At 60.7% G+C, this 230686-nt stretch carries 174 protein-coding genes and 1 tRNA gene (2 of these 175 only partly in view); 136 read left to right on the forward strand and 39 right to left on the reverse strand.

Going from position 1 to position 230686, the window contains the following annotated elements; translation table 11 throughout:
* Window positions 1–171, forward strand: partial view of a hypothetical protein gene (locus VQ071_RS01260; RefSeq protein WP_340512018.1) — the 3' end only. 930 nt of this gene lie to the left of the window's left edge; only the last 171 of its 1101 coding nucleotides appear in the window; its start codon lies off the left edge, out of view; it ends in the stop codon at window positions 169–171.
* 210 nt (window positions 172–381) lie between these two features.
* Here VQ071_RS01260 and VQ071_RS01265 read toward each other — a convergent pair whose 3' ends face one another.
* The gene (locus tag VQ071_RS01265) at window positions 382–1410 is read right to left on the reverse strand and encodes a LacI family DNA-binding transcriptional regulator (RefSeq protein WP_340512019.1); all 1029 of its coding nucleotides are present in this window, start codon (window positions 1408–1410) and stop codon (window positions 382–384) included.
* Between the two features lie 12 nt (window positions 1411–1422).
* Window positions 1423–1695 carry a hypothetical protein gene (locus tag VQ071_RS01270; protein WP_340512020.1) on the reverse strand — a complete coding sequence of 91 codons (273 nt, stop codon included), beginning with the start codon at window positions 1693–1695 and terminating at the stop codon, window positions 1423–1425.
* A gap of 76 nt (window positions 1696–1771) precedes the next feature.
* Between VQ071_RS01270 and VQ071_RS01275 the strand changes: the two genes are divergently transcribed.
* From VQ071_RS01275 to VQ071_RS01290, 4 genes are all read left to right on the forward strand, one after another.
* A complete protein-coding gene (locus VQ071_RS01275; protein ID WP_340512021.1) occupies window positions 1772–2920 on the forward strand; it encodes a sugar ABC transporter substrate-binding protein in 1149 nt (382 codons plus the stop codon).
* Window positions 2921–2989: 69 nt separating this feature from the next.
* Window positions 2990–4300 carry a carbohydrate ABC transporter permease gene (locus VQ071_RS01280; RefSeq protein WP_340512022.1) on the forward strand — a complete coding sequence of 437 codons (1311 nt, stop codon included), beginning with the start codon at window positions 2990–2992 and terminating at the stop codon, window positions 4298–4300.
* Window positions 4297–5121: a sugar ABC transporter permease gene (locus tag VQ071_RS01285; RefSeq protein ID WP_340512023.1), complete on the forward strand. Its 825-nt coding sequence runs from the start codon at window positions 4297–4299 to the stop codon at window positions 5119–5121. Before VQ071_RS01280 ends, VQ071_RS01285 begins: the two co-directional genes overlap by 4 nt.
* A 27-nt stretch (window positions 5122–5148) precedes the next feature.
* A complete protein-coding gene (locus VQ071_RS01290) occupies window positions 5149–6936 on the forward strand; it encodes a glycoside hydrolase family 13 protein (protein WP_340512024.1) in 1788 nt (595 codons plus the stop codon).
* A 218-nt stretch (window positions 6937–7154) separates the two neighbouring features.
* On the opposite strand, the gene VQ071_RS01295 is transcribed toward VQ071_RS01290, so the two are convergent.
* The 4 genes from VQ071_RS01295 to VQ071_RS01310 form a co-directional block, all read right to left on the reverse strand.
* Window positions 7155–8570 carry an MFS transporter gene (locus VQ071_RS01295; RefSeq protein WP_340512026.1) on the reverse strand — a complete coding sequence of 472 codons (1416 nt, stop codon included), beginning with the start codon at window positions 8568–8570 and terminating at the stop codon, window positions 7155–7157.
* Between the two features lie 69 nt (window positions 8571–8639).
* Entirely contained in the window at window positions 8640–9224 is a 585-nt protein-coding gene (locus VQ071_RS01300) for a TetR/AcrR family transcriptional regulator (RefSeq protein ID WP_340512027.1), read from the reverse strand.
* A gap of 92 nt (window positions 9225–9316) precedes the next feature.
* Window positions 9317–12607, reverse strand: coding sequence for a DEAD/DEAH box helicase (locus VQ071_RS01305; RefSeq protein WP_340512028.1), 3291 nt, complete (start codon window positions 12605–12607; stop codon window positions 9317–9319).
* Window positions 12608–12757: 150 nt separating this feature from the next.
* Window positions 12758–13060, reverse strand: a complete 303-nt coding sequence (locus VQ071_RS01310; RefSeq protein ID WP_340512029.1) for a hypothetical protein — start codon at window positions 13058–13060, stop codon at window positions 12758–12760.
* Window positions 13061–13288: 228 nt separating this feature from the next.
* On the opposite strand from VQ071_RS01310, the gene VQ071_RS01315 reads away from it, so the two are divergent.
* Window positions 13289–15151 carry an LTA synthase family protein gene (locus VQ071_RS01315; protein WP_340512030.1) on the forward strand — a complete coding sequence of 621 codons (1863 nt, stop codon included), beginning with the start codon at window positions 13289–13291 and terminating at the stop codon, window positions 15149–15151.
* 24 nt (window positions 15152–15175) lie between these two features.
* Complete coding sequence (locus VQ071_RS01320) at window positions 15176–15874, forward strand: phosphatase PAP2 family protein (protein WP_340512031.1); 699 nt, start codon at window positions 15176–15178, stop codon at window positions 15872–15874.
* A gap of 72 nt (window positions 15875–15946) precedes the next feature.
* On the opposite strand, the gene VQ071_RS01325 is transcribed toward VQ071_RS01320, so the two are convergent.
* On the reverse strand, window positions 15947–16564 hold the full coding sequence (locus VQ071_RS01325; protein WP_340512032.1) for a TetR/AcrR family transcriptional regulator: 618 nt from the start codon (window positions 16562–16564) through the stop codon (window positions 15947–15949).
* 234 nt (window positions 16565–16798) lie between these two features.
* Here VQ071_RS01325 and VQ071_RS01330 point away from each other — a divergent pair, with 234 nt between their 5' ends.
* The 6 genes from VQ071_RS01330 to VQ071_RS01355 all read left to right on the forward strand — a co-directional run bounded on the left by VQ071_RS01330 (window position 16799) and on the right by VQ071_RS01355 (window position 25637).
* The gene (locus VQ071_RS01330) at window positions 16799–18289 is read left to right on the forward strand and encodes a DHA2 family efflux MFS transporter permease subunit (RefSeq protein ID WP_340512033.1); all 1491 of its coding nucleotides are present in this window, start codon (window positions 16799–16801) and stop codon (window positions 18287–18289) included.
* Window positions 18290–18771: 482 nt separating this feature from the next.
* Window positions 18772–19812, forward strand: coding sequence for a LacI family DNA-binding transcriptional regulator (locus VQ071_RS01335; RefSeq protein ID WP_340512034.1), 1041 nt, complete (start codon window positions 18772–18774; stop codon window positions 19810–19812).
* Between the two features lie 51 nt (window positions 19813–19863).
* Window positions 19864–20319 (forward strand): VOC family protein, encoded by a 456-nt coding sequence (locus VQ071_RS01340; RefSeq protein ID WP_340512035.1) that lies wholly within the window; start codon window positions 19864–19866, stop codon window positions 20317–20319.
* On the forward strand, window positions 20316–21020 hold the full coding sequence (locus VQ071_RS01345) for an SDR family NAD(P)-dependent oxidoreductase (RefSeq protein ID WP_340512036.1): 705 nt from the start codon (window positions 20316–20318) through the stop codon (window positions 21018–21020). Before VQ071_RS01340 ends, VQ071_RS01345 begins: the two co-directional genes overlap by 4 nt.
* A gap of 548 nt (window positions 21021–21568) precedes the next feature.
* On the forward strand, window positions 21569–24727 hold the full coding sequence (locus VQ071_RS01350) for an efflux RND transporter permease subunit (RefSeq protein WP_340512037.1): 3159 nt from the start codon (window positions 21569–21571) through the stop codon (window positions 24725–24727).
* Window positions 24728–24761: 34 nt separating this feature from the next.
* Window positions 24762–25637 (forward strand): TetR/AcrR family transcriptional regulator, encoded by an 876-nt coding sequence (locus VQ071_RS01355; RefSeq protein WP_340512038.1) that lies wholly within the window; start codon window positions 24762–24764, stop codon window positions 25635–25637.
* 103 nt (window positions 25638–25740) lie between these two features.
* Here the strand turns inward: VQ071_RS01355 and VQ071_RS01360 are convergent, their stop codons facing one another.
* Complete coding sequence (locus tag VQ071_RS01360) at window positions 25741–26628, reverse strand: aldose epimerase family protein (RefSeq protein WP_340512039.1); 888 nt, start codon at window positions 26626–26628, stop codon at window positions 25741–25743.
* A 316-nt stretch (window positions 26629–26944) separates the two neighbouring features.
* Here VQ071_RS01360 and VQ071_RS01365 point away from each other — a divergent pair, with 316 nt between their 5' ends.
* Complete coding sequence (locus VQ071_RS01365) at window positions 26945–28066, forward strand: phosphodiester glycosidase family protein (RefSeq protein ID WP_340512371.1); 1122 nt, start codon at window positions 26945–26947, stop codon at window positions 28064–28066.
* A gap of 109 nt (window positions 28067–28175) precedes the next feature.
* On the opposite strand, the gene VQ071_RS01370 is transcribed toward VQ071_RS01365, so the two are convergent.
* The 3 genes from VQ071_RS01370 to VQ071_RS01380 form a co-directional block, all read right to left on the reverse strand.
* Window positions 28176–28784, reverse strand: coding sequence for a DUF3298 and DUF4163 domain-containing protein (locus VQ071_RS01370; RefSeq protein ID WP_340512040.1), 609 nt, complete (start codon window positions 28782–28784; stop codon window positions 28176–28178).
* 142 nt (window positions 28785–28926) lie between these two features.
* Window positions 28927–29943: an SPL family radical SAM protein gene (locus VQ071_RS01375; RefSeq protein WP_340512041.1), complete on the reverse strand. Its 1017-nt coding sequence runs from the start codon at window positions 29941–29943 to the stop codon at window positions 28927–28929.
* Window positions 29944–30033: 90 nt separating this feature from the next.
* Window positions 30034–30693: a response regulator transcription factor gene (locus VQ071_RS01380; RefSeq protein WP_340512042.1), complete on the reverse strand. Its 660-nt coding sequence runs from the start codon at window positions 30691–30693 to the stop codon at window positions 30034–30036.
* 150 nt (window positions 30694–30843) lie between these two features.
* On the opposite strand from VQ071_RS01380, the gene VQ071_RS01385 reads away from it, so the two are divergent.
* The 3 genes from VQ071_RS01385 to VQ071_RS01395 all read left to right on the forward strand — a co-directional run bounded on the left by VQ071_RS01385 (window position 30844) and on the right by VQ071_RS01395 (window position 32767).
* A tRNA-Thr gene (locus tag VQ071_RS01385) sits at window positions 30844–30919 on the forward strand.
* A 45-nt stretch (window positions 30920–30964) separates the two neighbouring features.
* Entirely contained in the window at window positions 30965–31519 is a 555-nt protein-coding gene (locus tag VQ071_RS01390; protein ID WP_340512043.1) for a hypothetical protein, read from the forward strand.
* Window positions 31520–32224: 705 nt separating this feature from the next.
* Window positions 32225–32767, forward strand: coding sequence for a type 1 glutamine amidotransferase domain-containing protein (locus VQ071_RS01395; protein ID WP_340512044.1), 543 nt, complete (start codon window positions 32225–32227; stop codon window positions 32765–32767).
* A 37-nt stretch (window positions 32768–32804) separates the two neighbouring features.
* On the opposite strand, the gene VQ071_RS01400 is transcribed toward VQ071_RS01395, so the two are convergent.
* Both VQ071_RS01400 and VQ071_RS01405 read right to left on the reverse strand, forming a co-directional pair.
* Window positions 32805–33410 carry an ImmA/IrrE family metallo-endopeptidase gene (locus VQ071_RS01400; RefSeq protein ID WP_340512045.1) on the reverse strand — a complete coding sequence of 202 codons (606 nt, stop codon included), beginning with the start codon at window positions 33408–33410 and terminating at the stop codon, window positions 32805–32807.
* A 93-nt stretch (window positions 33411–33503) separates the two neighbouring features.
* On the reverse strand, window positions 33504–33908 hold the full coding sequence (locus VQ071_RS01405; RefSeq protein WP_340512046.1) for a helix-turn-helix domain-containing protein: 405 nt from the start codon (window positions 33906–33908) through the stop codon (window positions 33504–33506).
* A 278-nt stretch (window positions 33909–34186) separates the two neighbouring features.
* Between VQ071_RS01405 and VQ071_RS01410 the strand changes: the two genes are divergently transcribed.
* From VQ071_RS01410 to VQ071_RS01510, 21 genes are all read left to right on the forward strand, one after another.
* The gene (locus VQ071_RS01410) at window positions 34187–34759 is read left to right on the forward strand and encodes a sigma-70 family RNA polymerase sigma factor (RefSeq protein ID WP_340512047.1); all 573 of its coding nucleotides are present in this window, start codon (window positions 34187–34189) and stop codon (window positions 34757–34759) included.
* Window positions 34760–34863: 104 nt separating this feature from the next.
* Window positions 34864–35313, forward strand: coding sequence for a hypothetical protein (locus VQ071_RS01415; protein WP_340512048.1), 450 nt, complete (start codon window positions 34864–34866; stop codon window positions 35311–35313).
* A gap of 10 nt (window positions 35314–35323) precedes the next feature.
* The gene (locus VQ071_RS01420) at window positions 35324–35524 is read left to right on the forward strand and encodes a hypothetical protein (RefSeq protein ID WP_340512049.1); all 201 of its coding nucleotides are present in this window, start codon (window positions 35324–35326) and stop codon (window positions 35522–35524) included.
* Window positions 35525–35526: 2 nt separating this feature from the next.
* Window positions 35527–36975, forward strand: coding sequence for a phage tail sheath family protein (locus VQ071_RS01425; protein WP_340512050.1), 1449 nt, complete (start codon window positions 35527–35529; stop codon window positions 36973–36975).
* Window positions 36976–36994: 19 nt separating this feature from the next.
* Entirely contained in the window at window positions 36995–37402 is a 408-nt protein-coding gene (locus VQ071_RS01430) for a phage tail tube protein (RefSeq protein WP_340512051.1), read from the forward strand.
* 465 nt (window positions 37403–37867) lie between these two features.
* A complete protein-coding gene (locus VQ071_RS01435; RefSeq protein ID WP_340512052.1) occupies window positions 37868–38278 on the forward strand; it encodes a phage tail assembly chaperone in 411 nt (136 codons plus the stop codon).
* 174 nt (window positions 38279–38452) lie between these two features.
* Window positions 38453–40900, forward strand: a complete 2448-nt coding sequence (locus tag VQ071_RS01440; protein WP_340512053.1) for a hypothetical protein — start codon at window positions 38453–38455, stop codon at window positions 40898–40900.
* A 32-nt stretch (window positions 40901–40932) separates the two neighbouring features.
* Window positions 40933–41520 carry a LysM peptidoglycan-binding domain-containing protein gene (locus VQ071_RS01445; RefSeq protein ID WP_340512054.1) on the forward strand — a complete coding sequence of 196 codons (588 nt, stop codon included), beginning with the start codon at window positions 40933–40935 and terminating at the stop codon, window positions 41518–41520.
* Entirely contained in the window at window positions 41517–42488 is a 972-nt protein-coding gene (locus tag VQ071_RS01450; RefSeq protein WP_340512055.1) for an XkdQ/YqbQ family protein, read from the forward strand. The genes VQ071_RS01445 and VQ071_RS01450 overlap by 4 nt, the downstream gene beginning before the upstream one ends.
* Window positions 42481–42744 (forward strand): hypothetical protein, encoded by a 264-nt coding sequence (locus tag VQ071_RS01455; RefSeq protein ID WP_445293245.1) that lies wholly within the window; start codon window positions 42481–42483, stop codon window positions 42742–42744. Before VQ071_RS01450 ends, VQ071_RS01455 begins: the two co-directional genes overlap by 8 nt.
* Window positions 42737–43192 (forward strand): DUF2634 domain-containing protein, encoded by a 456-nt coding sequence (locus VQ071_RS01460; RefSeq protein ID WP_340512056.1) that lies wholly within the window; start codon window positions 42737–42739, stop codon window positions 43190–43192. The genes VQ071_RS01455 and VQ071_RS01460 overlap by 8 nt, the downstream gene beginning before the upstream one ends.
* The gene (locus tag VQ071_RS01465; protein ID WP_340512373.1) at window positions 43192–44307 is read left to right on the forward strand and encodes a baseplate J/gp47 family protein; all 1116 of its coding nucleotides are present in this window, start codon (window positions 43192–43194) and stop codon (window positions 44305–44307) included. Before VQ071_RS01460 ends, VQ071_RS01465 begins: the two co-directional genes overlap by 1 nt.
* Window positions 44308–44317: 10 nt before the next feature.
* Window positions 44318–44872, forward strand: coding sequence for a YmfQ family protein (locus tag VQ071_RS01470; RefSeq protein WP_340512057.1), 555 nt, complete (start codon window positions 44318–44320; stop codon window positions 44870–44872).
* Between the two features lie 22 nt (window positions 44873–44894).
* On the forward strand, window positions 44895–47879 hold the full coding sequence (locus tag VQ071_RS01475; protein ID WP_340512058.1) for a hypothetical protein: 2985 nt from the start codon (window positions 44895–44897) through the stop codon (window positions 47877–47879).
* 18 nt (window positions 47880–47897) lie between these two features.
* Window positions 47898–48284, forward strand: coding sequence for a hypothetical protein (locus VQ071_RS01480; protein WP_340512059.1), 387 nt, complete (start codon window positions 47898–47900; stop codon window positions 48282–48284).
* 1 nt (window position 48285) lies between these two features.
* The gene (locus tag VQ071_RS01485) at window positions 48286–48492 is read left to right on the forward strand and encodes a hypothetical protein (protein WP_340512060.1); all 207 of its coding nucleotides are present in this window, start codon (window positions 48286–48288) and stop codon (window positions 48490–48492) included.
* 414 nt (window positions 48493–48906) lie between these two features.
* Entirely contained in the window at window positions 48907–49302 is a 396-nt protein-coding gene (locus VQ071_RS01490; protein WP_340512061.1) for a hypothetical protein, read from the forward strand.
* Between the two features lie 14 nt (window positions 49303–49316).
* Window positions 49317–49721, forward strand: a complete 405-nt coding sequence (locus tag VQ071_RS01495) for a phage holin, LLH family (RefSeq protein WP_340512062.1) — start codon at window positions 49317–49319, stop codon at window positions 49719–49721.
* Between the two features lie 210 nt (window positions 49722–49931).
* Window positions 49932–50684 carry a DUF1906 domain-containing protein gene (locus tag VQ071_RS01500; protein WP_340512063.1) on the forward strand — a complete coding sequence of 251 codons (753 nt, stop codon included), beginning with the start codon at window positions 49932–49934 and terminating at the stop codon, window positions 50682–50684.
* A 67-nt stretch (window positions 50685–50751) separates the two neighbouring features.
* Entirely contained in the window at window positions 50752–51834 is a 1083-nt protein-coding gene (locus tag VQ071_RS01505; protein WP_340512064.1) for an AI-2E family transporter, read from the forward strand.
* 131 nt (window positions 51835–51965) lie between these two features.
* Window positions 51966–52787, forward strand: coding sequence for a hypothetical protein (locus VQ071_RS01510; protein ID WP_340512065.1), 822 nt, complete (start codon window positions 51966–51968; stop codon window positions 52785–52787).
* A 291-nt stretch (window positions 52788–53078) separates the two neighbouring features.
* On the opposite strand, the gene VQ071_RS01515 is transcribed toward VQ071_RS01510, so the two are convergent.
* Window positions 53079–54086 (reverse strand): NUDIX hydrolase, encoded by a 1008-nt coding sequence (locus VQ071_RS01515; RefSeq protein ID WP_340512066.1) that lies wholly within the window; start codon window positions 54084–54086, stop codon window positions 53079–53081.
* The gene (gene mscL, locus VQ071_RS01520) at window positions 54083–54577 is read right to left on the reverse strand and encodes a large conductance mechanosensitive channel protein MscL (protein ID WP_445293246.1); all 495 of its coding nucleotides are present in this window, start codon (window positions 54575–54577) and stop codon (window positions 54083–54085) included. Before mscL ends, VQ071_RS01515 begins: the two co-directional genes overlap by 4 nt.
* Window positions 54578–54700: 123 nt before the next feature.
* On the opposite strand from mscL, the gene VQ071_RS01525 reads away from it, so the two are divergent.
* The 5 genes from VQ071_RS01525 (at window position 54701) to VQ071_RS01545 (ending at window position 60668) form a co-directional block, all read left to right on the forward strand.
* Window positions 54701–56467: an ATP-binding protein gene (locus VQ071_RS01525; RefSeq protein WP_340512067.1), complete on the forward strand. Its 1767-nt coding sequence runs from the start codon at window positions 54701–54703 to the stop codon at window positions 56465–56467.
* 117 nt (window positions 56468–56584) lie between these two features.
* A complete protein-coding gene (locus VQ071_RS01530) occupies window positions 56585–57547 on the forward strand; it encodes a 2-hydroxyacid dehydrogenase (RefSeq protein ID WP_340512068.1) in 963 nt (320 codons plus the stop codon).
* 23 nt (window positions 57548–57570) lie between these two features.
* Window positions 57571–58401 carry a hypothetical protein gene (locus VQ071_RS01535; protein ID WP_340512069.1) on the forward strand — a complete coding sequence of 277 codons (831 nt, stop codon included), beginning with the start codon at window positions 57571–57573 and terminating at the stop codon, window positions 58399–58401.
* 36 nt (window positions 58402–58437) lie between these two features.
* Window positions 58438–59616, forward strand: a complete 1179-nt coding sequence (locus tag VQ071_RS01540; RefSeq protein ID WP_340512070.1) for a DNA alkylation repair protein — start codon at window positions 58438–58440, stop codon at window positions 59614–59616.
* Window positions 59613–60668 (forward strand): FUSC family protein, encoded by a 1056-nt coding sequence (locus VQ071_RS01545; RefSeq protein WP_340512071.1) that lies wholly within the window; start codon window positions 59613–59615, stop codon window positions 60666–60668. Before VQ071_RS01540 ends, VQ071_RS01545 begins: the two co-directional genes overlap by 4 nt.
* A 270-nt stretch (window positions 60669–60938) precedes the next feature.
* On the opposite strand, the gene VQ071_RS01550 is transcribed toward VQ071_RS01545, so the two are convergent.
* The 6 genes from VQ071_RS01550 to ilvA form a co-directional block, all read right to left on the reverse strand.
* Window positions 60939–61637 carry a hypothetical protein gene (locus tag VQ071_RS01550; protein ID WP_340512072.1) on the reverse strand — a complete coding sequence of 233 codons (699 nt, stop codon included), beginning with the start codon at window positions 61635–61637 and terminating at the stop codon, window positions 60939–60941.
* Window positions 61638–61732: 95 nt separating this feature from the next.
* Entirely contained in the window at window positions 61733–62014 is a 282-nt protein-coding gene (locus VQ071_RS01555; protein ID WP_340512073.1) for a transposase, read from the reverse strand.
* A gap of 24 nt (window positions 62015–62038) precedes the next feature.
* Window positions 62039–62182: a hypothetical protein gene (locus VQ071_RS01560; protein ID WP_340512074.1), complete on the reverse strand. Its 144-nt coding sequence runs from the start codon at window positions 62180–62182 to the stop codon at window positions 62039–62041.
* Between the two features lie 198 nt (window positions 62183–62380).
* On the reverse strand, window positions 62381–63022 hold the full coding sequence (locus VQ071_RS01565) for a TVP38/TMEM64 family protein (RefSeq protein WP_340512075.1): 642 nt from the start codon (window positions 63020–63022) through the stop codon (window positions 62381–62383).
* 8 nt (window positions 63023–63030) lie between these two features.
* On the reverse strand, window positions 63031–64224 hold the full coding sequence (locus VQ071_RS01570; protein WP_340512076.1) for an MFS transporter: 1194 nt from the start codon (window positions 64222–64224) through the stop codon (window positions 63031–63033).
* 100 nt (window positions 64225–64324) lie between these two features.
* Window positions 64325–65599 carry a threonine ammonia-lyase IlvA gene (gene ilvA / locus VQ071_RS01575; protein WP_340512077.1) on the reverse strand — a complete coding sequence of 425 codons (1275 nt, stop codon included), beginning with the start codon at window positions 65597–65599 and terminating at the stop codon, window positions 64325–64327.
* 218 nt (window positions 65600–65817) lie between these two features.
* Between ilvA and VQ071_RS01580 the strand changes: the two genes are divergently transcribed.
* The 3 genes from VQ071_RS01580 (at window position 65818) to VQ071_RS01590 (ending at window position 67665) form a co-directional block, all read left to right on the forward strand.
* Entirely contained in the window at window positions 65818–66390 is a 573-nt protein-coding gene (locus tag VQ071_RS01580) for an LmeA family phospholipid-binding protein (RefSeq protein ID WP_340512078.1), read from the forward strand.
* A gap of 153 nt (window positions 66391–66543) precedes the next feature.
* Window positions 66544–67341, forward strand: a complete 798-nt coding sequence (locus tag VQ071_RS01585; RefSeq protein WP_340512079.1) for an FHA domain-containing protein — start codon at window positions 66544–66546, stop codon at window positions 67339–67341.
* A 135-nt stretch (window positions 67342–67476) separates the two neighbouring features.
* On the forward strand, window positions 67477–67665 hold the full coding sequence (locus tag VQ071_RS01590; RefSeq protein WP_340512080.1) for a hypothetical protein: 189 nt from the start codon (window positions 67477–67479) through the stop codon (window positions 67663–67665).
* A 138-nt stretch (window positions 67666–67803) separates the two neighbouring features.
* Here the strand turns inward: VQ071_RS01590 and VQ071_RS01595 are convergent, their stop codons facing one another.
* Complete coding sequence (locus VQ071_RS01595; protein WP_340512081.1) at window positions 67804–68526, reverse strand: hypothetical protein; 723 nt, start codon at window positions 68524–68526, stop codon at window positions 67804–67806.
* Window positions 68527–68952: 426 nt separating this feature from the next.
* On the opposite strand from VQ071_RS01595, the gene coxB reads away from it, so the two are divergent.
* The 6 genes from coxB (at window position 68953) to VQ071_RS01625 (ending at window position 74453) form a co-directional block, all read left to right on the forward strand.
* On the forward strand, window positions 68953–70026 hold the full coding sequence (gene coxB / locus VQ071_RS01600; RefSeq protein WP_340512082.1) for a cytochrome c oxidase subunit II: 1074 nt from the start codon (window positions 68953–68955) through the stop codon (window positions 70024–70026).
* A 20-nt stretch (window positions 70027–70046) separates the two neighbouring features.
* The gene (gene ctaD / locus VQ071_RS01605; protein WP_340512083.1) at window positions 70047–71912 is read left to right on the forward strand and encodes a cytochrome c oxidase subunit I; all 1866 of its coding nucleotides are present in this window, start codon (window positions 70047–70049) and stop codon (window positions 71910–71912) included.
* Window positions 71909–72529, forward strand: coding sequence for a cytochrome (ubi)quinol oxidase subunit III (locus VQ071_RS01610; RefSeq protein ID WP_340512084.1), 621 nt, complete (start codon window positions 71909–71911; stop codon window positions 72527–72529). The genes ctaD and VQ071_RS01610 overlap by 4 nt, the downstream gene beginning before the upstream one ends.
* A gap of 4 nt (window positions 72530–72533) precedes the next feature.
* Window positions 72534–72854 (forward strand): cytochrome C oxidase subunit IV family protein, encoded by a 321-nt coding sequence (locus tag VQ071_RS01615; protein ID WP_340512085.1) that lies wholly within the window; start codon window positions 72534–72536, stop codon window positions 72852–72854.
* A gap of 127 nt (window positions 72855–72981) precedes the next feature.
* Window positions 72982–73899, forward strand: coding sequence for a cytochrome c oxidase assembly factor CtaG (gene ctaG / locus VQ071_RS01620; RefSeq protein ID WP_340512086.1), 918 nt, complete (start codon window positions 72982–72984; stop codon window positions 73897–73899).
* Between the two features lie 107 nt (window positions 73900–74006).
* Window positions 74007–74453, forward strand: coding sequence for a DUF420 domain-containing protein (locus VQ071_RS01625; RefSeq protein ID WP_445293249.1), 447 nt, complete (start codon window positions 74007–74009; stop codon window positions 74451–74453).
* 102 nt (window positions 74454–74555) lie between these two features.
* Here VQ071_RS01625 and VQ071_RS01630 read toward each other — a convergent pair whose 3' ends face one another.
* Window positions 74556–76967, reverse strand: coding sequence for a putative bifunctional diguanylate cyclase/phosphodiesterase (locus VQ071_RS01630; protein ID WP_340512088.1), 2412 nt, complete (start codon window positions 76965–76967; stop codon window positions 74556–74558).
* A gap of 158 nt (window positions 76968–77125) precedes the next feature.
* The gene (locus tag VQ071_RS01635) at window positions 77126–77977 is read right to left on the reverse strand and encodes an RluA family pseudouridine synthase (protein WP_340512375.1); all 852 of its coding nucleotides are present in this window, start codon (window positions 77975–77977) and stop codon (window positions 77126–77128) included.
* Window positions 77978–78643: 666 nt separating this feature from the next.
* Between VQ071_RS01635 and VQ071_RS01640 the strand changes: the two genes are divergently transcribed.
* The 5 genes from VQ071_RS01640 to VQ071_RS01660 are packed head-to-tail and all read left to right on the forward strand — an operon-like array spanning window position 78644 to window position 83042.
* Window positions 78644–79369 carry a hypothetical protein gene (locus VQ071_RS01640; protein WP_340512089.1) on the forward strand — a complete coding sequence of 242 codons (726 nt, stop codon included), beginning with the start codon at window positions 78644–78646 and terminating at the stop codon, window positions 79367–79369.
* Between the two features lie 30 nt (window positions 79370–79399).
* Complete coding sequence (locus VQ071_RS01645) at window positions 79400–79822, forward strand: GntR family transcriptional regulator (RefSeq protein WP_340512090.1); 423 nt, start codon at window positions 79400–79402, stop codon at window positions 79820–79822.
* Window positions 79812–80867, forward strand: a complete 1056-nt coding sequence (locus tag VQ071_RS01650; protein ID WP_340512091.1) for an ABC transporter ATP-binding protein — start codon at window positions 79812–79814, stop codon at window positions 80865–80867. The genes VQ071_RS01645 and VQ071_RS01650 overlap by 11 nt, the downstream gene beginning before the upstream one ends.
* A complete protein-coding gene (locus VQ071_RS01655; protein WP_340512092.1) occupies window positions 80864–81766 on the forward strand; it encodes an ABC transporter ATP-binding protein in 903 nt (300 codons plus the stop codon). The genes VQ071_RS01650 and VQ071_RS01655 overlap by 4 nt, the downstream gene beginning before the upstream one ends.
* Window positions 81759–83042, forward strand: a complete 1284-nt coding sequence (locus VQ071_RS01660; RefSeq protein WP_340512093.1) for an ABC transporter permease — start codon at window positions 81759–81761, stop codon at window positions 83040–83042. The genes VQ071_RS01655 and VQ071_RS01660 overlap by 8 nt, the downstream gene beginning before the upstream one ends.
* Before the next feature lie 138 nt (window positions 83043–83180).
* Here VQ071_RS01660 and VQ071_RS01665 read toward each other — a convergent pair whose 3' ends face one another.
* Window positions 83181–85091 carry a carbohydrate-binding protein gene (locus VQ071_RS01665; RefSeq protein ID WP_340512094.1) on the reverse strand — a complete coding sequence of 637 codons (1911 nt, stop codon included), beginning with the start codon at window positions 85089–85091 and terminating at the stop codon, window positions 83181–83183.
* Between the two features lie 346 nt (window positions 85092–85437).
* Between VQ071_RS01665 and VQ071_RS01670 the strand changes: the two genes are divergently transcribed.
* The 18 genes from VQ071_RS01670 (at window position 85438) to VQ071_RS01755 (ending at window position 119897) form a co-directional block, all read left to right on the forward strand.
* Window positions 85438–86346: an ABC transporter permease gene (locus VQ071_RS01670; protein WP_340512376.1), complete on the forward strand. Its 909-nt coding sequence runs from the start codon at window positions 85438–85440 to the stop codon at window positions 86344–86346.
* A gap of 13 nt (window positions 86347–86359) precedes the next feature.
* Window positions 86360–87250 (forward strand): carbohydrate ABC transporter permease, encoded by an 891-nt coding sequence (locus VQ071_RS01675; protein WP_340512095.1) that lies wholly within the window; start codon window positions 86360–86362, stop codon window positions 87248–87250.
* A 77-nt stretch (window positions 87251–87327) separates the two neighbouring features.
* Window positions 87328–88929 carry an extracellular solute-binding protein gene (locus tag VQ071_RS01680; protein WP_340512096.1) on the forward strand — a complete coding sequence of 534 codons (1602 nt, stop codon included), beginning with the start codon at window positions 87328–87330 and terminating at the stop codon, window positions 88927–88929.
* 107 nt (window positions 88930–89036) lie between these two features.
* Complete coding sequence (locus VQ071_RS01685) at window positions 89037–91310, forward strand: AraC family transcriptional regulator (RefSeq protein ID WP_340512097.1); 2274 nt, start codon at window positions 89037–89039, stop codon at window positions 91308–91310.
* Between the two features lie 194 nt (window positions 91311–91504).
* On the forward strand, window positions 91505–92428 hold the full coding sequence (locus VQ071_RS01690; protein ID WP_340512098.1) for an ABC transporter permease subunit: 924 nt from the start codon (window positions 91505–91507) through the stop codon (window positions 92426–92428).
* 15 nt (window positions 92429–92443) lie between these two features.
* Entirely contained in the window at window positions 92444–93376 is a 933-nt protein-coding gene (locus VQ071_RS01695; protein WP_340512099.1) for a carbohydrate ABC transporter permease, read from the forward strand.
* A gap of 139 nt (window positions 93377–93515) precedes the next feature.
* Window positions 93516–95096 (forward strand): ABC transporter substrate-binding protein, encoded by a 1581-nt coding sequence (locus VQ071_RS01700; RefSeq protein WP_340512100.1) that lies wholly within the window; start codon window positions 93516–93518, stop codon window positions 95094–95096.
* A gap of 101 nt (window positions 95097–95197) precedes the next feature.
* Window positions 95198–96706, forward strand: coding sequence for an ABC transporter substrate-binding protein (locus tag VQ071_RS01705; protein ID WP_340512101.1), 1509 nt, complete (start codon window positions 95198–95200; stop codon window positions 96704–96706).
* Between the two features lie 32 nt (window positions 96707–96738).
* The gene (locus VQ071_RS01710) at window positions 96739–98481 is read left to right on the forward strand and encodes a sensor histidine kinase (protein ID WP_340512102.1); all 1743 of its coding nucleotides are present in this window, start codon (window positions 96739–96741) and stop codon (window positions 98479–98481) included.
* 7 nt (window positions 98482–98488) lie between these two features.
* Window positions 98489–100072, forward strand: coding sequence for a response regulator transcription factor (locus VQ071_RS01715; RefSeq protein WP_340512103.1), 1584 nt, complete (start codon window positions 98489–98491; stop codon window positions 100070–100072).
* A 48-nt stretch (window positions 100073–100120) separates the two neighbouring features.
* Window positions 100121–102358, forward strand: a complete 2238-nt coding sequence (locus VQ071_RS01720) for a beta-glucosidase (protein ID WP_340512104.1) — start codon at window positions 100121–100123, stop codon at window positions 102356–102358.
* A gap of 191 nt (window positions 102359–102549) precedes the next feature.
* Window positions 102550–106461: a glycoside hydrolase family 5 protein gene (locus VQ071_RS01725; protein WP_340512105.1), complete on the forward strand. Its 3912-nt coding sequence runs from the start codon at window positions 102550–102552 to the stop codon at window positions 106459–106461.
* Window positions 106462–106622: 161 nt separating this feature from the next.
* A complete protein-coding gene (locus VQ071_RS01730; protein WP_340512106.1) occupies window positions 106623–111956 on the forward strand; it encodes a cellulase family glycosylhydrolase in 5334 nt (1777 codons plus the stop codon).
* Window positions 111957–112654: 698 nt separating this feature from the next.
* Window positions 112655–113626 carry an ABC transporter permease gene (locus VQ071_RS01735; protein WP_340512107.1) on the forward strand — a complete coding sequence of 324 codons (972 nt, stop codon included), beginning with the start codon at window positions 112655–112657 and terminating at the stop codon, window positions 113624–113626.
* Between the two features lie 22 nt (window positions 113627–113648).
* Window positions 113649–114539, forward strand: a complete 891-nt coding sequence (locus tag VQ071_RS01740) for a carbohydrate ABC transporter permease (protein WP_340512108.1) — start codon at window positions 113649–113651, stop codon at window positions 114537–114539.
* Between the two features lie 76 nt (window positions 114540–114615).
* Window positions 114616–116337, forward strand: coding sequence for an extracellular solute-binding protein (locus VQ071_RS01745; RefSeq protein ID WP_340512109.1), 1722 nt, complete (start codon window positions 114616–114618; stop codon window positions 116335–116337).
* 72 nt (window positions 116338–116409) lie between these two features.
* A complete protein-coding gene (locus tag VQ071_RS01750) occupies window positions 116410–118344 on the forward strand; it encodes a sensor histidine kinase (protein WP_340512111.1) in 1935 nt (644 codons plus the stop codon).
* Entirely contained in the window at window positions 118344–119897 is a 1554-nt protein-coding gene (locus VQ071_RS01755; protein ID WP_340512112.1) for a response regulator, read from the forward strand. The genes VQ071_RS01750 and VQ071_RS01755 overlap by 1 nt, the downstream gene beginning before the upstream one ends.
* Window positions 119898–120267: 370 nt before the next feature.
* Here the strand turns inward: VQ071_RS01755 and VQ071_RS01760 are convergent, their stop codons facing one another.
* Both VQ071_RS01760 and VQ071_RS01765 read right to left on the reverse strand, forming a co-directional pair.
* Window positions 120268–121659: an alpha-glucosidase/alpha-galactosidase gene (locus VQ071_RS01760; protein ID WP_340512113.1), complete on the reverse strand. Its 1392-nt coding sequence runs from the start codon at window positions 121657–121659 to the stop codon at window positions 120268–120270.
* A 125-nt stretch (window positions 121660–121784) separates the two neighbouring features.
* On the reverse strand, window positions 121785–122654 hold the full coding sequence (locus tag VQ071_RS01765) for an AraC family transcriptional regulator (RefSeq protein WP_340512114.1): 870 nt from the start codon (window positions 122652–122654) through the stop codon (window positions 121785–121787).
* A 118-nt stretch (window positions 122655–122772) separates the two neighbouring features.
* On the opposite strand from VQ071_RS01765, the gene VQ071_RS01770 reads away from it, so the two are divergent.
* The 8 genes from VQ071_RS01770 to VQ071_RS01805 all read left to right on the forward strand — a co-directional run bounded on the left by VQ071_RS01770 (window position 122773) and on the right by VQ071_RS01805 (window position 135775).
* Window positions 122773–123732: an alpha/beta fold hydrolase gene (locus VQ071_RS01770; RefSeq protein ID WP_340512115.1), complete on the forward strand. Its 960-nt coding sequence runs from the start codon at window positions 122773–122775 to the stop codon at window positions 123730–123732.
* A gap of 141 nt (window positions 123733–123873) precedes the next feature.
* A complete protein-coding gene (locus VQ071_RS01775) occupies window positions 123874–125622 on the forward strand; it encodes a sensor histidine kinase (protein WP_340512116.1) in 1749 nt (582 codons plus the stop codon).
* Window positions 125619–127322, forward strand: coding sequence for a response regulator (locus VQ071_RS01780; RefSeq protein WP_340512117.1), 1704 nt, complete (start codon window positions 125619–125621; stop codon window positions 127320–127322). Before VQ071_RS01775 ends, VQ071_RS01780 begins: the two co-directional genes overlap by 4 nt.
* 95 nt (window positions 127323–127417) lie before the next feature.
* On the forward strand, window positions 127418–129121 hold the full coding sequence (locus VQ071_RS01785; RefSeq protein ID WP_340512118.1) for an extracellular solute-binding protein: 1704 nt from the start codon (window positions 127418–127420) through the stop codon (window positions 129119–129121).
* Between the two features lie 133 nt (window positions 129122–129254).
* Entirely contained in the window at window positions 129255–130154 is a 900-nt protein-coding gene (locus VQ071_RS01790; RefSeq protein ID WP_340512119.1) for an ABC transporter permease, read from the forward strand.
* Between the two features lie 18 nt (window positions 130155–130172).
* Window positions 130173–131054 (forward strand): carbohydrate ABC transporter permease, encoded by an 882-nt coding sequence (locus VQ071_RS01795; protein WP_340512120.1) that lies wholly within the window; start codon window positions 130173–130175, stop codon window positions 131052–131054.
* Window positions 131055–132470, forward strand: a complete 1416-nt coding sequence (locus tag VQ071_RS01800) for a glycoside hydrolase family 32 protein (protein WP_340512121.1) — start codon at window positions 131055–131057, stop codon at window positions 132468–132470.
* Between the two features lie 35 nt (window positions 132471–132505).
* Window positions 132506–135775, forward strand: coding sequence for a DUF6259 domain-containing protein (locus tag VQ071_RS01805; protein ID WP_340512122.1), 3270 nt, complete (start codon window positions 132506–132508; stop codon window positions 135773–135775).
* A 1122-nt stretch (window positions 135776–136897) separates the two neighbouring features.
* On the opposite strand, the gene VQ071_RS01810 is transcribed toward VQ071_RS01805, so the two are convergent.
* The 3 genes from VQ071_RS01810 to VQ071_RS01820 all read right to left on the reverse strand — a co-directional run bounded on the left by VQ071_RS01810 (window position 136898) and on the right by VQ071_RS01820 (window position 138152).
* Window positions 136898–137125, reverse strand: a complete 228-nt coding sequence (locus VQ071_RS01810; protein ID WP_340512123.1) for an SMP-30/gluconolactonase/LRE family protein — start codon at window positions 137123–137125, stop codon at window positions 136898–136900.
* Window positions 137089–137445, reverse strand: a complete 357-nt coding sequence (locus VQ071_RS01815) for an SMP-30/gluconolactonase/LRE family protein (protein ID WP_340512124.1) — start codon at window positions 137443–137445, stop codon at window positions 137089–137091. The genes VQ071_RS01810 and VQ071_RS01815 overlap by 37 nt, the downstream gene beginning before the upstream one ends.
* Window positions 137446–137522: 77 nt before the next feature.
* The gene (locus VQ071_RS01820) at window positions 137523–138152 is read right to left on the reverse strand and encodes a GntR family transcriptional regulator (RefSeq protein WP_340512125.1); all 630 of its coding nucleotides are present in this window, start codon (window positions 138150–138152) and stop codon (window positions 137523–137525) included.
* A gap of 87 nt (window positions 138153–138239) precedes the next feature.
* Between VQ071_RS01820 and VQ071_RS01825 the strand changes: the two genes are divergently transcribed.
* The 11 genes from VQ071_RS01825 to VQ071_RS01875 all read left to right on the forward strand — a co-directional run bounded on the left by VQ071_RS01825 (window position 138240) and on the right by VQ071_RS01875 (window position 152396).
* Window positions 138240–138875, forward strand: a complete 636-nt coding sequence (locus VQ071_RS01825) for a GntR family transcriptional regulator (protein ID WP_340512126.1) — start codon at window positions 138240–138242, stop codon at window positions 138873–138875.
* 105 nt (window positions 138876–138980) lie between these two features.
* Window positions 138981–140132, forward strand: a complete 1152-nt coding sequence (locus tag VQ071_RS01830) for a mandelate racemase/muconate lactonizing enzyme family protein (protein ID WP_340512127.1) — start codon at window positions 138981–138983, stop codon at window positions 140130–140132.
* A 13-nt stretch (window positions 140133–140145) separates the two neighbouring features.
* Window positions 140146–141144, forward strand: coding sequence for a galactitol-1-phosphate 5-dehydrogenase (locus VQ071_RS01835; RefSeq protein WP_340512128.1), 999 nt, complete (start codon window positions 140146–140148; stop codon window positions 141142–141144).
* A 14-nt stretch (window positions 141145–141158) separates the two neighbouring features.
* Window positions 141159–142001 carry a fumarylacetoacetate hydrolase family protein gene (locus VQ071_RS01840; RefSeq protein WP_340512129.1) on the forward strand — a complete coding sequence of 281 codons (843 nt, stop codon included), beginning with the start codon at window positions 141159–141161 and terminating at the stop codon, window positions 141999–142001.
* 16 nt (window positions 142002–142017) lie between these two features.
* A complete protein-coding gene (locus VQ071_RS01845; protein WP_340512130.1) occupies window positions 142018–142785 on the forward strand; it encodes an SDR family NAD(P)-dependent oxidoreductase in 768 nt (255 codons plus the stop codon).
* Window positions 142786–142964: 179 nt separating this feature from the next.
* Window positions 142965–144119 carry a CapA family protein gene (locus tag VQ071_RS01850; RefSeq protein ID WP_340512131.1) on the forward strand — a complete coding sequence of 385 codons (1155 nt, stop codon included), beginning with the start codon at window positions 142965–142967 and terminating at the stop codon, window positions 144117–144119.
* Window positions 144120–144265: 146 nt separating this feature from the next.
* A complete protein-coding gene (locus tag VQ071_RS01855; protein ID WP_340512132.1) occupies window positions 144266–145159 on the forward strand; it encodes a hypothetical protein in 894 nt (297 codons plus the stop codon).
* 420 nt (window positions 145160–145579) lie between these two features.
* A complete protein-coding gene (locus VQ071_RS01860; RefSeq protein ID WP_340512133.1) occupies window positions 145580–145852 on the forward strand; it encodes a hypothetical protein in 273 nt (90 codons plus the stop codon).
* 229 nt (window positions 145853–146081) lie between these two features.
* Window positions 146082–146972 carry a DMT family transporter gene (locus tag VQ071_RS01865; RefSeq protein ID WP_340512134.1) on the forward strand — a complete coding sequence of 297 codons (891 nt, stop codon included), beginning with the start codon at window positions 146082–146084 and terminating at the stop codon, window positions 146970–146972.
* A gap of 251 nt (window positions 146973–147223) precedes the next feature.
* The gene (locus tag VQ071_RS01870; RefSeq protein WP_340512136.1) at window positions 147224–148198 is read left to right on the forward strand and encodes a ring-cleaving dioxygenase; all 975 of its coding nucleotides are present in this window, start codon (window positions 147224–147226) and stop codon (window positions 148196–148198) included.
* A 304-nt stretch (window positions 148199–148502) separates the two neighbouring features.
* Window positions 148503–152396, forward strand: a complete 3894-nt coding sequence (locus VQ071_RS01875) for a discoidin domain-containing protein (RefSeq protein ID WP_340512137.1) — start codon at window positions 148503–148505, stop codon at window positions 152394–152396.
* Between the two features lie 164 nt (window positions 152397–152560).
* On the opposite strand, the gene VQ071_RS01880 is transcribed toward VQ071_RS01875, so the two are convergent.
* Window positions 152561–154543 (reverse strand): alpha-amylase family protein, encoded by a 1983-nt coding sequence (locus VQ071_RS01880; protein WP_340512138.1) that lies wholly within the window; start codon window positions 154541–154543, stop codon window positions 152561–152563.
* Between the two features lie 147 nt (window positions 154544–154690).
* Between VQ071_RS01880 and VQ071_RS01885 the strand changes: the two genes are divergently transcribed.
* Both VQ071_RS01885 and VQ071_RS01890 read left to right on the forward strand, forming a co-directional pair.
* Window positions 154691–155566 carry an AraC family transcriptional regulator gene (locus VQ071_RS01885; RefSeq protein WP_340512139.1) on the forward strand — a complete coding sequence of 292 codons (876 nt, stop codon included), beginning with the start codon at window positions 154691–154693 and terminating at the stop codon, window positions 155564–155566.
* A gap of 145 nt (window positions 155567–155711) precedes the next feature.
* Window positions 155712–156992, forward strand: coding sequence for an ArsB/NhaD family transporter (locus VQ071_RS01890; RefSeq protein WP_340512140.1), 1281 nt, complete (start codon window positions 155712–155714; stop codon window positions 156990–156992).
* Between the two features lie 65 nt (window positions 156993–157057).
* Here VQ071_RS01890 and VQ071_RS01895 read toward each other — a convergent pair whose 3' ends face one another.
* Together VQ071_RS01895 and VQ071_RS01900 are read right to left on the reverse strand one after the other, a co-directional pair.
* Window positions 157058–158488, reverse strand: coding sequence for a sialate O-acetylesterase (locus VQ071_RS01895; RefSeq protein WP_340512141.1), 1431 nt, complete (start codon window positions 158486–158488; stop codon window positions 157058–157060).
* Between the two features lie 152 nt (window positions 158489–158640).
* Window positions 158641–159801 (reverse strand): glycoside hydrolase family 88 protein, encoded by a 1161-nt coding sequence (locus VQ071_RS01900; RefSeq protein ID WP_340512142.1) that lies wholly within the window; start codon window positions 159799–159801, stop codon window positions 158641–158643.
* 119 nt (window positions 159802–159920) lie between these two features.
* Between VQ071_RS01900 and VQ071_RS01905 the strand changes: the two genes are divergently transcribed.
* The 13 genes from VQ071_RS01905 to VQ071_RS01965 all read left to right on the forward strand — a co-directional run bounded on the left by VQ071_RS01905 (window position 159921) and on the right by VQ071_RS01965 (window position 178732).
* Window positions 159921–160784, forward strand: a complete 864-nt coding sequence (locus VQ071_RS01905) for an AraC family transcriptional regulator (protein WP_340512143.1) — start codon at window positions 159921–159923, stop codon at window positions 160782–160784.
* Window positions 160785–160802: 18 nt separating this feature from the next.
* The gene (locus VQ071_RS01910; RefSeq protein ID WP_340512144.1) at window positions 160803–162599 is read left to right on the forward strand and encodes a cache domain-containing sensor histidine kinase; all 1797 of its coding nucleotides are present in this window, start codon (window positions 160803–160805) and stop codon (window positions 162597–162599) included.
* 9 nt (window positions 162600–162608) lie between these two features.
* The gene (locus VQ071_RS01915) at window positions 162609–164234 is read left to right on the forward strand and encodes a response regulator transcription factor (protein WP_340512145.1); all 1626 of its coding nucleotides are present in this window, start codon (window positions 162609–162611) and stop codon (window positions 164232–164234) included.
* 108 nt (window positions 164235–164342) lie between these two features.
* Entirely contained in the window at window positions 164343–165647 is a 1305-nt protein-coding gene (locus VQ071_RS01920; RefSeq protein ID WP_340512146.1) for an ABC transporter substrate-binding protein, read from the forward strand.
* Window positions 165648–165856: 209 nt separating this feature from the next.
* Window positions 165857–166546, forward strand: a complete 690-nt coding sequence (locus VQ071_RS01925; protein WP_340512147.1) for a carbohydrate ABC transporter permease — start codon at window positions 165857–165859, stop codon at window positions 166544–166546.
* A complete protein-coding gene (locus VQ071_RS01930) occupies window positions 166546–167391 on the forward strand; it encodes a carbohydrate ABC transporter permease (RefSeq protein ID WP_340512148.1) in 846 nt (281 codons plus the stop codon). The genes VQ071_RS01925 and VQ071_RS01930 overlap by 1 nt, the downstream gene beginning before the upstream one ends.
* A gap of 20 nt (window positions 167392–167411) precedes the next feature.
* Window positions 167412–168740 carry a hypothetical protein gene (locus tag VQ071_RS01935; RefSeq protein WP_340512149.1) on the forward strand — a complete coding sequence of 443 codons (1329 nt, stop codon included), beginning with the start codon at window positions 167412–167414 and terminating at the stop codon, window positions 168738–168740.
* A 21-nt stretch (window positions 168741–168761) separates the two neighbouring features.
* The gene (locus tag VQ071_RS01940; protein WP_340512150.1) at window positions 168762–170741 is read left to right on the forward strand and encodes an alpha-amylase family protein; all 1980 of its coding nucleotides are present in this window, start codon (window positions 168762–168764) and stop codon (window positions 170739–170741) included.
* Window positions 170742–171026: 285 nt separating this feature from the next.
* Window positions 171027–171923 (forward strand): ABC transporter permease, encoded by an 897-nt coding sequence (locus VQ071_RS01945; RefSeq protein WP_340512151.1) that lies wholly within the window; start codon window positions 171027–171029, stop codon window positions 171921–171923.
* A gap of 15 nt (window positions 171924–171938) precedes the next feature.
* Window positions 171939–172817 carry a carbohydrate ABC transporter permease gene (locus VQ071_RS01950; protein WP_340512152.1) on the forward strand — a complete coding sequence of 293 codons (879 nt, stop codon included), beginning with the start codon at window positions 171939–171941 and terminating at the stop codon, window positions 172815–172817.
* 48 nt (window positions 172818–172865) lie between these two features.
* Window positions 172866–174491, forward strand: a complete 1626-nt coding sequence (locus tag VQ071_RS01955; protein WP_340512153.1) for an ABC transporter substrate-binding protein — start codon at window positions 172866–172868, stop codon at window positions 174489–174491.
* A gap of 81 nt (window positions 174492–174572) precedes the next feature.
* Complete coding sequence (locus VQ071_RS01960) at window positions 174573–176801, forward strand: AraC family transcriptional regulator (RefSeq protein WP_340512154.1); 2229 nt, start codon at window positions 174573–174575, stop codon at window positions 176799–176801.
* A 20-nt stretch (window positions 176802–176821) separates the two neighbouring features.
* Window positions 176822–178732 carry a heparinase II/III family protein gene (locus VQ071_RS01965; RefSeq protein WP_340512155.1) on the forward strand — a complete coding sequence of 637 codons (1911 nt, stop codon included), beginning with the start codon at window positions 176822–176824 and terminating at the stop codon, window positions 178730–178732.
* Window positions 178733–178792: 60 nt separating this feature from the next.
* On the opposite strand, the gene VQ071_RS01970 is transcribed toward VQ071_RS01965, so the two are convergent.
* Both VQ071_RS01970 and VQ071_RS01975 read right to left on the reverse strand, forming a co-directional pair.
* Window positions 178793–180430 carry a response regulator gene (locus VQ071_RS01970; RefSeq protein ID WP_340512156.1) on the reverse strand — a complete coding sequence of 546 codons (1638 nt, stop codon included), beginning with the start codon at window positions 180428–180430 and terminating at the stop codon, window positions 178793–178795.
* 56 nt (window positions 180431–180486) lie between these two features.
* Window positions 180487–182022, reverse strand: coding sequence for a glycoside hydrolase family 31 protein (locus VQ071_RS01975; RefSeq protein WP_340512157.1), 1536 nt, complete (start codon window positions 182020–182022; stop codon window positions 180487–180489).
* Window positions 182023–182267: 245 nt separating this feature from the next.
* On the opposite strand from VQ071_RS01975, the gene VQ071_RS01980 reads away from it, so the two are divergent.
* The 9 genes from VQ071_RS01980 to VQ071_RS02020 all read left to right on the forward strand — a co-directional run bounded on the left by VQ071_RS01980 (window position 182268) and on the right by VQ071_RS02020 (window position 201477).
* The gene (locus VQ071_RS01980; protein ID WP_340512158.1) at window positions 182268–183617 is read left to right on the forward strand and encodes an ABC transporter substrate-binding protein; all 1350 of its coding nucleotides are present in this window, start codon (window positions 182268–182270) and stop codon (window positions 183615–183617) included.
* An 85-nt stretch (window positions 183618–183702) separates the two neighbouring features.
* Entirely contained in the window at window positions 183703–184572 is an 870-nt protein-coding gene (locus VQ071_RS01985; RefSeq protein ID WP_340512159.1) for a carbohydrate ABC transporter permease, read from the forward strand.
* A 12-nt stretch (window positions 184573–184584) separates the two neighbouring features.
* Entirely contained in the window at window positions 184585–185421 is an 837-nt protein-coding gene (locus VQ071_RS01990) for a carbohydrate ABC transporter permease (protein WP_340512161.1), read from the forward strand.
* Between the two features lie 244 nt (window positions 185422–185665).
* Window positions 185666–192187 (forward strand): S-layer homology domain-containing protein, encoded by a 6522-nt coding sequence (locus tag VQ071_RS01995; protein ID WP_340512162.1) that lies wholly within the window; start codon window positions 185666–185668, stop codon window positions 192185–192187.
* Between the two features lie 99 nt (window positions 192188–192286).
* Complete coding sequence (locus VQ071_RS02000; protein ID WP_340512163.1) at window positions 192287–193825, forward strand: extracellular solute-binding protein; 1539 nt, start codon at window positions 192287–192289, stop codon at window positions 193823–193825.
* Window positions 193822–195546 (forward strand): sensor histidine kinase, encoded by a 1725-nt coding sequence (locus VQ071_RS02005; protein ID WP_340512164.1) that lies wholly within the window; start codon window positions 193822–193824, stop codon window positions 195544–195546. The genes VQ071_RS02000 and VQ071_RS02005 overlap by 4 nt, the downstream gene beginning before the upstream one ends.
* A gap of 1052 nt (window positions 195547–196598) precedes the next feature.
* Window positions 196599–199061 carry a DUF4832 domain-containing protein gene (locus VQ071_RS02010; RefSeq protein ID WP_340512165.1) on the forward strand — a complete coding sequence of 821 codons (2463 nt, stop codon included), beginning with the start codon at window positions 196599–196601 and terminating at the stop codon, window positions 199059–199061.
* Window positions 199062–199265: 204 nt separating this feature from the next.
* A complete protein-coding gene (locus VQ071_RS02015; RefSeq protein WP_340512166.1) occupies window positions 199266–200261 on the forward strand; it encodes a Gfo/Idh/MocA family protein in 996 nt (331 codons plus the stop codon).
* A gap of 145 nt (window positions 200262–200406) precedes the next feature.
* A complete protein-coding gene (locus VQ071_RS02020; protein ID WP_340512167.1) occupies window positions 200407–201477 on the forward strand; it encodes a LacI family DNA-binding transcriptional regulator in 1071 nt (356 codons plus the stop codon).
* A gap of 87 nt (window positions 201478–201564) precedes the next feature.
* On the opposite strand, the gene VQ071_RS02025 is transcribed toward VQ071_RS02020, so the two are convergent.
* Entirely contained in the window at window positions 201565–202461 is an 897-nt protein-coding gene (locus VQ071_RS02025) for a LysR family transcriptional regulator (protein ID WP_340512168.1), read from the reverse strand.
* 140 nt (window positions 202462–202601) lie between these two features.
* On the opposite strand from VQ071_RS02025, the gene VQ071_RS02030 reads away from it, so the two are divergent.
* The 8 genes from VQ071_RS02030 (at window position 202602) to VQ071_RS02065 (ending at window position 211484) form a co-directional block, all read left to right on the forward strand.
* On the forward strand, window positions 202602–204080 hold the full coding sequence (locus VQ071_RS02030) for a carboxylesterase/lipase family protein (protein ID WP_340512169.1): 1479 nt from the start codon (window positions 202602–202604) through the stop codon (window positions 204078–204080).
* A 12-nt stretch (window positions 204081–204092) separates the two neighbouring features.
* A complete protein-coding gene (locus VQ071_RS02035; RefSeq protein WP_340512170.1) occupies window positions 204093–205499 on the forward strand; it encodes an AbrB family transcriptional regulator in 1407 nt (468 codons plus the stop codon).
* A gap of 16 nt (window positions 205500–205515) precedes the next feature.
* A complete protein-coding gene (locus tag VQ071_RS02040; protein ID WP_340512171.1) occupies window positions 205516–206319 on the forward strand; it encodes an alpha/beta hydrolase in 804 nt (267 codons plus the stop codon).
* An 80-nt stretch (window positions 206320–206399) separates the two neighbouring features.
* Window positions 206400–207290 (forward strand): ABC transporter permease, encoded by an 891-nt coding sequence (locus VQ071_RS02045; protein ID WP_340512377.1) that lies wholly within the window; start codon window positions 206400–206402, stop codon window positions 207288–207290.
* A gap of 19 nt (window positions 207291–207309) precedes the next feature.
* The gene (locus VQ071_RS02050) at window positions 207310–208206 is read left to right on the forward strand and encodes a carbohydrate ABC transporter permease (protein ID WP_340512172.1); all 897 of its coding nucleotides are present in this window, start codon (window positions 207310–207312) and stop codon (window positions 208204–208206) included.
* 117 nt (window positions 208207–208323) lie between these two features.
* On the forward strand, window positions 208324–209973 hold the full coding sequence (locus VQ071_RS02055) for an ABC transporter substrate-binding protein (protein ID WP_445293250.1): 1650 nt from the start codon (window positions 208324–208326) through the stop codon (window positions 209971–209973).
* 6 nt (window positions 209974–209979) lie between these two features.
* Complete coding sequence (locus VQ071_RS02060) at window positions 209980–210756, forward strand: ThuA domain-containing protein (RefSeq protein ID WP_340512174.1); 777 nt, start codon at window positions 209980–209982, stop codon at window positions 210754–210756.
* Window positions 210753–211484, forward strand: a complete 732-nt coding sequence (locus tag VQ071_RS02065) for an SDR family NAD(P)-dependent oxidoreductase (RefSeq protein WP_340512175.1) — start codon at window positions 210753–210755, stop codon at window positions 211482–211484. The genes VQ071_RS02060 and VQ071_RS02065 overlap by 4 nt, the downstream gene beginning before the upstream one ends.
* Here the strand turns inward: VQ071_RS02065 and VQ071_RS02070 are convergent.
* The 3 genes from VQ071_RS02070 to VQ071_RS02080 form a co-directional block, all read right to left on the reverse strand.
* Entirely contained in the window at window positions 211454–211612 is a 159-nt protein-coding gene (locus VQ071_RS02070; RefSeq protein ID WP_340512177.1) for a hypothetical protein, read from the reverse strand. The genes VQ071_RS02065 and VQ071_RS02070 overlap by 31 nt on opposite strands.
* Before the next feature lie 55 nt (window positions 211613–211667).
* A complete protein-coding gene (locus VQ071_RS02075) occupies window positions 211668–212153 on the reverse strand; it encodes a hypothetical protein (RefSeq protein ID WP_340512178.1) in 486 nt (161 codons plus the stop codon).
* 753 nt (window positions 212154–212906) lie between these two features.
* Window positions 212907–214736: a discoidin domain-containing protein gene (locus VQ071_RS02080; protein WP_340512179.1), complete on the reverse strand. Its 1830-nt coding sequence runs from the start codon at window positions 214734–214736 to the stop codon at window positions 212907–212909.
* A gap of 458 nt (window positions 214737–215194) precedes the next feature.
* Between VQ071_RS02080 and VQ071_RS02085 the strand changes: the two genes are divergently transcribed.
* From VQ071_RS02085 to VQ071_RS02130, 10 genes are all read left to right on the forward strand, one after another.
* Window positions 215195–216829 (forward strand): ABC transporter substrate-binding protein, encoded by a 1635-nt coding sequence (locus tag VQ071_RS02085; protein ID WP_340512180.1) that lies wholly within the window; start codon window positions 215195–215197, stop codon window positions 216827–216829.
* A gap of 29 nt (window positions 216830–216858) precedes the next feature.
* Window positions 216859–217818, forward strand: a complete 960-nt coding sequence (locus VQ071_RS02090) for an ABC transporter permease (protein ID WP_340512181.1) — start codon at window positions 216859–216861, stop codon at window positions 217816–217818.
* 12 nt (window positions 217819–217830) lie between these two features.
* Window positions 217831–218706, forward strand: coding sequence for a carbohydrate ABC transporter permease (locus VQ071_RS02095; protein ID WP_340512182.1), 876 nt, complete (start codon window positions 217831–217833; stop codon window positions 218704–218706).
* A 1176-nt stretch (window positions 218707–219882) separates the two neighbouring features.
* Complete coding sequence (locus tag VQ071_RS02100; RefSeq protein WP_340512183.1) at window positions 219883–221214, forward strand: ABC transporter substrate-binding protein; 1332 nt, start codon at window positions 219883–219885, stop codon at window positions 221212–221214.
* Between the two features lie 119 nt (window positions 221215–221333).
* Window positions 221334–222227, forward strand: a complete 894-nt coding sequence (locus VQ071_RS02105; RefSeq protein WP_340512184.1) for a carbohydrate ABC transporter permease — start codon at window positions 221334–221336, stop codon at window positions 222225–222227.
* Window positions 222224–223057 carry a carbohydrate ABC transporter permease gene (locus VQ071_RS02110; protein WP_340512185.1) on the forward strand — a complete coding sequence of 278 codons (834 nt, stop codon included), beginning with the start codon at window positions 222224–222226 and terminating at the stop codon, window positions 223055–223057. The genes VQ071_RS02105 and VQ071_RS02110 overlap by 4 nt, the downstream gene beginning before the upstream one ends.
* A 45-nt stretch (window positions 223058–223102) precedes the next feature.
* On the forward strand, window positions 223103–224386 hold the full coding sequence (locus VQ071_RS02115; RefSeq protein WP_340512186.1) for a glycoside hydrolase 5 family protein: 1284 nt from the start codon (window positions 223103–223105) through the stop codon (window positions 224384–224386).
* Window positions 224387–224428: 42 nt separating this feature from the next.
* Window positions 224429–225124, forward strand: a complete 696-nt coding sequence (locus tag VQ071_RS02120) for a hypothetical protein (protein ID WP_340512187.1) — start codon at window positions 224429–224431, stop codon at window positions 225122–225124.
* Window positions 225105–225626, forward strand: coding sequence for a hypothetical protein (locus tag VQ071_RS02125; protein WP_340512188.1), 522 nt, complete (start codon window positions 225105–225107; stop codon window positions 225624–225626). The genes VQ071_RS02120 and VQ071_RS02125 overlap by 20 nt, the downstream gene beginning before the upstream one ends.
* A gap of 263 nt (window positions 225627–225889) precedes the next feature.
* On the forward strand, window positions 225890–230686 hold the 5' portion of the coding sequence (locus tag VQ071_RS02130; protein WP_340512189.1) for a glycosyl hydrolase. It continues 2850 nt past the right edge of the window; 4797 of the gene's 7647 nt are visible here — the first part of the coding sequence; the start codon lies at window positions 225890–225892; the stop codon falls past the right edge of the window.

Genomic DNA, 230686 nt, shown 5'->3' on the forward strand with positions numbered 1-230686 from the left:
GAGCATAACCTGGAACAGGAAGTTAATAATTCAGATAATCATGCAACAGAAAACTTGGAAGAGAAGGCGGCAGACATTTCAGAAGTGGCAGTCACTGAAGAAGTGGCTGCTTCATCTGACACTAATTCTGACTCTCTCGTTAGAATATTGCTTCCGCCTGATTATAAATAAAGCAATAGAGCGTGCGCGCGGCGGAGATGTCCTTTCGGTATTCGCATCTTCTTTTACATATTCGTGCCGTTCTCAGCAGTGAACAAGGTTATCATAACGCAGCATGCTTACAACGGCTCTTCAGGAAAAGAACGGGTGAAGCATACAGAGCCCCAACACCACAGCCTCCGACCCATCCGGGTACGGAGGCTTCTATATGCCGCCTTGCAATCAGCCGTTCCGCAGGCTGGATTGACGTACGATCAGCTCGGGCTTGATTGAACGGAGCTCGGCGTCCGCCGCTTGAATCAAGCCAAGCTTGCCGAACAGGACATTGGTCGCCAGCACGCCAAGGCTGAACGTATCGATCTCAAGGGCGGTGAGGGCCGGCGTCGTGTAGGGGGCGAGCGGGAAGTTGTCGAACGTGACGATGCCGAGCTGCTCGGGGATGCGGACTCCGCGCTCCTGCGCAGCCTTCAAGACGCCGAACGCAATGAAGTTGTTGACGCATATGACCGCGTCGGGCGGGGCGTCGAGGTCCAGCAGCTCATTCATCAGGCGGTAGCCCGTCGCCTCGTTCGTCTCTCCCTGCCGGATATACGGATTGTCCGAGACGAGATCGCGCCGGGCGCCGGACATGACATTCTGGTAGCCGGCCAGACGGTTGCGCGAGATGGCCTCGCCGGGCACGCCGCCGAGAAAGGCGATGCGGGCGTAGCCCTGCTCGAGCAAATGATTCGCAGCGATCCGCCCGCCCTCGTTGTTATCGATATCGACCCAATCGGAGTCCGCACCGTAGTCCTCCTTCGGCTGCCCGACGATCACATAGGGGAATTCCAGCCGCTCCAGCTCGCTTACGACATCCCGGTTCAGGAAGGACGGATTGATGAGCATGCCGTCCAGCTTTTTGCTGTAGACGTACCGGTTCATGAAGTCTTCGTTGCTGTTCGTGATGTTGGCGATCGTCAGCTCGTAGCGATGCTCGAAGGTCACGCTCTCGGCACCGCCCAGCAAGCTGTAGAAGAAAGGGTTCAGGAAGTCGTCCTTGCGGTCGAAGTTCATGATGAACCCGATATTCATGCTGCTCTGCTTCGCCAGTTGGGTGGCGATGCTGCTGGGCGTATACTGCAATTCCTTCATGATGGCGCGTACTTTCGCTTTTGTCGCTTCCGAGATGGTAGGCGCGTCGTTCAGCACTTTGGACACCGTAGATTTGGCTACGTTCGCTGCCCTCGCGATATCGTTAATCGTTGTTTTCATAGGCGGCCCCCGTTAATTCCCCTGCATATTCATACTGATATTTATTATAACGCGCTCCAGTCCGGCTGCCCAATCTCTGGCAAAAATCTTATTGCTTTCCCGAAATAGGTATGTTACTTTGAGATCAAGGAAACCGGTTTCCTCCTCCATCATAAACGATTTGAAGGGCGGGTTCAACAAAATGATGACAAAAAAGCTCGGATGGTTGGCGGTAGCAACGATGATGGTATCCGTACTCGCAGCATGCGGCAATTCAAACAATACCGGAGGAGCGTCTTCGGACACAGCAGCGACTGCAGGCGCGTCCGCAAGCGCAAGTCCGTCGGCATCGAATGAAAGCGCTGCACAGGATACGGAAGACGTGAAGCCGGAAGAGGGCGCGAAGCTGAAGATCTGGACGGATAAGACCGAGCGGACGTTCATCGAGAGCGCGCTTGCCGACTTCAAGCAGCAATACGGCGTTGACGTCGCCATTGAGGAAGTGAACATTCCGAACCAGGCGGAGAAGCTGGAGACGGACGGTCCCGCGAAGCTCGCGGCCGACGTGCTGATGCTCCCGCATGACAAGCTGTCCAAGCTGGCGGTCGCGAACCTGCTGCTGCCGAACGATCTGTTCGAGGAGGAGACGAAGGCCAAGACGCTGGAGACGGCGATCGAGGCCAGCACCTACAACGGCATTCTGTACGGCTATCCGCAGACGATCGAGACTTACGGACTGTTCTATAACAAGGCGCTCGTCAAGGAAGCGCCGAAGACTTGGGACGAGGTGATTGCATTTGCGAAGACCTACAACGACCCGGCCAGCAAGAAGTATGCGATTACGTGGCTCCACAATCTTTACTTCAACAGCATGTTCATCACCTGGAAGGGCGGCTACATCTTCGGCAAGGACGGCACGGATGCAGCCGATATCGGCTTGAACGGCGACATGGCGGTTGAAGGCCTGAAGTATTACCAGGGTCTGAAGCAGATCATGCCGATCAAGACGAGCGATCTGACCTTCGACATCCAGGCCGAGCTGTTCTCATCCGGCAAGGTGGCAATGTCGATCGACGGCCCATGGTCGATCGCGTCCTACAAGGGCAAGGTCGACTTCGGCATCGCGCCGCTCCCGGCCTTCCCGGACGGCAAGCCGTCGATGTCGCTGTCGGGCGTGCGATCGTTCTACGTCAACTCGTACACGGCCTATCCGAACGCGGCGAAGCTGCTGGCGAACTTCCTGACCTCCAAAGAGAACGCGCTCAAGGACTTCGAGCTCGCGGGCATTATTCCGGCCAACAAGGAAGCCAGCGCCGATCCGCTCATCCAGAACGATCCGATCCTCAGCGGCATCGTCGAGCAGTTCAAGAACTCCAAGCCGATGCCGTCCATTCCGGAGATGAACAGCCTGTATGCGCCGACGGATGCGGCGTTCGCGACCATCTGGAATACGAATGCCGACGTGAAGGCGACGATGGACAAAGCCGTGCAGTCCGCCAAGGATCTGATGAGCTCGACGGCTTCGCAATAAAGCAAGTCAACGGTCGGGGGAATCCGGCGGGGGCCGGGTTCTCCGGGAGGAGAGGAGCACCGATCAAGCATGACTAGATATGCCCCTCAAGCTACGCTGCTTTCCCTGTTGTTCATGGGTCTCGGGCAAGGCTACAACCGTCAGTGGGGCAAGGCGCTGCTGTTCGCCCTGATCGAAGCTGCCGGCATCTACTGGATCGCGACTCGCCTGGCCAAGTCAGTGAAGGGCTTGTATACGCTCGGGGTCACGCCCAGAGGGATGGTCAAGGTCGGCAAGGTATACAAGCCGGTCGAAGGCGATCACTCGATTTTCCTGATGGTCGAAGGGTTAATCGCGCTAATTATCGTAGCCTTATTCGTGTATGTCTACTATTTGAACATTCGTGATGCCAGGTTAACGGCGTTAAACCGTGAGAAAGGGATCGCGCCGCACGGCTTTGCCGGCACGCTCGCCAATCTGGCGAACCGCAATTTTCCATATATGATCCTGGCGATACCGGTTGCGACCGCATTGATGCTGACGGTCATGCCGATCATTTTCTCCGTGCTGGTCGCCTTTACGGACTTCGCGGCGCCGAACCTGCCGCCCGCGAAGCTGGTGCATTGGGTCGGGTTCGATATATTCGGCAAGCTGGTCAGGCTCGGTTCATGGAGCAAGACGCTGTACGGCGTCGCGCTCTGGACCGTCGTCTGGGCGGCGCTGGCGACGATGACGACCTACTTGATCGGCACGGTCGTCGCGGTATTGATCCAGCAGCGGGGCATCCGGCTCAAGCGGTTCTGGCGCACGGCCATGATTATCCCGTTCGCCGTGCCGAATCTGGTGTCGCTGCTCGTATTCCGCAATTTGCTCAACGAGGAATTCGGTCCGGTCAATCAATTTCTGACCAGGATCGGGCTGCACGGCATTCCTTGGCTGAATGACCCGACCTGGGCGAGGGCGACGGTCATCGTCGTGAATACGTGGCTGGGCTTCCCGCTCATCATGATTCTCGTATCCGGCATCCTGACGACGATACCGAGAGATTTGTACGAAGCGGCCGAAGTCGACGGCGCCTCGCGGTTTTATGCGTTCCGGGTCATCACGCTGCCGCTCATCCTGTACGCCACGGCACCGATTTTCATCATGCAGTTTGCGAGCAACTTCAATAACTTCAACGTGATCTATCTGCTGACGGGCGGCAACCCGATCATGCCGGACTACGTATACGCAGGCGGCACCGATCTGCTCGTGACATGGCTGTACAAGCTGACCTTGACGAACAATCAGTACAACTTCGCATCGGTGCTGAGCATCTTGATTTTTGTCGTCGTCGCCACTGTATCGATCTTGAATTACAGGCAGACCCGGTCCTTCAGAGAGGAGGACCTGATCCAATGAAGCCGCGTCATATCGCGACGTATATCGTACTCACCGTGCTGACCTTGTCCATCGTGTACCCGGCGCTCTGGATCGTGATGTCCTCCTTCAAGGCAGGCAACAGTCTGTACAGCGAGACGCTGATCCCGAGAGCGTTCACGTTCGACCATTACAAGGAGCTGTTCACGAGCACCCGCTATCAGTATGTGACTTGGTACGCCAATACGGCCAAGGTCGCCGTCCTGTCGGCGCTGCTGGGCACGCTGATGACGCTGCTCGGCTCGTATGCGATGGCGCGGTTCCGGTTCGCCGGCCGGAAGTTCGGCCTGATGGGGCTGCTTGTGCTGAACATGTTCCCGAGCTTCATGTCGCTGGTCGCCATCTACATTTTGCTGCTGCAATTCAATCTGCTCAACTCGCACTGGGCGCTTATTCTCGTCTACAGCTCCGGCGCCTTCATCAGCAATGTGTTCGTCGCCAAGGGTTTCTACGACACGATTCCGAGAAGCCTGGACGAAGCCGCGAGAGTGGACGGCGCCTCCCATTGGATCGTGTTCACGCGCATCATGATCCCGCTCTCCAAGCAGATGCTGACCTACGTCAGCCTCATAATTTTCAACGGCGCCTGGGTGGACTTCATATTCGCCCGGCTCATTCTCAAGACCGCTGACAAAGAGACGCTCGCTGTCGGTCTGTACGACATCGTGAACCAGCAGACATCGACGGACTTCACCTTTTTTGCCGCAGGGGCGGTATTGCTGTCGATTCCCGTACTTGTGCTGTTTATCTGGCTGCAGCGATTCCTGGTGGACGGCTTGACGGCCGGCGCATCGAAGGGATAACGAATATGCGTTAAGGAGCAGTATGGCATGCTGAAGGAAGCGATCTATCATTGCAACGACATCCCCTACCTGTTCAAGGTGGGGGAGCATGAAGTGAAGCTGCGCATTCGCGCCAAACGCGGCGACGTCTCCGAATGCTCGGTCGTTCATTCCGACCGGTACCGTCCTCCGGGAGCGGGAGACATGTTGAAGCTCACGCTGGCGGCATCGACGGAGCTGCACGATTATTTTGAAGGCGTCGTGTATGCAAAAGTTAAAAGACTGCGCTATCAGTTCCTGCTGACCGGCTATGACGGGGCGGAGGTGTGGTGCGGAGAGTACGGCGCATCAGAGAGCCGGCGAGCGGCCGGCGCATTCCACTGTGCGTCGTTGGCCGCACAGGACGACGGGGCTCCGCCTTCGTGGGTGAAGGATGCGGTCGTGTATCAGATCTTCCCCGACCGGTTCGCGCGGAGCGGCGCGTCAGGCGAAGGCGCCGCGACCGAGGCATGGACTGCGACTGCGGCGCCGACGCGGCATTCCGTATACGGCGGCAACCTGAAGGGCGTCATCGACAAGCTGCCTTACCTGCAGCATCTCGGCATTAACGTCCTCTACTTCACGCCCGTGTTCGAGTCGCCGTCCAACCACAAATACGATACGACCGATTATTACAAGATCGATCCGGCGTTCGGCACGCTGGAGGAGCTGAAGGCGCTGGTAGCGGACGCGCATGCGCGCGGAATCCGGGTCGTGCTCGACGCGGTATTCAACCATTCGGGAGATGGCTTCTTCGCCTTCCGCGACGTGCTGACGCAGGGAGCCGCATCGCCCTACGCAGACTGGTTCCACGTGCGGAGCTATCCGGTCGTCCAGTCGCCTGAGCCGAGCTACGAATCGTTCGGCATTCATTCACCGTCGATGCCGAAGCTCAATACGCGCCATCCGGATGCGGCACAGTATCTGCTCGACGTGGCGGCTTACTGGATCGAGGAAGCAGGCATCGACGGCTGGCGGCTGGATGTCGCCAATGAGGTGGATCACGAATTTTGGAGGCGGCTGCGGCGCCGGGTCAAGGGGCTGGGCGCCGAGCTGCTGCTTGTCGGCGAGATCATGCACCAGTCCGGCGCCTGGCTGCGGGGCGACCAGTTCGACGGGGTGATGAATTACTTGTGGCGCGACGCGATGGTCGATTTTTTCGCCAGGCAGACCACGACGGCCCGCGCCTTCGCAGGCCAGATCGAGTCCGTCCGGATGCTGTACACCGACTCCGCCAACTCCGCCATGTTCAACCTGCTGGGCAGCCACGATACCGAGCGGTTCCTGACCGCATGCTCGCACAGCGGATGGGGCTGGCAGGAGAAGCAGGAGACGGCGCGCCTCAAGCTGGCCGTTCTGTTCCAGATGACGTATATCGGCATGCCGATGATCTATTACGGAGACGAGGTCGGCATGACGGGCGGCGAGGATCCGGACTGCCGCCGTCCGATGATCTGGGACGAGAGGCGGCAGGATCAATCGCTGCTGAGCCATTATCGGACCCTGATCGCACTTCGCCGGGACAATCCCGCGCTGACGGACGGGAGCTTCGACATCTGGTTCGTCGACGAAGCGGCCAACACGCTCGGCTATGTGCGCAGATGCGGGCGCCAGTGCCTCGCCGTGCTGATCAACAACAGTCCGAATATCGTGAAGACGGAGCCGAATCTCAGGAAGCTGCCCGGCGTGCGGACCGGGGAGCCCTTGTTCGGCGCCGGCAGCTGCGAGTGGCGCGAGGATGCCGCCGCATTCACGCTGCCCGCATACGGAGGGCTGATCATCCGCTTCGACCCGTAGGCTGCATCGCTTCATCGGTCCATGAACCGCGTCCCCTTCGGCATGTTGCCGAAGAGGGCGCGGTTTTTCTTCATCGGGCCGTCGCATGCTTCGATAGGATGAGTCGGTAGGATGCTTCGATGGGACGCTTCGATAGGATGCTTCGGTGCGATGCTTCGGCACCATGCTTCGGCGCAATACTTCGGCGCCATGCGCTGGTTCCGTGCATGCGGACATGCCTAGCTGCGGCCGGTCGTCCCGAAGCTTCGCGGCGCATCCGATCTGCGCCCGGGAGTCCCGAACGTTACAGCGTAGACAACGAGCACCGCCAGCATCGACAGGGCCAGCAGCAAGTAAAGATTGCCGTACACGTAACTGCCGGGTATGCTGTTCAGCGGATTCCAGGAGACGGGCGCGCTCCCGCCGATCGCGATCGCATAGATGCCGACCAGCAGCCCCTGCGCGATGAAGCCCGTCATGGAGAAGAGGCTCATCCCGATCGCGACCTGGTCCTTGGCCAGCGTGCGCGATATCGTGTTCGACATGGCGATGCCGATGAGCGACTGACCGGCATTGCCGAGGACGAGGGATACCACGATCCAGGCCTGCGGGGCGCCGGCGAAGGTGGAGAGCAGCAGGAAGCAGGCGGCCAGCATGCAGGCTGCGGCGGCGAACAAGCACATGTTGCCCTTGCGGTCGGCCAGGCGGCCGCCGAATCGCCCGAGGATGGCGGCCGCTGCGGCGGCAGGCACCATCGCGAAGCCGATCGAGGCGGAGCTCATGCGGTGGACCTCGCCGAGCAGCAGCGGCGTCACGAAGTACAGGGAGGAGCCGATGCCGCCCAGCGCGAACATCACGGCCAGACCCGCCGCGTAGCGGGGATTGCGGAGCAGCGCAGGCCGGATGAACGGTTCTCGGGCGCGGCGGACGCGGAGGGCGAACAGGGCGAGCGCGGCCAGGCCGCAGACGGCCAGCGTCGCGCTGCGGTTCGTGACGCCGAGCAGCAGCAGCGCGATGGAGGCCGCGAGCAGGCCGCCGCCGACCCAGTCGAAGCTGCCGGGACGGTCTGCCGGCGCGAGGTCCAGATGTCGGCGGTAAAAGGGAAGCAGCAGCAGGAGCAGCAGCGGCGGCAGGAACAGCCAGCGCCAGTGGGCGAAGCTGACGATGAGCGCGGAGACGGCGGGCCCGAGCGCGCTGCCGATCGCGAGGCCCACAGAGGTCATGGACAGGGCCGAGCCTCTGCGCTCGGGCGCGAAGTAGCGGACGGGCACGATCATGGCCGTGGCCGGGACGACCGAGGCGCCTGCGGATTGCAGGCATCTGGCGAGCAGCGTCATCCAGAACGACTGCGAGGCGAGACCGATGAGCGACCCGGCAGCGAATACGACCAGGCCGAAGGTGAGCAGATTTTTGAGCCGATAGCGGTCCGCGAGCTTGCCGTAGGCGACTGTGCCCAATGCATAGATGAGCGTATAGGAGGTGGACAGCCAGCTCGCCTGGCCGAGCGACAGATGCAGCTCTCTGCTGATCTGCGGGAGCACGATGTTGAGCATGAGCGCGCTCATCGACGTCAGGGCGGTCGTGAGCAGCATGAGCCGCATCAGGATCGGCCCTTTGTCCGGCGATGGAGCTGAAGCGGATGGAGAGATATCCATGGCAGCGGTCGCACATCCTTCGTTTTAAAATGTATGCAAGTACATGCTTGCATGAAGCGATATAAAAAGCTAGGGCGTTAATGCCCTAGCGAATATGCCGACGCTATCTTCAATATACGCCTCAAGCGGACCGGAGATCAGATCGTCTCCGCTCATGCGCGAGATCGCTGCGCCGTAGTTCATCCAAATGAAGGCCAGCGCCTGATGCTCGGGGTTCGACGAGACGAGCTTGCCGCGCTCGGTCATTGCCTTGAAATAATCGGTCAGCAGCTGCTTCAAAATTCTGGGATGGCGATGCGACCGCTCACGCACTTCCTCGGGCAGGCTCTCCGCGCTGTGGCGCATCATGCGGATCAGCTTGCTGTTGCGGTTCATGAGCCGATGATAGGTGGTGCCGATCAGCAGCAGGTCGCGGTGCAGGTCCCATTCGAGGCGCTCGGCGAACAGCTTTGTCATCTCGTCGGCATAGTGGTACCGGTCCACCGTCGCCTCAAGCAGATTCTGCTTGCTGCCGAAATGCCGGAACAGCGTCACCTCGTTCACGCCGGCTGCTGCTGCGATCTCCTTGGTCGTCGTGCTGTCGTAGCCCTTTTCCGCCATCAGGTCCAGCGCGGCAAGCATAATTTTTTCACTGGTAGGAAGGGAACGGCTCATAGGTCCTCCATCGTTGAAGCGATTGTGCGAATGCAAGCGTACGCTTGCATTCATCATATCCCCTCGGCATGCTGCGGTCAATGACCGGCCGACTATATATTCAACAGCTCCCGGATCTCCTCTTCCGTCATCGCGCTCAGACTCTCCTCGCCCGGCTGGATCACCTCGGCGATCAGATCGCGTTTGCGCTGCTGCAGCTCGACCATCTTCTCCTCGATCGTGCCTTCGGCGACGAGTTTGATGACCTGCACGACGTTCTTCTGCCCGATTCGGTGCGCCCGGTCCGCCGCCTGCTGCTCGACCGCGGGGTTCCACCACAGATCGTACAGGATGACCGTGTCCGCGCCCGTCAGGTTAAGCCCCGTGCCGCCAGCGCGCAGAGAGATGAGGAAGATGTCGTTCTCTCCTTCGTTGAATCTGCGGCATAGCTCGACGCGCTCGGCGGCCGGCGTCTGGCCGTCGAGGTAGAAGCAGGGCAAGCCGCGCAGGGACAGCTCCTCGCGGATGATCGCGAGCATGGAGGTGAACTGGGAGAACAGCAGCAGGCGTTTGCCGCTGTCCAGCGCGTCGCTCACGATCTCGAGCAGCTGCTCCAGCTTGCCCGAGCTGCCCTCGTAGCCCTCCACGAACAGCGCGGGATGGCAGCACAGCTGCCTCAGCCGCGTCAGGCCGGCCAGAATGCGCATGCGGCTCCGCTGGAAGCCTTCCTCCTGCAGCTGATGCAGCGTCTCGGCCTGCAGCTTGGCGAGATAGGCGACATACAGCTTCTTCTGGTCCTCGGACAGCTCCGAATGCTGGAGCGTCTCGATCTTGTCCGGCAGCTCCTTGAGCACATCCCGCTTCATGCGGCGCAGCAGGAAGGGGCGCACACGCTTCGCGACGGCTTCGCGGGAGAGCGAGGCGAACTCGCGCCGGCTCCCGAACAGCTCGGGGAAGACGGCGTCGTACAGCGACCACAGCTCGTCGAGCGAGTTCTCGATCGGCGTCCCCGTGAGCGCGAAGCGGATGCCCGCCCGCACCCGTCCGACGGCTTGGGCCGTCTGGGTGACGTGGTTCTTGATCGCCTGGGCTTCGTCGAGGAACAGGCAGTAGAACTGGAGCTGCGCATACAGCTCCATATCCCGCCGCAGCAGCGGATAGGAGGTGATGACGACGTCCGCGCCTTCGATCTCCCCGAGCGTGTCGGCCCGCTCCTGCTTGTCTCCCGCCGCCATGCGCACCTTGAGGCCCGGCGCGAACCGCGCCAGCTCGTGCTTCCAGTTGAAGATGAGCGAGGCGGGGGACACGATCAGCGCGGGGCGCCCGGATGCGCGGATCTCGCCGCAGACGGATTCGACGAAGGCGATCGCCTGCAGCGTCTTGCCCAGGCCCATGTCGTCGGCGAGCACGCCGCCGAACCGGTAGTGGGCGAGCGTGCGCATCCATTGATAGCCGAGCTTCTGATAGTCGCGCAGCGTGGCTGTCAGACCCTCCGGTATCGGAAAATCGAGATTGTCGGGATTGCGCATATCGTCGAGCAGCCGGCGCAGCGAGCGGGTGAGCTGGACGCTGCCGCTGCGGATGTCCGCATCCATGAGCGTCAGGCCGCGCACGGCGGCGAGATCGAGCCGCGCGCCCTTGATCTCGGACTTGCGGACGCCCATCTCGTCCATCAGGCGGGAGATCTCGGCATAGCTGCCGTCCTCGAGCGACAGCAGCCCGCCGCCGGACAGGCGGTAGTAGGGCTTCTTTTCGACTAGATTGCGCAGGATGTCCCGAATCTCGTCGTCGCCGATGCCCTCGACGTCGAAGCGCACCTCGAGCCACGACGTATGGGCGTCGTAGTCGATCGTCATGCGCGGGGCGGGCGGCAGATCCCGCAGCATCGCGTTCATCGCCGACGTGGCGTTCACCTGCACGAGCCGCGTGAGCTCGGGCAGCAGCCGGTACTGGAACCGGTAGATGCTGTCTTCGTCCTCGAGATACAGCTCGCTCCCGTTGTACTTGAACGAGGCGCGCTCGATCAGCGCCATGATCCGGTGCTCGGTATCGATGTCCCGCACCAGGATGACATCCCGTTCGCCGGCGTCGCGTCTCAGCGGGCTGTCTGCCTGCAGCGCGTTGATCTCCGTATCGCCGTACCGGTAGGTGAGCCGCGCGAGCAGCCGGCCGGCGAGCCAGTCGAGGTCGAGCCGGGCTGCCAGCGGGGGACTGACGATGCGGTCCGCGATCTGCGGCGCGATATCGACGTGCCCGATCCGCTTCAGGCTGGGGACGACCCGGTCCATGAACGACTCCATCTGGGCGGGGGCGATGAGCGCCTGCTTGGCCGGCTTGTAGGCGAACATCCGCTTGAGCTCCTCCAGGCGCCGGATCGCGGCTTCACCGGTGCGGTGCAGCACGCCGTCGGCGAGTGCGTAGCCGTAGTTTTCCAGAATGACGAGCTTCTCAAGGCCGTGGATATCGAGACGGTATCCCTCCACATCCTCGGCGCTGTCCAGCCCGAACACGAGCGGCAGCGGCTCGTCGGTCACGGTGACGGTGTCCGCCATGCGCATCCCGTATTCGAACCGCGCGCTCGCGCCTGCGAACAGAGGCAGCAGGTCCTCCCAGGCGAGGGGAGGCAGGACAAGCAGCCGGTCCACGGAGAAGGCCGAGGCGCCCTGCGGCGAACGAAGGGCGTCCCTGTAGGCCAATTCGCTGCGGGCGATGACGATGAGCTTGTCGATAATTGCCTGATCCTCGGGCCTGAAGACGTGGACGGCCGGATCGTACGCGAAGTGCTTGGCGAAGACGCAGGACTGCCCGAGTTCGATCCGGCTCAGAAATTCCTTGAGCTTCGGCACGACGTACAGCCGCTTCGGACCGACCTTCATCTCTACTGCGAGCAGCGGAGAGCGGGTGTTCTCCGTCACGGCTTTGCATATGAACTCGACGTCGAGCGTCAAGGTCTCTCCCGGCTCGGCGCCCGTGTCTTCGGCAGAGGCATCCGCAGCGGGCAGACCGTCGAACAGCGAGATCAGGCTTTTGGTGAACAGCACGTCCCGCGTCGGGATCATCGTCTCCCGCCTCGCGGGAGGCGCGGCGGACGGCGGGGGCGCCGGCAGCTCGGGGCTGCGTTCATCATGAAGATGGATCAGCGCCGCAGCGATATGCTCGCAGTAATATTGCGAATGCGCGGTCGGGCAGTCGCAGCGGGCGTCGACGACACCCGTATCGTCGAGGTCGACCCGCACGCTCCTGCGGCCGTCCGTACTCCATACGTAGGCCTCGTAGCGGCGGTCGTCGTCCCGCTCTTGGCCGGCGCCGATCGCTTTGCCCGCCTGATTCAGCTTCATGCCGCGCTCGAATGCGGCTTGACCGCACAGCAGTTTGATCTGCTGAAGGGTCGGATAGTGACTCATGACCAGCTTCCTTCCCCGCATGCTTCGCGCGAATGGTAATATTTCATTATATCACAGGCTGAATCAATATCAGTCGGTCCCGCATGCGCGTCAAAAAAAGCCCTCCGTCCCGTCAGGACAGAGGACCTCGAGCGACCGCTCCTCGCTTGTTCAAGCCTTTTCCTTGAGACCTACGATATGAACGAGCTGGGGCGTCGAAGCCACCTTGATCACATGATGCGCCTTGTCATACTCGACGGTGCCCGATCCGGCGCTTGCCGACTTCTCCGCGCCGAGCACGTAGAACAGATCGTCGGCCAGCGTGCGGATGCATACGTCCTTTTCGGCTTGGGCAAGGCCGTCCCACTCCTGCGCCTCCATCTCGAACGTCTCGTAGCAGTCGGGGATCGTCGCCAGCGCCTCGGACAGCTCATCCAGAATCTCGTCATAGGGTCTTGTATAGCGAATAGCCACGCTCGCTCACTTCCTTTCTTTCTATCCATAGTATAACTTATTTCTTCCAGGCGCGGAGGGTGCGCGCGTCCCGATTCCGGCGGCGGCTGGCAATTGCATGCATTGCTTTATTTGGCGGCTTCAAAGGACTATAATGATGAAGTTGATTTGATGGCCGGCTGACTTGCGGGTTTTGTTTTTTGTTGCGTTGATATTCAGATTCCGAGAAAAAGGGACGGTCTATTATATATGATGGCATGGCAGCACGTCCGTTCGTGGGTTACGAAGCCGTTTGTGTTTTTCTCCATTCTGATGATATTGAAAATTTACTTGGCAGGGTATGTCATCTTCGAGGGCTGGCGGCTGTGGCTGCCGCTGGCGACGGGATTGCCGTCCGTCTGGGTCGTCTTCTGCCTGATCGAGCTGCTTGGGCCAGGACGCAAGCTCGGCCTGTATTTGACGGCGAACGGCATTCTGACCTCCGTTTATTTTGCAGTCATTATGTATTACAAATACTTCGGCGTCATCGTCACCTATCACGCGCTCCAGCAGGTCAACCAGGTGACGGAGGTCAAGGGCAGCGTATTTTCCCTGCTCCACCCGTACTTCCTGCTGATCTATACGGACTTCGTCGTCCTGCTGCTGCTGCTCTGCCTGAGCCGCCCCTTCCGGGCATGGGGACGCAGCCTGAAGGTGCGCGAGCGGCGCAGCGTGCTGTCGGTCATCGGTGTGCTGTCGCTGGCGGCGTGCATCTTCACCGTCTGGCCCTACCGGCACAGCATGAACGAGGTCGTGCAGGCGGAGAAGATGGGCATCGTCAACTACGAGGTGTACGCCGCCTTCGCGCCGTCCAAGGATAAGCCGGTCGACGTATCCGGCATGACCCAGGCGCAGATCGATCAGCTCAAGGGCTATGCAGCGCCGTCGGGGACGCCGCTCTACTGGGGCAAGGCGGCCGGCAAAAACGTGCTCGTCGTGCAGATGGAGGCACTGCAAAACTTCCTGATCGGCAAGTCCGTGGACGGCCAGGTCGTCACGCCGAACCTGAACGCGCTCGTACAGGACAGCCTCTACTTCGACCGCTTCTACCAGCAGGTCGGCCAGGGCAATACGGCGGACGCCGAATTCGTCGTGAACACGTCGTTGTTCGTGCCGAGTCACGGCGCCGCGTCTCAGGAATATGCGGACCGGGAGCTGCCGAGCATGCCGCGCCTGTTCGGCGCCAATGGCTACGACACGGCGACGTTCCATACGAACGATGCGGTGTTCTGGAACCGAACCGAGCTGTATCCGGCGCTGGGCTGGCAGACCTACTACGACAAGACGCTGTTCGGCGACGAGGATACGGTCATGTTCGGCGCCTCGGACGAGGTGCTGTACGGCAAATCGGTCGAGAAGCTCGCCGAGATGGCGGCGGGCGGCAAGCCCTTCTACGCGCAGCTCATCTCGATGTCGGGCCACCATCCGTACAAGATTCCGTCGCGCAAGTACAAGATGGAGCTGCCCGGCCGATTCGAGGATACGCTCGTCGGCGACTATATCCGGGCGCAGAACTATGCGGACTTCGCTCTCGGCCAATTGATCGCCGATCTGAAGGCGCGCGGACTGTGGGACGATACGACCGTGGTGCTGTACGGCGACCATCAGGGACTGCCGATCTACTCGCTGACCTCGGGCGAGAAGAAGCTCATGAGAGAGCTGCTCGGCCGCGACTACAAGCTGACCGACATGCTCAACATTCCGCTGCTCATCAAGCTGCCGGCGAGCGCCGAGGAGCATCGCAGCATCGATACGCTTGGCGGACAGTCCGACATCTTCCCGACGATCGCCAATCTGGCGGGGCTGCCGATGACCGGTCATCTTCATTTTGGCCAGGATTTGCTCAATTCAACCGGCAATATGCTGCCCGAACGCTACTATTTGCCGACGGGCTCCTATATCGACGACAGCGGCGTGTTCATCTCCGGCACCGGCTTCGAGGACGGGCACACGCTCGGCTTCGGCGGGGGAGGCGTAAAGCAAGGCGGAGACAGCCGCGCGAATTATGACAATGCCATCAAGCTCCTCAGCATGTCCGACGGCTATGTGCGGTCCTTGCCGGAGCGGAAGTAAGTATACAGAAAGAGGTGAACAGCCTTGAACGTTTATATAAAAAAACTGTTCAGCAAGCGATTCGCGCCGCTGCTCGCAATGTTGATCTTCCCCGTGCTCGGCATGATCTACGCGGCCGTCAACCGCGTGGACGACAAGGTGTGGAGTCTCGTCACGCCGTTCGATCAGGCCGTTCCGTTCATCAAGTGGTTTGCCGTCCCGTATTCCGTATGGATCATATATATCTATATCTGCGTGCTGTTCTTCTTCGTCAAGGATGTGCGGACGTTCTACCGCGCCATTGCGACGTACACGGTATGCGCGCTGTTGTGCTACCTGGTCTACAGCGTGTTCCAGACGACCGTGCCGCGTCCCGCGCTTGACGGGAGCGATCCGCTGACGCGGCTCGTCGCCTACATTTACAATCGCGACCGTCCGTTCAACTGCTTCCCGAGCATTCACTGCTTCTCCAGCTACATGGTGTTCCGCATCCTGGCGAGCAGCAGCTTCAAGACACGCCGCAGCCTGTCGCTAATCGGCATCGGCTCCGGCCTGATCATTCTGTCCACCCAGTTCATCAAGCAGCACGTCGTGCTGGATCTGATCGCGGGCATCGCGCTCGTCGAGCTGGTACTGCCGGTCGTCGTGCTGGCCGAGCGCTGGATCGCGCGGGAGCTGGCGGCCGGGAACCGCACGAAGAGCCGCGCCAAGAGCCGCGCCAAGAGCACGTATTACAGTTCCTAATAGCCGACAGTGCTTCGCAAAAAAAAAGCTGCATGCCCGGGAGTTTGATCCGGACTGCAGCTTTTTTTGACGTTATCTCGCGAACAGCTCGCAGTAGCGGCTCACGATCTGCTCCTTGGTCAATCCCATGCCTTCGCGCATGAACACGACACCGGCGGGGTGGAGGGAGCTGAGCAGGATATGGGCCTTGGCGGAGGCGCGGCTCCAGGCTTCGCGCTGCTCCGCGGTGTCGGGCGCGTTCTGTACATAGCCGGGCTCCAGCTCGGCGTACTGGGCGGTCAGCTTATCCCATACGAAGCGATACATCGGGGAGCGGAAATAAGCCGATTCGTCCTCGCAATCGTGAACCGTATGAATCGGCAGAAGAAGCTGAAATTTATCGTCGATGAATTGAATAATGTATTGAAGTATGCCGCCGATGCGCTCTGTGGCCGGCAGACCGCCGCTCGTATCGAGATAATTTTCCAGCTGCTTGATCGTATCCACGGCGACCTGTTCGGCGATCGCCGCGCACAGCTCGCCTTTGTGGGCATAGCAGCGGTACAGCGTACCCTGGCCGACGCCGGCCGTCTGGGCAATCTGATGCATGCTGACGGCTTGAACGCTCTTCTCGGCGAACAGCCGCTTCGCGGCTTGCAGGATCAACCGGCAGTTCTCGGCGGCGTCGCTGCGTTTGCGAGGCTTGATCATCCCCGACACCCCCTCCAAGGAAATAGAAAGTCACAATTGACAAACGGACAATTGTCCGGTAACATAGCGATGAAAAGCGGACAATTGTCCGTTTGTAGAAGCCGTCGATCTCTAAATCCCGACGACCCTGACGACCCTATTGTACCGTTGAAGCCTCGCGGCGGTCAACGACGCCATGTGTCGCAGAGAGGTGCGAGAGCGAGCGGCCTATTCAAGGGAGAGTGGAGAGCAACCATGCCAGTCAATTCTGCATCACCCGGTCAGTCGGCATCCATCCGGGACGTATTCGCGCCCCTGATCGCCATTATCGTCGGCATCTTCATGGTTATCCTCGACGGTACTGCCGTCAATGTCGCCTTGCCGCAGCTGATGACCGAGTTCAAACAGGGCAGCCTGTCGCTCGTCCAATGGACGGTCACCGGCTACGCGCTGGCCCAAGCCGCCGTCATCCCGCTTGCGGGCTGGCTGTCGGACCGCTTCGGCGCGAAGCGGGTATTCCTGATCGCGATCGGCCTGTTCACGATCGGCTCGGTGCTGTGCGCGCTGTCGTCGTCGGTCGAGATGCTGATCGCATTCCGCATCCTGCAGGGGCTGGGCGGCGGCGTCGTCAGTCCGATCGCCATGGCCTTTATCTACAGACTGTCGCCTCCGGGCAAGGTCGGCCAGGTGATGGGCATGCTCGGCATCCCGATCCTGCTCGCGCCCGCGCTCGGCCCGGTCATCGCCGGCTGGCTCGTCGAATACGCGAGCTGGGAATGGATCTTCCTGCTGAACCTGCCGATCGGCATCATCGGCATATTGCTCGGCATCCGCACGCTGCCGCGGATGGAGCGCCAGTCGGTCGCTTCGCTCGATATGATGGGCATTATCCTGGCTCCGATCGCATTCGCCGCGCTCGTCTACGGCGTGTCCGAAGGCGGCAAGACGGTGACGACGGGCAACAACTGGACGGCGTCCACGACGCTGACCGGCATCGCGATCGGTGTCGTCGCGCTCATCCTGTTCATCGTCGCCGAGCTGAGACGCCGCGATCCGCTGCTTGAGCTGCGCGTGTTCCGCTCGAGCACGTTCACCCGCGGCATCATCGTGCAGTGGGTGTCGCAGATCGCCTTGTTCGGCACGATGTTCCTCGTCCCGTTGTTCCTGCAGCAGGCCAAGGGCTATTCGCCGTTCGAGACGGGGCTCATCATGATCCCTCAGGCGCTCGCCTCGGCGATCATGATGCCGATCGGCGGCAAGCTGAGCGACAAGTTCGGCGCGCGTCCGCTGGTGCTGGCGGGCATGGTCATCACGACGGCATCCGCGTTCCTGCTGTCCGGCATCTCGGCCGATGACGGCAGAGCCGCCATCATCGTACCGCTCGCGCTGCTCGGCGCCGGTATGGGATTGTTCATGATGCCGCTCAATACGTACCTGATTCAGTCCGCTCCGCAAAATCTCGTCGGCCGCGTGACCTCGCTCACGAACGCCGCCCAGCAGGTCATGATGTCGTTCGCGGTGGCCGGACTCACGACGCTGTCCGCGACGCGGATGAAGGACATCATGGTCGATCAGCAGAAGCAAACGCCGGATCTGCATACGTACGCGGATGCGTTCGGCTACACATTCCTCGTGCTGACAGGCGTCGCCGTCGTCGGCCTCGTGCTCGGCGTCCTGCTCTCCAAGCCGAAGAATCCGCTCCCCGAAGGCGAGACCGGAGCCGAAGCGCATATGATGATGGGCTAAGCTGCAGGGCGCAGCCCGCGGCAACCATACACACAATTGGACGACCCCCGCAGGGCAACCCTGCGGGGGTCTTGTTGATTGAAGCTATGCAACTGGTTCTATCCGCTAATACCGTCAGCACAAACTACAAACTTGATACTACAAGCATAACCGCGCAATTCTTCCTGAAAAACACTTTGCACGAAAGCAACGAAAGCCCTGCCTCTCAGTCGTTCTTGCGGTTCCTATGACCGCGCCAGTCTTGAATTCGTGTCCTTCCAGCAGCCTTGGTAACAGGAATGGTGTGGGAAACGGGTGGAATTCAGCCCATTAAGAGAGGAAAAATCAGAGGGTTAACACTTGTCTAATGACCTATAATACAGTAATTTAATTATAATGTCAATCGCTTTATAAATGCCGCGGGATTGACCGCTTGTGCAGAATTCGTTAGAATAAGGTTGTGAACGCGCGTTTATGGCGACAACCGAAAGGTGTCGATGCTAATGAAAAAAACGGAAATCAACTCGGTCGAGATCGCTCGCCTGGCCGGCGTATCCCGAAGCACGGTAAGCCGCGTCATCAACAACTATGCGAATGTGCCGCCGGAGACGCGGAGGAAGGTCATGGAGGTCATTGAGGCGCATCGCTATGTGCCCAATCTGTCCGCCCAGGTGCTGGCGGGCAAGCGGACGCGCACGATCGGCCTGTTCGTCATCGAGGCGGGGCGCATCTCCGGCGATATGCTGACGAACCTGCTGCTGGCCAGCGTCGTGGAGCACGCCTCCTCCAGAGGCTATTACGTGCTGACGTATATTATCCGCAATACGTCGGACAAGGAGAATGTCCGCGGCGTCAAGGATATTTTCTATCAGCGGCGGATCGACGGAGGCATCTTCATCGGAGCGGCCAACGAAGAGCCCTTCATCGAGGAGTTGATCGCCGAGGGCTTCACCGTGGGCATCGTCGACCAGCATCTGCCGGGCAGGCAGGAGCCGAACCGGATCATCGCCAACTTCGACAACGACCGCGGCATGCAGCTGGCAGTGGGCTATCTTCACGAGCTGGGACATCGCGACATCGGGATCATCAACGGCGACCTGAACCGTTATTCCGGCGTGGACAAGTACGAGCGCTTTTTATCCGCGATGCAAGAATACGGACTGCAGGTCCGGGAACAGTGGGTGAGACCGGGCGCGTTCCACGAGGAGGCGGGCTACCAGGCGGCGCTTAAGCTGCTGAAGGAAGCGGACCCGCTTCCGACGGCCATGATCATGGCCAACGACAGCGTGGCGTTCGGCGCCATCCGCGCGTTCCAGGAGGCCGGCCTATCGGTGCCGGACGACATGTCCGTCATCGGCTTCGACGATCACGCGCTTAGCGCCAGATACAAGCCGGCGCTGACGACGGTGGCGATCGATTTCGGAGAGATGATGAGCAGTCTGACAGACTACGTGATCGGCCACATCGAAGGCAACGAGGCTTCAAGCGCGCGTTACATGTCCCATTCGAAGCTCATCCGCCGGGAATCATGCCGTCCGTTGTGACGAATTCAAGCGTTAGCGACATTAAGACTTTACGACAAGGAGTGTTCATTCATGGATAAAAACCTGCTCGGCAACCACGTGATTACGCAGATCGGACTGGTGGTGCGCGACATCGAGCAAACCTCCCGCGCTTACGCCGATTTTTTTGGTATCGACAAGCCGGATTGGTTCTGGACGGACGCTCCCGAGGTCGCCAAGACGGAATATGAAGGAGCCCCGTCCGCGGCGCGGGCGAAGCTGGCGTTCTTCGATATGGGCTCCCTGCAATTGGAGCTGATCGAGCCAGACGAGCACCAGAGCACCTGGCGGGAAGCGCTCGAGCAGAACGGCGAGGGCTTCCATCACATCGCCTTCGTCATCGAGGGCATGCAGCAGAAGATCGACCTGCTCGCGGGCAACGGGCACAAGCTGCTGCAAAAAGGCGAATATACCGGCGGCAGATACGCCTACATCGATACGTCCGCGCAGCTGAAGCTGCTGGTCGAGCTGCTGGAGAACGACCGATGAACCTGCTGATCACGGGAGCAGGTCGGGGACTCGGCTACGAGCTGGCCCGGATCGCGGCGGCCAGAGGCCATGCGGTAGCGGCCTGCATACGCTCGGCCGAGGCCGAGGGCGAGCTGGCGGCGCTGGCCGAGCGCTATCCCGGGCTGGTGCGTATCGAGAGGCTGGACGTGACGGACGAGACGCAGGCCGGCGAGCTGGCTGCCAGGCTGCAGGCCGCAGGCTTCGCGCTGGATGCGATCGTGAACAACGCGGGCATCCTGCTCGGCCGCGGCGGGGGCATCGCTTCGCTCGAGCTGGACGAGGTGAGGCGCACGTTCGAGGTGAACCTGTACGGCCCGATGAGCGTGGCCAAGCATCTGACGCCGCTCATGCGGGACGGCCGCGACGGCGCGAAGATCGTCGTACACGTCGCATCCGAAGCAGGCAGCTTCGCCGGCGCCTACGGCGGCGATTATCCGTATGCGCTGTCCAAGATCGCGCTGTCGATGTTCACCAAGCAGCTGAACGATGAGCTGAGGCCCCGCGGCATCCGCGCGCTCGCCGTACACCCGGGCTGGATCCGCACCGATATGGGCGGATCGTCGGCGCCTCTCTCTGCGGCGGAGAGCGCGCTCGGCATCATCGACCTGATCGAAGGCACGACAGAGGTGCCGGCGGAAACCTGGTTCGTCGACTATACAGGACGCGCCATGCCAATATGACCCTTCGCCCCCAGCGTTGTCGCGAGACAACGCTGGGGGCGAAGTTTGTTGTGACGGACAGCAGCGTCCCCCCCGCCGCCTGCGCAGGCTTCGTAAAGTCCCGCGAATCCCGCGAATCCCGCGAATCCCGCGGACCCCGCAAGCCCCGTGACCCCGCCTGCCTGCCAAGTACTTCCGCATGACAGCACCTTGCTCCTTGCCGGCTTGCCGCCCTGCCGCCTTGCCGTCGAAGTCCTTGCGACGTTGTCGGGAGCGACTCCGTATACAAGTGGAGACGTGTCTTTTTTTATGTGGCAACTTGTCGCTGCAAATTGTACATCCTAGTCGGATAGCCATGATTGAACATGACTCGAACAATCGTTCAAATCGTTTGAGATAAGCGCTTGCCAGCATAGGTTCGGGATTGAGGAATACGCTGGCAGGCTGCCGAATTTGACATTTGAACGGTCGTTCGATAGGATGGGCATCAGAAGACTGCGGAAGCCCCTGTTCAGGCCAAGCAGACAAGGGCGGGCGCATCGTCAGAGAGATAAAAAGGAGCGGAGTGCATGAGAAGCATTATCGGTTTTTCGTTGAAAAACAAATTCGCCGTCTGGATGATTACGATTATCGTCTTGGTGGCCGGTTTGTATTCCGGCGTGAACATGAAGCAGGAGAGCTTGCCCAATTTGTCGTTTCCCTTTCTGAGCGTCACGACCGTCGTGCCCGGAGCCGCCCCGCAGGGTGTCATCGAGCAGGTGACGGCGCCGCTGGAGCAGCGTCTCCAGAGCGTGGAGAATGTTAAGAACGTCACGTCGACGTCGATGTCGAACGTGTCGAGCATCAACCTGGAGTTCGACTTCGGTCAAAATATGGACAAGGCCATGAGCGACGTGCGCGAGGCGATCGCAGCCACCAAGCTGCCGGAGGGCGCGCAGACACCGACCATCTCCAAGTTCTCGATGAATACCTTCCCGGTCATGTCGCTGAGCGCATCGGGCGGCAGCCTCGAGGAACTGACGAAGACGGTGACCGACGTCGTACAGCCCGCGCTCGAGGATATTCCGGGCGTCGCGTCCGTCCAGATCTCCGGCCAGGTCGTCAAGCAGGCGAAGCTGACCTTCGATCAGGCCAAGCTCGCGCAATATGGCTTGACCGAGGCTTCGGTCGAGCAGATGATCCAGGCTTCCGCCGTCGAAGTGCCGCTTGGCATCTTCACGCTGGGCAAGACGGAGAAGTCCATCCTCGTCGACGGCCGCGTCGCGACGCTGGACGACCTGCGGAACCTCGCGATCCCGGCGGTGCCGGCATCGGCAGGCGCGGGCCAAGGCGCGCCCGGCCAAGGCGCAGCCGGTGGTGGCGCGGGTATGGCCGCAGGCTCCGGCACAGGCGGGGCAGCCGGGGCGGCAGCGGCCGGCATCCCGACCGTCAAGCTCGGCGAGCTGGCGACCGTAGAGCTGGTCGGCGAGTCCGAATCGATATCGCGTACGAACGGTCAGGACTCGATCGGCATCCAGATCGTCAAGTCCAACGATGCGAATACGGTCGATGTCGTCAATGCGGTCAAGGACAAGGCCGACGAGCTGAAGGCCGACCATCCGGAGCTGACGCTGACGACGCTGCTCGACCAGGGCAAGCCGATCGAGAAGTCCGTCGAGACGATGCTGAGCAAGGCGCTGTTCGGCGCGCTGTTCGCCATCATCATCATCCTGCTGTTCCTGCGGAATATCCGCACGACGCTGATCTCCATTTTATCGATCCCGCTGTCGCTCATCATCGGCGTGCTGCTGCTCAAGCAGTTCGACATCTCGCTCAACATCATGACGCTCGGCGCGATGACGGTCGCCATCGGACGGGTCGTGGACGACTCGATTGTCGTCATCGAGAATATATACCGGCGGATGTCGCTGTCCGGTGAGAAGCTGCGAGGCAAGGAGCTCGTCCGCGAGGCGACCCGCGAGATGTTCCTGCCGATCATGTCCTCGACGATCGTCACGATCGCCGTATTCCTCCCGCTCGGCACCGTCAGCGGCATGGTCGGGCAGCTGTTCCTGCCGTTCGCGCTGACGATCGTATTCGCGCTGCTCGCCTCGCTGCTCGTGGCGATCACCGTCGTGCCGATGCTGGCGCACACGTTGTTCAAGAACGGCGTCAAGCCGGGCAAAGGCCATGACCACGAGGACAAGCCGGGCAAGATGGCGATGGGCTATCGCCGCATCCTGTCCGCCGCGCTGCGCCACAAGGTGATCACCGTCCTGATCTCGGTCGTCATTCTCGTCGCCAGCTTGTTCCTGATCCCGGTCATCGGCGCGAGCTTCCTCCCCGAGGAGGAGGAGAAGTACACGATGATTACGTATTCGCCCGAGCCGGGCGCCCTCCTCACCGATGTAGAGCAGCGTGCGCTCAAGGCCGAGGAGCAGCTGCGCCAGGATAGCGACATCACGAACATGCAATATTCGATCGGCGGCAGCAACCCGCTGTCACCCGGCCCGTCCAAGGGCGGTCTGTTCTACTTGCAATTCAAGAACGAGACCAAGCACTTTGCCGACAAAAAGGAAAAAATCATCGCCGACCTGCAGCAGCTCGTGCCGGAGGGCACCTGGTCCGAGATGGACTTCTCCGGCGGCGTCGGCGGCAGCAAGTTCAGCATGAGCATCTACGGCGACGATCTGAATTCGATCAGCACCGCCGCCAATCAGGTGGCCGATCTTATGAAGCAGGACAGCAGCTTCAAGAAGGTCGATACGAGCCTTTCCAAGACATACGAGCAGTACACGCTCGCCGCGAATCAGGAGAAGCTGAGCAAGTACGGATTGACTGCCGGTCAGGTTGCCATGGCGCTCATGCCGCAGCAGCAGTCCCAGGCGCTCGCGCAGATCGAGGACGGCGGCAAGAAGTACGATGTTTTCGTAGAAAAGGAATCCGCCACGTACGGCAGCATCGACGATATTGGCAATGTGAAGCTGCAATCCCCGCTCGGCGTACAGGTGCCGATCAAGGATGTCGTGGACGTAAAGGAAGGCACGGCTCCCAGCTCGATCGCCCGCGAGAACGGCCGCCTGGTCGCGACGGTCAGCGCGGAGATCACGGCATCCGACGTCGCCAAGGCGTCGTCCGGTCTGCAGGACAAAGTAGACAAGCTGAAGCTGCCTGAAGGGGTAGAGGTCAGCTACGGCGGCGTCACGGAGCAGATCAACGAGACGTTCACGCAGCTCGGACTGGCGATGGCCGCGGCGATCGCGATTGTGTATCTGGTTCTCGTCCTGACGTTCGGCGGCGGCCTCGCGCCGTTCGCGATCATGTTCTCGCTGCCGTTCGCCATCATCGGCGGTCTGGTCGCCCTGTGGCTGACCGGCGAGACGCTCAGCGTATCCGCGCTCATGGGCGCGCTCATGCTGATCGGCATCGTCGTCACCAACGCGATCGTGCTCATCGACCGGGTCATCCACAAGGAGCAGGAAGGCCTCTCCACCCGGGATGCCATCCTGGAAGCGGCCGGCACGCGTCTGCGTCCGATTCTGATGACCGCGCTCGCCACGATCGGCGCGCTGCTGCCGCTCGCATTCGGCTTCGAGAGCGCAGGCATCATCTCCAAGGGGCTCGGCGTCACCGTCATCGGCGGTCTGGTCAGCTCCACGCTGCTGACGCTGCTGATCGTGCCGATCGCTTATGAAACGCTGATGAAGCTACGCGCGAAGCTGAGCCGCAAGCCGAAGCCAAGCGCATAAAAAGAGCTTCTTCCGCAAGGAGGAGGTCCGAATCGTGAGCACGAGGAAAAGCCAGATCATAGAGGCGGCCATGCGCTGCTTCTCCCGCAAGGGATTCCATGCAACTTCGATTCAGGAGATCGTAGACGAGCTCGGCATGGCCAAAGGTTCGATTTACTTTTACTTCAAGGGCAAGGAAGAGCTGCTGCTGGCCGTCATCTGGCATTTCGTGGAGCAGATGATGGCGACGCTCGCGGTGCTGCCGCAGGAGCGGCAACTTTCTCCCAGGGACCAGTTCAGGCTGCAGCTTGTGCGGCATTTCGAATATTTCCAGAACAACTGGGACTTCCTCAAGATGCTCATGCAGGAGACGCAGGTCGACATCGGGCACGAGCAAAAGGCAAAGCTGCTGCTGGAGATGCGCAACCGTCTGCTGCTGTGGAAGCGGCAGTACATTCTGGCGATATACGGCGAGAAAGCTGCCGTCTACGCACAGGATGGCGCGCATCTGCTCGGCGGCATCTTGAACGAGACGATGCATGCCTGCCTCATGGACAAAAGGAAGATGGAGGGGGAGCGGGTCGGCGAATACTTGCTGGAGCGGCTGGACGATCTGATGACCGCCTTCATCGGGCGTCCCGCCTCCACGCTGCTGTACACGCCGGAGGAGAGCTTCCCGCACGCAGATGGGGACTACAGGGCGGTCCTGCTCGAATTCGTCAGCGTCGTGGAGGAGAGCGGGCCTGACGAGGTCGTCCCGGCACATCGCGCCGACTTGCTGGAGACATCCGGCCGGCTGCTCGAGGAGCTCGCGCAGCCGATCCCGGACCGCATCGCCGTGCGGAGCCTGTTCGCCTATCTGAGAGAGCTGTGCATCCCGGCCTGGCGGCCCAAGCTCGAGGCAGCCGGCGCTATGCTCAACATCGAATAAAAGAAGCGGCCTGCCGCCCTGTGCCATCCGTCCGGATGCAAGGTGCGGCAGGCCGCTTTTTATTACATGAAATGTGCCAAGCCCAGGCCGGATGCCGGTCGGATCAACCTTCGACGGCGATGGTGAAGTCTGCGTCCAGGCTGTCCCCTGGCGGTACGAGGATCAGCCCTTCCTTGCGATTCAGCGCCTCGTTCAGCGCGGTCCAAGGCTCGACGCAGACGAACGGCTTGCCCTGCACCGACCAGAGGACGACTACGCCGAATACGTCGCTGTAGCCCAGCTTGACCGTGCGTCCGGCAGGCGAAGGGAAAGAGATCTCCGGCGTCTTCGGGTCGAGGAGCGCGACGGATTCTACCAGGTCGCCGAGGTCGACGGTTCCTTGGAACGGCTTGATCTCGCCGTCGTTGTAATCCAGCAGCTTGGTCGCATCCGACGTGTAGTGCAGCTTCTTGTCAGACAGCGCAAAGTACGGATGGAAGCCGGCCTGGACGGGCATATCCCGTTCGGACAGGTTGTTGTAGGACTGCTCGATGCAGAGCTTGCCGTCCTTCAACCGATAAGTGAAGTGCAGCTCGAATTCGAATGGGTACGAAGCGAGCGTCTCCGAGCTGCTGTGCAGCGCCAGCGTCAAGGCTGCCTCGCCTTGGTCGGCATAGGCGTTGACGACCTCCCATGCGGCGGTGCGGGCGACGCCATGATTGCGCATCCGGTAAGTCTGGCCGTCCCATTCGTAAGCACCGTCCGCAAGCTGTCCGCAGATCGGAAACAGAATCGGAATGCCGCCCCGAATATTCGCGGACGGGTCGAGATAGGTGGCGCGGTCGAGATACAGCAGCTCTTCGCCGTGCAGCCGGCAGCCGATGACGATACCGCCGCGCTCCGGGCTGATGGTTACCTTGGAGTCGGTAGCGCGATCGATCAGTTCATAGACGAGATATGTATCGACATGACTCGATACTTCGTAGACTTTGGTGTTCGTATCCGTACGCATGGTCAGTCCTCCGATCTTAATCGCGAGCTTGTCCCGCTCGGCGGGTGTTTGGTCCATTATAACAAGTTCGTCCGCCATATCGTAACCAATTCCAATGGAAAATGCGAAGCTTCATCGACAATTTGTGATGTAATTTCCTGGGCAATGGTGTCGAAATTCAAGAAGCGTCCGGCGCCTGCCGGATTCAACGATAGACGCGCAACTCTTGAAAGGTTCTGATCGTCTATTAACTGAGTTGCAAATAGACAGGAGTGTGCTCAACATTTCCAACCAACAAGTTACGACAAACGCAGGCGTGCCGACGCGCCGTTCGAGGGTGGAGGCCAACGCCGGAAAAGCACGCCCCGGACCTGCCGGCCGTCGCCGCAAGAAGGGCGGCTTCCTGCGCAAGCTGGCCGCGTTGTTCTGGATATTGTTTATACCGGCTGTGCTGTTTTTTATATGGTTCTACTTCACGCCGTCAGGCACATCCGTCCGCTACCGGTTGGCGGATGCCGTCATCACCACGCAGCATAGAGAGTACGCCAAGTACTTGATCGGCAAGGACGGCCTCGACCAGCGGGTAGCCGCCTATGCCGCACAATTCAAATCGATGGGCGAAGAGAAGGATACGCATGAGATCGCCCTCCCGGCGCACCCCGACGGGGAGGGTGCAGGGAAGACGGCGGAGCAGCTCACGACGATCGAAGAGGTGGACGGCAAAGGCTATCACGGCTACCTGCTGACGGTGTCCGATCCGACCAAGATCCGGCTGGTCGTCCCCGCCAAGGCAGGCAAGGGCGAGAAAGTGCCGAGCATGGTCAAGCGGACGGGCGCCGTCGCGGGTGTCAATGCCGGCGGCTTCGCCGATCCGAACTGGCAGGGCAACGGCTTCCAGCCGATCGGGCTCGTCATCACGCAGGGCAAGATTTATTACAACGGGTTGGGCAAGAACAGCAGCACGCAGATCGTAGGCATCGACAAGAGCGGCAAGATGGTCGCGGGCCACTACTCTATCAAAGAGTTGATGGATATGAATATCTCCGAGGCTGTCAGCTTCGAGCCGCGCATCATCGTGAACGGCAAAGGACTCATTAAAAATCATGCCAACGGCTGGGGCATCGCGCCGCGTACGGTCATGGGGCAGCGGGCGGACGGCAAGATTCTGTTCCTCATCATCGACGGCCGGCAGATCGGCTACAGCATCGGCGCCGATCTGTACGACTGCCAGCAGATCCTGCTGGAGCACGGCGCGGTCATCGCGGCCAACCTGGACGGCGGCTCGTCCACCGTACTGGTGAAGGAAGGCGGCGAGCTTGTGAACAAGCCGTCCTCCAAAGGCGAGGGCGGACGCTATCTGCCGACCGCATTCCTCGTATTCAACGATCCGGCTTCGGTCAACGTACCGAACGTATGGGCAGGCTTGACTGCCAAGGATATCGATCCTTCGAAGTGGTAAATGGCAAGCAAGGCTCCCGAATCCCGTCTCCAGGCGGGAGCGGGAGCCTTTGTTTGCAATCGAGGCGGAGCGGGGCTCGCCGGATATGCGCGGACGGCGATTCGTACGTTCAATACATCATCGCGCCGAGCGGTCCGTCCTCATCGATAATATCCTGTATCGCGTATACGGAGATCGGGAAGTAAGGGAATCCCCACGCGTAAGGAACCAGCTCGTAGAGCTGGAAGTAGATGACGAGCGCCTTGTCGGCGATGTAATAATCCTGTTCCTCGGCGATGCCGGGATAGGACGTCAGCAGCGGCAGCTTGCGCGCCTTGATCTGTGCTTCAATCAGCGCGTTCAGCTTCTTTTTGTAATCGGCGCCCGGCTTGAACAGCTCGCTCAGCTTGTAGGAGCGGCCCGTATCGGCGTCGAAGGTGAGCGACTTCTGGATCGTATTGCCGTGCGCGCCGCCGGTGAAGACATAGTTCAGCAGCGACAGGCTCAAGACGCCGCGCTGGTTCGTCTTCAGCTCGAACGTGCCGTCCATCTCCTGCACGTCGGGGGACGGATAGCCCTGGCTCGACATGAGCGTGTCGACTTCATGCTTGATCGCTTCGTTCATCTTGGTCCGGGCGGCCTCACCGGTGCCGCCCGTGACGACGGGCGTGCTCAGCTTGAGCGGAGGCTTCTCGGTCCGCTCGATCGCGATCGGCAGCATCAGCGTTTGTACGTTCATCTTCATTCCCCTTTGCCTGCGAGATAGGCGATTGTCATCTCAGCTTATGCGCGAGAGAGCGAGGGGGTGCTGCGGACATGCGCCATCCGGCAGCCACTGCCGAGCGAAGAAGCGGCGAACGGCGGTGCGTTCGAACGAGTATTCAGAACAGCGCCAGCTGTACCGGCTGGCAGGGGGAGCCTGCAGATAATTGATCGCCGCAGCCGGAGCGGTCGGCGGGCGCCGAAGTGTCAGCCCTGGCGTAAGGGGAGGCTGCCGGCAGCTTCGTGGCGTAGGCCGCATCGCCCTTGGGCACCTCCATGGCACCGATCTCCGTCAAGCCGTAGCGCTTCATCTGCGCGGCGATCCGGGCATAGACCGGCCTGCGGTAGCTGTCCGGCAGCCGGGCCGAATGCCAGTACAGCCGGCCGTACGTCTCGGCAAGCTCGGGGTGGGAAGCCCGCAGCACCGAGAAAAACCAGCTCTTGACCTCCGGCGTGGACAGCCTCATAAACGACGACATCATCGACCGCACGCCGGCGTCCGCGATCGCCCCGATCAGCGCGTCGGTATCGGCTTCGCCGTCGGTCAGATGAGGCAGGATCGGTGCGACGAAGGCATGGACGCGAATGCCGGCGTCCGTCAGCGTGCGCGCGCATTCGAGCCGCCGCTGCGGCGATGGCGTCGAAGGCTCGAATGTGCGCCAGATCGCGGTATCCAGCGTATGCATGCTCATATTCACCGATGCGCCGGGCAGGCCGCGCAGCAGATCCAGGTCCCGCAGCACGAGCGGCGAGCGCGTGGTGATGCTGACGCCGACGCCATACTCGGCCAGCGCCTCCAGACACCCGCGGGTCAGCTTCGCCTTGGCTTCGAGCTGCTGATAAGGGTCTGTCGCCGTGCCGATCGCCACATGCGACGGGAGCTTGCCGCGCGCGTGCAGACGCGCCAGCTGCCGGCGCAAAATGGCCGGCGCATCGTCCTTGTAGAAGATGCGATGCTGGAACGTATCGTCGGCCGCTTCGCCGAGGAAGGCATGCGTGCTGCGCGCATAGCAGAAGCTGCAGCCGTGCTGGCAGCCGCGGTACGGATTGATCGACCAGTCGAATGGCATGGACGGCGCGGTGACGGCGTTCAGTATGGACTTGGAGTGCATGGGCAAGTATTGGGTCGGGTTCATCGGACGGCGCCTCCCGGTGAAGTTCATAAAAAAATAGAGAACATATGTTCTCTATTCAGAATAACAAACTTCAATCCGCGAGTAAAGCGGTCAGGCCTGGATCATCTCTTTGAGCCAGATGACCGCCTGGGTGCGATCGTTCGTCCCGATCTTGTCGTAGATCGTGCTCACGTAATTCTTGACCGTGCCTTCGCTCATGAACAGCTGCGCGGCGATCTCCCGATTTGTGCGTCCTTCGACCATGAGGGCGATGATGCTCTGCTCCCGATCCGTGAACTTCGGACCGTCGGTCCGGCCCCGCGCGCGCATGGAGGCGGACTTGCCGGGCATCGGCGAAGCCAGACGAGCCGCCAGCTTGGCCGCGATGCCGGCAGGCAGCATCATCTCCCCGCGGGCTGCGTCGCGAATCGCCTGCAGCAGCTTGTCGCTCTGAATGTCCTTGAGCAGGAAGCCGATCGCCCCGTTCGCCAGCGCTTCGATAATATAGTCGTCCTCGTCGAAGGTCGTCAGCATGAGCACCTTGATCTCTGGCGCTTCCTGGCGAAGCTTCTTCACGGCCTCGATGCCGTTCATGACAGGCATGCGGATGTCCATCAGGACGAGGTCCGGCCTGTGCCTCAGCGCGAGCGCGCATGCTTCCTCGCCGTTCTCGGCCGTCGCGACGACGTCCATGTCGTCCTCAAGCTGCAATATCGTCTCGAGACCGTCCCGCATGAGCGTCTGGTCGTCGGCAATCAGAATGGTGTACAACCGCGTTCACTCCTTTGAGCTTCATTATAAGACAATCCAGGTCCGTTGACAGCCATCATTTACCGACGAGAGGCGCGCGACTTTTTTTGAGAAAAGGACGGGAAAGGGCTTGACTGCAGATGTCGGATTCGGTATATTATAAGAGTTCTTGCTGATGTAGCTCAGCTGGTAGAGCAACGCATTCGTAATGCGTAGGTCGGGGGTTCGAATCCCTTCATCAGCACCACTTAGAACTTAAACACGCGCGGCTCCGGTTTTCGGAGCCGCGCTTTTGATTTATCGGCGTATGGCCCAAGAAGAAGTCTCGCCTGGAAACAAATCGTGCCTGCTCGTTGCCATGCCTCCGAAAGAAGTCTCGCCTGGAAACAAATCGTGCCTGCTCGCGGCCATGCCTGCGAAAGAAGTCTCGCCTGGAAACAAATCGTGCCTGCTCGCGGCCATGCCTGCGAAAGAAGTCTCGCCTGGAAACAAATCGTGCCTGCTCGCGGCCATGCCAACGAAAGAAGTCTCGCCTGGAAACAAATTGCACCTGCTCGCGGCCATGCCAACGAAAGAAGTCTCGCCTGGAAACAAATTGCGCCTGCTCGCGGCCATGCCAACGAAAGAAGTCTCGCCTGGAAACAAATTGCGCCTGCTCGCGGCCATGCCAACGAAAGAAGTCTCGCCTGGAAACAAATCGTGCCTGCTCGCGGCCATACTCGCCAACTTAGTCTTTGCCGGGAACGAACTACATAGATGCCGGCTCATACGCGCGCGAAGAGGGTCACGACGATCCTCCCTGACGCTTTCCTCCGCATTGCCGCACATTGCGCAGCCCTTTTCATGAGAATCATTTAATATTTGCAACCGCTTAAATCCGGTTCGGACGAGCTGAGAGGGGTAATAATAAAAGGCAAGGCCATTCCACCCTTGAAGGAGTGATTCATATGGCACGAGCAGATCCAGCTGTCAGCACGAGGCGCGAAGCCACCATGCACGGCGGAGAAGCGAGGGCAAGATCTCCGGATCGTGAACACGACTACGAAGCGTTGGGGCGCGAAGGCGCCGAATCAAGGGCATCATGGGATCAAAGGGCAGGCAATCAGCCCGATATTGCGAATCAGGTCCGTGACGATCACGGCAGATTCGCGAGCGAGCGCTGAAGACGTCAGCGCGCAATCCCGTAAATGAATGGCATGGCATAGCATAGCTTGCTATAGCCTATGGACAGGATGTGATTCCGTTGGAGCAGGACCTGCCGCGCGGAATCGCGGAGCGGACTTAGCGCTCCGCCGCATCACGGCCAAGGGTTCGAGTCGACGCTTGCTCAGGTCACCGCCAATCGCCCGCAACAATCCTCAGTTCGAATGAGGCAGGGCAGTTCAAGGGCAACCGTCTTAGTGTTCCCAGGCACCCGCGCGAAGCGAACGAAGTTGTTGTCGAACGTGAATATTCTGGTACGAGTTTTCCTATAGAAGTCGGGGAGCAGATCGCGGCTATGCAGGCTGCGGTCTGCTTCCGTACATACCAAGGGAAGAAGAGGTGAGCGTATATGGCAACCGTCAAGCAAGGACTTCGCAAGGTCGCGTTCCTGCTGGAGGAAGGCTACGAAGACTCGGAAATGAAAAATCCGTACGATGCGCTGGTCGAGAACGGCAACGACATCGACATCATCAGCACCGAGAAGGGCAAGGAGCTGAAAGGAAAGAAGGGGACGGTGACGTATACGTCCCACTTGGCGGCATCGGAAGCATCGGCCGGCGAATACGAAGCGGTCGTCATCCCGGGAGGCAGCTCCCCGGCCAAGCTGCGGGAGGACCCGGCTATCATCGCCTTCATCGGCGAAGCCGACAAGGCAGGCATTCCGATCGCGGCGATCTGCCACGGTCCTCAAGTGCTCGCCAAAGCCGGGCTGCTCGACGGCAAGACGCTGACCGGGACCGCCTCCATTCAAGGCGAGATCGAGGCGGCGGGCGGCAAGTTCGTCGATCAGGAGGTTGTCGTGGACGGCCATCTGATCACTTCCCGCAAGCCGGAGGACGAGCCGGCGTTCATCCGCGAGACGATCGCCAAGCTGGGCGTCAACGCTTATTGAAGTGCCCCATCTCTATCGTATACGGGACGCATTGCGGCTAATGGCCGGATGCGTCTTTTTCGTTTTCGTCAAAACCCTCCTCGCGCTCCTGGTGTCGCCGTTCCTCAAGCCCCGCTCCTTTGCTCGCTTTTTCCTTATTCCATCTGCCGATCTCTTCCCACAGCACCGCCTCGAACGCCCGCCGCTGGAACTGGTCGAGCCGCAGCGCGGCCAGCTCGCAGGTCACGCCGAACCGCCTGGAGAGCAGCTGGATCGCCTCTCCTCGGGCGGACGGCAAGCCCACCTCCCTGACCATCGAATACGGCATCGCCGCATACAGCACGAATCGCTTCGCGTCCGCCTCCTGATGCTCGAGAAATGAGCGAGGCATCACCGTCTGGTTACCGGCATGTCTGAGAATATGGCACAGCTCATGCAGGTAGTCCTCCCACTGGCGTTCGGCGGTGAGGCGCAGGTCGATCAGCACCGATCGGATGCCCATCCACTCCAGCGCCTTGCTGGTCGCATCCATATAATGAACCCAGACGTCCAGACGCTCGGACACTTCCGGGATGGTCAGCTGGTCCGGCGTCACGATGCCGGCTCTGCTCCACAGCGCTTCGATCCACTGCTCCAGCGGCGTCGGTTGATAATATTGAAGCATCGGGCACCTCAATCTAGGAATGTATGTTCGTATAAATGGTGAAAATAAACGCCCGTTGGTTACGGGCGGCGGTCATCAGTCACAGGTCATCGGTCATTCCGGGTCGCGATCCGGCTTGCGCAGACGCTCTTGTTCCCGCAGAAACGTCCAGAACCGCAGCATCTCCTCCTGCCGCGCCTCGGGCGCGTCCAGGTAATCTTTAAAAAACAAGCCATGCTCCGGATTGCGTATGAATTCCTCGAAGGCGGCGGCTTCCGAGGCCGAGGTTGAGGCCGCTGCGGGGCCATCCATCGTCGCGTCGTTCGTCAACCCCAGCAAGTAATCGGCGGTCGTCCTGTAATACTCGGCGAACCGGCCGAGCATGTCGGGCTCTGGCTTGCGGTCGTCCGATTCATAGCGAGACAGCTGAACGTTGCTGATGCCCAACTCCCTGGCTGCCGTCAGCTGTGTCTTGCCCAGACGCTCGCGCCGTTCTCTGAGGCGGGTTCCAAGCGACATGAGGATCCATCCTTCCGGTAGCGAGTTAACTGCATTATATCGGATCTTTTCCGATACGGCAATCTGTGGTGGAAGAGGAGGCTTAAAAAGGATTGACAATTACCGTATTGGCAATATATGATGGATTCACATTCAATATGAGAATGTATGTTCCTATTATGGGGTGGCGTTCCAATTTGGCGTCAAGTAGAAACTTGCGGTGCAGGTTGAGTTGTCTAAGCGCATTGACTTTATATGAATGGGGTTTGCCAAAATGGCAAAATGGAGGGCGGATAAGGATGACAAAGCAAGCGGATAAAGCGACGCCAACGAGCTACAAGGAAGCGCGGCGCAAGCTCATGATCGCGGCGGACAGGCTGACCCGTCAGATGACGGCGGCGGCCGATGCGACTAACGATACGATGATGGCGAGGTCCACGGCTTTGGAAGCGGAAAGTCAAAGAAAGCTCGTCATCGAGATGATTGCGGATTGTTCGTATGTCATCGAGTGGCTGGAATCCGGCTGCATGCCGGGCCATCGCCGGGGGATCGAGCGGCGGGCAGGGTATCAGCGCGAGGTGCCGACCGACCCGGCGCTGCTCGGCGCGGTCATCGCGGCGGAAGGCTGCGACCGCTATCCGGCTGCGGATGAGCCGCAGCCCGCTCCGCGCCTGGCGCTCGAACGGGCGCTCCGGGGCTTGACCGATCGCGAACGGGAATGCTTCAGGCTGTCGCAGGCGGAGAGCTTCGCGCTGACGGAGGTCGCGGAGATGCTGGGCATCAGCAAATCAAGCGTCGGCACGTACCTGCTGCGGGCCCGCCGCAAGATCGACACGAACCTGCGTGCAGGCGAAGACAGCAGCGTCGGATAGGCTGTCGTACGATTGCCACCTATAGATGAGAATAAGAACAAACGTTCTCATAGTTGAAGGCTGCCTGGCAAGATGCGCCAGGCAATCGAGAGAGGAGAGCTTCGATGAGCGGAGAGGACGGCTGGCTCGAGGCGCTCGCGGGCTGGACGGTGCAGGCGCTTGATGATGCCCAGTGGCATGTGCATGCCGGCGGCTGGCCGGCGGAGGTAGAGCGGCCCGCGGTGATGTGGCGCTTGACCGGCGCCGAGACGAAGCCGGCCAGCGCAGCCTTCGCGGAGGAGACGCGGCGATATGCCGGCCATGTGCTCGGGCGCGATCCGGCGGAGCAGGCGCTGGCGGTGGGGCTGCTCGCAAGCGCGCTCGGCGTGGCGTACAAGCTGCCGCTCGATGCGGCGGAGCGGCGCTACCTGCGCATCCGGCAGGCGGCCGCGGAGCTGACGGCGGATGCGATTGCGGACGGCCAGCTGCAACTGACGCTCTGCAGAAGAGCGGTTCGCCCGTCCGCGGAGGCGCCGCTGATGCGGGAAGTGGCCTTTCATCAAAAAGAAGAATAGAGGTGCCCACATGGCAGGAAAAAAGCAAGCAGATGAAACTTCGGCCCAGACGTACGGCAGGGACGAACTGATCGCCTATGCGGACGAGCTGTTCGGCGTGATGCCGGAGGCATTGCAGGGCGCGCTGTACGGCACGGATGCGGCGGCGGTCTTCACGATTGAGGACGCACGGACACTTGTAGACCAATTTATGAACAGGAAGGTGAACTGAGCATGGCTGGAGGCACTTGGAATCAGACGGATCTGCCGGTATTGCCCGGCTTCTATATGGCATTCCGCTCGGCGGCCGCAGCGGCCGTCCAGACGGGAGAACGCGGCATCGTGATCTTGCCGGTCAAGGCCCACTGGGGACCGGTCAAGGCGTTCGCGGAAATCACGAGCGAAGCGGACATCGCGAAGGTGTATTCGACGGACGAATCGGGCGGCGCTACGGCGGCCGCAGCGCTGCGGCTCGCTCTGATGGGCGGCGCGAGCAAGGTGCTCGCCTATCGCCTGTCCGACGGCACAGACGCGAAGGCGTCCAAAGTGCTGAAGGATACGGCAGGCACGCCCGTCGACGTGCTCAAGCTGGAGGCGAAGCTGTCCGGCGCCCGCGGCAACAACTTCAAGGTGACGGTTCAAGCCAACCCTGCGGACGCGGGCAAACGGGATATCAAGCTCTATGAAGGCACGACGCTGCTGCGCACCTTCACCTTCGCGGACGGCTCCGTCCAGGCGGCTGTCGATGCCGTCAATCAGGACGCGGCCAACATCTGGGTGACCGCTTCGAAGGTCGCCGCAGGGAGCGGTTCGCTCGCGCCGGTATCCGGCGTCGCGCTGACCGGCGGCGCCTCGGGTATCGCCGGCATCGTGAACGCGGACTACGTCGATGCGCTGTCCGCCTTCGAGACGCAGTCGTTCAACACGATCGCGCTGGACGGCGTATCCGATGCGCAGCTGCACGCCAGCCTCGTCGCCTGGGTAGCGCGCATTCGCGGCGAAGGGCATGGCGTCATCGCCGTCCTCGGCGGTTCGCTCTCCGACGACAAGGCGGCCGACGCCGTCGGCAAGGCGGCGCAGCGCAGCGCGTCGTTCAATCACGAGGGCGTCGTGAATGTCGGCACCGGCGCGGTGCTGGGCGGCACCGAATACAGCTCCGCGCAGCTCGCGGCCTATGTCGCGGGTCTCATCGCCGGTCAGCCGCTGAACGCTTCGACGACGTATGCGTCCACGCCGTTCCAGGACGTCGTGCGGCGCTGGACCCGCTCCGAGCAGGAGCAGGCTGTGCGCGGCGGGGTGTTCCTGCTCGTCCACGACGGGCGGATGGTCAAGGCGCTGCGCGGCGTGAACAGCCTGGTCTCGTTGAGCGCAGGCCAGAACGCAGCGTGGAAAAAGATCCGCACGATCCGCGTGCTCGACAGCGTGAACGGCGATCTGCAGCGCACCGCCGAGGATCAATATATCGGCAAGGTAAACAACACCGAGGAAGGCCGTCTGGCGCTGATCGGCGCCTGCAAGCAATACATGGCCGGGCTGGCGCAAGCCGGCGTCATCGAGGCGACCGGCTACGACGTGGCTGTCGATGCTTCGGTTCCGGCCGCGGCGGACCAGGTGTTCTTGAAGTGGGAAGCGCGCCTGACCGATGTGGTCGAGCAAATTTTCGGCACGTTCATCGTGCAATAAAAAGGGGGAGAACAAGCGCATGATGGATCCGACCAGAGCGATTCTCGGCACTTACGGACAAGTATTCATCAACGGCAATTGGCAGACGAACATCAATCACCTGGAGGCTTCGGTCGAGGTGGAAAAGCGCGAGCTGAAGCTCGCCGGCTCCGAATGGACGACGCACAAGCTGGGCGCCAAGAAAGGCACCGGCACGATGAGCGGCTACAAGGTGACGAGCGACATGCTCGCCCGCGGCTTCGCCAAGTTCGAGATCATCAACAAGCTGTCCGACCCGGAAGCTTACGGCTTCGAGCGTATCCGACTGATCAACTGTGTGGCGGACAAGCTGCAGCTGGCCAACTGGACGGCCGGCGAGGAAGTGGCCGAGGAGACGGCGTTCACGTTCGAGGGCTACGAGCTGCTCGACCCGATCGTGGCGGGCTGATGCGGCTGCTGCGCCCGCGCTGAGGCTGGGGGCCCGGAGGAGAGCCGGGGGCTTGGCGTCCGGAGAGACGCGGGGGCGTAGTGCCCGTGGCGACAGCGGCGACGCCGGCGGTCATGTTGGCGGTGATATGCCGTCGGTGACGCTGGAGGTGGATGCGCGGCTTTGCGCAACGGCGCGGAGCGATACGAAGTGGTGCGCCGCTAAGGCGGTGGCTTAAAAAGCCTGCATCCGTGCAGGCTTTCGGTCCACTTCTGCCGTCGCTTGCCGTAAAGCCTGCAAATCGACATCTATTTACGCCTCGGCACCCCGAATAGGGGCGGAGAAGCGGGAAAAGCCTGCAGATTTGCATCCTTTATTGTGCGGAGAAGTCTGCTGCTCGAGATAAAGATGCATATTCGCAGGCTTTTGCTTTCCACTAACTGGTTTGTCTGCCTGTCAACTCGCTGAAGGAGGAAAAAAACGAATATGAGTATCGAATACGGTCAAATGACGGAGGAGCAGGTGCTGCAGCGACTGCTCGACGCCGATACGCTGCCGGAGCGCACGGTGCTGCTCGAACGGCTCGGCATTCCGGTGAAAATCCGCGGCCTCACGGGCAAGCAGGTATTCGGCATCCGTGAACGCTGCACGGAGCGCAAGGAGAAGCGCGGCCAGACGATCGAACGTCTTGACGAGGAGCTGTTCAACGTATCGCTCATCGCCGCGGCGACCGTGACCCCCGCCTGGGGCGACGGCAAGCTGCTGTCCAAGTACAGCGCGAGCAGTGCCGAGGAAGTCGTCAAGCGCATCCTGCTCGCGGGCGAGCTGTCCGCGCTCGGCGATGTCGTGCTCGACCTGTCCGGCTTCAACACGGAGCTTGAAGACGTAAAAAACTGATCGCTTCCGGGGCGCTGGCCGGCATGCTCCATGCCATCTGGGTCCGGCATCATTTGCGCCCCGGACAGTTCTGGCTGCTTCCCCGGGGGGAGCAGCTTTTTTTGATGGCAAGCATGGAGCTGGAGCTCGCAGCCGAGCGGGCGCAGAACGGCGGGAAAGGAGGTTGAACATCGTATGGCGGACAAAAACGCATTGCCTTACGACTATATTATCAATGCCGACGGGCTGAAAGAAAGCGTGTCCCTGCTGCGTACGATCGACCGGTATGTGGAAGGCATCCAGCGCCGTGTCGAACGGCTGTCACGGATGCGGGTCGTGATTCCGGTGAGGCTGAGCGACTGCTTGTGCGAGCCGATCAAGCGGATTCGGACGCATCTGGAGATGCTGACGAAGAAGGATTGGCGTATCCGCATGCAGGCCAGTCTGACGGAAAAGATGAAGGCAGCTATGAAAGTGTCGGTCAAAACCGTGGTCAACACGGTGGTGAATACGAGCGTCAACGTGAATGTGCGCGTATCGGCGGTCGCTGTGGCGGCGGCCGGATCCGGAGCGGGTGGCGGCGGAGGGACGCCGGACAAGGATAAGGACAAGTCCTTCTGGGGGCGCGTGCTCGATTATATCAAGGACCTGGGCAAGGATATTCTTAACGAATACAAGGACCGTCTCAAAACGTGGTCGGTCAGCATGATTGATAAAGGCATAAAGGCGCTATCCGGCATTCCCGGCATGGGTTGGCTTAAAATACTGCTTCCCGAGGAAAAAGAAGAGGAAGGCAAAGATAAAATCACCGTGAAGGTCAATTGTATTTGCCGATGCAAATGCAATGGAACCGGCTATGGCGGCGGCGATCGGGGTCGCGGTCGCGGCAGGCGAGGGAGCCGGGGCGGCCGTGGAGGTCGTGGAGCTGGCGGACGAGGCGGACGTGCCGGCGGAGCGAGAGGGCTGCTCGGACGTGCGATCGGCGGTGTGGGCAAAGCGCTCGGAGGCCTGGTGCGCGTCATCGGCAAAGGTCTGATCGTCAAGACGCTGCTGGGTGGCGGCAAAGCGCTGGCGGGAAAAGCGTTGAGCGCCGGTAGAGGTATCGCGTCCAAGGCACTTGCTGCCGGTAAAAACACGGCCGGAAAAGTGCTGGACAAAGGGAAGGCCGCAGTCGGCCAAGTCGTTGGCAAAGGCAGGCAGCTGGCGGGCCAGGCGCTGGACAAAGGCCGCGCGGTCGCGGGCCGTGCGGCAGGCGCGGTGAAGAGTGCCGCGGGAGCTGCAAGGCGAGCGGCGGGCAGCGCTGTGAGCGCAGGGCGGCAGACGGCCAGTCAACTGTGGAACGGCGGCAAGGAGCTGGCGGGCCAGGCGCTGGACAAAGGCCGCGCGGTCGCGGGCCGTGCGGCAGGCGCGGTGAAGAGTGCCGCGGGAGCTGCAAGGCGAGCGGCGGGCAGCGCTGTGAATGCTGGCCGTCAGGCGGCCGGCCGGCTGTGGAACGGCGGCAAGGAGCTGGCGGGCCAGGCGCTGGACAAGGGCAGGGCGGTCGCGGGCCGTGCGGCAGGCGCGGTAAAGAGTGCCGCGGGAGCTGCAAGGCGAGCGGCGGGCAGCGCCGTGAACGCGGGCCGTCAGACGGCCGGCCGACTGTGGAACGGCGGCAAGGAGCTGGCGGGCCAGGCGCTGGGCAAAGGCCGCGCGGTTGCGAGCCGTGCGGCAGGCGCGGCGAAGAGTGCCGCGGGCAATGCCGCGTATGCCGGGAAGTCGTTGTTCGGCAAACTCGGCAATGTGGGCCGAGCGGTGGCGGGAGAAGCGGCCGAGTTGGGCAATCTCCCGAAGTCCGGAAAAGCTCTCAAAGGCTTAATGAAAGTAGGCAAGCTTGGCGGCAAGCTGCTGCGCCCGCTAGGGATAGTCGCGGATGTGGCGAGCATCGCAACGGCCAAAAACGGAGATGAGCGCTCTCGCGCAATCGGCAGTGCGGCAGGCGGCTGGGCCGGAGCTACGAGCGGGGCTGCTATGGGTGCGGCTATCGGATCAGTAATTCCGGGCCTCGGCACGGCTGTCGGCGGTTTGCTCGGCGGCGCAATCGGCGGCTTGGGCGGCAGCGCCGTCGGAGAACGACTCGGCTCTTTTGCCAATAAGGCGCTAGGTATGTTCACAGGAAAAAGAAAGAAAAAGAAAAACGACGCTTCGCAGACGGACGGTTCCGACAATGCCGGAGCTTCGTCAACGGGCCTATCCGGTATGAGCGCCGGCATTCAAGCCTCGATGAGCGCCAGTACCGCCGTGTCATCGTCCATTAAGGCGAATGCTATGACGAACGCCCAAACTAATCTGCTATCCTCGATGGCTCTAAGCGCCTCCCTGGGCCTGGGCGTTTCCGACATTCGTCAGTTAAGCAAGTCGCTTTCTCCTGCGGGGACGCCGCTGCTTTCCTTACCCAAACCGCAAATTCCTGTATATTCGGCGGATGCTCTACCTGCCGCGGGAAAAGGTATGCCTCCGCAGGCGCCGGCCATTAACATCAACATCCCCGCAGGCGCCGTCCAGCTCACGGTCAAAGAAACCGACATCGACTACAATGCGATCTCGGCGCAGGTTAGCGCCAAGCTCACGGCCTCGATCCGGCAGACGCTGGAGAATCGGCCTTAACATAGATACCGCACGGCGGAAGGAGGAGCAGCGTGGAATTTTACCTGATCGACGCGTCGGGCAAGGACAAGTTCCAATTCCCCGTTAACCCGGAGGAGGTCTCGATTCGGCGCGAAAAGCAGCTTGAGACCGTCAATATCTTATCTCTCGGCGAAGTGGATCTCCCGCAGGCGGAGAAGATCAAGGAGATTTCTTTCTCTTCCTTCTTCCCTGCGGACGAGGACCCGATCGGTTCAATGAATTTGCTCACGACCTATATGGTCAGCAAGAAGCCGGTCCGCCTCCTGATCACGGGGGCGGGCATCAACATTCTGGGGCTTATCTCCTCGCATGCGACGAGCTTGCGGGGCGGCGAGCCGGGCGACATTTACTATGACATCACGATTCGAACCTGGCGGGAGCCGAAGGTCAGGAAGCAGGCCGCAAGCGCCGCTCCCCGCACGGATACGAAGCCGGTGCCGAAAACCTATACGGTCCGTCAGGGCGACACGCTTTATGCCATAGCCAAGCTTGAGCTTGGCAATAGCGCCAGATGGCGCGACATTTACACGAAAAACAAAGCCTTGATCGGCAGCGACCCGAATCTGATCCGGCCCGGGCAGAAGCTGGTGATGCCATGAGCTACGAGGTCGTATTGGACGGCAAATATTATCTGGGCGATCTGGTGGAAGAGATCACGCTGGAGGACTCGCTGGAGGAGATCGCCTACCGGGCGAATATTCGTCTCTCGGTGCAGTCCGGGATGCCGCTCATCGCACCGGGTCAGGACATTCGCATATCGGGCATTCCGTATGGCGGCCAGTCGATGGCTTACTTGCTGCATCCCGCGATGGTGTGGGAATGCGAGAGCGAGCATACGGGGGGCAGCGGCAAACATCTGAACGTCACGGCCTATGACCGGACGCTGTATCTGTCGAAGTCGGAGGACGAGCGGCTGATGCCGGGAGGACAGACGGCGGCGGAGCGGCTGGCGTCGTACGCGGCGGGCTGGAACATCCCGCTGGGTGCGCTGCCGGATACGAAAATCAAGCTGAAGCGCAGCGTCAAGCGCAGCCAGTCGATTTTCAGCATGATTCTGGAGGACATCAAGGAGACGGCCAGCAAGGGCGGCGACCTGTACAGGCCGAGGATGACACCCGCCGGTCTGACGCTCGTCAAGCTGGGCGGCAATGCGCAGGTGTGGCAGCTCGAGTCGCTGGAGTCGATCACGCAGAAGCGGACTCTGGAGGGCGCGGTCACGCAGGTGAAGGTGCTCGGCAACGAGGGCAGCGAGACGAAGCTGTCGCCGGTGCTGGCGATCGTCAAGGGCGAGGTCGACAAGTACGGCACGCTGCAAAAGGTGCTGCAGGACTGCGCGATCGAGACGCCGGCACAGGCGCGCAAGGCTGCGGAGCCGCTGCTGCTCGGCTTGCAGGAGACGCTGTCGGTGACAGCGCTCGATGTCAATCTGATTCGTGCCGGGGATCTGGTCGATCTGGAAGGACAGCGGCTGTATGTAACATCGGTGCGGCATCAACTGGGCGCTCCGGGCCATATGCAATTGGAGCTGGCGCATGAAGCGAAGGTGAGGAGGGATTGGTGTGGCTGATCCTTACAAGCAGTTGGCGGCGGCTCTGGAGAGCCGGATGAACAAGGTGGCGGCCCAGAAGGTGGCGGGTGTGCCTGCCGAATTGGGAACGATGACCGGCGCCGGCCTCAAGCTGGATTCCTTTAAATATGAGATGCCGGACTATCTGATGGCGGAAGGATTGCTGTTATTGCCGGGGGATCGGGTATTGGCAGTGCCTGTCGCGGGTGGCAGTCAGGCGGTCGTCGTATGCAGGGTGGTGATTGGAAATGGCTGATTTATTTCCGGCGGCAATGATTGCGGCAGATGAACTGCTGGCGGATGTAGCAACTTCGAGCGTAGCGTTCGGCCGCAGTTGGCGGTTCGACTTCGATGCGGGAGAGTTCGTGCTGACGCCGACCGGCCGGATCGCCGGTGCCGAGGACACGGATGCCTGGCTGGAGTGGTGTCGCAAGGCGCTCGCTACGGAACGCTATCGTCATCTCGTGTACTCGAGGCTGTACGGTCAGGAGTTTGAGTCGCTGATCGGGCTCGGTCTGTCCAGGGCGGCGGTCGAGAGCGAGCTGGCGCGTATCGCGTCGGAGACGCTGCTGGCCGATCCGCGCACGGCGCGTGTCGGCGCGTTTTCGTTTGTCTGGCAGCGGGACGCTTGCAGCTTCGAATGCCAGGTCACGAGCGTGCGGGACGAGACGGGAACTATACAGGGAAGTGTGGTGAGCTTGTGATGACGGCGTTGCCGGATTATTTGACGGAGCAACAGGAAGACAGCATACGAGCGCGGATGCTGGCGCGAATCCCGGCCGACGTGGACAAGACGGAGGGCTCCTATATATGGGATGCGCTGGCTCCGGCAGCCTATGAGCTGTATCAGTCGGCGGAGTGGGCGCAGGAGGTGCTGCGGCGCGGCTTCGCGGCGACGACATTTGGCGCTTATCTGGATTTGCGCTGCGGCGAGCACGGGCTCGAACGGCGGCCCGCAGAGCGGGCGACGGGCAGCGTGACATTCTCCGGCGCCGCAGGTATCGTCGTGCCCGCCGGAACCCGCGTAGCGACGGCGGCGGATGCCGTGACCTCGACGCCGTCGGTAGAGTTCGAGACGCTGGCGGCGGTGACGCTAGGGGGAACGGGGCAAGCCGAAGTGCTCGTCGCGGCCGTCGAGCCGGGCGTCTCGGGCAATATCGCTGCCGGTGCGATCGCAGTGCTGGTCGAGGCGGTGCCCGGTGTGACAGGCATTGCGAATACCGCGGCTATTGCGGGCGGGGCCGATATCGAGAGCGACGAATCGCTGCTCGAGCGCTATCTGCTCAAGGTGCGCAACCCGGGCACAAGCGGCAACCGGGCGGATTACTTCCAATGGGCGCTGGCGGTGGACGGCGTCGGCGGCGCGCAGGTGCATCCGCTGTGGAACGGTCCCGGCACCGTCAAGGTGTACTTGCTGGACAAAGCCAAGCGTGCGGCTTCGTCGGCGCTCGTCGCGGCCGTACAGGCGGATATCGCGCCCGGCGCGGCCGGAGCCGGAGCAGGCAAGGCGCCGATTGGCGCCAGCGTGACGATCGCCGCAGCGACCGAGGTGCCGATCGGCATCAGTGTGAAGCTGACGCTGCGCAGCGGCTGGACGCTGGCGCAGGCGACGAACGGCATTCGGGAGGCGCTGACTGAATATTTGCAGACGCTCGCCTTTACCGATAATGTCGTGCGTTACTCCCGTGTGAACAGTCTGCTGCTCGACGTGCCGGCCATCGTGGACTTGAGCAATCTGACAGTTAACGGCGGAGTCGCCAATGTAACAGTGTCGATCGGCCAGGTCGCGGTGCCCGGGACGGTGAACGCCAGTGTCTGAGGCGGTGACGATGACAAGCTCGCTGGGACCGGAGATGCTCGGATTTCTGCCGGGCTACTACGCGTCCTCCCGTGTGATGAGATCCCTTCTGGATGCCGAAGGGATGGAGCTTGATGAACTACGGCAGGCGCTGGATGAGACGCTGGCGCAGTTTTTTGTCGATACGGCGACATGGGGGCTGGAGCGGTGGGAGCGGGATCTCGATATTGCGACGGACACGTCCAAGCCGCTCGATCAGCGCCGCAGTTTGGTCAAGTCCAAGCTGCGAGGCACCGGCACGGTGACGGTTGCGCTCATGCGCAGCGTAGCCGAATCGTTCGTTAACGGGGCGATCGAGGTGACCCAGCAGCCGGCGCTGTACCGCGTGACGGTGCGTTTCGTAGATACGCTGGGGCTGCCGCCTAACATGGACGATATCAAGGCCGCGCTGGAGGCGATCGTGCCTGCGCATCTGGCGGTCACTTATTCTTTCAGATATTTAACGATTAACGAGGTTAACGGGCAGACAATTAACCAAATGCAAGCTCATTCGCTGACGGACTTCGCGCCGTTTTTGGATGCATGAGAGGAAAGGAGCGGGCTGACGCATGGCTTTGTTTACAAGCATACTGAACTTGCTGAAAAAGAACCCGGCTACGGACGGCGCGGATACGTTCAATATCCAGACGATGCTGAACGATAACTGGGACAAAATCGACGCCGCCATGGCACTCAAGGCGATCAATGGCAGCGTGCGCGCTGCGACTACGAACAACACGACCTTGTCCGGCCTGCAAACGGTAGACGGCGTATCGCTGGCCGCAGGGGATCGCGTGCTGGTTAAAAACCAGACGACGGGCAGCCAGAACGGTATCTACATCGCGGCGACCGGAGCCTGGACGCGTGCTGCGGACGCAGACTCCTCCGCCAAGCTGACAGCCGGGCTGCTGGTGTATGTGCGCGAAGGGACGCTGAACGGCGGAAAAGGCTTCGTGCTGAGCACCGTCGGCACCGTCACGCTCGGCACGACCGCGCTGACGTTCACGATGCTGCAGGCGCCGCTGGACGCTGCCGGCACGGCCTCGACTGCCGTTGTGCGGGACGGTGCGGGTCGTGCTCAGGTTGCTGCGCCTTCGGCAGCCGCGGATATTGCGCGCAAGGATACGGTGGATGCGGCGATTGCGACGGCCGCCGCCGATGCGACGAGCAAGGCGAATGCCGCGCAGTCTGCGGCGACCAGTGCGGCCGCGACGGACGCTGCGAGCAAGGCGAATGCGGTGCAGGCGAACCTGGCTGCGCATATCGGCACTGGCGGTACGTCGCACGCTGCGGCTACGACCTCGGCAGCCGGCTTCATGAGTGCTGCCGACAAGAGCAAGCTGGACGGCGTCACCGCGGGAGCGGGCGGAGCGGGGACGGCTACGGATACGGTGATCGGGAGCCGAACCATCAGCGATACGTCGACGCCGACCGGCGACAGCGGGACGGTGACGACGCTGTTCGGTTGGCTGGCGAACATGATTAAGGCGATTACTGGCAAAACGAGCTGGCGAACGGCGCCCGCTACGACGCTGGAGGCAGCCAAGTCGCATATGGATGCGACTGTGGCTCACGGCGCCGTATCTGCGCCGACTGCGTCGACGATGATGGTTCGCGACAGCGCCGGCCGTGCCCAGGTTGCGGCGCCTTCGGCCTCGGCGGATATTGCACGCAAGGATACGGTGGACGCCGCTATATCGACGGCCGCTGCTGATGCGACGAGCAAGGCAAACGCTGCGCAGTCTGCGGCGATCAGTGCAGCTGCCACGGACGCTGCGACGAAGGCGAATGTGGTGCAGGCCAACTTGACCGCGCATATTGGAACCGGTGGTACGTCGCACGCTGCGGCTACAACTTCCGTGGGGGGCTTCATGAGCGCGGCCGACAAGAGCAAGCTGGACAGCGTCACCACTGGAGCCGGCGGAGCGGGTACTGCTACGGATGCGGTGATCGGGAACCGAACCATCAGCGACACGACTGCGCCGACCGGCGATAGCGGCACGGTAACGACGCTGTTTGGTTGGCTGGCTAATATGATTAAGGCGATTACGGGCGGCGCGACCTGGCGGACGGTGCCTGTGAAGTCGCTCGCAGCGTTGAACACTGAAAAAGCGCCGCTCGCGTCGCCGACGTTCTCGGGCATACCGAGCGCGCCGACGGCTGCAGTCGATACGAATAATACGCAGATTGCAACGACGGCGTTTGTTAAGGCTCAGGGCTATCTTCCCGGCACACCTGACGGCCTGACGTTACCCGATGGACAAGGGATTAAGACTCTTAACAATGTGGCGGGAACCGATGGCTTCGGGTTAATCCAAGCGGGAGGCACGCTGCAAATTGGAGATACGACGAATACGGCTATTGTGAGACTGCGGAGTACGTCGAGCCCGCAATATACCGATGGCGTCACGACGTACGCTCTCTTCACAGCGAAAAACTTTACTGCCGCATCGCAGGCGGAAGCTGAATCCGGGGCTGCCGTGAATAAATATATGACACCTGTCCTAACAGCCCAAGCCATCGCTGCTCAGACAAATGCCAAAGTAGACTATATTCGACAACCGGGCTACGGCACAACTGCCGGTAGCGCCAACACCTACACGCTTGCACTGTCTCCAGGGCTTGCGGCTTACGCAGAGGGCGTCTCCGTCGCGATCAAGATTCACGCGGCCAATACAGGCGCATCGACGTTAAATGTAAACGGGCTGGGCGCAAAGAGCATCCTCACTTCAAAGGGGGCCGCTCTTACATCTGGTAAGTTCGTTACCAACGGCGTTTATACGCTGCGTTATAACGGTTCAGCTTTTATCTTACAGGGTGAAGGGGGGGAGTATGGTACTGCGGCCGCCAGTCAGGTACTGACGGGGTACACCATCGGTATCGATGCCGGAATCGTATCCGGCTCTATGCCTAACAACGGTACGATATCGATCACACCAGGAGCATCGGCGCAGACGATCCCGGCGGGTTATACGAGTGGCGGCACCGTGGCCGGCGTTTCGTTTGACCCATATAAGGTGCTCGCGGGGGTGATGATTGCGGGGACTACGGGCATGATGCCCGCTCGAGCCAACGACCAGAACTCTGGTATTCGTTGGGCAGACGGGAACGGTCTCTTGTCCGTAGGGTTCCCAACCGGCGCCTATCTGAACGACAGTGGATTCGGCGCCGGCTGGGCTTCCGCTGCCGCCTCAGACCCGAACTTCGTGGCCGCGAACATTCGCAGCGGAGTGTCGATATTCGGCGTGGCGGGATCGGTGATCGCAGGTAAACCTTACGCCAACGGGTCCATCCAAATACTGACCTCGGGTAGGGGACAGGTAAGCGGGCTTTCATTTACACCAAGACTTGTAATCATGGAAATACCAAACACAACTTATGGCGGTAGATACATCTACCACGCAGACACCAGTTATCCAAGTTACAACACATTCGGCTCTTATTTTGATGGGGGCAAAATGTCGTCCGATCCAAGCTGGACTATAACGAGCGATGGATTCTCGGGACAAACAGGCTTCGCGAGAAGCATGATGAACTGGTGGGCATTTGCTTAAGAATAGGAGGCAATAAGTATGAATATAGGGAGAAGGGTTTACTTCGACAAGCTAACCGGCGATATCGTTCAGGACACGGGTGATCGTTCAGGCAGCGTCGTCGAGACGACAGTCGAGCAGGACTTCGAGGTATTCCAAGCGCTGAAGGAGCGCGACCCGGAAACGGTCGGCATGCTTCAGTTGGAGTATGGCGAGTTCGCCGAAGACTTTATGGCCGCAAATGGATATCGGGTAGACGTAAGTAGCGAGCATCCGTCGCTGCTTTTTTCGTACCCTGATCCGGCACAACCTGAGGAACTGCCCGTTTATCGCCCTCCGCTGTCGCGGCAGGTAGCGGAGCAAGAACGGCGGCTCGCCGACGTTGAGCTGGTACTGGCCGATTTGCTCACGGGGGGGGATGTTTGATATGGCAATGGCTATGTACAAGACCTGCGTGATCGCTAACGCTTGCATTACGCGCTACAACGGCGGCGAGCGTGAGATAGAAGATATTGTCGGCAGCTACAATCTATCTGCTGAGGATCGCGACCTCGTGGAGGCGGAGATTTACGCCAAGCGACCGGACATCAAAATAGGGGAGAACGATTCAGATGACATGGGTATCGGGAATTAGCGAAGATGGCGCCCGCAAAACGAGTGCTAAAGGGGAATGGATGCGGGGAGTATATCTCAACACCGATACGGTCACGCCTAAAAAGGTTTACGGCGTAAGCCACGTACCGAATAGGGTCGATTACCAGTCGTATCCCTTGTTCTTGCCGGAATGGTACACCTCGAAATGAGCGTACCCGCTAACACTCGCTCTCAGGACTTGACGCTCAACGGAAATGCTTTGGGCGTTTACGTGGAGAACGGGAACTTCGGAACCTTTAACACAACGGAGAAATATGGCCGGGGCATTCTGATCCTGCCGACCGACGAGCTAACGTTGCATTACCAACACGAGCGGAAGCGAACAGGATATCGGATGTAAGCTTTATGTCTGAGAATATGATATATAGGCTCCGCTGCAGCGGAATCTTATTTATTGGGATTGGAGGTGGTCGAGCTGGGAGAGTCAGACATTCAAACCGAGATCCTGCAGCGCCTCACCCGTGTCGAGACGAAGCTGGACTTGCAGCTCGACGCCCGCGACAAGGCAGGTGAGGCGTTGGAGTCGGCCAAGTCGGCGCATTACAGACTGGACGAGAATTGCAAGCGGCTGGACGAGGTCGAGACGCATTACGATCACGAGATTCGCCTGCTGAATGCGCGCGTGGAGGCGGAGACCACTTCACTCATTGCGCGGATCGAAGCGGAATCGAGAGCGGCGTCGGATCGTCTCAAGGCGGAGCAGCATGAGCGCAAGGCCGATCGCCACTGGCTGATCGGCATCATGTTCACGGCCGGCAGCCTGATCGTCGCGGCCATCAAATTATTTTAGGAGGACAGGCAGCTATGCAATCCTATATCGATCAAATCGTGCAGGCCCTTGTGGGCCTGCTTGTTGTGTTGGCGCTCGGCGTCATCGCGTCGTTGCGGGGCCGGGTCAGTGCCTGGCTCGCGGCCCGCACGTCTGCGCAGGAGCGGGAGCTTTTGCACCGCCTGGCGGAGGAAGGGATGGCGCTGGCGGAGGCGAAGCTGCGCGGCGTCGGCGCAGCCGAGAAGCTGGATGCCGCGCTGCAATACGCGCTGGGCAGGCTGCGCGGGCTCGGCCTCAAGATCGATGTGCTGACGGTCAGAGCCGCGATCGAGAAGGCGGTGCTCGATTACAACGCCGTAATCAAATCGGGAGGCGTCGCCGAGACGGCCGTCACTGACCTTCACACGGAACCGGATCGCGAGGCGGGCACCGTTTTCTAACGCAGAGCCGAGCGCAGCCAGTGACGACTGCTCATGGCATCTTTCATTACGCCATCGCACCCCACCCTGTCCCCCGCTCGGACAACCGCCGTTGCCTCGTCCGACGCACGGACATAAACTATCATCTGACCGTTTCTCCAAGCATTATTGACTCATCCAATCGCCATTTGCGTCACAGCAGCTTAGCCCAATCAGAAAGGAGCCACCCCCATGCCCAAAGGCATCGACAAAGCCACGCCCTTCACGGCCGCGCAGGCCAAGACGCTCGCCGCTGCGGGCTATGAGTTCGCCGCGCGCTATCTGGTGCCGCCTTCCTACGCATGGAAGCGGATGACGTCGGACGAGGCGAAGCTGATCACGGCGGCGGGCATGCAGATCGTCTCCGTATTCGAGACGACGGCGAACCGGGCCGCCAGCGGCGCGGACGCCGGCCGCAACGACGGGGCCGCCGCCTACGCGGAGGCGCTCGCGGTGGGCCAGCCCAAGGGCACGGCCATCTACTTCGCCGTAGACTACGACGCGCAGCAGAGAGACTACGACAACATCGAAGCCTATCTCAAAGCGGCGGCCAAGCAGACGACAGGCTACAAGACCGGCGTCTACGGCTCGTACGCCGTCGTCGAAGAGATGGCCAAGCGCGGCGCATGCACCCATTTCTGGCAGACCTATGCCTGGAGCAAGGGCAAGCGCAGCAGCCGGGCCAACATCCTGCAATACAAGATCGACACCAAGGTGTCGGGGATTGCGCTGGATCTGAACGAGTCTTATGGCAATGAGGGCTGGTGGAACGCGAATCCGCCGGCGCCACCGGAGGAGGAGATTACGATGAAGCCGGAAGATGCGGACAAGATCATCAAGTTCCTGTCGGCGGCCTGGTTCGCGGCGACGACGAAGGCGGACAAGGCGGAGTTCAACCGCCTCGCCAACGAGGTCCGCAAAGCGGCCGGCATACCCGTCCAGTAAGAAGGAGTTTCCCGCCGGCCATCGAAGGTTATATCTTATTATAACTTTTCGAAGGTCGGTGGGCTGCATGCCGCAGGGCAAATATTTCAGGATCGGGTACGGCATTATCGTCGTGCTGCTGATCATCTACTTGGCGTCCAAGGTCAAGTTCATTTTTAACCCGGTCGTAACGGTGCTCGAAGTGCTGCTGCTGCCGATGCTGCTGTCGGCAATCATGTATTATCTGCTGCGTCCTGTCGTCGCCGTGCTGGAGAAGCGGGGCCTCAACAAGTCGACCGCAATCGCGATCGTCTATCTCGCGCTCGCCGCGTTGTTCACGTTCGTCATCATGCTCGTCGGTCCGATCATCCGCGATCAGATCGACAGTCTCATCGACAACGTGCCGCAGCTCGTCAATATGGCGCAGGAGCAGGTGAACAAGCTCCGGGAATACGAGTGGGCGACCAAGTACCTGAACGATCCGAAGTTCGACCTGACCTCGCGCATACCGGATCTGGTGAACGGGGTCATTTCCAACACGGGCAATGCCTTCAACAGCATCCTGAACTTCATCTCGCAGTTCGTGCTGCTGCTCTCCACCGTACCGTTCATCGCCTACTACATGCTCAAGACGGGCTACAAGGTGCCGGGCTTTGTCGTGAAGGTCGTGCCGGACCGCCATGACGAGCAGGCCAAAGCAATCATGATGGAGATGGACAGGGCGCTCAGCGCCTACATACAAGGCAAGATACTGGTCAGCATCGGACTCGGCATCATGATGCTCACCGGCTACCTGATCATCGGGCTCAAGTACGCGCTGCTGCTCGCGATCGTGTTTACTTTTCTCAACGTCATCCCGTATGTCGGCGTGCTCATCGGCTCGGTGCCGAGCATCATCGTCGCGTTCATCGACTCGCCGTGGCAGGTCGTCTGGACGATCGTCGTCATCGTCATCGCGCAGCAGATCGAGGACCGGCTGCTGTCGCCGCAGATTATGGGCAAGAAGCTCGACATTCACCCGCTCACGATCATCATCGTGCTGCTCATCGTGGGCAGTCTGTTCGGATTGCTAGGGATGTTCCTCGCGGTGCCGGGCTATGCGGTGCTCAAGGTAATCGTGACCCATCTGTACCAGATCTATCGCCTTCGGAAAATAGAGATTATCGAGTAGACGCGCACGGTGCGGCAGATACGGGAGTTGTCGTCGGATTCACCATTCGCCCCGCAATTCGCATATGATGTGGCGACAAGGCGAATGCCCTGCAGCCCATGCGGCTGCAAGGCGCAAGGAGGCGAACGGTTATGCCGACGATAGCGAACTTTCCGGCGAATCTGCTGGAAGAACATAAAATGTGGCATCACATGCATCACGTGAGCGACCCGCAGCAATTGAGGCCGGGGTACGGGGCTGAGTTCCTCCAGTTCCACCGCGGGTTCATACGCAGGGCGCTGGACTGGTACGGACGGCAAAATTACGATACTTCCCTCGTCGCCCCCTGGCGGAGTGTGCCTGAGCAGATCCGCAGGGCGCCATGCTATGATCGATCGGCGGAGGCGAGGATCGTCATGCAGCCCCAATCGTTCCGGACGGCCGACGAGCTCGGCCTGTTCATCGAGGGCTCGGGCTTGCACGGCTGCATCCACGAGACGGCTGCGGACGTCTACGGCGAGCCCGACATCAACGACTTCGACGTCGCCCCGCGCAATACGGTGTTCTACAACATCCACGGCATGATCGACGGCTGGTACCGGAACTGGGAAGCTGCGGGCCAAGTCAATCAAGGCATGCTCGAATGGGGCGGGCGCTTCTCCGGCGAATCCGAAGGGGTTGACGGTGCGGAGGAGGTGCTGCGCTACGTGCCGGAAAATGGACGCTGGTGGCTGGGGAGAGGCAGAGCGCGCGCGGGAGCCGAAGGGGGCACGCTGCGCTTGAACTGGCGGCTCGTCGGAGATTGCGCCGAACTGGGCGCGACGCCCGATCCGCAATTCCTGCGCGTATGGGATGCGGACGGTGACGGCCGCAGCGAGGCGCTGTACTATAATCCTGCCGACGGCCAGTGGCGCGAAGGCAGGATCAGCGGCGGACGACTGCGCTGGCAGCCAATCAAGGCATGCCGCACATAGCGGCGACATGCAAATATGGCAAAACGGCATCGATCGACGGATATCACCGCCGGTCGATGCCGTTTTGCCATGCTCTAAAGCGTAAATCTCGCTTGGCACAGGCGCGCCTCGCTGCAACTGCGCATTCTGATCCGTATGCCGCGCCCACGGCTCGCTCCAAGAGCACATTTTGCGCTTACAGCGCCCTATGCCACGTCCACGCTCGCTCTAAGAGCACATTTTGCGCTTACAGCACCCTATGCCTCGCATACAGCCGCGGTCTTTCACTCGGATGCGGATGATGCGGCAACGCTAACTTTCCACTAGTACCCCTAACGCCTCGAACACGCGTATGTAATACGCCGGGTCCCGCGCGACGAAGTCGTCCCGCGATACGCGGACGCCCTCGACCGGCACTGCCTCGCCCGTCTCGCCCAGCACGACGCCGGCTACGAGGACCGTCTCCGTCTCGCCGCGCATGAGCGCGAGCAGCGCACCGGCTTCGGCCTCGTACAGGCCGGCCACCTCTTCCCGCTGCAGCCGGAACGCCGCCGGCTTCCAGTCCGTCGCGCAGCCGTACACCTCGCTGACCTCGCGGTCAATGTACCGCACGCCCTGCGCTTCGCCTTCGTCCTCCTCGCGGAACGTCCCGAGCCGCGTCAGCTCCTCGAGCGATACGCGGAGCCCCAGCTCCTCTTCAAGCTCCCGGACCGCGTCGCGCACCGTCTCCCCGGCGGCCAGGTGGCCTGCCGCGGTGATGTCGTACTGTCCCGGGTTCGTATCCTTGTCCCGGCTGCGCCGCTGGAACAGCACACACGCCCGCCCATCCTCGCCCCGGCGAACGAGCCAGCAGTGGAACGTATGATGCCACAGCCCGCGGGCATGCGCATCCGATCGCGTCGCCGTACCGATGTGGCGGTCGTCCGCGTCGTAGATATCAAATATCTCCTCGCCGCCGCCCCCATCGCTCATGTCCGCGCTTAGGCCTGCACCCCCGCGCTCAACCGTATCTCTGCTTGGGCGTTTGCCGCCCCCGCAATCGTCTCCGCTACGCTCGTCCTTTCTCACGTACCCCTGGTCGATCTCGCGCTCGTCCATTCTCACGTACCCCTGGTCGATCTCACGCTCGTCCTTTCTCACGTACCCCTGGCCGATCTCGCGCTCGTCCATTCTCACGTACCCCTGGCCGATCTCACGCTCGCCAACGGCCCTGGACCCTTCACTACTCAGGCACTCTTCGGCGCTCCTGCGCTCGCTAACGCCCTCGCGCTCCCCCTCATTCCCGCGCTCGCTAACGCCCCCGCGTTCCCCCGCGCTCATGCGCTAGCCGACGCCTCCAGCTCGGACGTGCAATGCGCGCAGCGGGTCGCCTTGATCGGTACGATGGACAGGCAGTACGGGCATTCCTTCGACGTCGGCTCGGCGAGCGGCTCTTCTTTTTTGCGGCCCTCCGTCAGCTTGTTGATGACCTTCACCAGCATGAACACGCAGAAGGCGATGATGAGGAAGTTGATGAGAATGTTGATGAACTGACCATACGCGATGACAGGTGCCCCTGCTGCGCGTACTTCCGTCAGCGAATGCTCGTTAAATCCTGCAGCCGGCGCAGTCTTGTAATCCCCGATCCGCCAAAAAAGATCTTTAAAATCCACGCCCCCGAGCAGCCGGCCGATCGGCGGCATCACGATATCGTTGACGAGCGAGCTGACGATCTGTCCGAACGCGCCCCCGATGATGACGCCCACCGCGAGATCGATCACATTTCCGCGCATGGCGAACGTTTTGAATTCGCCTGTCATTTTTCGTAGCATTTCTGCATAACCTCCATTTTTAATTATGGAAAAAGTAGGATTTTTTACGATGCTGTCGAAATGTTAAACTCAGACCAAAGAATGCTTATCTTCATACCATCTTCAACAACGGGGGATCACGCGATGTACGATTCCGAGACGTCCTGGAAGATTAGCCTTCTGCTGTTGGCGCTTATTATCAGCATAATCGCATCCTACACTATGTTCAACTTCACAGGCAACGTCCAGCGCAAAGATAATCAATTTCGCGTGTTCTGGCTGTCGGGCGGCGCTTTTGTTTTTGGCATCGGGATGTGGGTGGAGCAGTTTCTTTCCACGTTGGCCTGGGACAAGACGGTTATTTTCACATGGGCGGCTGTCGTATCGCTGCTGTTCACGATTTTCTTTTGCTCGATGGCTTTCGTTATGCTCGCTTTCCAGCACCTCATCCGATACCGGCTCGCGGCGGGCAGCGTCATTCTTTCCTTCGGCGTGGCGTTCATGAGCTACTTCGGCGAGATGGGTCGTCCCGTATCCGGGGTCAAGGCGGGGCTGGCTTATATCGTGTTGGGCATCTTTCTGCTGTTCAGCGGCATCTATGCGGCGCTCAGGCTCTCCGAGCGGTCCGGCGAACTGAACAAGTGGCTTGCCAGCCTGACGCTCGGCGCAGCCGTATTCATCGAGAGCCAAGTGTCCAAGCAGGCGCTGCTGCTTCAATATCAGGACAATGCCGCGTACGCCTCGGCGGACCAGCTGCAGGAGGATATCTACCGGCTGGCGTTTATCGTCGGCATCGGCATGCTGCTGATTCTCGTATCCACGCTGTTCACCTGGTATATCGACAAGCGTATGAATCATATGGATGAACGGTACAAGCTGCTTGTGGAGAATTCGCTGGATACGATTGCCATTTTCAAAAAGGACAAGTGGATATTCGTCAATGAGGCGGGGCTGCGGATGTTCGATGCGGATGAGCCGGGTGAGCTGCTAGGTTCGTCCATCTACGCATTTCTCCAGCCGAGGGACCACGATACCGTGCGGGAGAGGATGCACAACCTGGTCATCACGGGCAACAGCGGCCCGCTCGAGCAGGAATGGATCACGCTCAAGGGACGAACGCTCAATACGGAGATCGTCGAGCTGATGACGTCGATCGAGAACGAGCCGGCGCTGCAGATCATCATTCGGGATATTTCCGAACGCAAGAAAAACGAGGAGCTGCTCATCAATTCGGAAAAGCTGTACGTGGCCGGGCAGCTGGCGGCCGGTATCGCCCACGAGATCCGCAATCCGCTCACGTCGCTCAAGGGCTTCCTGCAGCTGCTGTCTTCAGGCAGGAAAAACACCGGCACCTATTACGACATCATGAAGTCGGAGCTCACGCGCATCGAGAATATCGTCAGCGAGATGCTGATGCTGTCCAAGCCCCAAGTATACGAGCTCTCGTACCACGATATCCGGCACGTGATGAGAGAGACGGTGACGCTGCTCGAGACGCAGGCAATTCTGCACAGCATCCAGATCGACAGCGACTTCGGGTCCGATCCGCTGTGGATCTACGGCGTCGAGAGCCAGATCAAGCAGGTGTTCATCAATGTCATCAAAAACGCGATCGAAGCGATGACCGACGGCGGTGCGATACGCGTCCATATGAGGCGCGTCGACAATTCGGTCCGCATTCGCATCACGGACGAAGGGCCGGGCATCGAGGACAGCCAGCTGGCCAAGATGGGCCAGCCGTTCTATACGACCAAGGACAAGGGAACCGGGCTCGGCTTGATGGTCAGCTACAAGATCGTGGACAACCATCAAGGCAAGATTCAGGTGCACAGCCAGCTCGGGAGCGGCACGACCTTCGAGATCCTGCTTCCTTTCCGTTATCCGGAGAACGAGCCGGCCAGGATCGGTTGAGCCAACTTGCGCCGCCGATCCGCCGATCCGAGGGAGGCGTACTGATCGCGACGGCTGGAATTGGGTTATAACTAGAAGAAGGTTGAATTTGAGATTCGATTACGGGAGGTGCCTGGCGTGTCCAAATGCCAAGCCGTCGTCATTACGGCCAGAGGCAGAAGCACATTTGCGGAAGCGCAGGCGGCTCGTCTGGAGCGCGTGGCCGACGTGCGCTTCCTCACCGCTCCCGGCCCGCTGTCCCACGACGCACTCGTGGAGATGCTGGCAGGGGCCGATATATGCGGACTGACCCCGAGATCCGTGCCCGCGATCGATGGCACCTGGCTGTCCCGTCTGCCGCGGCTCAAGGGGATCGCGGTGTTCGCGACGGGCGTAGACTACATCGACGTCGATTGGCTGCGCGAGCGCGGCGTAGCGCTCAGTCATCTGCCCGAGTACTCCGCCGACTCCGTGGCGGAGCATGCGCTCGGCATGATGCTGACGATGTCGAGGCGCATCCATCTGAGCCAGGACCGCGTACGGGGCCGCGTGCCGGCGGGCACGAGCGTGCTCGGCTTCGAGCTGCGCGGCAAGACGCTCGGCATCGTCGGGCTCGGCCGGATCGGCGCGCGCGTCGCCGAGCTGGCGGCAGCCTTCGGCATGCGCGTGCTCGCATGCGATCCGCGGGAGCGGCGCGGGGGCGGCGTCCGTATGGTCGGGCTCGACGAGCTGCTCGCCTCGAGCGATATCGTGAGCCTGCATATGCCGGCGCAGTGGCAGGGGCCGGCTGTTTTCGGCGAAGCGGAGCTGGCCCGCATGAAGGCGGGAGCGACGCTGATCAACGTATCGCGCTGCGCGCTCGTCGATCCGTATGCGGTCGTGCACGCGATCGAAGAAGGTCGTCTGCGCGGCTACGCGGTGGACGATCTGTTCCCGCTCGCGGACAAGGACGAGCGGGCGGCCAGACAGATCGCCGAGGGCCGGCTGCTGCAGACGGGGCATACGGCCTGGTATTCGGTCGAAGTGCTTGAGCGGGGCTACGACACCTGGATCGACAATCTGTGCGGGCTGGCGACGGGCGAGCCGCGCAATCTCGTATGACGGGCGCCAAAGGAGAACCGCGTATGCAGGATGTTAAAGAGAAGGATGGAAGGCAGCGCACAGTGACCGCTTTCCCGGCGGCGAGCAGGCTGCTGGCGGCGCTCTGGCTCGCGGTGCTGCTGTTCACGCTCGGGATGCTGGCCGCGGGCTGGCCCCGGTATTGGATTTATATTGCGGCGGAGACGACGCCCCAGGGTTGGCTGGAGAGCGTGCTGCTCGTGCTGGCGGCCGCCATGGCGGGGCTGAACGCCTTCGCGGCCGCCGCCGAGGCGAGCGGACCGATGCGGGGCCGGGGCGGCGACGGCGGCCCGGACAGGGGAGCTGCGGGTGCGGGCGCAGGCGGACCGGAACGTCGCGCCGCAGGTGCAGGGCGTACGCGCGGGGCCGGGGCATTGTCCGGGCTGCTGCGGCGGCGCCAGGGCTGGGCCTGGACGATTGTGGCGGCGGCCTTCGCCTGGCTGGCGCTCGACGAGCGGTTCGCGGTACACGAGCGGCTCCGGGACCGCTATCTGAAGCAGACCGGCGTCAAGCTGCTGCCGTGGATGGAAGCGGGGGATTGGATCATCCCGATCTATGCGGTATGCGGTCTTGCGGCGGTGTGGGGCTTGTGGCAGCTGCTGGGCGCTTCCAGGGCCGCCCGCGCTTTTATGGCTGCCGGCCTGCTGCTCGCCTTTTGCGCGGTATCGCTCGACACGCTCGATATCCGCAGCATGAGCCGCGCCAGCGAGCGTCTGTTCCAGACGATCGAGGAATGTCTGGAGACTGGTGCGATGACGGCGTTCGTGTCGTCCTTTTTGTCCGTGCTGACCGGGCGTCTGGCCGCATGGTATAATATAGCTTCGATTCGGCGTTGAGGCGAGAGACGGACGCCGAATAGAGGAGGACTTATCATGGCGGAGCCGCTTAAGAATATGTATGATGAAGCGTTTATGCGAGGATTCGGCGAGCGGGCGGTCCGCGCTTGGCAGCCCTTCGACACGGAGCTGTTCGTCTCGCTCGTACTGGCGGACGGCTGGGATGCGCTCGCGCTGAAGGGGCGCATCCGCCGCATATCGCATTCGCTGGGCGCCGTGCTGCCGGACGATTACGGGCGCGCGCTGGATATTTTGGAGGGGATGGCCGGCGATTGCCGCGGCTTTCCTTATTTGTTTTTCCCGGACTTCGTGGAGGTGTTCGGGCTCGGGCATTGGGAGCGCTCGGTGCGCGCGCTGGCGCTGTTCACGCCGTCTTCCTCCTCGGAGTTCGCCGTGCGGCCGTTCATCAAGCGCGATCCCGAGCGCATGATGGCGCAGATGCTGGCCTGGAGCCGTGACCCGGACGAACATGTCCGCAGGCTGGCCAGCGAGGGCTGCCGGCCGCGCCTGCCTTGGGCGGACGCGCTGCCCGGCTTCAAGCGGGACCCCGCGCCGATCCTGCCGATTCTGGACGCCCTCAAGGCGGACCCGTCGGAGTATGTGCGCCGCAGCGTCGCCAACAACCTGAACGACATTTCCAAGGACCACCCGGATCTCGTGATGGAACTCGCCGCCCGCTGGCACGGGGCGAACCCGCAGACGGACGCGCTGCTGCGCCATGCTTGCAGAAGTCTCATCCGCAGGCGGGCGGACGCCGATGCGATGCGGCTGTTCGGGCTGCTCCCGGCTCACGGAGCGGTCGTCCGGACGTGGGAGGTGTCGCCGGACGAGGCTGCGATCGGCGAGTCGGTGCAGGTCAAGTACGCGGTCGCGATGCCGCTGCCGACGGGAGAGTCGCGCAAGCTCAGGCTCGAGCTGGCCGTCACTTATCCGCGCGGCAGCGAAGGCCGCAGCCACCGCAAGCTGTTCAGGCTGACGGAGCGCGCCATTCAGGATGGAGAGGCCATCGAAGGGACCAGGCGGCTCTCCTTCAAGGACCTGTCGACCAGGCGCCATTATCCGGGGACGCACACGCTGGCGCTCATCGTCAACGGGAAGGAGACGGCATCGGTCGAGGTGGCGCTGAAGGCAGCCGGAGAGCCGGCAGCGGCGGACAAGCCTCCTGGCGCGGCACCGAGCTTGGCCCTTCCGGGAGCGGAGGAGGGGACGACTTGACGATCGGCGCACGCGTCTTCAAGACCGGCCTGGCCGTCGCGATCGCACTCTGGATCGGCGGACTGCTCGATCTCAAGCTGCCGCTCATCGCCGCGATCGCGACGGTGGTCATGATCCAGCCTTCGATCTATCGCAGCTGGGTCCAGGTGCTGCAGCAGCTGCAGAGCAACGTGCTTGGCGCGACGGCGGCGATCGCCGCGGTGTGGCTTGTCGGCAGCAGTCCGCTGGCGATAGGCATCGTCAGCGTGATGATGATCCTGCTGTGCATACGGCTCAAGGCGGAGGAGACGATCGGCCTCACCGTCGTGACCGTTGTCGTGCTGATGGAGGCGCACGGGCTGGGCTGGCCGCTGGTCATGGACCGTCTGGCCGCGCTGCTGACCGGTATCGTGACGGCATTTGTCGTCAACATCACGATCGCGCCTCCCCGCCACCGCGGCAGATTCGTCGCCCAGGTCAAGAGATCGCAGACGCAGCTGTCGCTGCTGCTGCGCACTTCGGTATCCAACGAGCTGCGGGAAAATGTGTTCAATCAGGAGCTTGCGGGCTTGAAGGGACAGCTGCGCAAGCTAGAGGACGCCTACGATCTCTACGCAGAGGAACGCGTCGTGCGCAAAGTGTCCCGTGCGGACCGCGCGCGATTACTCGTAATCTACAAGGGCATGCTGAACGCGCTGGAGCGGGGCGTGACGCTGATCGAGGCGGTCGAGGTGCATTACTTCCCCGCGGCCTCGGACGCGCGGTGGCGCGATCAGGTCGACCGGCAGATCGAGGCGCTCTGCAGCTATCATGAGCAACTGATGTGGAAGTGGGACGGCCTGCTCAAGCCGGGCGCCTCCTCAGCCGCCCCGCCCCCCGAGTCGTCAGCCTTGCTCAAGGCCATCTCGAGCGCGCCGGAGACGACGGAAGAGGGCCGTGCGCGTCTGCTCGTCGTTGCGTCGGCCATCTATGCCTATGAGGAGCGGCTCCGCCGCCTCGACAAGCTGATCGAGCATCTTCAGGACCGGCGGGATGGCGCGACGGAGGACCCGGAGCGTTTGCTGGGACTATAGGGAGCGAGTGGACGAGCCGGCCTCACCAGGCACCGAATAAGAATGCGCCATCGTCTTATTTGCCCGCCAACCGGCCCCGCGCGCCGAATAAGAATGTGCCATCGTCTTATTCGCCCGCCAACCAGCCCCGCGCGCCGAATAAGAATGCGCCATCGTCTTATTCGCCCGCCAACCGGCCCCGCGCGCCGAATAAGAATGTGCCATCGTCTTATTCGCCCGCCAACCAGCCCTAGACACCGAATAAGAATGTGCCATCGTCTTATTCGCCCGTCAACCGGCCCCAGGCGCCGAATAAGGATGCGCCATCGTCTTATTTGCCCGCCAACCGGCCCCGCGCGCCGAATAAGGATGTGCCATCGTCTTATTTGCCCGCTCACCGGCCCCGCGCGCCAAATAAGAATGTGCCATCGTCTTATTCGCCCGCCAACCGGCCCCGCGCGCCAAATAAGAATGCGCCATCGTCTTATTCGCCCGCCAACCAGCCCCGCGCGCCAAATAAGAATGCGCCATCGTCTTATTCGCCCGCCAACCGGCCCCGCGCGCCAAATAAGAATGTGCCATCGTCTTATTCGCCTGCCAACCGGCTCCGCGCACCGAATAAGAATGCGCCATCGTCTTATTCGCCCGCCAACCGGACCCGCGCGCCGAATAAGAATACGCCATCGTCTTATTCGCCCGCCAACCGGCCCCGCGCGCCGAATAAGGATGCGCCATCGTCTTATTCGCCTGACAACCAGTCCCGCGTGCCAAATAAGAATGCGCCATCGTCTTATTCGCCCGCCAACCGGCCCCGCGCGCCGAATAAGGATGCGCCATCGTCTTATTTGCCCGCCAACCGGCCCCGCGCGCCGAATAAGGATGCGCCATCGTCTTATTTGCCCGCCAACCGGCCCCGCGCGCCGAATAAGGATGCGCCATCGTCTTATTTGCCCGCCAACCAGCCCCGCGCGCCGAATAAGAATGCGCCATCGTCTTATTCGCCCGTCCGCGCGCAGTCTGCACCATTCCAACATAAAAGCGGCGGCCGTCTCCCCTCATCGGGAGACGGTCGCCGCTTTTATGTTTCAGCCTTTGGAGCCTCGATCCACTTGCCTGCGCGGGTGCATGATTTTCTCTTGCTTGTTGATGTCCTTCTCCTTGGGCACGAGGCGCGGATCGGTCTCTCCGTCGTGATGGTTGTCGTAGACGGCCTCGACCCATTCCCATTCTGTGTTGCCGACCATCGGATCGGCGGGATATTCGTCCCCGCGATTCAGCTTCAGCTCGCGGCCCCACTCGTCGCGGTATATGCCGTCGGACTCGACTTTCTCGCCCGACACGGGCAGCATTTCGTCATTCTCGCTCATCACAAGTCACCGCCCTCGCTATGATTACTTGCCGTGCTTGCGCATGGCGGAGTGGTCGGATTCCGATTGGAGACGGCTGGCCGCTGCCTTGCCGGAGCCCGTTCTGTCGGCCTTGGATTGCGCCTCCCTCGCCTCGATCTGGGCGCTTGAAGGTTGTTCGCCGGACATGCGATCCCTCCTTCCGGAAATATCGTCGACTCCCGGATAGGTTGCCACAGGGGCGGAGGCATTATGCTCCGAACGCCCCGTCTTCACAGCTCGCCGCATCAAAGCACAGGCACCGCCCGACTGTGCTTTGAGGCTTGTCGCCCCGCAGCACGGCCGCCTGCAAGGTGCCTCTCTTCCGCCGCAGCGGCGCGCGCGGGATCAGCCGACATACCGCCCCTCGAGCTTTTTGCCGGCGAACCACAGCGCCGCCAGTATCGCGCCAGCGACGAGCAGGCGCCACGGCTGGTGGACGAGCGCATTCAGGTCGTGGCCGAGGAAGCAGAGCGTGAAGATCATGACCGCCTTGCCCATGATGATGGCCGTGACGAACGTATGCGTGGGGATCTTGGAGATGCCGGATGCGATATTGACGACTGCCGAAGGGGAGAAGGGCAGACAGGACAATATGAAAATGGGCGTAAAGCCCTTGCGCTCGACCCATGAGAAGAAGCGTTCCATGCGCGGCATGCGCTTGCGGATGCGTTCGCCGTAGCGGGAGCCGAATCTTCTGGCCAGCAGGAATACGATGGTCGCGCCGCAGCAGGCGCCGATCCAGGAATACAGGAAGCCCCACCATAGTCCGTATGACAAGGCATTGCCCACCACGATGACGATGAGCGGCAAAAATGGAAGCAGCGACTCGGTCAGCGGCAGCAGGATGCCCGGCAGCGGGCCGAGCGCGGAGTAGCGGTCGAGCAGCGCCTGGATATCGTCCAGGCTCATGCCTTTGAGATAAGTCATCCATTCATGCCAGCGCGTAGCGGCGAATGCGGTTATTCTGTCCGTCAATAGCTGAAGCATAGTTTACCTCACGAGCGCTGTGCGGCGTTTTCCCCGCGGAACAGCCGGAATGGGAATAGCAGGTAGATAACGCCGATGACACCGAATATCGCTGCGGTGCTGAAGACGACGGCGGGCTCGCCGAAGCCTGTAGCCGCGAAGCCGCCGATGATCGGACCGAGCAAGCCGCCCACACCTTCGACGGCGGACAATACGCCCCAGCCGAGCCCCTTTTGCTCCGGAGGCACATAGGCCGCGAGCAGCGCGTTCCAGGCAGGCAGCACGGCCGCATAGGAGAGCCCCAGCGTTACCGCCCAGATGAAGGCGAGCATGGGCACGGGACCGAGCGTCAGCCCGTACAGCGCCACGCCGAACATTAGGAAGCCCGCGACCAGAAACCACTTTTTGCCCAACCGGTCGGACAGCCTGCCCATCGGGATCAGCCCGATGGCCGTGAATCCGCCGCCCGCAAGCAAGAGCAGCGTATACTGCCATGGCGCCATGCCGAGATGATCCTTCACGAAGCTCGGCAGAATCGGCTGGAGCATGCCTGCGGCGAGCGTCTGCAGGATCATGCCCGGCAGCAGCAGGCGCATGTCCTTCAGATGCGTGCCGAGCACGGCCAGCTGCCTGCCGAAGGGCACGACCTCGACCTGGGCTCGGGCTTCCTTCGGGATCAGCAGGGACAGCAGCAAGGCTGCGCCGGAGATGATCACCATGAGCCAGAAGCTCAGCAGCTCGCTGCGGATGAGCACCAGGTTGAGCACGACGGGCCCGGACCCGAGTCCGACGAGCCAGATCATGTACAGGAAGCCCATCTGGGCGCCGCGGCTTTCTTCCTTGACCTTGGTGAGGCAGAAGATCCAGATGGGAGATATGCCGATCCCGTACAGCCCGGCGGCGACGATGAAGATCCAGGGCACGTCCGCCCAGCCAATGAGCGCGATCCCGAACAGCGAAGCGAGCAGGCCGACCTGGATGATCCGCCGCACCGGGAACCGGTGGACGAGATAGCCCATCCCCAGCTTGACCGCGGTGTCGATCAGATAGTGGGCGGTGATGGCCGCTCCGATTACGTCCAGATCCAGGCCGAGCGTCTCCTTGCCGTAGATCGGCAGGAAGCTGATGAGCGCCGCTCCACGCACGAACTCAACAAAATATAAGATGATCGCCAGCAGCGATATTTCCTTCGTGAACAGCGATTTGATCGAAGACGTCTTCAACGGAATTCTCCTTTGAAGCCCTCTGGCGGCGGGCGGGATGCATGACGTTATCATTATAGCCATAATCTGCATGCGATCTCCAGCCGGGCCGACTGGACCGCTAGATCAGCAGGTTGAACAGCAGAGGATCTTTGTTGAGCTCTACGTACCGGAAACCTTTGCGGTTCATGCGATCCACCAGCGGGCTGTAGTCGTCGGGACTTTTGAGCTCGATGCCGACCAACGCCGGACCGTTTTCCTTATTGTGCTTTTTGGTGTATTCGAATTGGACGATATCGTCGCCCGGTCCCAGTACGTCATCGAGGAATTCCCGCAGCGCTCCCGCACGCTGGGGGAAGTTGACCATGAAGTAATGCTTGAGTCCTTCGAAAATCATGGAGCGTTCCTTGATCTCCTGCATCCGGTCGATGTCGTTGTTGCCGCCGCTCACGACGCAGACGACGCTCTGCCCCGCGAGCCGTTCCGCCAGCATGGGCAGTGCGGCGACGGTCAGCGCGCCGGCAGGCTCGGCGACGATCGCGTGTTCGTTGTACAGCTCGAGGATCGTGGTGCATACCCGGCCCTCCGGCACGACGATCACCTCGTCGAGCAGCTCGCGGCATAACGAATAAGTCAGATCCCCGACCTTTTTGACCGCGGCGCCGTCCACGAACTTGTCGATCTCGTCGAGCGGCACGACGCGGCCCTGCTCCATCGAGGTCAGCATGGACGGCGCGCCCTCGGGTTCGACGCCGATGATGCGGGTCTTGGGGCTCACCGCTTTGACATAGGACGCGACGCCCGCGGCCAGCCCGCCTCCGCCTACCGTCACGAGCAGCACGTCGACAGGTTCCCGGCATGCCTCCATGATTTCTTTACCCACCGTTCCGTTACCTGCGATGATGCGGGCGTCGTCGAACGGATGGACGAAGGTCATACCCGTCTCGATCACCGCTCGCTGGGCTTCGGCATAGGCATCGTCGAACGTGTCGCCGATCAGCCGGACCTCCACCTTGTCGCCGCCGAACAGCTTGACCTGACCGATCTTCTGGCGGGGCGTCGTCGCAGGCATATAGATGATGCCGGGAATGTCCAACGCCTGGCAGGAGTATGCGACGCCTTGGGCATGATTGCCGGCGCTCGCACAGATGACGCCGCGGAGGCGCTCCTCCTCGGGCAGCCCGGAGATGAGATTGTAGGCGCCCCGGATCTTGAAGGAGCGGACGACCTGCAGATCCTCCCGCTTCAGGTGGACGCTGCAGCCGTACTTGGCCGACAGGCCGCGATTGTGCTGCAGCGGCGTGGAGGTGACGACACCGCGCAGCGTATGGGCGGCGAATAGGATGTCCTCCATGCGGATGGAACCGGGGAGAGGCTGCGACGATGATTCAGACATGGCGATCTTCCTTCCTTGGGAAATAAATGAAGCCGTCCCCTGGGGACGGCTGACGAAGACGCTGGCGGCATGTGCCCGATCCATTCGGCGAGCGTACCATGCCCGACATTTTGGTTAATAATGTTATACTCTTAAGCACGGACCCAAGTCAATCGGCCGGGAAGCGGGGCCTGCGCCGCCGCCGATCCGCCGGCAGACAGCCAGAGGAGGCCAATTCGTTGAAAAAACTGTTGATCGCGCTCGTCGCGCTGGTCGTGCTTGCGGCCGCAGGAGGCTTTATTATATATCGCTACGTGGCGCCGGCCCGGCCGCTCGATCTCGCCTACGAGCCGGTTCCGATCGAGAACCGGGCGGTTCAGATGCTGAAGAAGATGTCCACGGAGCTTGTCCTGTCCGAAGCGGATGTCAACAATCTGGCCAAGGCGTCCATCGCGGCCAACCCGCAGTACGCGCCGGATATCCGCATTACGGGCGCCGAGTTCAGGCTGCTGGCGGACAATCGGCTCGCGGCCGAGCTCAATCTTAAAGTCAAAAGCCGAGTGCCTGTCGGATTGTCCATCGTGTACCGGCTCGAATGGAGCGAACCGAACCTGACGGCTGTGGTCGAGCAGGCCTCGATCAGGGGCATTGACCTGCCCGCCGACCGGTTCGACGATGTCGTCATACCGCTGGGCGAGGAGCTGCCGCAGGGAATTCATATCAAACGCGTCGAATCCGATGCGAGCGGGCTTCGCGTGACGTTCAAGCTGCCTTCGCTGCGGGATATTCAGCGTCTGATCGAGGGGCTCTGAGCCGAGCCTCTGTAATTGCGGCGTCTGCGGCGTCATTTCGTGTCAGATTGAACGGGCGGTTGAATCAGGATATAATCAATTCATAAGCCGTATTAAATAATAATTTTCCGCATATGGATTAGTAAGCGTTTACATGGAATGGAGGAGCACGTTGTGAACAGAAGCTCCGGCCGACCGCTGACGGCGGTCGCCGTCATGGCAATCGCGGTTCAGGCATGGCCGGGCTCTGCAGCGGCGGCCGGGACGGCGAAGGCGCGGGCGTTCGCCGCGCAAGCCGCCGTCTCGGGCTCCGAAGGCATGATGCCGTTGCTCGCCGCCATGGCAATCGGCATCGCCGTGTCCGTAATCGCGGTTTTAGCGTTTCTGCAGATGACTTCCAAGGGTAAAGGAACGAAGGATGACGAATTCAAGCATCCGGATTTTGCCTACGATCCTTCAATCCTGAACCATATCCAGTCCTCCGACGGCCAGCGCGCGAAGGCGCCCGAAGCCGATGCAGCGGACCAAGCGAGCGGGGCGGACGAGCCGGATGACATCGCGGACGACCCGATCGGCTATACGATCCCGCTCCGCAGCCTCGGCTCGTCCGCGAGCGGGCCGAACAACCGAAGGCCGGAGCCTGCCGTGGGCGGCGAGCCGCGGCTCGTCTGTCTGAAGGGCGAGTTCGCGGGCGGCAGCTATCGCCTCTCGGACAGGCCCGTGGTGATCGGCAGGGACGGCGCCCAGTGCGGGCTCGTCTATCCCGAGGGCCACGGAGAGATCAGCCGCAGGCATTGCACCGTCGGCTACGACCCGTCGCGCCGCGTATTTACGCTTGTCGACCACGGTTCCTCCAACGGTACATACTTGATGGACGGCACGCGCATCGCCGCGGGCGACCGCCGCGAGCTCCGGTCGGGAGAGCGATTCGCCTTGTCCGGCGATTCGCAGTGGTTCGAGGTTCAGGGGTGAAGACGGTTTTTCTGTTAAACCCAGGCATGAACTGGTATAATGAGGGTTGAGCAGGAATTAAATATCTTCAGTAGGCAGCCGGACGTCAGCTCTGTACGAATCTTGCGGGAAGTTTCCGCCGGGAGGGATTATGGCATGGCAAAGCGCGGTCATAACGAAGTTCAGGAAAGCCTGCAGGAAATGACGAGGATTTTTCGCCCCAAGGATCCGCGCAAGTTCGTTAAAGACTACATCCGGAAATATAGAATAACCGGCGGCTATGAAGATGAGTTGACCGTAATCGTCGAGCGGGAGCTCATGAAGATCAATTCCTCCGCTTCTTGAATCAGCGACACAGCGCAAGGCTCTTTTGAGGGTCTTGCTTTTTTTGCGGCATAGCGCGACAGAGGCTGCCCGGAGAACGGATCGTTCTTCGGAGCAGCCTCTGTTTTTTGCGTTTCATTTTATATATGGCATATGCGCTTATCGGGAGCTGCCGCGCGCGGTCGGCTCGGGAATCGGCGTGGGGACCGCATGGCCCGTGCTGAATATATATTTGGCCAGCTTGTTGAAGCCGGGCGTGAGCGGCGCGAGCGGCTGACCGTTCCAGGATGCCTTGGCATAGCCGAGCAGCTGATTCATGTACTCCATGTTCGCCGATATATGAACGCCGGAGACGTTCGGCGCCATTTTGCGGACCTCCTGTGCGATCGTCTGGCGGAACTCTGTGGACAGATCGGATACGTCCTTGTGCGAAAAGTAGGAATTGTACGGCGTGACGATTTTCGTCAAATCCCATGAGTTGCTGCCGGTATCCACGTTATATACGCCTTCGGTCGTCCCCGTGTTGTCCTGCTCTTTGGTCCGCAGTCCCCCGTGAGACCGCGTGCCGGTGGCGGTCTGGTCCGTCGTGATGCCCACATAGGCGTTTTTGTCGGTCAGCATGACGATGGCGGAGCTGACGCCCGGTACGTTGGAGATGCGGTAAGACAGGGCGGAGCTGTACTCGAAGTACCGGTTGTCGTGGAGCTGCGGATCGGCCGCATGACGGCTGTATGAGCGGATGCCCGACATTTTGGGATCGCCCGCCGTCCTGCTGCCGTAGTCGTTGGCGCTTTGTTGGTGATGGGCTTTATAATTGCAGCCGTTCATCGTGCCGAGCAGCGTGGCGGCGAACAGGAAAACAGCGAGATGGCGCTTGTTCATAACCTGACTCCTCTCGGGTATCTTGGCTTGACGTTATTGTTTGCCCCGGCCATAAATCTATGCCGACGCCGCATACATAAAACAAGCCGCCGTTGGTAAAAGCTGATGGAAAGGAATGAAACAAACGGCGGCAAACCGAAACCGGGCCGCCCTGCCCAAGAAAGCCTTTGCAAGGGAGCGGCAGCAACCCCCGAAAACGCTCTATCGCGCCTTGAAACCCTTGCGGCACAACGATTTTGACAGTTTTGAGAACAATTTGTGAACTGTTGTGTGAACATTGACAAACTGTCGTACCAATCTTTATATTTATTAGAGGGTTTAGGAACGTGCGTGAACCAAAGTTCGACAACGCGCAGTACATGGATTGCCGCCGCCACATCTAGAGAAGAAGGCAATTCATGATTACGTCAAAGTGGGGATGAATGGATGATGAATCGGTGGCGCGTATTTAAGCGGTTGCTGCCGCTCATGGCCGGCATGGCGCTCTTGCTGTCGGCTTGCGGTAGGGACGATCTGTCGACATTGAGCCCGCAGGGGCCCGTCGCGCAAAAGCAATTTGATCTGATGACGCTCTCGATCTCGATCATGGCGCTTGTCGTTGTCGTCGTGTTTGCGATCTGTATTTACGTGCTGATCCGCTTCCGGCGCCGCAAGGGCGACAACACGGTGCCGAAGCAAGTCGAAGGAAATCACACGCTCGAGATTATCTGGACTGTGATTCCGATTATTTTGCTGCTTATTCTCGGCGTACCGACAATTAACTCGGTATTCGGCCTGTCCAAGGACTATTCCAAGGACCCCGAGGCAGTGCAAGTCACCGTGACTTCGCATCAGTACTGGTGGGAGTTCGAATATCCCGAGTACGGCATCAAGACCGCTCAGGATCTGATCGTGCCCACTGGGCGCAAGATCCAGTTCAAGCTGGCGTCCGGCGACGTGACGCACGCCTTCTGGATTCCGTCCATCGGCGGCAAGATCGACACCAACGCGGGACTCGGCACGACCAACAAGCTGTACCTGGAATTCCCTAAGGAAGGCGTATTCAGAGGCAAGTGCGCAGAGCTCTGCGGTCCGTCCCACAGCTTGATGGACTTCAAGGCGAAGGCCGTCAGCCAGGAATCGTTCGACCGCTGGGTCGCGGCGATGAAGGCGCCGGTCGCCATGCCGGCCGACGAGAACGTCAAGGCCGCGTTCGAGAGCAAGTGCCTCTCCTGCCACGCGATCGGCGAGACCAACGCGGGCAGCGCGGCTCCGAACCTGACCGGCATCGGCAGCAGACAGACGGTCGGCGGTATTTTGTACAATGACGAGAAGTCTGTCGAAGAGAACCTGAAGAACTGGATCGCCCATGCGCAGACGATCAAGCCGGGCAACCAGATGCCGGATGTCAGCACGGACGTATCCTACGGACCGGGCAAGGGAACGACGGCTACCGGCCTCACGCAAGAGGAGCTCGACGGCATCGCGAAGTATCTGGCCAGCCAAAAGCTCGAATACTAATACTCTAGCTTCTGCGGGGAATGAAGGAGGACGCGGCTTTGGCTGCACACGCGCACACAGTCAAGCGGTACCGAGGCTTGATGGACTGGCTGACGACCGTCGACCACAAGAAAATAGGCATTCTGTATTTAATCGCCGGCGGGTTCTTTTTCCTGATCGGCGGCCTTGAGGCGATCCTGATCCGGATCCAACTCATTAAGCCCATGAACGACTTCGTCGGGGCGGACACATTCAACCAACTGATTACGATGCACGGGACGACGATGATCTTCCTGGCGGCGATGCCGATGCTGTTCGCGCTTATGAACGCCGTCATCCCGCTGCAGATCGGGGCGCGCGACGTCGCGTTCCCGTTCCTGAACTCGCTCGGCTTCTGGACCTTCTTCGCCGGCGGCGTCCTGCTGAACATCAGCTGGTTCGCCGGCGACATTCCGGATGCGGGCTGGACCTCGTACGTGCCGCTGGCGGGCCCGATGTATGCGGGCGGCCACGGCGTCGATTACTACCTGATGGGCCTTCAGATCGCCGGTATCGGCACGCTGATCGGCGGCATCAACTTCATGGCGACGATCATCAACATGCGTGCGCCGGGCATGTCCTTCATGCGCATGCCGATGTTCACGTGGGCGATCTTCATCACTTCCGCCCTGATCGTATTCGCTTTCCCGGTACTGACCGTCGGCCTCGTGGCTCTGACGTTCGACCGGCTGTTCCAGGCCAACTTCTTCGAGACGGGCAACGGGGGCAACGCCGTGCTCTGGGAACACATCTTCTGGGTGTTCGGTCACCCCGAGGTGTACATCCTGATCCTGCCGGCCTTCGGCGTCATCTCCGAAGTCGTCAGCACGTTCTCGCGCAAGCGGCTGTTCGGCTACAGCTCGATGGTATTCGCGACGGTTCTGATCGCGTTCCTCGGCTTCATGGTCTGGGCTCACCATATGTTCACGACCGGTCTCGGCCCTGTAGCGAACGGCCTGTTCTCCATCGCGACGATGCTGATCGCGGTGCCGACGGGGGTCAAGATCTTCAACTGGCTGTTCACGCTGTGGGGCGGATCGATCTCGTTCACCTCGGCGAGCCTGTTCGCGATCGGCTTCATCCCGACTTTCGTCATGGGCGGCGTCACCGGCGTCATGCTGGCCGTCGCGCCGGCTGACTTCCAGTATCACGATACGTACTTTGTCGTCGCTCACTTCCACTACGTTATCGTAGGCGGCTTGATCTTCGGCATCTTCTCCGGCTTGCACTACTGGTGGCCGAAGATGTTCGGACGCGTGCTGAACGAGAAGCTCGGCAAGGCGACGTTCTGGACCTTCTTCATCGGCTTCCACATGACATTCTTTATCCAGCACTTCCTGGGCTTGATCGGCATGCCGCGCCGCGTATGGACGTATCTGCCGGGCCAGGACTTCGACACGATGAATGCGGTCAGCACCGTGGGCGCTTTCCTGATGGGCATCGGCACGATTCTGTTCATCGTCAACGTCATCGTCAGCGCAGCCAACAAGAAGCCTGTCGCGGACGATCCGTGGGAAGACGGCCGCTCGCTCGAATGGTCGATTCCTTCGCCGCCGCCTGAATACAACTTCAAGCAGCTCCCGCTCGTGCGCAGCTACGACGCATGGTGGAACGAAAAGCAAAAGGGCAACACGGAAATGCCGCCGGCCGAGCCGGTCGGACCGATCCACATGCCTTCGCCTTCGATCCTGCCGCTCGTCATGAGCATCGGATTGTTCGCTGCGGCGCTGGGCTTCATGTACGACCATCTGATTGTCGCCATCGGCGGGCTCGTCGTAACTTTCGGAAGCATGTTCCTCCGCTCTGTATTCGACGATCACGGCTTCCATATCGAGCCTGAGGAGCAGGAGAAAGGGGTGCACGCATGAGCGCACACGACCATCACTTAGACGGACACCTTCCTCATGAGCCCGAAAAGGCGACGTTAGAAGGCCGCAACAAAATTCTCGGCTTCTGGTTGTTCCTCGGTGCGGAGACGGTTCTGTTCGGAACCCTCTTCGCCGCCTTCATCGCGCTTCGCCATCAGGTGCTCGACGGTCCGACCGCGGATCATCTGTTCGAGCTGCCGATGGTATTCGCAGCGACGATGATCCTGCTCGTATCGAGTCTCGCGAGCGTGTTCGCGGTGCAGGCGCTGCACCAGCACAAGGTCAAGGCGATGATCGTCTGGCTGATCATCACCATCCTGCTCGGCCTGAGCTTCCTCGGGCTTGAGATTTACGAGTTCAACACGTACGTGTCCGAAGGCCACAAGCTGACGACGAGCGCATTCAGCTCCTCGTTCTACACGCTGGTCGGCTTCCACGGCGCGCACGTCGCGTTCGGTGTGCTCTGGATCGGGCTGCTCATCGCCCAGATCTTCAAGAAGGGCCTCACCGTCGTCACTGCGCCGAAGATCTACGTGTCTGCCATCTACTGGCACTTCATCGACGTCGTCTGGGTATTCATCTTCACCGTTGTGTACCTGATGGGAAAGGTGGGTTAACCACATGGCCAACGACCATTCGGCCGCTTCGTCGGATCCTAGAAGACGCCATCGGCATGAAGGCCCGCAGAAGCATGTCGTCGCGTTCGTACTGTCGCTGGTCCTGACGATCATTGCCTTCGCGGCGGTATCCGCAGGCGAGATCAACACGACCTTCACGTACATTATTCTCGTCGGCATGGCGGTCCTGCAGGTATTCGTGCAGCTCGCCTTCTGGATGCACCTCAAGGATCGCGGACATCTGTTCGCGACGATGGGCATTATTTTCGGCATTATCGTCGTGTTCACCATGGTGATCATGGCGCTGTACTGGGTTTGGTGGTAAGACAAGCAGAACTGAAGAGAGGCGCGCCTACAAGCCGCCTCTCTTTTTAACGATTAAGCCCGTATGACCGACTCAAGCGGATGCAGTCGCGTGTTCGCCTCAAATGCAGGGGAAGGGAGGAAATATAATGGGAATGGGACTTGAATATTTCTCGTTCGCCGATTTATGGAGTCCGGTCATGATGGTGATCGCGCTGCTGATCATTTTGCTGTATTCGCTTGTCACGGGACCGTGGCGCGAGCGCTTCGCAGGCAGCGGGCCGGTCGAGAAGCGGCGGCAGGCGGCGTTTATAACCGGTATCCTGCTGCTCTACCTCGCCCAGGGCGGACCGCTCAGCCTGATGGGGCATCTGATGTTTACGTTCCATATGACGGCGATGGCGATCTCATATTTTATCGTGCCGGCGCTGCTGATCTACGGCGTGCCGGTATGGCTGTGGCGGTCGACTTTTTCCCGTCCGGTCTGGCGGCCGCTGCGGTTTCTCATGAATCCGCTGTTCGGGCTGTTCGCGTTTAACTTGCTGTTCTCGGTGTACCATATGCCGGCCAATCATGACTGGATCATGACGCATTATGTGTTCCACGGCTTCTACTATTTGGCGATGCTGGCGGCGGCGATGATCAGCTGGTGGCATGTCATGTGTCCCGTACCGGAGTGGAGCAGGCTCACGAATCTTCGCAAGCTGGGCTTCATCTTCCTGAACGGCCTGCTGCTGACGCCGGCCTGCGTGCTCATCATCTTCGCCACTACGCCGCTGTTCAGCGTGTACAGCGATCCCGACACCTGGGTGCGCGCCATGGGCTACTGCATATCCGGCAATCCGGCCGATTTTTTGTCGCGGTTCCAGGGCGGGCCGGCCTTTTTCAGCCTGATGTCTCCGACCGACGATCAGCAGCTTGGCGGCATCATCATGAAGCTGCTCCAGGAGTTCGTCAATATCGTCGCCCTGTACACCGTCTTCATGCAGTGGTATCGGAGAGAGCGGGCGCAGGATGACGATCCGACATTCGATCATGCGTCGTCCGGCCGTTTGAACAATGTGTGAAGAGCGCGCGCATTCATTGAACTACGGGCGATTGCAGGGTAAAATGGGAGCAGTTGTGTCTAACATGTCATTGGAGCAGGTGAGCCCACTTGTCAAGCTATACCATTATGCCAACGATCAGTACAAGCTTTATCGCGATTAGCGCCATTCTCGTCGCGATCGGCTGGGCATTGATTATCAAGGGCAAGCGCGAAGCCCACAAGAAGACGATGATTATGGCGGCGATCGCTGCGGTCATTTTCTTCATCATCTATGTGTCTCGTACGATCTTCGTCGGCAATACCGAGTGGGGCGGACCGGACCATCTCAAGACGATCTATCTGATCTTCCTGCTGTTCCATATCACGCTGGCCATGGTCGCGGCCGTATTCGGCATCACGACGCTCGTGCTCGGCTTCAAGGAAAAGTACGCGAAGCACCGCCGCTGGGGCCGCGTGACGGCCGTAATCTGGTTTATTACCGCGATTACCGGCATTACCGTCTACGTGCTGCTGTACCTGCTCTATCCGGGCGGTCACACGAAGCCCGTCATCGACGCGATATTCGGCTGGTAGAACCGGCAGCGAATCGGTACGCACACAAAAGCACCGCCAGGGCAATGCGCCTTGGCGGTGTTTTTGTGCGCTTTGGAGGTGAGCAGACCGCACAGCTACGGGCTAGCTCGACTTCTGCGCCATGAAGCGCTCCAGCTCGCTTTCTGCGAGCGGCTTGCTGATCAGGTAGCCCTGCATCTCGTCGCAGCCGTGCGAGGCGAGGAAGTCGGACTGGCCGTCGGTCTCGACGCCTTCGGCGACAACCTGCAGATTCAGATTGTGGGCGAGTGCGATGATCGTGGCGACGATGGACCGGTCATTGGTGTCCGACTGCATCTGACGGATAAAGGACTGGTCGATCTTGAGCCGGTCGACCGGGAAGCTCTTCAGATAGCTGAGCGAGCTGTAGCCGGTGCCGAAGTCGTCGATGGAGATCGAGACGCCGAGCCGCTTGAGCTGCAGGAGCGTCTCGATCGAGCGGTTCACGTCCAGCGTCATCGATTCGGTGATCTCCAGGTCCAGCAGCTCGGGCGCCATCCCCGTCTCCCGCATCACGCGCGCTACCGATTCGGAGAAGTCCGGAGACAGGAACTGGCGGCTGGACAGATTCACGGACATCCGGAGCGGACCGATGTCGGATCGGCACCAGCGCATCGTCTGGCTGCATGCGGTCCGCAGCACCCACTCGCCGATCGCGACGATCATGCCGGTCTCCTCCGCCAGCGGGATGAATGCATCCGGCGAGATCAATCCCTTTTTGCCGTGCCGCCAGCGGATGAGCGCCTCGACGCCGACGATCGCGCCTGTCGCGATATCCACCTGCGGCTGATAGACGAGAAAAAACTCGTCGCGGTCGAGCGCCTTGCGAAGCTCGTTCTCCAGTTGGACCCGCTCGGACAGTGAGTCGTTCATGGCCTGATTGTAAAAATGGAATGTATTTTTGCCGTCTTCCTTGGCGGAATACATGGCGGTGTCCGCGTTTTTCATCAAGGTAATCAGCGAGTCGCCGTCCTCGGGATACAGCGCGATGCCGATGCTGGCTGTGATATGCACGTCCTTGCCGCGCAGCGAGAACGGAATATCCAGCTCGCGGATGATGCGCGAGGCGATGTCCCGCGCCGCCTCGCGCGAGATGCCGCCCGTCAGCAGCACGGAAAATTCGTCGCCGCCGAGCCTGGCTACGATGCCTTCGTCCTTGACGGCGCCGCGGAGCCGCTCGGCTGTCGACCGCAGCAGCAGGTCGCCCACGTCGTGTCCCTGAGAATCGTTGACGAGCTTGAAGCGGTCGACATCGAGGAACAGCACCGCCGCGGAGGCGCCGATCTGCCGATGCTCCGAGATCGCCTTGTTCAGCTGCTGCTCGAACAGGCGCCGGTTCGGCAGCCCCGTCAGATCGTCGTGATGCGCCATATAGTTCATTTGCCACTCGGTCTGCTTGCGCTCCGTAATATCCCGTACGATCATGTACAAGCCGACGACCTGGCCTTCGACGAGGACGGGGACGTTCGTATTGTTAATATCGATCCGCTGGCCGCCCCGCTTGATGATGGCGCTGTCGAAGTTGCGCGACTGTCCGGCGATCGTGAGCTGGAAGTTGAGCGAAGTAATATGCCGGTATTCGGGACAGATGATATCCCGCGCCTGGCGCTTGAGCAGCGCCTCCTTGTCGTAGCCCGTGATGCGGGTGGCGGCCAGGTTGGCGTCCAGAATCTTGCCCTCCAGCGTACAGGAAAATACGCCGTCCTGACTGTGCCTGAACAGCGATTCAAGCCGCATGTCGCGCTCGAGCTGGCGCCGCATCTGCGCCTTCCAGAACCGCTCGATAATTATGGCCGCCAGAGCGATGCCGATGACGAACAGCGTTGCGAAGCCCAGTATGAACGACAGCGTGGAGGATGAGCATCCGGCCGGGCCGGCCGCCAGGTCGCCGGAAGGCTTCAAGACGGCGATCGTGAGGCCGGTATGGATCGCTGCGCTGAAGAAGGTCCCGAGCAGCGCGGCTGCGAAGGCTTTGCGGCGGGGACCGGCGGCGGTCTGAAAACGATGCGAGATCCACAGAAGGGCGATGGACGCGCCGACCGCGGCTGCGATAAACGGCAGAAGGGACGAGAGCGCATACTGCGGGCGCAGGTTCGCATGCATCGCATTCAGCCCGATATAAGGCAATATCGCGGCCGCTGCGCCGACCGTCCCGCCCCCGGCCAGCAAATATCCGCGCCGGAGCTGCCGCTGGCTGACGGCCCGCAGGATGAGGGCCGAATCGAGGATCGCCACGGCCAGCGCGAGGACGACCATGAAGTAATCGTAGTTCGTGCCGACGGACAGCTGATAAGCGCTGATCTCATAGAAGCAGACCGCCCATATGCCCGTCCCCATGACAGCCGCTCCCGAGCCGAGCCAGACGAGCCTGGAGCGTCCGCGGACGGCGGCAGCGTATTGAAGCGCCATGCTGAGTCCCGTATAGGAAGCGAGTGCGGCGATCATACAAGACAGGACGATCATGGTCGCATTGTATGAGCTTTGAAGTTCGATCAACGTGACCATCCTTACTCCCGATTTCTAGGCAATAAATGACAACAATCGACATATTGATTCTACCGGGTTCGCCGCGAGTTGAATAGGCCTAATTACACATTAAGTATAAAAAAAGCATCCGCTCCCATTGTCTGGAAGCGGATGCCGCGAATGCTGCGTTAAATTTTAAGGGCGTTAACAAAGGTCTTCGGAATATCCGTCTCAAAACGAAGCTGTTGTCCCGTCGTCGGGTGCACGAATGCAAGCACGCGCGCATGAAGTCCGAGCCGGCCGAGCACTTTCGATTTGGAGCCGTACTTTTTGTCCCCGACGACCGGATGGCCGATGTCTTGCATGTGTACGCGTATTTGATTTTTGCGGCCGGTCTCCAGCCGAATCTCCAGCAGAGACAGCTGCGGCCGCGTCTCCAGCGTCTTGTAGTGCGTCACCGCGTGCTGACCGTCGTTCGGATACGGGCTCGAATACATCTTGAGCGTCTTGCTCTCCTTGAGCCAGGACGAGATCGTCCCTTCAAGCTTGGAGACGCGTCCTTCGACCAGCGCGACATACACCCGCTCGGTCACGGCTTCCTGCCAATTATTCTGGAGCGACTGCTGCACGGCCTCGCTCTTGGCGAACATCATGACGCCCGAGGTATCCCGATCGAGCCGGTGAACGACGAAGATCCGGCTGCGCGGGTCCGACCGTCGCACATGGTCGGTGAGCTGGCGGTAGGCGGTCAGCTCGTTCTCCTGCGGCGAAGCGATCGACAGCAGGCCCGCCTCCTTGGAGACGACGATCAGGTCGTCATCCTCGTGGATGATGGACAGGCCGATCAGCTGCGGCACTTCCTCGATGCGCTCCCTGCTCACGGCGACCACGGCCCCCGGGCGAAGCGGGTGGTTGTAGGCGGTGACGGACGCGCCGTCCACGGATACTTGGCCGCGGGCAAGTATCGACTTGACCGCATTGCGGCCCTGGCCGCTCAGCTTGGCGAACAGGAAGGGCAGCAGCTCGCCCGGCTCCTGCACGGTGAAGCTGCGCGCGCCGCCGCCTGCGGGGGACGCTTGGCCGGCCCGCGCGGCCGGGGCAGGCCGCCTGTCCGCAGCGGCTCTGCCGCCTGTGCCCTGCCTGCTGCCTGTGCCCTGCCTGCTGCCCGCGCCCTGCCTGTCCGCAGCGGCTCTGCCGCCTGCGCCCTGCCTGCCGCCCGCGTCCTGCCTGCCGCCTGCGCTCTGCCTGCCGCCTGCGCTCTGCCTGCCGCCTGCGCTCTGCCTGCCGCCTGCGCTCTGCCTGCCGCCCGCGCCCTGCCTGCTGCCCGCGCCCTGCCTGCTGCCCGCGCCTTGCCTGCCGCCCGTGCCCGGCCTGCCCTCTGTGCCGTCCGACCTGCCGCCGCCCGTTCGTTCGCCATTTTTCTGTCCCGTGCGCCCGTTGCTCTCGTTATATTTTTGACTCATCGCTTCGTTCCCTCCGGTCGTGACCGCCCGCCGTCAACCGCAATCTCGCTTGCTCAATCCCGCTGCCGCGGCAGGTGTGGTTCTTCTATTCTAATGGATTATAGCTTGGGCAACAAACTCCGGTCTGCGGCAGTTCTGCATGAACATACCAATTACCATAATTAGGGTTGACAATAAGGGAGAGTACTGAGTATAGTGTGTATGTGGATATACACACTATACTGTGCAGCGGGGGCAGAAGGAATGACCGAATGGCGAGCGGCGAGAGCATTGGCCGCATTCGAATTCAAGCGGGACTGGCTCGGCATGACGTTGACAGCGGTGTTCGCCTTGTACGTCGGCATGATCATGAGCACAGCGATCGAAGCGACGCTCGGCTCCGAATCGCCCTCGCGTTATATGAGCTGCATGACGGACTGGCTCTATACCTTTGCGCTGCCGGCGTTCGGGTGTGCGATGAACCGCACGGTGCTCGGCTTCTGGCGCGAGGACATCTTCACCAGGCGGCTCTCGCACTGGCGCACGATGCCGATCCCGATCGGCGGGATGGCGAGCGCGCGGATGCTGCTGGCGGTGGTGACGATATCCGCGGCCGGCACGATATTTTTTGCCAGCCAATATATGCTGACGCATGAGCTTCGCGAGACGGTCGGGATCGGCGCATGGATAGCGGCCGCGGTAACTTGGCTGTGCTATGGGCTTGCTCTGAATTCGTTCTACCTGTATCTCGAGATGGGCTTCAGCGGCAAGGTATACGTCAAGACTTACTTGTGCGTCTGCCTCGGACTCGGGCTGCTGGCTGCGCTCGTCGCATGGGAACGTATCAGCCTGTTCCGGGAGCTGCTGGACGCGGCGAAGGCGGCGCCCTTGCTCATGCCGCTGGCGGCCGTGCTGATCGCGGCGGCGGTGCTCGCCGTCATGCGCAGAGTGCTGATCAAGCGTATGGAGAGCAGGAGCTTCACCTTTTAAACGCAGCGGGACGGAGTTGAGGCGAGGCAGATGTGGATCCCCGTACATATAGACGAGAACCGGCCCGAACCCTTGTACCATCAGGTGGAGGTGCAGCTGCGCGGCCTGATCCTCAGCGGCCAGCTGGCGGAGGGTACGCTGCTGCCCTCGATCCGGGAGCTCGCGGCAGACCTGAGATGCAGTGCCATCACGGTGCGGCGCGTATATCAGGATCTGGAGAACGAAGGACTGCTGCGCACGCGGCAAGGCACGGGTACGTTCGTGTCGGGCATCGACAAGGAAGCGCGCGAGAGCTACAGGCTGGAGCGCGTCGTAGAGGCCTTCGAGCGTGCCGTGGAGACCGGCTTGCAGCTGCAGTGCACGAGGGAAGAAATGGAGCGCATCTGGCGCGAGGCGTATGAGCGCCGGAGTGCCGAGGCGCCGGAGGAGAGGAGGAAGGCAGATGAACGCTGAACGCCGATTGCCGGCGGAGCAAGCTGCGGGCTCGGGAGGCGGGCCCGACGAGAGGACGGGCGCATCGCTTGCGGCGGATCATGAGCGCCAGCGCTCGGACCGCTGGCCGGCCCAGGACGATGCGGGCGTCGAAGCCGCGGCCAGGCTGCGCGGCGTCGCCATCCGCCGCGAGAGCTTCTCGCTCGGACCGCTGACGGTGTCGATCCCGGCGGGCATGGTCACGGCCATCGTCGGTCCGAACGGCTCCGGCAAGAGCACGCTGCTGCGCATGCTGCTCCGAATGGAGCCGTACGACGAGGGCGGGATCGAGGTGCTGGGCCGGCGGCTGGAGCCGGACAGCGACATGCAGCTGCGGGAGCGGATCGGCTTCGTGACCGAGCTGCCCCATGCCTATGAGAACGGCCTGACCGCCGACGACAAGGCGCGGTTCGCCTCGCTCTGGTATTCGGGCTGGAGCTGGGATCGCTATACCCGGCTCATGAAGAGCTTCGACGCGGACCGGACCAAGAAGCTCGGCAAGCTGTCGAAGGGGATGCGCCGCAAGGCCGAGCTCGCCGTGGCGATGGCGCACGATCCGGAGCTGCTGCTGCTCGACGAGCCGTCCTCGGGCCTGGACCCGTCGGCCTGGAAGACGCTGCTGGACGAACTGACGCGTTATATGAACGGCGGGGACCGCACGCTGATCCTGGCCACTCATATTACCGAGGAGGTGCGGCGCCTCGCGGACTACGTGCTGTTCATGCACCGCGGGCAGTGCCTCGGACTGTACGAGAAGGATCGGCTGTTCGAGAATTGGCGCGTCTTCGCCGTGCAGCGGGAGGATGGAGCCGCCGGCAGGGACGACGCGGCCCGGCTGCTCAGGGAGGCGCCCGGCGTGCAGGGCGCGCTCGAGGCGGGGCCCGGCATCTGCAAGCTCGAGTCGGATGCGCCGGAGGAGACGGAGCGCTATTGCAGGAGCGCGGGCTACCGCATTCTCTCGTCGCAGCGCTTGGAACTGGAAGAGATTATGGCTTGTTTAGTACGAAAGGGGGAGGCGGTTAGATGAATCCGCTCATAGTCGACAAGGTATACAAGCAGTACGGGGACAAGACAGCCGTGAACGGCCTCAGCTTCGAGGTCGCACAAGGGGAAATCTACGGCCTGCTCGGTGCCAACGGCGCGGGCAAGACGACGACGATGCGCATGGTGCTCGGACTGATCCTCCCGGACGGCGGCAGCATCCGCTACCGGGGCAAGCCGTACAGCACGGAGCAGCTGTCCATGCTGGGCTACCTGCCGGAGGAGCGCGGCATGTATCCGAAGATCAAGGTGAGCGAGCAGATTCTCTACCTGGCTCAGCTGCGCGGGATGTCGCGCAGGGACGCGGACGCGAACCTGAAGCGCTGGCTCGACCGGTTCCAGGTGCCCGAATATTACAACAAGAAGGTCGAAGAGCTCTCCAAGGGCAATCAGCAAAAGATCCAGTTCATCGCGGCAGTTATTCATAAGCCGAGCATCCTCATCATGGACGAAGCGTTCAGCGGTCTCGACCCGGTCAACGTGGAGCTGCTGAAGTCGACGGTCAAGGAGCTGCGCGACGAAGGCGCGAGCATCGTATTCTCGACGCACCGGATGGAGCATGTCGAGGAGCTGTGCCGCAACATCACGATCATGCACAAGTCCAATCCGGTGCTGCAGGGGCCGATCCGCCAGATCAAGAGCCGTTTCCCGCGGGAGAAGGTCGTGATCGGCGCGGAGACGGACATCTCCGGGCTGGACCGGATTCCGGGCGTCGTGTCCGCGACCCGTACGGAGCGGGGCTACGACCTGCTCGTCTCCCGCAAGGAAGCCGCGCAGGACATCTTGAAGCACGCGATGGCGCAATCCACGGTCGAACGCTTCGAGCTGCTGGAGCCGACACTGAACGAAATCTTTATTAAGACGGTAGGTGAGAGCCATGAATAGCATGTGGACGGTTATTGCCTTTACGATGCGGAACAAGCTTCGCAGCAAGTCGTTTATCATCACGACGATCATTCTCGGCGTGCTGCTCGTCGTCGGCGCGAACGTGCCGTACTTCATCGACAAGCTGACGGGTCCGGGCTCGGCCGCCAAGGTCGGCTATATCGCCGGCGAGCAGGACGATATCGTCAAGGGACTGGAGCAGCAGTTCGGTCTGGACGACAAACGCAAGGTCGAGCTCGTGCCTGTCGAAGCAAGCGGCAGCGAAGCAGACAAGAACGCTGCGCTACAGCAGGCGATCGAAGGCGGCAAGATCAAAGGCTATCTTACATTTACCGAAAATAAAGAAGTCGGATTCCCCAATGTCGTCTATCACTCCAAAAAAATGCTTGATTCCAATACGTCGGGTACGCTCCAGACCGGGCTGCAATTCGTGAAGACACAGCAAGCCGTCCGCGACGCCAATCTGACCGACGAACAGTTTACGAAGCTGACAACCCCCGTCAAGCTCGACACCGTGCAGATCTCGGATAAAAACGCCGACGGCAAGACGGAAGCCCAGCAGGGCACGGCCATCGGGCTGACCTACGCCATCCTCATCCTGCTGTTCATGTCCGTCATGATCACGGGCCAGCTCATCGCGACCGAGATCACCGCGGAGAAGAGCTCCCGCGTCATGGAGATCATCGTCACGAGCGTGGCACCGCTCAAGCAGATGTTCGGCAAGGTTATCGGCACCTTTATCGTCGGTCTCGCCCAGCTCGTCGTGCTCGTGGGCGCGTCCGTCGGCAATCTGATGCTGCCGCACAACAAGGGCGCGCTCGACAAGTACGGGATCGATCTCTCCAGCGTCGAGCCCAAGATGATTATTTTCGCCATCGTCATGTACCTGCTCGGATACTTCCTGTACGCGATGCTGTTCGCCGCCATCGGCTCGCTAGTAAGCCGGACGGAGGACCTCAGCCAGACGTCCATGCCGGTCACGATGCTGACCCTCGCCGGCTTCTACATCGCCATCTACGGCCTGACGAATCCAGACAGCACGTTCATTACCGTGTGCTCGTTCATCCCGTTTTTCTCGCCGTTCATCCTGTTCCTGCGCATCGGACTCGCCGATCCCGCCTGGTGGGAGATCGTGCTGTCGGTCGGTCTACTGATCGCCTCGGTGCTCGCCATCGGCTGGCTCGCGGCCAAGATCTACCGCGTCGGCGTGCTCATGTACGGCAAGAAGCCTTCGTTCAAGGAAGTATTCAAGGCGATGAAGGCTTACAAGGTGTGAGGCAGGCTCATCTATTGATCGCACCGGGTCTCTGACCCTTCGACGACAAGCTGCAAACAGAGAGTCAATCAAGCATAAAGCGAGCGGAAAAGCCATGGGCTTATTCCGCTCGCTTTGTTATTTACGGGAGAAGCTTCATTAATATCTGAACCAGTTCACGTCCGCTACGCTGCCGCTGGCCGGTTTTTTGAACACCAGGTACACGTTCTGCACGCCGGTCGCACCGGAGACGGGCACACTGACCGTGCTGTAAGTGCCCCAGCCGCCCGTCGCGGGCAGCAGGATGGAGCCGAGCAGCGTCCCGGTCTGACTGCCGGACCTGAATTCGATCGTGGCGTTCGTATTCGGCGTCGCGTACCTGACCTCGATCGCGGACACGCCTGCCGATCCGAAGTTCACGTTGTTGTACCCGGCATAATCGCCGTTGTCGGAGGAGCCGAGCTTGCTTCCTCCGCCCGTGTCCGAGGTCGCGCCTACGCTGAGGCCGTGCTGGACCGAATAATTTTCTGCTTCTACCGTTGTGGCCGTCGTGTAGCCGAACCAGTTGATGTCCGCTACGCTGCCGGACGATGCCTTTTTGAACACCATATACACATTTTTAATGCCGCTCGCGCCGGTGACGGGGATGGTTGCCGTCGTATAGGTCGACCAACTGCCCGTCGAGGGCAGCAGCAGCGAACCGAGCAGCGTACCGGTCGGGCTGCCGATTCTGAACTCCACCGTGCCGTCCGTATTGGGTGTCGCATACCGAAGCTGGAACGCATTCGTGCCGTTGCCCATGTTCAGGTTCGTATAATAGACGTAGTCGTTGTTGTCCGTGGACCGGACCATGAGGCCGCCGCCCTCGTCCACCGTCGCAGCCGTGCTGATCTTGTAGCTGCCCGAATAGTTCTCGGCCTCGATCTTGGCGTATCCGGGTCCCGGGATGACCGGGATATCGGTCCGCAGCAGGGTCGGATAGACCCAGGCGAAGGAATGGATGCGATCTCCGTTCAGCACTGCGCCGACGGGCCGGTACTGCGTAACGTAGATTTCATAATTCATGTTTTGATAAATCTCGGCCAGGCCCTCGTACATATTGAGCGGATACTGATGCGAGTTGAGCTGGGCGGGATAGCCCTGGTTGCTGCCGTAGGGCCATTCGTTCACATGGCCGTTAACATAATAGAACAGCTTGTCCGCGGCCAGCTTGATGCTCTTCCCGCCGGGCGAGACCCAGGTGAACAGATTTTCCCCCGTCGTATTCTTCACGATCTCCGCCGCGGCTGTCATCGGCGCCAGCGCGAAGTAATGGTACCACAGCGAGTTGCCGCCCCGCGAAGCCTCCTCCGGCAGAAATCCGTTCGCGTCGATCGAGGTGTCGATCTGCGTCTTGAGATTGGCGACTTCCGCCGCGAAGGCGGTCGTATTGTCGGTGAATTGATAGTATGCGAGCTGCGCGTACAGGCTCCAGTCCCACCAGTTGTTGCGGCTGTTCATGCTGTCCCACTTGGGCAGCCATACCGATGCGATCCAGTTCTTGAACTGGGTCTGGTCGGTCTGGCTCCAGCTGCCGTAATCTTTGATCAGATCGGCGGCCAGAATGAGTCCGACGCCGAGATAGGCGGAGACGAGCGGGCCGTCCGACCCGGTCGTGGACGTATTCGTATACGCCCAGCCGTTGATCAGCTCCTTGGCTTTGTTCGCATAGGCGGTGCTGCCGGTAAATCTGTAGGCAAGCGCGGCGGCGTAGGCGGCGCCGGCATCGCGGTCCAGCAGCGCCTTCGCCGCGTCGTGGCCGGCGGCGTCCGCGTAGTAGCCCGGGATATTCCAGACGGCGACGGCATGGCTCGTCACGGACAGACCGGCGTTCGCGTCGGCGATCAAGGCGTCGTACGCTTCCTTCCAGGGCGACTGATTGGCATTGACCTTCGCTTGAATGACGGCAAACTCGCTGGCGGTCACGCTGCTGGCCGGGTGGGCGTACGCCGAGGCGGCGGCCGCGAAGGTCAGGAGCATGGACAGAGACAGCAGGGCGCATACCGCAGCTTTCATTTTCCTCAACTTCATCATCATCCCTCCATCGAACAGGATTTTCGTACGCTTCATTGCTGATTTCATGCTGACTTGATTGCTGGCTTCCGTGCTGAATTGAAGCGCTTGCAAGGCGCTGCGATCATGATCAACTCGTATTATACCGATCGTGGGCGGCCGCGCCAGCGAATCCGGCAATGTCGCGGAAATGATTCATTCCGGTCGAGATAATGCAACGTCGAATCGCGAGATTGTTCACCTTTTGCGAATCTTTACTATAGCCCGCAAGTCCTTGCCCCGCCTAGACTGAAGTCACACAAGCAGGCTAACCGGACACGCTAGCCGACACAAAGGAGAGGGGCTTTCCGTGATTAAAAAAAGCATGCTCCTGCGGGAGATCGTCACCAACCGAATGCTGTTCCTGATGCTGATTCCGACCGTCGCGTTTTTTGTCGTCAACAACTACTTGCCGATGGTGGGCATCTATTATGCCTTCACGAGATTCGACTTCAACAAGAGTCTGTTCGACAGCGACTTCGTCGGATTCCAGAACTTCGAGTTCCTCTGGCGGTCGGGCATTCTGACGCGGCTGACGCTCAACACGCTCGGCTACAACGCGGCGTTCATCATTCTGGGCAATATCGCGGCCATCGTGCTTGCGGTGCTTGTGAACGAGCTGAAGCTGAAGTGGTTCAAAAAGCTGAGCCAGTCGATCATGTTCCTGCCCTACTTCATCTCGTTCGTCATCCTGAGCGTTATCGTGTACAACATCTTCAATTATGAGAGCGGCTTCCTCAATACGCTGCTGAAGGGCTGGAACATGAATCCGGTCGACGTGTACAGCACGCCCTGGGTGTGGGTGCCGCTCCTGATTTTCTTCTACTTGTGGAAAAACCTCGGCTACAGCATGGTCATCTATCTGGCCGCGATTACGGGCATCAGCGACGAGTACTACGAGGCCGCGAAGATCGACGGCGCCAACATCTTTCAGCGCATTCGCTATATTACGATCCCGATGCTGAAGTCGACGTTCGTCGTCCTGCTGCTGTTCGCGCTGGGCAGCATTATGAAGGGTCAGTTCGATCTGTTCTATCAGCTGATCGGCAACAACGGGATGCTCTACAATGCCACCGACATTCTCGATACGTACGTGTATCGTTCGCTTAAGGTCACATTCGACATCGGGATGGCCTCGGCGGCGGGCTTCTATCAATCGCTGTTCGGATTCGCGCTCGTCATGACCGTCAACGCGATCATCCGCAAGATCAACGAAGACTACGCCTTATTCTAGGGGGACCGCAGCTGTGAAAATCAAAGAGGAAAAATACTCGGGCTTGTTCAAATGGATCGCCTACGCGGTCGTTACCTTTTCGACGATCCTGTGCCTGCTGCCGTTTCTGCTCATTATATCCGCATCGTTTACCCGCAACGATACGCTCGTGCGGGAGGGCTACCGGCTGTGGCCCGGCAAGTTGTCGTTCGAGGGCTACGAGATGATATTCAAGTTTCCCGATCAGGTGCTGCGCGCCTACGGCGTCACGTCGCTGACGACGATTGCCGGCACGCTGCTCGGCCTGTTTTTCATCACGATGGCGGGTTATGTGCTTCAGCGCAAGGACTTTCGATACCGCAATGTGTTCGCTTTTATCATTTATTTTACGACGTTGTTCGGCGGCGGACTCGTGCCTTGGTACATCCTGTTCACCAAGTATCTCAAGCTGACCAATACGTACACCGTCCTCATTTTCCCGGGGCTGATGACGCCGTTCCTCATCATTCTGATGAAAAATTTTATCCGCTCCGCAGTGCCCGAAGAAGTGACCGAGTCCGCCAAAATCGACGGCGCCGGCGATTTCCGGATTTACAGCCGCATCGTACTGCAGCTGTCGATGCCGGGGATCGCGACCGTCGGCTTGTTTCTGGCGCTGGGCTATTGGAACGACTGGCTGCTGTCCTCGCTGTTTATCAACCACGCGGACTTGTACCAGCTTCAATATTATTTGTACAACGTCATCAACACCGTGTCGTTCATGGCGTCCATGGGCGGCAACGGCGTCTCGCTCGGCGGCGACATCCCGACCGAGACGATGAAGATGTCGATGGCGATCATCGCGACGGGGCCGATACTGCTGCTGTATCCGTTCGTGCAGCGCTACTTCGTCAAGGGACTCACGATCGGCGCAGTCAAGGGCTAACTCTCGGTTAGAACCGCCGCGGGCATCGCCCCGCGGACGGCTAACATATATACTATGAAGATTAAGGGAGGATTCACATGTCTCACAAAAAGAAGGCGCTTGCCCTGTCGGTGGGCGCGCTGACGCTGGCTTCGGCATTGTCCGCCTGCAGCGGCGGCAACGACAACACATCCGCTCCGTCGGCGTCATCCGCATCGAGTGCCGCCGCACCGTCCGAGCCGTCGGCGTCCGCCTCGTCCGCATCCGCGGCTCCGGCGGGCATCGATACGTCCAAGCATGTCACGCTGCAGTTCTACATGCTCGGAGACGCGCCCAAGGATCTGGATGTGATCCAGGCCGAGGTGAACAAGATGGCCGAGGCGGAGCTGAACGCGACGATCAAGTTCAACTTCACGACGTGGACGGACTGGGATCAGAAGTACAAGCTGCTGCTGTCCTCGGGCCAGCAGGTCGATCTCCTCTATACGGCGGAGTGGACGCAGTTCCAGGTTTATGCCAACAGCGGCGCCTTCCTGGCGCTGGACGATCTGCTGCCGCAGGCGGCGCCCAAGCTGCAGGCGTTCGTGCCGGCGGACATGTGGGACGCGGTGAAGGTCAAGGGCAAGATTTATACCGTGCCTTCGACGTACAAGGAATATGTGACAAACGGCTTCGTATACCGCGAGGATCTGCGCGAGAAGTACGATCTGCCCGTGCCGAAGGATCTCGCCAGCATGGAGGCGTACCTGGACGGAATCAAAAAGAACGAATCTGCGATGATGCCGCTGGCGATCGACAGCGTCACGGACAATCTCGTCTATCCGCTGCGCGAGCTGACGGACGATACGGTTGGCGCCAAGCTCCCGTACGGCATCGGCATCAAGTATCATTCGCCCGGCGAAGTATACTCCTACTGGGGCTCGGAGGAGCAGGCGTCCGACCTGCAGTTGATTCGCCGCTGGGCGGAGAAGGGGCTGTTCCCCAAAAACGTGCTGAACCAGAAGGAAATCGCCGGCGACCTCGTCGTCAACGGCAAGGCGGCGGCGCTCCTCGGCGACAATCCGACGCGCTTCAACGAGTACAACACCAAGATGCAGTCGCTCCATCCCGACTGGAAGCTGGGCTATACGCCGTATGCGGAAGTGCGCGGCTTCGCTACGCCGGTGCATCCGATCCACAATGGCTTTGCGATTCCGAAGAGCAGCGACAATCCGGAGCGGGCGCTCGCCTTCTACGAGAAGCTGGTCACGGACAAGCGGTATAACCAACTGACCGAATACGGCATCGAAGGCAAAAATTATACGGTGGAAAACGGCTACTACAAGATGGTCGGCGACAGCTCGTCGAACGGCTTCCCGCGCGAAGGCATGCAGGGCTGGGCATGGCGCAATCCCGAGTACATGCTGTTCGATCAAGGCTACGACGGGGTCAAAGCCATCTTCGACGAGCTCGACAAGGTCGCGAAGCCGGACCTGTTCACGGGCTTCGCGGAAGATTACTCGACTTACCAGCCCGAGCGCGCCGCACTCGAGCAGGTCGAGAAGCAATATTTCTACCCGCTGTATGCGGGACTTCTGCCCGACATTCAGAAAGGCATCGACACCGCCATGGCCAAAGCCAAACAGGCCGGTCTGGAAAAAATACAGGAATCGTACAAGCAGCAATGGCTGGCCTATACGGCAGACGCAGGCATCAAATAATTCTGCGATTGTCCCAAGGAGCGGCAGCTTAGCCGCAGGAGAGCCGTGCCGGGTTGCCGGCAGGCTCTCTTGGCGGTTATCATGCGAGGACGGAAAGAGGGATTCCTTTGCGACTGTTGACCGCATTTCGCCAGATGAACCTTTATATGAAGCTGCTGCTCGGGATCGTACTCGTGACGGCCGTCACGCTGACGGTCGCCTCGACGATTTTGTTTTTTTATTTTAACCGGATCGCCCTCGGCCAAGTATACCGCTCCGACCTCGACAGCCTCGAACAGACGAGCCGGGAGGTGCGGACGATGACCGAGAGCGCGCAGACGCTTACGTTTCAGATGTACCGCAATTCGACGATCACCCAGCTGCTCTATTACGGCGCGCCCAACGTTTACGACATGGTGGCCGCATTGAGCGAGATGAACAATTATATTGTGACGATGCCTTATATCGATTCGGTATATGCCTACAATCCGAATACCGCGAACGTCTATATCGCGGCTGCCCATGGACAGAACGGCCAATACGCCAAGAGCGAGCTGGCCGACAAAGATATATTGACGCTGCTGGAAAACTATACGGCCTACAAGCCTCTGGTTCCGATTCCCCGCTATGTGTGGACCGATGAGGCGCATTCGGAGCGCAAGGCGGTATACACCTATTTGTTCTACGATGCGATCAGCTCGCCCGACAACTCGCTCAATTCGGCGATCGTCGTCAACATCGATGCGGACTGGATTCACAAAGATATCGGCGGTACCGGCAGCAGCAAGATCGGACAGACGTTCATCATCGACAATACGGGCAAGCTGCAATTCGCGGACGACGACAGCGATGATAAGGATGCGGGCGAACTGGTCGATCGGATCGCAAGTCGTCCGGATGCAGGCTACTTTGTCGGCCGCTACGCGGGGGAACGGTCGCTCGTCTCCTACACGCAGGCCGATGACATGGACTGGCGCTACGTCCGTGTGAGCTCCTATGCCGCCCTCACGAGCAAGGTGGAGGATATGCGGCGAACGACGGTCCTCATCACGCTCGGAATTTTAGTATTCGGACTGCTGCTGTCATGGATCCAGACGCGCAGATTGTATGCGCCGATCGACAAGATGGCGAACCGGGTCAATATGCTGGAGGTCGACCGGCGCAACAATTTATTCTCGGTCCGGCAGACGTATCTGCGCAATCTCGTGCTCGGCCGCGAGCCAATTAATCCGAAGACGCTGCGCGAGCGGTTCGCCGCCATGGGCATCGGCTTCGATATCCAGGGGGAGTACCGGATCGCCCTGCTCGGGATCGACGGCTACCCGGCATTCGACGAAGCGCGGGGACCGGATGTGCATGTATACAAATATGCGATCATGAACATCGCGTCGGAGCTTGCGAATCAGGCTTATCAGGCAGAGACGATCGATCTCGAGGAAGGGCATGTTCTGCTGCTGCTCGGCATGTCCGGCGTATCGGCCGAGCAGCTGGACGAGACCTACATGCGTTCGATGCTCAAGCAGATTCAGAATGCGACCCGTGAGCATCTCGGACTCGGGCTGTCGATCGCCTACACGGCCTCCGACCGGCAGTTCCTGCACCTGGGCGCGCTGTACCGCCAGTCGGCCGAAGCGCTGAAGTACCGGTTCCACGCAGGCTTGGGCGCGATTCTGTATGCGCCCGACACCATCGTGCCGCCGGTCAAGGAATACCGGTATCCGGCGGACCGCGAGCGCAGGCTGTCCGAAGCCGTATTGGCCGGCAAGACGGACGAAGCGCGCGCGATCTGCGCCGAGCTGCTGGGCGAGACGCGGCACTATCCGATCCAGGCCGCCGAGGAATTGCTGGCGCGGCTCAAGGCGGCGTTCGCCCAGACGCTGACGATGCTCGAGCGCAATCACGGCATCGAGTTCGCGAACCATCCGGACAGGCATTGGCCGCCGACGTCCCGGATCGAGACACGCGCGGAAGCCGATGCCCTGATCGGAGAGCTGCTGTCGGAAGCCCAGATCAAGGTGGAAGGCAAACGCAAAAATCGCCAGGAGGACCTGATCGTCCAGATCAATGAGCTGATCAGCCGGCAGTACGGCAACCCCGATCTGTCGCTCAATTCGGTAGCCGAGCAGATGAACATCTCTCCGAGCTACGTAGGACGTCTGTACAAGCAGTACACGATGAAGACGATCGTCGACATGATTCAGAAGGTACGGCTCGAGCATGCCATGACGCTGCTCGGCGAGACGCATATGGCGATAGCCGAGATTGCGGAGCGGACGGGCTTCACCAATACGTCGTACTTCCACCGGATATTCAAAAAACATTACGGGCTCACGCCGACGGACTACCGCAAGAGCGAGGAGCGGAGCGGCGCCGAAGAGGCGGAGCGGCCGGAAGAAGCTTGAGGCGAGGACGATGAGCGCCGGATACCAACCCAATAATAAGCGGAGAAGCGATTCGGGGCCGGACCGAATCGCTTTTTTTTGTTATTCAGGAAGTCACCAAAGTACAAATACAGGTCACTGCCGCGGTGTGTGTGCCTGCTTCCGGCAGACTAGAATAAAGCCATGCTTACTTGAAGGGAGACTTTCCGAACGCCATGTCGATATCATCCTTTTTCAAAAAACTGAGAAAACACAAAGCGTTGCTGCTGATGTTGACGCCAGGTGTGCTCTACTTGCTGCTGAATAACTATCTTCCGATGTTCGGGATTGTGATTGCATTCAAAAATATGAATTACTCCAAAGGAATATGGGGCAGCGAATGGGCGGGACTTAAAAACTTCGAATTTCTGTTCTCGACTCAAGACGCTTACATCATTACCAGGAATACGATTTTGTACAATTTCTCATTTATCGTGATTAACCTGGTGCTCGCCGTGGCGCTCGCGGTGTTGCTGAACGAAATCCGGATTCGATTCCTGGCCAGGGCGTATCAGAGCTTGATTCTGCTGCCTTACTTGTTCTCGGCCGTTATTGTCAGCTATCTCGTGTACGCGTTCTTGAGTGCGGATTATGGGTTTATGAACAAAAAGATTTTGCCGATGCTCGGGCTGGACACTGTCAACTGGTATAACGAGCCCAAGGTATGGCCGTACATTCTGACGATCGTGAACACGTGGAAGGGCGTCGGGTACGGAAGCGTCGTCTATCTGGCTGCCATTGTGGGGCTGGACAAAGATTATTACGAAGCGGCCTACATCGACGGCGCGAACCGGTGGAAGCAATTTACCCGAATTACGATCCCTTTGATTACGCCCATCATTATTATCATGACGCTCCTGCAGGTTGGCAGAATATTCAACTCCGACTTCGGATTGTTTTATCAGGTGACGATGAACTCGGGAACGATTTTGCGGACGACGAATGTCATCGACACGTATGTCTATCGCGCGCTCATGAAATTGGGTGATATCGGGATGTCGTCCGCGGCGGGCTTGTTCCAGGCAGTGGTAGGCTTCGTGCTGGTACTTACCGTCAATTACATCGTTCGAAAAATCAGCAAAGAGAATGCTTTGTTCTGACAGGAGAGAGTGATTATGCAAAATTTAAATGCGGCAAAACCATTGCGTCCGGTGCCCGCCAAAAAGAGAAAGAAGATTTCATGGTTCCAAGCGGCGCTTCATGTCCTGTTTGCACTGGGTTCTCTCCTGGTCCTGCTGCCGCTGCTGCTCGTTATCCTGATTTCGTTTACCGACGAAAATTCGATCTACAGGAACGGCTACTCGTTAATTCCCCACAAGTTCAGCACAGCAGCCTATTCGTTCCTCTGGCAGGACAAAGCGACAATTTTTCACGCTTACGGCATTACGATTTTTGTCACGGTGGCGGGGGCGATTCTGGGTCTGCTGACGATGGCGCTATACGCTTATCCTTTGGCCAGACGCGACTTCCCCTGGAGGACGGGCTTCTCCTTCTTCGTTTTTATCACCATCCTTTTTGGCGGCGGTCTTGTTCCCTGGTATCTGGTCTATACGACCGTGATCAACATCAAGGAAAGCATCCTTGCGCTGATCCTGCCGGGATTGCTAATGAACGGGTTCAGCATTTTAATCATGCGCACGTTTTTTCAGGGGATATCGCCGGCCCTGATCGAGTCAGCCACTATCGACGGCGCGGGGGAGTTTCGGATCTGGTGGACCATCGTGATGCCGCTGTCGCTGCCCGTGCTGGCGACGATCGGATTGTTCAGCACGCTGGCTTATTGGAACGACTGGTTCAATTCCATGATTTTCGTATCTGATTCCTCGTTGTACAGCCTGCAGTACGTGATGCAAAAAACGCTTATGGACATTCAGTTCCTGGCGTCGCATGCCAATTCAAACGTGACCTCGAGCGTGCTGGCTACTGTACCGACAGAAACCGTGCGGATGGCAATGGCCATCATCGGCGTCGGACCGATCGTACTCGCTTACCCGTTTCTCCAGCGCTATCTGGTGCAGGGACTGACGATCGGAGCGGTCAAGGGCTGATTCGGCATCGTTAGAAGGCTGAGCTTACTATTGAAGGAGGGGATGCCGAGAGCTGGGCTAGTGACCGAAAACGAATTTGCGCTAAGGGTTTAAAGCAGTATCGATTCAATTATCCCAAAAAAATGGCGGAGGTCAAAAAATGAAAAAGAAACCTGTCAGCATGGCCTTGAGTTTGGCAACGGTGCTCGCGCTCAGTTTATCGGCTTGCGGAAATAGCGCGAACAACAATCAGAGCTCTCCATCTGCGAGCGCATCTCCTTCCTCCGAAGCTTCGGCATCATCCGGCACTGACGCATCTCCGAGTGCGTCGGAAAACGGCACGGACCCATCCAAGCTGGAGCCTTACAAGATTGTGATGGTGTATCCGGGCGGAGAGCCCAAAGATTTGAAGATGGTCCAGGATGCAATGAGCAAATATTTGACGGAAAAAATCAATGCTACAATTGAGCTGAAGCCGATCGATTGGGGCGCGTGGAACGACAAGACCAACCTGATGTTTACTTCGGGCGATAAATTCGACGTTATTTTTGCGGCCTCCTGGCTTCAATTCAACGCGAACGCCTCGAAGGGACAATACCTGCAGCTGGACGATCTGATCGAGAAGTTCGGTCAAGGCGCCAAGGATACACTGGGCAAGGATTGGCTGCAAGGCAGCCAAATTAATGGCCACAGCTTTGCCTTGCCTACACTGAAGGAGTTCGCCGGCTCCACCAGCATGCTCTTCCGCAAGGATCTGGTCGACAAATACAAAATTGACCTGAGCACGGTTAATTCGATGGACGATCTGACGCCGATCTTCAAGACCATCAAGGACAACGAGCCGGGCGTGACGCCGCTGGTTCAGACGAACGGCTTGAATCTGCCGGGCCTGGTAACCGGCTACTCGCTGGACTTCCTGGGCGACAGCTTGGGCGTGCTGGACCCGTCCAGCGGCGATCTGAAAGTAACCAATCTGTGGGAAAACGAAAAATATGTGGCCGCGGTCAAAAAAATGTACGAATGGAACAAGGCCGGCTATGTGAACAAGGATGCAGCCAATATCAATGACGATCAACTGTATAACATGATCAAAGCAGGCAAAGGCTTCTCGTTTGCAGTAACAGGCAAGCCGGGCAAAGATGCTGAAATGACCACGCAACTTGGTGTAAACTTGGTGCAGAAGGATATCGGCAAGCCGCAGACGACCACAAATGAAGCGACAGGCGCGATGCTGGCAATCTCCCGCACCTCTGCCGATCCGGAACGTGCGATGATGTTCCTGAACCTGCTGTACACGGACAAGACGCTCCTGAATATGCTTGACTTCGGCCTCGAGGGCACGCACTATGTGAAGAAGTCGGATACGATCATCGACTTCCCGGAAGGCATAACCTCACAGACGAGCGGCTACAACCCTGGCGCCGCCTGGATGTTCGGCAACCAGATGAATACCTATCTCTGGACGAATGAGGATCCGAATAAGTGGGAAAAGTTTAAAGAATTTAATGACAGTTCGGTTAAATCTCCTGCGCTTGGTTTTGTCTGGGATTCGACGAATGTGAAGAACGAAGTCGCAGCAGATACCAACGTCAGATCCGAATTTGAAGCGGCGCTTCAAACAGGCACGATCGATCCGGACAAGTATTTGCCGCAATTTGTCAAGAAAATGAAAGATGCGGGTCTCGACAAGATTATCGCCGAAAAACAAAAACAACTGGACGCCTGGGCTGCCAGCCGTTAACCTCTGGTTGGGTCTCGGAAAGCATGAATCGATACAGGTTCATGCTTTCCGTTATTTGTGTATATTGGAGCAATAGAAGGTGAAGGAGGCGGCCCGCCGTAGTGAAAAGAAAACCGGCATTCATCCTCGCAATGACGTTCGGATTGGCTTTCGCTTTGGCGGGCTGCAATCCTTGGAGCGGCAGCACAGCCCACCGGCCGGCGGAACAGAGCAAGTACAAGCTGATCATGTATTATCCGGGCACGACGCCCAAGGATCTGGCGCTCGTGCAGGACGCGATCAACAAACGGCTGACCGAGAAAATAAACGCTGCGATCGAGCTGAAGCCGATCGACTGGGGCGCCTACAACGACAAGACCAATCTCATGTTTACCTCCAACGAGAAGTTCGATCTGATGTTCACGGCCGCATATTTGAATTTCAACGCCAATGTAGCCAAGGGACAGTTCGTGCAGTTGGACGCTCTGCTCGAAAAATACGGTCAGGGAATCATAAAGACGCTCGGGTCGAACTGGATTGCGGGCAGTCAGGTTAACGGACACAGCTACGGTGTGCCCACTTTGAAGGAGTTTGCAGGCGCAGCCGGATTGCTGTTCCGCAAAGATCTGGTGGACAAATACAGCATTGACCTGGATCGCATCCACGAGCTGGCCGATCTGACGCCGATCTTCCGGAAGATCAAGGAGAACGAGCCGGACGTGACGCCGCTTGTTCAATCCGAGGGACTCACCGTGCCGGGGCTTGTTGCCGGCTACACGATGGACCTTCTCGGCGACGGCCTGGGTGTCCTCGATCCTGCCGCGGGGAATCTGAAGGTCGTCAACTTGCTAGAGACCAGACCCTATACGGATGCTGTCAAGCAAATGCGCAATTGGTATCTGGAGGGGTTCATCAACGAAGACGCGGCGACGCTCAAGGACGATCAGCTTTACAATATCGTCAGAGCCGGTAAAGCGTTCGCGTTTGCAGTCACGACCAAGCCGGGCAAAGACGTGGAAATGAGCGCGCAGCTGGGCGTCGAGCTGGTCCAGCGGGATATCACGAGACCGCAGACGACGACGGGGGAAGCAACCGGCGCGATGCTGGCCATCTCGCGGACAAGTGCGGATCCAGAGCGGGCCATGATGTTTCTCGATTTGCTTTATACCGACAAGCAGTTGATCAATTTGCTCGATTTTGGCATAGAGGGCAGACACTATATCAAAGACTCGAACGGTATGCTCTCCTATCCGGAAGGCGTCGACTCGCAGAACAGTACGTATAGTCCAGGGACGGCCTGGATGTTCGGCAACCAAATGAATGCGTATCTCTGGCGCAATGAAGACCGGGACAAGTGGGCAAAGTTCAAGGCGTTCAACGACAGCTCCGTCAAATCGCCGGCGCTTGGCTTTATGTGGGACCCGACAAAAGTCAAAAATGAAGTGTCGGCCGCATTTAGCGTACAAAAGGAATTTGACGGCGCGATCCGGACAGGCACGGTCGATCCCGACAAATACATCCCGATGTATATCGAGAAGCTGAAGGCTGCCGGACTTGGCAGAATTATCGCCGAGAAGCAGAAGCAGCTCGATGCATGGGCGCAGTCCGTCCGAGCGCCTCTGAATCCGTAAGCAGACGCAGCAAACCGAAAGGGGAACTTCGCGTGACGTTGCGTCGAAAAGTAATTGTTGCGTTCGGACTGCTCACTGTTCCGCTCGTTTGTTTTTTATTATATACGAATTATTACTCGAGCCAGGTCGTCCGCGAGCAGGTGGCCGGCTATAATGCCGGCTTGTTGACATTATACGGAGACCAGATCGACCAGACACTGGAGACCGGCGGCAGCTATTTGTACCGCCTGGCGAACCAGGAATCGGACATTCGCTCACTCGTATACAATCTCGGCGATCGGGATGCGTATGCGCTGACCCGTGTGGCCGTGTCGAGGGGACTATACTCGGATTTCTCGTATAACAAAGGGCTCTACCTGGACTTCGTGTATATTCCGAACAACCGTGATTTAATTGTGGCTCAGCCCAAACAGGAATCATACGAGGAAGCTTCCGTCATCTCCAATTATTTGAGGGACCTGTTCGAGAGCGGCGCGGGAGAAGGGCACCGAAAATTCGAAAGCCTCTGGGAAAATTGCCGTATTGGCGACAAGCATTATTTGTTGCGGATCGTCCGTACCGATACGAACACGTATGTCGGCGCCTTGATCAGACTGGACGATCTGATGTCGCCACTGCAGCTGATCGCCCGCGACCGCAGCGTTCGTGCCTACTTTCTCGATCGTTCCGGTGAATGGCTGATACCCGGACCGCCGGAGGATGCGGCGTCCGAGGGCAGCAGCGCGGTCGCCGGAGACGACGGGCAAGCCTACCGGACCATTCGCGGTGCGGAGAAATATCTGATGGTCGATCATTCGCTGCAAATGTCCAATCTGGTGCTGGCCGTATTGATTCCGGAGAAGGTCATGCTGCAGCAGGTCCCGCTGTTCCAGCGTATCGGCTATGTCATTCCGTTTGCAGCCGGCATGCTGCTGTTGATTTTCCTCGCGTATTTGCAGAAGCTTGTGATCGAGCCGATGCATCGGCTCGTCAAGGGGATGCGGCAGATCGGCAAAGGCCACCTCGATACCCGGCTTGTCGCCAGCCGTTCCGTTGAATTCGCGCTGATCGGCGACACGTTCAACCGGATGGCTTCGGAGATTCAGGACCTTAAGATCCATGTCTATGAAGAAGAGATCCGTTCCCAGCGGGCAGAGCTGAAGCAGCTGCAGCTGCAAATGAATCCGCATTTTCTGTTCAACTCGCTTAACGTCATCTACAATCTTGCCGAGACGGGCAAGGTGCAGCTTATCAAGCAAATGGCCCGCCATATGGTTGGATATTTGCGCTTCTTCGCCCGCCTCAAAGAGCATCTGATTACGGTCGGCGAGGAAATGGAAAATGTCGGTCATTACATGAATATCCAGAAGCTGCGTTTTCCGAAGCATCTGGAATACGAATGGGTTCTGGAAGCGGCAGCCTCCAAAGCCCTGCTGCCGCCGCTGACCGTGCAGCCCTTCGTCGAGAATGCGCTCAAGCACGGCTTCTCGACGGGGAGGGAGATGTTTCGTGTCTCCGTGAAGATCGGGGTGCTGGATCGAGGCGATAAGCGGTTTTGCGAGCTGATTATCGAGGATAACGGCAAAGGCTTTCCTCCGGCACTGATGGAGCGATTGGAGGAGACGTTGGCCGATCCTTCCTTTACCAAGGCGCACATCGGCATATGGAACGCATACAACCATCTGAAGATGCGGTATCGGGGAGAAGCCGAGCTTCGCCTGGAGCAGGCTGAGCCGAAAGGCGCGCGAGTCGTCATCGTCATCCCGTACCGCACGGATGCGCAGGAAGGAGACTAGGACCAGGATGCTGAAATTGTTGATCGTCGATGACGAGGTGTATGCGGTCGAGGGACTGAGGTCGGGCGTGCCGTGGTCTTCGCTCGGGTTCGGAGACGTATTCGAAGCCTACAATATTCAGGATGCGGAAGATATCCTGCGCCGCAATATCGTCGATCTCGTCATCTGCGATATCGAGATGCCGGGTGGAGACGGGTTTGAGCTTCTGGAGTGGATTCGCGAATATCAGCCCGATCTCATTACATTGTTCCTCACCTGCCACGCCGACTTCCACTATGCCCAGCGCGCCATTCAGCTAGGGTGCCAGGATTATTTGCTGAAGCCGGTAGACTTCGAGGAAGTGTCGGCCAAGGTGCGCAAAATCGCGGCTATGATCGCGGCGGAACGGGAGTGGAAGAGCGCGCAGGAAAAGGCGGAAGCCTTCTGGGAGCGCAAAAAGCCGCTGCTGGTCGAGCGGTTCTGGCAGGATGTGCTCTCGTCGCGAATCTCGCCGACGGCCGGACCGCTCGACGCAGCTCTGCGGGAGTACGCAGTACCGTTCGACCGGAAGACGATGGAGGTATGGCCGATCCTGATCAGCGTCGAGCAATGGACACAGCCATTGAGCGAGCGGGACGAGGAACTGATGGAGTATGCGGTGCGCAAGGTGGCCGAAGAGATCGTGCTTGATGACGGCTTGGGCTGCACCGTGCAGGATGGCAGCAATGCCAATGCCATTTTTATTTATAGCCGCAAGAACGGCAAAATGAACATAGATACGCTTGCGTCGCGTTGCGAGAACTTTATTATGTACTGCCGGAATCACTTCTATTGCAAGGTATCCTGTTATATTGGCGAGTCCGTACCGCTTGAGCGACTGAAGCCGGTCTACGAGGCTTTGCTGAAGATGGAATATGACAATATAAGCAAGTCGCACGCGGTCCATCTGTACAAGCCGGGCGCGCAATCGCCGGAGCAACTGAACGCGGTAGACTTGTCCGATTGGCCGGCGCTGATCGAGCAGGGCGAGAAAGACACGCTGCGGTCGCGTATTCACCGTTCCCTGTCCGAACTCAAATACGAAGGCGGCCGCGCCGACACACTGACGATCTATTATCATTCCGTGCTTCAGACGATCTACGCGGTCCTGCACAAGCGGGGCAAAACCGTACAGGAGGTTTTCGCCGGTGCGCTGCCGCTTGTACAGTCCTCCTCTCCCAAGTCGATCTCGCAAATGGAGGAATGGGCGTATCGGGTGACAGACATAACAATCCGTTATGTTCAGGGCGAAGAAGACACCATCGTGCGCAAGGTGAAGCTCTACATCCAGAGCCATCTGGACGATCGGATCGAACGCGCCGAGCTTGCCGAGCTTGTACGTCTCAATCCCGCATACCTCTCACGGCTATTCAAGAAGGAGACGGGCGAATCGCTCACAGATTACATTCAAGCCGAGAAGATGAAGCTCAGCAGGGAGCTGCTGCGCGGCAGCGTCAAGCCGATCAGCGAGATCGCGCTGATCGCGGGCTACGGCAACCTGTCCTATTTCTCCAAGGCGTTCAAGAAGCAATTCGGCGTAAGCCCGATGGCTTACCGGAAAAACCGCACTTAAGACGACATATGAAGAACAAATGACGCAAACAGAAGGGGGAAGGCTCTCATGCCTGACAGGCAGGATGGACCGGAAGAACAAGACAGACGAATGGGGCAAGGAGGGCAGACGAGATCGGACGAGGCGGACAAGCGGGATAGGCAGGGAGAGGCCTGGATCGAGGAGCTGCTGCGGCAGCTCACCCCCGAAGAGAAGGTCGGGATGATTCACGGGGCAGCCCTGTTCCGCACGGCGGGCGTGGAGCGACTCGGCATCCCGCCGCTGCGAATGTCGGACGGACCGATGGGCGTGCGCCGCGAGTACGCGGACGACGCCTGGATCAATATCGGCACGTCGGACGATTATGTTACTTATTTCCCGTCCAATAGCGCCATCGCCGCCACATGGAACCGGGAGCTGGCATACAGGTCCGGTCAGGCACTGGGCGCCGAGGCGCGCGGGCGCGGCAAGGATATCATCCTTGCGCCTGGCATTAATATCAAGCGCAGCCCGCTGTGCGGGCGGAACTTCGAATATATGAGCGAAGACCCGAGACTGATAGAAGAGCTGGTCGTGCCGATGATCGCGGGTATTCAGGAGAACGATGTCGCCGCTTGTGTCAAGCACTTCGCGGCAAATAACCAGGAGACGGAGCGGTACTGGGTCGATACGATCGTCAACGAGCGGGCGCTGCGGGAGATCTATTACCCGGGCTTTAAGGCAGCGGTTCAAGTAGCGAATACGCTCACGGTGATGAGCGCCTATAACAAGTTGAACGGCGAGTTCTGCAGCCATCATCGGTACTTGCTCGGCGACCTGCTGCGCGGCGAGTGGGGCTTCGACGGCGTCGTCGTCAGCGATTGGGATGCCGTCCACGATACAAGGGCCGCTGCCGAGGCGCCGCTGGATATCGAGATGGGCACGAATACGCAATTTGACCGCTACAATCTGGCGGAGCCGCTGCTGGAGGCAATGAGGAGCGGAGAGATCGATATCCTGCATGTCGATGCCAAGGTTCGCAATATTTTAAGGCTGATGCGGCGGCTCCATATGATCGGGCCGGCGCACTCCTCCCGCCGGGCCGGCACGTATGCCGTCCCCGCGCATCGCGATGCTGCGCTTGAGACCGCCAGGGAATCCATCGTCCTGTTGAAAAACGAAAGCGAACGGCTGCCACTGCGAAGGGAAAAGCTTCATCGGCTCCTCGTCGTCGGCCGCAACGCCGACATGCTGCACGCAGGGGGCGGCGGAAGCGCGGAGATCAAAGCGTTGTATGAAATCTCGCCGCTGCTCGGACTGAAGGCGAAGCTCGGCGGCAACACGGAAATCCGTTGCGTGCCGGGCTATGCTATTCCGGAGCGGGCCGGCCAAGAGGATGATGGAGATCCGGCGCGCGCCGCCGAGCGTGCCGTTGCCGTCGAGGCGAGTGCCGGGCGGAGTGCCGGACTGCTGGCAGAGGCAGTGGCCTTGGCGAAGGAATATGACGAAGTCATTTTCATCGGTGGCTTGAATCATGATTATGACGTCGAATCTGCGGACCGGGAAGATATGAAGCTGCCATATGGGCAGGACGAGTTGATCGAGGCGTTGCTGGAGGCGAATGCGGACACCGTGATCGTACTCATAGGCGGCTCGCCTGTGGAGATGCACCGCTGGTCGGATCGTGCCAGGGCGATCATATGGGGCTGGTATGCCGGTCTCGAAGGCGGTACGGCGCTCGCAGAGGCGCTGCTCGGTGATGTCAATCCGTCGGGACGGCTGCCGGAGACGTTCCCCCGCGTCCTGGACGATAGTCCGGCGCACCGGCTGGGGGACTTCGGGGGCAGAGAGCGTGTCACCTACAATGAAGGCGTGTTCGTCGGCTACCGCTATTTCGATACATTTGCCGTCGAGCCGGCTTTTTGCTTTGGACATGGTCTTTCCTATACGTCGTATGCCTATATCGACGCGCACATCGATATTCATGACGATGGCACCGGTGAGGAGCTGAAGGCAGAGATCGCCGTGACAGTTCGCAATATCGGTGCCATGGCGGGGGCGGAGACGGTTCAAGTATATGTGGCTCCCACCGGGGCCGGCGTGGAGCGTCCCTTGCAGGAGCTAAAGATGTTTGAGAAGGTGCGCCTGATGCCAGGCGAAGAAAAGGTCGTCATCATGAAGCTAAGCAAAGATGCGTTCGGATATTACGACGAGGAAGCACGGGCGTTCGTCGCGGAGGCCGGCGAGTTCGAGATTCGGATCGGCAGCTCTTCGCGCGACATCAGGCTAATTCGAAAAATTTCCCTGCAGCGCACCTACCGCTATTAACGAATCATAGGCAGCCGTTGTTGTCTGACGTCGTCCCGCAAGGCGAGACTGCATTCGCCGCCGGAGGACGTCAGGCACTGGCGGAGAGAGTCACCAGAATACAAAATAAAGTCATCTGCGCGGTGTGTACGAAGATTTGACATGCGATATTCTGTAAGCGGTTGCAAATAGAAAATAAGGAGGAAAATTATTTGAAGAGAACAAGCTGGATCAAAAAAAGCTTCTCCCTGCTGCTGACGGCTGCGATCGCACTGTCGGCAGATTTATACGGGGGGAGTGCGATGAAGGCTCATGCTGCCGACAGCAATGTATTATCGGGGCTCATCGGCAGCGGCGTGGTCGCTTCGTCCGCGGACTACAACGGTTTTGCGCCGTATACGTTCGCCGAATCCGGGTACAGCGGCCAGGCGCTGACAGACGGCAACACGACGGCGACCGTGCCGATCGTCAATTTGTTCAGTGCTTGGCAGCAGCCGGTGAAGTCGGGCGTGCTGTACGATCTCGGCGGGCGCTACAGCCTGTCGAGCGTGGCCGTATACGCGGACAGCAGCACGGTGACGGGCGTCAACGTATACATCGGCGACCATGCCGGCAATCTGGCAACGGCGGCGAATCTCGCCGGGACGCTTGCGGCCGGTCAACTGAACGCTCCGTTCGCGATTGCGCCGAAGTCCGGCCGCTATGTCTTGTTCATGCTGACGGATATCGCGAGCACGAACATCGCCAAGGTGGCGGAGTTCCGGGCGTTCGGCAGCGCGAATACAGGGACTGCCACCGCCGGACCTGACAATGTGGCACGCGGCATCAAGCCGAATGTTATCAAGGTGACGGGCACCAACGGCGATCTGTCCCAGTTGACGGATGTGAGCGTCAACGAGTCGGACAAGGCGGCGCTCACTGACGGTCGCGCCTCGACGGCGCCGGGGTCCAACGCCTGGCAGTGGGACGGGAAAATATGGACGGGCACGAATGGCCTCACCTATGTGCTCGGCTTCAATCTGAACGCTCACGACGCCCTCTCCCGCTTCACGTTCAGTACACCTGCCGGCACCTCTCCGGCGAGCTGGAGCGTCTACTTGAGCGACGACCCGGCGCAGCTGCTCTCCGGGACACCTGCTTGCACGACGCCAGTCGGAGGCAACGAGACATTCAACTATAGCTGCAGTCTCGCCTCCTCGCAGACGGCGCAGTACGTCACGTTTGTCGTCAAGTCGTTGACGAGCCAGGATACGATTTTCCCGAGTGAGATCGAGATCTACGGCAGCGCCAGCGCGGTGTGGGGCGTGTCGGATGGAAAGTCGTACAAGACGAATGTTACGCCGATGTTCGGCGGCGCGACGGCTACGCTGAGCCGCAATAACGGCGCAGCGACGGCATTCGCCAGCGGCACGACGTTGTCGAACGAGGGCAGCTACAAGCTGACCGTGACCGAGAACGGCACGGGCAAGGTGACCGTCGTGAACTTTGCGATCGACAAGACGGCGCCCGTCGTGTCGGGCGTCGCGAACGGGGGAACCTATACGACAGCGGTCGCGCCGACATACAGCGATACATCGGCAGTCAGCGGAGAGCTGATCGCGGATACGAATCTGCCGACGTCCTATGCGCGAGCCTATGCCAGCGGTACGACGATCGCGGCCAGCGGCAGCTACCGGCTGACGGCGACCGATGCTGCGGGCAACGCGACGGTCGTGAATTTTACAATCAATAATCCGAATGGCGGCGCGGCCGCATTGCCGTATTATCGCGGCGTCAATCTGCCGACCGCCGGCTTCGCCGGTTGGGTGCTGCCCGGCGTGGAGGGAAGCGATTACGAATGGGATAAGGAAGCGGATTTTCAGTACTTCACCGGCAAGGGATTCAACATCATACGGGTGGCGCCGTTGTGGGAGCGTCTGCAGCCGACGCTCCGCGGACCGCTCGACCAGAATTATTTGAACGGTCTCATCCGCAATATCGCTTGGGCCAAAAAATACAATGCCAGAGTTATCATCGACATTCATAACTACGGGCGGTTCCACGGCAACATTATTGGAGAACCGGGCAGCGGCGTCACCAATGCCGACTTCAACGATCTGTGGGTCAAAATTTCCAATGTGTTCAAGAACGATCCGGGCGTCTACGCCTACGATCTGATGAACGAACCGCACGATATGGGCGGTGCGAACTGGAAGGCGACATCCCAGGCGGCACTGACAGCCATTCGCAACAACGGCGATCATCACACGATTATGATCGCAGGCGACAACTGGCAGGGCGCAGGCGAATGGACGACCTACAACCCGACGCCATGGATTACCGATCCGGACAACAATTATATTTACGAGGCGCATGAATACTTCGACTGGAACAGTAGCGGCGTCTATGAAAAGTCCTATGACGAGGAGCTTGCGCTCAATCCGAATCTTGCCCAGATCGGCGCGCAGCGTCTCAAGGTGTTCGGCGACTGGTGTGTGCAATACGGCGCCAAGTGCTATATCGGCGAGTACGGCGCGCCGAAGACCGACGGACGCTGGCTTACCGTTCTCGACAACTTCATGAAGGCGCTCGACCAGTACAGCATGGACGGCACGTACTGGGCCGGCGGCGGCAGATGGGGCAGCTATCCGCTGGCGATCCAGCCCGGCGGCAACTACAACATCGACGCGCCGCAGATGAGTGTGCTCGTCAACCATATATCTCCCTCGACCGCCATTGGCGGCGTTGTGAACGGGGCGTTCTACAAGACGAACGTGACGCCGACATTCACAGGCGGCACCGCCACACTTGCGAGGAACGGAGGCACGCCGGCCGCTTACAGCACTGGCACGCAGATTACACAGGAGGGCAGCTACGTGCTGAAGCTGACGAGCGCGCAGGGACAGGTCGTCACTGTCAGCTTTGTCATCGACAAGACTGCGCCCGCCATCAGCGGCGTATCGAACGGCACGACGTATACCGCCGCCGTGACGCCGACATTCACTGACGCAACTGCTACAACCGCGACGCTTGCTAAGGACGGCGGCGCGGCGGCAGCTTATGTGAGCGGCTCCTCGATTGCCGTCTCCGGCAGTTATGTGCTTACGGTCAAGGATGCTGCCGGCAACGTATCTACAGTCGCATTCGTTCTGAATCTATCGAGCGTACCGGGCAACAGTGTCAACGTGCTGAATGGGCTGATCGGTTCCGGCGTAGTCGGCTCCTCGGCGGACTATCGCAATTTCGGACTTTATGCGTTTACGGACTCGCAATATAGCGGACAGGCACTGACGGACGGCAGCACGACGGCAGCCGTACCGATCGCCAATCAGTTCAGCGGATGGTCCCAGCCGAATATTAAATCGGGCGTGCTGTACGACCTCGGCGCCAGGTACGATCTGTCGAGCGTGGCCGTATATGCGGCAGGCTCAACGGTGACAGGCGTCGACGTATACGTTAGCGATCATGAAGGAGACCTGGCCGTGACGGCCAACCTGGCTGGTTCGCTGACTGCGGGCCAGTTGAATGCGGCGGCGAACATCTCGCCGAAGACGGGGCGTTATGTGCTGTTCATGTTCAGCGGGACGGCGAACGGCACGGCCAGCGTGACCGAGCTGAAGGCGTTCGGCACGGCGAATACGGCAACTGCGTCTGTCGGGCCGGACAACAAAGCCCGCGGCATCAAGCCAAGCTTCGTCAAGGTGACCGGCACCAACGGCAGCCTGTCCCAGCTGACCGATCTGTCCGTAGCCGATTCGATCAAGACGGCGATGACCGACGGTCTCGCTACAACGGCGCCGGGCTCGAACGCCTGGCAGTGGGACGGCAAGGTGTGGACCGGCACGAACGGCCTGACCTATGTGATCGGCTTTAATCTGGGTCAGGCATACAATGTCAGCCGGTTCACATTCAGTACGCCTCCCGGGACCGAGCCTGCCAACTGGAGCGTATACCTCAGCAACGATCCCGCGAATCTGCTGGGCGGCTCGCCCGCTTGCAGCACGCCGACCGGCACGTCGCAGACATACAACTACAGCTGCAGTCTGCCTGCGGCTCAATCGGCACAGTATGTGACGTTTGTCGTCAAGGCCCAGAGCAATCAGGACGCGATCTTCCCGTCCGAGATACAAGTTTTCGGCCAGTAAGCCGATCGGCAGCAGGTTTGACAGAGAACGTCCGGAGACGGCGTTCTCTTTTTTTACGCCAATATGTCACCAAAGCACAAAAGGAAGTCACGCGTGCGGTGTGTGGTTGCGCTTTCAGGCCGGTATGATGAAGACGATGACGACTACAGGGGAGGAAAAACATGAAGACGGGGATTTATCGGAAAATATCGGCGGTCATATTGGCATGCACGCTGGTCGTGACCAATGCGATGTTCGCCGGACAAGCCAGCGCAGATGCGCCGGCGTCGAATGTGCTGGAGGGACGCACGTCCGGCACGGTGGTCGCGTCATCTGCGGATTATAACGGATTTGGGCCGTATACAATCGAAGAAGGGGGCTACGGCAGCCAGGCGTTGACCGACGGCGACCGAACTGCGACCGTACCGGTGCTGAACGGCTTCGCCGCCTGGTGGGGCCAGCCGGCTGTGAAGACAGGTCAGCTCTACGATCTTGGGGGGCGCTACGACCTGACTGATATTGCGGCCTATGTGGATGCCGGCACGGTGACCGGCGTGCGTGTGTACGTAGGGGATCACGCGGGTGACCTGGCTTCGCCGAGCCATCTGGCGGCAACGTTGGCGCTGACGGATCTGAACAAGACTGTCGCTATCGCGCCGACAGCAGGACGATATGTTCTGTTCATGTTCACCGAAGTCGCGGACAACGGAACCGCCAAGGTCGCCGAGCTTGAAGCCTATGGCAGCGCTGCAGCCGGAGCCGGGGCGATCGGCCCGGACAATGTAGCCTTGGGCTTAAAAGCGGATCTGGTCAAGATTACGAACACCGACGGGGATTTGGCCAACCTGCAGGACTTCAGCTACACGATCGGCGATTCGATCAAGACGGCGCTGACAGATGGCCGTACGTCCAATACGCCGGGCTCCAAGGACTGGCAGTGGGACGGGAAGCTGTGGAGCGGCAAGAACGGGCTGTCCTATGTGATCGGCTACGATCTGGGCGAACCGACTGCCCTGTCGCGGTTTGCGATGACGACGATCGTGGGCCAGCAGGCGGACAGCTGGCGCGTGTACGTGAGCGATACGCCCGATCATCGCTTCGACAGCGCGGCAGTCTGCAGCACGTCGGGCGGCATGTCCGCGACGAGCTTCAACGCGGGCTGCAGCCTGGCGGAGCAGAAGGTTGGCCGGTATGTCACCTTCGTGGTGAAGGCAGGCGGCAGTCAGGACACGTTCTTCCCGGCCGAGATGGAGATTTACGGCTCCAAGAGTGCGGTGCTGGGCGTGACGGACGGCGCCACTTATACGGCAGCCGTAACGCCGGAACTGCTGAATGTAACGGCGACGCTTGCCAAGGACGGAGGCGAAGCGAACGCCTACGCCGCGGATACCCCGATCAGCGACAGCGGCAGCTACACGCTGGTGGCGACGGATGATGCGGGGCGTGTGCAGCAGGTGCGCTTTACGGTAGATCTGCCGGCACCGGGAAGCGTCAATGTGCTGAGCGGCAAGGTAGGCACCGGCGTTGCCGTCTCCGACAAAAATTACAGCAGCTTTGCGCCGTTTGTGTTCGCAAGCGATTCAAATAGCGACACTAAATATAGCGGTTATGCGTTCACCGATGGCGTGCTGGACAAGGCGATACCGATATTCAACGAGTTCAGCCGATGGTGGCACCAGCCGGATGTCAAGTCGGGCCTGCTCTACGATCTGGGAGCGAGCTTCGATCTCTCCAGGGTGTCCGTCTACGCGGATGGCAGCTTGCTCAAGGGCGTGCAAGTATACATCGGCCAGCACGAAGGCGATCTGGCGACTTCGGCCAATCTGGCGGCTAATATTGCGGCCGATCAACTGAATGGGAAGCTGGACATAACGCCCCGAACAGGCCGCTATGTGCTGTTCCTGTTCGCGAATGTCGCGAGCGCATCCGACTATGTCGCCAAAGTAGCGGAGGTGCAGGCGTTCGGCGAGTCAAGCGCAACCGCTGCCGGGAGCGGGTATGATAACATCGCGCTCGGTCGCAAGCCGTACAAGATCGAGTTTACGGGGACGGACGGCAATCTGTCGACGCTGACGGACTCGCAGGCGAGCGATGCGGTTCGGGCGACCATGACCGACGGCCTGGTGTCCGCGGTGCCCGGCTCCGACGCCTGGCAATGGGATGTCGGCAAGGTATGGTCCGGCAAGATGGGGGCCAAGTATGTCGTCCGATTCGCGTTGGACCGTCATTATGCCGTCTCCCGATTTACATTCAGCACACCGGCCGGACAATCGCCCGAGAGCTGGTCGGTTTACTTGAGCGACGACAGCAGTTCGATTGAAGGTGCGCCTGCCTGCACAAGTCTGAGCGGCACGGAGCTGACGTTTAACTACGTCTGCAGCCTCCCGGTCGCGCGTACAGCCAAGTATGTTACCTTTGTGCTCAAAGCGGTGACGAAGATGGACGCGCTGTGGATGAACGAATTCCAAATCTTCGGCGCTCCGAGCGATGTGTGGGGCGTGGCGGACGGCACGGCGTACAACGCAAGCGTAACGCCGAAGTTCGACGAGGCGACAACGACGGCGACGCTGCAGAAGGGCGACGGCGGTGCCGACTCATTTACGAGCGGCACGCAGATCGCGGCAGACGGCAGCTACCGGCTGGTCGCTACGAATTCAAGTACGAACGTGACGACAACCGTGAACTTCACGATCGACAAGTCCGCTCCGGCGATCGAGGGGATAACCGACGGCGGCCATTACGACAGCAGCGTGATGCCGATTATCAGCGATACGTCGGCGGTAACGGCGACGCTGCTGGTCGACGCGAATCTGCGGACGGCATATCCGGTGGCCTTCGTCAGCGGCACGGAGATTATCGCGAACGGTCATTACGTACTGACGGCCAAGGATGTTGCCGGCAATACGACGACGGTGAACTTCACGATCGATAACCCGCAGGCGAGCGTGAACGAATTCAAGCCCCCTTATTTCCGTGGTGTCAATCTCCCGACGGCAGGCTTCGCGGCCGGCAATCTTCCGGGCGTTGAGGGCCAGGATTACGACTGGGACAAGGAGAGCGACTACGCTTATTTCTCGGCCAAGGGATTCGATATTTACCGGGTCGCGCTCGTCTGGGAGCGGCTGCAGCCGACGCTGCGGGGTCCGCTTGCGGACAATTATTTGCAAGGCTTGCTTAACGGCATTATCTGGGCCAAGCAGCATAACGCCAAAGTCATCCTCGACATTCATAACTACGGCCGTTACGGCGGCGGCAAAATTATAAGCAATCCGGGCAGCGGCGTCACCAACGAGGACTTCAACGACCTGTGGGTGAAGCTGTCGAATATATTCAAGGACGATCCCGGCATTTACGCATACGATTTGATGAACGAGCCACACGATATGGAAAATGCCGACTGGCATGCGACTTCGCAAGCTGCTCTGACCGCTATTCGGAACAATGGAGATAACAAGCTGATAATGGTGCCGGGCAACCATTGGGAGAGCGCGGGCGAGTGGACGAAGTACAACCCGGTGCCGTGGATTACCGATCCGGCCAACAACTTCATCTACGAGGCGCATGAATATTTCGACAGCGACAGCAGTGGCGTCTACGCCAAGAGCTACGACGACGAGCTTGCGGCCAATCCGAATCTGGCGATGATCGGGGCCGAACGGCTGAGCGTATTCGGCGAGTGGACGAAGAAGTACAAGGTCAAAGGCTTTATCGGCGAATATGGCGTGCCGAATAACGATCCGCGCTGGCTGGACGTACTCGACAACTTCATGAAAAAGCTCGATTATTACGGCATGGACGGCACGTATTGGGCGGGCGGCGACCGCTGGGGCACGTATTCGCTGGCGATCCAGCCGAGCGACAACTATACGAAGGATGCCGTTCAGATGAGCGTGCTGACGAACTATCTGACGCCTACTGTGTCGGGTATTGTTAACGGCGGCGCGTATCGGACCAGCGTCACGCCTGTAATAAAAGAAGGCACGGCTACGCTATCGAAGGATGGCGGGGCGGCTGCCGCTTATGCGAGCCGCACGCCGATCTCGGCAGAAGGCCATTATTCGCTGGCCGTGACGGACACCAGGAACAAGACGACGACCTACGCGTTTACGATCGACAAGGTGGCGCCGACGGTTGAAGGGGTGGCGGACGGCGGGACGTATTCGGTCATCGTGACGCCGACGTTCGGCGACAACGAGCCGGGCGCGACAGCCGTCCTGGCGAAGAACGGCGCAACCTCGACCGCGTTTGCGAGCGGCACGCCGATCTCGACCATCGGTCTCTATGTGCTGACCGTTACGGATGCGGCAGGCAATGAGACTGTCGTACAATTTACCATCGGCGCGGCTGCGCAAACGGACGCTGCCATACCGGATGCGCATGGCGTGTACACGACGCGCATTCCGGATAATATCACCTCGATCCCGACGGACAGCATCTATGGCATCGTCCTCGGCTCGGCGACGGTCCGGCTGCCGGTATCGATGCTGCTCGCTTTCGGCGATCTGAAGAACGCTGCGTTCTCGCAAGCGCCTGTCGATGCGGGCACCCGCCAATCGATCGAAGCGGGCAAGCCTGCCAACGCTCTCGTGCTTCAGGCGATCGATCTGAAATTCATGATTGGCGACACGGCTGTCCACAATCTGGGATCTCCGGTGAGCGTGACGATTCGCCTGTCGGATAGCGATCTGGCCAAGCTGAAGAGCGGAGGCACGCCCAAGCTTTATTACTTCGATCCGGCGACGCAGGATTTCATCAACATGAATGGTGTGTTTGATCTCGCAGCCGGCACGGTCACCTTTGAGACGAATCACTTCAGCACCTTCGTGATCACGCTTGCCAATGCGCCGACGAGTGGAGAGCCCTCCGGAGGCACGCCAAATCCGGCAGGAGGCTCTAATGGCACCGGCGGCAATGGCGGCAACAACGGCAATGGCACCGGCGGCAATGGAACATCCAACAATCCACCGGCGGACGGCAGCCCGACGTTCGGCGATCTCGCCGGATACGACTGGGCCAAGGATCAGATTGCCTTCCTGGCTTCGAAGGGGATCGTGAAGGGCACGTCGGAAGGCACATTCTCGCCGGGCAAGCGTGTCACGAGAGCGGACTTTGCCGTCATGCTTGTCAGAGCGCTTGGTCTGACAGCGGCGTATGACAGCTCGTTCTCAGATTTGAAGCCGACCGATTATTACTACGATGCTGTGAGCATCGCCAAGCAGCTGGGCATCCTCCAGGGAACTGGCGACGGCACTTTCCGGCCGAAGGCTGCCATCACGCGGCAGGATATGTTTGTCATCGCGGCTCGCGCGCTGAAGCTTGGCGAGTCGGAAGTCGTATCCGATTTGAGCGAGTTTACGGACAGCGCCGAGGTTAAAGCGTATGCGCGGGCAGACGTCGGACGGCTCGTTGCCGCCGGACTCGTCAAGGGCGCCGGGAACCGTATCAGACCGGGCGACAGCGCGACGAGAGCAGAGACGGCCGTTTTTATTTACAATATCATTAAGGCCACAGAATAGCGGCCAAGCACACTTAAACTGACCGAGCGGCCAATGCCGCTCGGTTTTATTGTACGATCGGCCGAACAGCCGAACTGCCGAACCGTCGATCGGTCGATCGGTCGAACCGCCGAACAGCCGATCGGTCGAACCGCCGAACCGCCGAACCGCCGAACCGCCGAATCCCGAACCGCCGATCGGCCGAACCGTCGAACCGCCGAACTGTCGAACTGTCGAACTGTCGAACTGTCGAACTGTCGAACTGTCGAACTGTCGAACTGTCGAACTGTCGAACCGTCGAACCGTCGAACCGCCGATAGGCCGAACAGCCGAACCGCCGAACCCCGAACCCCGAACCGCCTACGCGCTCCGCAAAGCCTGCATTCATGCATCCTTTTTTGCCTCAAGTCCGGGTTTCAGAGCAAATGCCTGCACCCATACATCTTTTTCCGGCGATGAGCACAAAATGAGTACCCGGCAGCGCGAAAAGCCTGCAGCTTCGCAGGCTTTTGGTGCATCCGATTACCCGTGGCATGCAAAGCCTGCATTTTTGCAGGCTTTTTGTGTGCCGCCGCGCCCGGCTCAGAAGGGCCCATCCCGCAAGTTCCGAAAAACGGAGACGCGATACGAAATATCGCGCCTACCCAAGCCGCCGGAGGGATCGTACAATACATATTATTGAAAACACTTACATGATGAGAAAGACGGGAGGTTACCGCATGGAATCCCGCGCGGAGGTTCGGGAAGCGCCGCGTACGCAGACGCGTGCAAGCAGTGGCGGGACGGCCAAGTGGGCACGGAAGCTGCTCTCCCAGCGTTACCTTCAGGTGATGGCGCTGCTCGGCGTAGCATGGATGATCATATTCAACTACATCCCGATGTACGGCCTTATTATCGCCTTCAAGGAGTACAACATTATCAAGTCGATCGGTGCGGCGCCCTGGGCGGGACTGACGCATTTCAAGGAATTTTTCTCGGACGACCAGTTGCCCAGCGTCATTCGCAATACGATCGGCATCAGCCTGCTCAAGCTGATCATCGGGTTCCCGCTTCCCATACTGTTCGCCCTGTTCCTGAACGAGCTGCGCGCAGTCCGCTTCAAGAAGGCCGTACAGACGATTTCGTACCTGCCGCACTTTCTGTCGTGGGTCATCCTGGGCGGCATTCTGACGACATGGCTCTCGGATGTGGGCGTCATCAATAAATTTTTGCAGGCGCTCGGCCTGATCCATAACCCGGTCGATTATCTGGCCAGCCCGAATTACTTCTGGACGATCGTCGTAACCTCGGATATATGGAAGGAGCTCGGCTGGTCGGCAATCATCTATCTGGCGGCCATGGCGAGCGTATCCCCGGAGATGTACGAAGCGGCGACGATCGACGGCGCCGGACGCTTCCAGAAGATGCGGTACGTGACACTGCCCGGCATCGCCGGCACGATCTCGATTCTGTTCATTCTGGCGGTCAGCGGCATCCTGAACTCCAACTTCGATCAGATCTTCGTCATGCGCAATGCGTTGAACGACAGCACGAGCAATGTCATCGACATCTTCGTGTATCAGACGGGCATCTCGCAATCCCGCTATTCGTACGCAACCGCTATCGGCCTGATCAAGTCGGTCATCACGCTCGGGCTGCTGCTCGGCGCCAACGGCATTCTGAAGCGGCTGAACCAGTCCACGTTATTCTGAGACGAAGGGAGGCATACATCCGATGTTCGCATTGAAACGGAAGACGAGAGGCGAGGCGGTGTTCGACGGCGTCAATATCCTGCTGATGCTCGTCATCTGCTTCCTGACGGTCTACCCCGTCTGGTATGTGCTGGTGAACTCGTTCAACAACGGACAGGACGCCATGCGGGGCGGCATCTACTGGATCCCGCGGGTGTTCACCTGGGACAATTACGCAGCGGTCATCGACAATCCGGGCATATTGAATGCGATGGGCGTCACGGTCGCGAAGACGCTTCTCGGCACCGTCCTGCACGTCTTTTTCACGGCGATGGTCGCCTATGCATTGTCCAGGCGGGAGCTGGTAGGCCGCAATCTGTATATGATTCTCGGCACGATTACGATGATTTTTAACGGCGGTCTGATCCCGACCTTCCTGCTCATCCGGGACCTGCATCTGCTGGACAACTTCTTCGTCTATATTATCCCGGCGATGTTCAGTTTCTTCGACCTTATCATCTTCGTCTCGTTTTTCCGCGAGCTGCCGCAAGGCCTCGAGGAAGCCGCCAAGATCGACGGCGCCAACGACCTGGTGCTGTTCCTGCGAGTCGTCATCCCGGTCTCGCTGCCGGTCGTCGCGACGATCGCGCTGTTCCACGGCGTCTGGCAATGGAACGACTACTTCGCGGGCGTCATCTACATCACGCAGAACACCGAGCTGCAGCCAATCCAGACGTTCCTGTACCGGGTTGTCGCGCAGAACGATACGAGCCAGATGGTGACGGCGGCCGCAGGCGGGATCACGAAGTCGGTCACGTCCAACTCGGTGAAAATGGCGACCATGGTCGTCACGACGCTCCCGATCGTGCTCGCTTATCCGTTCCTGCAGCGGTACTTCGTGAAGGGACTCATGATCGGCTCGATCAAGGGCTGAGGGGCGGCGGTCTTATCCGTTCAGGCAACGACGATTTAACACATAGATGTACAAAACGATGCAAAGGGGAAAAAACATGAACAAGCGTTTTTCCAAAAAAACGATCGCCTCTACGCTGCTCCTTGCGCTGACCTTCTCGCTGACAGCTTGTGCCGGCTCCGGCAAGGGAAGCAACGCAAGTCCGGGCAATTCGAGCCCTTCCGCAAGCTCGCCGTCGGCCTCCGCCAGCGCGAGCTCCGATACCGGCGGGCAAGCTTCCGCCGACGCGGACGCGCCCGGCTGGCAGGCGGATGCCGCCAAGCCGATCACATTCGACTGGTACTTGAACTTCTCCTGGTTCCCGAACAAGTGGGGCGTCGATCCGACCTCCCAGTACGTCACGAAGAAGACGGGCGTCAACATCAACTTCATCGTCCCGGCGGGCAACGAGAACGAGAAGCTGAACACGATGATCGCCTCCGGCAAGCTCCCGGACTTCATCACGCTCGGCTGGTACGAGGACGCGGTCCGCAAGATGCAGGAGGGCAAGCTCGTGCTGCCGCTCAACGAGCTGGCCAAGGAATATGACCCGTACTTCTTCAAGGTCGCCGATCCGGCGAAGCTGAGCTGGTACACGCAGACCGACGGCAACGTCTACGGCTATCCGAACGCTTCGTCGTCCCCGAAGGATTATGAAAAGTACGGCACGAACTTCACGTCCAACCAGACGTTCCTCGTGCGCAAAGATATGTACGAGGCGCTCGGCAAGCCGGACATGCGGACGCCGGAAGGCTTCCTCGCCGCGCTCAAGGCCGCGAAGGAAAAATTCAAGGACGTTAACGGCCAGCCGCTCATCCCGCTCGGCCTGCACGAATTCACGACGACCGGCAACTACTCGCTCGAGGATTACCTGGCGGACTTCCTGGCGATTCCGCGCGATGTCGACGGCAAGCTGAGCGACAAGTACTCTCTCGTCGATAACGAGGAGTACGTGAAGTGGCTGAAGGTGTTCCGTCAGGCGAACCAGGACGGTCTGCTCGCGAAGGATGTATTCATCGACAAGCGCACGCAGATGGAAGAGAAGATCGCGCAGGGCCGCTACTTCGCCATGCTCTACCAGCGGTCCGATATGGCCGCTCAGGAGAACGTGCTGTTCGCGAAGGACCCGAACTCCGTCTATATCGCGGTCGACGGCCCGGCCAATTCGAAGCTCGATGCGCCCAAGCTGGCCGGTCCTTCGATCTCCGGCTGGACGGTCACGCTCATCTCCAAGGACGTCAAGGACAAGGCGCGCGCCATCAAGTTCCTCAGCTATCTGATCAGCGAGGAAGGGCAGAAGGATCTGTACCTGGGCGAGAAGGGCTTCTCGTACGATACGATCGACGGCAAGGATCAGTTCAAGCCGGAAGCGCTGCAGCTCATGCAGTCCGACCGCACCTCCTTCGACAAAAAGTACGGTTCGTCGTATACTTTCTGGATGCTGATGGATACGAACATGAACCTGCAATGGGCGCCGCCGAGTGTCGAGCCGGCGAAGCAGATGGAGGACTGGACCCGCGGCAAGACGGCCAGCTACTCGCAGTACGATCTGATCGACCCGCCGGCGACGTCTCCCGAAGGCATCTCCAAGACGAAGATCGACACGCTCTGGAGCAAGGCGCTGCCGAAGCTGCTGCTGTCGAAGTCCGACGCGGATTTTGACAAGGCGCTGCAGCAGTTCAAGGACGACCGCGCCAAGGCTGGCTATGATGCCATGCAGGCGTTCAGACAGAAGAAGTTCGAAGAGAACGCCAAGAAGCTCGCGGATTTCATGAAGTAAGGTTTTGACCAAGGACTGCCGTCCCATCCGGGACGGCATGTCCTTTTGGAGTTTTAAGGGATGGCTCCGACTATGACGGCAAACGGAAGTGACGGCATGCGATTCTCATGGAAAAAAACGGCGCGAAGGCTGGCGGAGCGGCAGGAGCAATGGTCGCTGCAGACGCGCCTTATTCTCTCTTACGTGATCATCCTGCTCATTCCGAGCGTGCTGATCTCGCTGCTGCTGTTCCAGCAGTTCGCGGGCAGCGCGATCGAGGATATCGAGAGAAAAAACGAAAACACGCTTGAGATCGAGCGGCTCAATATCGACAACAATATCGAGACGATCCAGCGCGCGGCCGATCTCAGCCTGCGTGCGGACGATCTCAGCTTCTCGGACCAGAAGGTGCTCGACTATATATCCCGGACGACGGAGCCGGATACCGCCGAGCTGGTCGACTTCAGCACGACGGTTGTCCCGGCGCTCAGCCGGCTTCAATTCAACAACCCGAATATCGCGCATATCCGCATTTTCTTCGACAACAAGCGAATCAACGAGATCTATCCGCTGTTCGTGGATGAGGCGCGGGCAGCAGGGGAACCCTGGTTCGGCCGCCTGACCTCTGCGGAGGAGCGTACCGAATGGTACTTCACGCCGAACGACCTGGATCCGTTCAAGTTGATATTCGGGCAGTCGATTGGCTCCGGGCTGCCGAAGGTCGCCTTTCTGAAGGAGATTATGTACCCGCTGGACGTCCATGCCGGCATTCTCGAGGTCGATATGCTGATGTCGAGCTTCTTCCCCAAGACGTTCGGCAGCAGCGAGGACGATATGTCCCAGCTTGTGATCGTGGACAGTCAGGGACAACTGTATTACAACCGGCAGCAGAAGCTGCTCGCGTCTACGGGCGTGTCGCCGGAGGAATTGGCCGGCGCCTTGCGCACGACGGGTGCAGAGCCGTCCGCGAGCTTTCGTCTGGCGCTCGGCGGCCAGCCGTTCCTGGCCATCACCCGCGACATCGAGCCGCTGGGCGTCCGCATGGTGAACATCGTCTCGCTGCGTCATGTGCTCGATAGCGCCAGGCAGACGCGCGACCGCATCATCGCGGCCAACGTCATGCTGATCGCGATTCTCGGGATTGCGACGTATGTGATGAATTCCTTTATTCTGAAGAAGCTGCATATTCTCGCCGATTCGATGAAGAAGGTTCGTCAAGGCGACTTCGCGTTCAATCTCACGGTCCGGGGTGGGGGCGAGGTCGGCGAGCTGGCTCATCACTTCCGCAAGATGCTGCGCAAGATCAACGAGCTCATCGCGGAAGCGGTCAACAAAAAGGCAGCCACCAAGGAGACCGAGCTGCGCTCGCTCAAAAATCAGATCGACTCCCACTTCCTCTACAATACGCTGGAAAACATCAAGATGATGGCGGAGGTGGAGGGGCAGTATCCGATCTCCGACGCGCTCACCTCGCTCGGGGGGCTGATGCGCTACAACTTGAAGTGGACGAGCGAATACGTGAGGCTGCGCGACGAGACGGCGCATATCACGAACTACGTGGCCATCATGAACATCAGGTACGAGAACAAGATTTGTCTGGCAGCGGATATTCCGCCCTCGCTTCTCGACCAGGAGCTGCTGAAGATGTCGCTGCAGCCGATCGTGGAGAACGCGGTCAAGCACGGGCTGCGGGCGCCGACGGATCGCGAGCTGATCGTGCGCATAGGGGCGGAGGAGCGCGACGGGACGATCCTGCTCTCCGTCACGGACGACGGACGGGGCATGCATGCGGACAGAGTAGAGCAGCTCAACCGCGCGATCGCGCAGGACGCCCAGGACCCGCAGTTGCCGGGTGCGAACGCGATGATCCGGGAGGACGGGGGCGGTATCGGACTCCGCAACGTCCATCAGCGCATTCAGCTCTATTACGGCAAAGAATACGGCCTGTTCGTGGAGAGCGAGGAAGGTTCCTATACGCGGGTAATCATTCGGATTCCCTACTTTATTTTGACGGGAGGCGCTGGATAATGCGAACGCTGCTCATCGTGGACGATGAGAAAAACATCCGCACCGGGTTGAAGGCGATGATCGAACGGCAGTATCCGGAACGCTACGCGGTATCGCTGGCCGCGGACGGCGAAGAGGCGCTGACCGTGATGAGAGGGACGCAGATCGACCTGATGATCACGGACATCCGCATGCCTGTCATGGACGGACTGGCGCTCATTCGGCATGCTGCCGAGCAGTCTCCGAATACGGCCATCATCATTCTGAGCGGTCATGACGACTTCCAGTATGCCAAGGAAGCGATCAAATACAATGTCAAGGAGTACCTGCTGAAGCCGATCGTCCGCGAGGAGATGTACGGCATTCTGGACAGGGTGGAGGAGGAGCTGAACCGGATCGAGGCTGCGGAGAGCCGGCTGGACGAAGCGGATCGGATACGGGAGGAGCTGATCGCGGCCCAGCTGAACTACATCTTCGTTCACCCCGCCATCGATCCCGCCGAAGCGGCGGAGCGCTGCCGGTCCGCAGGTCTTCAAGGATTGGAGCCCGGCTATTATACAGGCGCGCTTCAATTCGCAGGCGATCGTCGACAGAACGTGCTGGCGCAGGAGTTCATCGCGCGCCGTCCCGAGGACCGCCCCGTATTCAGCCTGGAGGATCAAGACGGCTATCTGATCCTGTTGACCGGCGAGCCCGGACTGTTCGAGCGGTTGATGCAATATCTGAAGGACAAGAGCGTGTCCGCTCATCATATCGGATTCAGCCGCAGGAAGGAGAGGCTCGAGGATATCCGCGACAGCTATTCGGAGGCGCGCTGGGCGGTCGGCTACAGCTTGCTGCAGCCCCGCGGCAGCTCCACGCTGATCCCCTACGAGAGCGTCATGGGCCGGGAGGATACGCTGCAGGTGCCGGTCGAGGACATCCGCAAGCTCGCCAATATGCTCGGTACGGACAGGGAGCCGGAGATGAAGGCGATCATGGTGCGGCTGTTCGATCTGAAAAAAACAGTCGACGTCTCGCTCGGCTACCTGGAGCGGCTCAGCCACACGCTGAACGAGCTGGTGTTCGACGATGCGTTCCGCAGGTACGGCGAAGAGTCCGTGGAGATCTTGCGGCTGTACAAGCAAGTGGGCAGCATTCACCGCTTTTCGGACATTCACGAATATTTCCGCCAGACGGAGAACCTGCTGCTCAGCCTGAACGATTATGTGCGGACGATCCGCTCGGCGCTTGCGGACAACCGGGAGATGAAGAAGGCCGTAGCTTATATCGATGCGCATTATGCCAGCGATCTCAACATGGCGACCGTATCCAATCATGTGTCGCTCAATTATTCGTACTTCAGCGAGCTGTTCAAAGAATACACGGGACAGAGCTTCATCTCCTACGTCAAGGGCGTGAGGATCGCCAAGGCGAAGGAGCTGCTGGAGCGGACGGACGACAAAATATTCGAGATCGGCCAAAAGGTCGGCTTCGAAAACGCGAAGCAGTTCAACCGCGTGTTCCGGGAACTGGAGGGGATCGCCGCATCTGAATACCGGGCGAAGCGGCAGGGCGCGGGGCATTCCGGTTAACAGGGCCGCGGCGTCGCACGCCATCGCGCCAAAGTGCAGGATACGTGCTTCCAAGCGCGTCCAGGCTGCTCTCTACCGCGCAATCTGCAGGATAGGTAGCCACAATGATGGCCTGTTTGATGTCTACCGCGCAAATCTGCGGGATGCATCGCGGTAGGCGGGCGTTTTCGCTAAAATCGGCGCTGTATGATGCATTATTGCGCGGTAGCTCTCTTGTGTGATCTGTCGGCTGCTCTATCACGCACAATTACACGATACATGTGCGCAGTCCGGTGTACGCGCTGGAACATTCGCCTTCTTATTCCCCCTGTCATCGACAAGGCAAAAAAGAAGCGGCAGCCATTGCCCTGGCTGCCGCTTCTCGATTCCCTCACTTCGCTCGCGTGAAATGATACAAATTGCTCTCCGGCTGCGGAATGTCCGGCCAGGTGCGGCCCTCCCCGTTGAACTGGGGCAGCCAGGGCGCCAGCGCCTCCAGCATCTCGTCGACCATGCTCCATACCTGTTCGGTGCTGCAGACCGCGGCCGTGAGCGGGTCGTGCAGCACGGCAAGCTTCACCAGCTCGCGATTGCCGGTCAGCGCGGCCTCGACGGCCATCTCCTGCACGCTGATGCTCGCACGGCAGGTAGCGGCGCAGGCCATCGGGAGATCGCCGATGTACGTCGGTGCAATGCCGTTGCGATCCACGTAGCACGGAATCTCGATCGTGCTGCCGTCCGGCAGGTTCGTGATCATGCCGCGGTTCTCGATGTTGAAGTTGCCGCGATACGTCTTGCCCGTCTCCAGCGCCTCGATGATGTACGAGCCGTGCTCCTCCGAGCGCTGTCCGAGCGGGATGGAATCGATCTCGCCGCTCAGCATCTTCGGGTACATCGCCTTGTAGTCGACGAAGCGCGTCAGGCAGTGCTCGAGATAACCCGCCGTCACTCCGCCGATCCATTCCTTGTCGTTGATCCACTTGGACATATCGGCGGATTTCTTGCGGTACCACGGCAGATATTCGCTTAAGTGTCCGTTCGACTCGGTCGAGTAATAGCCGAATCTGCGCAGCACGTCGATGCGGCACGGCTCTCTTTGCGGCAGCGTCGGATGGTTCTCGAACGCCTCGAGCAGATGGGGCGTCAGGTCCTTGCCCTTGTGGGAGACGTTGATGAACCACGTCTGATGGTTGATGCCCGCGCAAATCTGGTCGATCTCGTCCTGCGGCAGGCCGAACGCTTCGGCAATCTGCTCGTGTCCGTGCTGCACGCCGTGGCACAAGCCGACGACCCGGACGCCGCCGGCGCGCCGCACGGCCCACGTATTCATCGCCATCGGGTTGGAATAGTTGAGCAGCAGCGCGTTCGGCGCGAGCTCCCGCATGTCCTTGGCGATGTCGAGCAGCACAGGGATGGTGCGCAGCGCGAAGAACACGCCGCCCGGACCGAGCGTGTCGCCTACGCATTGCTCGACGCCGTATTTCAGCGGGATCTCGATGTCGTGGCGGTACGCCTCCAGCCCGCCGACGCGAGCCAGGCAGATGACATAGTCGGCGTCCTTGATCGCTTCCCGTTGATTGGTCGTCGGCACGATTTTAACAGCCGTCAGACTGTTCGTCTCAAGCATGCGCTCGCTCAGCTTGGTCACCATCTCGAGCGTCTCCGGATCGATGTCCATGAGCCGGAATTCGGTATCGCGGAACGCCGGCACCGCCATCAAGTCCATGATCAGTCTGCGCGTGAAGTTGATGCTGCCAGCTCCGATCATTGCAATTTTCAGCATTCGTCTCGACCTCCGTATGAAATAATTGCGCATTACTTCCTCTCGGGTAATATCATAGATTCCTGATATACGTGGAGTAAATAGCAGAATATTTTCGTCGGAGTGGGATTATATTGCGATGTTGTCTAGTCGATTAAAATATGATGATCGGGAATATCCCCCGTGCTGTCGCGGAACTGCTGGGGCGACGCGCCCATTAGCTTGCGGAACACTTTGCCGAAGTAGCTGCTGTTGTCGAAGCCGGAGGCGGCGGCGACGGCCGCGACGGGCTGGCGAGTCTGCCGGAGCAGACGCGACGCTTCTTCGATTCGGATCTTCGTCAGATGATGGATGGGCGTCACGCCGGTATGCTTCACGAACAGTCGGCAAAAGTGGTACTTGGACATGCCCGCCTCGGCGGCGATCTGCTCCAAGGTCAGGAAGCGATGATACTGCGTCTCCATAAACTTCAGAGCGGCGGTCACCGGCTCGGGAACGGTCCGGCCCGCGTCGGGCCTGCCATCGAGCGCGCGCAGGCAGGCGACGATCCACTCGTACAGGCGGACGGAGAGCTCATATTTGTCGAGACCCGTCTTCGTCTGCGCGTTCTCCATCATCTCCCACAGCATGGCGATCGGCTGCGCGTTCGGCTTGAACGACACGACCGGCCCGGTTTTTGCAACGATATCGTTCCAGTAGCCTTCGACATGCCGGCCCGCCGCCGTCAGGAAGATGAACTCCCAGGGCGAATTGCTGTCCGGACTGTAATAGTACTCGTGGTTATCCGGTACCGTGACGAAGAAGCCATGGTGCTTCGGAATGCGATAGTGCTTGCCGCCGCTCACCAGATGGCCTTCACCCGACAGCGTGTATTGGAACATGACAAACCGATCCCCGCGCGACCGACCGTTCCAGCGATAGACGGCGCTCGCCGTACTCTCCCAGCCGATCGTCCGGATCGCCATCAAGGCATCCGTCGGCTCCGCATAGCGGAAGCCAAAGTTTTTCCTGAGCAATATCGTACTACCTCCCTCTCAATTATTTACGATTGAATTGCGTGATCATATGGCATACATTCAGAAATATCAAACTTATATTTGCAAATATTGTACTACATGAGAGGTGCCGAATACGATGCCGACGATCGATATGCCGCTCGAGCAGCTAAGCGCATATGCGGGGAGGAACCCGAAGCCAGCCGACTTCGATGCTTATTGGGAGCGGGCGCTCGCGGAGGTAAAGGGGATCGATCCTGCAGTAGAGGTCGTCGAAAGCGACTTCAAGGTTCCGGGCGCGGACTGCTTGCATTTGTACTTCACCGGTGTTGGCGGGGCGCGCATCCATGCCAAATACGTCCGGCCAAAAAACGTCCCGGAGCCGCATCCGGCGGTGCTGCAATTCCACGGCTACGCCCATCATTCGGGCGACTGGATCGACAAACTGGGCTATGCAGCGGCGGGCTTCACCGTGCTGGCGATGGACTGCCGCGGGCAGGGCGGCAGCTCCGAGGATAAAGGCGGGGTCAAGGGGAACACGTACAGGGGACATATCGTACGCGGTCTCGACGACCATCCGGACCGGCTGCTGTTCCGCGATATTTTCCTCGACGCGGCTCAGCTGGCCGGCATCGCGATGTCGCTGCCGGAAGTGGATGCCGGCCGGGTGGGCACGATCGGAGGCTCGCAGGGCGGCGGTCTCGCGCTGGCCTGCGCGGCGCTTGAGCCGCGTATCCGGCGAGCGGCGCCGAGCGTCCCGTTCCTGTGCGATTACAGACGCGTATGGGAGATGGATCTGGCGAGAGACGCCTACGAGGAGCTGCGGACCTTTTTCCGTCTCTTCGATCCCCAGCACAAGCGCGAGGAAGAGATTTTCGAGCGGTTGGGCTATATCGACATTCAGCATCTGGCGGATCGCATACAGGGTGAGGTCATGATGGGCGTCGGGCTGTTGGACACCGTATGTCCACCGTCCACGCAGTTCGCGGCCTACAACAAGATCGTCGCGGGCAAGCGGATGGAAATTTACCACGATTACGTGCACGAGCGGCTGGCTGACTTCGAGGACAAGACGCTGCAATTCATGCTGGGTATGTAGCGCAGGAGGGGCGGCGTGCGCAGTGCGGTACGAAGAGGGGGCGACGCCGCCCCTCTTTTTTGCTATTCTTTTGTTTAAGCGGCGTGCCGGGTAGGTCCCGGCCCTGCCAGATCGCGGCGGAGGGTTGCTATGGGAACTTTTATGAAAGCGCTAACAATTTATCCCAAGCTCGTGCTGTCTTTTTTGCTCATGATCATCCCCATCTACCTGTCCAGCCTGTTCATGAACCAGTCGGGGCATGACGTCGTCAAGAAGCAGATATCGGCTTCGATGGCGTCGCGCGTCCATTTTTACCTGTCGTCCCTGGAGACGGAGCTGGCCCGGCTCCGCCGCCTCCAGATGGAGTATGTGAGCGACGACGATCTGCTCAGCCTGGGCACGGCGGTCTCCCGGATGAACGACTTCGAACGCTCGCGCACCATTCTGTCGGTGAAGAGCAAGCTTTATCTCCTCAAGAGCTCCAGCCCGTTCGTGGAAAACGTGAAGCTGTACGTCCCGGCGCTGGGACGCAGCATTATGGCCAACAATTACGACGATACGATTCCGGCGGCGGAGCTTGCGGCCATGCTCGAGCCGCGGAACATGAGCTCGACCGTCTTTGGCTTCCGGGACCGGCTGCTGCTGAGCGGCGTGTATCCGGACGCGATCTACGTGAACCGCAAGCCGGTGCTGGCCATCGAGATCGAGCTGTCCAAGGCGGAGATCGTCCGCACGCTCTCGTCCATGGCGAACGGGGAGCAGGGCGGAGCGGTATGGATGAGCGCCGACAGCGCTTGGAACGTGGCATCGGGCCTCAAGCCGCAGGTGCTGACCGAGCTGTCCGGGACGCTCGGGACCAAGCTGGCGAACGACCGCGCCTCCGCGACCGGCCAGTTCACGATGAAGACGGAGGCCGGATCCTTTTTCGTCGCCCATGAATATTCCACGGTCCTCGATTCGACGCTTGCCGTGCTGGTGCCGGCGGAGAAGGTGATGCAGCCGCTCAATCGCCATCGCGACTGGATCTGGCTGCTCTCGCTCATCGCGCTGGTACTGGTCGTCGCTTTCTCCTATTGGATTCACCGGCTCATCCACAAGCCGATCAAGCGGCTCGTCGTCTCCTTCCGCAAGGTGGAGAAGGGCGACCTCGGCGTACGAGTCTACCATCGCAACCACGACGAGTTCCATTACCTGTACAACCAGTTCAACCACATGCTCGGGCGGATCGAGTCGCTCATCGGCGAAGTGTATGAGCAGCAGATCCGGTCGCAGCGCTCCGAGCTCAAGCAGCTTCAATCGCAGATCAATCCCCACTTTTTCTACAACAGCTTCTTCATCCTACAGGGTCTGGTGCAGATGCGGGAGCACGAACTGGCCGACCGGATGTTCCGCCATCTGGGCAGCTACTTTCAGTTCATCACGCGAAACGGGGCGGAAACGGTCACGCTCGAGCAGGAGATGAAACACGCAAGCTCGTACGTGGAAATCCAGAAGTTCAGGTTCTCGGGAACGATCGAGGTGGAGCAGGAGGAGCTGCCTGCCGCCTGGGCGCAGGCGGAGGTGCCCCGCTTGATCGTGCAGCCGCTCATTGAGAACGCCTATTTGCACGGGCTCGAAAACAAGACCGGCGAAGGCCGGCTGCACATCGGCTTCCGGGAGGAGCCGGACGGACGACTGCGCATCGAGATCGAGGACAACGGCGAGGAGCTGGACGAGCTTCGGCTGGAGCGGCTGCGCAAGTCCGTCTCCGCGGCGGACCGCGCGATCGAGACGACAGGCCTGCTGAATATCCACCGCAGGCTGCAGCTCAAGTTCGGGCCGGACTGCGGGCTGTCGCTGTCGCGGAGCGCGCTCGGCGGGCTGAAGGCAGAATTGACGATACGCCAAGACAAGAAGGGGGATGCTACATGATTAGATTGCTCATCGTGGATAACGAGCGCTGGATCGTGGACAGTCTGCTGGACCTGTTCGGCCGTCCGGGCAAGCTCGATCTGGAGACGTTCGGCGCCTACTCCGCTGCGGAGGCGCTGGAGACGCTGGGCCGGATGAAGATCGACATCGTCCTGTCCGACATCCGGATGCCGGGCATGGACGGGCTCGCGCTGCAGCGGGAGATCGTGAGGGAGTGGCCGTGGTGCAAGATTATCTTTCTGAGCGGCTACGACGACTTTGACTATATTCAGCAGGTGCTGCGAAACGGCGGAGTCGACTACCTGCTCAAGACGGAGGGGTACGAGGCCGTCGTTGCGGCCGTGGAGCGGGCGGCGGCGCAGCTGTACGAGGCGGTGGAATCGCGGCAGTTGATCCAAAGCGCGGAGCGCCAGATGCAGTTGGCCAGGCCGCTGCTCGTGAACGAGTACCTGCTGGCGGTGGCCGGCGGCGATCCGGAGGCGCTTCGCAAACGGGACGTGCGGCTGCGCGAGCTGGGCCTGCCGCTGGCCGGGGACGCGGAGACGCTGCTCGTTCTCGGCCGGGTGGACGATTGGCGCGACGGCTTCAGCGGCGGCGACAAGCATCTGATGCTGTACGCCATCGCCAACATTGCCGAGGAGTACTTCGCCAAGTCGCTGTACTGCGTGACCGTGAGCTTCGAGCAGAACAAGCTGCTCTGGTTCATTCAGCGGAAGCCGGAGCCGGAGTCGGACGACTCCGCCGGCGAACTGCCGCAGCAGAAGGGCGATGCGCGGAGACGGCTCGTCCGCTTCGTCCAGGGTACGATCGAGACGATCCAGGGCGCCTGCCGACAGATGCTCGAGCTGAGCGTGTCGTTCGCCGCGGCTGACGAGCCGCGCGCCTGGGAGCGGCTGCCCGGCCAGTTCCACGCGTTGAAGCGTCTGCTCGGCCGCGGTCTGGGTCTGGGCCAGGAGCTGATCCTGCTCGATCGCCCGTCGGAAGACGTCGGCCCGGAGGCGGACGTCCGGACGCATGAGACGCGCAGCCGGCTCGACAAGGTCGGCGCGCTGGCGGCTTATCTGGAGAACGGCGAGAGCGGGCAATTTTTCGCCGAGTACGCCAAGCTGATGGCGCTGGGTGCCGCCGAGTCGGCGGGTGGCGAGCCGCTGAGGCTGGAGATTTATTACTCGCTCGTCCCGATCTTCCTGTCGGAAATGAACCGCCTGGGAATGCAGGGAGAACTGAGCGAGACGATCGATCTCGGCAGGCTGACCCGGTACGACGCGCATCCGTCCTGGCATGCGGCGGAGGAATATTTCGCCGCGCTTGCAGAGCGTCTCTTCGAACGCAAACGCGCCGAGCGCTCGGATCGCGAGGACGACCTGATCCTGCATGTCAGACGGTATGTGGAGCACAATCTGGCCGGGGATCTGTCGCTGACCCGCATCGGCGAGGTCGTCGGCTACAATCCATATTATCTGACCCGTCTGTACAAGCAGCTGACCGGCGACGGGCTGACGGACTACATCGCCGCCACCCGGCTGGCGCGGGCGCAGAAGCTGCTCGCGGGCAACCAGATGATCGTCCAGGATATCTCGAGGGCCGTCGGGTTTATGACCGAACAGTCCTTTTACCGCTTCTTTAAGAAAGAGACGGGCCTCACGCCCCAGGAGTACAAGGAGCGACTGGCGATATCCAAAACGGATAATGGAATGTGAAAATCGGCGAGTAGAGGGCGATTCCGCACCGGCTCTATAATGAGCTCATGCAAGGCACGAAGCATTCATTTATGAGCTCGAAGGGGGAACCGAGATTGAAAAAGAACCAACGAATCGCACTCGTCTGCGGCGTTCTGGCTTGTGCGCTCGCGGCAGCCGGCTGCAGCGACGGCTCGGGTAAAAACGCGGCGAGCACGGAACCGTCCGGCCAGACAGCAGGCTCGCCCAGTGCATCCGGCACCGCATCGGCGGCTGCGGAGAAGGGGGATCCGTTCGGCAAGTACGATCCGCCGATCGAGCTTCATGTCGCCCGGGCGGTCGACCAGACCTGGGCCTATCCGAAGGGCGACAGCATTGACAACAATGTCTGGTACCGCGAATACGAGAACCTGCTCGGCATCAAGATCGTGCACGACTGGACGGCGCTGACGAGCGAGTACAACCGCAAGCTGAACGTCTCGATCGCCTCCGGCAGCCTGCCAGAGCTGTTCTCCGTATCGGCCAGCCAGCTCAAGCAGCTCGCCGACGCCGGCCAGCTCGAGGACCTGACGGGCGTCTACGAGCAGTACGCCTCCGACCATACGAAGGAGCTGCAGCACGGCGACGGCGGCGCGGCGCTCGCCTCGGCCACGTTTAACGGCAAGCTGCTCGCCATCCCGGTCGTCAACGCGCCGATCTATGAGCCGAACCTGCTGTGGATCCGCACGGACTGGCTCAAAAAGCTGAATTTGTCCGAACCGAAGACGCTGGACGACGTGCTCAAGATTGCGGAAGCGTTTACGAAGCAGGATCCGGACGGCAACGGCAAGCCCGACACTTACGGCCTGGCGGTCAACAACTATTTATACGGTCCCATCACCTCGATCACGGGGCTGTCCAACGCTTTCCACGCTTATCCGCAAACGTGGGTAAAGGACGCCTCGGGCAAGGTCGTCTACGGTTCGACGCAGCCGGAGATGAAGCAGGCGCTGGCGAAGCTGCAGGAGATGTACAAGGCGGGCGAGCTCGACCGCGAATTCGGCGTCAAGGACGGCAACAAGGTCGCCGAGGATATCGCGGCAGGCAAGTTCGGCATGGCGTTCGGCGCGAACTGGAACCCGTACGTGTTCCTCGACGCCGTCAAGAAAAATCCGGGCATGGACTGGATGCCGTTCCCCGTGCCTTCGGTCGACGGCACACCGACCAAAGCGAACGTCGGGTTTTCTGCCAGCGGCTACGTCGTCGTGCGCAAGGGCGCCAAGCATCCGGAGGCGGCCATTAAAATGCTCAACCTGCACGAAGAGGTCGTGCACGGCTCGCGGCGCAACGAAGGCCAGTTCATCACCGTCGAGGAGAACGGAGAGCGAATCAATACGTCGCCGATGTCGCTCGTGCAGTCCGGCGTCTCCGACCAGGGCGTGCTGGATTCGCTCACTCTGCTGCGCAAGGCGATCGAGAACGAGGACGAGAGCCTGCTGAAGGACGCGCTGACGGAGACCGACAAGTACGGCCCGACGGTCGATTACCTCAAGACGGGCAATATCGAAAACTGGGCGGTCGCCCACCAGTACTTCGGCTTTGTGACCACGATGGACAATTACACCGGCGACCGGCTGCTCATGACCGCATTCGGCGGACAGACGCCGACGATGACCGACAAGTGGGCGACGCTCGACAAGCTGGAGAAGGAGACGTTCACGAAGATCATTATGGGGGCCGCATCTGTCGACGAATTCGATACCTTCGTGGCGGACTGGAACAAGCTCGGCGGCGAGGCGATCCTGAAGGAGATCAACGACTGGCTGAGCGCGCAGAAGTAGAAGCGAACGCGCGGACGCTCGAAGCATAGACAGGCGAAGGGGAGACGGTCCTGACCATTCTCCCCTTCTTCCGTTATGCCTTGAATCGGCGTCCGAAAGCGGAGATTGGGAAAAAAAGGCGGTGAAGTACGAAATGAAAGCGGCAAAATGGATGAGGGAATTGCCTTTGCACCTGCTGCTCCTGCCCGGCCTCATTCTGGTGCTCGTATACAGCTACGTTCCGATGCTCGGCGTCGTGATCGCGTTCCAGAAGTTCACGATCTTCAGCGGCTGGTTCGGCTCGCCGTGGATCGGGCTGGACAACTTCAAGTTCGTGCTGGATATGCCGAATACCGGCCAGGTCATCTGGAACACTTTGTTTATCGCCTGCATGAAGATCATCGCGGGAATTATCGTCCCTATCGTAGTCGCTTTATTGCTGAACGAGGTGACCCGTTCGTTCATCAAGCGCGGGGTTCAGACATTAATATACCTGCCCCATTTTCTCTCCTGGGTCATCCTGGGCGGCATCCTGATCGATCTGCTGTCGCCGTCCGAGGGACTCGTAAACCTCATGCTGGGCAAGCTCGGCATCGAGCCGATTTTCTTCCTCGCGGACAACCGCTGGTTCCCCGCGGTGCTGATCCTCTCCGACGTCTGGAAGGAGTTCGGCTTCAGCACGATCGTCTATCTGGCCGCTATCACGAGCGTGAATCCGACGCTGTACGAGGCCGCGGTCATGGACGGAGCCGGCCGCTGGAAGCAGACGCGCCATATCACGCTGCCCGGCATGATGCCGATCATCGTGCTGATGGTGACGCTGAGCCTCGGCAACGTGCTGAACGCCGGCTTCGACCAGGTATTTAACCTGGCTAACCCGCTCGTGTACGAGAGCGGAGACATCCTCGACACGATGATCTACCGGATCGCGTTCAACGACGCGCAGTACGGCGTGGCGACGGCCGTCGGCTTGTTCAAGTCCGTCGTGTCCTTCCTGCTCATATCGGTCTCCTATTGGCTGGCCTACCGGCTGGCGAACTATCGCATTTTCTAGAGAGAGGAGAGACTCCGCTTGCATTATATCTCCCCGGCCAGACGCATTTTTCTAATCGCGAACGCCACGTTTTTAAGCCTGCTGGCCATTCTGTGCTTCTTGCCCCTCGTCCACGTTCTGGCAGTGTCGTTCAGCGAGAGCGCGGCGGTCGCCGCCGGGCAGGTCACGTTCTGGCCGGTAGACTTTTCGCTTAAATCGTACGATTTCATCATCAGCAGGCCCGAGTTCATACGCTCCTTCGTCATTACGCTCGAACGGGTGCTGCTGGGCACCGCCATCAACATGCTGCTGACGATCATGATCGCTTATCCGCTATCCAAGGATGTCCGGACGTTCCGTATGCGCACGGTTTACGTCTGGATCTTCGTCTTCACGATCCTGTTCGGCGGCGGACTCGTCCCCTGGTACATGACGATCAAGTACACGGGGCTGCTCGATTCGATCTGGGCGCTTGTCATTCCGGGGGCCGTCCCCGTGTTTAACGTCATTCTGCTGCTCAACTTTTTCCGCGGCCTGCCCAAGGAGCTGGAGGAGTCGTGCTTCATCGACGGCGCCGGCCATCTGCGCACGCTCTGGACCATCTACGTGCCGCTGTCGCTGCCGGGTCTCGCCACCGTCGGTCTGTTCACGATCGTCGGGCATTGGAACGCCTGGTTCGACGGCCTCATTCTGATGAACAAGCCGGAGCACTATCCGCTGTCCTCCTATTTGCAGACGATCATCATCAATTTTGACTTTTCTCACGTGAAGCAGGAGGACTTGTACAAGCTGTCGGCGATCTCGACCCGCACCTCCAAGGCGGCGCAGATCATCGTCGGCGCGCTGCCGATCCTGCTGGCGTATCCGTTTTTGCAAAAATACTTTGTCAAAGGCATCGTGCTGGGGAGCGTGAAGGAGTAAATGAACGACTTTTTTTACCGGCCGGCGGACGGCGTGCTGGCGGACGTCATTCCGTTCTACGAGGACGGAGAGTTCAAGCTGCTGTATCTGAAGGATTGGCGCGACAAGGAAAACTTCGGCGAAGGGACGCCTTGGTTCCTGCTCGGAACGAAGGACTTCGTGAACTATACCGAATACGGCGAGGTGCTGCCCAGAGGCGGCCAGTCGGAGCAGGACCTGTACATCTATACCGGCTGCATCCTGAAGGTCGGCGAGCTCTATCATATTTTTTACACGGGCAACAACTTTCACTATCCCGCCCAGGGCAAGCTCCAGCAGGCGGTTATGCATGCCATCAGCACCGATCTGCTTCACTGGACCAAGCTTCCGGAGGACGCCTTCTATGCGCCCGCCGACCGCTACGAGCAGCATGACTGGAGAGACCCGTTCGTCTTCTGGAACGAGGAGGCCGGCGAGTACTGGATGCTGCTGGCGGCGCGGCTCAAGGAGGGACCGAGCCGGAGGCGGGGCTGCGTCGCGCTGTGCGCCTCGAAGGATCTGAGCAAATGGGAGGTGCGCGAGCCGTTCTGGGCGCCGTCGCTGTATACGACCCACGAATGCCCGGATCTGTTCCGGATGGGGGACTGGTGGTACCTCGTATACTCGACGTTTTCCGACCGCACGGTCACGCACTACCGGATGAGCAAGTCGCTCGCGGGACCTTGGCTGGCGCCGGAGAACGACACGTTCGACAATCGCGCTTTTTATGCGGCGAAAACGTGGACCGACGGGGAGCGGCGCTATGCGTTCGGCTGGAACCCGACGCGGGAGGGCGAGCACGACGAAGGCACCTGGCAGTGGGGCGGCAACCTGGTCGTGCACGAGCTTGCGCAGCAGGCGGACGGCTCGCTGACGGTGCGGATGCCGGATCCGGTGCGGGCGGCGATGTCGCGGCGGGCGGATGCTGCGCTGCATGAGGCCGTGGGCAGCTGGCGGATCGGCGGAGACACGGCGACTGTCGAAGCGCCGGATTCCTTTGCGGCTGCCGCGGCGGTGTCGCTGCCGTCCCGCTGCCGGCTGTCGGTGACCGTGACCTTCGGAGCGGACACGCGCGGCTGCGGTGTGCTGCTGCGGACGGACGAGACGCTGGACCGGGGCTACATGCTCCGGCTCGAGCCTGGGCGGCAGCGCCTTGTCTTCGATCGCTGGCCAAGAAAGGGAGACGTTCCCTTCGAGGTAGGCCTCGAGCGTCCCGTCGCGTTGACGCCTGGCGTTGCCTGCCGGCTCGACGTCGTGATCGACGGCACGGTTTGCGAGGTGTACGTGGACGACACGGTCGCCATGAGCGCGCGGCTGTACGACCACCGAGAGGGGGGATGGGGGCTGTTCGTCAGCGAAGGCAGCGCAAGCTTCGAAGCCGTATTGCTTGAACCGTAAGGCTCGGAAAGCAACGATCGGAAGGGGATGCGACGATGAATGCGAGTTGGAGCGGGAAGTGGAAGAAGACGATGATGACGGGGCTTGCCGCCGTCATCATCTGGGCGGGAGCGCTCGCGGGGGGCGGGCCGGCTGCGGCCGGCGGTCCCGCCGTGACCTTGAACGCCTCGACGGGCGCGCTGAACTTCACCTATGGCACGGCAACGCTGGCCAAGGGGAGCGGCACTGCGCTGACAGGCATGCGGCACCGGACGCTGGGCGGCGGCAGCGGCCTATGGAACGACACGGCTGTCTCGGCCTCGACTGTTAAAAAGGGGCATACGACGTACGGACAGACGTGGGGCAGCGGCCAGAGCCTCGCCGAGCTGGAGACGACCGTGGCGACCAAGTACGACGGCACGCTCACGATCAGCCAGAATGCCGATACGCAGACGGGCGGCATCTCGGGCGTCCAGTGGGGATTGGTCGTGCCGGATGCGTACGACCTGATCCTCCCGGTGCTGGGCGGCATCCGGCTGACGGCCGAGTCGCCGGACGCCGCTTACGGCTTCCAGCAGTTCGATTATCCGAACGTCTGGGAAGCGCAGATGTTTATCATTCAGGGCAGCGGCGGCGGCATGCTTGTCCACGGCGACGACGACGCCCGGTTTTTCAAGTCGCTGCACGTGAAGCATGAGAACGGCAATTTCTATGTCGGCGTGGAGACGTACGCGCCGGCGCCGTTCGCCCAGGTTCGCAAGGCCGTGTCCACCGGCTGGCGGCTCAAGGCCTATACGGGCGACTGGGTGAACGGGGCGACGCTGTACCGGACGTGGGCGGACAAAAAGTTCGATCTGTCCAAGCTGTCGAAGCTGCAACCCGCATGGGCCAAGGACGTGCAGTTCACCGTGCTGACGGATTTGGAGGACGCGCAGACGCTCAGCGCGCTGGCGCAGGAGGTGGAGCCGTCGCAGACACTGCTTGTCGTGCCCGGCTGGCGCGAGGATCCGTACGATGTCGACTTCCCGGATTATACGCCGAAGGCCGATATCGCGGCCAAGATCCAGGCGGCGCAGGCGCTCGGCTTCAAGGTCATGCTGTACGTCAACATCTTCGGCGTCGATCCCAACAATCCGGCGTTTGCATCGCTGCAGCCGTATCAGGTCAAGGATCCCTTTTCGCTGCAGCCGGTTTTCTCCGAATATACCGCAGGCTCGAGCCACATCAAGTTCGCGCAGATCAATCCCGCTTCGCAGGCGTGGCGGACGCTGTTCGTCGGCAAGATGGTGCAGCTCGTCCAGACGCTGCATCCGGACGGCATTCATCTCGACCAGTCACTGCTCATGTACAACGATGCCAATGGCATGATCGACGGACGCAACATGCTGCAGGGCAACCTCGCGCTGCACCGCGAGCTGAGAGAGCAGTTGCCTGCTAACGTTGCGCTCGGCGGCGAGAGCCTGAACGAGGTTACGACCCGGTACGAGTCGTTTGCGCAGCGGCATGCGTACGGCATTTTCGCGCAGACCGGCACTTGGGACGACAGCAAGATCGACCAGGTCGTGCCTGCGAGCTCGGCCATCTTCGCTCCTTATACGACCATCTACGGACACCCCGATCATGCGAATCCGCTGACCGAGGACTACTTCATCGCCTGGCACAAGGTCGTCCAGAACCGGCTCGGCGCGATTCCGATGCTGACCCGGCCGAACTACGCGCAAGTCGCGAACCCGTCGCCGCTGATGGAGCAGCTGTTCGCGGAGGCGCGCTGGTACCAGGACAACAAGCCGCAGATCGACTTCAGCCAGTGGAACGGCGATTCGCTGTTTACCTTTAAGACGGCGAGCGGGAAGTCGGCCAAATACGAGCGGGATGCCTACGGAGAAAAGCTGACCGTCTACGGGACCGGGGGCTCGGGCGGCAATGTCGAGGTGGTGCGTTACCTGTACGGTTCAGACAGCGTGACGCTGCCTGGACGGATACCGGGGTGGTATCTGTATGACAGCGCCAAGTTGTTCGGCCTGAACCCGGATAAGACGTACCTGTATGATGGCGAACCGCGCGACCAGACGGCTTTCCACATCGACGGAATGGCGGCGGACGTCGCGATGAAGTCGGTGGCCGTCCATACGAACCATACCGTGCTGTCCCTGCAGGATCTGCAGCAGCCTGGGGCCGTCGACTTTATGAACTATGCCGGGCCGATTCGTGCGGGCGAGAAGCTCGCCGACGGTACCGTGCATCAGACGGCCGCAGCCTTTTCCTCCACGAACGGATTCTCGTATACATTTGAGCAGGGCGGGACCGTGCAGCACTGGGGCGATCGCATCCTCGCTCATCCGCCGTATTCGGGCGTGTGGCAGGGCGGGCATACGTGGCTCGAGTTCGACGTGACGCTGCCGGCGGACCGCACGCCGACCTTCGAGGCCGGAGTCCAACTCGGCTCGGAGGTGAACGTCGCGAGCAGCGATGGCGTCACGTTCAAGGCGTACGCCTGGGAAAAGGCGGCGCCCGCCGCCACGCGGCCGGTGCTGAGCGCGGAGCAGTTCAGCCACAGCGCGACGCCGACGCCGGTAACGCTGGACCTGTCTTCGCTGAAGGGCAAGGAGGTCACGATTCGCATGGAGACGCATCCCGGCACGACGGTCGACAACGACTCCGCCGTCTGGGTGGCGCCGCATGTCGCGCTGGCACAGACCGGAGCGGCGCGCAGCGTGGAGCTGACACTCGTCAGCCCACGGCAGCTGGCTTCGGTGGCTTCGGCCTCCGGACTGGCGGCTTATACGTCGCTAGGTGCGAACCGCTACAAGATCACGGCGCCTGCGACCGATCAGGTTTATCTGATTTACAGCGCGGGCGGGACTGTTCAGCTTCCGCTGTCCTTGACCGCGCAGCCATTCGATTCGAGCCTGCTGTTCGAGGACGGGACGACCGCGCCGCCGCAGGATCCGTTCGGAGGCAAGGTCGGGAGCGGCGCCGTGCTGGGCGTGACGAAGCAGGGGCTCGACGCGCATCCGCCGCAGCGCGGTCAGACGCGCGTCGACTATGTGGTGACGCTGCCTGCGGGCGGCGCGAAGCTGACCGGATTCGCGGGCATCAAGGACGGCGCGGAGGATTCGCAGGGCGTCGGCTTCCGCGTGGCCGTGAACGGCAGCGAGCTCTGGTCCGACGATCTGCAGCCGGGCGGGGCATGGACGCCGTTTAGCGTCTCTCTTTCCGCCTATGCCGGCCAGACCGTCGTCATCACCTTGATCACGGACTCGCTGGGGGATTACGGCTACGACTGGGCTTTCTGGGGAGAGCCGAAGCTGGAGGCTTTGCCTTAACAGGCAGGGCCGTGGCGCAATAAAAGAAGAGGCCGTCCCGCATGTCCGTCAAGGACTGTGGGGGCGGCTTCTTTGTCACGCGTGCGGGGCGGGCGCAAAGGAATGTTTGGTGCATCAAGACGTCTAACCATGCACAGAAAATGTGCATGGTGGCGGCAATGGTTTGGCTAGCAGCGGCGGGGGGCGCGATGAAGCACAGAAAATGTGCATGGTGGCGGCAGCGGTGTGGCTAGCAGCGGCGGAGGGCGCGATGATGCACAGAAAATGTGCATGTTACGCGACAGAGGCGCGGCAGGTATTGGTTGCAGGCACGATGATGCACAGAAAATGTGCATGGTGGCGGCGGTGTGGCTAGTAGCGGCGGCGGGTGCGATGAAGCACAGAAAATGTGCATGGTGGCGGCAGCGGTGTGGCTAGCAGCGGCGGCGGGCGTGATGATGCACAGAAAATGTGCATGGTGGCGGCAGCGGTGTGGCTAGCAGCGGCGGCGGGCGTGATGATGCACAGAAAATGTGCATGGTGGCGGCAGCGGTGTGGCTAGCAGCGGCGGCGGGCGCGATGATGCACAGAAAATGTGCATGGTGGCGGCAGCGGTGTGGCTAGCAGCGGGGGCAGGCGCGATGATGCACAGAAAATGTGCATGGTGGCGGCAATGGTGTGGCTAGCAGCGGCGGGGGGCGCGATGAAGCACAGAAAATGTGCATGGTGGCGGCAATGGTGTGGCTAGTAGCGGCGGGGGGGCGCGATGATGCACAGAAAATGTGCATGGTGGCGGCAGCGGTGTGGCTAGTAGCGGCGGCGGGCGCGATGATGCACAGAAAATGTGCATGGTGGCGGCGGCGGTGTGGCTAGCAGCGGCGGCGGGCGCGATGATGCACAGAAAATGTGCATGGTGGCGGCAGCGGTGTGGCTAGCAGCGGCGGCGGGTGCGATGATGCACAGAAAATGTGCATCACGGTGTCAGAGGCGCGGCGATTGAGGCATCGGCAACGTGGCTAGCGGCACGGCAGGGCGCGGGGCCGCGCGCTAGCTAATCGCCCGGCCCGCGGCAGGCGTGGCGTGCCGTGCCGTGTCGGTCGCCGATGACGGCGGCCGGCTCCCAGCGACTTCCTCTTGACCGGCTCAGCCGGCGTATAGATTCGTCGGCAGCCCCCGCACGCCGACGGCTGCGCAGACAAGCCCGCCCGCGTGGGGCTGCTCCGCAAGCTCGGCTTCACCGAGACTGACGCGCGCCGTCGTGATGTACAGCCAGTCCAGCCGCTCGCCGCCGAACGCACAAGAGGTCACCTGCGCGGCGGGCACCGGCACGGATATCAGTGCTTCCCCGGTCGCCGGATTCCAGCGGGACACCTGCCAGCCGCCTGCCAGCCGCCCCAATGGGCGATCCACAGCATGCCCTCGGCGTCGATGGTCATCCCGTCGGGAGAGCCCTCGTCCTCGGGAATCTCCGCTACCTCGCGGCGATTGGCTACGGCACCCGACGCCAAGTCGTAGTCGAAGGCGAACACGCGCTGCGTCGACGTATCGATGTAGTACATCGCGACGCCGTCTGCCGACCACGCCAGTCCGTTCGGAATGCTGACATCATCGCCGTCCCATACGGGCCCTTCATCCAGCTGCGCCTGCGCGTCGCAGGCGAGCACAGCCGTTATTTTCGAATCCGCTGCCATCGCATAGAACCTCCATTCGCGATCTAACGTATCAAGCGCGCCTCGCCTCGCTCAAGCAGCGACACTTGTATACTTGCTTAATTCCACGTCAGCTTGAGCGTATGCAGGTAGTCGAACAACGCCTCGCGAAACGGCTCCGGGCCCGCAGCGACGGCCTCGATCAGCTTCGCGACCTGAACGCGGGTCCGGCCTGCATAGGGCGCTTGCCACCGCCCGACATTGCGATGCCAGAACAGGCGGGCAGCGTAAGTTTGAAAGGCTTTGGTCATCTCGCTATTGTTGCAGCGCAGGATGAGCCCGTTCAGGAGCTCGTACTCGAACGCGGCCAAGGCGCCAATGTCCGCCGGATCGCGGGCGCTTAAGGCGCCATACGCTTCGGACATGCCGCGCGACCATGTCGGCAGCGTCTCCTGCCCGGCCGGAAATGCGGCACTTACGGCGAATAGCGCCATGGAGCCGATCAGCTCGAGCAGATCCCCCACGCGCTGCGACGAGGAGTCGAGGATCAGCACGCCGTGCTTGGAGGCGATCCGTACGTAGCCCTCGAGCTCAAGCTGCTGCAGCGCGGCGCGGACCGGCGTGCGGCTCATGTCGAGCAGACGGCCCAACTGGACCTCGGAGGTGACCGAGCCCTTCGGGCATTCTCCAGTTTCGATCATGTGCAGGATGCGGGCGTAAGCTTGTTGGCGCAGAGTCGGTTTGCCCATACTTGAAGTCCTTCTCTCTCGCGAGATTCGATGAATCGAGTATGATAATCATAGAACATGCGCCATCGGAAAGGAAGATCGCAGACGATGCCCGAGACCGGTACGACATTGAGGGACGAGGCTTTTCGAAAAATCAAAGAGCGGATCGTCCAGGGAGAATGGGGCGGAGGAACGTTTCTGTCGGAGCGGCGGCTCAGCGAGGCGCTGCAGATGAGCAAGACGCCGATCCGGTCGGCGCTGGACCGGCTGGAGATGATGGGACTGGTGAAGCTGATGCCGAACCAGGGCTTCGTTGTGCAGGAGATTTCGCTGCGGAAGATCATGGACATCTACGAGCTGCGGCTGTCGCTGGAGACGTTCGCGGTCGGCAGGCTGACGGGCAACATGGACCGGGCCTTTTTCGAACGGCTGGACGCCAATCTGGACAGGCAGGCGGAGGCGGCGGAACGCGAGGACATCGTGGGCTACGTAGAGCTGGACCGGCAGTTCCACGAAGCGATCATCGCCGGGCTGGCCAACGAAGAGTACGCCGACGCGATGTCGCGTATCCAGGACAAGTTTTTGATGGCCGTGCGCACCACGTTTTACAAAAATAAAAGCCGGCTGTGGGGCAGCTTGGAGGAGCACCGGAAAATTCGGGACGCGCTGGCCGGCGACGACCCGTCGCTCACCGAATGGCTGATTCGCGACCATATCGAATTCGTGAAGCAGATCATGCTCTGACGGGCCGATGCACCGGTTTCGTTGATGTATACAAGTGTGACATCTTGAGCGTCCAATTTCGTCGTGCTACGTTTAACTCATCCTTTCAGACGGAGGTTAAGCGGCATGAAAATTACGGACGTGCGCACTTATATCGTGGGGAACCCGTGGAAAAACTGGCTGTTCGTGCAGTTGGATACGGACGAGGGATTGACGGGCCTGGGCGAAGGAACGCTGAATGGGCTTGCCAAAACGGTCGAAGCCGCGATCCACGAGCTCAAGCATCTCGTGCTGGGCATGGATCCTTTCGACGTGGAGACGATCTCGCTCAAGCTCATCCGCGATGTCTATTCGGACGGCGGACAAGTGCAGGGCTCCGCGCTGGCGGCGATTGAGACCGCGTGCTGGGACATCATGGGCAAGGCGACCGGACAGCCGATCTACAAGCTGCTCGGAGGAAGGTGCCACGACAAGCTCCGCTGCTACGCGAACGGCTGGTACCGCGGTGGCAACGACGAAGAGAGCTTCTACAGCCAGGCGAAGGAAGTCGTCGAGAAGGGCTATACGGCGCTGAAGTTCGATCCGTTCGGCGCGGCCTGGCGCACTGTCGAGCGCGCCGATTTTGCAGGCGCCGTCCGGAACATCGCCGCCGTCCGCCAGGCGGTCGGTCCGGACGTCGACATCCTCGTCGAAGGGCACAACCGGTTCAGCGTGCACACCGCCCTGCAGTTCGCCGAAGCGATGGCGCCCTACAGCCCGACCTGGTTCGAGGCACCCGTGCCGCCGTCCCGCGTCTCGTCGGTCGTCGAAGTGGCGAAGCGCAGCCCGGTGCCGATCGCATGCGGCGAGGACTACTATAACCGCGAGCAGTTCGCCGAGCTGCTGAAGCACGACGCGGTCCATATCATCCAGCTCGAGCCGCAGTTCCTCGGCCTGACCGCCTCCAAGCAGATCGCCGGCATGGTCCACGCGCACAACGGCGTCACCGCGCCTCACAGCGCCCAGGGCCCGATCTGCTCGATCGTCTGCTCCCACCTGAACATGGCGACGCCGAACTTTTTCATTCACGAGATTTTCGACGACTTCAACCATTCGTGGGCGCAGGATATTTTCAGCCCGCCGTTCAAGGTCGTGGACGGGTATCTCCAGCCGCCCGAACGGCCGGGTCTCGGCGTCGAGTTCAACCTAGAGGAAGCCGCCAAATATCCGTACGCTCCCGGCCACTGGCTGCCGCTGTTCAAACAGGGCTGGGAGAAGCGGGAGCCGGTCGAATCGTGAGGAGGGAACGGGCATGAAGGCGTTAGTATACGAAGGACCGCGCACGATGAATATGAGGGAGGTCCCGCTGCCTGCGCTGCAGCCGGACGAGGTTCTCGTGCGCGTGTCGCATGCGGGCATCTGCGGCTCCGAGCTGGGCGGGTATCTCGGGCACAATTCGCTGCGCAAGCCGCCGCTGATCATGGGGCACGAGTTCTCGGGCACGATCGAGCAGGTCGGCGAGCGGGCGGCCGGTTTCCAAGTCGGGGATCGGGTGACGGCGAACCCGCTCGTCACCTGCGGGAAATGCCGATATTGCCTGAACGGGGCGTCGCAGCTGTGCGGCGCCCGCCAGCTGCTCGGGGCGCACCGGCCGGGCGCGTTCGCGGAATTCGCGGCGGTGCCGGCGCGCAATGTGTACCGGCTGGACGACCATGTGTCGTTCGCCGAAGGGGCGCTCGCCGAGCCGTACGCCTGCGCGATCCACGTCTGCCGCCTGCTCGCGCTCGCGCCGGCGGACCGGCTGCTCATCTACGGCGCGGGGCCGATCGGATTGTTCGCGCTGCAGGCGGCGGCCGTGTACGGCATCCAGGGTGCGGCCATCGTCGACCTGAACGCGTCGCGGCTCGAGATCGCCCGGGAGCTCGGGGGCATCGCGGTATCGAGCCTGGACGATCTGCCGGGCGGCATCGGCGAAGGGTTCGACGCCGTGATCGACGCCGTCGGCGCGGAGGCGACGCGGCAGCAAAGCGTGGCGGCCGCGCGTCCGGGCGGGACGGTTGTCTTCACCGGCCTGCACGAAGCGGATAGCCGGCTGCCGATCAACGACATGATCCGCGCCGAGATCGGTACGAAGGGCGCGTTCGCTTACTCGCGCGACGACTTCGAGACGGCGCTGCGCTGGATCGGGCAGGGGCGGATCAACCTGCTGCCCTGGACGGAGACGACGCCGCTTGCCGAGGGCGGCGCCGCGTTCGAGAAGCTGATCGGCGGACCGGGCAAGATCGCGAAGATTTTTTTAACATTAGAATAGGAGGCGCAGCTTAGATGAAGCTCGTGCAATTTTACGAACGGCAGGATGAAGCGCGCAAGCTTCAGGTAGGCGTACTCAGAGAAGAAGACGAGATCGTCGCGTTGAACGCGGCGGGGACGATGCGGAACGTCATCGAGTCGGGAGACGTCCGGGCGTTGGCGCAAGGGGCCGCTTATCGCCTGAGCGACGTGAAGCTGCTGTCGCCGCTCACCGATCCGGAGAAAATCGTCTGCATCGGGCTGAACTATCACGACCACGTGATCGAGTCCAACATGCAGGTGCCCAAGGTGCCGGTCCTGTTTCCCAAATACAACAACTGCCTGACCGGGCACGAGGACGAAGTGGCCATACCGCCGGAAGTGACGCAGTGCGACTACGAGGTGGAGCTGGCCGTCGTCATCGGCAAGGCGGCGAAGCGCGTGCCGCTTGAATCGGCCATGGATTACGTATTCGGCTACACGGTGCTGAACGACGTGAGCGCGCGGGACATTCAGTTGAACGAGCCCCAATGGACGCGCGGCAAGGCGATCGACGGCTTCGCGCCGACGGGACCGTGGATCGTGACCAGCGACGAGATCGCGGATCCGGGCAAGCTCGCGATCTCCCTCAAGCTGAACGGAGAGACGATGCAGGATTCGAATACGAAAGAACTGATTTTCGATATCCCGTATCTGGTCTCGTTTCTGTCCAATACGATGACGCTCCGGCCGGGAGACATCATCAGCACGGGGACGCCGCCGGGCGTCGGCATGGGGAAGAAGCCGCAGGTGTGGCTGAAGCCGGGAGACGTCGTCGAGGCGACGGTCGAGGGGATCGGCACGCTGCGCAATACGTTCGTATCCGAACAAATCCGATGAACGGCGAGGTGCGGCGATGAGCTGGGAAAATAAAGTCGTGATCGTAACGGGCGGCGGAGGGGGCATCGGTCGCGCGATCGCGCTGCGGTTCGCGGGCGCCGGGGCTTCGGTCGTCGCGGTCGGCCGCACCCTCTCGAAGGTGCAGGAAGTCGCCGACGAGATCGCCGCGGCGGGCGGCCGCGCGGTCGCGATGGCCGCCGACGTCTCGTCCGAAGCCGACGTGACCCGGGTCATTAGAGACACGCGGGAGACTTTCGGCAGGATCGACGTCATGGTCAACAATGCGGCGGTATGTCCGCAGGTTCGGCTGACCGACATGAGCCTGAACCAGTGGAACGGCGTCATCACGAACAATCTCACCTCCGTCTTCCTGTTCTGCCGGGGCGTCGTTCCGGTCATGCTGGAGCAGGGGGGCGGCGTGATCGTGAACGTCAGTTCGGTGCACGCGCTCGCGACGCTGGACGGCTACTCCGCCTACGCGGCGTCGAAGGCGGGCATCGCGGGGCTCACGCGGGCCATCGCGCTCGACTTCGCGAAGCAGAATATCCGCGCCAATACGGTGCTGCCGGGCGCGGTGCGGACGCCGATGCTCGAGAGCAGCGTCAAAAATCTCGATACGCCGCAGGACGAGATTATGAAGCAATGGGACGAGTCGCAGCCGATAGGCCGCGTCGGACAGCCGGAGGAGATCGCGTCCGTCGTCATGTTCGCGGCCAGTCCCGACAACTCGTTCATGACGGGTGCGACGCTGGTGGCCGACGGCGGCATGACGGTGGAGCTTTAGTCGCTTTTTAATCATTTTTAGGCATCCGTTTTCCAAATAATAAGCATGCACGAACGCTTTCCGAGCGTCCGCGCATGCTTTTTTGTTTACCGCTTCGTTACCGGATGGATACAACCTTTCTGCATTTTTGAAATATCCGGTTGATACATTGAATCAAACAGATTGCGAGGTGATCGACTTTGAAACGTTGGAACAGACCTTTAGGCTTATTGGCCGTCGCCGCGGCGCTGAGCGGATGCGGCGTGCAACCGGGCGGCGGCTCCGCGGCCCCGCATACCGGCGCTCTGCATTCGCCCCCCGTCTCGCATGCCGATGCATCGATCCCCCAAGCCGTCCCCCGGACCGGCCCGCCGGCGAGCATGGCGACCCCGATTCCGGTTTCCGTCAGGCAAACGAAGCCGATCAAGATGATTTTCGCGGGCGATACGATGATGGACGGCAGCGTCAAAGAAGCGATTCGCCGGCACGGCGTCGATTATCCTTTCAGTCAGATCAAGGACGAGGTTGCCAAGGCGGATTATGCTGTGCTTAATCTGGAGACGTCGGTAACGGAGGCGTCGGATAAAGACTTGAACCAGCGCTTTAATTTCAAGTCGGAGGCGGGCTCGCTGGACGGGATCAAGCATGCGGGCTTCGATATGGTGTCGCTAGGCAACAACCACGTGCTCGATTATAAGGAGAAAGGCTTAAGAGACACGCTCAAGAACGTCGAGAAGGCCGGCTTGCGTCATGTCGGCGCGGGCCTGAACGAGGAGGAGGCGTTTCGCTTCGAGACCGTTCAATTGAACGGCGTTACGGTTAAAATAGGCGCGGTAACGCGCTTCATGCCGACGACCGCCTGGAAGGCGACCGACAAGAAGCCCGGCGTCGCCAGCGCCTATGAGCCGGAAAAGTTTCTGGAGGCCATCCGCGCCGCGAGCAAGGAGGCGGATTATGTCCTTGTTTTTATCCACTGGGGCGTTGAAAATACGACTACGCCGCAGCCCTGGCAGCACAAGCTGGCGGCGGATATGCTGGACGCAGGCGCCAGCGCGGTCGTTGGCAGCCATCCGCATGTGCTGCAAGGCTTCGAGTTCCATAAAGGCAAACCGATCGCGTACTCCATCGGCAACTTTCTTTTTCCCGATTATGTCAAAGGAAAGAAGGCGGACACGGGCCTGCTCAAGCTTACGCTGGACAAAGGGCAGGTCGGCATTTCCTTTCGTCCGCTCTCTATCCGGAACAACCGGATCGTGAAGCGGGATGCGGCGTACGAAGCCGCACAGCTCGCATATTTGGAGGACTTGTCTTATCGCGTAGAGCTGCACGATCAGACATTTTTGCAGCAGAAATAATCGCGCGCCGGCGCCGGCGCAGGACCTCCGGCGGAGCGGGAGAACCTCTTCAGGTCCGGCAGCAGACTCATCTTAAGGCCGTTCCGGTATGCCAATCCCTTCCAGTAAAGTGAGAGTATCAACTCACGGGAAGGGATGCGGGGGATATGAAGAGCGATACCGATCAAGGAGCAAAGCAAGGAAGGAAGTTGTTCGAAGGCGAAAAGGGGCTGGTGTTGACCGGCCTCCTCGGATTTATGCTGGCGGCGCTGTGCGGGATCTGGACGCTGATTAACGGAGGGGAGATCGCGCCGGGAGGCGACGTATCCAAGGCGTTCTCGTTCAACGCGGCGCTGGGCGTGTTTCTGTTGTCGACCGCGGCGATCATGCCGCTATCGGCGCTGGGCGAGCAAAGCCGGGTTTGGTTCCGCAGGGTGTATATCGTTCTTGCCCTTTACGCTTACGGCGCGGAGACGATTCAAAATTTCCGGGGCGTCAATCCGAGATTCGTCGAGAACGGCTCGGCTTTCGATCAGGCGGTCGGCAATCTATTCGGGCTCGTCGCGATGCTTCTTATTGTTTTCTATCTCTATGCAGGCGTTCAATTTTTCCGTTCGAGAGCCTATAGGCTGCGACCGGAGATGGCGATCGGGATCCGCTACGCCATGATCGCCGTCTCCGTCTCGTTCGCGGCGGGCATCTGGATCTCGATCAGCCAGAGCCGGTTCACCGGCGCGGAAGGCAATATCATCTGGCTGCACGGACTCGGCTTCCATGCCCTTCAGGCCGTGCCGCTGGTCTCCTGGCTCGTCGAGCGTACCGGTGCGAATGCGCGGGCAAGGCGAGCTCTTGTCCATATCGCCGGCAGCTCGTATCTGCTCGGCCTCGCCGCGATCGGCTGGCAAACGATAGAAGGCCGCGCTCTGCTGGAATGGTCGCCGCTGCCGATCGCAGCAGGCATCTGCTTCCTGATCTCGCTGGCCGCCGGCGCGTCGGCGCTGCGCCGGGTGATGCGCGAGACAAGGACGGTCGGCAACGAGAAGCGGACTGTAGGCGTGTAGCTCCCGACTCGATTCGCCCATTCGAGTATGCAATGTCCTCTAGAAATCGCGATTCCGCGTTTTTTATGCGGCGATTCGTAGGAGGTATACGCAGCTTCGGCATGCCGCAGCTCCTCGGCGGCTTGCGGAGCACGAAAACCTGCATTTATACATGTATTTTCTGCCGGATGGCTGCGCGTGACGGAATACCTGCAAATGCGCAGGTAAATGCAAAGCGCAGGCCGGAGATTCGGCTGATGGATTAAAAATAACTGCACTTTTGCATCTATTCTCGATAAAAGGGCCGAAACCGGCGGAAAAAGATGTATATTTGCAGGCATTGCGGCGGAAGAACGACCCGGGCGACGATAGGCCGACCGATCGGAACGTCAGCCGAACCGGCACAAGGACGGCCCGGCCGAAGCGCTTAATCCCTGCTCCTTGATGCGCGACTGGCCGCCCGGCGCCGTCCCGACGCACCCCGGTCGTCTCGAGGTATTGCTTGGCCACCTCGATGCGGTAGCGGATCAAGTACTGAATCGGGCTTATGCCCGTCTCCGTCTTGAATACATGCCCGTCGAGGCCGGCGAGGAGCTGATCCGGCTGGCGGACGCGCGCTATCTGCTCCGCGAGCCGGACAAGATTATATTCGCGGCTCGCCCGCCAGCAGGCCGGCAAGATGACGATCATGCAGGCCGGCAACGGCGCCTGTAGGGGAGCCGGCGGATGCGAGCCGGACAAGATTATATTCGCGGCTCGCCCGCCAACAGGCCGGCAAGGTGACGATCATGCAGGCCGGCAAGGTGACGATCATGCAGGCCGGCAACGGCGCCTGCAGGGGAGCAGGCGGATTTGCCAGTCGTCTCTGCGTTGTTTTTTGTCCTGCTTCTATAGTACAGTTAGCGACGGGATTAATCTGACAGCACGGGAGCACATCCGGATCATGCACAAATCGGCTTTAATGCAGCTCATGATATCGATGGCCATATTCGGCTCGGTCGGCTTTTTTTCTGCGCGCACGGGATTGCCGGCGGTCGAGCTCGTCTTTGTCCGGTGCGTCTGCGCTGCGGCGGTGCTGCTCGCCGCCTGGCTGCTCACCGGCAGCTTCAGGCGCGAACGCTGGAGCGTGCGGGAGGCGCTGCTCATCGCAGCCTGCGGCATATCCAATCTGCTCAACTGGGTGTTCCTGTTCACCGCGTTCCGGCTCGTGTCCGTGACGATCGCGATCTCGCTGTATCATCTGGCGCCGTTTCTTGCGCTGATCGCGGGCGGTTTGATCTTCCGGGACAAGCTCGGCCTGCCGGCGATTCTCGCCCTTGCCGGATGCTTCGCCGGGACGGTGCTGATTATGGGAGGCGGCGGCTTCGGCGGCGCCTCGCCGAGCTGGAAGGGCATGCTCTGCGGCGTCGCGGCCGCTTTTTTCTATGCGGCGACGATGGTGCTGGGCCGCAGCGTCAGCCGCACGAGCGTATACGCGACGACGCTCATCCAGATGGCGGTCGGCTTGCTGCTGCTGCTGCCGTTCGTGCATTTCGGCGCCTATGCGGGACTTGGACGCGCGGCTTGGAGCTACGCGATCGCGACGGGTGTCGTCCATACCGGGCTCGTGTACCTGCTTTTCTTTGGCAGCATTCGCCGTCTCCCGTCTCCGCTCGTCTCGGTGGCCGTATTCGTCGATCCGGCGGTCGCCATCCTGCTCGACATCGGCGTCGACGGCTTCCGCCCGGACGGATGGCAGACGGCAGGCATCCTGCTGCTGTTCGGCAGTCTGATCGCCGCATTCGCGGTCCCGCTCGGCCGCAGGGCGCGCGCGCAGGAGGGGCGGGCGACGTGATCCCACATGGCTGCGCTGCCTTCGGGTATTGACAGATATTCTAAAATCAATTATCTTTAAATAAAGATATATACGAAGCGAAACAATTCGTGGAATGAGGAATGACATATGCGCAGCGCAAGGACAATCAGTCGGCAGCAGGGATGGCAACGGCGGGACCCGATTTAGCAAGTGAAGATTTGGTCGGGTTAATGTCTTTAATTAAAGAAAATTGAATTGGGAATATATGATACGACGAGGAGCGATGCGTTATGACCATTCAAAAAACGGCAGGTATCCACCATATTACAGCGTTCGCAAGAAATCCGCAGGAAAACGTGGACTTTTATGCAGGCGTGCTCGGGCTTCGGCTCGTCAAGAAGACGATCAACTTCGACGCCCCCGAAGTGTATCATCTGTACTTCGGAGACAAGGCCGGCAGCCCCGGCACGATCATTACGTTTTTCCCGCATCCGGACTCCCGCAAGGGACGCATCGGCGGCGGCCAGGTCGGCGTGACGACGTATGCCGTGCCGGCAGGCGCGCTTGCCTTCTGGGAGGAACGTCTCGCAGGCTTCGGCATCCCGCTTCGGCAGGCGTCGCGCTTCGGGGAGCGCTACTTGCAGTTCGACGACAACGAGGGCCTGCGGCTGGAGCTTGTCGAGCGCGAAGCAGGCGCGAATAGCGAATGGGAATTCGGCGGTATCCCGGCGGACAAGGCGATCAAGGGGTTTGGCGGCGCCATTCTGTTCAGCGCGAACGCCAAGCGGACGGCAGCCGTCCTCGAGCAGGTGCTCGGCATGACCCGCGTCGGCGAAGAAGACGGCTACACCCGCTTTCGGGCATCCGGCGAGATCGGCAATATCGTCGACGTCCCGACGGCCGATATGCCGTGGGGCGCGCCCGGCGCCGGCACGATCCATCATATCGCCTGGCGGGCCGCGGACTTCGAGCAGCATGTGCAGTGGCAGCGAGAGGTGAGCGAAGCCGGATTTCAACCGACCGAGGTGATCGACCGCCAATACTTCAACGCCATCTACTTCCGCGAGAGCGGCGGCATTCTGTTCGAGATCGCGACGGACCCGCCCGGCTTCGCGAACGACGAGCCGGCCGAATCTCTCGGCGGCAAGCTCATGCTCCCCTCATGGTACGAGCCGCATCGCGCGCAGATCGAAGCCAACCTGCTGCCGATCGAGGTGCGCGAATTAATTCCGCAGGCGCTTCGAGCCGATCCCGATTCGGTTTAATTGGAGAGGTGAGCACAGGACCTCTGTACAGGTCAGCCACGAAGCTCTGGCTGGCCTGTTTTTTGTCCGGATTCAGAAGTGCTTGGAATCGACTACCATCTTCGTAAAATCACGCCTTATAGGCGGCCGGAACGCCTCACTATAATAAAGCTGTACTTAAACGCGAGGAAGGGAGGAAGGATGCAAGCGGCGGTAAGGAGGGCGGAGCAGTCGGCGGCGGATCGGTCCATTGCAAATTGTAACCGCTATCATGGTGCGCCGGGCTTCGGACATCGGCTTTAATTCCATTTCGAGGAGGATTATAATGCGACACAAGCACGCAGCATGGACGCTCGCTCTGATTTTGCTGATCACCGGATGGATCTCGGCGGCAGGTACCTTTGCTCCCGCGTTCGCGGCCGGAGGAGCGAATCTGACGATCGGCAAGACGATTACCGCGAGCGGACAATCGCAGACGTATGCGCCGGACAACGTGAAGGACGGCAACGCGAGCACCTATTGGGAGAGCACGAACAATGCTTTTCCGCAATGGATTCAGGTCGACCTGGGCGCGAGCGTCAGCATCGACCAGATTGTGCTGAAGCTGCCGTCCAGCTGGGAGACGCGCACACAGACGCTGGCCGTGCAGGGCAGCGCGAACGGTTCTACGTTTAACAACATCGTCGGCTCTGCGAACTATACGTTTAATCCGGCCGTGGCCGGCAACGCCGTCACGATCAACTTCACGGCAGCCTCCACCCGGTACGTTCGTCTGAGCTTCACCGCGAATACGGGCTGGCCGGCGGCTCAGCTGTCCGAGCTGGAGATTTACGGCGCGTCCGGCGCGACGCCGACACCGACGCCAACGCCGCCTCCGGGCACGTACCAGGCTGAAGCTGCCGCGCTGTCCGGCGGCGCCAAGGTGAATACGGATCATGCGGGCTACGCGGGAACGGGCTTCGTCGACGGCTATTGGACGCAAGGGGCCACGACGACGTTCACGGTCAGCGTGTCCGCAGCGGGCAGCCGGAACGTAACGCTGAAGTACGCCAACGCGAACGGCGCCTCCCGGACGCTGTCCGTCTACGTGAACGGCGTCAAGATTCGTCAGACGACGCTCGCGAGCCTGGCCAACTGGGACACCTGGGGTACGCAGACGGAAGCGTTGAGCCTGAATGCCGGCAGCAATACGATCGCGTACAAGTACGATGCGGGCGATTCGGCCAACGTGAATCTGGATCAGATCACGGTCGATGCCGGCACGTCGCCGACTTCCACGCCGACGTCGACCCCGACGGCCACGCCTACCGCGACGCCAACGGCGACTCCGACCGCCACGCCGACGTCGACCCCGACGGCAACACCGACGTCGACCCCGACGGCCACGCCGACCGCCACGCCGCCGCCAAGCGGCAACATTGCGATCGGCAAGCCGATCGTCGCCTCCTCCAACACCCAGTCCTTCGTGGCCGCCAATGCGAACGACGACAACACCGCCACGTATTGGGAAGGCGGCGGCAATCCGAGCACGCTCACGCTCGACTTCGGCGCCAACCAGAACATCACGTCCATCGTGCTGAAGCTCAACCCGGCGACGGAGTGGGGCACGCGCACCCAGACGATTCAGGTGCTCGGCCACAATCAGTCGACCACAACCTTCTCGAGCCTGGTCTCCTCGCAGACCTATACGTTTAACCCGGCATCCGGCAACACGGTGACGATCCCCGTGACGGCGACGGTGAAGCGTCTGCAGCTGAACATCACGGCGAACACCGGCGCGCCCGCCGGGCAGATCGCCGAATTCCAGGTGTTCGGCACGCCGGCCGCCAATCCCGACCTGACGATCACGGGCATGTCCTGGTCGCCGGCCTCGCCGATCGAGACTGACGCGCTCACGCTGAACGCGACCGTTAAAAATATCGGCAGCGCGGCATCCGCCGCGACGACGGTCAACTTCTACCTGAACGGCGATGCCGCCGGCACCGCGCAGGTTGGCGCACTGGCCGCAGGCGCTACGGCGAACGTATCGGTGAGCGCGGGCGCGAAGACCGCCGCTTCCTATACGCTCTCGGCCAAGGTCGACGAGAGCAACGCAGTCATCGAGCAGAACGAAGCGAACAACAGCTATACGAACGCTGCGCCGCTCGTCGTAGCGCCCGTCTCCAGCTCGGATCTGGTCGCCGCGGCCTCGTGGTCGCCGGGCACCCCGACAGCGGGCAGCGCGGTCAGCTTCACGGTCAATCTCAAAAATCAGGGCACGGTCGCTTCGGCGGGCGGCGCGCATGCGATCTCGGTCGCGATCAAAAACGGCGCGGGCACGACGCTCCAGACGCTGAACGGCTCCTACAGCGGGTCGCTCGCGGCAGGCGCCTCCGTCAACGTCGCCATCCCGGGCACATGGACGGCGGCAGCCGGCAGCTACACGGTGACGACGACCGTCGCTGCGGACGGCAACGAAGTCCCGACCAAGCAAACGAACAATACGAGCACGACGAGCTTGACCGTCTATGCCGCGCGCGGCGCGAGCATGCCGTACTACCGGTACGACACGGAGGACGCGACGAGAGGCGGCGGCGCGACGCTGCAGGCTGCGCCGAACTTCGACCAGGCGCTCATCGCTTCGGAGGCGTCCGGTCAGAAATACGTGGCGCTGCCGGCCAGCGGCGCCTATGCGCAGTGGACCGTGCGCCAGGGACAGGGCGGCGCGGGCGTCACGATGCGCTTCACGATGCCCGACTCGAGCGACGGCATGGGCCTGAACGGCTCGCTTGACGTCTATGTCAACGGGACCAAGGTGAAGACTGTCGCGCTGTCTTCGTATTACAACTGGCAGTACTTCTCCGGCGATATGCCGGCGGATGCGCCGGGCGGCGGACGTCCGCTTTTCCGCTTCGACGAGGTACACTGGAAGCTGGATACGCCGCTCGCGCCGGGCGACACGATCCGGATACAGAAAGGCAATGGAGACAGCCTCGAATACGGCGTCGACTTCCTGGAGATCGAGCCCGTGCCGACTGTGGTCGCCCGTCCGACCAATGCCGTATCGGTGACCGATTACGGTGCGGTGGCGAACGACGGACAGGACGATCTGGCGGCGTTCAAGTCCGCGGTGACGGCCGCCGTCGCCGGAGGCAAGACGCTGTACATTCCGGAGGGCACGTTTAACCTGAGCAGCATGTGGGAGATCGGTTCGGCGAACAATATGATCAACAACCTGACGATTACGGGCGCCGGCATCTGGCATACGAACATCCAGTTCACGAACCCGAACGCGGCAGGCGGCGGCATCTCGCTGCGCATTTCCGGCAAGCTTGATTTCAGCAATGTGTACATGAACTCCAAGCTTCGCTCGCGCTATGGACAGAATGCGATTTACAAAGGCTTCATGGATAACTTCGGCTCGAACTCCACGATTCACGACGTATGGATCGAGCACTTCGAGTGCGGCTTCTGGGTCGGCGATTATGCGCATACCCCGGCGATCTATGCCAACGGGCTGACGATCGAGAACAGCCGCATCCGCAACAATCTGGCCGACGGCGTCAACTTCGCCCAGGGCACGAGCAACTCGATCGTCCGCAACAGCAACCTGCGCAACAACGGCGACGACGCGCTGGCCGTCTGGACCAGCAATACGAACGGCGCGCCGGCCGGCGTGAACAACACATTCTCCTACAACACGATCGAGAACAACTGGCGCGCGGGCGGCATCGCCTTCTTCGGCGGCAGCGGTCACAAGGCGGATCACAACCTGATCGTCGACACGGTCGGCGGCTCCGGCATCCGCATGAACACCGTGTTCCCGGGCTATCACTTCCAGAACAATACGGGCATCGTATTCTCGGACACGACGATCATCAACAGCGGCACGAGCCAGGATCTGTACAACGGCGAACGGGGCGCGATCGATCTCGAAGCGTCGAACGACGCCATCCGCAACGTGACGTTCACGAACATCGACATCCTCAACACGCAGCGCGACGCGATCCAGTTCGGCTACGGCGGCGGCTTCGAGAATATCGTGTTCAACAACATCAACATCAACGGCACGGGACTGGACGGCGTGACGACGTCGCGCTTCTCCGGACCGCACAAGGGGGCGGCGATCTACACCTATACCGGCAACGGTTCGGCGACGTTCAACGGTCTGACGACGAGCAACATCGCCTACCCGAGCTTGTACTACCTGCAGCCGGGCTTTAATCTGACAATTCATTAATAGGAAAAAAAGATCGCCGACTCCGCGAGGTTTTGTAACCAAGCGGGGGGCGATCTTTTCTATGACAGCCATCTTGTCTCGTGGTGGCGCTGCATGCGTAAAATTTCCACTGCCGCCATTCTGGACGAGAACAGAGGGCGGTACTCCACAGGCTCGCGGTACGCTTAATCTGGCAGTTGCTCGAACTGCAGCACGACCATCTGATGGCACTCGACCACCGGCACCGTATAGCTGACCTCGGCGTCCTGCGCCGTAAACGGCAGCTCGGTCATCTGCGGCGCCAGGTAGACGCTCCTCACGCGGCGATCCGTGCGTATCGTGCATGCAACGTCGTAGATTGGCACCACGTCCTCCACGATCTCGACGTCACGCCCGCGCCGGACGGGCGATGCGTACAGCAGGTGGTGAACGAGACGACGATGCGCGGGCTGCGCCTGCACAGTCGTCACGCCCTGCGCGGGCAGCGTCACCCGCAGCGTCGGTGCGGCGAGCAGCCGGCCGAGCGCATAGTCCACCATCTGACGGAGAACGAGGCTGCCGTTGTCCGCGTAGTCGCCGAAGACGCTCCACGCGATGTAGATGCCGGCGTCGTGCTCGATCATGCCGGGCTCGCGGTGGCGCTTATCGTTGGGCGTATGGCGGTGGGAGGAGAAGGAGAAGACGTCCCGGTTGAAATACGGGTTCTCGCGCCAGCCGAGCACGGTGCCGCCGGCTGCTTCGATCCGCTGGCCTGCGCCGTACATGACGCTGGCCGATCCCGCGCCCGGACCGAACGCCTCGGCCGGCACGAAGTAATCCGGGCTGTACGGGTTCGCACCCGTCCAGCGCGCGCCGAAGTCGACGGCGAAGCCGGAGCCGTCCGGGCGCAGACCGGAGCTTCCCGTCGCCAGAATCCTGCCGCCCTGGCGCACGTAGGATTCGAGCTTGGCCGCGATGCCGTCGTCCGCCGAGATCAGATCGGGCAGTACGAGCACGGGGTATCGCGTCCAGTCCGAGCTCGCGTCCACGATGTCGAACAGCCGGTGCGTCTCCAGCAGCATGCGTACGGCGCCTCTGTCGGCCTTGGCGAGATTGCCGCCCGCCCCGGCGAAGAGGCCGGAGGCTTCGACGCCGAAGACGGCGATATCGGCCACATTGCGCGTACCCTCGCACCAGCTTTCTTTGGCCGCCACCTCCCGGTAGGCCTCTCCGATCAGACGGTACGTCGCCTCGTCCATCAAGCCGTCCGGATGCAGCTGGTCGCCGATCGAGCAGCGGGCGCCGTTGGCCAGGCTCAGCGCCGCCTCGTAGCGAAGCGCATTCGGATGCTTGAAGCCGCCGAACTCGCCCCAGGACAGATGGAACTTGCCCGTCATGCCGAGGAAGGGGCGTTCCAGCTGCTGGACGTACCGCGCGGACAGCGGGAAGTGGTCATAGCCCCAGCCGCCCGTCGGCAGCGACTCCAGCTCGAGATGATGCGTGTTCAGGAAGGCCAGGTCCCGCCGGCCCTGGGGGATATGGCCACCGTTGTGGAATACCGGCAGCTCCGGACGATAGCGCTGGACGGCCGCGTTCGTGCGCGCCGCGTAGTTCAGATAGGTCTGCTCCCATAGCGGTCGCATCGCGTCCTTGTCGCGCGGGTCGATGCCGCGCGCCCGCGCCGCTCGGACGCAGAACTGGCAGTAGCACTGGCGCACGCCGACGATGTCGAGGAAGATGCCGTCCGCGTCGTACTTCTGCACGACCTCCTCGATCTGCGAGACGAGAACGTCCAGATACGGCGTATTCATGCAAAATTCGTGATAGCCGGGCGTGACAAAATCGGGCGCCCACTGTGTCGATTCGTCGATGCGGCGGACCAGCCATTCGGGATGGACGCGCGCGAGCTTCTCGTCGAGGCCCGCGGACAGATAGACGGGGGTCTTGACGCCGATCGCGTGCGCGGCCTCGATCTGCGCGCCGAGCAGATCGAAGTCGAGATGCGGATGCATCTCGTTGGCGACGGACGGGTGATACGCCCAGCCGTGATGGCACTTGGAGAATACGGTGATCGAGTCGACGTGACCGAGCTTCAGCATGTCCTGGAATTGTGCTGCCGAGAACGCCGAGCCGATGCCTTCAATCAGCTCGGAAGTGTGGAAGTCCAGATGAACCTGACGATAACGCATCCTTTTCCCTCCTGCAAATCGATGAGTTGCTATCAGTGTAAGGCGGGACGCCTCCGGCAGATAGACATCGAACCGACATTTTATAGCACAATAGCGACTTCACGTTATATGATGAATGCAAACGTCGCATAAGCGAGGAGAGACGGCATGGATTGCATCCAGTGGCAGGTTCCGCCGATGCCGCAGCTGGTGACGGCAGGCTATGGGACATGGCGCCCGGGCATGCAGCATTTCCGGCGCTGCTTCGACCTGTACGACATCATCTTCGTCAAGACCGGCTGCCTGTACATGATGGAGGGCGGCATCGAATACGCAATCGGACCGAATCGACTGCTCGTGCTTGAGCCGGGAAAGGTACATGAGGGCTATCGTCCTTGCGAGGACAATACGGAGCTGTATTGGATTCACGTCAAGCACGATTCCGGACACCGAGCTGTGGATTCGGAGGACATCCCCTGGCCGCTCGTGCTGCGCAAGGGGACGGACAAGGACGAGCAGCCGGGCAAGCAGCCCGTCTATATCCCGAAGTCCGGCGCCTTTCGGATGGACGAGGCCTGGACCGCGCTCGACCGGCTGGTCAAGCTGCACGACCGGCTGACGATCGACGCGGTATGGCGCCTGCAAGGCGCGTTTATCCAATTGCTGTCCGTCATGCAGCAGTTCGTCCGGGGTTCGGCGGCAGACACCCGCTCGAGCCGGCTCGCCGCCGAGGCGGCGGCCTTTTTGCGGGATGCGGCATGCGAGCCGTTCGGGATCGAGACGCTCGAGCGGGCGTTTCATTTTCACCCGGACTACATTGCGCGCTGCATGAAGCGGCATATCGGCATGAGTCCGGTCGAGTACGTGCGCCACATCCGGGTCGACCGTGCGCGCAGGCTGCTCGAGCAATCGTCCGAGCTGTCCGTGAGGCAGATCGCCGAGGCTGTCGGGATCGCGGATTCGAACTACTTTTGCCGGCTGTTCCGCAAGGAGACGGGGATGTCGCCCGCGGCCTACCGGAGGCTGCACGCGGGGTATGCTTAGGACGAGTACGGCGAGATGGCGAGGGGCGCGCTTCCCTTTACTTTGCTGCGGGCACTTCGTTATAGTAAAGGGACGAACGCAATGCCGAACGTAGCGGGGCCTGCATGTCGCAGGCTCTTTTTTTTCGTCCGGCCCGGGAGGATCTATGGAGCAGCAGGCATACTACGCGATCGGCATCTTTCTCGTCATCTACGGGCTGATCGTATCGGAGAAAATTCACCGCACCGTCGTCGCCGTGCTGGGCGGCATCGTCATGGTCGCAGGCGGCATCGTCGATCAGGAGACGGCTCTTCATCATATCGACTTCAACACGCTCGGCCTGCTCGTCGGGATGATGATCATCGTCAGCATCATATCGGATACGGGCCTGTTCAAGGCGATCGCAGTCATGACGGCCAGATGGGCGAAGGGCGAGCCTGTGCGGATTCTCGTCTCGCTGGCGGTGCTGACGGCTGTCGCCTCGGCTTTCCTCGACAATGTGACGACCGTGCTCCTGATGGCGCCTGTCACGTTCGGCATCGCCAGGCAGCTGCGGGTGACGCCCGTCCCTTTTATCATCGCCCAGTTCATGGCCTCGAATATCGGGGGAACCGCCACCCTGATCGGCGATCCGCCCAATATCATGATCGGCAGCGCCGACAAGAGCCTGACGTTCATGTCGTTCATCTGGAATCTGGCGCCGATCGCGGCGATCGTGCTGCTGGCGCATATTCCGTTCTACATCTGGCTGTTCCGCAGGCAGATCCGCACGACGCCGGAGCTTAAGGCGGAGCTGTCGCGGATGGATGCCTCGGACCTGATCACGGACCGTCGGCTGCTCGCGAAGAGTCTGATCGTGCTGGGACTGACGGTCGCGGGGTTTTTCCTCCACCAGTCCTTGCAGCTGGAGACGGCGACCGTCGCACTGGCCGGCGCATTCCTGCTCCTGCTGATGGCGGGCGAACGGAAGCTGGAGGAAGCGTTCACGCGCGTGGAGTGGACGACGATCTTCTTCTTTATCGGCTTGTTCGTGCTCGTCTCAGGCCTCGTGGAGACCGGCGTCATCGCACAGCTCGCCGCGCGTGCGATCGCATGGACGGGAGGCGATCTCGCCGCTTCGTCCATGCTCATCCTGTGGCTCAGCGCGATCGCCTCGGCATTCCTCGACAACATCCCGTTCGTCGCCACGATGATCCCGATGATCCAGGAGATGGGCCGGATGGGCGTGACCGATCTCGCGCCGCTCTGGTGGAGCCTCGCGCTCGGCGCCTGTCTCGGCGGCAACGGCACGCTCATCGGCGCCAGCGCCAACCTGATCGCCGCAGGCTTGTCCGCGAAGGAGGGGCATCCGATTCGCTTCTGGGCGTACATGAAGATCGGGTTCCCGCTCATGCTGCTGTCGGTCGCGCTGTGCAGCATTTATATTTACTTGCGTTACTTGATGTAACACGCGACACGGGCAGCGGCAGGGGCGCTGCCGTCTATTGTTCTGAGGCGCGTACAGGCGTCTGTTTAATCAGCAGCGTCATCGGCCTGTGCCGGAGATATCGGAAATTCGTAGAACCCGAGCAGCGGCATGTACGTATCGCTGTCGACAGGCAAATGGGCGATCGGATTCCGCTCGAAGGCGCCATGCAGACGGCTCTCGCCGCGGATGGCCCGCGTCAGCGTCAGCTTCATTGCATTGCGGCCGACGATCTCGCATTGCTTGACGGGAATGCGTCCCTCGGCGTCTTCCACCGTAAAGATACGGTCCAATGGACCGGTAGGAAGCAGATATCCGGCGACGTTGACAAAGGTTAGCTCGATCGTCGCGCCGGCTTCTTCTAAGTCCACAGACACTATGCGCGCAGCGGCGATCTCCGGTGCCCGATAATGGATCGGACGGCCGTAGACTTCAGACAGCGCGGCCCGTGCCAGCCGCTCTCCGATCAACAGGTTTCCCGCGGGGCTGTTGTGAATCTCGTCCGACAAGGGGCAATCGAGCGCGGGCACCACCGCGACATGCGGGAGCACCCGGGCCGCGCGCCGCTGCTGCTCGCGGACGGAGCCCCAGTAGACGTCGAATTCCGGCGGCGAGTTCGGCACGGTATGCCGGTTCAATTGAACGGTCAGGAACGGGAGCTCCTCCTGCAGGCAGTCGCGCCGCCAGCGATCGACCATGGCTCCGAACCGGCTCAGATACGTCTGCGAATCGTTCGGACCGCAATCGGAACAGCCTTGATACCACAGCACGCCGCGGACGCTGCCGCCGACCGACGCCACGACCTCCAGCATCATCCGGTAGAGCGTCCCGTCCTCTTCGGGATTCCACTTGCTTAAGGGCGATGCCCCGAGCGCCGTCTGGACGAGGCCGATCGGCCAGCCCGTCTCCCGCTTGACCAATCTGGCAAAAGAAAGGTAAGGCGAGTGCCCCGGATTGGTCATCTCCCGGTTTTCCGCATGCACCGTAGCCGTCGATTCATTGAAGGGATGGGTGGCCAGGTCCCATCTTCCGCTGTTGCGGAGCAGATGAATGCCGGGCTCCGGCGGGTCGCTGACCGGGCCTTTGCCGAACCCCGAAGCATTGCTCTGGCCCGCGATCACCCACAGATCGCCGACGCCGAGATGATGGATCATATCTCCGCGAACGTTCCACTCCATGGCGGGATTGCCGTCTACCTGCAGAGATGTCTCGAACCGGTACAGGCCGCCGCACGGTACGCCCTCCAGCCGAATCCGCCACGTCCGGTCCCCGTCCGGCATCTCGGCGCGCCGCCAAGGGACGACGATCTCCGACGTCGCTTCTTGAACGACGCGGGCGTATACCTGGCCGCCGACCGCGCCGGAATCGGGAGGCTCCCACATGCCGCTTGCTTCTATGACGGCCGCGCCTTCATGCTGCTGCAAAATCTGCCAAGCCTGCGGTCCCTGTTCGATGATGACGCCGATTTGCGATCCCATATTGAAGCCGCCTCCTGCCTGCTTGATGAAAAGCCGCGCGCCCGCGCCGTTCGAATGCGGACGCGCCCCATTATCCGATACGCCCAAATTGCGGAAGCACTACAGTCTCCGGCATGCCCAAGCCGCGGTCTCGCACGGCGCCGACTGCCCCGCTAGACGGAGACGGCCGGCTTTTCCGCGCATACCTGCGGATGCGGGGTGAATACCCGTTGCTTCCAGCCGTTCAGCTTGGCGACGGCCTCGACGTAGAAATAATCGCCGTAGATCAGCGAGCCGTCGATGCAGCCGTTGCCCGGCTTGTGGCCCGTCGCCGCGATCAGGATGCCTTCGTGCCCGGGCCGGTCCCACGTGCCGTAACGATCCGTGAGCGAAGCCAGGATGCGTCTCGCCGGCTCGAGGTACGTCCTCCGCTCGGCGGAAGGGACGCAGTCGGCGATATCCAGCAAGCCGGACGCGGCGATGGCGGAGGCGGAGGTGTCCCGCGGTTCGCCATCGAGGTCGTCCAGCCGGAAGTCCCAGTACGGCACGAGATCGTCAGGCAGCGATGCGACGAAAAAATGGGCGATCCGCTTGGCGGCGTTCAAGTATTTGACGTCGCCGGTCCAGCGATAGGCCGCGGCAAAGCCGTACAATCCCCACGCGGTGCCGCGGCTCCAGGCCGAATCCGGCGCGCTGCCTTGCCCGCCGAGCGATCCGAGATAGGCGCCGCTCTCGGGATCGAACGAGATGATATGGTTGACCGAGCCGTCCTCGCGGACGGAATAGCGAAGCGCCGTGTCCGCATGCCGGAGGGCAATATGCTTATATCTGGGATCTCCGGTCATCTCGGTCGCCCAGAAGAGCAGCGGGATGTTCATCATGCAATCGATGATCGCCCATCCGTATTTGTCGCCGTTCCAGGCCCGCAGGAAGTCTGCCGCCGGATTGAACCGGCCGGCCAGGAAGTCGGCCGCCTCGAGGCCGCGACGGCGTCCGTCCTCGTCCCCCGTGGCCGTATGCTTGATGACGGCCGTCGGCAGGAACTGAAAGCCGACGTCGTGGTTCAACTGATCCGTCGGCTTGACGAACCAGCTCTCGATCGTCTCGTCCCAATGCCAGGCGGCTTCACGGTAGCGGTCGTGGCCCGTCGCGCCGTGCATGACCCAGAGCAGTCCGCCCCAGAAGCCCGACGTCCACCAGTCCGTTCCCATATCGTCGTAGATGCCGTCCTTTCCCGCGAAGTGCGGGCATTTGTCGCCGAATTGCGCGATCATCCGGTCTACCTTCTCCTCCAGACGAGCCAGCAGCTCCGCTGTTTCCGATTTGTTCGTCATCCCTCTCAGCTCCCATTGACAATATTCTGATTTAATTGTCATTATATCGCTCCCCAAATCCGGATTGTTGCGTTACAATGGTCTAAAATATTGCAATGTTGTCCTATGTGGAGGTTGCGATGAACAAGTCATTCGATCATATCCGGTTTGGCGGGGAGCCGTTCGACCTCGCTTACCGCAAAAAATCGGAGGATAGCTTCAAAGGCTATTACCATTGGCATCAATGCTGCGAGCTGCTGTATGTGCACGGAGGGCAGGGGACGGTCATCGTCAACGGGCAGAGTTATGAGCTGACCGGCGGCATGCTGTTTTTTTTCCAGCCGTTCGAACTGCACTACATTCATGCGAGCGTGGGTCCCGGTCATCCCTACGAACGCACGATTGTGCACGGTGACCCGCATTATATGGAGCGACTGCTAGCGGCGTTTCCGCGGCGCCGGCAGCAGTTCGCCCGTTTGTGCACAAGCAGCCGCAAACAGCGCGCATACCGGGCGGACCTGCAACAGGGGGGGCTCGAATGGGCATATGGCGCCTATGCGCAGGCGGCGTTGCGGGGCAGAGAAGAGACGGAGGAGGAAGCGTCGCTGCTGCTTGCCCAGCTAATGACATTTATCGAATCCGCCGGCCAGGAAGATGAGGAGAATGAAGCCCCGCTGTCCCGCCGTCCGTGGTCCTACTCGGAGACGATCATGCAGTGGATCGAGGCACATTACCAGGAGGAGTTCGATCTCGAACGTCTGGCTGACGAGCTGCATCTGTCCAAATTTTACGTCTCACGCCTGTTTCGGCGGGAGACGGGCAGCAGCATCTCGGACTATTTGTCCGTCCGCAGAATCAAGCGCGCGTGCAGGCTGCTGCAGACGACAACGCTGCCGGTGGAACGGATCGGAGCCCAGGTCGGCTTGCCGAACGCACCCTACTTTATTCAGCTGTTCAAACGAATCGTCGGCATCACGCCGTTGAAATACCGCAACCACACGTGAAGCGAGGGCGAGCTGAACATGATCCACAAGCGACCGGGTATGATTTATTCGCTTCGCAACAAGGTGGCGTTGACGTTTTTCGTGTTGTTTATCGTCCCGTTCACCATCGTGATCATGCTGCTGTCCAACGAGGCGAACAAACTGATCGGCCAGTCCATTGAAACGACCGCGCTGCAATCGATGGACCAGTACGCGACGTACACACATACCGTGATGGGGCAGACGGAGAATGTGGGACAGCAGGCGATCAACAGCGAGCGGCTGCAACAATGGACGGCGGCGCAGCTCAGGAACGATCTCAACGAATACGAGCGGTTCAAGATTACGCAAAACCTGCTCAAGTCCTTTTACTCGCTGCTGCAATTCAATCCGACGGTCGATTCGATCCAGGTGTACGACAACGATGGGCATACGATCAGCCTGGAAGACGATGCGCCCGATGATTCTTATTTGACTTCCGACTGGTACAAGGCCGCGAAGGAATCGATCACGTGGCTGAACGCGCATAAAGTCCATTTGCACTCGGGAGACGGGCAAGGAAAAGAAGTTAACAGCATGACGCTGCCGATCGTAAACCTGGTCTCCCTGGAGAAGGTCGGCGTGCTGAAGGTCGATGTGAGGACGCAATTGCTGAAGGAGCCGCTTGAGAAAATTCAGCTCGGCCGGAGCGGCCTCGTCTTCTTGATCGACGGGGAGGGCAATTCGATTCTCGGACAGGATACGGCGAGCGTGAGCGGCTTGTCTAGGCCGGACTTGCAGGCGATCGCGCAGGATGCGCAAGAAGCGGGCCAGCTGCAGATGAAGAAAAGCAAAGATGACAGCATGATTTTCTATCGCAAGCTGGAGGGCGTCAACTGGATTCTAATCGGCTGGGTGCCGCGCAAAGATCTGTATGCGAAGGTAACACAGACGAAGCATTCGCTGCTGCTGCTGTCGGCTATGCTGCTGCTGCTCATTCTGCCGTGCGCCTACTGGCTGTCTGCGGGGATCGCCAGGCCCCTCTCCAAGCTGGCCAGAGCGATGAGGTATGCGGAGCAAGGCGAGTGGAAAACGGCCGAGGAAGTGACGCCGATGCGGCTTGCGGGCAATCATGAAGTGGGCTACGTCATCTCCGTATTCCACACGATGCTGATAAATCTTCAACGCTCGATCGACAAGCAATATGAATTGATCGTGCAACGGAAGGATACCGAATATAAGGCGCTGCTGCTGCAGATCAACCCACATTTTCTGTACAATACGCTGGGCGTCATCAGCGCGTTGTCTGCGCAGAAAAAAAACGACGAAGTGATGGACGTCACGGAATCGCTCGGCCAGATGCTGCGGTATTCGCTGAAGCTGGACAGCAACCTGGTCAGCCTATCCGAGGAATTGCTGTATATCCGGCGCTACATCGGCATTCTGGACGCCTATCATGGAGACGCTATCGATGTATCCGTTCGGGAGGAGCCGGGGTTGGAGCGCATTCAGATTGTCAAGTTCATCTTGCAGCCGCTCGTGGAAAATGCCGTGAAGTACAGTCTGAATACGGACAGAACGGCGGAAGTGGCGATCGACGCGAGGATGTGCGGGGAGCATGTGCAGCTCGCGGTCACCGACAACGGCATCGGCATGAAGCCGCAGCTGGTTGCCGCGTTGATGGCGGAGGAGCAGCCGAGTCACGGCATGCTGAAGAACGGCGGACGCGAGATCGGGCTGCGCAACGTGCTTGCCAGATGCCGACTATTCTACGGCGCGGCGTTTCGCTTCACCGTAACCTCCGAAGAAAATCGTGGCACGACGATTACCTTCTTCATACCCGACATCAAGAGGTGAACTTGAATCATGTATAACGTATTGATCGCCGACGATTCGACACAGCTGCGCAACGGGCTAAAATGCTTGATCGACTGGCCGGCAACGGGCTTCCGCGTGGGCGGGGAGGCGGCTAGCGGCAAGGAGGCGCTGGAATTGCTGAGCGGGAGAGACTATCACGTGCTGCTCACCGATATCCAGATGCCGGGTATGGACGGAATCGAGCTGATCCGGCAATGCGCGGCAGCGTTCCCGGAGCTGGAGATCGTCATTATATCCGGTTACGATGACTTCGCCTATGCGCGAACGGCGATCCAGTACGGGATCGCGGACTATTTGCTCAAGCCGGTCGTGCGCAGCGAGCTCATTCAGGTGTTGGACAAGCTGCGCGGCAAGCTGGAGGAGCGCAGCCAGGATAAGACGGAACGAAGCCTGATGAAATGGAAGCTGAACCAGAACGTGCTGATGCTGAGGGAGCAATTTGTGCTTCAACTGGTGAATGGGACCGTAAACGACGGCGCAGTCTTGGACCAACGCGCCTCGCAGCTGCAGCTGGACGGTATTCTTCACGAAGGAGGCCTCGTTCAATTTATCGGCGCGGAGATGCGAATTCCTCCCGGACGGCTGGAGGGGGGAGGACGTCAAGGCCAGGACAGAATGAGACTGGCTTTCCAGATGTTGTGCCGCGAGATTGCGCATGCGCACGGAGACCGGATGATCGTTTTTCACGACTATAACTTTGCGAATATGATGTTTTTTATCGTTCGGCTAGGCGGAGAACGCGATTCGTACGTTCTGGAGGCGGCGAAGGAGATCCAGGACAGCCTGGGCAGGTATTTGCGCATCGAAGCGAAGCTGGGCGTCGGACGCCCGTGTTCCCCGTTCGCCGGCCTCAAAACCGGTTATTTATCCTGCTTGTTTTCATGGAGTCGCAGTGGCGCGGCCGCCAACCTGCCGGTGGACGGGGCGGCCGACGAGGCATGGCCGAGCGGTGGCGAGTGGCTGCCCGAACTGGAGAAAAGGCTGACGCTGGCGCTGGAGAAAGAGGACGGCGAAGCGTTCGCGCTTCACTATCGCAGTTTATTTCCTCTGGACAAGCCGGTCAATCCGCTGGAGGACTTCATCCGGATCATGCGGGTCGTCATGCTGCTCGGCAGCGTCGGACGCAAGTATAATCATAACGCTGCGGACATTCAGGATTATACATGGGTCTGCTATTACTCAATCTGGAAATTCGAATCGCCCGAGGACATATTCAAGAACATCATGCGGTTGGCCGAATACGTGATCGGAACGATCAGGGAATCCAAGAAGTCCGGCACCGCGGTCATGGTCGACGCGATTCGCGATTATATCGACAACAATTACGCCTACGAACTCAGCCTGTCTCTGATCGCCGAGGATTTTCATCTGAATGAAACGTATTTGTCCAAAATTTTTAAAAAGCAAATCGGCAAAACGTTCAGCGAATATATTTTGGAAGTCCGCATGACGCAGGCGGTCAAATTGTTGCTGCAATCCGAACTGAGATTGGACGACATCGCCGGCCTGGTCGGATTTTCAAATGCGAGCTACTTCAGCAACGTCTTCAAAAAGCACTATGGCTGCAGTCCGACTGCCTACCGATCCAACGGAGGCTCGCCCGCCCCCGGATAAAATATTATATGTGAAAACGTCATATTATTGCATTCTAACCTGAGGTGATCGCAGTTAAAGTGGAATTGCAGCACATCACTTCAGCTTTTCGCAGAAAAGGAGCATAATATGAAAAAATCATGGGGGCTTGCCCTCTCGGTGGGAGCTGCGATCGCCTTGATCGCTACCGGGTGCGGCAAAGGTAATGGGGATTCTTCGGCATCCTCGCAGTCCGGCTTGTCTGGAGGCGCAACTTCGAAAGCGTTTACAATCACGGTGTCCTACTGGGAGGAAAGAAAAGCGTGGGCCGACGCCGTGGAGCAAAAGTTCAAGCAGAAATATCCGAACGCGGTCATCGATTGGAAGAAATACGAGGGCGATAAATACGTGAACGGTCTGCTGACCTCTCAACTGGCTGCGGGTCAAGCCGCGGACATTATTATCAACCAGAGTCCGGCCGCATACGGCAAAGCGGGATACGTGGCGGATATGACCGATTTGCCGTTCGCGGCGGATGAGTTCGAAGGGCTGAAAAGCCAGGATTCATACGAGGGCAAGCTGTATGGCGTTCCGTTGGAATCGGTGACGACGGGCGTGTTCTACAACAAGAAAATTTTTGCGGATCTCGGTATCAACACGCCGCAAAACTGGAATGAGTTCATTGCCGCGAACGATAAAATCAAAGCGGCCGGCATCACGCCGATTTTGATAGGGGCGAAAGATTCCTGGACGGCCAACATCGTCGGGGTCACGATTAATCATTCCGCCGTCTATACGGCCAACCCTGGCTTCGACAAGGCGATCCATGACGGCACGGCCAAATTCAACGGCCAGGAGCTGACCAAGGGCATGAAGATGGTCGAACAGCTGGCGGCGAACGGCTACTTCAACAAGGACGCGTTCAGCATCGGCTACGACCAGTTGAGACAGCAGTTTGCCGACGGCAAAGGCGCCATGGTCATCAACGGCAACTGGTTCCTCGGGGATCTGACGGCCAAGGTGCAGCCTTCGTTCGAGATCGGATACTTCCCGATTCGGGACGAGAACGGGAAGGCGACGCTGGTGGCCGGCGGGGACAAGAAGGTTAGTCTTAACGCCAAGTCCGAGCATCTGGAGCAGGCCAAGGATCTTGCTGTCATCATGTTCGACAAGTCGCTTCTGCCGCTGTATCTGAAAACGGCGAACGCACTGCCGACCGTCAGCGGCGTTTCCGTCGATTACGATCAGAAGTCGATGAAAGAAATTGTGGATCTGCTGTCGGCGTTGCCTTCCAGCCAACAGATCGGCGCTTTCTGGCCCGGCTCGACGAACACGAAGTTCGGGGATATGATCGCCCAGACGCTTGCGGACAAGAAATGGAATCCGAGCGATCTGGATCAATTGCAGAAGCTGTACGACACCGACAAAAGCACGCTTGTGAATATCCCGCAATGACGGATCATGAGGTGTGACGATTGCGCATTCAACATAAAGATTTTCTCGTATCCCTGGCATTTGTGCTTCCCGCACTTGTCCTGTTTATCCTCTTCGTTCACTTTCCTTTTTTTAGCTCATTGTACTATTCATTCACACAATGGGACGGCATAACGTCGCCGAATTTTATCGGGTTCGACAATTACAAACGCATTTTTACGGAAGAATCGTTGATTCAGGCCACGAAAAACACGGCATATTTTCTCGTGGCCACCTTGCTCATCGGCAATCCGCTGTTTATCGGCCTGGCATTGGCGCTCAATAGACCGCTCAGGACAAGAGGATTGCTGAGAACCGTGTATTACTTGCCCCAGATTATGAGCATCGTGGTCATGTCCATGATCTGGGGCGCGATTCTTCAATATGACGGAATCGTCAATGCCTTGCTGCACGGTCTCGGCTTGGACGGCTGGGTCAGAGACTGGTTCGGCAGCAGGCGGACGGCGATGAACGCCATGATCCTGTTCAATACGTGGCAGTCCGCCGGCTTCGGAGCGATCATCGTGCTGGCCGGATTGCAGGCCATCCCCAGAGATGCGTATGAAGCGGCGAGGATCGAAGGCGCAGCCGGGTGGAAAAGCTTCCGTTATATCACCCTCCCGCTGTTGGCGCCTTCGATTACGATCATCAACTTTCTGCTCCTCATCGGAGGGCTTAAGTATTTCGAAGCGCCGCTTATCCTGACGAACGGCGGGCCCGGCGGATCCACGATGACGATCTCGCTGCTCATTTACCGAATCGCCTTCAAGTATCAGACGCTGGGATACGCGACGGCGGCAGGTGTGTTGTTCTTTGTCGTCATCGCGATTTGCACGCTGGCGCTTCTGCATTTCTCGCGCAAGAAAGAGGTCGAGTATTGATGGTCAAGCAAGCCCGCAAGCGCCGGCGCAGCAATTGGGCCGATCTGTCGATCGAGATCGTGCTGGCGGCGTTCGGCGCGCTCATGCTCTTTCCGTTTCTGTATTTGATCGTGAACAGCTTTAAGGAAGAAAACCGCATTTTCGACATTTACAACATCCCGGATTTTACGCATATCGCAAACTTCCGGACGGCCATCGCGAGCGGCAACTATTTGCAATCGCTGTTCAACTCCGTTGTGATCACAGCGGGCGCATTGGCGCTGATCATATTGTTGTCTTCCATGGCCGGCTTCACGATCGGCAGGGCGGGCAAGGGCTTCTTCCAGGTGATTTTGTACATTCTTCTGACGGGAATGATTATCCCGCTGCAGGTGAGCATGGTGCCGCTCTACAAGATGGGCGTCACCCTGCATCTGATGAATACGCGAACGTTTCTCATACTGCTGTATGCGGCCGGGTCGATCCCGCTTGCGACTTTCCTGTACGTCGGGTTCACCAAAGCCATTTCCCGGGAATACGACGAGGCGGCCAAACTGGACGGGTGCAATCGGTTCGATCTGTATTGGCGCGTCGTCTTCCCGCTGCTGCTCCCGGCGACCGGCACGGTAATCGTCACCTCGGCGTTCGGCATCTGGAACGATTTCTCGAGTCCCTTGCTATTTCTGTACGACGAGCGCAAACAAACGGTCGTCAGCATGATCTATCATTTCAAAGGCGAGAAAACGATGGATTGGGCGCCCGTATTCGCTTTATGCACGCTCGCGACGCTGCCCATGATTGTGTTGTTTCTGTTCGTGCAGAAACGATTTTTCCAGCAGCTGGCTAGCGGAGGCTTGAAAGGATAACGAGATTGGAGGGGGTACGGATGCAGCCGGAACGTTTGATCTATACGTTTGTCAGTTATGCCGCATCCTTCGCAGATCGCGGAGTGGCGGTCGAAGGGGCGCGGCGGATTGCGGAGCTTGCCCATAGGCGCGAGATTCCGGTGACTTGGATTGTGGACAGCAACGCGATCGGCAAGCTGCAGACCGATATCGCGGTGTGGCACGAACAATTCGGCGACAGCGTCATTCTGGCCTGTCCCGCCGCGTCGGACGAGGCTGAACTAAGCGTGAAGATCGCGGCGGAGTGGGATATTCTCGCGCGTGCGTTTCCTTGGGTATCGGTCAAGATGCTCGCAACGGGCTTCATTACGAACGACCTTGTTCGGATTATCGAGGAGCAAGGCTTCGCAGGGCTGTGGGGATATTGCTGGCAGCAATCGTGGTGGGACGGCATATCGCATCGCGGTGTGCCGTGGGGGTTCTGGTATATCGACCCCGGCGGCTACAAGCTCCCGTCCGGGCGGCAGGTCGTAGCGGTCGAATGGACGGCCCGGGATTTGAACCTCGCGCTTCATACCGACGATGCCGTCTACTACTCCAGTGATCCCAACGACGTGCTGCGGGCCGGGTTGTGCACGGGAGACAATATCGAATACTGGAAAAAGCTGTTTGCAGATTATTTGCGCAATACCGACAGCAATGACGACGTCTTTTTCGTTCAGCAGCAGGAATCGCACGAGATGGAAGTTTCGGAGCGATTCTCCTTCTGCTCAGCCGAAGATGTGGAGACATCCGCCGACATGCTGGCGCTCTTCTTCGAGCATGTGACCGCGCATCCGGTGACCCGGATGAATTTGCCCGACGCGGTCGAACGTTATCGCAGCCGCTACGCTTCCACCGCTTCCTCCTATATGCTGGTCGACGATTGCGACATCCGACCCGAACTCAACGCATACACGATGCTGCGCGGCGGCATCGCGCAAGGTCCGTGGCCGCGCACGTTCCTGTATTACGACGCAGAATGTCAGATGGCATTTATCAAGGGGAAAAGCAGCCCGCACATGCTGAGAAATTATCTCGGCAAAACCGATATGAACGAGGAGTTCAAAGAATCCATTCCAGACGTCTTCGTTCGCCGCTTCGTCCGAAGCGAGCGGACGATCGAGATTGAATACACGATCGATCATGACCGGGCCGTTCCTTTTGGCCTGGCTTATTGGGATGAACTGTCCGGCTATGAGATCGTCCGGTGCGAGGGGGTTATCGAAGCGGTTATCGTGCAGGAGCAATTAGCATTCATGCGGTTCGATCTGAACGGGATGCCGAAGACCGTCACGCTAATCCTGCAAGCAAATCCAACAACAGATTGAACAAGGCCGGGGGTTACAGTCATGCGCTTCAGACAGGTACACTTGGACTTTCATAATTCGGAGCTGCTGCAGCAGATCGGCAGCCGTTTTTCCAAAACGCAGTTTCAGGAAATGCTGACGCTCGGCCATGTGGACTCGATCACGTTGTTCGCCAAATGCCATCATGGCTGGTCGTACCACCCGACGGCGGCGGGTGCGATGCACCCCGGCCTTGACTTCGATCTGCTGGGGGCCATGATCGAGGCCGCCCGCGAGATCGGCGTCAGGACGCCCGTCTACGTGTCGGCCGGGCTGGACGAACGCCTCGCGGAGTCCCATCCGGAATGGCTCGTCCGCGATGCCGCGGGACTCAGCCCGACCCGGCAGGACTACCTGCAGCCTTTTTACCGGCTGCTGTGCATGAACTCCCCGTATCTGGACGCGTTGATCCGCCAGATCGAGGAGGTCGTCGCGGCCTACGACGCCGACGGGCTGTTCCTGGACATCGTCGGGGAGAAAATGTGCTATTGCCATCATTGCATCGCCGCGCTTCGCAGGGAAGGGCAGGACCCGCGGGACGCGGACGCGGTGCGCGAACTGGGCAAGCGGGTGTATGCCGAGTACACGAGCCGGGTCAACGAAGCCGTCCGCCGCATCAAGCCGGAGCTTGGCGTGTTCCACAACGGCGGGCATATTCGCCGCGGCCGGCGTGACCTGATCCGGATGAACGCCCATCTGGAGCTGGAGTCGCTGCCTACCGGCGGCTACGGCTACGATCATTTCCCGCTGTCCGCGCGGTACGTGCAGAACCTCGGCATGGAGTTTCTGGGGATGACCGGGAAGTTCCATACGCACTGGGGAGAGTTCGGCGGCTACAAGCATCCCAACGCGCTGCGCTACGAGACGGCCCTCTCGCTGGCGAACGGCGCGCGGTGCTCCGTCGGCGACCAGCTTCATCCGGAGGGCTTGATGGACGAAGCGACCTATCGGCTGATCGGCAGCGCCTACGGCGAAGTGGCGCAGAAGGAAGCCTGGTGCGCGGGCGCGACGAACGTCGCCGACATCGCCGTGCTGTCGGTCGAAGCGGTATCGGACGCGGATACCGGATTCCTCGGCAACGGGTCCGACACCGGCGCCGTGCGGATGCTGCTGGAGGGCAAGTATCTGTTCGACGTCGTCGATACGGAGGCAGACTTCGGGCGCTACAAGGTGCTTATCCTGCCGGATGCTATTCTCCTCGGGCCGCGGCTCCGGGGCAAGCTCGAGCGATATCTGGCCGACGGCGGCCAAGTGCTGGCCTCGGGCAGATCGGGGCTGACGGAGGAAGGCGACCGGTTCGCGATCGACCTCGGCGTCCGCTGGACGGGAGAGAATCCGTACCGCCCCGCCTACATTCGTCCGGATTTCCCGCTATCCGATCTGGGGAGCGCGTCCTGCGTCTTCTATGCCCGCAGCCAGCTCGTCGAGTTGGACGGGGGGCGCCCGTTGGGACGACTGGAAAATCCGTATTACAACCGCGACTTGTTCGCCTACTGCTCGCATCAGCATTTTCCGAATTCGCCGGAGGACGCAGGTCCCGCGATCGTCGAATCGGGGAACGGCATCTACGTGAGCTGGCCGATTTTCGAGGAATACGCGACCGTCGGCAGCTATGTGTCCAAGGCGCTCGTCCGGCACGCGCTCGACCGGCTGCTCCCGCGCAAGACGCTGGAGACCGGCCTGCCCGCGCAGGGCGTCGTCACGGTCCAGAGGCAGGAGGCGTTCGACCGGAACGTCGTCCATCTGCTCTACGCTTCCCCGGTCAAGCGAGGTCAGGGCATCGAGATTATCGAAGACATCGTTCCTTTGTACAACGTAGCGGTCGCGGTCCGCTGCGGCAAGCCGCCGGCGGAAGTTTATCTGGCGCCCGAGCGGACGCCGCTGCCGTTCGACTGCCGGCAAGAAGACGGAGACGATGCGTTCTGCGTCGCCTTCAAGGTGCCCGAGCTGAACGGCCATCAGATGGTTGTGCTGCAGTTTTGAGTGATCCATGCGACGGGAACGCCGGCGAGCCGGCTTCCCGTTTTTTTATAACCGGCGCTTTGACCGGCGATTGAACCGACGACGGCAACCGTATGGCGCGCACGATGACGGCCTTCAAAAAATAGCGATTTTATAAGAAATCGCCATTTTGAACAGATCCGGAAAAGCGATAAATTATCGCCATTCTTTATAGAAATGCGTCATTGTCACGCCCCCGGAAGTCGATGTACGTTGGATTCGCGGCAATCGTAACCGCTTACAACGAAGGGGAGGAGGGATGCAGCCATGATCAGGCGTTACTACGCCTACCGTTACTTTTTTCTGATGCTGCTGCCGGTCGTAGCGTACTTCGCGGTGTTCCATTACGCGCCGATCTACGGCGTGCTGATGGCCTTTCAGGATTTCAGAGTGCTGAAGGGCATATCCGGCAGCGAGTTCGTGGGCCTGAAGCACTTTAGAGAGCTGTTCTCGGGCCTCTACTTTGTGCCGGTGCTCAAGAACACGCTCATCATCAACGCCTACAAGCTGCTGTTCGGCTTCCCGGCGCCGATCGTGCTGGCGCTGCTCATCAACGAAGTGATGAGGCCGGGCTTCAAGCGAATCGTGCAGACGATCAGCTACCTGCCGCACTTCCTGTCCTGGATCGTGCTGTCCGGCATCGTGATCGAAGCGCTGTCGCCGAGCAGGGGGCCGATCAATATCGTGCTGATGGAGCTGGGATTGAAGCCTGTCTTCTTCCTCGCCGATACGCACTGGTTCCGGACCGTACTCGTCAGTACCGCAGTATGGAAAAACGTCGGCTTCTCCGCCATCATCTACCTGGCCGCCATCGCGGGCATCAATGCCGATATGTACGAGGCGGCGGAGGTAGACGGCATCGGACGGCTGCAGAAGATGTACTACATCACGCTGCCGGCGATCGCGCCGGTCATCGTCATCATGGTCATCTTGACTTCGGGGTCGATCATCAACGACGACTTCGACCAGATCTTCAATCTGCTCAACGCGAACGTGAGCAGCGTGGGCGATGTCATCTCCACCTATACGTACTCAGAGGGGATCGCCAAGATGAACTACAGCTACGCGGCGGCGGTCGGATTGTTCAAAAATGTGGCGGCGCTCGTCGCGGTGCTGTCCGCGAACTTCATCGCCCGCAGATTCAGCGACAACACCATCCTTTAGAAAGGAGGGATCCGCATGAAGCACCGCCGAATGTCCGACCGATTGTTCAGTCTGACCGTCTATGCGCTGCTCTCGGGGCTGGCGCTCACCATCGTCCTGCCGATGATGCAGGTGCTGACGATCTCCGTCAGCCCGCTGGCCGTAGTCAACCGGTACGGCTTCCACCTTATCCCGACTGCGTTCGACTTCAGCGGCTACCGTCAAGTGTTCCACAAGCAGACCATCTGGACCGGCTACGAGAATACGCTGATCCGCACCGTCCTCGGGACATCCATCACGATCGTCATGACCTTCCTCGGCGCTTATCCGCTGTCGAAGCGGCAGCTGCCGCACCGCGCCTTCTGGACCGGCTTCATCGTCCTCACGATGTTTTTCTCCGGCGGGCTCATCCCGAGTTATATGCTCGTCAAAAATATCGGCTTGATGAACACCGTCTGGTCGCTTGTGCTGCCCGGCGCCGTCAGCGCCTTCATGCTGCTGATCGTGCGCAATTTTATCGGCTCGCTGCCCGAGAGCCTGGAGGAGTCGGCCAAGATCGACGGCGCGAACGACGTGTATATCCTCTGGAAAATCGTCGTGCCGCTCTCGATGCCGATTCTGGCGACCGTCGCGCTGTACGCCGCCGTCGATCACTGGAACGCCTGGTTCGACTCCATGCTCTACATTCGGCAAGAGAAAAAGCAGGTGCTCCAGCTGATCCTGCGCAAGATCATCATCGACGGCACGGCCGATCCCTCTACGACCGGCGCGGCGGATGCGATGAACGCGCCGACCAACAGCCAGGCGATGAAGATGGCGGCGCTGGTCGTCACCATGCTGCCGATCATGTGCGTCTATCCCTTTCTCCAGAAGTACTTCGTCAAGGGGACGCTGCTCGGCTCCGTCAAAGGTTAATCACCGGTTCATCCGGGTTAACAATATCCATATTTGGGAGGAATAAAGATGGCAACGAAGACGAAAAAAAGGGCGGTCGCCGTCATCCTGCTGGTGACGATGCTGGCAGCGCTGATGGCTGCGTGCTCGGGCAACAATGACAGTCCGTCGGCATCGGCAGGCGGATCGTCGAGCGGTACGGCAGGGGCGAAGAGCACGGAGAGCGCCTCGCCTGCGGCGACCGAAGAGGCGCCGGTCACGCTGGATTGGCTCGCCTACAACTCGTACGGTCAGCCGGATGCCAACGCGTCGCTCGTACAGATGGTCGAGAAGAAGTTCAACGCCAAGTTCAACGTCTGGTACGTCGACAATCAGAAGTGGGTCGATCAGCTGAACGTCAAGTTCGCGGCCGGCGAGATGCCGGACGTGCTGCAGATCCGCGAGCAGATCCCGAAGTACGTCGACAACGGCATCCTCGCCCCGATCCCGGAGGAGAAGATCCGCGAGCTCGCGCCGACGTACGCCGCGACGATCGACAAGTACGATCCGAACCTGTGGAATGCGGTCAAGTACGACGGCAAGATCTACGGCCTGCCCAGCATCAATCTGGCGGGCGACTATCCGACCGTCGTCCTCTGGCGCCAGGACTGGCTCGACAACGTCGGCATCACCAAGATTCCCGAGACGCTCGACGAATTCGAGGCCGCGCTGCTTAAGTTCCGCAACGACGATCCGGACAAAGACGGCAAAAAGGACACGTACGGGCTGTCCAGCTTCGCGATTCCGTTCGTGATGGGCGCGTTCGGCTATCCCGGCAACAATGCCAGCTACGTCATGAAGGACGGCAAGATCACGTTCGCGGCGATCCAGCCGGAGATGAAGGACGCGCTCACGGTTCTGAACAAGTGGTACAAGGAAGAGCTGATCGATCCGGAGTTCGTCACGGGCGAGAACACCGGCGGCTACTGGGCCGACTCCCAGGCGATGTACAACGGACGGATCGGCCTGACCGGCAACGGCATGTTCTATCAATGGCGCAACGAGCTGTTCGGCGGCGACGACCAGGGGGGCGGCCAGTATCAGAACTTCATCAAGGCGCAGCCGAACGGCAAGCTCACCTTCGGCAAGCCGCCGGTCGGACCGTCAGGCAAGTCGGGTACGCTGCAATGGGGCGTGAACAGCACGGCCGTCGGCATCACGACCAAGGCGGCAGAGAACCCGCGCAAGCTCGAGACGCTGCTGAAAATGCTCGAAACGACGTTTACCGATTACGACTATTATCTGACCGTCCTGCGCGGCAACGAAAACGAGGATTGGAAGAAGGTCGACGACACCGGCAAGGTGCAGATCCTGAACCAGGCGACGAGCGTGGCCGATCTGTCCAAGAAGGGCATCCAGGTGTTCAACATCATGAACAGCCCCGACTTCGACAAGAAAGCGGACGCGGACCTGTACAAATTCGCCGACTCCAAGAAGACGACGGGCTACCCGCCGGTCATCGCGCCGGCGGTGGACAGCTATGCCAAGTATGCGGGCGATCTGTATAAGCTCGCCACCGAGACGTACATCAAGATCATTCTCGGCGAACAGCCGGTGTCCAGCTTCGATGCCTTCGTCACGAAGTTCAAGGCCAACGGCGGCGACGAGATCGAGAAGGACGTCAACGAAGCGTACAACAAAATGCTGGGCAAATAAGACCAGTCGAATAAGGCCAGTCAAATAAGACCAGTCGAATAAAGCCAGTCAATTTTTGAACGACCGGGAGGGCGAACGCCGATGCGGCACTGGAAAAGCACACCTTACTTTACGCGGCTTCTTGCCTTCAATTCGCTGCTGATTCTCGTCATCGGCGTCGCTCCCCTGGTTATCGCTTTTCAATATATGATGTCCGCCTACAACGGCGAACTCGCCAAGTTCAACGTACAGTCGGTCAAGCAGATCCGGAGCGCGATTGACGGACAGATCCTGAAGCCGACCGTCGAGGCAGCGAACCACAGCCTGACGGAGTCGGCGACGGGCGAGCCGCCGCTGCTCTACCCGATGCTCCATACGATCCGCGGGAACTATTCGTCCATGACGGACGTGACCGAGACGCTGTCGGCCATCGAGGCCCAGCTCTCGTTCGCCGCGTCGGTCGACATTTACTACAGGAACAACGACGTGTTCTTTTTCGGCACGAAGTTTTTTTGTTATATGGACCAGTCGGCGTGCAAGCTCGGATTCCGCGAGCGATGGCTGCAGCAGCTCGGGCAGGCCGGGACCCAGGTCGCCTGGTACACGGTCGACGCCGAGGACAATCCCGATTACGAGCGGCTCATCAGCTATGTCCGCAACTATCCCTACTTCGCGCCGCCCGACAAAAGGAAGGCGGTATTCGCCGTTAACTTGAAGGAGAGCGCGATCCGGAGCAAGCTGGCGCAGTCGCTGGCTGCGGGAAGCGGGCTGATCTTCGTCGTCGACGGCGACGGCGCGCTGATCTCGAGCAACGCGAGCGCAGGGGAGGAAGAGGAATTCCGCCGCGCGGGCATCCGGTTCCCGGAGCGCGCGCCGGCGGCGGACGAGGAGCAGCCGATCGAGAGCTTGAAGTGGGAGGGCAAGGAGGCGGTCGCCGCGTTCGCCGATTCGGAGATCAACGACTGGCGGTACGTGACTGTCGTCGAGAAAAGCGTCTTCTACAAGCGGGCTGCACATATCCGCAATCTCATGTACGCGCTGGGCGGGGCGCTGCTGGCGGTCGGCCTCGCGCTCGTCTACATGCTGACCAAGCGGGCGCACAGGCCGATCGGTCTTACGCTGCGGGAGTATTCGCTGCGGATCGACGATCTGAACGGCCAGCTCGCGAGGCACGAGCCCGTCATCAAGTACCATGGCATCATGAGCCTCTTGACCGGCACGGGCGTGGCGGGAGCCGGCGGACAGACGGCCGATATGCGGCTGTTTCTCGACCTGCATCTGCGCGAGCCGTATTTCTTTTGCTTTGTGCTGATATCCGCAGGCGGCATGGACGGCGAGAGCCGCAGCGGCGTGGCCGCGGCCTACCGGATGGCCGAGCGTCTGGAGGCGGCGGGCTCCCCGCATTGCAGAATATGGGCAGTCGTCTCGCCGGAGGGCTCGATCTACGGCATCGTCAACGGCTCCGATCCGGAGGGGGAAGCGGACGAGCGCGCGCTGCTCGAGCAGCTCGAACGGCATGCCGACGAGCCGTGCAGCCTGTGCCTCGGCAGCAGGTACGCGATAGCGGAGACGGCGCCCGCCGTCTCCCACCGCGAAGCCCGCGAGGCTGCGGCGTACGCGTACTTTTACCCCGAGCGGCAGGTCATCCGGTATGCAGAGCTTGGGACGGCGTCGCGCCAGGATAGCGGAGGACCGGCGAGGGCGCCGGACGAACTGGCGGCCGCGCTGCGCGCCGCTGACGAAGGCAAGGCGCTGCACGTCATCCGGTCCGCGATCGAGGAGGCGTCGTCCGGCCGCTATACGGCGGATTACGGCAGGCAGCTGCTCGGGGAACTGGCCGCGTCGCTGGGGAAGACGCTGAAGTCGCTGGGCATCGGGGCGCGGGAGCTGTACGGCTGCGAGCTCCGGGAGCGCGCGGCGGGCTTCGCGAACGCAAGGCTGTTCGCCGCGTGGATCGAAGAGGCGGCCGGCCTCGCGATCAGGGAGATCGAGGCGCAGCGCAAAGGCGCGGATACCGAGCTGAACGCGAGGGTCAAGGCGTACGTCGAAGCGCATCTGTGCGGCGAGCTCGGTCTTGACCGCATCGCGGAGCATATCGGGGTGACGCCCAATTACCTGAGCCGGTTGTTCAAGCTCGGCGCAGGGATCACGCTGATCGAGTACATCACCGGCCGCAAGCTGGAGAAAGCAGCCGAGCTGCTTCGCGAGAACCGCCATTCGGTCGGCGAGATCGCCCTGATGCTCGGCTATCAATCGCCGAATCATTTTATCCGGATTTTCAAGGAAAAGTACGGACTAACGCCGAAGCAGTTCCAGAAATCGGGCTGCTAGGCGCCAAGAGGGAGATTGCGATGATTCTGTACCGCGAACTACGAGAAGCGATATTGTCCGCAGGGCCGAGGCCGGATACGCTGGCGGGAGGCGCGCTCGCGCCCGCGATTTTGGCGGAGCTGAAGGAGGAGCCGCATCTCGCGACGCTTCTTCAGGAGATTCGGGAGGAGGCGCGGCGGGCGGTCAGCGAGCCCGTGCCGCCGCTGTCGTTCGCCGACTTCAGCCGGTTTGACGCCGCGGGGACGCGCCGGGAATACGAGCAGCCCTACTTCGAACGGAGGGGCCGGCTGCTCGCGCTCGCGCTGGCCGTCCTGCTGGACGACGCCGATGCGGGTGTCTATGTCGAAGCGCTGGAAAATATCATTTGGGACATTTGCGGCGAATACGCCTGGGCGATTCCGGCGCATCTCCCTGACATGCGGGGGATGGCGCCCGAAGGGGCCGTCGCGCCGAACCGGACCGTAGACCTGTTCGCCGCGGAAACCGCGCACGCGCTCGCCGAGACGCTGTACCTCCTCGGAGACCGGCTGCATCCCTGGGTCGCGTCCCGGATCAGGGAGGAGGTCGAGCGACGCGTGTTCCGGCCGCTGTTCGAACGGTCCACTCATTTTCTCTGGGAGGCGGTCACGAACAACTGGGCCGCCGTATGCGGAGGCGCCGCGGGCATGGCGGCACTGCTGCTGATCGACGATCCCGTACGGCTGGCGGGCGTGCAGCACCGCATCGTCAGCGCCATGGAGAGCTTCCTGGCCGGCTACGGTGAAGACGGCTGCTGTCCGGAGGGTGCCGGCTACTGGAATTACGGCTTCGGCTACTTCGTCTACTGGGCCGAGATGCTCCGCGATTATACCGGCGGCGCCGTCGACCTGCTGCAGCGGGACAAGATCAGGCGGATCGCGGCGTTCCCGGCGGCCGTATCGCTATCCGGTTCCCTGTGCGTCAACTACTCGGATTGCCAGCCGGCCATGATCGCGAACACGGGACTGATCAGCCGGCTGTGCGATCGGCTGGGCGTGTCGCCGCCCGAGATGACGGCGGTCCCCTCGTTCCATGCCGATCACTGCTACCGCTGGCCGCATCAGCTCCGCAATCTGCTGTGGACGAATCCGAAGCGGATGAACGTGCGGAGCGCCGACCGGAACTGGTATTTTCCGAGCACGGCTTGGCTGATCGCCAAGCGGAGCGCGCCCGGCGGCCTGCTTGCCTTCTCGGCGAAGGGCGGGCATAATCACGAGGCCCACAACCATAACGATCTGGGACACTTTATCGTTCACGCGGGAGGAGAGACGCTGCTCGCGGACCTCGGGGGCGGCGTCTACACCCGCGAATATTTCGGCGAAGAACGTTACTCCTTTCTCCACAACGGCTCCCAAGGGCACTCGGTTCCGCTCGTTAACGGGCTGCCGCAAGCGCCCGGTGAGCGGCATCGCGCCGCGGTCGTGGAGGTGGAAGCGGGACAGCGAGTCAGAGTAGAGCCGGAGGCGGGACGGGGAGCGGCCGACACGCCCGTGGCGCCCGTGGTGTTCGAGCTGGACCTGACAGCGGCCTATCCCGAGGAGGCGGGGCTCGGCGCCTTCTTCCGTCGGTTCGAATGGCGTTGCGATCCGACGCGCGGGCACGCCGGGCTGACATTGACGGACCTGTTCGAATTCAGCGGGACGGGGTCTGCCGAAGACGAGAACAGCGTTACGGAGCATTTCATCAGTGAGTACGAGCCCGTCGTCGGCGCCGGCGAAGCCGTGTGGCGGGGGGAGAGAGGTATGGTTTCTTTGCGTTTCGATCCTGCGCGGTTCCGTGCGGCAGCGGAGGCGATCGATACGCATCGGCACGACGGCAGTCCGATGAAGGTGTATCTGCTCAGACTGCATGCGGAGCGGCTGCCGCGGCAATTCGAATGCAGCTTTGCCATAGACTGCCGCCTGACGAGCTAGCGTGCGGCGGACGGAGGCGATATAGACACCGGCGTCAGCTTCATGCGACGGTCCGTCCGCTCAGGTGGACTTGTGCCGGTAATCCTGCGGCGTCAGGCCGTAATGCTCCTTGAACAGCTTGATGAAGTACTGCGGCTTGTGGTAGCCGATCGCCGCAGCGACGTCGCTGACCTTGAGCTCGGGCTGCCCGAGCAGCAGCTCCTGCGCCCGCTGCATGCGGGCCCTGTACAGATAATCGCTGATGTTCTCGCTCATCTTGCTCTTGAACAGCGACGACAGGTACGCCGGATGCAGGCCGACATGGTCCGCCGCCGACTGGAGCGTGGCATCGGCGAGCCGTTCCGCGATGAACTGCTGCACCTTGCGGATGAGCGCGGCCTGCTCGTTGTTCCATTCGCTCTTGGTCATCTCCTGCAGCCGGTCGAGCGTATGCGCGACCCATTCCTGGAGCTGGCGCATATGACGGAACCGGCCGGCGTCGCCGGGCTTGTCGGGCTCGGACGGGAACACGTCATGCAGGCTGAGCCCGCTCTTGTGGGCAAAAAAGCTGAACGCCCCCATCGCGTGATAGTAAAGCTCGAGCAGCGTCTCGCGCGATTCCATCCCCTTGTCGGCGACTTCCTGGAAGACGGCATCCCACTTGGCGCGGATCGCCGCCCATTGGCCGATCTCGGACAGCTGTATGAACGTCGGCGACTCGTACAGGCTGTGTAGGCGGTAGGGCAGCTCGGGCGCGGCGGCGTCCTGCAGGCGGATGAGCAGATCCGTCCCGCCGCCGAGCTGGCGGGAGAATACGGCCAGCGAATCCCGGTACATGCCGCGCAGGCCGCGCGACATCACCTGCCAATCGCTCAGGACGACCGAGATGCTGCTCTTGAGAAACTGCCTGACATGCTGCTGCAGCCGCGAGGCCAGATGCTCGAACGATTGCTGCCGGGCAAGCTCGGGCTGCGGGTCCTGCGCCAGCCACGTCTCCTCCCGGACCTTGAGAATGAATACCTCATAATCATAGGCATCGCGGCCATGCCAGACGTGGAACAAATCCGAGAACGTCTCCTCCGCGATGTTGGCGACGGCCGAGGCGAGCAGCGACTGGTCCCGCCAGTTCAGCTCCTCCGCGGACGACTCGATGCGCAGCAGGCACATCGCCGTCAGGTCTCCCGGCACGAACGGCAGCTGATAGTAGGCCAGCTTCTCCTCGAGCAGCTCCGGCGGCAGCTTCCGCCCCTGGAGCAGATCCGTCAGCAGCTTCTCCCTGAACAGCGGCATATGCTCGCGGACCAAATCCATCGCCTTCTGCTGTCTGCCACGCTCGTCCCACTCGAGGCGAAGCGCCTCCGTCAACCGGCGTACCGTGCCGGCCAGCTCCTCGTGATCGACCGGCTTGAGCAGGTAGCCGTCGACCTGCTGCCGGATCGCCTCCTGCGCATAATCCCATTCCCCGTACCCGGACAACAGAATGCTTTTAAAGTGCTTGTCGTATTTTTTAAGCTGCTGAATCAGCTCCAGACCGGAGATGCCGGGCATGCGGATGTCGGTGAGGACGATGTCGACAGGGCATGTCTTGCAAAATTCAAGCGCCTCCTCGCCGGAGAACGCCTTGTGCACCTTGCCGATCCCAAGCGCCTGCCAGGGCATGTTGCGTTCGAGACTGTCCACGAGGTGAGAGTGGTCGTCGACGATTAGCAGCTCATACATGCCTTCACCCCCCATGGTTCGATTCCTTGAGACTCCTTGCAATTCCTTGCATTCGCCTACTGCCTACGATACCACGGCAGCCGCGAGAGCGGCGCCTCGATCTCAAGCGCGGCGGGGCCTTCGACGAGACTGCCGTCATCGCCCAGCCAGCGTCCTGCCGGGAAATGAACGATTCTGGCCGTCTGTCCCTTGACGACGACCGGCGCGACGAGCAGGTCCGAGCCGAGCAGGAACTGATCCTGCACGAGTTCGTAGCCTTGGCCCGGATACTCGAACGCCAGGCTGCGCAGCATCGGCAGACCGTCGACTGCGGCCTGACCGGCTAGCGCCAGCAGCTCGGGACCGAGCGCGGTGCGCAGCCGCACGGCGTCCAGGCACCAGGCCAGCTCGTCGCCGCGCAGCACGCGCCAGGGCGCCATGGAAAACTGCATGACCGGGAACAGTGCGGCGCACTGGGCATACCGGACGAACAGCTCGCTGTCGAAGCGGAAGTCCGGGGAGTTGATGTCGCCGTCCATGCCGCCGCCGATCATGTCGGGACAGTTGAATGCGTAGCCGAGCAGCCCCTGCGCGATGGCGTTCGGGATCAGCCCGCCGAGCCCGCCTGCGTCCCAGGTGTGCGTCTTGTCCCGCTGGCGCTGGATGAGCGCCTGGCCGCCGAGCTTCCAGCACATGCGCAGCTCGACGAGCGGATAGCCGACGCCGAGAGACGCGTAGGCCTCGCAGTCCTCCAGCTGGCGCAGCGGGCGCGACCAGGCGACAGGCTGCGTCACGTCGGGCGCACCCGGCAGGATCGGCTCGCCGGCGTCGAGCTTGAAGCCGTCCACGCCGTAGTCCGCGATCAGCCGGTCCATCTGCTGCCGGAACCAGGCTGCGCCTTCCGTCTTCGTATAGTCGACGACGGCGCTGTAGCCGTTCCACCACTGACGAAGCACGGGTGCTCCGTCCCCGCCCTTCATGAGCAGATCGCCCCCGCGCAGTTCCTTGAACAGTGTGCAGTCCGCGCTCACATAGGGACACATCCACAGCATCACCTTGAAGCCCATGCGGTGCAGCTCGGCGACCATGGCAGCCGGATCGGGGAACCGGTGCCTGTCGAAGTCCCACATGCCGTAGTCCTGCATCCAGTTGTCGTCGACGATGAGGATGCCGGGCGGCAGCCCGTTCGCCAGAATCGATTCCGCGTAGCGGATGATCTTGTCCTGCGTGGGCGCGTAGAACATCTCGATCCAGGTGCAGTATTGCGGCGCCGTGAAGGCGAGCGCGTCGGGCATCCGGCCGGACGGCGGGAAGTGCGTGCGGCTGGCATGCGCGTAGGCGCCTTTGAGCGAGCCATGCCCTTCTTCCAGGATAACCTCGTCGGCGCCGGGCGAGACGGTCAGTCCTTCCTCGTCTGCGCGGAAGGCGAACGGCTCCTCGCTCCACAGATACCGGCCGTGGCTGGAGAGGAGCAGAGGGGAGGCCTGATTGTCGTCGGTCATGCGCAGATCTCTCGCATGGACCGTTCGTCCGAACGGCATGGCGCTGCCTTCGTTGATGACGCCGCCCCACCAATATTCGCCGGGCAGCCTGGCGATCGATATGTCGTTCATGTCTCCATTCTCCTTGTCTGTAACGGACGTTTGCGGGCGGATGCCATCGATTTTTTGCGTCCTCGTTCAGCTGATTTTTGCTTCAGTTTTAATTATGCAGACAACGCGGACGGCTGGAAAGCGGATCTGAAGAATGTGGTTGCAATCTTAAAATCGGGGCATATCACCGTGCAAATCCCGTGCTTTATGATGAGAGCGTCAAGAGCTCACGACGATCATCAGCCAAAAACGAGGGGGATATCACGATGAACGCAACAAAAAAATCGAAAGCGGCGTCGGCGGCCGGCGTACTGCTCGTCGCTTCGCTGGCACTGGCTGCCTGCGGCGGCAACTCAAATAACGGAGGCAATGCGGCCAGCAGCGCACCGGCATCAGGGGACGCTTCGAGCCCGGCGGCCAGCAAGCCGGCAGGCGGCGGGAAGAATGTCACGATCTCCTATACGATCTGGGACAAAAACCAGCAGCCGGCGATGGAGGCGATCGCCAAGGCGTTCACCGAGAAGAATCCGAACATCAAGGTGAAGGTCGACGTCATCCCGTGGGGCGACTACTGGACCAAGATGTCCGCGGCCGCGCCGGCCGGCACGCTGCCGGACGTGTTCTGGATGCACGGTGGCCAGTTCATCAAGTACGCGACCGGGCAGTTCCTCGAGCCGATCACCGACAAGGTGCAGGCCGGCGAGATCAATCTGGACGACTACGCCTCGAACCTCGGTTCGATTTACACGCTCGACGGGCAGAACTACGGCGTGCCGAAGGACTTCGATACGATCGGCCTCGCGTACAACAAGGAGCTGTTCGATCAGGCGAGCGTTCCGTATCCGGACGACACATGGACCTACGAGAAGCTGGCCGAAGTGGCCAAGAAACTCAGCCAGCCGGACAAGGGCATCTACGGCTTCGGCGCCAAGCTGGATACGCAAGCCGGCTACTGGAACGACATGCTGGCGAACGGCGGCCACATTCTGAACGACGACATGACCAAATCCGGCTATGACGAGCCTGCTTCGATCGAGGCGCTCCAGGCCCGCTATCAGATGATTCTCGACAAGGCTTCGCCGACGCATCAGCAGATGACCGACACGGACACGGTCGATATGTTCAAGTCCGGCAAGCTCGCGATGATTTTCGACGGCTCGTGGGACAACGGCAACCTGGCCAGCAGCGACATCATCAAGGGCAAGTACGACTGGGCGAAGCTGCCGATGGGCAAGGTCAAGCGCGGCAACATCATCAACGGCCTCGGCAACGTCATGTCCGCCAAGGGCAAGCACAAGGAAGAGTCATGGCAGTTCCTGAAGTTCCTCGGCTCGAAGGAAGCGGCGGACATCACGGCGCAGATGGGCGCGGCGATCCCGGCGTTCAACGGCACGCAGGACGCATGGGTGAAGTCCAAGCCGGACATGAACCTGCAGGTGTTCATCGATCAGACGGCGGACGCAGTGCCTTATCCGAGCGGCTCCAAGTCGTATCCGGTCTGGTTTGCCAAGGAGAGCGAGATCATGTCCCAGGCATGGGGCGGCGCGATCTCGGTCGAGGAAGGCGCCAAGAAGGTCGCGGCCATGATGAATCAGGCGATCGCGGACGCGAAGTAAGCATCTGAGTTTCCGTCTCAAGAGGTAATATCGTCGAAGGCGCTCCCGCTGGCGGGACGCCTTCGGCCATGATGGGGTGAAGGAAATGCATTCGAGAAGCAGATACGCATGGGCGTATATCATGATCGCTCCTACCTTGATCGGGACGCTGGTATTCTGGCTGTGGCCGGCGATCTACTCGGTTTATCTGGGCTTCCTGAAGTCCGAAAATTTCGGCATGGACAATCACTGGGTGGGCCTCGCCAACTATGAGCGATTGTTCAAGGACGAAGAATTTTGGCAGAACCTTCGCAACACGATGCTGTACGTCGTACTGTTCGTGCCGCTGACGATCGTGCTGTCCACGTTTTTCGCCGTTCTGATGAACGCGAAGATCAAGGGCAGGTCCGCTTACCGGGTCATCTACTTCCTGCCGCAGGTCACGATGGCCGCCGCTGCGGCGATGGTGTGGGTCATCATTTTTGCGCAGGATTACGGCCTGCTGAACTCCGCGATCGGCACGCATATCGCCTGGATCTCGGACAAACGGTTCGCCATGTACGCGCTCGTCTTGGTGGGCGTATGGGGTGCGATCGGCTTCAACATGCTGCTGATTCTGGCCGGCCTCCAGGGCATCCCGCGTCCGCTGTACGAAGCGGCCGAGCTCGACGGCGCCGTCGGCTTCCGCAAGTTCCGCTATATCACGCTGCCGCTGCTGACGCCGACGCTGTTTTTTACGTCCATCGTGCTCGTCATCGGCGCCACGCAAATTTTCGACAGCATCTACCTGATCATCGGCAAGACGAACGTCGCGCTGCCTTCCGTGCGCTCGCTCGTGTACGCCTACTACCAGAATTCGTTTATTTACTACGATCAGAACTACGGGGCGGCGATCGTCAATATCCTGCTGCTCATCAATCTGATCCTGACCGGCTTCCAGTTCCTGATGCAAAAAAAATGGGTGGTTTACGACTGAGGAGGTACGAATATGAGCGGCGTCGCCTCTGCCAAGCGTAGAAGCAATATCGTCATTCACCTGATTCTCATCGCGGGAGCCGTCATCATGGTGCTTCCGTTTATCTGGATGGTGCTCACGTCGCTCAAGACGACGACCGAGGCGACCCAGATTCCGATTCGACTGTTCCCTGCCGAGCCCAGCCTTCGCGGCTACAAGGATGCGCTCGCGCAGTCCCCTTTTCTGCACTACTACGCGAACACGCTGATGGCGGCGTTTATGAAGACGCTGTTTCCCGTCATCTTTAGCGCCATGGCGGCGTTTGCGTTCGCGCGCATTCGTTTTCCGGGCAGCGCCCTGTGCTTTTTCCTGATCATCTCGGTCATGATGGTACCGAACCCGGTGTTTTACACGCCGCAGTACATGATGATGAGCAAGCTCGGACTCGTTAACACGGTGACCGCGCTCTGGATCGCCTCGCTCGTCAGTCCGTTCGCGACCTTCTTGCTGCGGCAATTTTTCCTCGGCATCTCCAAGGAGCTGGAGGAGGCCGCCGTGCTCGACGGCTGCAACCCGTTCCAGATCTTCCGCCACATCATGCTCCCGCTCGTGAAGTCGGCGCTCGTCGCGATCGTCATCATCCAGTTGCTCTGGTCGTGGAACGATCTGCAATGGCCGCTCATCATCAACAGCTCGCCGGAGAAGCTGACGCTGTCGGCCGGACTTGCGACGCTCGTGTCGATGTTCGGCACGGACTATCCGGTGCTCACGGCCGGCGCGTTCATGGCTGTCATTCCGATGCTCGTGCTGTTCTTCATCTTCCAGCGCCGGTTCATCGAGGGCGTTGCGTTCAGCGCCAGCAAGGGCTAAGGCTGGGGGCTCCCCGGCCGGGGAGTTGTGATCGCAAGAGGTAGGCTGGAGCGGCGCAGGTACTGTGTAAGCGAGGAAAGCGCTGTTGCAGCGCGGTGCGGACGTGTGCAGATCGCTGTAAGCGAGGAAAGCGCAGTTACAACGAATCGGCGCGAGGAGGAGGCGGTTCAAGTCTGCCGCCATGCTCCTTTATATTTTTGTGATAACGCTATCATTGGAAAATAAACAGTCAAGGAGGATTCCGATGAATCCATTATCGGCCCGTCATATCCGAAAATCATCATTCAGCGTGTTGCTTGCGATATGTTTGCTCCTGAGCACCGTGCTGGCGAATGCGGCGCCGGGCAGCGCCAATGCCGCGGTCCCCGACCCGGCGCGCGTGCCGGTCAATCCCTATCCGAGCCCGGTGGCGGACAGCGCGCTGGCCAGGCACGATCTGACCGCCGCGCCGAGTCCGCTGGACAATCCGCTCAAAGGCTTCGCCCCCTTTTATCCGTGGGAAACCGAGACCTCGCTGCCCCACAGCCTGGAATGGTTCTATGTACCGCTCAAGGCGGTCATGAGCGGGCCGGACACATTCACCTTCGACGCCGGCATCGAGCCGCAGCTTAATGCCATCGCCGCCAGAGGCAATCAGGCGGTGCTGCGCGTCTATCTCGAATATCCCGGCGAAGCCGACGCGATCCCGCAGTTCATGCACGACGACGGCATTGCGATTCGTCACAATGACGCCTTCAACCAGGACGAGCCGGATTACGACGACCCGCGTATGGTCGCTTATTTGACCAGCTTCATTCAAGCGTTCGGCGCCAGGTACGACGGCGATCCGCGCATCGGCTTTATCCATATGGGCCTCGTCGGCCTGTGGGGCGAGTGGCATACGTGGCCGTACGACACGGACACGAGCAATGACAGCTACCCGAACCATATGCCGAACGCCACGACGATCAACGCCATTTTCAGCGCATATGACACGGCCTTTAACCACACTAAATTAGAAGTCCGCAATCCGGACTTGCCCAACGCGGGCGATTACGACATCGGCTATCATGACGACTCGTTCGGCTTCAAGGAAGGGGACCCGCTGCAGAGCGTGACCCAACCGGAGAGCATGGGCGGCGCCTACTATTCGTTTTTGACGCAGATGCTGGATGCCGGCTCGGAGAACAAGTGGATCACGGAATCGATCGGCGGCGAGGTCCGCCCGGAGATTCAGAGCAGCTTCTTCAGCGGCGGCGCCAATGTCGACGATGCAATCGACGACATCGAGCTTGCCCATGCGACATGGATGATTAACCAGGGCGGCATCAGCAACTATAGTGCGAACGATGCCAAGGTGGCTGCGGGCATCCGCAAGATGGGCTACGATCTGAACGTAAAGAGCGCTTATTACAACAATGTGGCGCAGGGCGATCAGCTCAAGGTCGGCGTGACCATCCAGAATAACGGCGTCGCGCCGTTCTCCTATCCCTGGAAGGTGCAGTTGGGCGTCAAAAATGCGTCCGGTAAGCTGGTCAAGCAATGGAACACGTCATGGGATATCACGAAGGTTCAGCCTGCGCAGATCCGCACGTACCCGGAGTGGAACGTATCCGGCAACCCGAAGTATGTGCCGTTCGGCGAGCCGTATTATTTCGATACGACGATCTCCGATCCGGCCTTAAGCGACGGTTATTATTATCTGGTCATGAAAGTTGTAAATCCGCTTGAGGAGATCAGCAACAAAGCGAAGCGGGTCGGATTCGCGAATGCGGATCAGGACAAGGAGGGCTGGCTTAATCTCGGTACGGTGCTGATGGGCAACTGCGCAGCGCCATGCTCGCAGCCGCCGACAACGCCTCCGCCTCCGCCGACGAAGCTGCTCGTCGATAATTACGACGGGACGCCGGCCTGGTCGGGCAGCACGCAAAACGATCTCAATCAATGGACCGGCTCCAGCAACTTTGCCAACGGCGGCGGCGCGGGCGTCGTTGAAGACGGCGCGCTGGTGCTGCAATATCAGAATATGTCGCGGCTGGAGACGAATATCGGCCGCAACTTGGCCGCTACGAGCAAGCTCGTCATTCGTGCGAAGGGCGCCGTCGGCGGCGAAGAAAGCCAGATCAGCCTCACGGTCGGCGGCGTTACCAAGACGCTCGGTCAATTCAGCGGCGACACCATGACGACTAGCTATAAGGATCTCGTGATCGACCTGCCTGCGAATGGCGTGGATCTGTCGCAGACGATCTGGAGCATCGCCCTCGCGCAAGCGACCTGGAATACGACAGGGACGATCTATATCGATGAAATTTACTTCACGGACAAATACGAAGCGGATGCGGAGACAGGAGGCAACGGCAGCGGCAACGGAAATGGTAACGGCAACGGAAACGGCAGCGGTAACGGTAACGGCAACGGCAACGGCAATGGTAACGGCAACGGAAACGGTCCGGACACGCCGACGAATCCGGGCACAGGCACGCCTGGGCTGATCGAGAACTTCGAGTCGTATGCGGACGATGCGGCTGTCGGGCAAGCGTGGACTGAGGCCTGGTCCGACAAGCCGGGCTCGGTGACGAGAGCGCTCGGTGTGGCGAGCGGCAGCAAGGGCCTCAAGCTGTCCGTCGCCATCGCGGATTCGGAATGGTCGAATATCATCCACGCGATCCCTGAAGGCAAGCGGGATTGGTCGCGGTATGACGGCTTGAGCTTCTGGGTGAACAATACGACGAGCGACAGCAAGGACTTCAGCTTGAACGTCGCGCTGCAGACGCCCGTCACCAAGGGCGAGTTCGGGTTAAAGGAAGGCGGAGCTGCGCTGACGCTCGCCGCCGACGGCATCTGGCGCGCGGCAGCGTTCAACGGCGCTTCGCTGAACGTCCCCGCAGGCTTCAGCGGCGTCGTCAGAATCCCTTGGGATCAATTCGTTCAAGCCGGCTGGCAGTGCGACGGCGATCAGGCCGCATGCGCGGCTGCGCTGGACCCGAGCGAGATCGACGGACTCCAGTTCGGCTTCCCGCCCAAGGGCTACGCTCACAATGTCGTCACGATCGACGACATCGCGCTCTACCGGGCAGACCGCGTCCTGGACAGCTTCGACACTTATGCGGACGATGCCGCGCTGCAGAACGCCTGGCGGATCGACTGGGAGGACGGCGATCCGTCCGTGCTGCGGACGCTCGACAAGACGAACGTAGCGAATGGCATGCAGGCGATGAAGCTCTCCGTTTCCCCGACATCCGGCAAGCCTGCGTCCAATTGGATCAACATCAAGCGTACGGCGTTTGCCGGGACGGACGCAGATTGGACCGACTACGACGGACTAACCTTCTGGGTGAACAATGCGTCGCCGGGCGGCAAGAACATGGATCTCAACGTAGCGCTGGTGACGGATGCTTCGAAGGGCGAATTTTCCTTGAAGGCCGGGGGCGCCGTCCAGTTCTATAACGCTGCGGAAGGCTGGAAGACGACCACACTTGGCGGAGGTTCGCTGTCGATTGCCGCAGGCTATAAAGGCATGGTGCGCATTCCTTGGAGCGCCTTCGCCCAGTCTTCCTGGCAGAGCTGCGGCGCTTGCGACGCCGCCTTCGACAGAAGCAAGGTGCTGCAAATTCAGTTCGGCTTCGGCCCGGCCAGCCAGTCGGACAATGTGCTCACGATCGACGCGCTCGGCCTGTATGCGCTGGCGGGCAGAACAAGCGGCGGCGACGGCGGTCCCTCCGGACCGGAGCCTGTAGACCATCCGGGCGCGCCGGCCTGGGCGACGGCAGAGGGGACGCATGCGCTCACGTATCGCAGCTCGCCCGTTGACAATCCGCTCAAGGGCTTCCTTCCTTTCTACGATGCGTCCGAGGAAGCGTACTTCACGGCAGGCGACGATTGGAGAGACCGTCCGACCCAACTGCCGTACAGCATGGAGTTTTTCTACCTGCCGCTGAGCAAGCTCATGAACAATCTCAACGACTTCGACTGGACGGAGCTGGACAAACGGCTGGAAGCGGTGGCGGCCAGAGGCAATCAGGCGGTATTCCGCGTGTATCTGGACTATCCGAACAAGCCTTCGGGCATCCCGCAGTTTCTGATCGACGAAGGGCTGAAGACGTTTGCCTATGAAGGCTACGACAACGGCAAGGATGCCACGAGCCTGGCGCCCGATTACAACGACGAGCGCTTGATGGGGGCGTTGGACAACTTTATCGGCGCGCTTGGGGCGCGTTATGACGGCGATCCCCGGATCGGATTCATCATGATCGGCCTGATCGGCTTCTGGGGCGAGTGGCATACGTACCCGTACGACGGCAACTTAAAGTCGCCGAACCTGATGCCGACCGACGCCAACCTGAAGCGGGTGCTGACCGATATGGACGAGGCGTTCGACAGCACCCAGCTCGTGCTGCGTTATCCGATGGACAACGCCACGCTGAAGACGACGAATTTCGATGTCGGCTATCATGACGATTCGTTTGCGTTCCAGACGCTGCCGCCGAGCCTGGGCGGACAAAGCTGGCATTTCTGGGGCCGCATCAAGGATGCGTCGGCTACGGAGTTCTGGAAGACGAACAGCATGGGCGGGGAGATGCGGCCCGAGATTCAGGTGAAAATGTGGAACAACGATCCGCCGCGCTACAATGAGCCGGCTGCGCCGATCGAAGGCGCGCAGGGCGAGGATTATTACACCAGCCTGAATCTGACGCACGCTTCCTGGCTGATCGCGCAGGGCATCTTTCAGACGCCGCTGGATGCGGAAGCGCTGGCGAGGGCGACGGAAGGCTCGCGCAAAATGGGCTACGAGTATCATGTGCCGACTGCCTATCTGGACGCCGCCGACGGCAAGCTGAAGGTTGGCGTAGAGCTGGAGAATAGAGGCATGGCGCCCTTCTACTACAATTGGAAGGTCGAGCTTGCTGCCCAAACGGACAACGGCATCGTCAAAATATGGGAGCCGGGTTGGGATTTGAAAGACATCCTGCCGAATACGAACGGCTTCGACGGCAACAAGCTGTTCGAGTCGACGAGCAATCCGGCGCTTGGCGACGGAACCTATCAGATTCTGATGCGCTACGTGAATCCGCTCGAGCAGGTCAATGCGGACGCCAAGCCGTTCCACTTCGCGAATGCCGAGCAGCATGACGGCGGCTGGCTGAACCTGGGCAGCGTCGTCGTATCCGGCAGCGCGGCCGAAGCGCCGGTGCGAGTGACGAGCCTGACGACGAATACGGCGGAGCAGTTGAGCCTGGCGCCGGGCAAGAGCGCGCAGATCAATGTCACCGCTGCGCCCGCAGCGGCAAGCAATACAAGAATCGTATGGTCCTCGGCAGACCCGACAATAGCCTACGTATCTGCCGCAGGCATGGTCAAGGCTGCAGGCGAAGGCCGGACCGTGATCACGGCCAAGACGCTTGACGGCAATATGGCGAAGCAATTCCAGGTGACCGTGTCCTCCGAGTCCGAGCCGGAGCCGGAGACGAACAATCCGCCTGCCGGCGGCACCTCTGTGACGCCTGCGACACCGGCGCCGGAGCCGACGAAGGATGGCGTCAAGCTGGATCGGACGGCCGTGAAGACGGTGCACGCCAAAAACGAAGACGGCGTCACGGAAACGACGGCAACGATCGATGCGATGCGGCTGAAGGAGGCATTCGACGCGCTCGTCAAGCAAGCGTCGTCGATCTTCAACACAGTCACAATCGACGTGAAAAACGACGGCGGCAGCGTGAAGGTTCATATACCGTCGTCGGCGCTGATCGATGCCGCGAGCAAGCTGCCGGGCGCGTCTATTCTTGTGCAGACGGATCTGGGCAGCTACAGAGTACCTGTCTCCGTGTTGGGACTGTCTTCGATGGCGGAAAAGCTTGGCGTAAGTGCCGATGCAATGACCATCCGTATCGACATCAACAAACTGGCAGGCACGGCAGCGGCGCAATTGTCCGCACAGGCGGCCAAGGCCGGCCTGACCTTGCTCGCCCCCGCGCTGGAATACGACATTTATGCGGAGGCAAATGGAAAATCCGTCGTGATCGCCGATTTCGGCAGCACCTACGTCGAGCGAACGATCGTCCTATCCGGTAAGGTCGATCCCTCAATAACGACAGCCCTGCTGTACGACCCGGCGACAGGCGACTTCCGTTTTGTGCCGGCCGTATTCCGGGCAAGCGGCGACCGTACGGAAGCCGTCGTCAAGCGGAACGGGAACAGCATCTACACGGTGGCTTCCGGCAGCCGGACGTTCGCCGATCTGGACAGCCACTGGGCCAAGGCGGATATCGAATGGCTGGCCTCCAAGCGGATTGTCAACGGCGTCACGCCAAGCCGCTTCTCGCCGGACAGTTCGATTACGCGTGCGGAGTTCGCCGCCCTGCTCGTCCGTGCGCTCGGATTAAGCGCGCCGGCAGCGGCAGCTTCGTTCAGTGACGTCGCCGCAGCGGACTGGTATAATGAGGCGGTCGAACAGGCGGTGAATGCGGGTATCATCGAGGGCTACCAAGACGGTACATTTAAACCGAACGACCGCATTACCCGCGAGCAGCTGGCCGTCATGCTGTCCAGAGCGCTGAAGTATGTGGATCAATCCGCACTGGCTGGCGACGCCCCAGCCACGTTGCTCGAGAAGTACGCGGACAAGGAAGCGATCGGCGCTTGGGCCAAACCGGCGGTCGCTCAGCTGCTTGCCGCCGACATTCTCAAAGGAAAATCGGCAACGACGATCGCTCCTGACGCGAATGCAAGCAGGGCCGAGGCGGTTGTGCTGCTCAAGCGGTTTTTGCAGCACGTATCCTTCATGAACTGAATACGGACCTCAAGGAGAGCGCGCATGACTTTCGATTAAATTCGAAGTCATGCGCTCTTCGAGGTTAAAGGTGGTCAAGTCCAGATGAGACGGCCCAGCGTGACAATTGCAATTCAATCGGCTGCCCGTATTTTTGCTTTATTGACATGGGTCGTTCTGATTGCGCTTACTTCTGCCTGCAAAGGCATCTTCGGAATCGGCGACTCCACAGACCAAAGCCCCACGGAAGCGTCGCAGCCCTATGTCACCTTAAGCATGATCATGCCCGGGGACGAATCGGCGCGCATGCGCGAGTTCGTCGACAACGAGCTGAACGCGCGATTGAAGCAGGACTTAAATATCAAGCTGGAATTGACGTATATCCCCTGGGCGGACTATCAGTCCAAGGTGGAGCTGGCGCTGTCCACCGGCGAGAGCTACGACTTGTTCTGGTACGGTACGGCATTCGTATCCGACTACAAGACGAAGGGCTATATTCAACCGCTGGATACGCTGCTCCAGACGTACGGACAGGCCTTGACGGCGAACATCCCGGCGGACAACTTCAAGCAGTATGAGATGGACGGCAGCCTGTGGGCGATTCCTTCCCAGGCGTTCACCTCTGCCGGCAAGTTCACGTCGGTCATGGTGCGCCAGGATCTGCTCGAATCGGTCGGCATGAAGAGCATCCGGACGATCGCCGATCTGGAGGCGTTTTATACGAAAATGCATGAACGGGACCCGAGCTACTACGGATATCTGGAGAACGATCGCGGCCAAGATGTGCTATGGCGGGAGCTGTCGGATCAGCCGCTTACCTTTCTCGATGAAAATCAGATGTTTGCCGTGAACGAGGACACGGGCGAGCTGGTGGATTATCTCGAATCCGATCTGTACAAGAAGGTCGCGCAGGTTCGCAAACGGTGGGTGGACATCGGCGTGATCGACAAGCGCCTCGCAGGAAACAAGGCGGCCAACATCGATCAGGAGGACGCGGGCAAGCTGCTGTTCCGGGTGGGGGCCGTCTCGCGGGCGATGGAGAACCTGCAGACGGTGCAGAACGCGGAGCCCGGTGCCAAGCTTCGAGAGTATTACCTGGCCCCCGACAAGCCGAAGTACATCGTCGCGCCCTCCAACGAGGCGTATATGATTCCGACGAAGGCGCTTCACCCCGAGCGCGCCATGCAGTTCATGAATTGGATCTTGCAGAGCGAGGAGCACTACAACTTCATCATCTACGGCGTAGAGGGCAAGGACTACCGCATCGAGAACGACAAGATCCATCTGCTCACGAACGACCAGTTCATGTACGAATGGATGTGGCGCAACAAAAATTACTTCATGCCGACGACCAATGTGGACGATTCCGTCGTAGAGGATATGCTGCATAACGACGACAACGCGCGAATATCCAACATTTTCGGCTTTCATTTTAACCAGGAGCCGGTCAAGAAGGAGTACGCCAAGGTGCTCGCGGTGTACAACGAGAAGTTCCTGCCGATCAATCTGGGCATCGTCGGCTATGACCAGGCATTTCCAGGCTCGATGGAGGCGCTGAAAAAAGCGGGCTACGACAAGGTTTGGGGCGAATTCAAGCGACAGTACGCGGATTTCCGGGCTGCACAGACTTCCCGCGCGGATCGGGAGGAATCGAAGTGAAATCCAGCATTTTCACCAATATGGTGCTCGCTCTGCTGCTGCTGCTGACGCCGATCATCGCGCTGTACGCCTACTCGAATCATACGAGCTCGAGCGTCCTGACGCGGGAGATCGTGAAGGCGAAGCGCACGCAGGTCGAGACGTTCGTCGGGCAGCTCGGGCAGATGTTCGCCCAATACGATTCCTACCAGAAGATGCTGTACGAGAGCACGGAGGTGCGCAATCTGGCCTATCCGGACTTGCTCAACGACGACCTGCTCTACTATCGCACGCTCAAGACCGTGTCCGAGGAGATCAGCAGGCTGGCAGGGTACGGACGGTGGAAGGGCATCATCGCGGTCGTCTACCCCAAGACAGGGATGGTCATCAAGAGCAATTCCAGCCTGGGTGCCGTGCCCGCGGAGCTGCCGGACAAGGACGGCTTCTGGAGCTACCGGACGAATCCGAAGGGCAGCGCCTACTTTATCGAGACGATCTCCAATCCGGCCAAGAGCGCCAGAGAGGAGGAGGCGGACCTGACGGTCGTCGCCAAGGTGGACGAAGGCGAGATCAAGAGCGATCTGTCCGAGATGAAGAGCAACGGGCTGGAGGACCCCTTCCTGTACAAGCCGGGCGATACCCCGATCTACAATTATACGGCGAATCAGGCTCTGATACAGGAGATGCTGCCCGAGCTGGAGCCTGTCGGCACCGAAGGCGCCTCCGACCCGCTGCTCATCCGGACGAGCGGCGGCACTTATCAGGTGCATATGGATATGGTGCAGCCGCTGGGCTGGTACCTGGTGGATTACGTGCCGATCGACAAGATTATGGCGCCGATCAAACGCAGCCAGACGATGTTCTATTCGATCAGCGGCATGATGCTATTTATGGCCTGCATCCTGAGCTTCTTGCTGTACCGGAGCATCCGCATTCCGTTCCGCAAGCTGATGCAGGGCATGAACTTCATCGAGAAGGGCATCTATACGAGCCGGATGAAGGACCCTCCGAAGGGGGAATTCAGGTATGTGTATCAGAAGTTCAACTCGATGGCCGCTAGAATCGAAGAGCTGATCGAGGATGTGCTCAAGGAGCAGATCCGGACGAAGGAAGCGAACGTCAAGCAGCTGCAGTCGCAGATCAATCCGCATTTCCTCTATAACACGCTGGCGTATATCAAGAGCATGGTGGAGCTCGAGGAAAAGGAAGCGGCCGTCTCGATGACGATGAACTTGAGCCGGTATTACCGCTATACGACCAAGCTCAGCAGCAGCTTCGCGACCATTCAGGAAGAGCTGAATCTGATCGAAAATTATTTGGACATTCACCGCATGCTGACGGACGACTTCGAGTACGAGATCGATATCGATCCGGCGATGCTGAAGATGGAGATTCCCCGCCTGTCGCTGCAGCCTCTGATCGAGAACGTGATCGTGCATGCGTTCCGCAAGCCCGTGAAGTACGGCGGCGTCCGCATCCGGGGCACGCTGGAGGAGAGCGGCATCGCGCGGCTCACGGTCGACGACAACGGCACGGGCATGACGCCGGCGCAGCTGGAGTCGCTGCAGACGAAGATCCGCACGGCGCCGAGCGATCAGATCGACTCCGGCTTGCAGAACGTGCATCAGCGGCTGATGCTGCTGTTCGGCAAAGGCTCGGGGCTGTTCCTCAGCCACTCCGAGCGGGGCGGGCTATGCGCGGAGCTGGTGTGGCAGGTGCAGGATGAGGGGGAGGCGGAGTGACCGCAGTGACCGCAGTGACCGCAGAGACCGAGGTTACTTTCCAAGTGCGTAGTTCTATATAGGACTACTTTCGGAGCGCGGGGCTGCGATTGAGTCGAATTAGTTCTATATAGGACTACTTTCGGAGTGGGAGGCTGCAACTGAGTCGAATTAGTTCTATATAGGATTACTTTCGGAGCGCGGGGCTGCGATTGAGTCGAATTAGTTCTATATAGGACTACTTTCGGAGCGCGGGGTTGCGATTGAGTCGAATTAGTTCTATATAGGACTACTTTCGGAGTGGGAGGCTGCAACTGAGTCGAATTAGTTCTATATAGGACTACTTTCGGAGCGCGAGGCTGCACTTGAGTCGAATTAGTTCTATATAGGATTACTTTCGGAGCGCGGGGCTGCAATTGAGTCGAATTAGTTCTATATAGGATTACTTTCGGAGCGCGGGGCTGCGATTGAGTCGAATTAGCTCTATATAGGACTACTTTCGGAGCGCGGGGCTGCGATTGAGTCGAATTAGTTCTATATAGGACTACTTTCGGAGCGCGGGGCTGCGATTGAGTCGAATTAGTTCTATATAGGACTACTTTCGGAGCGCGAGGCTGCAACTGAGTTGAATTAGCTCTATATAGGGCTACTTTCGGAGCGCGGGGCTGCAACTGAGTTGAATTAGCTCTATATAGGATTACTTTCGGAGCGCGGGGCTGCACTTGAGTCGAATTAGTTCTATATAGGACTACTTTCGGAGCTGGAGGAGGCGCGCCAGCCGAAGTAGTCCTATATAGCGTTGCTTTCGGAGTGGCTGTCGGCGGATCTGAAGTGGCTGTCGGCGGATCTGAAGAATGTGGTTTCAACCTTAAATTTACGGCCTATCGACGCGCAAAACGCGTGATTTATGATGAGAACGTAAGCGCTTGCGAAGGCGCGGAACCGGTCAGTTTGCGAGGTTATTAGAGCGCAGAGGCGCGGCCGTGCCGGAGAGGGGGGAGGAGCAGGGACGGCGGGCAGGCTCGCCGGTCGCTTCAGCAACATATCCCATGCGAACAGGAGTGAACGATGTAATGTCGAACGCACGACTCGCAAAACCCGCAAAGCCGCTGCTCATTATAATGGTCTTGATCCTGATGGGCACGATGCTGCTCATGAACCTCAAGCTCCCCCACGCCGCCGCCTCGGGCGAATGGCAGGCCCAGACGTACGATCCGAACAAGCCCGGGCTGGAGCAGAACCCGCTGAAAGGCTTTCTGCCCTTTTCCAAGCAGCCATCGGAAAGCGTCGATCCGAACAACAGCTTCCCGCACAGCATGGAGTGGTTCTACGTATCGTTGCGGGACCTTATGACAGGCTCGAACACATACAACTGGGCGCCGCTGGACGCCTATCTGAACGATATCGCGAGCCGCGGCAATCAGGCGGCGTTTCGCGTCTATGTCGACTATCCGGGACGCACGACCGGCATTCCGCAGTTTCTGATTAACGGCGGTCTGCTGACGCGCGATTACGACCAGAACGGCAACCACGACACGTCGACGCACAGCCTCGCGCCCGACTGGAACGATGCCAACCTGAATACGGCGCTGCGCCAGTTCGTCGCCGCGCTCGGCGCCCGCTACGACGGCGATCCGCGGATCGGGTTCGTGACGGCGGGACTGTACGGCTTCTGGGGCGAGTGGCATACTTGGCCCTACAATACCGCTCCGAACGATTGGCAGATGAACCAGTCGAACATGGACGGCCTGCTCACGGCGTTCAAAGACGCGTTTCACACGACGCAGGTGCTGGCCCGTTACCCCTATTCCGCCAGCACGTCGACGCTCAAGAACGCCTTCGGCTACCATGACGATTCGTTCGCCTGGGAGACGCTGACCCAGACGACCTGGGATTTCTGGAGCCTCATCTCCCAGAACAATCTGCAGAACATCTGGCAGACGCATCCGATCGGCGGCGAGCTGTATCCGCCGCTCCAGCAGGATACGAGCTTCTGGCAGACCTGGCCCAATCAGAACGGCCAGAACTTCCAGACCTCGGTCGAGACGACGCACGCTTCCTGGCTCATGTACGACAAAGTTTACAAGTCGACCCTGGCGAGCACGACCGCCACGGCCAATGCGCTGCGCGCGCACAAGATGCTCGGCTACACGCTGTACAACTCGGGCGTACAGCTGGCCGATTCGCCGGCATCCTCGCTGACGGTCAACGTCAAGCTGCAGAACAAGGGTGTGGCGCCGTTCTACTACAACTGGCCGGTCGAGTTCGGCGTGCTCGGCGCCTCCGACGTCTGGGTCAAGTCGCTCGGCACGGCGAGCTGGAATCTGAAAAGCGTGCTGCCAGGCGGCGCGGATTACGGCTTTGCCTTCAGCGCGAACCACAATCTGGGCGCAGGCGACTACAAGCTGGTCATGCGTGTCGTCAACCCGCTGTCGAACGGCAAGCCGCTTCGCTTCGCGAACACGCGGCAGGATGCGAACCGCAGCGGCTGGCTGACGCTGTCGGGATTCCGCGTGACCGCGAGCGCCACGACGTCCACGACGCTGGCCGATCCGCCCCTGACGGGCGGGGCGACCCCAACGCCAACGCCGACCCCAACCCCAGCACCGACGCCAACACCGACCCCAACGCCAACGCCGACGCCAACACCAACGCCAACACCAACGCCGACGCCAACGCCGACCCCAACACCGACCCCAACACCGACACCGCCGACCGGCACGACCTCCTATGAAGCGGAGGCAGCCGCCAACACGCTCGTCAGCCCGGCAGCCGTCTCGAGCTGCACGACCTGCTCGGGCGGGAGCAAGGTCGGCTACGTGGGCGGCAGCGGTACGCTGCGGTTCAACGGCGTCACGGCGCCCTCCGCCGGCGACTACACGCTGACGATCTACTACCTGAACGGAGACGCGAGCCGTTCGGCCTCGCTCAGCGTGAACGGCGGCGCGGGCACGTCGATCAGCTTCCCGAGCTCCGGCGGCTGGACGACGGTCGCGGCGAAGACGGCAACCGTGCATCTGCAGGCGGGGTCCAACACGCTGCTGTTCTCGCAGCCGGGCGGCTATGCGCCCGACATCGACCGCATCGTCCTGAGCGCCGGCGGCGGAGGCGGCACGACAGCGCTGATGTTCGACAATTACGACAACGCCAGCCAATACAACTCGCAGCATACGAACGATATGGGGGGCGGCTATTGGGGAGACGGCAGCATCTCGTGCAACGGCTCCGAGCTGACGCTGAGCGGTGTCACCTGGTGGGACGCCACCTTCAGCGCCGCGGAGACCAACGTCAATCTGTCCGCCTACACGTACCTCGTTTACGTCGTCAAGAGCAGTACGAACGGCGCCTCGTTTAACGTGACGATGTGGGACGCTGGAGGGGCCAAGGGGACGAAGACCGTCACCGCGTCGACCGCCTACCAGACGATCCGCATTCCGCTGGCAGACTTCACGGGCTTCGACAAGTCCACGGCCAGAAAGTTCAAGCACGGCGCATTCACGGGCAACTTCACGATCGACGAGATCAGGTTCGAGTAGGCGCGATTCGCTTGGCGGACAGGCGCTTCCTGGCTTGAATCGACAGCAGCCTTCAAGCGGCGTACCGCACCGGAGACAGCAGGGACATGTCCCTGCTGCTCTTTGCCTACTCGTGAACGCGCGTTAATTTTTTGGCCGACCCGCTATGCAACCGCCTCCAGATGCGGTAAGGTAGAGTTATCTGATAGGAAAAGGAGACTCGTCATGACCGAACAACGTATCGTGAAATGGGGAATCATGGGGCCGGGAGGCATCTCGGACAACTTCGCCACGGAGCTGCCGCACGCACCGGGCGCAGCGCTCGTCGCCGTAGCCGGGCGGTCGCTGGACAAGGCGCAGGCGTTCGCCGCGAAGTTCGGCATCCCGCGCGCCTACGGCAGCTGCGAGGAGCTGGCCGCCGATCCGGAAGTCGAGATCGTCTATATCGGCACGCTGCACCCGGTGCACAAGGAGAACGCGCTGACACTGCTGCGCGGGGGCAAGTCCGTGCTCTGCGAGAAGCCGTTCACGATCAACGCGGCGGAGGCCAAGGAAATCGCGGAACTCGCGCAGGAGAAGGGCTTGTTCCTGATGGAGGCGATGTGGACGCGGTACCTGCCGGCGATCGCAAAGGTGCGGGCGTGGCTGGACAGCGGCGTCATCGGCGACGTGCGGATCGTGAAGGCCGAGTTCGGCTTCGATGCGGGCTGGAACCCCGAAGGGCGCCTGCTGAATAAGGAAAAGGGCGGCGGCACGCTGCTCGACGCCGGCATCTATCCGGTGTCGTTCGCTTCGATGGTGTACGGCGGCGAACGGCCCGCGAAGATCGCCAGCTCCGCCGTCATCGGCGAGACGGGCGTGGACGAGCAGTTCTCGCTGCTGTTCGAATACGGCGGCGGCCGCACGGCATCGCTGCACGGCTCGGTGCGCCTCGCGATGACCAACGAAGCCGTGATCTATGGCAGCAAGGGCCGTATCGAGGTGCCTAACTTCCTGTTCGCCAAAGCCGCGACGCTGCATGTGAACGGGGCGGAGCCGGTCGCCTTCAAGCAGGAGCTTGAGCCGTCCGGCCACTTCTATCAAGCGATCGAGGCGATGGAATGCCTGCGGGCCGGCCGCAAGGAAAGCGGGATTATGACCGTGGGCGAGACCGTGCGCATCATGGAGACGCTCGACGAGATCCGGGCGCAGTGGGGGCTCAAGTACCCAAGCGAGGCTTAAGCCGGAGCCGGCTTGCCGGTAACAGGGACGATGCGGAGAGAAATCTTTGTGCATCGTCCCTTTTGCTTGTCAACAAGGTTGAAAAAAGTTGAAAGATTGTTTATGCTAATATTAGTTTGCAGTTGAAGGTTTGGAGGATAAAAGCATGAAAAAGATCACGCTCCAGATGATCGCCGATCGGCTCGGTGTCTCCAAGGCGCTTGTCTCCAAGGCGCTCGCAGGAGATTCGGCGGTAAATGAAGGCACGAGGGAGACGATCTGGAAAACCGCAGAGGAGATGGGCTACCGGTTCAAGACTGCCCGCCGCTTCGGTCCGGACACGCAGCCGGGAATGATGGCGGTGCTGATGCCGAGAGCCTATCTGGACGATATGGAATATTGGGGCAATGTCATCCAGGGGATCGAGCAGGAGCTGCTGCAGCACAACTTCAGCATGCTGCTGTCCAGCATCGATATATCGCTGTCTCCCCAGGAAGGCTTGCTCTCTTCGATCGACGACCAGCAGGTGAGCGGCGCCATCGCCATGGGCCACCTGCCGGACAGCTATATCGAAGCGCTGAAGGCCAAGCATTTTCCGTTCATCATGGTGGATGCCAGCAGGCTCGATCCGAAGGTCGACCACATCCTGGCGAACAATTACCTCGGCGCGTACGAGGCGACCGTCCATCTGCTCGCAGCCGGACACCGCAGCGTCGGCTTCGTAGGCGATGCGGATACGTCCTGGAGCTTCCGCGAGCGCTATCGGGGATTCCGCGAAGCCGTGAGCGACTTCGCGGCGCGTGAGGGGGAGGAGCTTGAGGCGATCGTCATCGGGGGCATCGGCGTCAGCGGCAACGGGATGTATACGGCACCCGAGCTCGACGAGCAGATCGCGGACGCCGTGCGGCGCGACCGGCCGATCACCGGGCTGTTCTGCGCCAACGATCTGACGGCGCTGGAGACGCTGAAGCGGCTCGGGGCGCTCGGCGTGAACTGTCCGGCGGATATCTCGATCGTCGGCTTCGACGATCTGACGCTGACCAAGCTCATGCGGCCGAATCTGACGACCGTGCGCGTGCCCAAGGCGGCGATCGGCTCGCGGGCGGCCGAGCTCGTCATCCGCCGCCTGCAGCATCCGGACGTCGTCCCGGAGCTCGTGCTGCTGTCGACGGAGCTGATCGAGCGCGAGTCCGTGCGCTGCGTCAACGTTCGTGACGCGGACGGGATACGCGCATAGCAATCGCACGATGTTCCAACAAGCAGAGAGGCCGCTCTTCAGGACAACATCCTGAAGGGCGGCCTCTTGGGCGTTGCGGCATGCAATTCAAGGCTCGCCCGTCAGCTGCCGGTCGATCGCGCGGAACAACTCGATCGTATAGGACTTGAACGTGCGGACCGCCTGCGACATGTAGCGATCGCCGTTCCAGGACAGATTGATCTCCCGGCGGCTGTCGGGTTTGTCGATGCGGACGGGCACGATGTTGGCGTTGAACAGGGAGCGCTGGGTGACCGACGGGATGAGCGCGATGCCGATCTTGGCCTGCAGCATCACCTTGACGGTCTGCACGCTGTCGCTCTCGAACACGATGCGCGGCTCGAAGCCGGCGGCATGGCACAGGCTATCGGACAAGGTGCGGATGCTGGCGCCGCGCGTGTAGCTGATGAAGTCGTAGCCGGCGGTATCGCGCAGATCGACGCTGTCGCGCCCGGCCAGCGGATGATCCGCAGGCACGGCCAGGACAAGCTCCTCGGTCAGCAGCAGCTCGCTGCTGAGCGTAGGGAAGCGCGAGGGCGTGGCGGAGATGCACAGGTCCCAGTCGTTTGAGACCGAGGATTCCTCCTTGTCTCTGCGGACGAGCTGCAGATTAATATTCGGATACAGCTTGTAAAAGTTGATGAACAGGTCGGGCATCAGATTGGATGCCGCCAGGATGAGCAGGCGAACCTTGCCGCTCGGCTCCTCGGACAGGTCCTTCAGCTCGGCGATCGAGTCCTCGACATGGTTCACGATCGCGAGCGCATGCTTGTAGAAGGCATGCCCGTGCTTGTTCAGCTCGATATTGCGGCCGACGCGGTCGAACAGCCGCGTCCCGACCTCCTTCTCCAGCAGGGCGATCGTCTTGCTGACGGACGGCTGCGACACGCGGTACGCATCGGCGGCGCGTGTGATGCTGCCCGTCTCCGCCACCTTGCAAAAATATTTGAGCTGCAGCAATTCCACGAATGACAACTCCTCCCGCTCCGCATGTTGACCATACATAACCTTGGGTCTATATGTTCCATAGAAAATTATGTATTAGACCGCTTACAAGATCAAGTCCTATACTGAGTTCTGTCGAGCGCAAGGAAAGAGGTGAGAGCTTGATCGTAATCACAAAAAGCGGAGCGGTCAGGGGCCGCCAGGAAAAAGGCATGTATGCGTTCAAGGGCATTCCGTATGCCAGGCCGCCGGTCGGCGCGCTGCGGTTCAAGCCGCCGGAGCCCGCGGAGCCGTGGGACTGCGTCCGGGATGCGACGGCATACGGCAGCCGCGCGCTGCAGGAACGCAGGGAGCCCGGCTATACGTACGCGGAGGACTGTCTGAATCTGAACGTATGGACGCCGGCGGCGGACGACGGCAGACGGCCCGTTATTTTTTTCATCCACGGCGGGGGTCACTTCGAAGGCTCGAATTCGGACGAGAAAGCATCTGGGCCCAGGCTCGTCGGGAGTCGCGATGCCGTCATGGTGTCGATCAACTATCGGCTCGGCGCGTTCGGCTACCTGCATGTGGCACATGTGCTGGGAGAGGCGTACGCGACTTCGGGCAACTGCGGTCTGCTGGACCAGCTGCTCGCGCTGCGCTGGGTGAGGGACAACATCGCCGCGTTCGGCGGCGATCCGGACCAGGTGGTGCTGATGGGGCAGTCCGCCGGCGGCAAGTCCGTCGCGAGCCTGATGGCGGCGCCCGGCGCGCAGGGGCTGTACCGCCGGGCGATCATCCAGAGCGGGGGCGTGCAGTGCATCCGGGACCGCGAGACGGCCGAGTCGCTCGCGAACCTCACGCTGCATGCGCTCGGCATCGACGCAGGCGGCGAGCGGGCCGAGGGGCTGCTCCATATGAGCGCCGAGACGCTGCTCGCCGGACAGAACGAGGCCGCCCGCCGCATCTCGCCGGGCCATCTGTTCGGGCCCGTGATCGACGGCCTGACGATCGCGGAGCCGCCGGAGGCGTATCTGGCCTCCGGGCGGGCGAGGGGCGTGCCAGTCATGATCGGCTACGCCAGAGACGAGCTGGCGTCCGAGGGCGCCGGCGCACCTGCGGACGATGCCGAGGCGCTGGAGAAGCTGTGCTACAGATTCGGCGCCAACGCGAACTATTTGAACGAGCGCTACCGCAGCCTGCTCGGCCGATCGGACCCGCAGGAGGCGTACGGCGCGCTGCTGACGCAGTACGTCTACGGCAACGCGAGCCTGGCGCTCACGCAGCTGCTGGCGGAGAGCGGGTGCGACGTATGGTGCTATCGCTGGGACTTCGCCGGCGCCCGCCCGCCTGCGCATTCGTCGGAAATGCCCTATCTGTTCGGCGTCGCCGCGGACGAGGATCCCGAGGGCTACCTGCCGGAGCATCTTGGTATGGCGCGGCTGCTCGCCGACACATGGATGGCGTTCGCGCTGACGGGCGATCCGAACCATCCGGGGCTCCCGGCCTGGCCCTGCTGCAGCACCGGCGAGTTCGGCTACCGGCTCGTGCTGGACGATCCGCCCCGCGTGGAGCCGCTGAACCTGCAAGCGTACGACAAGCGCTTCCCGATGCAGGTCATCCGGCTTCATGCATCCGATCCGGCGCATGCGCGGTAAGGGCGTGGCGCCGTGACCGGCTGGCTGTCCGCGCCGCTGACGTTCGCGGTCGCACTGGCCGGAGGCTGGGCTGCGCGGCGGCTGCGTTTGCCCGCCGGCGCGCTGGTGGGCGGGATGGTGGCCGTCTCCGCCATGCAGCTGCTGAGCGGGACGGCGTACGTGCCCGTGCTGTCCCGTCCCGTCCTGCAGATCGCGGGCGGCGCGCTGCTCGGGCATGCGATCGGCCGGGCGGACCTGGTCAATCTGCGCGCGATGATCCGGCCGGCGCTGCTGCTCATCCTCGGCCTGATCGCCGTCAATCTCGGGCTCGGTTATTTGCTCCACGCGCTGTGCGGCATGAATCTGACGACGGCGCTGTTCGCTTCGGCTCCTGGCGGCGTGTCCGACATGGCGCTCATCATCGAGGAGCTGAAGGGGGATACGACGACGGTGTCCATCCTCCAGGTGTTCCGCCTGTTCGGCATTTATCTGCTGTATCCGCCGCTGTTCAGGCTGCTGTCCGCCAGAGCGCGGCGGCAGCGGCCGGAGCGGGCCGGCATCCCGGCAGGCGCGGCGCCGGCGGCTGCGAGCGTGCCGATGCGCGCCGCCGTCGCCCGCATCGCCCTCACCGCCGACGCAGCGGACGCAGCCGCGCACGAGACGGCCGCAGCGCGCGCGCCGCAGCCTGCCATGCCCGGCGGCGAGGCGCCGGTCGCCGCAGCCGACATCGCAGCGCGCGCGCCGATGCCTGCCATGCCCGGCGGCGAGGCGCCGGTCGCCGCAGCCGACATCGCAGCGCGCGCGCCGATGCCTGCCATGCCCGGCGGCGAGGCGCCGGTCGCCTCAGTCGACATCGCAGCTTGCACGCCGATGACCGCCGTTCCCGGCGGCTCGGCGCCGACCGCCGCAGCCGCCGAGCCGTCCCTGCCCGCCGCACCCGGCCGCGCGGCCAACCGCAGCCGCTTCCTGCAGACGATGGCGGCCAGCATCCTGGGCGGCCTCGCCTTCATCGCCCTCGGCGTGCCGGCGGGCGGCATGGTCGGCGGCGTGCTGTGCGCCGCCTGGTTCAACGCGCGGACCGGCAGAGGCTACGTGCCGAAGCAGTTCGGATTCGTGCTGCAGGCGGGCGTCGGCGCGCTGATCGGGGCGAACATGACGCGGGCGCATCTGGCGTCGATCCACGAGCTCGTCGTCCCGATCGTGCTGCAGCTCGCGTTTCTGCTCTGCTTCACCGCCTTACTCGGCTGGCTGATGAGCAGGTGGACCCGGCTCGATCCGCTCACGAGCCTCCTCGCCATCACACCGGGCGGCATTCAGGAGATCTCGATGATCGCGCGAGAGCTCGGCTGCGATCCGGTACCCGTCATCGTCATGCACACCGTCAGGCTGGTCGCCGTCATCTGCATATTCCCGAGTCTGCTTCATTTTGTCATCGCTTGAGAGGAGGAAGACGCCAATGGCGTTTATTCAGATCGAATTTTTCTCGGAGACGCTCGGGCTGGACAGCTCGGCGTACGTGATCGTCCCGCAGCGGCTGCGCCGCAAGGCGGGGCATGTCAGCGCCTCGTACCGGCGGCCGTATCCGCTGCTCTACCTGCTGCACGGCGGCTCGGACAATCACGCGAGCTGGATGCGCAACAGCGCCATCGAGCGCTACGCCGAGCAGTACGGCATCGCGGTCGTCATGCCCGCCGTCCAGTACAGCTTCTATTCGGACCAGAAGTCCGGCTTCGACTACTTCACCTTCCTGGCGGAGGAGCTGCCCGAGATCATGCGGGATTTCTTCCCGGTGTCGGACCGCCGCGAGGATACGTTCGCGGCCGGCCTCTCGATGGGCGGCTACGGCGCCTTCAAGCTCGGCATCCGCCATCCGGAGCGCTTCGCGGCCGTGGCCAGCCTGTCCGGCAGCCTCGACCAGCGCAGCCGGCTCGGTCCCGACCCTGGCATCGGCAACCGGATCATGGTCGAGATGGCGAAGCTGACGTTCGGCTCCGTCGAGGAATACGACCGCAGCCCGAACGACCTGGCCTGGGTGCTCGAGCAGCATCTTGACTCCGGCGCAGAGCTGCCCGCCTTTTACATGGCATGCGGCACGGCGGATCACAACTACGCGATCAATGAGGCGTTTTACAACCGCTTTCATGATCGTATCGACCTCGTCTACGAGCGGGCGCCGGACCGCGGCCACGATTGGGGCTTCTGGGACGAATACATCCGCCGCGTCCTCGCGTGGCTGCCGATCGGGGGGCGGGAGGCTTGAACGACAGCGCCTTCAACAAGATCATGCCCGCCGTTCAGGCTCCCCGTTCTCCCGCCCGCCGCGCTTCCTTTTTCCGACGAATGGCGCGGCAGCGCTACCTGTACTTCATGTCCGTCCCGTTCATCTGCTGGCTCGTCGTGTTCTGCTACGTCCCCGTCTGGGGCTGGCTCATGGCGTTCCAGAAATACAAGCCCGGCAAGTCGATTCTGAATCAGACCTGGGTCGGCCTCGAGCACTTCCGCGCGCTGTTCGCGGACCCCGGCTTCTATCTCGTGCTGCGCAACACGCTTGCGATGAGTGTCATGGGCCTCGTCGTCGGCTTCACCGTGCCCGTCGTCTTCGCGCTGCTGCTGAACGAGCTGCGGGGCAGCACGTTCAAGCGCACGGTGCAGACGGTGTCCTACCTGCCGCACTTCGTATCGTGGGTCGTCGTGGCGGGCCTCGTCTCCAAGATGCTGTCGATCGACGGCGGCCCCGTCAACGAGCTGCTGCTGTGGCTTGGACTCATCGACGAACCGGTCCAGTTCATGGCCAAGGGCAACTGGTTCTGGTCGATCGTGACCGTGTCGGATATGTGGAAGGAGACCGGCTGGAACTCGATCATCTTCCTCGCGGCGATGGCGGGCATCGATCAGGAGCAGTACGAGGCTGCCACGGTGGACGGCGCGGGCCGGCTGCGGCGGATGTGGCACATCACGCTGCCGGGCATACGGCCGACGTTCATGGTGCTGCTCATCCTGTCGATCGGGCATCTCATCAGCATCGGCTTCGAGAAGCAGTTTCTGCTCGGCAACGCGCTCGTCTCGGACTATTCGCAGGTGCTCGATCTGTACGCGCTCGATTACGGGATCGGCATGTCGCGCTATTCGTTCGGCACGGCGATCGGCATTTTCAACTCCGTGGTCGGCATCTTCCTCGTCCTGACCGCCAACGGCATCTACAAGCGGATCACGAAGGAGAGCGTCATTTAAACGAAAGGAGGGAGCTGCAATGCCCCACTCGATCGGGAGGAGCCGCGGCGACCGCGCCTTCGACCTGCTGCTGTACGCGGCGATGCTGCTCGTCATGGTCGTCACGCTGTATCCTTTTCTGAACGTGCTCGCCGTCTCGCTCAACGAATCGTCCGACACGGTGAAGGGCCATCTGTACGTCTGGCCGCGAGTGTTCACCTGGCACAACTACGAGACGATCCTGCGCTATCCGAACCTGCTGATCGGCTTTCGCAACTCGGTGCTGCGCACCGTCCTCGGCACGCTGGCGGGCGTGTTCAGCGCCGCGATGGTCGCCTACGTGCTGAGCCGGAGCGACTTCCAGGCGCGCCGCCTGTTCTCGACGCTGTTCGCGCTCACGATGTACTTCAGCGGCGGCCTCATTCCCGTCTACATGCTCATCCGCAACCTGCACCTGATCGGCACCTTCTGGGTGTATATTTTGCCCGGCATCTTAAGCGTGTGGAACATGTTCATCATCCGCGCCTACATCGGCGGACTGCCATACGCGCTCCAGGAGTCGGCCAAGATCGACGGTGCGAACGACTTCACGATATTCAGCCGCGTCATCCTGCCGCTGTGCGCGCCGGTGCTGGCTACGATCGCGCTGTTCGTCGCTGTCGGACAGTGGAACGCCTGGTTCGATACTTACCTGTACAACAGCTCCAAGGAACAGCTCACGACACTGCAGTTCGAGCTCATGAAGGTGCTGCAGAGCACGCAGTCGATGAGTGCGGACACGTACAATCCGGCTGCGACGCAGAACATGGCGAGCGTGTCGCCCGAATCGATCAAGATGGCGATCACGATCCTGTGCACGGTGCCGATCCTGCTCGTGTACCCGTTCGTGCAGCGGTACTTCGTCAAGGGCGTGACGCTCGGGGCCGTGAAGGCCTGAAGCTTCGGTATCCGCAGGGCGACCTGAGATACACATAGATCGACGACATTAGGGGAGGTAATGGCATTGTTGAGAAAGAAAGCATACGGATGGACGGCGGGACTGGTGGCGGGCACGATGCTGCTGGCGACGGGCTGCTCGGGCTCGGGGGACGGCGAGGCGGCCGGAGGCAGTGCGGAGGCTTCGGGCAGCGGCGGAGCCGCCGCCAAGCCGATCACGGCGAGCGTATACAGCGCCAGCGTGAACGGCACGTTCGACGATATGAAGAGCCGGGTCGGCAAGCAGATTGCGGACAAGACCGGGGTGACGCTGAAGTTCGAATTCCCGGTCGGCGGCGCCACCGCGCAGAAGATCCCGCTCATGATCTCGAGCGGCGAATATCCCGACATGATCATGCCGGAGAAGGATATGGGCAAGCTCGTCGACGCCGGCGCGATGGTCGATCTGCGGCCGCTCATCGACAAGTACGGCCCGAACATCAAGAAGGTGTACGGCGAATACATGAACCGGCTCGTCTGGAGCAAGGACGACGGCGGCATCTACTTCCTGCCCTATGCGGGCGTAGGCGGACAGCAGCTTGAGGCGAACGGCGGCTTTCAGATTCAGCACCGGGTGCTGAAGGAGCTGAACTATCCGCAGATCAAGACCGTTCAGGATTACGAGAACGCGCTCAAGGCGTATATCGACAAAAATCCGACGACGGACGGCCAGCCGACGATCGGCATGACGCTGAACGCGGGCGAGTGGCAGATCAAGCTCAGCACGACCAATCCGGCCTTCTACGCGACCGGCGGGTCGGACGACGGCGAGTTCCAGATCGACGACGAGACGTACGAAGCGACCTATCACTATTTGCGTCCGCAGGAGAAGGAATATTTCCGCTGGCTGAACCATATGTACAGCATCGGGCTGCTGGACAAGGAGAGCTTCACGCAGAAGTACGATCAGTACAAATCGAAGGTATCGACCGGACGGGTGCTTGGCATTATCGATCAATTGTGGGATTATCAAGACGCGGAGCAGGTGCTGAAGTCCGAGGGCAAGTTCGACCGGACGTACGCGCGCTTCCCCGTCACGCTCGACGAGAGCGTCAAGCAGAAGGAGCTGCAGAGCACGGGCTATCTGGCCGGCTATGGCATCGGCATCACGACGAGCGCCAAGCATCCCGAGCAGCTCATCCAGATGCTCGACTACATGGCGTCGGACGAAGGCCAGGTGCTGCGCAACTGGGGCGTCGAGGGCGTCGACTACAAGCTCGAGGACGGCAAGCGCGTCATCCCGCAGGACGTGCAGCAGAAGAAGTCGAACGATGCGGCCAACTATATGAAGGAGAGCGGCATCGGCAACTACGCCTTCGCGCCGATGTACGGCGACGGCGTGCTCGATCCGACGGGCAATCCGTACACGACGAACTTCGAGAGCCAGATCATCGCCGCCTACTCGGACGAGGATCGCGAGACGCTGGCCCGCTACGGGGCCAAGCGGTACATCGACCTGTGGCCGTCCTCGGATCAGTTCCCGGTGAAGGCGTGGGGCGCGGCCTGGAACATTCCGAAGGAGACGGGCTCGGATCTCGACGTGCTGGCGAAGAAGGCCGACGGCGTCATGAAGAAGCGGATTCCCGAGGCGATCATGGCGAAGCCGGAGCAGTTCGACAAGGTGTGGGACAGCTTCATGAAGGATCTGCAGGACCTGAACATCGACAAAGTCAACAAGCTCACGACCGATCTGGTCAAGGCGAGAGCGGAGCTGTGGAAGGAGAAGTGATCTGCGATGACACGTGCGTTGGCATTAGGTGCTTACCGGGAAGTGAAGTATCATCCGTTCGAGGGCGTGGACCGCGAGCTGACGGAGGTGTTCGCAGGCCGCCTGACGGTCGATTGCACCGAAGAGTACGGGGCGCTTAACGGCGCTAATCTCTTAGGCTATCAACTATTTATATCGTATGCGGAATTCTCGAATACGCCCGTCGCTCCGGAGCAGGAGGCTGCGCTGCTCGCGTATGTCGCCCAGGGCGGCGGCCTGCTCGCCATCCACAACGGCATCTCGCTGCAGCGCAATCCCGCGCTCGCGAGCCTGCTCGGCGCCCGGTTCACCGGCCACCCGCCGTACGGGCCGCTGCCGGTCGCGGCGAGCGGCGAGGGGGAGCTGCATCCTATCACGCGGGGACTGGCGCCGTTCGTCATCGACGACGAGCCGTACCGGTTCGAGCTGAGCCCGCTCATGAAGCCGACCGTGCTGCTCGAGTACGAGCACGAGGGCGGGCGCTGGCCGGCCGCCTGGGCGCATCGCTTCGGACTGGGCCGCGTCGTCTATCTGATGCCGGGGCATTCGCATTCGTCGTTCCTGCACCCGGCGTACCGCGAGCTTATACTGCGCGCCGGATTGTGGGCGGCGGGGCTGGAGGCGGGAGCGGCCGGAGACGGTAGCGCGGTTGCGGCCGCGGAGGCCGACTTGGATTCGGATGCCGCGACAGGCGGCACGCGAGCGGGAGCTCCCGGTGCGGGTAGTGCGGCTGAGGCCGCCGGAACGGAGGGGAGCGCGCGATGAAGCATGCGGTCGTGACGGGCGCGGACCGGGGACTCGGGTTCGCGCTGACGGAGCAGCTGCTGGCTGCGGGCTACACGGTGTTCGCGGGCCGCTATCTGGAAACGTGGGACGCGCTGGAGGGACTTCGGCGCGAAGCGGGCGAGCGGCTCGTGCCGCTGGCGCTGGACATCGGCAGCGAAGAGAGCGTGCGTCTCGCCGCGCAGGCGATCGCCGCGCGCACCGGCAGCATCGACCTGCTCGTCAACAATGCCGGCATCGCCGGCCATCAGGACGACAACATCTTCGGCGAGATCGACTACGAGGCGATCCGCCGGATGTACGACGTCAACGCACTCGGCCCGCTGCGCATGGCGCATGCGCTCCAGGCGCTGCTGCTCTCCGGCGGGGATAAGCTCGTCGTCAACATCTCCTCCGAGGCAGGGCAGATCAACCAGACTTGGCGCGAGGGCTGGTACGGCTACTGCATGTCCAAGGCCGCGCTCAACATCCAGTCCAACATCCTGCACAACCAGTTGCGGGGACGCGGCGGCAAGGTGCTGGTCATTCACCCGGGCTGGATGAAAAGCTACATGAGCGGCAAGCTGAACGAAGACGCCGCGATCACGACGGAGGAGGCTGCGGCCGGCATCCTGCGCGTCGTCGGCGACTATCTCGCCGACGAAGACGCCGCGGGACGCCCGCATCCGGCGTTCCGGGATTACTCTGGCGCGGAGATGAGCTGGACGTAGTCGTATACCTCATCTATGAGCGGACGCCGGATCGCGGCCACGATGGGGGCTTCGGGGATGAATACATCCGCCGAGCCCTCGCGCGGCTGCCGATCGGGGGCGGGACGCTTGAACGACAGCGCCTTCAATAAGCTCAGGCCTCGCCGTTCAGGCTCCCCGCTCTCCCGCTCGCTGCGCTTCGAATCAAGTTGAAGGTGCTGAAGTAGGCTGTGGAGCAGCTTGTTGGTCGATTGGAAACAAGTACCTAATCTGTTGTTTGCCGTTCTCGTCCTCAATGACATGAAGAACCTTGCCGAGCATCACCACAATTGCTTCTTTTCGAGAATCGTCTGTGTAATAAATTAAACGTTCGATTCCGCTTCCTCCCTCCCAATCGGGAGCCCCGGCAACCTCGTTGAAGGTTATCGTCATTGACTTAATATCCTTTTCCTTACTTACGATTCGTTCAGCCTCCTCCACGCTAAGCCTTTTGCTAGCTTGCGGTAGTTCCCCTAATATTGTTAAAGCATCCCTTTTCCACACACCGATGCCCAAGCTGTTATCCTTCCGCAAGTCTGTAAGAGCTTCCGTTCGATCATTGCTCTTACTATTCGCAAAAACGACAGCAGAGGCGGCAAGAAGCGCGACTGTGGCGGCAATGGATACGACTACTTTATTGATAGTGTTCATTGTTCAAATCACCTCTTAGTTTCGTGTTTATGAGACTAGCAAGGTGTAATTGGCAGCACGAGGATAATATACAATATATTCAATAATTCGTATATCCCGACATGAATGTGCCGGAGAAGGATAGGAGCAAGCTTGTCGACGCCAGCGCGAGATCGATCTGCGGCCGCTCATCGACAAGTACGGCCCGAACATCAAGAAGTTGTACGGCGAGTATCTCGCCGACGACTACGCGGAAGAAGCACTCGCGCGTACCCGCTTGTGGGCACTCGAATGAACTCGGGTGAAAAATAATACCTTTCCTATCCCGCAGGGAGATGATTCCCTGTCGCTGCCGCTTATTTTATCAATCACCGGGATCGGCCGATAAAGCCTGCATCCGTGCAGGCTTTTAACAAGCCGGACGAGCCAAAGCGAAAAAGCCTGCAAATCAGCAGTTAATTTTCCGCGAAATTCGCAGTCCCGAAAGAAAAGAGGAAAAAAGCCTGCGGATTTGCATCTTTTATCGTTCAATACATGCTATAGAAGGAAAAAAGATGTACATCTGCAGGTATTCGTCTATTCTGCCTCGAAGCGTGGAGCGTACGAATGGGAGGCGTCGTCCGATCCCGCTTCGTTGTGCGACGACCATGCGGCCTTTACGTGACGACAGACCGTCCTCCGATTAAATATTTGCACATAAAGGCCCTTCCGTATCCCGTCAGGGGAAGGAAGGGCCTCGTGCTATTTATACATTATTGCTGTGAACGGTGCCCCTTATCTCCAGCCCGGCATCTCGTCGAGCGTCAGCACGTTGGAGGCGCCGTAGATGCCCGGCAGGCTGCTGCGGTTGTCTTCGATGAAGTCGGGCCAGAGCATGGCGTAGATCCATTTGTTCTGGCTGGCGAGCAGCGAGGCCGAGGGCATGAACTGGCATTCGCCGATCGCGATCGGCTTGCCGGCGGACACGCGGAGCATGGTGTTGTAGTTGTTCTGCGTATAGCCGGTGTTGTAGACGTCTAGCGACGCGATATCGAAGTAGGCGGCGCCGGGGTTGTAGGCGTCGACTTCGGTGTTCAGGTTGGAGAAGTCCTGCACGTTCCACACCCAGATCAGATTGTCGAGACCCTTCGTGTTGACGAGGTAGTCGTGGGTGATCTGGTACAGCTTGGCGGTACCGTTGGAGCCTTTGTGGCAGGCCCACCAGAATACGCATTGGTTCATCTCGTGGAACGGCCGGAACAGCACGACCACATTGTTGTTCTTCAGATCCTGCAGGTAGGTCGCCAGCGTATTGAGACGGCCGATCCAGTTGTTGTAAAGGGTCGTGCCCGGCGTCGTCAGCTGCGTGAACTGGGCGTCGGTCAGCTTGGCCGGGTTGTTGCCGCCGATCTCGTCCCAGGAACAGTATTCGTCGCGGGTCGGCGAGCACGGGTGATACATGAGCGTGACGAGCGCGCCTTTGTTGAATTGGTTTTTGGCTTCTCCGATCATCGTCCAGCGATTGTCCACCGCACTGCTGCCGAAGCCGAAGTCGCCGCCCCACAGCGAAGGTGTGCGTCCGGCGATCGAGGCGACCTGGTCGGAGTGGCTTCGCGGCGCGGTCGAGGACTTGTTCTCGATGCCGACGATGGTGTGGTTGCCGGAGATGCTGTTCAGGTAATCCAGGATGCGCTGCTTGACTGCGGCCACGCCGCCGCCCGGATTGCTGCCGCCGCCGTCCGCATACACCTCGAATTCGTACAGGGAGAAGCCGTAGGCGGTCGCGCGCTGAATGAGGTACACCTTCACATAGCGGGCGGTCGTCTGCGGGAAGGTGATCGTACTCGTCCCGCCGGTGCCGCTGTAGTTGGAATAGACGGTCGTCCAGGAGCTGTTGTCGGTCGACGTCTGTACCTGGAACTGGCGGGCGTACGCCGCCTCCCAGCGCAGTACGACCTTGGATACGGTGCGCTGCTGGCCGAGGTCCACGGTGATGTACTGCTGATCCGCATAGGTGGAGCTCCATCTGGTGGACGTGTTGCCGTCGACCGCGTAGGCGGCCGCCTTGGTCGCATCCTCCGTGGACGATACGCTCACAGATTTGCCCTGCGCCAGGTTGCCCGCCGCGGACGAGCCGCCGTCGTCGCCGTAAATCTCGAATTCGTAGAGCGAGTAGCCGTATTGCGTCCCGCGCTGGAAGGCGTACATCTTGACGTAGCGGACCGTGGACGAGAAGTTGATGGTTGTCGTGCCGCCGGTGCCGTTGTAGTTGGAGTAGACGGTCGTCCAGGTGGCGTTGTCGTTCGAGGTCTGAATCTGGAAGCTCTTCGCGTAGGCGGCTTCCCAGCGCAGCACGACGCTCGTGACCGCGCGGGCCGCGCCCAGATCGACGATCATGTACTGCTGGTCGTTCGTATTGGAGGACCAGCGGGTCGTCGTATTGCCGTCTACGGCGTTGCCGCCGCCATAGGCGGCGCTCTCGGTCGAGGAGACGGTCACCGGCTTGCCGAGCGCCAGGTTGACGGTGGCGGCATGGGAGCTGGACGGGGAGAAGAAGACCACGCTGGCGGCGGCGAGCAGCAGAGCGAGCGCGTACCAGGTTGCGGTTCGGAGAGATAAGGTCACTTCATGTACCTCCTGAAAGGGTAGATTGGCGGTTCGCAATGCGGTCTTGTGTGCGAAGAACAGGCTGCGAAGCGGATGCCGGAGGACCGGCATGAACGGCGTTTAGGACGCTCACCTCCCAGTTTTCCAATTGTAAGCACTTCCAATGGTTCAACAATAGCATAATAAAAATTTAACAAAAATCAATATATTTATTTTTAGTTTAATTAAGAATAAATGAATGGGCAGTAGTTTCGAGCACTCATTCTCACCTTCGGCTCTGATTGAATGTCGATTTATGTCATTTTATAAGCTGAATCAATGAAAATCAGAAACAAAATTCAACCATAGTCCTAATTTAATATAAATTTATTGATTTTTGTTTACATGAACCAAACAAAGCGATACAATCACCCTGTAAATGTAAGCGCAATCAAATCGAACGCTTGCATTTAATCAAATTCACGGGGGGATTGGATATGAAAAAAACGAAGTGGCTGGCGGGCGCCTCGCTCGCAGCAGTGATGCTCACCACCGCCTGCTCGGGCGGCGGGGGCGGCAAGGAAGCGTCCGGAACGAAGGGGGCTGGCGGCGAAGCCTCGCAATCGAGCGACGCGCCTGGCAGCGCGGAGGCGAAGACGCCCTACAAGATCAGCATGGCGCTCATGGCCGGCTCCAAGACGCCGAATTCGTGGGCGGAGAAGACGCTCGAGGAGGAGCTGACCAAGACGATGGGGCGTCCCGTCGACGTGCAGCCCGTCTTCCTGCCGGACTGGTCGGAGCTGAACACCAAGATCAATCTGCTGATGAGCGCCAAGGATACGCGCCCCGGCATTCTGTGGACGGGCGACACCAAGGAGTATACGAAGTGGGTGGACGCCGGCATCGCGCAGGACCTGACCGCGGCGCTGCAGAAGAACGGCAAGGAAATTCTCGACTATTACTCGAAGGACACGCTGTTCTACCACTGGGACAAGAGCGGCAAAATATTCCGCATTCCCGGCGACGTGCCGGAAGCGAGCTATATGACGACGATTCTGCGCAAGGATTGGCTCGACAAGCTCGGCCTGCCCGTACCGACGACGCTCGATGAGTATGTGAACGTATTGAAGGCATTCGCGAACGGCGACCCGGACGGCAACGGCAAGAAGGACACGTACGGCCTGTCGGGCGACAACTACTACCGCAGCCTGGCGCCGTTCTTCTACGCCTACGGCGTGGACGTCGAGAACTTCATGCGGCAGCCGGACGGCTCGATCAAGTTCGGCGCGCTCGATCCGAACGTCAAGACGGTGCTGGCGCTGCTGCAAGGGCTGTACAAGGAAGGCGTCATCGATCCCCGCATGACGACGAGCGCGAACAACGACGACACCAAGGTCAACGATATTTACGCTTCGGGCAAGGTCGGCTCGTTCTACCGCTGGGTCGACTACTTCAACCCCGGCAACTCGGTCGCCATGTCGTTCAAGAAGCTCAACCCGGCGGGCGAATACATCTCCGTCGACCCGATCAAGGGCCCCGACGGCTTCAGCTCCGACATGCCGGACCCCCGCATCGGCTGGTGCTACCTGATCGTCACGGACGCGACCGACGCGGACAGCGCCGTCCAGGTGCTCAATACGATGGCGACGCCGGACGTATTCAAGCTCATCACCTTCGGCCGCGAGGGCGAGCACTACAACATGAAGGACGGCATCTTCACGCCGACGATCCAGCCCGAGGAAGGCAGCAAGCTCGGCCTCGGCAACTTCGGCTGGTACGTCCAGCGCAAGGACGCCGCGAACATCAAGAACACCCCCGAGGTAACCAAGATGTTCGAGCAGAAGATCGCTTCCTCCCAGCCGATGCGCGACAAGATCGTCTACTTCAAGGCGATCGACCGTCCGGAGTGGGACAAATATTCGGAGGACATCAAGAAGGCGCGCGAGGAGCTGTTCTGGGGCATCATCACGGGCAAGACGTCGGTCGACGCGTTCGACGGCTTCGCCAAGACGTACGACAAGCTCGGCGGCAAGCAGATCGACGAGGAAGCGGCCAAGCTGTACGCCACGCAGCAGCAGGAATACGAGCAGTACGACAAGTGGTACGAGGCCAACATCACGCCTTACAAATAAGGCCGGTTTAGGCACAAGGAGGCTTCGTCATGGCTGACATCAAAGCCGCGGCCCGGTCGACCGGGCCGTCTCCGCGGACGGCGGGCAGATCGCTCATGAAGGATCTCGTGCGGGACAGGTACCTCTACCTCCTCCTCCTCCCGGGTCTGCTGCTCGTCCTGCTTTTCAAGTACGGTCCGATGTACGGCGTCGTCATCGCTTTTCAGGACTACAACATTTACAAAGGCATCCACGGCAGTCAGTGGGTCGGCTTCGCGCAGTTCGAGCGGCTGTTCCGGTCGCCGGACTTCTACGAGATTTTGGGCAATACGGTCATTATCAGCCTCTACAAGCTGTCGGCGTCGTTCGTCATCCCGATCGTGCTGGCGCTGCTGCTCAACGAGCTGCGCAGCGTCGTCTTCCGGCGCTTCGCCCAGTCGGTCGTCTACTTGCCGCACTTCATTAGCTGGGTCATCTTCTCGGGCATCATCATCACGTTCCTCAACCCGGTCGACGGCATGGTGAACACGGTCATCCAATCGCTGGGCGGCAAGCCGATCGACTTTCTCGGGGATGTGCGGTACTTCCGCTCGATGCTCGTCGTCACCGACATCTACAAGGAGGTCGGCTGGGGCACGATCATCTACCTGGCCGCGATCGCCGGCGTCAATCCCGATCTGTACGAGGCCGCACGCATCGACGGCGCGTCCAAGCTGCGGCAGATGTGGCATGTGACGCTGCCTGCCATCCGTCCGGTCATCGTCATCCTCGTCATTCTGAGTCTGGCGAACGTGCTCGAGGCGGGTTTCCAGCAGATCTTCCTGCTGTACAACGCGCTCGTGTACGACGTGGCCGACATCATCGACACCTACGTCTATCGGGTCGGCATCTATCAGGCGAACTACAGCTTCGCGACGGCGGCGGGGCTGTTCAAGTCGGCGGTGGCGATGACGCTGATCCTGACGGTCAATACGATTGTGAAAAAAAGCGGCCAGCAGGGGCTATGGTGAGGAGGAAGCGGCGTGGGGCTCACGCGTGGTGAAAAAGTGTTTAATGCGGCGAACATCGCGTTCTTCGTCGTCCTGATGCTCGTCATGATCTATCCGTTCTGGTATATGATCATGGGCTCGCTCAGCGAATCGGACCGGACGGCGGCAGGCGGGCTGTTCCTGGTGCCCCAGGGCTTCTCGCTGTCCGCCTACAAGGCGGTGTTCCAGAACGTTTCCATTTTGTCCGGCTTCAAGGTGACCGTCATTACGACGGTGTGCGGCACGGCGATCGGCACCTTTTTCTCGGCGACGACCGCCTATGCGATCTCGCGGCGGCGGCTGCGCGGGGGGACGTTTTTCTCCATGCTGATCCTGTTCACGATGCTGTTCAGCGGCGGCATGATCCCGACGTACCTGCTCGTCAAGTCGCTGCATATGATCGATACGTACTGGGCGCTCATCCTGCCCGGCTCGATCGGCGCATGGAACATCTTCGTCATGGTCGGCTTCTTCCGCAATCTGCCCGACGAGCTGGAGGAGGCGGCCAAGATCGACGGGGCGAACGATCTCGTCGTCTTCTTCAGCGTCGTGCTGCCGCTCTCCAAGCCGGTGCTGGCGACGGTCGGCCTGTTCATCGCCGTCGGCTACTGGAACGACTTCTTCTCCTCGGTGCTGTATGCGACGGAGAAAAACATGTGGCAGCTCCAGATGGTGCTCAAGGATCTGATCAGCAACACGTCCGCAGCCATCTCGCAGGCGGGCATCTCCGTCGCGGTCCAGCAGGACATCAACCCGTTCACGATGAAGCTCGCGTCGATCCTCGTCTCGAGCCTGCCCATCCTCGCAGTGTACCCGTTCCTGCAGAAGCACTTCGTGAAGGGCGCGATGATCGGCTCGGTCAAGGGCTGAAGACCGTGGCAAGCGGGTAGTCACGATGCGCCGCCGCGAGGCGGCGGCGCTATACATGCACGGCGTGTGCGCCATGTGCGCGTGCCCGCTGCATGCCCGCTACATGCCCGCCGCTGGCTGCCACACGCACACCGACACACACCGCATACTGCTGCCCGCCCGCCACATGCACACCGCATGCCGCTACATTGCACACTGTATGCTCGCAGCACGCATACTGCATGCACACCGCATGCTCGCAGCGCGCACACCGCATCACACTACATGCTCGCAGCACGCACACCGCATGCACACTACATGCTCGCAGCGCGCACACCGCATCACACTACATGCTCGCAGCACGCACACCGCATGCCCACCGCATGCATACCGCATGCATACCGCATGCACACTACATGCTCGCAGCACGCACACCGCATGCACACTACATGCTCGCAGCACGCATACTGCATGCACACTACAGCTCGCAGCACGCATACCGCATCACACTACATGCTCGCAGCGCGCACACCGCATGCACACTACATGCTCGCAGCGCGCACACCGCATGCACACTACATGCTCGCAGCACGCATACTGCATGCACACTACATGCTCGCAGCGCGCATACTGCATGCGCACTACATGCTCGCAGCACGCATACCGCATCACACTACATGCTCGCAGCGCGCATACTGCATGCGCACTACATGCTCGCAGCGCGCACACCGCATGCCCGCCCAATAGGCGATAACTGCACAAATGCAGTTAATTGAACGCTTCGTCGCCCGTGCGAAGCCGATAACTGCAAATATGCATCTATTTCACTCTATTTCAGGCATTTTCGCTCTTTCGGGCGGATTTAACTGCATTTTTGCAGTTATTCGTTCATGGCGCCAGGACAACGGTCAAATTAGATGCAGATATGCAGTTAATTATACGGGGTTCAACTTTTTTGTGCAGTTGAGGTGGCGCCGGACGAGTGGGGAATACGGTGGTTTCTTGTTTAACCGCGGGCGTCGTACTTGGAGGCTCCCCCATTTGAAGCAATCGGAATACGGTTGTTCGAGTTAAAAGTTAATAAATTAATTTAAACAATAGTAAATAAATTAAATTAAATTGTTGAAAGGAAAATATAAGTATGTTAATATCTATACCTGTAAGCGGTATCAAATTTACTTACAGGGGGATTCATCCATGAAGAAGGGTCTTACGATGGCAGCCGCCATCGCCACGCTGAGCATGATCGCCACGGCTTGCGGCGGCAACGACAACAACGGGAACAACGCCTCGCCGTCCGCGAGCGCGAGCCCATCCGCATCCGCATCCGCCAGCGCATCCGCATCCTCGTCTGCATCTGCCGATCCGGCGGCCGACATCAGCGGGACGATCACATTCCTCACCAACCGCACGGACATGATCGACAAGGAATACGTCGACTACGCCAAGCGCTTCAACGAGAAGTATCCGAACGCCAAGGTCGAATTCGAAGCGGTCACCGATCTCGACAAGAACACGAAGGTGCGCCTGTCCTCCGGCGAATACCCGGACGTGCTGCTCATCCCGACGATCCCGAACTCCGACCTGCCGAAGTACTTTGCGCCGCTCGACGATCTGGGCCTGAACGACAAGATTTACTTCAACGATTACAAATCCTCGGAAGGCAAGCTGTACGGCATCTCGGCCGGCGCCACGACGACCGGCATCGTGTACAACAAGAAGGCGTTCGCGGACGCCGGCATCACGGAGATTCCGAAGACGCTGGACGAGTTCTACGCCGCCGCCGACAAGCTTAAGCAAAAGGGCATCGTGCCGCTGGCCTCCAACTTCAAGGATCAATGGCCGCTCTACCCGTGGGCGTCCGAGGTGCCGATCTCGATCGCCGGCGACAAGAACCTGAACAACGACCGCATCAACTCCGACGCGCCGTACACGATGGATAACCCTTACGGACAAGGTCTGACGATCATCCGCACGATGTACGAGAAGGGCTACCTCGAGCCGGACGTCAACTCCACGAACTGGGAGCAGTCCAAGAAGGATATCGCGAGCGGCAAGTTCGCGATGTACATGCTCGGCAACTGGGTCATCCCGCAGGTCATCTCGTCCGGCACGACTTCGGACAACGTCGGCTTCTTCCCGCTCCCGTACGATAACTCGGGCAAGACGAACGTGCTGCTCGCACCGGACTGGGCATACGGCGTCAACAAGAACAGCAAGCATGTCGAGACGGCCAAGGCATTCGTCAAGTGGATGCTCGAGGATTCCGGCTTCGACGACTTCGCGGGCTTCATCCCGGTGCTGAAGGACAAGCAGGCCAACATGGCGCAGCTGACCGAATTCCAGAGCTACGGCCCGACGACGATCGAAGCGGCCGCCGACTCCGAAGAGTCGACCGCCGTCGTCAACAAGGCGCAGATCGTCAAGGAAGCGATGGTGCAGGAGTTCGTACTGTCCAAGGACCCGCAGAAGGTGCTCGACGAGTACAACAAGAAATGGGCCGCAGCCAAGAAGGCGCTGGCTAAGTAAACGAGTCGCGCACCGGACCGCGGACCGTCGCCGCCGTCGGGCGGGCCACTCCTATGGAGGGGCCCCCCGACGGCAGACGCGTCCGCGTTCCCGCACAGAGAGAATCCGGGGTGGAAGAAATGAATGGTTTAAGCTATCAGGCACAAAAGAGAATCATACTGCTCTGCTTCATGTCCATACCGCTGGCGCTGCTGGCGCTCTTCACGTTCTACCCGGCCGTCAAGCTCGTCTGGATGAGCTTCACCGACTGGGACGGTCTTGAGGCGAATCCGACCTGGATCGGCTTCGCCAACTTCGTCGAAGTATTCACGAACCGCGATCTGTTCGGCGTGTTCCTGAACCAGATTCCGTACGCCGTCGTCGGCATCGTGCAGAATGCGATCGCGATCGTGTTCGCCGTCATCCTGAATTCGAAACTCCGCGGCAGGAACGGCTTCCGCGTTCTGATGTTCCTGCCGTTCATCATGAATGCCGTCGCCGTCGCCTTCATGTTCCAATATGTGTTCGACACGACGAACGGCTCGCTCAACATCCTGCTCGGGGCGATCGGCCTCGACAGCCTGTCCAAGACGAGCTGGCTCGGCAATACGTCGCTCGTCAACTTCTCGCTCGCCTCGATCAGCATGTGGCGCTTCCTCGGCTACAACATGGTCATCTACCTGGGCGCGCTCCAATCGATTCCGGCGGATATGTACGAGGCGGCCGAGATCGACGGCGCGGGGCGCTGGCAGAAGCTGATACGGCTGACGCTGCCGAATATGACGAAGATCATCCAGCTCAACATGTTCCTCACGCTGAGCGGCGCGCTCGCCGTCTTCGATCTGCCGTTCGTGCTGACGAAGGGCGGTCCGGCGGGATCGAGCGAGACGTTCCTTTTCAAAACGATCAATACGGCATTCCAATTCAACAACTTCGGACTCGCCTCGGCGATGAGCGTCGTGCTGCTGCTGATCGTCGTCGTCGTGCTGGGCTTGCAGAACCTCGTCATCGGGAGAGGGGGCAGAGACGCATGAGCAAGTCTGTCAGGCGCGATCCGGTGCAGTGGCTCAAGTACGTCGTGCTGCTGTTCGCCTCCTTCATCGTCCTGTTCCCGCCCTACGTCGTCGTCGTCAACGCCTTCAAGCAGGGCAACGAGGGCAACGATCCGTTCGCACTGCCGCACAGCTTCCTGAACTTCGACAACTTCCGCGTCGTCATCGAGCGCACGCATCTGTGGCATTCGTTCGGCAATACCGTCTACATCATCGCGCTGTCGCTCATCGGCAACGTCGTGCTCGGCACGATGATGGCGTACTGCCTCGGACGCCTCGAGTTCAAGGGCAAGAAGCTGGTGCTCGGCGCATTCCTGTTCGCGACGATCGTCCCGACGATCACGACGCAGGTCGTCGTGTTCTCGGTCATCAAGTGGATGGGGCTGTACAACTCGCTGTACGCGCCGGTCATCCTGTTCATCGGAGCTGACGTCATCCAGATTTACATCTATCTGCAGTTCATCCGCAACATTCCGTATGAGCTGGACGAGAGCGCGATGATGGACGGCGCGAGCCTGTTCCGCATTTATCGCTCGGTCATCTTCCCGCTGCTCGGGCCTGCCACGGCGACGCTCATCATTCTCAAGACGATCAACATTTACAACGAGCTGTACATCCCGTTCCTCTACATGCCCAAGACATCGCTCGCCGTCGTATCGACGTCGATCATGCGCTTCGCCAGCAACAATCAGGCGGAGTGGGGCTATATATGCGCCATCATCCTGCTCATCATGATTCCGACCGTCGTGCTGTACCTGTTCCTGCAGCGCTATATTTTCTCGGGCGTGACGAACGGCGCGGTCAAGGGCTGATCCGACTACAACTTCGACTTCAACTGCGAGTGAGGATGGTTGCGAATGGGCGTGCAAGGCTTTGTCAAAAGAGAGGGAAGCCGCCTGCTGCTGGACGGCAAGCCCTTCCGGTTCGCGGGACCGAATATTTACTGGCTTGGACTTGATGAAAATGTGAACGGCATCGGCTGGCCGACGCCGTTCCGCGTGCGGGACGCGTTGGACACGGCGGTCGAGATGGGAGCCACGGTCGTGCGTTCCCATACGCTCGGCGCCTCCTGCGGCCATCCGCAGTCCGTCCAGCCGTCGCTCGGCGAATTCAACGAAGAGGCGCTGCGCCGAATCGACTTCGCGATGCACGAGGCGGGAGAGCGGGGGCTTAGGCTCGTCGTCCCGCTTGTCTGCAATTGGAACTACTACCACGGCGGCCGGCTGACGTTCGCGCGCTGGCGCGGCTACGACGATGCAGGGGCTTTTTATAGCGCACCCGAGGTCGTCGCCGACTTCAAACGCCATGTCGATGCGATCGTCGGGCGGGTCAACACGATCAGCGGCGTCCGCTATAGCGAAGACCCGGCGATCATGGCCTGGGAGCTCGGCAACGAGCTGAACGATGCGCCCGTCGCCTGGGTGTCCGAGCTGGCGGACTATATCAAGTCGCTCGCGCCGCGCCAGCTCGTCGCGCACGGCAAGCAGTTCAAGCTGGATGCGGGGGCGTTGGCGGTGGACAGTCTCGACCTGCTCGACGTCCACTACTATCCGGCCGATGCCGGGGAGATGGCGGCGGACGCCGCGACCGTCGCGGCTGCGGGCAAGACGTACATGTGCGGGGAGTACGGTTGGCCGGACTGCGACCTCGAGGCTTTTGTTCGCGGGGCCGAGGCCGGCGAGTCGGTGACGGGCACGCTGTTCTGGTCGCTGTTCGGCCATGACGACGCCTGCGGGTACGTGCAGCACTTCGACGGCTTCACCGTCCACTATCCGGGGACGGCCGTCGGCGAAGAAGCCGAGCGGCGCATCGGTTTGCTTCGCGCGCACGCTTATCGCATGAGCGGGCGGGCGGTGCCGCCGCCGGGCGTGCCGCCCGCGCCCGTCATCGACGGCGCGGATGCGGGGCGGATCTTGTTCCGCGGCGTGCCGGGCGGCGCGCGCTACACGCTCGAGAAGTCCACGGCGGGAGCGGCCGGGCCGTGGACGGTCGTCTACGACCGGCGGCGCGCGCCGTTGGCCGGGCCGTGGGTCGACCCGACCCGCGCGCAGGTCGCCCGCACCTGGTACCGGCTCAAGGCGCTGAACCAGGCCGGCGCGGAGAGCGGCTACTCGGCGGTGCGCGTGTCCGAGCCGTTCTAGCGCGCCGGGCGCGCGGGTTGGTAGGGGCGGGCCGCAGGCGGAATGCGGAGATGCGGAGAGCGGAACGCCTCTCGTAGTGGAGGCGATGGGCGGCTGCGCGCGCCCGGAATGCGGATCGCCTCTCGTAGTGGAGGCGATGGGCGGCTGCGCGCGCTGGGAATGCGGATCGCCTCTTGTAGTAGAGGCGATGGCCGGCTCCGCGCGCCTGGAGTGCGGATCGCCTCTCGTAGAAGAGGCGATGGCCGCTCCGCGCGCTGGGAATGCGGATCGCCTCTCGTAGTGGAGGCGATGGGCGGCTGCGCGCGCTGGGAATGCGGATCGCCTCTTGTAGTAGAGGCGATGGCCGGCTCCGCGCGCCTGGAGTGCGGATCGCCTCTTGTAGTAGAGGCGATGGCCGGCTCCGCGCGCTCGGAGTGCCGATCGCCTCTCGTAGTAGAGGCGATGGCCCGCTCCGCGCGCTCGGAATGCGGATCGCCTCTCGTAGTAGAGGCGATGGTCGGCTCCGCGCGCATGGAGAGCGGATCGCCTCTCGTAGTAGAGGCGATGGGCGGCTGCGCGCGCTCGGAGTGCGGATCGCCTCTCGTAGAAGGGGCGATGGCCCGCTCCGCGCGCCTGGAATGCGGATCGCCTCTCGTAGTAGAGGCGATGGCCCGCTCCGCGCGCCTGGGGAGCGGATCGCCTCTCGTAGTAGAGGCGATGGCCGCTCCGCGCGCCCGGAATGCGGATCGCCTCTTGTAGTAGAGGCGATGGCCGGCTCCGCGCGCCTGGAGAGCGGATCGCCTCTCGTAGTAGAGGCGATGGGCGGCTCCGCGCGCCCGGAATGCGGATCGCCTCTCGTAGTAGAGGCGATGGCCCGCTCCGCGCGCCTGGAATGCGGATCGCCTCTCGTAGTGGAGGCGATGGTCGGCTCCGCGCGCCCGGAATGCGGATCGCCTCTCGTAGTAGAGGCGATGGCCCGCTCCGCGCGCCTGGAATGCGGATCGCCTCTCGTAGTAGAGGCGATGGCCGGCTCCGCGCGCCCGGAATGCGGATCGCCTCTCGTAGTAGAGGCGATGGCCCGCTCCGCGCGCCTGGAGAGCGGATCGCCTCTCGTAGTAGAGGCGATGGCCCGCTCCGCGCACCCGTAATGCGGATCGCCTCTCGTAGTAGAGGCGATGGCCCGCTCCGCGCCCCCGTAATGCCGATCGCCTCTCGTAGTGGAGGCGATCGGCTGCCCCACGCGCTACAGGCCGTTTTGTAAACGGTCTCAATGAGAGGGAGCTAGTTAGGTTAATGACAGCGGCGGTAGAGGGATGTTGTCCTCGATTGCAGCAGCCACTGTTAAATGTTCGATGCGTTCGTGCGACTGGCAGCGTGTGACGGAAGCGTTAGCGCTTGGCGATTATCGAGCGTTGTGTGCGCAACAACCATTTTTCTATTCAGAGGAGGTACACGGAATTGCCAAGTAAAAAGAGGTTCAGCTCCGGATTGGCAATGCTGCTATCAGCTATGATGATTTTTCCTGTGTTCGCAAATCCGCTGGCCGGGCGCGTCGCGGCCGAGACGCCCGGAGAGGCGTCAGCCGATGCGGCGGCGCTCTCGGTGACTGCCGCCGCATACCCGCAGAGCAATCTCGGGCTGCTCGGCCCCGAATTCAAGCTTGTCCTCGACAACTTCGACGCCGCCGACGCGGCCAAGTACAGCCGCAATCCGGGCGCGTCCGGCTCCGTCTCCTTCGCCGACTCGCCGCTTGGCGCGGATTACGGCAAGGCGCTGCAATTCAACTACGATCTCGCCCAGGGCTACAACGGGATCATCCTGCGCCGCGATATCGGCAGCGCGCTGCCGCAGAACGGCGCCTGGCCGGGGCTCGCGGCGATCGAGCTGACGATTCAATCGTCCGCCTCGATCCCGAATCCGATCCTGCAGCTCAACATCGGGGACGCCTGGCCGGGCACCTCGTACGAAGCCGACCTGAAGAAGCATCCCGGCTTCGATGCCAACAGCACGGCCGTGCAGCATCTGGTCGTGCCGATCGCCGAGTTCACGGCCAAGGGCGGTACGACGCCGATCCCGGCTACCGACAACGTCATCTCGTTCGCCATGTACCTCGGCGGCTCGGGCACGGGCACCGTCACGCTCGACGAGGCGAAGCTGATCTTCGCGCGCGACACCGCCGTCGACAGCTTCGACGGCTACGCCGACGATGCTGCGCTCGCCGCGGCCTGGACGTCCAACGCGAGCGGCGGCGCGAACACGCGCATGCTGACCGCAGCGGGCGCCGGCAAGGCGATGACATTCGCCTACGATGCGGCGAGCTTCAACAGCAAGGGCTATACCGGCGCGGTCAAGTCGCTCGCCGGCCAGGACTGGACCGGCACGGGCGCGATCGCGCTCGACTTCACGGGCGACGGGCTCGGGCAGGACATCCTGCTCCAGCTCACGAGCGGCGCCAGCTCCTCGATGGAAGCCCATCTGGCCACTGTGCCGGGCTTCGACCCGACGTCCACCGCGACACAGCATCTGATCATACCGGTCGCGATGTTCGCGCCGAAGTCGAGCGGCATGACGCTCGCGCTCGATCAGATGAAGGGCATCGCCCTGTACGTTAACAAGACCGGCGCCGGCATCGCCGCGTCGTCGGCTCTGAAGCTGGACAACATCGTCCGCCTCGTGCCTTACGCGCAGCAGGCGGGCGGCGGCGAGGTCAAGTTCAATGCGACGAGTCTGACCGCGCAGGGCGGCGACAATCTGCTGTCGGTGCTGAACGCCAATGCGACCGTCTCGGACGGCGGCCGGATCGTCGGCGTCAAGTACGAGAGCAGCAAGCCTGAGATACTGGCCGGCGCCAACGGCGGCTATGTCTACAAAGGGCTGTTCCGCCAAGCAGGCACGGTGCGCGTGAAGCTGCAATCCGTACAGGCCGAGATCAACGGGACGGTCAAGGAAATCGCGGTGAGCGGCGACATCACCATCGACGTGACCGGCGTGAACCCTGCTGTCGACGTGCTCGACTACCTGAAGGGACAACGCGGCAACGGACTGCTGACGGCGATGCACAACAAGGAGCCGAACACCAATCCGCGCGAGACGACGGACAAGCTGCTCGCCAGAACCGGCGTGACGCCTGCGATCTGGAGCGGCGACTTCCTGTATCAGGCGCGGGACGTGAACGCGCGGCAGACGATGATCGACGAGGCGATCCGCCAGTGGCACGACGGCGCGCTCGTCAACATCATGCTGCACGTGGCGCCGCCGAACCGCACGGTCGAGCAGGAGAAGCTGGGCGCCAAGTGGGACGACCGTACGGCGACGTCGGACCAGAACGGTGTGCAGGCGTACCTCAGCGAAGCGCAGTGGGACAGCCTGCTGACCGAAGGCGGCGAGCTGAACAAAAACTGGAAGCAACGCCTGGACGAATATTACCGTTATCTGATCCAGCTCAAGCAGGCGGGCGTCACCGCGATGTTCCGTCCTTTCCACGAGATGAACCAGCATGTGTTCTGGTGGGCGGGCAATCCCGAGCATACGAAGGCGCTGTACCGCCTGACGCATGACTACCTCGTCGACGTCAAGGGTCTGGACAATCTGATCTGGGTGTGGGACGTACAGGACCTGCCCGCGAACTATGGCGACAGCTACGGCTACAACGCCGGAGACTGGTCGTCCTTCAACCCGGGCGAAGCGTATTGGGACGTGTTCGCGCTGGACGTGTACGACGCCAAGGGCTACACGCAGGCCAACTACGACCAGGCGAAGGCCGTCGCCGGCGACAAGCCGATGGCGATCGGCGAGTGCTGGGTGCTGCCGACGCAGCAGGAGCTTGCGGCGCAGCCGGACTGGGTGTTCGCGATGCCGTGGGCGGGCGATACGTTCGACTACAATTCGGCGGAAAAGATCAAGACGTTCTACCAGTCGAATCTGACGCTGGCCGATACGCCGGCGTTCCAGACGCGCAGGGTCGGCACGATCGCGGTCGACGACTTCGAGAGTTACGCGGACAGCGCCGCACTAACCGCGGCCTACAAGCGCGATACGACCGGCGGCACGAACTCGGTCGCCCTGCAAGCCTCGCCGCTCGGCGGCAGCGGCAAGCAGGCGTTCGCGATGACGTACAACACGAACGGTCCCGACGGCTATACGGGAACGTCGCGCGCGCTCAATCTTGACATCACGGGCGCGAAGACGATCAAGCTGTGGTTCCAGGGCAACGGCAACAGCGGCCAGACGGTGCTGATCCGGCTGGCGTCCGGCGCGCCGGACCGCTGGTTCGAGTTCGACCTGCTCGACCTGCGCGGCTACAGCGCCACCGCCAAGACGCCGCAGTACCTGGAGATTCCGATCGAGGCGTTCAAGCCGCTCGCGGCCGGCACGACATTCGATCCGTCCAAGCTGCTCGGCCTCGGCTTCTATGTCAAGAAGCTGGGTGGCGAGAACCGCAGCGGCATGCTGCTGTTCGACGGCGTCTCGTATTCCAAGCTGGCGCCGGCCAAGGAAGCGCCGGCCTTCAAGATTGACTTCTCCGCGACCGACTGGCAGGCGACCGGCAGCGATACGCTCATCAAGCTGCTGAAGGCGAACACGTCGATTACCGCGCTCGGTGCGGGTACGACGGGCGCTGCGCCTTACATCTTCCAGGTGCTGTACGACAGCAGCGACGACGGCATGCTGAAGAATGAAGGGCTGTTCTCCTCCAAGGGCATCTTCCGCAAGGCGGGAACCGTCGAGGTCACGATCAAGCAGGTGACGGTGTATGCGGGCAACAAGCAGTATTACATCGACGTGAACCGCAAGGTCAAGATCGAAGTCGGCAATCTGGCCGAACCGGTCAATGTGCTCGCATACCTCAAGGCGCTGACCGGCAACGGCACGCTGTCGGCGATGCACAACAAGGAGCCGAACGAGCGGCCGCGCATCACGACGGACCGGATCATGGAGACGACCGGCGTCACGCCGGCGATCTGGAGCGGCGACTTCCTGTTCCTCAAGGACGACGTCGCGAACCGGCAGCGGATGATCGACGAGGCCATTCGCCAGTGGAATGACGGCGCGCTCATCAACATCATGTTCCACGTGCCGTCCGCGACCCGGACGGTCGAGCAGGAGAAGCAAGGCGCCGACTGGTCCGGCAGCGCCAACGCGGTGCAGACCGACCTGACGGCGGAGCAATGGACGAGCCTGCTCACGGAGGGCGGCGACCTGAATAAAAACTGGAAGCTGCGGCTGGACGAATACGCCAAATACTTGCAGCAGCTCAAGGACGCAGGCGTCGTGCCGATGGTCCGTCCGTTCCACGAGATGAACCAGCATGCCTTCTGGTGGGCCGGCGTACCGCAGAACACGGCCGCGCTCTACCGCCTGACCAAGGATTATCTGGTGAACGTCAAAGGTCTCGACAACATGATCTGGATGTGGAACGTACAGGACTTCGACAACCGGATGAACTGGCAGGACTATAACCCGGGCAACGATTACTGGGATATTCTGACACTCGATGCCTACACGAACGGGCTCGGCAGCAAGGGTGACGATTACTACGCTCAGATGAAAAAGTTCGCGGCTGAGGCCGGCGGCGCCGCAGGGCCGAAGCCGATCGGCATCGGCGAGAGCTTCAAGCTGCTGGACACGGCGGGGCTGTCGAAGTACAAGGACTACGCGATGATGATGCCGTGGGCGGACGACGCGTGGGTGTACAACACCGACGACGCGCTGCGCACGTTCTACAAGAACACGGTGTCGCTGCTGGATACGCCGGTATTCTCGTCCGCGCGGACGGGCGGCGGTCCGGTCGAGCCCGTCAAGTACAAGACCGCGCTCGACGACTTCTCGGGCTATGCGGACAGCGAGCAGCTCTCCGGCATCTATGCGCGCAATACGAACGGCGGCCAGAATACCGCGACGCTGACGGCATCGCCGTTCGGCGCGGGTCTCGGCAACGCGATGAAGTTCGATTATACGTATACGAACGGCTACTCCGGCCGCTCGCGCACCGTGAACGGCTACTGGCCGGGTCTCGAGGCTGTCGAGCTGTGGGTGCAGACCGACGGCACGGGACAGGACATTCTGCTGCAATTGTCGGACGGTGCCTCCTACGAGGCGCATCTGAACAATGTGGCCGGCTTCGACAAGACGTCGACCGCGCCGCAGCATCTCGTCATTCCGATCGCGGAGTTCAAGCGCAAGGAAGGCAGCGGCACAATCAATCTGAAAGGGATCACCTCGTTCGCGCTGTATGCGAACCAGGTCGGGTCCGCGACGGGAGGCAGCATCACATTGGATGAGATTCAATTGGTGTTCGGCGAGAAGCCGGTTCTGCCGGCG

Origin of the sequence: Cohnella sp. 56 (genome assembly GCF_037963805.1) — a bacterium.
In the GTDB taxonomy this organism is placed as follows: Bacteria; Bacillota; Bacilli; order Paenibacillales; family Paenibacillaceae; genus Cohnella.

What these genes read in the sequence shown, in the direction of transcription:
- VQ071_RS01330 (WP_340512033.1), top strand. Translation starts at nt 16,799, where the DNA reads ATGCCAGTCAATTCTGCATCACCCGGTCAGTCGGCATCCATCCGGGAC.
- VQ071_RS01980 (WP_340512158.1), top strand. Translation starts at nt 182,268, where the DNA reads ATGAACGCAACAAAAAAATCGAAAGCGGCGTCGGCGGCCGGCGTACTG.
- VQ071_RS01485 (WP_340512060.1), top strand. Translation starts at nt 48,286, where the DNA reads ATGGCAATGGCTATGTACAAGACCTGCGTGATCGCTAACGCTTGCATT.
- VQ071_RS01920 (WP_340512146.1), top strand. Translation starts at nt 164,343, where the DNA reads ATGAAAAAATCATGGGGGCTTGCCCTCTCGGTGGGAGCTGCGATCGCC.
- VQ071_RS01550 (WP_340512072.1), bottom strand. Translation starts at nt 61,637, where the DNA reads ATGGCGCATTCTTATTCGGCGCGCGGGGCTGGTTGGCGGGCAAATAAG.
- VQ071_RS01670 (WP_340512376.1), top strand. Translation starts at nt 85,438, where the DNA reads ATGCTCCTGCGGGAGATCGTCACCAACCGAATGCTGTTCCTGATGCTG.
- VQ071_RS01855 (WP_340512132.1), top strand. Translation starts at nt 144,266, where the DNA reads ATGAAGAGCGATACCGATCAAGGAGCAAAGCAAGGAAGGAAGTTGTTC.
- VQ071_RS01965 (WP_340512155.1), top strand. Translation starts at nt 176,822, where the DNA reads ATGATTCTGTACCGCGAACTACGAGAAGCGATATTGTCCGCAGGGCCG.
- VQ071_RS02110 (WP_340512185.1), top strand. Translation starts at nt 222,224, where the DNA reads ATGAGCAAGTCTGTCAGGCGCGATCCGGTGCAGTGGCTCAAGTACGTC.
- VQ071_RS01325 (WP_340512032.1), bottom strand. Translation starts at nt 16,564, where the DNA reads ATGATCAAGCCTCGCAAACGCAGCGACGCCGCCGAGAACTGCCGGTTG.
- VQ071_RS01690 (WP_340512098.1), top strand. Translation starts at nt 91,505, where the DNA reads ATGTCGATATCATCCTTTTTCAAAAAACTGAGAAAACACAAAGCGTTG.
- VQ071_RS01915 (WP_340512145.1), top strand. Translation starts at nt 162,609, where the DNA reads ATGTATAACGTATTGATCGCCGACGATTCGACACAGCTGCGCAACGGG.
- VQ071_RS01340 (WP_340512035.1), top strand. Translation starts at nt 19,864, where the DNA reads ATGGATAAAAACCTGCTCGGCAACCACGTGATTACGCAGATCGGACTG.
- VQ071_RS01950 (WP_340512152.1), top strand. Translation starts at nt 171,939, where the DNA reads ATGAAGCACCGCCGAATGTCCGACCGATTGTTCAGTCTGACCGTCTAT.
- VQ071_RS01680 (WP_340512096.1), top strand. Translation starts at nt 87,328, where the DNA reads ATGTCTCACAAAAAGAAGGCGCTTGCCCTGTCGGTGGGCGCGCTGACG.
- VQ071_RS01315 (WP_340512030.1), top strand. Translation starts at nt 13,289, where the DNA reads ATGATGGCATGGCAGCACGTCCGTTCGTGGGTTACGAAGCCGTTTGTG.
- VQ071_RS01885 (WP_340512139.1), top strand. Translation starts at nt 154,691, where the DNA reads ATGGATTGCATCCAGTGGCAGGTTCCGCCGATGCCGCAGCTGGTGACG.
- mscL (WP_445293246.1), bottom strand. Translation starts at nt 54,577, where the DNA reads ATGCTACGAAAAATGACAGGCGAATTCAAAACGTTCGCCATGCGCGGA.
- VQ071_RS01960 (WP_340512154.1), top strand. Translation starts at nt 174,573, where the DNA reads ATGCGGCACTGGAAAAGCACACCTTACTTTACGCGGCTTCTTGCCTTC.
- VQ071_RS02105 (WP_340512184.1), top strand. Translation starts at nt 221,334, where the DNA reads ATGAATGGTTTAAGCTATCAGGCACAAAAGAGAATCATACTGCTCTGC.
- VQ071_RS02045 (WP_340512377.1), top strand. Translation starts at nt 206,400, where the DNA reads ATGGCGCGGCAGCGCTACCTGTACTTCATGTCCGTCCCGTTCATCTGC.
- VQ071_RS01695 (WP_340512099.1), top strand. Translation starts at nt 92,444, where the DNA reads ATGCAAAATTTAAATGCGGCAAAACCATTGCGTCCGGTGCCCGCCAAA.
- VQ071_RS02100 (WP_340512183.1), top strand. Translation starts at nt 219,883, where the DNA reads ATGAAGAAGGGTCTTACGATGGCAGCCGCCATCGCCACGCTGAGCATG.
- ctaG (WP_340512086.1), top strand. Translation starts at nt 72,982, where the DNA reads ATGGGAATGGGACTTGAATATTTCTCGTTCGCCGATTTATGGAGTCCG.
- VQ071_RS01505 (WP_340512064.1), top strand. Translation starts at nt 50,752, where the DNA reads ATGCCGCAGGGCAAATATTTCAGGATCGGGTACGGCATTATCGTCGTG.
- VQ071_RS01750 (WP_340512111.1), top strand. Translation starts at nt 116,410, where the DNA reads ATGACGGCAAACGGAAGTGACGGCATGCGATTCTCATGGAAAAAAACG.
- VQ071_RS01565 (WP_340512075.1), bottom strand. Translation starts at nt 63,022, where the DNA reads ATGCTTCAGCTATTGACGGACAGAATAACCGCATTCGCCGCTACGCGC.
- coxB (WP_340512082.1), top strand. Translation starts at nt 68,953, where the DNA reads ATGATGAATCGGTGGCGCGTATTTAAGCGGTTGCTGCCGCTCATGGCC.
- VQ071_RS01755 (WP_340512112.1), top strand. Translation starts at nt 118,344, where the DNA reads ATGCGAACGCTGCTCATCGTGGACGATGAGAAAAACATCCGCACCGGG.
- VQ071_RS01880 (WP_340512138.1), bottom strand. Translation starts at nt 154,543, where the DNA reads ATGCGTTATCGTCAGGTTCATCTGGACTTCCACACTTCCGAGCTGATT.
- VQ071_RS01345 (WP_340512036.1), top strand. Translation starts at nt 20,316, where the DNA reads ATGAACCTGCTGATCACGGGAGCAGGTCGGGGACTCGGCTACGAGCTG.
- VQ071_RS01780 (WP_340512117.1), top strand. Translation starts at nt 125,619, where the DNA reads ATGATTAGATTGCTCATCGTGGATAACGAGCGCTGGATCGTGGACAGT.
- VQ071_RS01775 (WP_340512116.1), top strand. Translation starts at nt 123,874, where the DNA reads ATGAAAGCGCTAACAATTTATCCCAAGCTCGTGCTGTCTTTTTTGCTC.
- VQ071_RS01665 (WP_340512094.1), bottom strand. Translation starts at nt 85,091, where the DNA reads ATGAAGTTGAGGAAAATGAAAGCTGCGGTATGCGCCCTGCTGTCTCTG.
- VQ071_RS01405 (WP_340512046.1), bottom strand. Translation starts at nt 33,908, where the DNA reads ATGTCGCTTGGAACCCGCCTCAGAGAACGGCGCGAGCGTCTGGGCAAG.
- VQ071_RS01640 (WP_340512089.1), top strand. Translation starts at nt 78,644, where the DNA reads ATGACCGAATGGCGAGCGGCGAGAGCATTGGCCGCATTCGAATTCAAG.
- VQ071_RS01295 (WP_340512026.1), bottom strand. Translation starts at nt 8,570, where the DNA reads ATGGATATCTCTCCATCCGCTTCAGCTCCATCGCCGGACAAAGGGCCG.
- VQ071_RS02055 (WP_445293250.1), top strand. Translation starts at nt 208,324, where the DNA reads ATGCTGCTGGCGACGGGCTGCTCGGGCTCGGGGGACGGCGAGGCGGCC.
- VQ071_RS01435 (WP_340512052.1), top strand. Translation starts at nt 37,868, where the DNA reads ATGAGTATCGAATACGGTCAAATGACGGAGGAGCAGGTGCTGCAGCGA.
- VQ071_RS01610 (WP_340512084.1), top strand. Translation starts at nt 71,909, where the DNA reads ATGAGCGCACACGACCATCACTTAGACGGACACCTTCCTCATGAGCCC.
- VQ071_RS02020 (WP_340512167.1), top strand. Translation starts at nt 200,407, where the DNA reads ATGAAAAAGATCACGCTCCAGATGATCGCCGATCGGCTCGGTGTCTCC.
- VQ071_RS01650 (WP_340512091.1), top strand. Translation starts at nt 79,812, where the DNA reads ATGAACGCTGAACGCCGATTGCCGGCGGAGCAAGCTGCGGGCTCGGGA.
- VQ071_RS01900 (WP_340512142.1), bottom strand. Translation starts at nt 159,801, where the DNA reads ATGACGAACAAATCGGAAACAGCGGAGCTGCTGGCTCGTCTGGAGGAG.
- VQ071_RS01460 (WP_340512056.1), top strand. Translation starts at nt 42,737, where the DNA reads ATGGCTGATTTATTTCCGGCGGCAATGATTGCGGCAGATGAACTGCTG.
- VQ071_RS01895 (WP_340512141.1), bottom strand. Translation starts at nt 158,488, where the DNA reads ATGGGATCGCAAATCGGCGTCATCATCGAACAGGGACCGCAGGCTTGG.
- VQ071_RS01500 (WP_340512063.1), top strand. Translation starts at nt 49,932, where the DNA reads ATGCCCAAAGGCATCGACAAAGCCACGCCCTTCACGGCCGCGCAGGCC.
- VQ071_RS01425 (WP_340512050.1), top strand. Translation starts at nt 35,527, where the DNA reads ATGGCTGGAGGCACTTGGAATCAGACGGATCTGCCGGTATTGCCCGGC.
- VQ071_RS01430 (WP_340512051.1), top strand. Translation starts at nt 36,995, where the DNA reads ATGATGGATCCGACCAGAGCGATTCTCGGCACTTACGGACAAGTATTC.
- VQ071_RS01700 (WP_340512100.1), top strand. Translation starts at nt 93,516, where the DNA reads ATGAAAAAGAAACCTGTCAGCATGGCCTTGAGTTTGGCAACGGTGCTC.
- VQ071_RS01910 (WP_340512144.1), top strand. Translation starts at nt 160,803, where the DNA reads ATGATCCACAAGCGACCGGGTATGATTTATTCGCTTCGCAACAAGGTG.
- VQ071_RS01930 (WP_340512148.1), top strand. Translation starts at nt 166,546, where the DNA reads ATGGTCAAGCAAGCCCGCAAGCGCCGGCGCAGCAATTGGGCCGATCTG.
- VQ071_RS01495 (WP_340512062.1), top strand. Translation starts at nt 49,317, where the DNA reads ATGCAATCCTATATCGATCAAATCGTGCAGGCCCTTGTGGGCCTGCTT.
- VQ071_RS01830 (WP_340512127.1), top strand. Translation starts at nt 138,981, where the DNA reads ATGAAAATTACGGACGTGCGCACTTATATCGTGGGGAACCCGTGGAAA.
- VQ071_RS01805 (WP_340512122.1), top strand. Translation starts at nt 132,506, where the DNA reads ATGAATGCGAGTTGGAGCGGGAAGTGGAAGAAGACGATGATGACGGGG.
- VQ071_RS01475 (WP_340512058.1), top strand. Translation starts at nt 44,895, where the DNA reads ATGGCTTTGTTTACAAGCATACTGAACTTGCTGAAAAAGAACCCGGCT.
- VQ071_RS01845 (WP_340512130.1), top strand. Translation starts at nt 142,018, where the DNA reads ATGAGCTGGGAAAATAAAGTCGTGATCGTAACGGGCGGCGGAGGGGGC.
- VQ071_RS01770 (WP_340512115.1), top strand. Translation starts at nt 122,773, where the DNA reads ATGCCGACGATCGATATGCCGCTCGAGCAGCTAAGCGCATATGCGGGG.
- VQ071_RS01870 (WP_340512136.1), top strand. Translation starts at nt 147,224, where the DNA reads ATGACCATTCAAAAAACGGCAGGTATCCACCATATTACAGCGTTCGCA.
- VQ071_RS01720 (WP_340512104.1), top strand. Translation starts at nt 100,121, where the DNA reads ATGCCTGACAGGCAGGATGGACCGGAAGAACAAGACAGACGAATGGGG.
- VQ071_RS01515 (WP_340512066.1), bottom strand. Translation starts at nt 54,086, where the DNA reads ATGAGCGCGGGGGAACGCGGGGGCGTTAGCGAGCGCGGGAATGAGGGG.
- VQ071_RS01560 (WP_340512074.1), bottom strand. Translation starts at nt 62,182, where the DNA reads ATGTCCGGCGAACAACCTTCAAGCGCCCAGATCGAGGCGAGGGAGGCG.
- VQ071_RS01935 (WP_340512149.1), top strand. Translation starts at nt 167,412, where the DNA reads ATGCAGCCGGAACGTTTGATCTATACGTTTGTCAGTTATGCCGCATCC.
- VQ071_RS02090 (WP_340512181.1), top strand. Translation starts at nt 216,859, where the DNA reads ATGGCTGACATCAAAGCCGCGGCCCGGTCGACCGGGCCGTCTCCGCGG.
- VQ071_RS01470 (WP_340512057.1), top strand. Translation starts at nt 44,318, where the DNA reads ATGACAAGCTCGCTGGGACCGGAGATGCTCGGATTTCTGCCGGGCTAC.
- VQ071_RS01790 (WP_340512119.1), top strand. Translation starts at nt 129,255, where the DNA reads ATGAAAGCGGCAAAATGGATGAGGGAATTGCCTTTGCACCTGCTGCTC.
- VQ071_RS01280 (WP_340512022.1), top strand. Translation starts at nt 2,990, where the DNA reads ATGACTAGATATGCCCCTCAAGCTACGCTGCTTTCCCTGTTGTTCATG.
- VQ071_RS01655 (WP_340512092.1), top strand. Translation starts at nt 80,864, where the DNA reads ATGAATCCGCTCATAGTCGACAAGGTATACAAGCAGTACGGGGACAAG.
- ilvA (WP_340512077.1), bottom strand. Translation starts at nt 65,599, where the DNA reads ATGTCTGAATCATCGTCGCAGCCTCTCCCCGGTTCCATCCGCATGGAG.
- VQ071_RS01835 (WP_340512128.1), top strand. Translation starts at nt 140,146, where the DNA reads ATGAAGGCGTTAGTATACGAAGGACCGCGCACGATGAATATGAGGGAG.
- VQ071_RS01715 (WP_340512103.1), top strand. Translation starts at nt 98,489, where the DNA reads ATGCTGAAATTGTTGATCGTCGATGACGAGGTGTATGCGGTCGAGGGA.
- VQ071_RS02015 (WP_340512166.1), top strand. Translation starts at nt 199,266, where the DNA reads ATGACCGAACAACGTATCGTGAAATGGGGAATCATGGGGCCGGGAGGC.
- VQ071_RS01940 (WP_340512150.1), top strand. Translation starts at nt 168,762, where the DNA reads ATGCGCTTCAGACAGGTACACTTGGACTTTCATAATTCGGAGCTGCTG.
- VQ071_RS01415 (WP_340512048.1), top strand. Translation starts at nt 34,864, where the DNA reads ATGAGCGGAGAGGACGGCTGGCTCGAGGCGCTCGCGGGCTGGACGGTG.
- VQ071_RS01370 (WP_340512040.1), bottom strand. Translation starts at nt 28,784, where the DNA reads ATGAACGTACAAACGCTGATGCTGCCGATCGCGATCGAGCGGACCGAG.
- VQ071_RS01905 (WP_340512143.1), top strand. Translation starts at nt 159,921, where the DNA reads ATGAACAAGTCATTCGATCATATCCGGTTTGGCGGGGAGCCGTTCGAC.
- VQ071_RS01420 (WP_340512049.1), top strand. Translation starts at nt 35,324, where the DNA reads ATGGCAGGAAAAAAGCAAGCAGATGAAACTTCGGCCCAGACGTACGGC.
- VQ071_RS01945 (WP_340512151.1), top strand. Translation starts at nt 171,027, where the DNA reads ATGATCAGGCGTTACTACGCCTACCGTTACTTTTTTCTGATGCTGCTG.
- VQ071_RS01525 (WP_340512067.1), top strand. Translation starts at nt 54,701, where the DNA reads ATGTACGATTCCGAGACGTCCTGGAAGATTAGCCTTCTGCTGTTGGCG.
- VQ071_RS01265 (WP_340512019.1), bottom strand. Translation starts at nt 1,410, where the DNA reads ATGAAAACAACGATTAACGATATCGCGAGGGCAGCGAACGTAGCCAAA.
- VQ071_RS02085 (WP_340512180.1), top strand. Translation starts at nt 215,195, where the DNA reads ATGAAAAAAACGAAGTGGCTGGCGGGCGCCTCGCTCGCAGCAGTGATG.
- VQ071_RS01645 (WP_340512090.1), top strand. Translation starts at nt 79,400, where the DNA reads ATGTGGATCCCCGTACATATAGACGAGAACCGGCCCGAACCCTTGTAC.
- VQ071_RS01985 (WP_340512159.1), top strand. Translation starts at nt 183,703, where the DNA reads ATGCATTCGAGAAGCAGATACGCATGGGCGTATATCATGATCGCTCCT.
- VQ071_RS01440 (WP_340512053.1), top strand. Translation starts at nt 38,453, where the DNA reads ATGGCGGACAAAAACGCATTGCCTTACGACTATATTATCAATGCCGAC.
- VQ071_RS01360 (WP_340512039.1), bottom strand. Translation starts at nt 26,628, where the DNA reads ATGCGTACGGATACGAACACCAAAGTCTACGAAGTATCGAGTCATGTC.
- VQ071_RS02120 (WP_340512187.1), top strand. Translation starts at nt 224,429, where the DNA reads ATGCGGAGATGCGGAGAGCGGAACGCCTCTCGTAGTGGAGGCGATGGG.
- VQ071_RS01480 (WP_340512059.1), top strand. Translation starts at nt 47,898, where the DNA reads ATGAATATAGGGAGAAGGGTTTACTTCGACAAGCTAACCGGCGATATC.
- VQ071_RS01975 (WP_340512157.1), bottom strand. Translation starts at nt 182,022, where the DNA reads ATGAACGACATATCGATCGCCAGGCTGCCCGGCGAATATTGGTGGGGC.
- VQ071_RS02115 (WP_340512186.1), top strand. Translation starts at nt 223,103, where the DNA reads ATGGGCGTGCAAGGCTTTGTCAAAAGAGAGGGAAGCCGCCTGCTGCTG.
- VQ071_RS02125 (WP_340512188.1), top strand. Translation starts at nt 225,105, where the DNA reads ATGCGGATCGCCTCTTGTAGTAGAGGCGATGGCCGGCTCCGCGCGCCT.
- VQ071_RS02075 (WP_340512178.1), bottom strand. Translation starts at nt 212,153, where the DNA reads ATGAACACTATCAATAAAGTAGTCGTATCCATTGCCGCCACAGTCGCG.
- VQ071_RS01660 (WP_340512093.1), top strand. Translation starts at nt 81,759, where the DNA reads ATGAATAGCATGTGGACGGTTATTGCCTTTACGATGCGGAACAAGCTT.
- VQ071_RS02050 (WP_340512172.1), top strand. Translation starts at nt 207,310, where the DNA reads ATGCCCCACTCGATCGGGAGGAGCCGCGGCGACCGCGCCTTCGACCTG.
- VQ071_RS01535 (WP_340512069.1), top strand. Translation starts at nt 57,571, where the DNA reads ATGCAGGATGTTAAAGAGAAGGATGGAAGGCAGCGCACAGTGACCGCT.
- VQ071_RS01465 (WP_340512373.1), top strand. Translation starts at nt 43,192, where the DNA reads ATGACGGCGTTGCCGGATTATTTGACGGAGCAACAGGAAGACAGCATA.
- VQ071_RS01875 (WP_340512137.1), top strand. Translation starts at nt 148,503, where the DNA reads ATGCGACACAAGCACGCAGCATGGACGCTCGCTCTGATTTTGCTGATC.
- VQ071_RS01285 (WP_340512023.1), top strand. Translation starts at nt 4,297, where the DNA reads ATGAAGCCGCGTCATATCGCGACGTATATCGTACTCACCGTGCTGACC.
- VQ071_RS01450 (WP_340512055.1), top strand. Translation starts at nt 41,517, where the DNA reads ATGAGCTACGAGGTCGTATTGGACGGCAAATATTATCTGGGCGATCTG.
- VQ071_RS01865 (WP_340512134.1), top strand. Translation starts at nt 146,082, where the DNA reads ATGCACAAATCGGCTTTAATGCAGCTCATGATATCGATGGCCATATTC.
- VQ071_RS01890 (WP_340512140.1), top strand. Translation starts at nt 155,712, where the DNA reads ATGGAGCAGCAGGCATACTACGCGATCGGCATCTTTCTCGTCATCTAC.
- VQ071_RS01305 (WP_340512028.1), bottom strand. Translation starts at nt 12,607, where the DNA reads ATGAGTCACTATCCGACCCTTCAGCAGATCAAACTGCTGTGCGGTCAA.
- ctaD (WP_340512083.1), top strand. Translation starts at nt 70,047, where the DNA reads ATGAAGGAGGACGCGGCTTTGGCTGCACACGCGCACACAGTCAAGCGG.
- VQ071_RS01955 (WP_340512153.1), top strand. Translation starts at nt 172,866, where the DNA reads ATGGCAACGAAGACGAAAAAAAGGGCGGTCGCCGTCATCCTGCTGGTG.
- VQ071_RS01290 (WP_340512024.1), top strand. Translation starts at nt 5,149, where the DNA reads ATGCTGAAGGAAGCGATCTATCATTGCAACGACATCCCCTACCTGTTC.
- VQ071_RS01995 (WP_340512162.1), top strand. Translation starts at nt 185,666, where the DNA reads ATGAATCCATTATCGGCCCGTCATATCCGAAAATCATCATTCAGCGTG.
- VQ071_RS01410 (WP_340512047.1), top strand. Translation starts at nt 34,187, where the DNA reads ATGACAAAGCAAGCGGATAAAGCGACGCCAACGAGCTACAAGGAAGCG.
- VQ071_RS01540 (WP_340512070.1), top strand. Translation starts at nt 58,438, where the DNA reads ATGGCGGAGCCGCTTAAGAATATGTATGATGAAGCGTTTATGCGAGGA.
- VQ071_RS01595 (WP_340512081.1), bottom strand. Translation starts at nt 68,526, where the DNA reads ATGAACAAGCGCCATCTCGCTGTTTTCCTGTTCGCCGCCACGCTGCTC.
- VQ071_RS01825 (WP_340512126.1), top strand. Translation starts at nt 138,240, where the DNA reads ATGCCCGAGACCGGTACGACATTGAGGGACGAGGCTTTTCGAAAAATC.
- VQ071_RS01400 (WP_340512045.1), bottom strand. Translation starts at nt 33,410, where the DNA reads ATGCTTCAATATTATCAACCGACGCCGCTGGAGCAGTGGATCGAAGCG.
- VQ071_RS01555 (WP_340512073.1), bottom strand. Translation starts at nt 62,014, where the DNA reads ATGAGCGAGAATGACGAAATGCTGCCCGTGTCGGGCGAGAAAGTCGAG.
- VQ071_RS01590 (WP_340512080.1), top strand. Translation starts at nt 67,477, where the DNA reads ATGGCAAAGCGCGGTCATAACGAAGTTCAGGAAAGCCTGCAGGAAATG.
- VQ071_RS01335 (WP_340512034.1), top strand. Translation starts at nt 18,772, where the DNA reads ATGAAAAAAACGGAAATCAACTCGGTCGAGATCGCTCGCCTGGCCGGC.
- VQ071_RS01510 (WP_340512065.1), top strand. Translation starts at nt 51,966, where the DNA reads ATGCCGACGATAGCGAACTTTCCGGCGAATCTGCTGGAAGAACATAAA.
- VQ071_RS01615 (WP_340512085.1), top strand. Translation starts at nt 72,534, where the DNA reads ATGGCCAACGACCATTCGGCCGCTTCGTCGGATCCTAGAAGACGCCAT.
- VQ071_RS02060 (WP_340512174.1), top strand. Translation starts at nt 209,980, where the DNA reads ATGACACGTGCGTTGGCATTAGGTGCTTACCGGGAAGTGAAGTATCAT.
- VQ071_RS01745 (WP_340512109.1), top strand. Translation starts at nt 114,616, where the DNA reads ATGAACAAGCGTTTTTCCAAAAAAACGATCGCCTCTACGCTGCTCCTT.
- VQ071_RS01820 (WP_340512125.1), bottom strand. Translation starts at nt 138,152, where the DNA reads ATGGGCAAACCGACTCTGCGCCAACAAGCTTACGCCCGCATCCTGCAC.
- VQ071_RS01800 (WP_340512121.1), top strand. Translation starts at nt 131,055, where the DNA reads ATGAACGACTTTTTTTACCGGCCGGCGGACGGCGTGCTGGCGGACGTC.
- VQ071_RS01840 (WP_340512129.1), top strand. Translation starts at nt 141,159, where the DNA reads ATGAAGCTCGTGCAATTTTACGAACGGCAGGATGAAGCGCGCAAGCTT.
- VQ071_RS01395 (WP_340512044.1), top strand. Translation starts at nt 32,225, where the DNA reads ATGGCAACCGTCAAGCAAGGACTTCGCAAGGTCGCGTTCCTGCTGGAG.
- VQ071_RS01375 (WP_340512041.1), bottom strand. Translation starts at nt 29,943, where the DNA reads ATGAACCCGACCCAATACTTGCCCATGCACTCCAAGTCCATACTGAAC.
- VQ071_RS01350 (WP_340512037.1), top strand. Translation starts at nt 21,569, where the DNA reads ATGAGAAGCATTATCGGTTTTTCGTTGAAAAACAAATTCGCCGTCTGG.
- VQ071_RS01300 (WP_340512027.1), bottom strand. Translation starts at nt 9,224, where the DNA reads ATGAGCCGTTCCCTTCCTACCAGTGAAAAAATTATGCTTGCCGCGCTG.
- VQ071_RS02065 (WP_340512175.1), top strand. Translation starts at nt 210,753, where the DNA reads ATGAAGCATGCGGTCGTGACGGGCGCGGACCGGGGACTCGGGTTCGCG.
- VQ071_RS01760 (WP_340512113.1), bottom strand. Translation starts at nt 121,659, where the DNA reads ATGCTGAAAATTGCAATGATCGGAGCTGGCAGCATCAACTTCACGCGC.
- VQ071_RS01735 (WP_340512107.1), top strand. Translation starts at nt 112,655, where the DNA reads ATGGAATCCCGCGCGGAGGTTCGGGAAGCGCCGCGTACGCAGACGCGT.
- VQ071_RS01990 (WP_340512161.1), top strand. Translation starts at nt 184,585, where the DNA reads ATGAGCGGCGTCGCCTCTGCCAAGCGTAGAAGCAATATCGTCATTCAC.
- VQ071_RS01625 (WP_445293249.1), top strand. Translation starts at nt 74,007, where the DNA reads ATGCCAACGATCAGTACAAGCTTTATCGCGATTAGCGCCATTCTCGTC.
- VQ071_RS02040 (WP_340512171.1), top strand. Translation starts at nt 205,516, where the DNA reads ATGGCGTTTATTCAGATCGAATTTTTCTCGGAGACGCTCGGGCTGGAC.
- VQ071_RS01815 (WP_340512124.1), bottom strand. Translation starts at nt 137,445, where the DNA reads ATGGCAGCGGATTCGAAAATAACGGCTGTGCTCGCCTGCGACGCGCAG.
- VQ071_RS01730 (WP_340512106.1), top strand. Translation starts at nt 106,623, where the DNA reads ATGAAGACGGGGATTTATCGGAAAATATCGGCGGTCATATTGGCATGC.
- VQ071_RS01740 (WP_340512108.1), top strand. Translation starts at nt 113,649, where the DNA reads ATGTTCGCATTGAAACGGAAGACGAGAGGCGAGGCGGTGTTCGACGGC.
- VQ071_RS01970 (WP_340512156.1), bottom strand. Translation starts at nt 180,430, where the DNA reads ATGTATGAGCTGCTAATCGTCGACGACCACTCTCACCTCGTGGACAGT.
- VQ071_RS02010 (WP_340512165.1), top strand. Translation starts at nt 196,599, where the DNA reads ATGTCGAACGCACGACTCGCAAAACCCGCAAAGCCGCTGCTCATTATA.